We start from the raw sequence: 229,670 nt of genomic DNA on the forward strand, positions 1-229,670 counted from the left end.
TCGACGCCGACGGCGCGCTCGTACGCACCCACCGCGTCGAGCTCGACATCGATGGCGCGGCCACGCCCGTGCCGGACTTCGTGGGCATCGACAGGCCGCAACTGATCCTGGTCAACGACGACGACCTCGCCTACGCGAAGGTCCGCCTCGACGAGGACTCCCTGGCCACGGCCGTGGAGCACCTGCGCGACTTCACCGAGTCGCTGCCGCGCAGCCTGGTCCTCGCGGCCGCGTGGGACATGACCCGCGACGGCGAATGGCCGGCGAGCCGGTTCATCGACCTGGTCACGGCGAATATCGGCGCTGAGACGGACTCCACCGTGGTGCTGGTGCTGCTGCGTCAGCTCGCCACGTGTGTCGAGTTCTACACCGACCCCGCCGCCCGGGAGCAGGTGGCCGCCGAGGTCGCCGAGGCGCTCTGGTCGCTCGCCGGTGCCGCCGCGCCCGGCTCCGACTCACAGTTGCAGTTCGTGAAGGCCTTCGCGGCGCGCGCATCCACGACTGCGCAGGTGGACGCGCTGCGCGGACTGCTCGCCGGTGACGTCACCCTGGACGGACTTGCGGTGGACACCGACCTGCGCTGGAACCTGCTGAACGGCCTCGCCGCCGGCGGCGGCGCGGGTGAGCCGGAAATCGCCGCCGAACTCGACCGGGACTCGACGGCGGCCGGTCAGCGGGCCGCTGCCGCGGCCCGGGCGTCGATCCCGACGGCGCAGGCCAAGGAGGCCGCCTGGGCGGCGGTCGTCGACGGCGCTGAGCTCCCGAACGCCGTGCAGGCTGCGGTCATCCAGGGCTTCGGCCGGGCGCACGACCGGGCCCTGCTCGCCGCGTTCCCGGACCGCTACTTCGACAGCCTGGAGAAGGTCTGGTCCGAGCGCACGAACGAGATCGCGCAGAACATCGTGGTGGGCCTCTACCCGGCGCAGCTCGCGGACATCGACACCTCCACCGGGGTGGACGTGCTCGCCCGCACCGACGAGTTCCTCACCCGGCTCGGCGAGCGCACGCCGTCGTTGCGCCGGCTCGTGGTGGAGTCCCGGGACTCGGTGCGCCGCGCGCTGGCGGCCCAGGCGGTCGACCGCGCCGCTCGCTGAGGCCGACCGCCTTGGAGCCACGGCCCGGTGTGGTACGCCCGGATCGGTCGTGGTGAAACTCCGGTGCGCCGGTGAACCGGGAGTCCTAGGGTGCCCGGGATGGATCTCTCGGAACTCGGCGCGCCGCTCGGGCCGATGACCCGCATCCATGGCGGGTTCGCCAACCGGATGTTTCGGCTCGACACCGATCAAGGATCGTTCGCCCTCAAGCAGCTCAACGTGGTCGACCGTCGCTGGAGCTACCGGGTCGCCGACGTGTTCAGGTTCGAGCAGGCTGCCTTCGCCGCCGGCGTCCCCATGCCGGAGCCGATCTCGGCCGAGCACGACATGCTCGTCCACCGGTGGGTCGATGGCGAGAAGCTGCCCGAGGCGCCGGTCTCGGTGGCGCAGGCGTCGGAGGTCGGTGCGATCCTCGCGCGCATCCACGCGCTCGACGTCGAGTGGACCGACACCTCGATCGAGGAACCGACGCCTCGGGACTGGCCCGAGCTCGCCGAGCGGGCGACGGCGACCGGAGTGCCGTGGGCCGATGATCTCACTGCCCACGTCGAGACGTTCCTCGCCATTGCCGACTTCGTCGACACCTGCGAGCGGCCAGGACCAGTGGTGCTGACCCACAAGGACATCCAACCGTGGAACCTGCTCTCCCGAGCCGGGCGTCCGGTTCTCCTCGACTGGGAGCTCTCGGGAATGCTCGACCTGGCTGGTGAGCTCGGCTCGACCGCCCTGGGGCTCGCGAAGGGCCCGGGCTTCGAGAGCATCGAGCCCACCATCGTCCGCTCGCTCCTCGACGGCTACGCCGCCGCGGGCGGCCAGGTGCCGCCGTCAGGCCCGGGGTGGTTCGCGTTCATGATCGGCGGCTGGCTCGGACACACGAGGTGGAACATCCTCCGCTGCCTCGCCGACGTCGAGGCGGACAGGGGACCCGACCTGGGGCTGTCGCACGAGATCGTCCGCAACGGTGTGCGCGGCCTCCCGGACATGTTCGGGCGCCTTGACGAGCTCGAGGCGCTGCTCCCATGACGGTGCCCGGTCGACGGCGCAGACCAACTCCTCCGGGATCGCGGCATCTGTCGCATAGTGGGGGCACGCCATCCGTCCGCGAGCAGAAGGAACTGTCATGACTCGCCACCGCCCGTTCGCACAGGTCAACGTCTTCTCGCCCGAGCCGTACCTGGGCAACCCCCTGGCCGTGATCCAGGACGCGGACGACCTCGAGACCGAGCAGATGCAGCGCATCGCCCGGTGGACCAACCTGTCCGAGACGGTGTTCCTGCTCACTCCCACAGCCGCGGAGGCCGACTACCGGGTGCGGATCTTCACCCCCGGCGGAGAACTGCCCTTCGCCGGCCACCCGACGCTCGGCTCGGCGCACGCCTGGCTCGAACACCGCGGCGCCCGCCGTGATCGGCACGTCGTGGTCCAGGAGTGCGGCGCCGGCCTCATCGAGGTGCGCCGCGACGGTGACCTGCTCTCCTTCGCGGCCCCGCCGACCCTGCGCAGCGGCAGCCTCGACGAGCCATATCTGACCCGGATCGTGGCCGCGTTCGGCATCGAGCGCGCTCGGGTCATCGCTCACCAGTGGATCGACAACGGTCCCGGCTGGGCCGTGCTCCGTCTCGCCACCGCCCAGGAGGTCCTCGACCTCGACCCCGACCTGTCCCTGATCCCGGAGGCGATGATCGGCGCGCTCGGTGCGTACCCGCCCGGTTCGGAGCACGCCTACGAGCTGCGTAGCTTCGCACCCGGCGTGGGCGTGGCCGAGGACCCGGTCTGCGGGTCGATGATCGCGTCTGTGGGCCAGTGGCTCGCCCGCACCGGCGAGGTGGTCGACGGTTACCGCGTCTCCCAGGGTGGCAGGCTCGACCGGGCCGGAGACATCACCGTCACCATCGACACGCACGGGTCCGTGTGGGTCGGCGGGCGGACACAGACGCTGTTCAGCGGGACCGCGCTCGCCTGATGGTCACCGGGGCCCGCAGCTCCTCGTTCCCGAGGTTGCGCCGGAAGAAGTCGACCATGACCGGGGCGTACCGGGCGAACGGCGGGCAGGCCAGTCCGTTACGGCCAAGGTGCCGGGTGGCCTCCGTGGTGTCGTAACGCACCGGGTGCCGAAGGAACACCAGCGATTCGTAGGGCGTGCCGCCGAGGTAGCGGCGCACCGGTCCCAGGCCGAGGGCGGCCCGCATCAGGGCGTCGGGGATGGCGGGGCCGCGAGGATCCTTGCCGGTGAGCTCGCGGGAGAGCACGCGCACGAACTCCGCCGTGGTCAACGGGTCCGGGTCGGCCAGGTGCAGCGTGGCACCGACGGTGAGCGGGTCGTACGAACACGCGACGATCGCGTCCACGACGAAGTCGACCGGCACGGCGTTGAAGGTGGCCGCCCCGCTGCCCATGGATCCGACGGTCAGGCCGAACCGGTTCATCCGGTGGATGAACCAGAGGATGAAGTACGGGCCGTCGAAGCGCTGGGTCTGTCCGGTGCGGGAGTCTCCGACCACGATGCCGGGCCGGTGGATCGTGGCCGGGACCTCCCCCATCGAGTCCCGGACGAGCACCTCCGCGGCGAACTTCGTGGCCTCGTAGTGGTTCTTGAAGCCCTGGCCCTCGTCGAGCTCGGACTCGAGGACCACCCCGGTCCGTTCGCCACCGACGTAGCAGGTGGAGACGTAGTGGAGGCGCTCCAGGTGGGCGCTGCCGCGGCAGAGGTCGAGGACGTTCCGGGTGCCCGCGATGTTGACCCGGGCGGCGATCGACTCCGGGACCGCCAGGTCGTAGACGGCGGCCAGGTGGTAGACCCGGACCACCGTGGTGGCGAGGTCGCGGTAGGTGTCCTCGTCGAGCCCGAGCCGCGGTTCGGTGATGTCGCCCTCGAGCAGACGGACCCGGTCGCCGAGATCGGCCGCCGCCGCCCGGGCGCGCTGCACCATCCGCGGCTCGACGAGGACGTCGAGCACGACGTCGGCGTCGGCGAGCAGGGCACGGACGAGCCGGGTTCCGATGAACCCCGGGAACCCCGTGAGCAGGCACCGCACGGCGCGTCAGGACCAGTCGAAGAGCGGGTCCCCGGCGTCGAGCACCTCACCGATGTCCGGGCGGATGCTGAGGGCCGCGGCCGTGGTGTCCAGGGCGATGACCGGACAGATCGGGCTGCGCCCGCCGTCGACCACGGCTTGCGGGGACCAGGTGGTGACCAGCTGTCCCGCGGTGACCTGCGCACCCTCGTGGACGTGCACCGTGAAGCCGTCGCCGGCGAGCTGGACCGTGTCGATGCCCAGGTGCACGAGCACACCGTGACCGGCTCCGTCGGCAACCACGAACGCGTGCGGATGCACCTTGACGAGGGTCCCGCTGATCGGGGCGATGACCTCGACCTCCCCCTCACGGTGCGGGTCGATCGCGATCCCGGGGCCGACGATCGCGTCGGCGAAGACCGGGTCGGGCACCTCAGCCAGGGGAAGTGCTCGACCCGGTAGCGGGGCGAGGACTCCTACGGTCCCTCCGTTCGGACCCGCGGCAGCCATGGCCTCAGGCCCGCTCGCGGAGTTCCTGCGTCAGCGCCGCGACGAGCGAGGCGAACCGGGCGTTGCCGGGCAGGTCGTCGACGAGCACGACCTTCTCGCCGCCGTCGGCCAACGGCACTTTCCAGTTCGGGTACTCGGTGTCCGTGCCGGGCTGGTTCTGGGCGCGTCGCTCCCCGACCGCGTCCGCGAGGCCGACCCCGATCAGCACCGACGGCGTCTGCGCGACGTAGCGGTGCAGCGCCTCCACGATCTGTCGTTCGGTGGGGTCCTCGGGGAGCAGGTACCGGTGCCGCAGCGCCTCGAGCATCCGCTCCCTCTCGACCTGGGCGGCCAGACGCACGGTGGCGACCGGCTCGGTCAGCAGTCCGAGGCGGTTCCGCAGGTCCACATGCTCCTCGGCGAGGTATCCGGCGGTCGGCGGAAGGTCGTGGGTGGTCACCGTCGAGAGCACCAGGGAGCGGTACTTCTCCGGCGGGAGCGGTCGGTCGTTCTCGCGTTCGAACCAGAGCACGGAGGTGCCGAGGATGCCCCGGTCGCGCAGGTAGTCACGGACCCACGGCTCCACGGTGCCGAGGTCCTCGCCGATGACGATCGCGCCGGCCCGGTGTGCCTCGAGGGCGAGCACACCGATGGTCGCCTCGTGGTCGTAGCGCACATAGGTGCCCTGGTCCGCACCTGCGCCGCGCGGGATCCACCAGAGCCGGAAGAGGCCGATGATGTGATCGACGCGGAGCGCGCCCGCGTGCCGCAGGACGGTCCGCACCATGTCCCGGATCGGGGCGTAGGCCTGTTCGGCCAGGGCGTCCGGGCGCAGCGGTGGCTGGGACCAGTCCTGGCCCTGCTGGTTGTACATGTCCGGCGGGGCCCCGACGCTGATCCCCTGCGCCAGCACCTCGCGCATCGACCAGGCGTCGGCGCCCTCCGGGTGCACCCCGACCGCGAGGTCGTGCATCACGCCGATCCGCATGCCGGAGGCGCGCGCCACTTCCTGGGCGTGCCGCAGCTGGGAGTCGGCGACCCATTGCAGCCAGCAGTGGAAGTCGACCCGTTCGGACAGCTCGCGCCGCAGGGCCAGGATCTGCCCCGCGTTGCCTCGCTCGACCGGGAGCGGCCAGTCGGTGGCGTCGTACTTCTCGGCGACCGCGCACCAGAGCGCGAAGTCCTCGAGGCCCTGGCCCTGGTCCCGCCGGAACCGTTCGAACTCCCGCTGCCGCGAGCGGGCTCGTCCGGACGCGTAGATCGTCTCCAGGGCGGGCTTCTTCACGTCCCAGACGGCGTTCCGGTCCAGCGGCCCCGGATCGGTGTTCGTCTCCCGGATCTCCTCGATGCCCCACTCCAGCAGGGTCCGCTGGGAGTTGGGCAGGTACGCGACCTCGGGGATGTCCTCCGGCCGGATGTAGATCGGGTTGACGAAGCGGCGGGTGGCCGGCAGATACGGCGAGGGCGTCATCGGCGTGCCCGGCTCGGCCGCGTGGAGTGGGTTGATGAGCAGGAAGTCCGCACCCAGCTCGCCACTCAGGGACGTCAGCTCGGTGAGGTCGGCGAGGTCGCCGATCCCCCACGACCGCTCCGACCGGACCGAGTAGAGCTGAGCCATCAGCCCCCAGGCACGGTGACCGAGTTCGGCGCGCAGCTCCGGCACCTCGAGTACCGCCGGGGTGACCGCGAGTGCGGTCCGGACCTCGTCGCCCGACCCCACAGCCGCGACGAGCGTGTGCCAGCCGAGCGGGAGGTCCGTGGGCAGCAGGAACGTGGCCCGGCCGAGCGTTCGCCCGTCGACGAGTCGCGGCTCCACCCACTCGTCGACCTGCTCCAGCTGGCGCGTTCCGCCGCCCTCCAGGTCCACCCGCAGGTGCACCGTCTCACCGTCGGGAACGTGGACCGGGACCCGGGACTCGATGCCCGCTGTCACCACCACGCTCGGCGGCAGCACCCGCCGCCACGGTCCGACCTCAGAGGCGGCGAGGGAGCGCTCGACCTCGAACGGGTTGCCGGCCGGTACGTCCATCGCGGCGAGTACCGCGACGATGGTCCCGGCGCTGACCGCGCGGTGGTTCCCGTGGAAGTCCCAGAACTCGGTGGCGACGCCGTGGGCGGCCGCGAGCGCCCGCAGGCCGTCGCTGAGGACGTCACTCTTGCCCTGATCGTTCACGTGAGGTCCAGGCTCCTGCGTCGGCGCGGATGGTGTGCGAATGATGTCTGTACGACTCCTGCACCGATCTTGCCAGAGCGTGCGGCATTCGTCCGCGTGGCAACGCCCGGACGGACCGCTCCCACGGTGAGCGCGTGACCGGTGGTTAGGCTGGCGGCCGTGGACATCGCTGCACCCGACGTGGTCTCGACCCTGACCGGCGCGCCCCTGACGATCCTGATCATCATCGTGGTGGCGAGCCTGGCGACCGTGATCGTGCGTTTCCTGGTCTCCCGGACGATCCGCGGTCTTGTGAACACCAAGTCGAAGGGGCTGCCCCTGGCTCCGGCGGCGCTCACGACACCGAACCCGCGACGCAAGCAGCGCCTCGAGACGCTGCGCACGGTGCTCAACTCGACGCTCACGGCGCTCATCGGGGCGGTCGCCGTCCTGATGATCCTGAGCACCCTCGGCGTCGATGTCGCCCCGCTGATCGCCTCGGCCGGTGTGGTCGGCATCGCGGTCGCCTTCGGGGCCCAGTCCCTGGTCAAGGACGTGATCACCGGCGGCTTCATGCTCATCGAGGACCAGTACGGCGTCGGCGACCGGGTGGAACTGGGCACCGGGGGCGGGATCCTCGCCGGCGGCGTGGTCGAGGAGGTGGGGCTGCGGGTGACCCTCATCCGCGACGACGACGGCCGCCGCTGGTACGTCCGCAACGGTGAGGTGCTGCGGGTCGCGAACGCCACCCAGGGCTGGTCCTACGCGGTGGTCGACCTGAAGGTCGCGCACACCTCGGACCTCGCCGCGGTGCGGACCACGCTCAGCGAACTCACCACCCGCATGCGGGGCGAGGACCTGTACGCCGCGATCATCAGCCAACTCGAGCCCGAGTGCCTCGTCCAGGAGGTCACGGCCGACGCACTCTCACTCACCTGGCGCGTCCGGGTCGGCGCCGACCACGACCGGACGGTGGCCAGCGAACTGCGCCGCCGGATCGTCGGGGAGTTCGCCGAACGTGGGATCGACCTCGCGGCGTGATGGTCACCGGTTCTGTGCTGCCGGTGCTGCCTGCGCTGCCGGTGCTGGGATCTCAGCTGCCGGGGCGCAGCCCTTCGATGTCGGCGGCGAGGTCATCGGCCTCGGGTCCCACGACCACCTGCACGACGCGGCCGGAGCGGACCACACCGAACGCCCCGTGGGAACGCAGGTCCTCCTCGTTGACGAGCGCAGGGTCGTTCACCTCGACCCGCAGCCTCGTGATACACGGCTCCAGGTCGACCACATTCGCGTCGCCTCCCAGTGCGGCGAGGATCTCCTCAGCCTTGCTCACTTCTACTCCCAACAAGCGTCGTCCTGTGATAAATGACACTCTACAACCGGCGTCTGCCCGGCAGCGCGCTGGCCAGAATGGGACGATCCCCGTGCGACGGAAGGCGGACCACCGTGAGTAGCGCCGAGTCGGCTGATGTCACGAGCACCGGCACGATCCTCCAGGGCGTCGGGGTCTCGCCAGGCCGGGCGGCCGGCCCCACGGTGCACCTCGCCGCCGGGGTCGACGAGCCACCGCTGCGGCGCTCCCCCGCCGCTCCGGAGGAGTCGGTGGCCGCGCTGACCGCCGCTGCGGAGGCCGTCGCCGCCGAGTTGCGGACCCGTGCCGAGGGCGTGACCGGCACCGCCCGGGAGGTGTTGGAGACGACCGCCCAGATCGCCACCGACCCCACCCTGCTCAAGGACGCGCGCAAGCGCATCGAGTCCGAACGAGTCAGCCCCGAACGCGCATTGTGGGAGGCAGCGGCCGCCGTCGCCGTGCAGTTCGAGGAACTCGGCGGGTACTTCGCCGAGCGGGTCCGGGACGTCCACGACGTCCGGGACCGGATCGTCGCCAACCTCACCGGGGTACCCACGCCCGGCGTGCCGTCCCGGACCGAGCCGTTCGTGCTCGTGGCCCAGGACCTCGCACCCGCCGACACCGCCCAGCTCGACCCGGAGGTCGTCCTCGGCCTGATCACCGCGGAGGGCGGGCCGACCTCGCACACCGCGATCCTGGCCCGGTCGCTCGGGATCCCCGCCGTGGTCGGCCTGGGTGACGCCACCCGCCGGCTCGTCGCCGAGGGCGTCGTGGTGGTCGACGGCGGTTCGGGCGTCGTGCTCCTGGCGCCGACTCCCGAGGAGGTCGCCCGGGCGAGCGAGCGTCACGAGGCCCGCACCTTCTCCGGGCGGGGCGCCACCACCGACGGGCACCGCGTCGAGCTGCTCGCGAACGTCGGCGAGGTGGCGCAGGCCGAACCAGCCGCGGCGGCCGGGGCCGAGGGGGTCGGACTGTTCCGCACCGAGTTCTGCTTCCTGGACCGCGACACCGAGCCGAGCATCGAGGAGCAGGTCGAGGCCTACGGCACCGTGCTGGCCGCGTTCGGCGGCCGCAAGGTCGTGATCCGCACCCTCGACGCCGGGGCCGACAAGCCGATGCCGTTCCTGAACCCCACCGACGAGGCGAACCCGGCGCTGGGGGTCCGGGGTTTCCGCACGTCCTGGCGGAGCCCGCAGGTGCTGGAGAACCAACTCACGGCGATCGCGACCGCGGCCGCCGCCCACGACGCCCGGGTCTGGGTGATGGCCCCGATGGTCGCCCGGGTCAGCGAGGCCGAGCAGTTCGTCGCCGCCTGTGCCCGGCACGGTCTGGAGACCGCCGGCGTGATGGTCGAGGTGCCCAGCGCCGCCCTGCTGGCCGGCCCGATCCTGGCGCGGGCCGCTTTCGCGTCCATCGGGACCAACGACCTCACCCAGTACACCCTGGCCGCGGACCGTCTCCTCGGCGCGCTGGCACCCCTCTCGACGCCGTGGGACCCCGCGGTGCTGTCCCTGATCAGGACCACCTGCGAGGGTGGGCAGGCCCAGTCGCGGCCGGTCGGGGTCTGCGGCGAGGCCGCGGCCGATCCCGCAATGGCCGCCGTGCTGGTCGGGCTGGGGGTCACCAGCCTGTCGATGACGCCGCGTGCCCTCGGAGATGTCGCCGCGCTGCTGGCCGCGACCTCCCTCGAACAGTGTCGCCGCGCGGCCACCCTCGCCCTGGGCACCGAGGACGCCGACGCCGCCCGGCTGACCGCCCGGGACGCCCTGCCGGCCCTGGCCGAACTCGGCCTGTGAGGCCTGCCGGCCACCGCCGTCGGGCACCGGCTTGAACCTGGCCCCGAGCAGGCGGGCACCGGGGTGAGCATTAGGCTGAGCGGGTGAGTTCCGTGCCCTCTGTGCCCTCCATGCCCGAACCTGCCTCTCCCCCGCCCGCCGAACGCCGCAGCCTCGGGCTGCGCAGCGCCGACGCGCCCCCGGCCCGGCGGCCCGACTCGTTCTACGAGGCGGTCGGCGGTGAGCCCACGTTCCGACGTATCGTGCACCGGTTCTACGAGCAGGTCGCGGGAGACGACATCATGTTCCCGATGTACCCCGAGCCCGAGGACCTCGGACCGGCGGAGGACCGGCTGCGGATGTTCCTCGAGCAGTACTGGGGTGGCCCGACCACCTATTCGGACACTCGCGGGCACCCCCGGCTTCGGATGCGGCACGCGCCCTATCCGGTGACCCCGGCCGCCCGCGACCGGTGGCTCAAGCTCATGACCGTCGCGGTCAAGGAGGCCGGCCTCGCCCCGCTGCACGAGGCGACGCTGCTCGACTATCTCGAACGTGCGGCGTTCTCACTCGTGAACACCGCCGAGCCCGGGAGCCCACAGTGACCGAGGATCCTGCCCAGGAGCCAGCCCGCCCGCTCGAGGCGGTGCTGTCCGCGCTGGAGCTGGACCCGGTCGACGAGGACACCTTCACGGGCCGATCGCTGCCCCAGATCCACGGCCGGGTCTACGGCGGCCAAGTACTCGCCCAGGCACTGCTCGCCGCCGGGCGGACCGTGCCGCCGGACCGGCTCCCGCACTCTGTGCACGGCTACTTCCTGCGCCCGGGCGACCTCGACGAGGCGATCACGTTCTCGATCGAGCGGATGCGGGACGGGCGCTCCTTCAGCGCCCGGCGCACCCACGCCATCCAGTTCGGCAAGCCGATCCTGTCCATGATCACCTCCTTCCAGGAACCTCAGCAGGGCCTCGACCACGCCGAGTCGATGCCGCAGGTCCCGGACCCCGAGAACCTGGCCAGTTCCGTCGAGTTCTTCAACGCGCTCGACCACCCGATCGCGGCGTTCTTCTACCGCAACGGTGCGTTCGACATGCGACATGTCGACGGTGCGCTGTTCACGAAGCCGGCCGCCGAGCAGACCGACACCCAATACCTGTGGATGCGTGCGCGGGCCGAGGTGCCGGGCAGCCAGCTGCAGCAGCGCGCGATGCTCGCCTACGCATGCGACCAGGTGATGCTGGAGCCGATCATGCGCCGGCACGGTCTCAGCTGGCGGACCAAGGGTGCGAGCGTGGCCAGCCTCGATCACGCCATGTGGTGGCATCGCGACGTCGACCTGGACGACTGGCTGCTCTACGCGCAGTCCTCGCCGTCCGCGAGCGGCGGTCGCGGCCTCGGTGTCGCGAAGGTCTTCGACCGCTCCGGCCTGCTGGTCGCCACCATCGCCCAGGAAGGCATGCTGCGGATCCCGCAGATCCCGAGCGACTGACGGCGCCCGATCGTCTCGGGCTGCGAGGCCACGATCACCCGGCACGACCTGCTCGACCGAGGCGCCGCCGCGCTCAGGTGCTGTCGCGAACCTCGATCGTGTGAGGCACGAGCACCTGTCTCACCGGTGCCTCAGGATCGGCGATTCTCCGTATCAGCAGGTCGAGCGCCGAGGTGGTGATCGCCGCCTTGTCCGGGGTCACGGTGGTCAGCGGTGGAGCGGCGTAGCGACCCTCGTCGATGTCGTCAGTGCCGATGACGGCCACGTCGTCCGGGATCCGCAGACCTCGGGACCGCAGCGTGTGCATCGCGCCGATGGCGAGCAGGTCGGTGTAGCAGTAGACGGCATCGAGCTCGACACCGCGGTCGAGCAGCTCGGCCATCGCCTCGGCACCATCGCTGTGGTGATAGGTGGCCGTGCGGACCGTGAGCCGCGCGTCGTAGGGGATGCCTGCTCTCCGTAGCGCTCGACGGTAGCCACGGGTGCGCTGCGGGCCGGTGCCACCGGTGCCGCGCTGGTCTCCGATCGCGGCGATGCGGCGGCGTCCGCGCGCGATCAGGTGTGCCGTTGCATCCGCGGCCGCAGCGACGTTGTCTGTCCCGACGTAGTCGACGTCGGCGCCCAGGATCCGCTCTCCGAGCAGCACGATCGGTGTGCTGCCCCGGCGCCGTTCGAAGGTCTCGCGTGTGATCCCGAGCGGGCTGAAGATGATGCCATCCACCATGCCGCGGTCCAGTCCGTGCATGACAGCGTGCTCGGACTCGGTGCGTCCCTCCGTCTGCTCGACCAGCACCCGGTAGCCGCGGTCACGCGCTGCCCGTACAAGATCGTGCACGAGCTCGGCGAAGTAGGGCACACGCACCTCCGGAAGCGCCAGGGCGATGATTCCCGACCGCTGCAGGCGCAGGTTGCGGGCCGAGTGGTTGGGGCGGTAGTCGAGCTCCTCGATTGCCCACCGGACCCGCTCCCTCGTCGTCGCGCTCACGGGCCGGTTCCCTGAGAGCACGTTCGAAACTGTGGTCGGCGACACGCGGGCCAGGTTCGCGACTTCTCGCACGCCGATCTGCGACGGCCTCGACGATCTCACCGAGTCATCCTTCCACCGATGGTGGGACATCGGATGCGTAACGTTGTACGAAGTCTGACCGAGAGGGCCCATTTTTGCTGGTACGGCAACGATTTGGCCCGGTCTGATGCCATGTGCAACGACAAAATCAAGGGCTTGTGATTTATCTCGCGCGTTGCTAGCGTCGACGCCCATGCACACGCATTCCGCCAACAGACGCCGGAACTCGAAACTCATCGCTGCATTGACCGCAGTCACGGTCACTCTGAGCCTCGCTCTGACCATCACCCCCAGTGCGGCCATCCCGCCGCCGGATCCGATGCCCGATCCGGAAGGTGGCACAACGAGCACCGTGACCGGCATCGTCCTCGACGCCGAGGATGGCAGTGGGCTGGCCGGGGCGACCGTGCATGCCTCTCGCACCGGCATCTCGACGTTGACCGCTGCGGACGGCTCGTTCGAGCTGTCGGAAGTGCCCGAGAGCAGCGCTCTGATCGTCGCGGGCATGGAGGGATACGCCTTCAGCTCGACCGCGGTCGAGGACGAGATCGTGCTAGAGCTGAGTGCCGACACCGACCCCGCCCGCGGTGAGTACCCGCGACCGGATGCGGACCGCCGTCCCTTTACCGACGACCGCTGGCTCACCCTCGACGGCACCTGGTCCTTCGACTTCGACCCGGAGGACGTGGGTGTGCAGGAAGGTTGGTTCGACCCCGAGCACCGGCTCCGTCACGCGATCCGGGTGCCGTTCGGCTACCAGTCCCTCGCCGCCTGGGGCGAGGAGAGCCTGGCCACCAACGAGATCTTCCGCAGCCATCACAACAACTATCGCGGCACGGTCTGGTACCAGCGCTCCTTCACGGTCCCGGAGGACTTCGGCGCCGACCGCACACGACTACGCATCGGAGCGGCCGACTGGGGTGCCGGGGTCTGGCTGGACGGCGAGGAGGTCCTGCCCTACACGGGCGACGGCAACACCGAGGTCTCCGTCGACCTCGGACGGCTCGAGGCCGGATCCACGCACACGGTGGCGATCCGCGTCGTCGCTCCGCCGACCACGCCCGACAGCCCGTTCCCCCAAGGCAAGCAAACCGGTCAACCTCGGGATGACGGGGAGACGGGGTGGTTCACCGACATCGGCGGGATCTGGCAGAGCGTCTGGATCGAGCCCTACGGGGATGCCCGCCTGACCCAGACGCACGTCACACCCGAGCTCACCTTCGAGGGTGACTCGCGTACGCCGTCGGAAGCCTTCGTGACGATCGACGTGGCCGCGGAAGACGTCCGCGGACGCCCACACGTGCTGGTGACGATCACCGACCCGGACGGCGAGGTGGTGCACACCCGGGTCAGGGTCCAGCTCGAGGACGGGCATGGGAGCGTCCGGGTGCCGATCGAGAATCCGCACCTGTGGGAGCCCGACGATCCTGCGCTCTACACCGCGGACTTCCGGTTGCTGGACCAGGACGGGGTTCGCACCTTCTTCGGGATGCGCAGCATCGAACGGGACTGGGCGCCCGGTCAGGAGGGCGAGTATCAATACATCCACTTGAACAATCGCCCGATCTACGTTCGCGGCGTCCTGGACCAGGGGTACAACCCGTGGGGCGTCTACACCTACACCGGCGTGACGGCCGGTCCGGACCTGCAGACCGGCACCGAGGCGGAGCCCGGACGCGGGTCGATCCGCTACGACCTGCTGGCAGCCAAGGAGCAGGGCTACAACGTCATCCGGACGCACCTGAAGGTCAACGAGCCGACCTACTACCACCTGGCGGACCAACTCGGCCTGATGGTCTGGCAGGACCTGCCGAACGCGGGTTGGCTGTCGGCCGGCGACCCCGAGGCCGAGGTGTTGTTCGAGGAGATGCTCACCAACACCATCGAGCGCGACTACAACCACCCCTCGATCGTGATCTGGACGATGTTCAACGAGGCGTGGGGAATCAGCGACGACCCGTGGAACCAGGCGATCCCGGAGGACTCGTGGGACTACGTGGCCTCGATGGTGGAGCGCACACGTGAACTCGACCCATCACGCCTGGTGGTCGACAACTCCGCCTGCTGCCAGAACGGGCACGTCGCGGACACCGACCTCAACGACTTCCACTTCTACCTCAACACCTACGAGCAGTGGAAGAACCTGCTCGATCGGTTCGGCGCCCAGGTGTACCCGGGCTCGACGTGGAACTTCAACAACGGTGCTCAGAGCGGGCAGCCGTGGCTGAACTCCGAGTTCACGCTCGGGCTTGGCAGGTTCCAGCACATCATGAGCACGTTCCGCAGTTACGAACGTCTCAACGGCTACGTCGCTGTCCAGCTGACGGATCAGGAGCACGAGGAGAACACTCCGCTGACGTTCGACCGGCAGCCCAACGTGCCGCCGTATCTCGACCACGACGGCAACTCGCGCGGCGTCGGGATGCTGCAGGCGGACGACGCGATCGCGATCGTAGGAGAGTCCACGCGAACCGTTGAGGCAGGCGGGACGATCTCCGCTCCGATCATGATCTCGCACTTCAGTGACTACGACCTGCAGGGCGCCACGCTGAACTGGCGCATCGGAGGTCACGACTCCGGCGGCCATTGGGTCGGCAACGCGGCACAGGGAGCCCAGCAGATCTCGCCCGGGCGGTACACGGTCACCGACGTCGGCACCATCGAGGTGCCGGCCCCGGACGAACTGCGCAGTGGCTACCTGTGGTTCTGGATCGAGATCGACGGTGAGACGATCGCTGAGAATTACCTGACCTACGACGTCCCGAACGGGGAGCCAGGCGTGTTCCCGGTGCTGGCTCCCACTGACTATGCCTGGTCGGGCGGGACCGAGGTGTCGGACGCGGACGGCTCCGACTCGGTCACCGGCTACGGTCGCGGTCACTTCGAGTACGAGATGTCGCTGCCTGAGGGCATCGATGAGCACGAGCGGGCCACCCTCGTCCTCGAGGTGGCAGCGGCGCAGCCGGACGGCTGGTACGACACCGTTCACGCCAGCGCCGCGCGTCGCTACCCCACCCACCTGAGCGTCGAGGTGAACGGCACGGAGCGTGCCGTGGAGGTGCTTCCGGACGATCCGTACTCGCCGCTCGCCCTCGCCGGCAGGAGCCGGGACTCCGTGGGTGACCACGGCGCCAACTACGGCTACCGGATCGCTGTGCCGATCGACGTCGGAGAGCTGGACGCTGACACCGCGACGGTGCGCCTGACCTCCAGCGGTGGCGGGTTGTCGTTGTTCGGCGCGCGGTCCGGCTTCTACGGCGACCCGCCGCGGCTCGAGCCCGGCGACGTCGAGATCCCGGACACGCGGCCCGAGTCCAGCGCGGTCGACGACCGGCTGTCGGTCTATCAGGTCGGCGCCGAGATCTCGGGCGCGGACGGCACCGGCCGGGTCATCGTCGCTGTCGTCAACGACACGGCGGACACCGTCGCCGACGCTCAGGTCCGGCTGTCGCCGCCGCGGGGTTGGACCACGGCGGCCGTGGACGCCACGACGCTCACGCTCGAGCCCGGCGAGGGAGGACATGTCGCCTTCGACGTGGCAACCGATCAACCGGTGGATCTGCACACCGAGGCCGACTTCACCGCGACCGTGACCTGGGGGGACCGCGCGATCCAGGCGATCGCCACCTCCCGGGTGCCGTTCGAGCCGGAGGCCTATCCCGCCGTCGGCGTCGATGATGCCTTCGCGACCGACACCAGTGCGGAGTACGAGCTGGTGCAGCCCAACGCTCAGGAGGCGTTGCCCGAGATCACCATCGGTGACGGTGCGCTCATCGGCGGCGGCAGCGACCGGTACTTCGGGTTCGTGACGCACGAGAGCGGTCCTGCCTCTGCCCAGGCCGTCGTGATCGTGGATCACGGGCGCTGGGCGGGGAACACCACCGGCCAGAACGCGATGTTTGCCGGCTACGTCAAGGATGCGGACAACTACATCGTCGCGTGGACCTCGACGAGGGGTCAGGTCGGCCTCGACTTCCGGCTGGACGGCCAGTTCTCGAACTCGTGCTGCACCAACAACCTGACCCCGCTGGGGCAGGGCGATCGGTGGGCCGTGGTGCTCGCGGGCGACGAGGTGCAGGTCTGGTTCGACTACGGGCTCGGGTGGACCAGGGTGCGCACGGCCGCGCTGCCCGAGGCCGCCGGTCTCACCGCACCGGGCGCGCTGGACGGCTGGCGCTACGCGGCCGGCATGCGCGGCGTGGGTGACCGGCACGTGATCGCCGGCATCGAGGGCCGCAGCGTCGACCCCGATGGCGCGACGGACATCACCAGGCCGGAGGTGGAACTGATCTCACCGGGCTCCGCCCTGCCGGTACCGCAGATCGACCTCCAGGTCGACGCGACCGACGACGTCGGGTTGGATCGCATCGTCGCCAACGTCTACCAGGGCGACGAGCTCGTCGAGAGCACGCAGTCGCGGATGGACGGCGATCCCAGCGGCAGCCACGCCGCGACGGTCACCGTTGCGGACGGTCGCTACACGATCCGGTACAACGCTCACGATCTCGCCGGCAATGTGTCCTCGACCGGCAACAGCGACATCGTGGTCGACGCCACGGCGCCGACCACCACGGTCAAGGCTGGGCCAGAGTTCACCACCGGTGCCGAAGGCGTCTACACGCAGGTGAGCTTCACGTTGTTCGACGCCGGCCAGATCGATCGTGTCGTCGTCAACGACCACGTGGTCGATCTGGTCAACGACACCTGGTCCGATGTCAACGGGATCCGGCCCGGTGAGGTGGGCGGCGTGCTCGGCGAGAACACGCTCGTGGTCTACGACGTCGCCGGCAACGCCGAGACGGTGACGTTCACGCTGGAGTAGCTCGACGGCTGACCACGCTCGCGGCGCCGGAGGCCGACGGCGCCCGCACCCGGCCCGGCTCCCAGGAGCCGGGCCGGCGAGCAGGATCACACGCGGCCCGCGGCCACCTGCGCCGACGTGATCGTGCCGGGGGCTACCGTCACGACGCTCGCACCAGCCCCGGTGGCGCCGTCCTCGACCACCCGGATCCGGTACTGGCCCGGCGCGAGGTCGACGGCGGCGAACCATCCGGACCCGTCGGTGGTGACGGTGAACGTCTCCCCCGGGGTGCGGCCCAGGGGCCGGATCTCGACATCCACCTGGTCGGCGACCACTCCGCTGCGCAACGTCACGGTGCCCTCGAGGAGGCCGGCTGTGGGCTGGGTCTTCCAGTCCATCTCCGGAACGACCACGTCCCCGGCGAGCGGGCCGGCCCGCAGGGCGGCGGTCACGGCCTCCCGTTCGGCCTCCTTGACGGCCGGGTCCGTGGACGCCGTCGCCGTCGCGCTGAAGTTGGCATAGGAGTATCCGCTCCAACCGTCGAACCCGGCATCGACCGTCTCCTGCGCCTGGGCCACGATGTCCGGCAGCTCGTTCAGGTACAGGGCCGGACCGTTCACCACGTGCCGGTCGGCGCGGAACTCGATCAGTGCGTCATTCCACTCGGTGAACATCTGGGCCTGGGCGGGCATCCAGTTGCGCTTGTAGTTCATCGCGGTGACGGTGTCGATGATGCCCTCGTCGAGCCAGCCGACCCAGTCCTGGAGCACGTTCGTGTACGGGCGGGCGTTCTCCCAGCCGCCGTAACTGACCGGACCGAAGGCGTAGGTGATGCCGTTGATGCTGAGCCGGTCGCTCGGGTCGGAGGCGTACATCGCCACATAGATCTTGCGCACCAGTGCCGAGACCTGGTCGCGGCGCCACTGGCTGAACTCGGCGTCGGTGACAGCCGGCCGGTCGGTGCGCCCGGTCTCGGCGGCGAACCGGGCCAGGGAGGTCTCGGAGTAGCCCCAGTCGTTCTGGAACTCGCCGGCGTTGTAGTCCGGGTAGCGGATGTAGTCCAGGTTCACGCCGTCCACGTCGTAGGTGTCCGTGATCGAGGTGATCGCATCGACCACGTAGTCCACGGCGGCGGGGTTGGCCGGGTCGATGTAGGAGTTGTTGCCGACCAGCTCGGTGCCGTCCTCGCGCTGGTTCAGCCACCGGTCGGCGCCGGTGGCCGAGGGCCCGTGCGCGTTGAACGCGTGCTCCGGGGAGGTGGGCGGGGTGGCCGAGTTCCACAGGGTGGTGGCGTTCACCCAGGCGTGCACCTCGATCCCGGCGGCATGGGCGACCTCGATGATCTCCGCCAGCGGGTCGTACGGCGCAGGGTCGATCGCGGCGTCGGTCCGCGGGTAGAGCGCGTCGTTGCAGAAGCAGTCGAACCTGCGCCCGACCTGCACGATCAGGGCGTTCGCACCGAGGTCGCCGGCGTCCTCGACCAGCGCGGTCACCTGCTCGGGTGTGTAGATGCCGACGTTGAAGGCGTCGACCCAGAGTGCGCGGAACTGCTCGGACTGTTCTTCCGGTTCGTCGGCGGTGGCCGGACCGGCCAACGCCAGGGCCGGCACCATCGCCAGACCCAGGACTGCTGCGAGTGATCGTCGCATGTTCCCCTCCAAGTATGAGATTGCTGTGATCGTCGATGATCAGATCCCGGTGGCACCGGATCGGGTGCGGCTGTACCTCCTCTCCGTGACCGCGTCCCGGGTGGCCTCCAAGGCCGCCTGGCTCGCGTCGTAGGTGCGTTGGGCGATCGCCACGAACACGCAGTCCACGACGGTGAGCTGAGCGAGGCGGCTGGCGGTCGCCCCGGACCGGAACGTGGTCTCCCGGGCGGCGGTGAGCAGCACATGGTCGGCTAGCCGCGCGATCGGGGACTCGGGGGCGTTCGTCAGGGCGACCGTGGTGGCGCCCCGGGCACCGGCCAGACGCAGCGCCTCGACCGTGTCGATGGTGGTCCCGGTGTGGGAGATCCCGATCGCCACATCCCGCTCGCCGAGCAGTGCGGCCGACGTGAGGGCGAGGTGGGTGTCGGAGTGGGCGAACGCGACCCGCCCGATCCGGTGCAGTTTCTGCTGCAGGTCCGTCGCCACGGTGCCGGAGGCGCCGACGCCGTAGAGATCCACCTGCCGGGCCGCCACGATGGCCTCCACCACCGCCTCGAGTTCCGGGACGGACAGGGAGCGTGCGGTGTCCTCGACGGCGCGGGCGTCGGCGTAGGCGATCTTCGCGATCACGCTCGCCAGGTCGTCACCCGCGGCGATGTCACCGGTGCGCAGCTCCCGTTCGGCGGCGGCGTCCGTGCGCCCGGTCTCGGCGGCGAGGGCGAGCCGGAACTCCCGGTACCCGCCCAGACCCAGCACGTGGCACAGCCGCATCACCGTGGTCTGGCTGACCCCGCTCGCCGCGGAGAGATCGGTGATGGTGGACCGGGCGGCCCGGCGCGGATCGTCGAGCACGTACTCGGCCACCCGGCGCATCGAGGGCTGGAACTGGTCCAGGCCCCCGCGCAGGCGCAGCACCATCGGGGCCTGGATCATCCGTGACGTTCTCCACGGGCCGCGGCGACGGCCGAGCGCACCCCACCGGGATCGGCCGACCGGGTCGCGTCGGGCGGGAACTGGGCGATCAGCTCCCGCGCCTGGCTCACGTCGATCCCGGCGATCAGCGCCACCAGCGCGGTGCGCGGGTCCCCCGCCGCGGCCAGCACGGCCGCGCACCGCTCCGGGTCCTGGTCGGTGGCCTGGACCAGCATCCGCACGGTTCGGGCCCGGAGCTTCTGGTTCGTGGGGGCCACCTCGGTCATCAGGTTCGAGTACGTCTTGCCGAGCCGGACCATGACGGCGGTGGAGAACATGTTCAAGACCATCTTCTGCGCGGTGCCCGCCTTCATCCGCGTGGAGCCGGTGATCACCTCCGGCCCGGTGTCGACCAGGACGGCCACGTCCACGCCGTCGGCCAGGGTGGCGCGGGGGTTCGTGGCGATCAGGGCGGTCCGGGCACCGCGCGCCCGGGCATGCTCGAGCGCCCCACCCACGTACGGGGTCCGCCCGCTGGCGGCGAGGCCGATGACGAGGTCCGCCGGCCCGATCTCGCCGAGGTCGGCCGCCCCCGCGGCCGGGTCGTCCTCGACGCCTTCCACGGCGTGCATCATGGCTCGGTCGCCACCGGCGAGGTGGGCGGCAACGGTCTCGGCGCCGACCCGGTAGGTGGGCAGCAGTTCGACGGCGTCGAGCACGCCGAGCCGGCCGGAGGTTCCGGCGCCGCTGTAGTGCACCCGCCCACCCGCGCCGAGGGCGGCAACGGCGAGATCGACCAGGGCCGCGACCCGGTCGGCGACGGCTGCCACCGCGGTCAGCACGGCGGCGTCCTCCGTCACCATCAGCCGCACCAGCTCATCGGTGGGCAACCGATCGAGGTCCTCGGTGCGGGGGTTGCGCTCCTCGGTGGGTGAGCGCAGGCCCAGCACCTCGCGCCAGTCGTGGGACGTCTCAGCCATGGTCAGCCTTCCTCGAGGACGAGTCGGTGCACCGGTACCCGTCCGGGCGGGCACGGTGCGGGAGCGGGCGGGGTCAACGAACCGAGCACGACGGCGGAACTCGCCCCGGTCGCTCGTCGTCGGCCCCCGGCGGGGGCCGTGCCGGGCAGACCGCGTGCCGACAGGTAGCCGAGCAGCGCGAACAGGTAGGCCTCCTTCGCCTCGGCCGCCAGCCCGAGCGTGTCGGAGGTGACCAGGCCCGGTAACCGTGAGCGTAGTCCGGCCATCAGGGTGGCGTTGCGCACACCGCCGCCGGACACGACGACCCGCTCGGTGCGGGGGCCGTCGCGGCCGATCGCCTCGGCGATGGTCCGGACCGTGAGTTCGGTGAGCGTGGCGAACAGGTCGTTGCCGGAGGGCACGGCCACCCCGGCGGCGCTCAGCACGACGCTGACGTATCCGCCGTCGAACGTCTCCCGACCCGTGCTCTTCGGCAGCGGACGGGCGTAGTAGGGGTCCGCGAGCAACGCGGCCAGGGCGCCCTGGTCGACACGACCGGCCCCGGCGAGCGCGCCGTCGGGGTCGAACGCGCGGCCGGTGTGCGTCGAGACGGCGGCGTCCAGGAGGCAGTTGCCGGGCCCGGTGTCCCCGGTGCGCACCACGCCGTCGCCGACCAGGGTGATGTTCGCGATGCCGCCGATGTTCAGGGCCGCGGTCGGACGATCGGCGAGCCAGAGCGCGTCCAGGAGGCTGACCAGCGGCGCACCCTGGCCGCCGGCGGCGATGTCGGCGGTGCGCAGATCATGGATGACCGGCCGGGCGGTCCGCGCCGCGATCCACGCCGCCGCGCCGAGCTGCAACGTCCCCCGCGCCCGCCCGCCGCCCGCACCGTCGACCCCGGCACCGCCGTCGGGCACGGGCTCCACCCAGTGGTGCACGGTCTGACCGTGGCTGACCACCAGGTCCACCGCCCCCCACGCCCCGATCGCCCAGGCGCCCACGTCCCCGAACGCCTGACCGATCTCGGTGTCCAACCGGCACACCTCGCCCAGGTCGGTGGCCGCGGGCGGGAGTGCGGCCAGGATCCGGGCCCGCAGCGGCGGGGGCCAGCCCCGCTCCGTGTGCGCCAGCGTCCGCATCCGGACCACGCCGCCGGCATCGTCGAGGTCGGCGAGTGCCACGTCGATGGCGTCGACCGAGGTACCCGAGCTCAGCGCGAGGACCCTCATCCCTTCACCGCCCCCGCGGTCAGGCCGGACGCGAGGCGGCGCTGGACCACCACGAAGAAGATCACGACCGGCACCGTGATCAGCGAGGAGGCCGCCATCACCGCACCCCAGTCCGCGGTGTTCTGGCCGAAGAACCGCTGCAGGCCGACGGCCACCGTGTACTTGTCCGCGTCCTGGAGGAACGTGAGCGCGAAGATGAACTCGTTCCAGGCGGTGATGAACGAGAACACGCTCGTGGCGACCACCCCGGGAGCCACCAGCGGCAGCAGCACGGACCAGAACATCCGGCCCCAGGAGGCGCCGTCCATGTACGCGGCCTCCTCGATCTCGTTCGGTACGGCGGCCACGAAGCCGCGGAGCATCCAGACCGCGAACGGCAGGGAGAAGGCGAGGTAGACGATCACCAGCCCGAGGAGGCTGTTCAGCATCTGCAGGTTCCTCGCCTGCAGGAAAAGCGGGATCACCAGGGCCTCGAGCGGGACCATCTGCACGATCAGGATCAGCACCAGCACCGACGTGCGGAACCTGAACGTGAACCGCGCCACCGCCACCGCGGCGAGCAGCGCGACGCCCGCCGAGACGAACACGGTGCCGAGGGCGACGATCGCGGAGTTGCGCATGAACTGGCCGAACCCGCCGGTGTCGAGGACCCGGACGAAATGGTCCCAGGTCAGGTTCGTGGGGACCAACGTGGCGCCGCGGTGCGCGGCATCGGCGTCGACGGCGCTCGAGAACATCCAGTACGCGGGGAACAGCGCGAACGCCAGGATCGCGGCCACACCGAGGACCCTCCCGGCGGCGGACCAGGTGAGGGCGCCACCGGGGCGCCTCACAGGTCCTCCTCCTTGAACAGGGTGCGCATGTAGACCACCGTGATGACGAGCAGGAGCCCGGTGAGCAGCACCGCGATGGCCGAGCCGAGCCCGTACTTGCCCTGGGCGAAGGACTGGATGTAGGACCAGACCCCGAGGTTGAAGACCTCCGCGTTGCCGCCGTTCCCACCGGGCATCAGGTAGATCTGCGCGAACACCTTGAAGTCCCAGATCGTGGACAGGATCGTGACCACGGCGAACACCGGCTTGAGCATCGGTGCGGTGATCCGCCAGAACCGGCGCCACGCGCCCGCCCCGTCCATGGTCGCCGCCTCGTAGAGCTCCTTGGGCACGGTGAGCAGGCCGGCGAGCACCGTCACGGCCACGAACGGGAAGCCGTGGTGCACCACGTTGAGAGTGGCGATGGCGTAGAAGCCGAGGCGATCCGTGTACCAGTTCACGGTGCCGGGCTCGATGACGCCGATCGCTGCCAGCGCGCTCGCCACGAGCCCGTTCAGCGGGTCGAAGAGCCAGATCCAGACGTAGGTTCCGGTGACTGCCGGCACCGCCCAGGCGACCATGATCGCCGTCGAGCAGACCGTCTTCCAGAACGTGCCGAGGATGTTCAGGAACAGAGCCACGAGGGTGCCCAGAACCACGGTCAGCACCACGCAGCAGACGGCGAATCCCACGGTGTTCGGTAGCACCACCGTCCACAGGTAGGAGTCGCCGAGGATCTCCGCGTAGTTCGCCCAGCCGACGTAGTTCGACTCCCCGGAGACCAGTTCGCGCAGCCCGTAGTCCTGGAAGGACAGGTTCACGACGCGCGCCAACGGCCACAGCAGCAGCACGGCGAGCACGACGAGGGTCGGTGCGAGCAGCAGCCAGGGGCGCGCCGCCCGCCGCCGGGTGGCCCGGCGCCGGTGCGCGTCCGGGGCCGGCCCGCGCGGCACGATCGGTGCCACGCGGGCCGTGGACGTGGAACTCACCTCAGGACCCGGCGCTGAACGTCTCGTTCATGGCGGCGACCGCCTCCGCGGCCGCGTCCTCGACGCTCATCCTCCCGGTGAGGACGTTCTGGACCATGGCCTCGACCGTCTTCGCACCCTGGATCTGCCCGAAGGCCGGGGTGAGCGGCACGGAGCGGCCCGCCTCCAGCATCTGCTGGGCGAACGGGGCGACCAGCGGGTCCTCGTCGGCTGCGATCTCGGCCAGGGCACTGGCCTGACCCGGGAAGTAACCGGTCTGCTCGGACCAGTCGGCGGCGGCCTGGCCGGTGCTCATCAGCTCGACGAACTCCCAGGCGAGGTCCTGTTGGTCGGAGTCGGACCAGACCCCCAGGTGGGAGCCACCGAGGAACGAGCCGGCCGGACCGCCGTCGCGCGACGGGATCGGGAAGGCACCGATGCTCTCCATCAGGTCCGGGGCATCCTGCGCGATCCGGCCGACCGTCCAGTTGCCGGCGATGATCATCCCGACATTGCCCTGCTCGAACGCGGCGAGCGCGTCCGCCTCGTTCCAGGTGTCCGCGGCGGCGGTGGACGATCCGTGCTCCAGCGCCAGGCCGGTGTAGTACTCGAGCCCTTCGATCGCTTCCGGGGAGTCGAGGGCGGCGGTCCAGGTGCCGTCGGACTCGGTCGCGATCTCACCTCCGGCGCCCCAGACGAACGGGTACAGGCTGTACTGGGAGTCACCCGGGATCGGGAACGGGATCACCTCCGGGTCGGAGGCCTTGAGCGCCTCCACGGCGGCGGTCAGCTCCTCCCAGTTCGTCGGTGGCCCGGCGATGCCCGCGGCCTCGAACAGATCCTTGTTGTAGATGATCGAGCGCACCCCGGCGTACCACGGCATGCCGTAGAGCGCGCCGTCGTAGGTCCCCGCCTCGGCGAGTCCCTCGACGAGATCACCGTCCAGACCGGCCCCCTCGATGCTGGCGGTCAGATCCGCGAGCACCCCGAGTTCGGCGAACTCCGCCGTCCAGGTGGTGCCCACCTCGGCCACGTCCGGGCCGGTGCCGCCCGCGATCGAGGTGACGAACTTGTCATGGGCGCCGTCCCAGGGCTGGAACTGGACGTCCAGTTCGGCTCCGGTACGCGCGGTGAACTCCTGCGCCACGCCGTCGAAGTAGCCCGTTGCGTCCGGGTTGGTGCCCTCCATGATCCAGACGGTGAGCGTCTGGCCCTCGTAGCCGCCGTCGTCGGCGCCACCGCCGGCATCGGTCGGGTCGTCGTCGCCGCCTCCGCCGCTGCAGGCCGCGAGCGCCAGGACGAGCGCGCCGGCCGTGAGTGCGGGAATCGATCTCTTCATGCCGATTACTCCCTCGTGCCCGGCTGTCTTCCCCCGCCGGTCCAGGGTCGTGGTGCGCCGGCCACGTCGCCGACGCCCGTCATGGTGACTACTTCCTGGATCCCCTGCTAATTGGGAAACTATCATCATCCCGGGCACGGCAACAGTGCCGAGCCGAGGAGATCGGCCTTCGTCGGGTTACGGGCGGGCAAGGCGGCCTCGGTCACCGGGCCCGGATGCTCCGGCTCGACGCCGAGCACGGGGGCGCCACCGGCGTTGCCGCACCTCCCGCGGATGCTTGTTACGGTGGTCGCAATGATCTCGGACCGGAAGCGTCGGCGTGCGGCCCGGCGGATCAAGCCCGGTGACGGGCGCCCCCTGAAACGGTTCCGATGGTGGCAGCCACTCTCGCGGACGCTGTTCCACCTCGAGCTGACCGGTGCTGCCGGCGAGCGGGAGACCTGGTCGGTCGACGTGCGCCTGTGGGGCGACTCGGACGGCGAGGTCCGAGCCCAGCTCTACCGCAACGGTGAGCACCACGCCGGATCCAAGCTTCCGGCGGTGTTCCCGGTGCCGGGCGGCTCGATCGAGGTCGTGGCCAGCAACTACGGGCTGCGGCGCTGCCACTTCGTGGGCGACGACGGGTCGGTCCGGCAACTGACGCCGGATCCCACGTCCGCGGAGGGCCGTCGCGCGCGCCTGGAGCGCACTCGTCCCGGTCTCAGCCGCACCATCGGGGTCGTCAGCGTGGCCATCCTGGTCGTGGCGCTGGTCCTTGGCGTCCCGCAGATCGTGGAGGAGATCTCCCGGATCCCGCCGGTCGCGGAGAACCTCGGCACCTTCACCTCACCGATCCAGCTCCCCGGATGGCTCAACATCACGCTCGTGGTCGCCGCCCTGGTTGCCAGCACCGAGCGCGCCATGCGGCTGCGTTACCACTGGCTGCTCGATGGGGGGCTGTTCGACGGGGAGGGCTAGCGCCCGGCCGGGGGCCGACGTCGCGGACTCCCGCCCACCCGTCGAGCGAACCTCAGCCGCGCCGCCGGAACTCGATCGGCTGCTCGAGCAGCGGCTCGAGGGCGCCGCGCTCGTCGTCGGTGAGCCGGCGGGGGCGCCCGGTGGCGGCGTCGACCATGACGATCGACGTCGCCGCCCGGGCGCACACCTGACCATCGGGGCCGTGCACCTCGTAGCAGACCTCGAGGCTGGCCCCGCCGATCCTGCCGATCCACAGCTCGACGTGCACCGGTTCCTGGCGGTACTCCAGCGGTGCCAGGTACTCGATCTCCTGCCGGGCCACCAGCGTGTAGCTGGACGCGCCCGCTCCCCCGGCCAGCACCTTCGTGGCGGCCGACTCGTGGTCGTCGCCCGTGGCCCAGAACGTGGCGATGCGGGCCTCCTCGAGGAGGGTCAGCATCGCCGCGTTGTTGACGTGGCCGTAGGCGTCCAGATCCGCCCAGCGCATCGGCACCGGCACGGTGATCCGCGGCACCCGATCAGTCCCGGGTGAGCTTGCGGTAGGTGACCCGGTGCGGGCGTGCGGCCTCCGGACCGAGCCGCTCGACCTTGTTCTCCTCGTAGTCGGCGAAGTTCCCCTCGAACCAGTACCAGTTCGCGGGGTCCTCGGTGGTGCCCTCATACGCGAGGATGTGCGTGGCGACGCGGTCCAGGAACCAGCGGTCGTGGGAGATCACCACGGCCGAGCCGGGGAAGTTCAGCAGCGCGTTCTCCAAGCTGCCGAGGGTCTCCACGTCCAGGTCGTTGGTGGGCTCGTCGAGCAGCAGCAGATTGCCGCCCTGCTTGAGGGTCAGGGCCAGGTTCAGTCGGTTGCGCTCGCCACCGGAGAGCACTCCGGCCGGCTTCTGCTGGTCCGGGCCCTTGAACCCGAACTGCGAGACGTAGGCCCGCGAGGGAATCTCCACGTTGCCCACCTGGATGAAGTCCAGCCCGTCTGAGACGACCTCCCAGAGGGTCTTGTTCGGGTCGATGCCGCCACGGCTCTGGTCCACGTAGGAGATCTTGACCGTCTCACCGATCTTGAGGTCGCCCGCGTCGAGCGGCTCGAGGCCGACGATCGTCTTGAACAGCGTCGTCTTACCGACCCCGTTCGGGCCGATGATGCCGACGATGCCGGCTCGCGGCAGCGAGAAACTCAGGTTGTCGATGAGGATGCGGTCGCCGAACCCCTTGCGCAGATCCTTGGCCTCGAGCACGGTCGAGCCCAGGCGCGGACCCGGCGGGATCTGGATCTCCTCGAAGTCGAGCTTGCGGGTGCGGTCGGCCTCGGCGGCCATCTCCTCGTAGCGTGCCAGGCGGGCCTTGGACTTGGTCTGGCGACCCTTCGCGCTGGAGCGGACCCACTCGAGTTCGTCCTTGAGTCGCTTGGCGAGCTTGGCGTCCTTCTTGCCCTGGATCTGCATCCGCTCGGACTTCTTCTCCAGGTACGTGGAGTAGTTGCCCTCGTACGGGTAGAGCCGGCCGCGGTCCACCTCGGCGATCCAGCCGGCCACGTGGTCCAGGAAGTACCGGTCGTGGGTGACCGCGATGACCGCGCCGGGGTACTTGGCCAGGTGCTGCTCGAGCCACTGCACGCTCTCGGCGTCCAGGTGGTTCGTGGGCTCGTCGAGCAGGAGCAGGTCCGGCTTCTCGAGCAGGAGCTTCGCCAGCGCCACGCGGCGACGCTCGCCGCCGGAGAGGGTGGTCACGTCGGCGTCGCCGGGTGGCAGTTGCAGGGCATCCATCGCCTGCTCGAGCTGGGAGTCGAGGTCCCAGGCGTCGGCCGCGTCGATCTCGCCCTGGAGAACGCCCATCTCCTCCATCAGGGCATCGAAGTCGGCGTCCGGCTCGGCCATCAGGTTGCCGATCTCGTTGAACCGGTCGATCTTGCCCTTGATCTCCCCGACGCCCTCCTCCACGTTCCCGAGGACGGTCTTCTCCTCGTTCAACGGGGGCTCCTGGAGCAGGATGCCCACGGAGTATCCGGGCGTGAGCCGGGCCTCGCCGTTGGACTCCTTCTCGAGGCCGGCCATGATCTTCAGGATCGTCGACTTCCCGGCCCCGTTCGGGCCGACCATACCGATCTTGGCTCCGGGCAGGAACGCCATCGTCACGTCATCGAGGATGACCTTGTCTCCGTGCGCCTTGCGCGCCTTCACCATCGAGTAGATGTACTCGGCCACAACTCTCCCAGGACTGGATACGGGGTGATCAACCCCTAACCCTACGCACCGCGGCGCGGGATGTCGTATCGCGCCTTCGCCGGGGTCGGCCGACCACGCCGGAGCGGGCCCGCACCTGTGCACCGACGGTGCTCCGCGCCGTCGGCGGCGGTGCGGCCCCCACTTCCGCGCGGGCCGCACCCGCCCGCTCAGAACGGGGCCCCGACCTTCTCGACCAGGGACCGGCCGTCCTCGAACTCAGAGGTGTCGTCGCCGGCGTCCGCCTCCTCGAGGCCGTCGTCCTGGGGGTCCGGCGGCGCCTCCTCCTCGGACACCTCGTCCATGCCGGAGACGTCCACGGTGACCTCACCCACCGAGCCGTCCCGCCGCACCTTCCGGACCGATGCCACCACGCGACTGAGTTCCAGTGCGAACGCGGTCGGGCGGATGACCGGCTCCCAGGCGGTGCCACCGTCCTTGGTGGTGTACTCGTGGAAGGAGAGCCGGCCCTGGACGAGCACGGCGTCACCCTTGTGCACGCTCTCGGAGATGTTGGTGGCGAGGTCCCCGTTCGCCTTGACGGAGTACCACTGGGTGGCGCCGTCCCTCCACTCCTGCGTCTTGCGGTCGAAGAAGCGGGGCGTCGTGGCGACGCCCACGTTGACGAACGGCGGGCGACCGTCGTTGAGGTAGAGCGTGGGCGTTTGACCCACGTGTCCCTGGATCGTGACTTCGACGTCCTTCGGCATGATCGATTCCTTCGCTCGGACCGGCGTGTTCCGGTGGGTTCAAGCGTGGAACCCGGCACCCCGAACCGGGCCTGCCCGGGAACCGGCTGGGGAAGGACCGGCATCGCGGGCCCGGCTGTGGATCGTCAGGAACCGAGCACGCCGCGACGCACGGCGGCGTGCTCGGCGAGCGGACCTGCCGTCGGCTCGCTCAGGTCCTTCGCGACGACGGAGCCGATCGCACCCGTGGTGCGGGCGAGGTAGTCCTCGGAGCGGGCCACCGCCGTCGCCTGTCGTTGCCGCTTCGCGGCGTTCAGCAGCAGCAGCCCTCCGATCAGCACGACCACGCCACCGGCGGCGAGGGCCGTCGCGGGCAACGCCGTGTGAAGCGCCAGGACGACGATCGCCCCCAGGATGAGGGCCACGCCCAGGATCGTGGCGAGCAGTCCGAGGAGCCGGCGGCGTGCCGCCGCGCCGTCGTGCGAGGACGGCAGGTCCTCGTCCGAGAGGGCCTTCCAGACGTGGGCGTCGAAGTCCGCACCGTCGGGGACGGTCGCGGTCACCGCCTCGAGCCACCTCGGCGGGAGTCCGTTCGTGGCCTCGGCGAGCCAGCGGTCCCGGATCGCCTCGATCCGACTGCGGGCCGGCTGCTGGACGGGACTCAGCGCCACACGGCGCGAGCTCGATACCGCGGACCGGATCGACTCGGTCACCGACGGCACTCCGGCGGCGACCGCGATGCGTTCGGCGGTGACCTCCGCGTAGGGAGGCTGCGGTTCGACGTCGCCGAGGTGTGGTCGCAACCGCTCGGCGATGGCGACGATCTCCGAACGCGCCGTGCGGGCACCGATGGACTCCCCGGCGATGACCTCGCCGAGTTCGCGGTGAAGCGCCTCCACCCCCTCGTTGGTGCGAGCGGAGACCAGGCGGATCCGCACGTCAGCCAGTCCGTCCTCGTCGATCAGGCGCCGCACGTCCTGGAGCACCCGGTCGCGGGAGTGCTCGGGGATGGTGTCGATCTGGTTGATCACCACGAGCATGGCCTCATGTCGTGCCGCGAGTGCGCGCAGGTACTTCTCGTGCAGGGCGTTGTCGGCGTACTTCTGGGGATCGACGACCCAGACGAGCAGGTCGATGAGCGGAAGCAGTCGGTTGACCTGGAGGGCGTGGTCCTCCTCGACCGAGTCGTGGTCCGGGAGGTCGAGCAGGACCAGTCCGTTGAGCGCCTCCTCACCGGTGCCGGCGTCCAGTTCGGACACCCGCTGGATCCGCCGCCTCGGGTCCACCTGCAGGAAGTCCAGCAGCGCGGTCGCCTCGCTCCCCCAGACGCAGGCGGCGGCCTGCGCGGTCGTGGGCCGGAGCACGCCGACGTCCGCGAACTCGAGGCGGGTGAGCGCGTTGAACAGACTGGACTTGCCCGAGCCGGTGCCGCCGACGAGCGCGACCACCGTGTAGTCCACCCCGAGTTCGACGCGACGCGTCACCGCGGCGAGGTCGAGCCGGGCCTGGGTGACGACATCGGAGTCGATCCGGTCCGCGGCCAGGTCCAGCGCCGCATCGATGTCGGCGATGCGCCGGCCCAGTTCGGCGCCGGCGTCCTCCGCGTTGCTCACAAGTACCCCTTCAGCTCGCTCGCGCGTACCCGCAACCGGTGCGCCGCTCCGTCGTCGAGACCGACTCCGTCGAGCGCAGCGACGAACACGTCGGCCTCCGCGTTCACCGCGACCTCCGCCCAGTCGGCCAGGTCACCGCGCAGGCGTGACACGGCGGCGACCCCGCGGTCGCCGAAGATGCGACGCACGGCACGCTCGGCGCCGTCCAGTCCCGCGGCGGCCACCTCGACCAGGGCGGACAGGGCGTCCGGCTCCAGCCCGGCATCGTCACCGGCCGGCTTGAGCGCGCCGCAGACCTCCGCGACCACGTCGTCCCATTCCTTCACGAGTTGTTCGAGCCGTGTGGTCCGCGCGGTCGTCGAGGCCTCCGCGGACACCAGCTCCGCGACCTGCCGGCCGGCCGGCGTACGTTCGGCCGCCGTCCGGACCAGCCGCTCGCCGCGTTCGGCGGCCTCCTTGACGAGGGTGCGGGTGGCCCCGATCGCCACCTCCCGCAGATTCCGCACCGACTCGTTCCGGGCCTTCGCGGCCCGCCGGAAGCGCCAGGTCTCGAAGACGTTCGAGGACGGCGCCACGAGCGGTGCGAGGATGCCACCGCTGCTCGCCCCGGCGAGCCAGGTGGTGGTCGGTGCTCCGGTGGCGGCGGCGCCGGAGGCCACGTCGGCCTTCGCCTGCTCGGCAGCCGTCGACGGCGCCGCGGCCAACTGGTTGCGCAGGGCGAGCGCGGTCCGGCGCTGGGTATCCAGGGCCGCGGCCACGTCCTGCACGTCCTGGCGCAGTGCCGGCCAGGCGCCGCGGACGGTGCGGGCGATGATGCTGCGGGACTGGCTCTGGGCACCGAGCACGGTGAGCCATTTGGAGAACTCCTGGACCCGCTCGGGGGGCAGCACACCCTCGTGCGGGCCGACGTCCGGGATCACGAAGAACGGGACGGCGCCGAAGCCCTGGGCGTCGAGCCGGTCGAAGAGGTCGCGACGAACCTTCCCGAGCCCGGCCCGTTCGACCCGGTTCAGGACGACCGCCAGGGAGACCCCACGCTCGGAGGCGGTGTGCAGTCGCGCCCACGGCACGGCGTCCCCGTACCGGGATCCGGTGGTGACGAACACCCACAGGTCCGCGAGTTCCACCAGTTCGTCGGCCAGCCCGCGGTTGCCGGAGTGCACGGAGTCGAGGTCCGGCGCGTCGAGCAGGGCGAGCCCGCGGGGAACCTCGTCATGGACGCTGACCCGGGCCACCTCGATGACCGGGTGCGACTCGAGCAGCTCGGCGTCCTTGGGATGCACCACGAGGACCGGTTCACGCGTGGTCGGGCGCAGCACCCCAGCCTCGCTGACGTCCGAGCCGACCACCGAGTTGACCAGGGTGGACTTGCCGGCGCCGGTGGAACCGCCGACCACCACGATGACGGGTGCGGCGACCTGCTTGAGGCGGGGCAGCAGATGGTTGCGGACCTGCGTCGAGAGCCGGTCGCGGCGGCTGCGGGCATCCTCGGCGTCGGCGGTGTCCAGGGGCAGGGACGCGGCGTCCAGGTTGCGGAGCAGGTCCTCGATGACCTCGACCATCGGCAGCCGCTCCGGACGCGGGCTCACGTCCGGTTCATCGGTGGTGGTGGGGGTGTCGGTCACGGAGCCTAGCCTGCCCGTTCCGGGTGCGTCGGACCAAACGGGCACCTGGGCACCGCGCGTGATCGCGTCGGGGCCGTGCCCGGCCCGGCTGCGGCGGTTCGGGAGGGTCGGGGCACGTTGAACATCCTATGCGGGACGCGCCGCCACGCGGAGGCGCGGCCCCGGCCCGGATATCCTGAGCGGGCGCCCTCGTAGCTCAATGGATAGAGCAACGGCCTTCTAATCCGTAGGTTGCAGGTTCGAGTCCTGCCGGGGGCACCGCTGCGACGTCCCCGGACGGCTCGCCCGGCACGGGAGCGGTTCAGGGTCGCGGCGTCCGGCGCGCCGCCTCCGCGAGCAGCTCCCGGACGCCGGGCCGGGCGACGTCGGCGGCGGTGACGAACCGGATGTGGCGGGCCCTCGTCCCGGTGCCCGCGAGGAGCCCGGCCGGGTCCAGGTCGACGAGCTCGGCACCGTTCGCGAGCATCAGGTTCACGTGCCCGCGGTGCGGGACGATCCCGGCGATCAGGTGCTTGTAGGTGCCGGGCTTGTACGTGTAGCCGATCAGTCCCGAGGTGACGTCCTGCTCCTCGACCGCGTCGGGGAGTGTCTCGGCCACCAGTTCCCGGAGCCGTTCGACGACCTCGACCAGGGACGCGTCGAGTCCGTCGGCGATGCTCACGGGGCCGGGCGCAGCGGGACTCTCACGTCGGAGCCGCCCTCCTCGGTGATCCGCTCCCCCATCTGGACGAGGGTGGGCTCGGAGATGAACCCCCCGGCGAACAGGGCCTGGCCCTGCGCGAAGGAGGCCGCGCGGCCGAGGAGCTCCTCGGGCACGAACCCGAAGACGTCGGCGAGTTCGGCCAGGTCGCGGGGGGCGTTCATCCGCATCAGGCCGAGGTTGTCGCACTGCGAGAGCACGTTCGGGTGGATCTTCGTCGGCCGCTGCGTGGACAGCAGCAGCCAGAGTCCGAACTTCCGGCCCTCCGCGGCGACCTGGATGATGCGGTCGGTCAGCGCCCTCTCGACGGCGGTCGCCGGGTCCGGCGGGCAGAGATTGTGGGCCTCGTCGATCACGATCAGGACCGGTCGGCGGGACTCCCGGGTGTTCCAGAGGTGCTCGAACACGCTCAGCGCCGCGACCTTCGGCTCCGCCGGGTGTGCGAAACCACCCAGGTCGAGCACGGTGACGGCGGGGCGCTGGTCGACGATCTCGGTCACCGAGGTCGCACCCCTGGACCACAGTTCCCAATCGAGCACCTCGAGGTTCTCGATCCGGCGGGCGAGCCGGGCCTGACCGGGATCGCCGGAGTCCCGCAGCGACGCGAGGAAACTCTCGTTCGTGAACCTCCGGTGGTCGCCGTCGACGTGAAGGAGGACGTTGTACTCGTCGGCGTCGGCGATCGGGTCGAGCTGCAGGACGGCGGCCTTCGACGCCGCGGACAGGTCGATGAAGGCCGTGTGCAGCCGTTCGCCGCCGATGCGGGTGGAGTGCAGGACCCGGATGTCGGCGCCGGCGATCGCGGCGACGGCGTCCGGGTTACCGCTCGACCGTGTCTCGTGCATCCGGGTGAAGTCGGCATTCGGATCGAGGACGAGCAGCGGCAGTTCGGTCGCGAGCAGGAGCTGCTCCAGCACGACGCCGAGTGCGTACGTCTTGCCCGAGCCGCTCTGGCCGCACCAGAACGTGTGTCGGTTGAAGCGTCCGGCGGCGAGGCGTGCTACCTGCTCGGGCCGCTCCAGTTGGGTACCGATCGTCAGCTCCACGCCGCAAGCCTTCCACAGCCCACTCGGACCGCACAGGGCCTTCGGGCCGTTCCGACCGGATTTCACCCAGGAAGGATGAGCAAGTATGAGCACCGTGCCCGACCGCCGGCCGGGGTGGAACGGCGCGACGTCAGCCGGTGGTGCTGGGTGCGTGCCTGCCGATCGGGATCACCATGGGTGCCCCGGTGCGCGGATCCGGGATCACGTCGCAACGCAGGTCGAAGACGTCCCGGACGGTCGCGGCGGTGACCACCTGCGCGGGCGGTCCCGCGTCGACGATCCGACCGGAGCGCATCGCGACCAGGAGGTCGGCATAGCGCGCGGCGAGGTTCAGCTCGTGGAGCACGAGGACGATCGTCGTGCCACGCTGCCGGTTGAGGTCGACGAGCAGGTCGAGCAGTTCGATCTGGTGATTGAGGTCGAGGAAGGTGGTCGGCTCGTCGAGCAGCAGGATGCCGGTCTGCTGGGCCAGCGCCATCGCGATCCAGACCCGCTGCCGCTGGCCGCCGGAGAGTTCGGCGACGGGCCGGTCGACCAGGTCGGCCGTGGCGGTCGCGTGCAGCGCGGCGTCGACGGCCGCATCGTCGGCGGCACTCCAGCGGCGGAACCAGCCCTGGTGCGGGTGCCGGCCCCGACCGACGAGATCGGCCACGGTGATCCCGTCGGGCGCCACCGGGGCCTGCGGCAGCATCCCGAGCACCCGCGCCACGTCGCCGGGTCGCATCCGGTGCAACGGCTCGCCGTCGAGCAGGACCACCCCGGCCCGCGGCTCGAGGAGCCGCGCGAAGCCACGCAGGAGGGTGGACTTGCCGGATGCATTGGCTCCGATGATCGCCGTGATCCGGCCCGCCGGCAGCACCAGGTCGACCTCGTGCACGACCGGCGTGGTGTCGTAGCCGAGGGTCAGGCCCCTGGCCTCGAGGAGATGATCCGGCCTCACCCGGCGCTCGTTTCCCGCGCGGCGCTGATCAGCACCCACGCGATGTAGGGGGCACCGAAGGCGCCCGTGACGACCCCCGTGGAGATCGGCCACGCCAGCGCGTGCTGCGCCAGCAGATCGGCCACCTGGAGGATGACGGCGCCCATCAGGCCGGACGCGAGGATGCTGCGGCTCGTGGGGCCGAGCGCGATCGCAGCGAGCGGACCGGCGAGCATCGCGACGAAGGCGACGGGGCCGACCGCCGCCGTCGCGACCGAGACCAGCACGGCCGCGACACCGAGCAGAACGAACCGGTCACGCTCCGCGCGGGCGCCGAGCATCCGGGCCGGCTCGTCGCCGAGCTCGAGTGCCCGCAGCATCCGGGCGAGACCGGGCCCGGACACCGCGAGAACGACGAGCAGTACGGCGACGACCCGGAGCAGGCCCGGGGTCGCCATCCCGACCGAGCCGACGAGCCAGCTGAGCGCCGCGCGCGCATCACTGAACTCGGCGCGAGCCACGAGATAGGACGTCACCGACGACGCGAGGGCCCCGACTCCGATGCCGACGAGGATGAACCGGTACTCCGACACGCCGCGGTGCCACGCGAGGAAGTACACGAGGGCCGCCGTCGCGAGGCCGCCCAGGAGCGCGTAGCCGGAGAGCGTGAACCCGGCGACCCCGCCGAGAACGAGGGCGGCTGCGGCGGCCGTGCCCGCGCCGGCGGCAACACCGAGGAAGTCCGGGGACGCGAGCGGATTGCCGAGCACCCGCTGGAACAACGTGCCGGAGACCCCGAGCGCGATCCCGACCAGCGCGGCCGCACCGGCCCGGGTCAGCCGCAGTTCCTGGATGACGAACACCGTGGCGTCCTCGCCGACGCCGAAGGTCGCCAGGACGGCGTCGACGGGTGGCACCACGACGCTACCGACCACCAGCGAGACGACGAAGAGCAGGACCACCACCGCGGACAGCACGACCACAGTCGCGCCGAGGCGACGACGCGAGAGCGCCCGAAACCGACGGGCCGTGGTCCCGACCGGCGCCATGACGGCCGTCATATCGTCACGATCCTGCGGAACCGCACCAGCAGGACGAAGACCGGCGCCCCGAGCACGCCCACCACCACACCCACCGGGACCTCCGCCGTCGGGAGCAGCACCCGGCCCAGGATGTCGGAGCCGAGCAGCAGGACGGGGCCCAGCACCGTCGAGTAGGCGAGGATCCAGCGGTAGTCCGGCCCGGTGATGAGCCGGGCGAGGTGCGGGATCATCAGGCCCACGAACACGATCGGTCCGCAGGCAGCGGTAGCGGCCCCGCACAGCAGCGCCACGATCGCGAAGAGCACACCGCGGGTGCGGTCGATACGCAACCCGAGGGTGCTGGCGAGTTCGTCACCGAGGGAGAGCAGGTTGAGCGCCCGCCCGGTGAACAGGGCCGCAACGATCCCGACCGCGAAGTACGGCGCCAGCTGGACCAGGACCGGGTAGTACCGACCCGCAAGCGCGCCGACCTGCCACATCCGCAACTCGTTCAGGGCGTCCGGGTCCGCGAGCAGGATCGCCGAGGAGAACGATCCGCACAGTGCGGTCGCGGCGGCTCCGGCGAGGGCCAGCTTGACCGGGGTGGCGCCCTCGCGCCCGACGGCCGCGATCGTGTACACGGCCACGGTGGCCAGGGCGGCGCCCGCGAACGCGAACCACACCGCGGCACTGGCCGGCATCGCACCGAAGACGAGCGCTCCCGCCACCACCGCCAGCGCCGCGCCCGCGTTGATGCCCAGCACGCCCGGGTCGGCGAGCGGGTTGCGTGCCAGTCCCTGCAGGATCGTTCCGCCGAGTGCGAGCGCCGCCCCGACCACGAGGGCGATCAGGGTTCGGGGCATCCGCATCTCCCGGATCACCGTCGCGTCCGCTCGGTCGGTCGAGCCGATCAGGGCCTGCCACACGTCCGCCGGCGCGACGTCACGCGAGCCCAGGCCGACGCTGATCAGCACGAGCACGAGCAGGACGAGGGCGGCGGGAAGCAGGCCGAGAGCGCGACCGGAGCGACGGGCGACCGAGGACGGCGGTGCGACCCGGGTCGTGCTCACTCGCCGACGGAGGCGTCCGTGGCCCGGATGACCTCGGCAAGGCGGGTGAGTTCGGCGGCGTAGTCGCCGTAGGTGTGCACCCAGTAGGCGGGCCAGGTGGTGGTCTGTCCTGCGGCGAAGGCGGCGATCTCGGCCGAGATCGGCGCCTCGGCGAGGATCTCCTCGTTACCGGGGTGGTTGCGGTCGTCGAAGAGGATCAGGTCCGGCTGGTACCGGTCGGCGGTCTCCATGCTGAGCGTCTCCCAGTACGGGAAGTCGGGGTCGGGCGTGTCCGGGACGATGACGTCGAGGCCCCAGCGCTGGAAGTCGAGCAGTTCGGGTGCGTAGGCGGGTACCGCGATCGCATAGTTGGTGTCCCAGGGGCTGATCGCGAGTGCGCTGACGCCCGGGTTCTCCTCGTTGGCGGCCTCGAAGTCGGTGACGGCCGCCTCGAACGTGGTGCGCGACTGCGCGATGGCCTCGGGATCCGCGCCTAGTGAGGCAGCGAGGTCGGCGTAGCCCTCGATCAGAGAGACGATCGAGTCACCCTGGCTCGCGCCGACGACTGGGGCGAGGTCGGCGAGCCTGCGACTGGTGTCCTCGACGCCGGCCTCGAAACCGCTGTAGGCCTCCTCGACCGGCCACCAGTCGCCGACGATCAGGTCCGGGGCGAGTTCGGCGGCCGCCGCGACGTCGATCTTGCCCCACTCCTGCCCGATTACCTCGATGCCGGTGAAGTCCGCACCCTGCAGGCCCACGTCCTCGGCGATCGGGGAGCTCGCCCAGATCGCGACCGGCGTGATCCCGAACTCCATGAGCACCTTCGCGGCATACGCTTCGGCGATGATGCGCTCCGGCACCTCGTCCGCAGTGTAGGTCTGGCCGTCACCGGAGACATAGGACCATTCGGGTTCGGCGGACGGGCCGTCGGGCTCGGCCTCGGACGGCCCGGCACAACCGGCGACAGTCACGGCGAGAACGGCGGAGATGAGCGTTGCGGCGACGCGGGCACGACCAGGCACGGAGGACTCCAGAGTTAGGTAAGGTTTATCTAACTCGACGTAGAGTAGCGGCTGCGCGCGGTCCCGAGGATCACCGGGCCGAGACGTCCGCGGACGCTCGCCTGCGCCGGAAGAGTCCGGGTCGCGTGGTCGCCAGCGCCGCGACGAGTGTGATGCCGACGGCGAAGGGCACGATCCCGAGCGCGAGCACGGTCATGGCCGGGCTGCCACCGAACTCGACGACGTCGTGGGTGAGCAGCAGTTGCGAGACGGTCTGGAATGCGGCGTGGAAGCCGACCGAGGTCCACACCGACCCGGTCACCAGCCGCAGGTAGCCCAGACCGATCCCCATCCCGACGAACAAGGAGAGGTCGGCGACACCGGTGAATCCGCGCAGCACGACCGCGAACGCGGCGAACAGCGTGGCCTGGACCAGGATGATCCACCAGCCCCGGAGTCGCTCCTCGAGCACGCTCGTCACGTAGCCGCGGAAGACCAGTTCCTCCGGTATCGCCTCGCTGAAGAGCACGGCGGCGGCGGTGAGCCCGATGACCGTGGCGACCTCGCCGGGCGATCCGCGCAGCGCCAGCGTCGTTCCGGTCAGCGCCAGGATGGCGAGCACCACCGCGGCCGGCAGGAGCCAGGCGAGCACACCGGTGGTGAACGCTCGCCAGCCGTCGCGCGGCCCGGTGATCCCGAGATCGGAGAGGGGGCGTCGGTCCACCCGGCGTGCGAGGATGGCGACGAGCGCGAACATCGCGGCGGACAGGGCGATCCCGCCGAGGGTACGCACGGCGAGCGTGCGCACCTCGGTCGGCTCGCCGTCGGCCGCGGTCGCCACGAGCAGCAGGAGGCCGCCGGCCAGCAGTCCGACGGCGATCGCGAGCCGGGCGAGGAAGCTCACCGGGCCGGCGACCCCGGCCGGGGAGGCCTTCGTGTTCGTGTTGGTGTTCGTCCGGTCGGTGCTCATGCTGGACTCACTTCGTCGGTGCGCGTGTTCGCGTGATGGCCGCTGCCCCCGTACCGGCGGGCGATGGTGGCGAACGCCGCCTTCGGTTGCCAGGAGTCCCCGATCGGTGCGACCACGCCGTAACTCGCGGCGTCGAGGTCTCGGCCGGGCTCGTCGGAGCGGGGCAGCGCGGGCTCGCTGAAACCCCACACGAAGGTTCCGTCCACGCCGGCGGCAGAGAAGATCTCGAACAGTTCGTCGAGGTAGTCGGCCTGGACCCGCTCGTCCCGCACGAGCGAGGTGGGCACCCGCATCCCACCCTCACCCGGGAGCAGCACGTTCGCCGCATCCGATGCCCGCTCGGCTGCGCCGACGTAGGCGCAGGTCCCGAACTCGAACACGTACACGGGCCGCCCGGCCCGGCGGTGGGTCCGGACGGCGTGGCGCATGTCTCCGGGGAACCGCCAGGCGTTCGAGGAGTCCCGGTACGCGTCGAGCCCGACCACGTCGAACCTCGACCAGTCCGGGCGCTCCCAGTCACCGGCACCGTAACTGATCGGCCCGGCGAACCGGTCCCGGGCGACGGTCACGAGCCGGGCGAGGAATCGGCGAAGTCGCCAGTTGATCAGGGGTAGGGCGAGGGAGAGGAACGGGAGCATCAGTCCGCGTCGGACGAAGGTCGAGCCTGGCACGAAACCGGTGGCGGACAGGCTCAGTTCGCAGCCGAGGTTCAGGCTCACGTCGCCGTGCGCGGTCCGCAGCACCTCGGCGCGCTCGGCCACTGCCGCCAGGTTCTGCGCGACCACGTCCGGGGCGACATCGAAGACCCGCGGCTGGATCCAGACGCTGAGACCCTCCTCGCGCGCAATCGTGGCAGTTCCGAGGAGCCGGTCGATGTCGGTGGCCATCACGAGCACGGTGTCGCAGCCGAGCCCGTCCCGGATGGCCCGCATGTCCCGGCGAACCCGCTCGGTTCGCCAATGCGGGTTGGACTCGAAGTCGCGCTCGTACAGCACACCGGCGTCGTAGCCGATGCCCTGCACTCCGAACGCCCGCTCACCCATCCGGCCGGTATCCCAGCCCCGCGAGCAACATCGGGACCAGGTGGTCGCCGTAGGTGTCGAGGTCGGTGCGCGCATCCATCTGGGAGCGGGTGAGCCCGCCGTCGAGCGCGTGGATCAGGGTGGTCCTGGCGACGGTCAGGTCGACGTCGCAGAACTGCCCGGAGGCGATGCCGTCGGAGATGATCCCCTCGAGCAGCGCCGTCTCGGGCTCGCTCTCGGCGAGGTAGAGGGGGGTGCCGTCGGCGTCGCGGTGGGAGATCGCGATCTCGACGGCGGCGATCGTCTCCTCACGGTGGTCCCGGACGAACGCCAGGTACGCGCGCAGGTACGCGGCGAGGCGGGCTGCGGGGTCGGCGCCGGTGCGTGCGGCCGCGCCGGTCGCCGCGTCCATCCGCGCGAAGACGTCGTTCACCACGAAGAGGAGCAGGTTCTCCTTGCTCGCGAAGTGATAGCTGATGATGCTCTTCGCGATGCCGGCGCGGGACGCGATCTGCGCGAGCGAGGCGCGGTGGTACCCGACCTCGTTCACGGTCTCGATCGCGGCGGTCATGATCTGTGCGCGCCGCGCCGCCTCGATGAAGCTCGCAGATTGACCGATCGTGCGATTTTCTGCCCGCATGGTCTAAATCTAGAACGATCGGTCAGGTTTCGACAACCCTCGACCGCGCGTCCAGTGGACGCGTGACCCGCTCGCCGCACGGTGGCCCGGCGGCGGCCGGGGTCACCAGTTCGCGGCGCTGGTGAGGCAGAACGGGTGGCCGGCCGGGTCCAGCAGTACCCGCCAGGTCTCCCCCGGCTGCTCGGCCGGCACGGTGGCGCCGAGTTCCACGCATCGCGCCTCGGTCTCGCCGATGTCCTCGCAGGCGAGGTCGAAGTGGAACTGCTTGCTGCCGTTCGGGTTCGGCCAGGCCGGCGGCACGTAGCCCTCCACGCGCCCGAGCCCGATCATGGCGCCGGGTCCGGCGATCATGGCGTACTCGTCCTCGACGACCAGGGCCTCGGACTCGAGGAGGTCGGACCAGAAGGTCGCGAGCTGGCGCACGTCGGCGCAGTCGAGGGTGATCATCTTCAGCGTGGGTGCGGGCATGCACACCATCGTGTCGCACCCGGGGGCGGGCCGATAGAAGAAATCCGACACGGCCGGACGGCGGGCCGGTCAGATCAACTTGCGCAGCGTCCGGAGGTTGCGTGTGGTCAGGATCGAGCGGTACCGCGCCCGGGACGTCAGCTTCGCGAACGCCGTGTCCGTGCTGGAGCCCTTGGGCGCCTCCCAGTACACGACCCCGTCCCCCGGCCGCACCTGCTCCACGGCGGGATCGACGCCGTCGGCCAGGCCGCCCACCTCGGCGAGCGCGGGCGCGTCGGCGCAGAACATCACGTAGGGATGGTGGGTCTCCTCGTCGGTGTCGAACGGGTAGTCCGCGACGATCGCGGCGATCCGCTCGACGGTGAGGACCTGGACCCAGGCCTCGTACCCGAACGCGGTCCGCAGTGCCGCCTCGATGACCGGTCGCAGCTGCGCCGCGGAGCGGTCGGACGTGACCAGGGCGTTGCCGCTCGCGAGCACGGTGCGCACCTCGGTGAGACCGGCCTCCTCGAGGACCTTCCGGAGGTCGGCCATCGTGATGTTGATGCCGCCGACGTTCACCCCACGGAGCAGTACGACGTATCGGGCGGGGTGCGACTCGGTCGGCTTCGCTGGCATACGAGGACCCTACGGCCGCTCGGCTCGGGCCCGGAAGCCCGCGCGGGCACCGCGGCCGGATCGTTCAGGAATAAAGCAGTGACCGCCCCCCGGTCCGGGTGGTTACCTATCGGGGTCGCTCCATCGGGCGACATCCACCACCACCACCCACAGTGAGGTTTCACCATGCACCCGTTGACCGTCTACGACGCCCACCACCTCGAGCAGGCACAGCTGCGCAACGAGGTCGAACATCGCCGGAAACTCAGGCAGCACCTGTTCGATCGCATCACGCGAAGCAACCAGATCACCGCTCGGGGCGGCCGGAGGACCGGCCGTCCTTCTTCTTTGTCCGGCTCGAACGAGCCCGCCTCCCGCGACTTCATCAAGGCCAGCTGACCGCCGGCCGAGACGGGCGCGTGGTGGTGGTCGCCTCGCCCGATCGAAGGGGACGGACCGGTCCCCGACCGACCAGAGGACCCGGTGGCACTCGGTGCCACTGGGTCCTCTTCGATTCCCCTGGCGCCTCAGCCCGCGCGGCGCTCCGGTGCACGCCAGGCCGGATCCCGACCGATGAATCCGAGCATCCGGTCCTGCACGCTGGCGTCGTCCGGCACCGGGACGCGCGGACCGAACTGTCCGCTCGCGCGCATGACCTCCTCCATCGGCTCGCCGGCGGCCAGCCCGGCGGCGCACCGCTGCGGGTCCAGCCGGTCATCCTGACCCGTCGCCCGCGCCAGGTCCCAGGTATGCATGAACACATCGCCGGTGTAGAGCCGGTCGATGACGTCCGCCGCCTCCATCTCACCGAAGTTCGGGTTGCGCACCACCGCTCGGCTCCGCACCGGGTCATCGAGCAGGGACTGGACGCCGTCGGAGTGGGCCCGCCAGGCCGCGACCGGGTCGTCCGCCACCGGGGGCACCTGGGCGACCTCGAAGCCCAGCACCTGCGGAAGCCACTCGATCAGGTGGGCGACCACGTCCCGGGCCGTCCACTCCGGAACCGGCGACTGATCGGCCCATCGATCCGGATCGGCACCCTCCACCCGCGCCGTGAACCCTGCGGCGACCTCCCGGTACTCCGTTGCCGGATCCGCACTCATCTCGTTGCCCCACTTCCCTCGTCGTTCTCGGCACTTTAATCAACCGTTCGGTTGACTACATTGAAGCGCCGGCCGACTTCGTTGTCAACCCTTTGATTGACTACGTTCGCGCGGGTGTCGGCTGCCCTGTCGGGCGCTCGGACTACGCTGGCCCGGTGAGCACCACCGCAAAGACCGCCGGCTCCGACGCGATCGTCTGGATCGACTGCGAGATGACCGGCCTTGACCTGTCCAAGGACGCGCTCGTCGAGATCGCCGTCATCGTGACCGACTCCGAGCTGCACGCGCTCGACCCCGGCCTCGACCTCGTGATCAAGCCGCCGACCGAGTCCCTGGTGGACATGAACGAGGTGGTGGTCGAGATGCACACCTCGTCCGGCCTGCTCGACGAGCTCGACACCGGCATCACGCTCGCCGAGGCCGAGGAGCGGGTGCTCGCCTACATCCGACGGTTCGTTCCGGACACGGCCAGAGCGCCGCTCGCCGGCAACTCGGTGGGCACCGACCGCGGCTTCCTCGAACGGGACATGCCGGCGCTCACCGAGTTCCTGCACTACCGGATCATCGATGTCTCCTCGATCAAGGAGCTGGCCCGCCGCTGGTACCCGCGCGCCTACTTCAACGCGCCGAAGAAGGCCGGCGGCCACCGGGCCCTCGCGGACATCGCCGAGAGCATCGACGAGCTGCGCTACTACCGGGCCGTCCTGTTCCCGGACGGCTCCGGGCCGGACTCGGCGACCAGCAGGAAGGTGGCCGCGATGATCGCGTCGGCACCGACGGTCGCGGCGGCGCCGACCTCCGCGACCTGACCTCCGCCGTCGGGCATCCGGCGGTGGCGCAACCACCCCCGGAACTTCGCTATGATTGGCAATCGCGACCGCGCGTGCGCGGTGCGACATGGTGGGTATAGCTCAGTCGGTAGAGCGCCTGGTTGTGGTCCAGGAGGCCGCGGGTTCAAGCCCCGTTACTCACCCCAGACGAACGAATGAGTCGGCCCACCCGGTCCAGGGTGGGCCGACTTCGTCGTCGGGACTCAGGCGTCGAACGCCTGGCGGAGCTCCGCGGCCTCGGCGGCGACCAGGTTCGTCGCGATCAGCGTGGCCTCGTGACCGCGGAAGCGTTCCGCCATCCGGTCGAGGTCGCGGTCGCTGGTGACCACGAACAGCGCCGAGTTGCCCGGTCCGACCTCCTTGCCGATCCGCTCGAGCTGTTCGCGGGTGATGCCCACGTTGTTCATGCGCTTGTTCAACAGCGAGATGGCCGCGCCGGCGGCGGCTCCGATGAGCGGGAGGAAGAACAGCGCCCCGAACAGGACACCCCAGAACGCACCCCACCCCGCGGCGCGCGCGTCGTCACGGTGTTCGTACTTGACGTCGGGACGATCGGCATCGGCGGGCCAGGTGAGGACGGCGTGGTCCTCCACCTTGACGAGGCCCTCGCTGCGGACCTGCTTGAGGGTGTCCGCGGCCCGATCGGCGCCGTCGATCGAATCGAACTTCCATGCGGTGAAGGTGGTCACGCGTCTGTGTCCTCTCGGGGTCGCACTGAAGTGACCAGTATCACGGTCGCACCCCGACGCCGCTAGGGCATCGGCGGCGGACCACCCGAATCGGATGAGCCCGCCGTCCGGGGGTCGGCCGGCGCCGCACCGGCGGCGAGTGGGTCCTCAGGCCAGGTCGATGTTGTTGCTGTCCGGCCCCATCCGCAGCTCGGCGACGAGGGAGTCGGCGAACCGGTCCAGCGCGCCACGACCGAGGGAGACGAAGAGCGACGGCTCGATCAACTCGAGCTCCATCAGGACGGGCTTGCCGTGGGTGGGCACCAGGTCCACCCGCGCGTAGGCGAGGGGGCGGCTGGAGATCGACCGGCCGGGGATCCGGGCCCGGGCGAACGCGAGGGTCTGCTGCCCGGCCGCGATCTCCTCCGGGGTCGCGTGGTAGGGCTCCATGACCTCCGCGCGGGGACGCTCGGCCTCGACGTCCTCGGTGGTGAGCATGGCGGCCTTGCGGGTGGCGTGCGAGTAGGTCCCGTGGAAGAACACGAGGGCGATCTCGCCGTGCGAGTCCACCTCGGGCAGGTACCGCTGGACCATGACCGAGCGGCCCTCGTCGAGCAGGCGCTTGGCGTGCTCGATGGCGTACCTGCGGGAGTCGGCGTCCGTGGCGGTGTACCGGCCGGCGTCGAGGGTGCCGGAACTGATCGCCGGCTTGATGACGAAGTCCTCCCGGGCCGGGAACCTGTTGTGCAGGGCACGCTTGTCGAACTGCCGCTCCGGCTCGAGCCAGGTGGTCTGCACCACGGGCAGGCCGTGGTCCTCGAGGGCCTGCAGGTAGTGCTTGTCGGAGTTCCAGCGCACCACGTTCGGCGGATTCACCAGGCGAGGCACGGACCCGGCCCAGGCCACGAACTCCTGACGACGGGTGGAGAAGTCCCAGGCGGACCGGATCACGGTCAGGTCGTACCGCGACCAGTCCACCGCCGGGTCGTCCCAGACCACGGCTTCGGCCGTGACGCCACGCTCGGCGAGCGCGGGGATGAGCGGGGCGTCCTCGTCGTCGAGGTCGGGCAGATCGGCGCAGGTGACGAGTGCGAGTCGTGGAGTGGACACACCCGAACCGTACTAAGAAGATCCCGGGGGCGTTGCTCCGAGCACCGTCGGCGCGCACGTACGGTGGGGCGATGACGACCTCCGACGACTCGCCGCTCTACCCGGCCATCGACCCGTACGAGAGCGGCATGCTCGCCGTCGGCGACGGTCACGAGCTCTACTGGGAGGTCTCCGGCAACCCGGACGGGGCGCCGGTGGTGTTCCTGCACGGCGGGCCGGGCGGCGCCACGAACGCCGATCAGCGGCGGTTCTTCGACCCGGCGGTCTACCGGATCGTGCTGTTCGACCAGCGTGGCTGCGGGCGGTCCACACCGCACGCCTCCGCGCCGGGCGCGGACCTGAGTGCGAACACCACCTGGCACCTGGTCGCGGACATCGAGGCACTGCGCGACCACCTGGGTGTGGCGTCCTGGCACGTGTTCGGCGGGTCCTGGGGCTCGGCCCTGGCGCTCGCCTACGCACAGCAGTACGCCGAACGCGTGCGCTCGCTCGTGCTGCGCGGGATCTTCACGCTCCGCAAGGCGGAACTGGACTGGTTCTACGAGGGCGGCGCGAGTGCCATCTTCCCGGACTGGTTCGAGCGGTACATCGCGCCGGTGCCGCCGGCCGAGCGCGGCGACTGCATCGGCGCGTTCCACCGGCTCCTGCATCACCCGGACCCGGCCGTGCACGGCCCGGCCGCGGTCGCGTGGTCGACCTGGGAGGCGGCCACGACGTCCCTGCTGATCGACGCCGAGTCGATCGAGAAGTTCTCCCAGCCCGAGTTCGCGCTGGCGTTCGCACGGATCGAGAACCACTACTTCGTGCACAAGGGCTGGTTCACCGAGGGCCAGCTCATCGAGGGGGCCACCGCGTTGGCGGACATCCCGGGCGTGATCGTGCAGGGTCGCTACGACGCGTGCACCCCGGCCACGACCGCCTGGGATCTGCACCGGGCCTGGCCGGAGGCCGAGTTCGTGATGGTCCCGGACGCCGGCCACGCCTCCCTCGAGCCCGGGATCGCGCGGGCGCTGGTCGCCGCGACGGACGCGATGGCGCGCCTGCCGCAGCCCTGACCCCCTGCCGCGCTCAGATCCAGTCGGGCTCGTAGGGCAGGAACTGCAGCCTCATGTCGCAGTCGCGCAGCGACAGGTCCGCCTTGGCCTGGTTGCACGGGCGGCACGCGGCCACCAGGTTCAGCCACGAGGACTGCCCGCCGCGGGCGCGTGGCACCACGTGATCCACCGTGGTGGCCGAGCGTCCGCAGTAGGCGCAGGTGTACCGGTCGCGACGCAGCACGCCCGCCTTGGAGAACACCGGCCGGCGACCGTCCAGCTGGTTCACGAGCGAGATGGCGCGGGTGAGCCGGAGCACGCGAGGCACCACATAGGGCCCGAACGTCGAGCCGTCCTCGACCTCGACGATCTCCACGACGTTGCGGCGCAGCAGCGCGATCGCCTTGCGCAGGGGGACGATGTGCAGGACCTGGTCATCGGGCGGGTTCAGCACGGCGATCGCCATATGCACCACTCTCCTCGTCCGGTCCCGATGACGTTCCTACGCCACGCCGGGTGGGCGATCAAGGGGTTTTGCGTGAACGGCGGCCGCCGGTACGGTGCCGACACCGCCGCGACCGGAACGCCCCAGCCGCGCCCCGACGGCACGAGAAAGGGCCCCTGACCGCATTTGCGCTGGTCAGAGGCCCTTCGGTGTACACCCCCTGGGACTCGAACCCAGAACCCAGTGATTAAGAGTCACTTGCTCTGCCAATTGAGCTAGAGGTGCTAGCGGGAGACGATATTACCAGCCCGTGAGCGTCCGACGCGAACCGGTCGGCGGGCGCCTAACCTGTCCGTGACGGCATCCGACACGGAGGTTCAGACATGGCTCGACTCACCGCCGGCGACCCGGCACCCGACTTCACCCTGCCCACCTCCGACGGTGGCTCGCTCACGCTGAGCGCCGTGCTGCCGACCGCCGAAAACGGCGTGATCGTCTACTTCTACCCCGCTGCGGGCACGCCCGGCTGCACGAAGGAGGCGTGCGACTTCCGGGACTCGTTGGCCTCCCTCCAGGGCGCCGGATACGCCGTCGTGGGTGTCTCGCCGGACCCCGTGGGCAAGCTCAAGGCCTTCGTCGAGGCCGAGTCGCTGACGTTCCCGCTCGTCAGTGACGTTGAACACACGACTCTCGAGGCGTACGGCGCCTGGGGCGAGAAGAAGAACTACGGACGTACCTACACCGGGGTCATCCGCTCCACCGTGGTGGTTGCCCCTGACGGGACCGTGGCACTGGCCCAGTACAACGTGAAGGCCACCGGTCACGTCGCCAAGCTGCGTCGCGACCTCACGATCGACTGATCACCCGGCCGGGCGCCGCGCGGAACCGGCCCCACCGGTGCCGGTTCCGCGCGTTGGAGCGCCTAGGCTTGGGGACGCGGGCGCGAGTGGCGTAATTGGCAGCCGCGCAGGATTTAGGTTCCTGTGCCTTCGGGCGTGTGGGTTCGAGTCCCATCTCGCGCACACCGGTGGTTCCCCGTCCTCAGGAGGGCGGGGCTGCCACCGCCTTCCTTGGCTTCGTGCGCGCCTTGAGTTCGGCGGCCTGCTGGGCCTTCGTGGCCGCGAACGAGCAGATCGGGCAGGTCGCGAAGACGTGCCGCTGCGCGGGGCAGTACTCACGACCGAAGTAGATGATCTGGAGGTGCCGCCGGTTCCAGGTGTCCTTCGGGAACGCCTTCTTCAGGTCCACCTCCACCTTCTCGACCGTGGTGCCGCGGGACAGTCCCCAGCGCCGGGCGAGCCGGAAGATGTGGGTGTCGATCGGGAACGCGGGCACGCCGAACGCCTGCGCCATCACGACGCTCGCGGTCTTGTGGCCGACCCCGGCGAGGCCCTCGAGGAAGTCCCAGTCGGGCACAAGTTCGCCACCGGCATCCACGATCTGCCCGGCCGCGGTCCACACGTTGCGCGCCTTCGTCGGCGCGAGCCCGACCTCCCGGATCAGTTCGAGGATCCGCTCGGGTCCCAGGGCGTACATCTCGGCGGGCGTGGAGGCTTCGCCGAACAGCCCCGGGGTGATCTCGTTGACCTTCTTGTCCGTGGTCTGGGCCGACAGCGCCACGGCCACCAGGAGTGTGTACGGATTGACGTGGTCCAGCGGGATCGGCGGCTCCGGGTAGAGCCCATCGAGGATCTCGCCGATCCGTGCCACTTTCTCGTCGCGTCGCATGCGCTCACGCTAGCCGCAGACACCGACAGCCACCGATATCGCGTGCCCGGCCCTTCGGACCGGGCCGGCCGCGTCACCGCTCGAGCGGAGCCGGCGAGGCGATGACCGGCTCGGCCGGCATCCGGACGGCCGACGGCCTGGGCACGAGTTCGCTCTGCAGCACCAGCGCGGCCGCCCCGATCGCGGCCGCCTCGTGCGCGGTCGAGGAGATTCGCACGCGCAGCCCGTGGCTGCCACGCGCGAAGAATGCCCGCTCGAGATGCTCCTCGATCACCGGGAGGTAGAGGGAACCCGCGACGGCGAAGGCCGGCCCGGTGAGCACGATGTGGTCGAGGTCCATCACCGTGGCCAGGGTCTGGGCCGCCACCGCCAGGTACCGGGCCGAGAACGTCAGGAGCGAGGACGCCACCGCATCGCCGCGCAACGCCGCCCGCGCGAGGGTGCCGAAGTCCTCGGTCGCCGGCCGGCCGGCCGGACCCAGGTCGACGCCGCGGGCCCGTGCGGCCGCGACGACCGCGGCGGGTCCGGCGACCGCCTCGACGCACCCGCGGGAACCGCACCAGCAGTCCGGCCCGGTGAGGTCGACGCACACGTGGCCGATCTCGCCGGCGTTGGAACTGGACCCGCGGTAGACGGAGCCGTCGACGAGCACGCCGGCGCCGACGCCGGCGGCCATGTAGAGGGCACCGAACGAGGAGGTCGACTCGATCCCGCCCGACCAGTACTCGCCCACGGCGGCGGCGGTGGCGTCGTTGTCCAACAGGACCGGCATCCCGAGCGCCGACTCGAGTGCATCCGCGAGCGCGAACCCGGCCAGCCGTGCCGGCTCGGGGGTCCTGGTCCAGGTGGAGGCGGCGTAGGACAGCGGTCCGGGGCCGACCACACCCACGCCGAGGACCCGGTCCCGCTCCACGTCGACCCGGTGCATCAGGTCCTCGACCTCACGCGCGACCCGTCCGACGATCTCCTCGGCCGTGTCACTGCCGGTGCCGGCGGTGCGCCACCTCGTCACCACACCGCCGCCGAGGTTGGCGATCACGTACGTGATGCCGGCCGTGTCCAGGTGCACCCCGACCGCGAACCGGGCCAGTGGCTGCAGCCGCAGCAGGGTGCGCGGCTTCCCGCCGGTCGACTCGGCGCGTCCGACCTCCACGATCAGGCCCTCGTCGATCAGTCGGCGCACCACGGTCGACACGGTCGCGCCGGTCAGTCCGGTGGCCCGGGTCAGTTCCACCCGGCTGATCGTGCCCGCGGCCCGCACGACGTCCAGGATCGCCGATCGGCTGCGCGTCTGCTGCGCACCGCCACCGTCCGTGCCCATCGTGGGGCTCCTCTCTCTCCTTCCCCCCAGTCTCCCGCGTCCAGCGCCGTGGCGATGACGCCCTCGGTCACGGGCCGGCCAGTTCCCGCAGCCGCCGCTCCGGGTCGGGTGCCGCCGCGCGGAGCAGCTTCGTGTACTCGTGCTGCGGGTCGAGGATCACGTCGTCCGCCGGGCCGCGCTCGACCACGCTGCCTCGGTACATCACCAGGATCTCGTCGGAGAAGTGCCGCGCGGTCGCGAGATCGTGCGTGATGTAGAGGACGCCGAGGTGCTCCTGGCGCTGCAGTTCGGCGAGGAGGTTGAGGACCCCGAGCCGGATCGAGACGTCGAGCATCGAGACCGGCTCGTCCGCGATCAGGATCCCGGGACCGGGGGCGAGAGCCCGCGCGATCGCGACTCGCTGCCGCTGACCGCCGGAGAGTTCGTGCGGGCGCCGGGCGGCGAACTCCTCGACCGGATCGAGACGGACCCTGGCCAACAGTTCGTGGATGCGGTCGAGGACCGCGGTGCGGCCGAGTTCCGGATGGTGCAGCGTGACCGGTCGGGCCAGGTGGTGCGCAACCGTGTGATAGGGATTCAGGGACGCGAACGGGTCCTGGAACACCATCTGCACGATGCCGCGGTAGGCGTGGCCGGCGGCGCCGCGGCGGGGCAGGTCCCTGCCGTCCAGGAGGATCCGTCCTGACGTCGGCCGTTCGAGCCGCAGCAACAGTTTCGCGACCGTCGACTTCCCCGATCCGGACTGGCCGACGAGTGCGGTCGTGCGCCCGGGTTCGAGGGTGAAGCTCACGTCGTCGACGGCGCGCAGCACCGAGTGCCGGAACCCGCTCCGGAGCCGGTACTCCTTGACGACGTCGCGCAGTTCCAGCGTGGTCACCGGGCCACCTCCTCGGTCAGGCGGGGGCCGGCTCCGGCCCCCGTGCGGATGAAGTCGCCGCGCGCACCGGTCAGGCTCGGGAACGAGTCGAGCAGCGCCCGCGTGTACTCGTGCTGTGGATCGGTGTACAAGGCGCGTGAGTCCGCGATCTCGACGATGCGGCCCTCGCGCATGACGGCGATCCGGTCGCTGATCTCGAGCAGTAGGGGCAGGTCGTGCGTGATGAAGATGACGGCGAAGCCGAGCTCCTCGCGCAGCCGCGTCAGCTCCTGCAGGATCTCCCGCTGCACCACGACGTCGAGCGCCGTGGTCGGCTCGTCCATCAACAGCACCTGCGGGTCGAGCGCGAGCGCCATGGCGATCATGACGCGCTGGCGCATCCCGCCGGAGAGTTCGTGCGGGTAGGACGAGAGCCGGTCCGGGTCGACGCCCACCCGCTCGAGCAGCTCCGCGCTGCGCCGTCTGCGAGTACGGCCGTCGAGGTCGGGGCGGTGGGTGGTGAACACGTCCTCGAGCTGGTCGCGGATCCGGATCACCGGATTGAGCGAGTTCATCGCACCCTGGAACACCATCGCGATCTTGTCCCAGCGGAACGCCCGCAGGTCCTCGCCGTGCAGGTTCCCGAGGTCGAGGGCGTGCCCCTCACGGGAGTGGAACAGCACTCGGCCGCCGACGATCTTGGCCGGGGGCTTGAGGAGTCGGGTCACGGCGTAGGCGAGGGTGCTCTTGCCGCAGCCGCTCTCCCCCGCCAGCCCGAGCACCTCGCCCCGGTGCAGGGTGAGCGAGACGTCGCGGACGGCGTGCACCGGCTCGGCCACGAGGTAGTCGACACTGACCGAGTCGATCTCCAGCACGATCGGGCGGTAGCCGCGATCCGACGGCGCAGGCACGGTCGCGTCGGTCTGCGTGGCCGCCGCGCCCTGCACCGTCGACGACGGTCCCGATGTCCGGCTCATACGACCTCCTCCTCGCTCTCGCGCAACTGTTCCTTGGTCATCCGCCAACGCTTGCGCTGTTCCCGGGTGCCGTCCCGGAGCTTCGGGTTGATGATGCTGTCGATGGCGAAGTTGATCAGCGCGAGGGCGGCGCCGAACACGGCGAGCATCAGCCCGGGTGGGACGAACCACCACCAGGCGCCGAGCCGCAGCGCGAGGCCGTTCTGGGCGTAGTAGAGCATCGTGCCCCAGGTGAACGACCCGGTCGCCCCGAGCCCCAGGAACGACAGTCCGGCCTCGCCGAGGATCGCGAAGATCACGGCGAAGACCACCTGGGAGGCGAGCAGCGGCACGAGGTTGGGCAGGATCTCGACCGTGAGGATGCGCCACGACGACTCGCCGCTGACCCGGGAGGCGAGCACGTAGTCGCGGTTGCGCACACTCAGGGTGAAGCCGCGCAGCACCCGGGCCGAGCCCGCCCAGCTCGTGATGGCCAGGACCACGGCGACCATCCACACGCTCTTCTCGGTGACGTAGCTGGAGATCACGATGACCAGCGGAAGTCCCGGGATGACGAGCATGACGTTCGTGAACAGGGAGAAGGCCTCGTCGGTCCAGCCCCCGGCGAACGCCCCGACCACCCCGAAGAAGGAGGAGAGCAGCAGGGTCAGGATGCCGACCACGAGGCCGATCAGCAGCGAGCCGCGGGTGGCGTGCGCGAGCTGGGCGAACACGTCCTGGCCGGTCTGGGTGGTGCCCAGCCAGAACTCCGCGGACGGGGGCGTCATCCCGATGTTCCGCACCTCCGACGGACTGCCGACGAGCAGCGGTCCGACGGCGCCGAAGCCGGCGATCACGATCGTGATGGCGAGCCCGACGGCGAGCTTGGGGGTCATCGGCGGCAGGGTCCGACGGCGGCGGCGCGGCTGGCTGCGGGCCGCGGCGGCGGCGAGGGCCGGATCCTGGGTGGCGGTCGACATGGCGGCTCCTAGGCGCGGGCCCGCGTGCGCGGGTCGATGACGGTGTACAGGAGGTCGACGAGCAGGTTCGCGCCGAGCACGGAGAGTGTGATGACGAGGAAGATCCCCTGCATCAGCGCGTAGTCGGCGTTGTTGACCGAGGACAGCAGGGCCGAGCCGATGCCCGGGTAGGAGAACACCGATTCGGTGACCACGGACCCGGCGACCACGAATCCGAGCGAGATCGCGAACCCCGCCACGGAGGGCAGCACGGCGTTGCGTGCCGCGTACACGGCGCGGATCCGGGACGGCCGCAGACCCTTCGCCTCCGCCGTCAGGATGTAGTCCTCCGCGAGCGTGGACACCATCATGTTCCGCATCCCGAGCATCCAGCCGCCCACGGACGAGATGACGATCGTCAGGGCCGGCAGCGTGCCGTAGTAGATGACCGAGCCCACGAAGTCCCAGGTCCACCCGGGCGAGGTCGTGTAGATGTCGTAGCCCCCGTTGAGCGGGAAGACCTGCCACACGCTCCCGAACAGGAACAGCAGCACGAGCGCCAACCAGAAGTACGGGACGGACTGCAGCAGGGTGAGCGAGGGCACCATGTTGTCGATCCAGGACCCACGCTTCCAGCCGGCGAAGGTGCCCAGGCCGACGCCGATGACGAAGGAGATGAGCGTGGACAGCCCGACGAGCCCGACCGTCCACGGCAACGTCTGCCCGATGACGTCGACCACCGGCGTCGGGAAGTAGGCGACCGAGACCCCGAGATCGCCTCGGAAGATCTGCTGGAGGTAGTCGATGTACTGGTGCCACAACGGCACCGAGGAGTCCATCCCCAGCAGCAACTCGATGGCGTGCCGCGTGGCCGGTGTCACCTCGCCGCGTTGGGCGAGTTTGGAGACCAAGATGTCCACCGGGTTCCCCGGCATCCACCGGGGCAGGAAGAAGTTGAGGGTCAGGGCCGCCCACAGGGCGACCAGGTAGAAGCCGAGCTTCTGCCACAGGAATCTCACGTGTGGGCCCTTCGCGGTCTGGACGACGGTGTGGGTGGGACCGGTGGCCCGGCGGCGTGCGGGCGAGCTGTTTCGGGGCTCGGCCGGACGCCGCCGGACGCCGCGTCACTCCGCCGGGACGATCCGCTGCAGGACGATGCCCGCGTCCCACGCCTTCCAGGTGGCGGGCATGGCGTAGGGGTCCTCGTTCGTGGGCCAGCCGGTGACCCGCGAGGTGTTGAACTCGGTGAGCATCGAGTTGACGTAGATCGGGATGTACGGCAGGTCCGCCACGATCTGCTCCTGGACGATCGCGAACTGCTCGGCCTGAACCTCCTCGTCCGCCGTCGCGGCCGCGGTCTCCAGCGCCGCGTCGACGGCCGGGTTGCTGTACCGGGCGAAGTTGCCCGAGGTTGCCGCCTCACCGACCGGCACCGTGTTCACCGAGTGGTACTTGCCGATGTAGGTGAAGTACGGGTTGCTCGAGGCACCCAGGCCGATCGAGTCCAGCGAGAGCTGGAAGGTGCCCTGGGTCTGCGAGTCGTTCCACTCGTTCCAGGCCACCTGCGTGGGAACGAGTTCGATGCCGACGGCGGCGAGCTGTTGCGTCATCGCGTCGTTGAGCGAGATGAAGTCGCTCCAGCCCGACACCGTCTGGATCGTCATCGACAACCGCTCCCCGTCCCGGGTCCGGATGCCGTCGGAACCCGGCTCCCAGCCCGCAGCGTCGAGGATCGCGTTGGCCTGCTCGACATCGGCACCCTCCGGGGTGCTGACGCTCTCGGGATCGTCGATCCAGGCGTCGTCGCGGCCCGGGATGAGCAGGGTCGGGGACGCTGTACCCGCGAACCCGCCACCGGCGAGGGTGTTGAGCTGGGTGCGGTCGATCGCCCAATAGATCGCCTGGCGCACCGCCGGGTCGGTCTGCGGACCCTCGCAACCGAGGTCGGCGTTGGAACAGGTGAAGATCGAGGCGGTCAGCGCGGGGGTGTTGACGTAGCCGATCTCCTCGTTGTCGGCGATCAACTGCTCGAGACCGGGCAGGAACGAACTCATCCAGTCGATCTGGCCGGCGATGAGCGCGGCGCTGTTGGCGTCCGCGGAGTCGAGCGGCACGTACCGGACCTCGTCGACGGCCGGCTCACCGTTCCAGTAGTTCTCGTTGCTGGTCAGTACGAACGTCTCGGTCGAGAAGTCGGAGACCACGAACGGTCCGGTGCCGACCGGGTCGGAGTTGATGTTGGTGGTCGGATCATCGATCGCGGACCAGATGTGCTCGGGGACGATGCCCTGGTTGCCCAGCACGCTGGGCTCCTGCATGAAGGACGTCTCCGGGAAGCTGAGCACGACGGTCGTGTCGTCGACCGCCTCCGCCGTGGCCGAGTTCCCGCTCGTGTTGAGTTCCGGGGTCTGGCTGATCAGGTTGAAGGTGAAGGCGACGTCCGCGGCGGTGAACGGCTCACCGTCGGACCACTGCACGCCCTCCCTGGTCGTGATGGTCAACTGGGTGCCGTCGGAGTTCCACTCGTACCCGGTGGCGAGCATCGGCGTCGGATCGGCCTCGGCCGCGAGGTTGTACCAGTAGAGCGTCTCGAAGATGACGCCGCGGGTCGGCTGGAGGGCGGTCGGCGAGAACGGGTTCCAGTTCTCGACGATCTCGCCGAACGAGACGCTGATCGAGGTGGTGCCGTCGCCCGGGTCGCCGTCGCCGGCGGTCCCGTCGTCGGGTTCGTCGGCCGAGCACGCGGCCAAGGACAGGGTGAGTGCCGCGATGGCCGTGGTGGCCACCAGTGCGTGGCGCCGCGCAGGACGCCGGGTCCGAAACTTCATCGTTGAGTCCCTCGGTTCGGATCGCCGGCTCGCGGCCGGCGATCGGGTGGTGCGAGCACCCGTGGGATACCGGATCGTCGGTGATCGCAGAACTTTTGTAGCCGATCTAAGTTATCCAGGTCAAGGGTCCGAGCGAACCGGTTCGACGGCAGAGACGCCGAGCCGAAGTCGGTCCGGCGGGAGCTGCGACGGGCCTGACCGGTCGCCCCGCCACCCCCGATTTCCCCTGAAACTCGAGCAACTCTCTGGAGCCCCGTGCCACCACCGCGCCAGTGGCGCGCCCTCTGAAGGTCCCGTGACGGGTTGACGGACTTAGTTCATGGGTCGAAGAATCACTTCTCGACGCGTGCCGTGCCACGATGACCTTCGGCCGTGACCACCTGAGCCCCCGGAGGACCCGTATGCGTACCCATGACCTGCACGACGGCTGGCGTCTTCGCGCCGACGGTGCGTCCGTCCCCGACCGGTTGCGCGGCCTCGAGGTCCCGGTGGCGATCCCCGGGACCTCGCACACCGCCCTGCTGGACGCCGGCCTCATTCCCGACCCCTACGTCGGGACCAACGAGCAGGACCTGGTGTGGATGCACCGGGCCGACTGGCGGTTCACGCTCGATCTGGACGAGCCACCGGCCGGCCCGTCGGAGCGGGTCGACCTGGTCTTCGAGGGGATCGACACTGTCGCGACGGTGCGCCTCGGCGCGCAGGTGCTCGGTCACACCCGGAACATGCACCGCAGCCACCGGTTCGACGTCGGCGCACTGATCGGTCACGAGCGTGACCTCGTCGTGGATGTCTCCTCGGCTCTGACCTACGCCGAGGCGGAGCGGGCGCGGCTCGGGGCCCGCCCATCCGCCTACGCGCACCCGCTGAACATGGTCCGGAAGATGGCGTGCAGCTTCGGCTGGGACTGGGGTCCGGACCTGCAGACCGCGGGCCTGTGGCGGGGGGTCCGGATGGAACGCTGGCGCGGCGCGCGCCTGGCGGGCGTCCGCCCGCTCGTCGGTGTCCGGCCCGACGGCGTCCCGTACGTCCGCGTCCACGTGGACGTGGAGCGCAGCGGCCTCGAGGCGCCGGTCGCGCTCACGGTCCGGGCGCGCGTGGCCGGCGTCGAGCGAGAGGTGACGATCTCGCCCGAGGCGAGTTCCGCCGTCGTCGAGGTCGCCGCACCGGACGCCGCGCTGTGGTGGCCCGTGGGTCACGGCGAGCAGCCGCTCCACCCGCTCGAGGTCGACCTGACCGACGGCGGGTCCGCCCTGGACTCGTGGCGCCGTCGGATCGGCTTCCGCACCGTGGAGATCGACGCGACCCCGGACGCCGATGGCACCCCGTGGACGCTGCGCGTCAACGGCCGCCCGGTGTTCGTCAAGGGGGCGAACTGGATCCCGGACGACCACCTGCTGACCCGGATCACCCGGGACCGGCTCACCCGGCGCCTCGACCAGGCCCTGGGTGCCAACCTGAACCTGCTGCGGGTGTGGGGTGGCGGCATCTACGAGTCTCACGACTTCTACGAACTGTGTGACGAACGTGGCCTGCTCGTCTGGCAGGACTTCGCGTTGGCGTGTTCGGCCTACCCCGAGGAGGAGCCGCTCGCCGCCGAGTTCGAGGCGGAGGCCCGCGAGAACGTGGCGCGCCTGACCCCGCATCCGAGCCTGGTCGTGTGGAACGGGGGGAACGAGAACATCTGGGGCTACCTGGACTGGGGCTGGCGGGAGGCCCTCGGCGACGCGACCTGGGGTTACGGCTACGCCACCGAGCTGTTCCCCCGGGTCCTCGCGGAGGTCGACCCGACCCGGCCGTACTCGTGGAACAGCCCGTCCTCGCCGGGGGCCGCGCTCACGGACCGGCATCCCAACGACCCCGATCACGGAACCCACCACCAGTGGCAGGTGTGGAACCGGATCGACTACCGCGCGTACGCCTCGGAGATCCCGAGGTTCTGCTCGGAGTTCGGGTTCCAGGGACCGCCGACCTGGGCGACCCTGGAGCGTGCCGTCACGCCGGCCGACGGGATCCGCTCGAAGACCGACCCGGTGTTCCTGGCCCACCAGAAGGCGGACGGGGGCAACGAGAAGCTGGACCGTGGGCTCCTGCCCCACCTCGGCATCCCGGCGGAGTTCGCCGACTGGCACTGGGCCACGCAGCTCAACCAGGCCCGCGCCGTCTCGTTCGCGATCGAGCACTACCGGTCCTGGTGGCCGCGCACCGCCGGCGCGATCGTCTGGCAGCTCAACGACTGCTGGCCGGTGACCTCGTGGGCGACCGTCGACGGCGACGAGCGCCGCAAGCCGCTCTGGTACGCGCTGCGGCACGCGTTCGCCGACCGGATGATCACCGTCGTCGACCGGGACGGTCACCGGGCCCTGGCGCTGGTCAACGACACCGACGCACCCTGGTCCGGTGCCCTGCGGGTGACCCGGGAGACGTTCGCCGGCCAGGTGCGCGCGGAGTCCGGCGAGGACGTGGCCGTGGCGGCCCGCTCGGTACAGCTGGTCACGCTGCCGCCCGAGGTTCGCACCGCCGGTGACGAGCGGGCCGAGGCGATCGTGGCCCGGCTCGGCTCCGAGCGGGCCGTGGCGTTGTTCGTCGAGGACGTCGAGGCGGCCCTGCACGGTGATCCGGTCGACGTCAGCGTGGCGCCGAGCACCGAAGGGTACGAGGTCACGGTGCGGGCCCGTTCGCTGGCCCGGGACGTGACGCTCCTCGTCGACCGGCTGGACCCCGAGGCGGTGGTGGACGACGCCCTGGTGACCCTGCCCGCCGGGGACTCGGTGACCTTCCGGGTGCGCACCCGCGTCGTCCTGGAGGGTGCCGCGCTGGCCGCGGCCCCCGTGCTCCGGACCGCGAACGATCTTCTCGAGCACGACCCGGTCATGGCGGGGTCGGCCTAGTGTGGGCCTAGTGTGACCCTTGTGACTCAAGGCGTCGGAGCGGTCGGCTTCATGCTCGCGCGGCCGGCACGGCTGCTCGGCATCGAGCCGTTCCACATGGAGTTGATCGCCGGCATCGAGGAGCGCCTCGGCGGCGAGGGCCATTCGCTGCTGCTTCACGTGGTCCCGGACATCGAGGCCGAGATCGCGGTCTACCGCCGGTGGGCGGAGGGCGCCCTGGTGGATGCGGTGATCGTCACCAACCTGCTCCGGGACGATCGGCGGCTCGAGGTGCTCACCGAGATCGGCCTGCCCACGGTGGTCGTCGGTGGACCACGCCGCGACCTGCCGTTCACGAACGTCTGGATCGACAACGCCCAGGCGATGCGGGACGCCGTGGCCCACCTGGCCGGTCTCGGGCACACCGCGCTCGCCCGGGTGAGCGGCCCGAGCGGGCTCGCGCACACCCGGGCCCGCACCGAGGCGTTCGAGCAGGAGTGCACCGCGCGTGGGCTCACCGGGGTCGTCGTGGAGGCCGACTACTCCGAGGAGAGCGGTGCCCGCGCCACCCGCTCCCTCCTCGGACGCGCGGGTGCGCCGTCGGCCATCGTCTACGACAACGACGTCATGGCCGTCGCCGGGCTCGGGGTCGCGGCCGAGCTGGACGTCGCCGTGCCGGGCTCCCTGTCGATCCTCGCCTGGGACGACTCGACCCTGTGCCGGCTGGCGTCCCCGCCGCTGAGCGTGATGAGCCTCGACGTCCACGGCATGGGCGCCCTCGCCGCGGACTGCGTGCTCAACGTGCTGGCCGGCGGACCGGTGCTCTCGCACGTGGCGCCGCAACCGCACCTCGTGCCGCGGGGTTCGACGGCGGCGCCGCAGGGTTCCCCCGGGCTCCCGGGGCGCGCCGGTTAGCACTCACGGCTGCCAACGGGTAGAACACAAGGGTGAGTGATATCTCGACGGAAGACTTCGGCGGTTGGTTCTCCCCCGAGGACCTCGCCACCGTGCGCCGGCGGATGCCGATCCTGTACGTCGACGCGATCCCGGTCCGCGTCGACGCCGATGGCGTCATCCAGCAGGTCGCGCTGCTGCTGCGGACGCCACGCGAGGGCGGCATCTCCCGCGCACTGGTGTCCGGCCGGGTGATGTACCACGAACTGGTCCGCGACGCACTGGCCCGACACCTCGACAAGGACCTCGGGCCGATGGCCCTGCCGCGGCTGCCGGTGTCCCTGGTGCCGTTCACGGTCGCGGAGTACTTCCCGACCCCGGGCATCACCAGCTACCACGACCCGCGCCAGCACGCCGTCTCGCTCGCCTACATCGTCCCGATCGACGGCGACTGCCAGCCCCAGCAGGACGCCCTCGACATCGGGTGGTTCTCGCCGGAGGAGGTCGTCTCGCCGATGGTGCAGGCCGAGATGGTCTCCGGGCACGGCGCGCTGGTGCGCACCGCGCTGGCGACGACCGGTCGCCTGATCTGACGTGCCGGGAACCCGGACGACGGCGTCGTCTCGCACGATCGTGGTGGCGGCGGTCGTCGATGTGGTCGCCGTGGGCGCGTTCGCGCTCGCGGGGCGCGGCACCCATCACGAGGACGGCGTGCTCGCCGGCCTGGCCGGCACGGCGTGGCCGTTCGGCGTCGCCCTGGCGATCGGGTGGCTGCTCGCACGGGCCTGGCGTGCACCGCTGCGGTTGTGGCCGACCGGCGCCGCAGTTTGGGCGATGACCGTGGCCGGTGGGCTCGGGCTGCGTGGGCTCACCGGAGGCGGGCTGTCCGGCGCGTTCCCGATCGTGACCGCGGTCGTCCTGGGCGTGTTCCTGCTCGGCTGGCGCGCCGTCGCGACGCTGCTGACCCGGCGGTCCGGACCGACCGGTCCGACCGGACCCACCGAGGAGGTGGCCGCATGATCTCCTTCGCGCCCGGCACCCGCTGGATCTGGGACGACGGCGAACCGGCGCCCCGGAACGCGTGGCGCTGCTTCCGGCGCCGGTTCGCCGCGGACAAGGGCGGCACCGCGCTGCTGCGGATCACGGCGGACACCCGCTACGTCGTGTTCGTCAACGGCACGCGCATCGGGCACGGGCCCGTGCGGGCGTTCGCACAGGAGTGGCCGGTCGACACCTGGGACATCTGGTGGCACCTGCGCGAGTACAGGTGGAACACGGTCGCGGTGCTGGTCGCCCACAACGGGGTCGCCACGTTCCAGTCGCTGCCCGGACGCGGCGGACTGCTCGCCGAACTCGACCTCGGCCGCCAGGTGATCGGCACGGACTCCGGGTGGGAGGTGGCCACCCATGGCGGTCACGATCCGCGCGCGCCCCGGCTCGGCCCGCAGCTGGCTTTCACCGAGGACGTCGACGGCGCCTGGCAGCCGGACTGGGCCGACGGCGGCGACGCCTACGAGGGCACCTACCCGACGGGGATCGCGGCCGGGTGGGCGCCCGCCACGGAGATCGCGGCACCCGGTGACGGGCCGTGGACCACGCTCGTGCCCCGGCCCATCCCGCCACTGCAGGAGGAGATCGTCGCCCCCGCAGCGGTGCACGGCGTCGAAGGCGCCCGCCCGTGGGCGGGGAGCTGGACGGTGGACGTGCGGGCCGTCTTCGACCCCACCTCCCCCGGCCACGCGAACCCCAGCGCCTACGGCGGCTACCTGCTCACGGCGCTCACGGTCCCCGAGCCGGGTGCCACGCGCCCGGTCGCCCTCGGGCTGCCCCTGAGCACCGCGCACGCCCGGGTCCGCGGCGTGGCCGTCGACGGCCGCCACCTCGAGATCCGGGACCTCACGCGCGGGCCCGTGGACCTGCGCACCCTCGAGCTCGACCTGCCCCCCGGCCGACACTGGCTCGCGCTCGACGTGAGCACCTACGACCACGGGTATCCGCTGCCGCTGCTCCTGGACGGCGCGGACCTGACCCACCCGTGGCAACCGGACGCGCCGTCGCCGTTCGTCGCGCTCGGCCCGGTCCCGGACCCCGGTCCGGCCTTCTTCCGACCGCTGGCCCACCCGACCAGGCCTCCGGTGACGCCGACGCCGCAGGTGGGCGCCGCCGTCGCCGCTCTCACCGCGACCCGCGACCCGCGCGCCGTGCCCCTGCCGGCGAGCACCGTGCCGGCGGCGCTCGTGGCGACCACGAGCGGGTACGGGCAGGTGGTGCACCCGCGGGCGCAGCGCCCGCTCGCGATCGACGTGACCGGGCTGACCCGGGGCGAACCGGTGACCCTACCGGACGGCGACGACGTCTCGATCGTGCTCGACCTCGGCATCGAGGCGTCCGGGTTCGTGATCGTGGACCTGGACGCGCCGGCCGGCACGGTGGTGGACGTCTACGGCTTCGAGTACGTCGACGGCCCGCGCCGCCAGGAGACCACGGGCATGGACAACACGCTGCGCTACCGCACCCGGGCCGGGCGGCAGCGCTATGAGTCCCCGGTCCGGCGCGGGCTGCGCTACCTGCAGGTGGTGGTGCGCCGCGACGGCGCGACGCCGGGTCCGGTGACCCTGCACGAGGTCGCGGTCCGCAACTCCCACTACCCCGTGGACCGCGCCGGTGAGTTCGTCGCCAGCGACGTCCGGCTCACCGAGATCTGGGAGATGTCCCGGCGCACCGTGATCGCCTGCATGGAGGACACGTTCGTCGACTGCCCCGTCTACGAGCAGGCGTTCTGGGTCGGCGACACCTACTCCAGCGCCCGGTTCGCCTCCTCCCTGTTCGACGCGTCGGCGCTGATCGAACGGTCGCTGCGGCTGGTCCCGGGCTCGAAGGCGCAGACGCCGCTGCTGGGTTCGCAGGTGCCGTCCGGGTGGACGAACGTGATCCCGGCGTGGACGTTCTTCTGGGTGCTCGCCTGCGCCGAGCACGCCGCACGCACCGGTGACGAGGCGTTCGCGCGGGACCTGCTGCCGGAGGCCGTCGCCACCCTGGACGCGTTCGCCGAGCACCTCGACCCGGACGGCCTGCTCTCGATCGAGGCCTGGAACCTGCTGGACTGGGCTCCCATGGACCAGCCGGACGCCGGCGTCGTGACGCACCAGAACGCCCTGTTCGTGATGGCCCTGGACGCGGCCGCGGAACTGGCGGACCGGACCGGCGCCCCCGACGTCGCGGGTGGGCTACGGGCGCGGGCCGCGGCACTGCGCACCGCGATCGCCACGCACCTGTGGTCGCCCGAGCGGGAGGCGTTCATCGACGCCATCCACGCCGACGGCACCCGCTCGGAGGTGATCAGCGTGCAGACCCAGATGTTCGCGCACCTGGCCGGGGTCGGCACCGAACCACAGCGCGAGCGCACCCGCGCGCTCGTGGTCGATCCGCCGTCGGACCTCGTGCAGATCGGCAGCCCTTGGATGTCGATCTTCCGCTACGACGTGCTCGAGGCCGCCGGCCGCGCCGACGTGGCGCTGGCGGACCTGCGCCGCGACTACGGCGCCATGATCGAGGCCGGCGCGGTCACCTGCTGGGAGATGTTCCCCGCGCCCGACCGGGAGTGGCCCACCCGCAGCCACTGCCACGCGTGGTCGGCCGCGCCGGCATCGTTCCTGCCGGCGGTGGTCCTCGGCATCACGGTGCACGACGGCGGAGGGAGGGTCGAGATCGCGCCGCACCCGGGCGAACTCGAGTGGGCCCGGGGTGCGGTGCCGCTGCCGGGTGGCACCCGGGTGCAGGTCGCGTGGACCCGCGACGGTGACGCGCTGGACCTGCGGGTGGGCGTGCCGGCCGAGGTCGAGGTGACGGTGACCGAGCCGGCCGGGCTGCGCACCCGGGTGCGGGTCGAGGGACCGTGGTGAGCGAGGTACGGATCCGGGCCGCGCGGGCGGGCGAGGCCGGGCTGCTCTCCGACCTGGCGTTGCGGTCCAAGGCGCACTGGGGCTACGACGAGGCCTTCCTGGAGGCGTGCCGGCCCGAACTCACGTACACGCAGGCCCAGATCCGCACCGGTGGCCTCCTGGTCGCGGTCGGACCGGACGACCGCCCGGTGGGCTTCTACCGCATCCACGGCGAACCACCCGACGGCGAGCTCGCGGCGCTCTTCGTCGACCCCGCGCGGATCGGCACCGGGGTCGGCGGAGCCCTGCTCCGACATGCCCTGGCCGCGGCCGACGAGGCCGGCTACGACTCCCTCGGGCTCGACGCCGACCCGGGCGCGGAAGGCTTCTACGCGCACGCCGGCGCGACGACCGTCGGCAGCACCCCGAGCGCCTCCATCCCCGGTCGCCGGCTCCCCCGGATGACGTTCGAGCTGGGGTCACACCGGTCGGCCTGACGTCGGCCCGCCCGGACCTGGAACCTGCCCGGACTCGGCTGTTCTGCTGTTGCGGGCGGCACACATCCGCGTTTCCGTTGCTCCATGACACGCATCGGGTTTCACGCGAGCCACGAGCAGGCCTCGCCGCGCCAGCTGCTGCGCGACGTCCAGCATGCCGAGAAGGTCGGGTTCGACATGGCCATGTGCTCGGACCACATCGCCCCCTGGAGCCGCCGGCAGGGTCACGCGGGCAACGCATGGGCCTGGTTGGGGGCCGCGTTGGCGCTGACCCGGTTCCCGGTGGGCAGCCTGGCCATCCCCGGCGCGCGCTACCACCCGGCCGTGCTGGCCCACCAGTTGTCGACCCTGGCCCAGATGTTCCCCGGCCGGGTCTGGGTCGCCCTGGGCAGCGGCGAGGCGATGAACGAGCACATCACCGCGGTCCCCTGGCCGCGCAAGGAGACCCGGGTGCAGCGGCTGGAGGCGAGCGTGGCGATCATCCGTGACCTGTTGGCCGGCGAGGAGGTCAGCCGGGACGGGCCGGTCGCGGTGGATCGAGCCCGCCTGTGGGACCTGCCCGAGGACCCGCCCCTGTTGCTGGCACCGGCGATCTCGGCCGACTCCGCATCCCGCGTCGCCGCCTGGGCCGACGGCCTGGTGACGGTGGTTCAGCCGGTCGAGACGCTGCGGGAGGTGGTCGCGGCCTACCGCGGCGCCGGAGGACGCGGCCGGCTGGCGCTGCAGCTGCACCTGTCCTGGGCGTCGACCGAGGAGGAGGCCCTGGCGCTGGCCCACGACCAGTGGCGGAGCAACGTGTTCGCGCCGCCGGCGCCGGCCGACACGATGACGACCGAGGCCTTCGACGCGTTCTCCGCCCGGGTCCCTCTCGAGGCGGTGACGCAGACGGTGCGGGTGTCGGCAGACCTGGGCCGGCACCGTGCCTGGATCGGCGAGTATGCCGGACTCGGCTTCGACGACATCTATCTGCACCACGTGGGGCAGGCCCAGGATGCGTTCCTGGACGTGTTCGGGGACCAGGTGCTGCCGGCGGCACGCGAGGGAGGACGGTCATGAGGACCACCAGCACGAGTGACCTGTGGTGGAAGAGCGCGGTGATCTACTGCCTCGATGTGGAGACCTTCCTGGACACCGATGGTGATGGCATCGGGGACCTGAACGGGCTGGCCGAACGGATCGACTACCTGGCCCAGCTCGGGATCAACTGCCTGTGGCTCATGCCCTTCTACCCGAGCCCGGACCGCGACGACGGCTACGACATCATGGACTTCTACGGTGTGGACGAGCGCCTCGGGGACCACGGCCAGCTGGTCGAGGTGATCCGGACGGCGCATGACCGCGGCATGCGGGTGATCGCCGACCTCATCATCAACCACACCTCGGACCGGCATCCCTGGTTCCGGTCGGCCAGACGGAGCCGGAACAGCCGGTACCGGGACTTCTACGTCTGGCGGGACACCGAGCCTCCGGACACCAGCGACCAGGTCGTGTTCCCGGACCGGGAGCAGTCCATCTGGGAGCACGAGGAGCGCACCGACTCGTGGTACCTCCACCACTTCTACCGGCACCAGCCGGATCTGAACGTGGCCAACCCGCTGGTGCGAGAGGAGATCCTGAGGGTCATCGGGTTCTGGCTGGAACTGGGCATCGACGGCTTCCGGGTCGACGCGGTCCCGTTCTTCATCAAGGACGCCGAGACGCTGAGCGAACACGCCACCGAACCGACGGTCCCGGATGATCCGCACCGGATCCTGCGCGACATCCGGGCCTTCCTGGCCCGGCGCAAGGGCTCGGCCATGATGCTCGGAGAGGTCAACGTCCCCCGCGAGGAGCAGCTGGACTACTTCGGCGGCGAGGACGGCGACGAACTGACCATGATGTTCGACTTCATCGCCATGCAGGCCCTGTACCTGTCCCTCGCCCGCGGTGACGCGACGCCGCTGGCCACGGCGCTCGAGGAGCGGCCCACGATCCACCCGACCTGCCAGTGGGCCAACTTCCTGCGCAACCACGACGAGCTCACCCTGGACAAACTGACCGTCGAGGAACGGCAGGAGGTCTTCACGGCATTCGGGCCCGAGCCGCAGATGCAACTCTACGGACGCGGACTCAAGCGCCGGCTGCCGCCGATGTTGGCCGGGGACCCCCGTCGGATCAGGATGGCCTACAGCCTGATGTTCTCCTTGCCCGGCACACCCACGATCTACTACGGCGAGGAGATCGGGATGGGCGAGGACCTCGCCGCTGAGGGGCGGATGGCGGTGCGTACCCCGATGCAGTGGTCCGACGGCCGCAGCGGTGGCTTCTCCACCGCGTCCGAGGGCCGCTTGATCCAGGGCCTCGTCGGCGACGGGTACAGTCCCCGGCACGTCAACGTCCGGGATCAGCGACACGACCCCGACTCCCTGTGGACGTTCATGCGCGAACTGATCGCGGTGCGACGTGCCTGCTTCGAACTGGGCTGGGGTGCGCTCTCGGTGCTCCGGACCGACGCCCCACAGGTGCTGGCGCACCGCTGCGACCTCGAGGGCTCCGCCGTGGTGGCCGTCCACAACGTCGGACCGGATCCTGTCACGGTGGACCTGCCCCTGGCCGGCGTGGACGAGCCCGACCAGATCGTCGACCTGCTCGCGCGCGACGGCATCTCACCGGCCCGCGGCAGGCTCGAGCTGGCGCTGGACGGCTACGACTTCCGGTGGTTCCGGATCGGCGGCGAGGGGCTGCTCGGGCCATGACGGCAGAGGGCGGACGGCAGCGGGTCGCCGCCCGCCCGGTGGGTCACTTGATGGCACCCATGGACAACCCACGGACCAGTTGCTTCTGCGCCACCCAGCCGGCGATGATCACCGGCAGCGAGGCCAGCAGCGACGCCGCCGAGAGCCGGGCCAGGAACAGACCCTCGCTGGTCATCGTCGAGGTGATGAAGATCGGCACGGTGGCCGCCCGGGACGCGGTCAGGTTCAGCGCGAAGAAGAACTCGTTCCAGGCGAAGATGACGCAGATCAGGGCCGTCGCGGCCAGGCCCGGGGCCACCATCGGCATCAGCACCGAACGTAGGGTCCGCATCAGCCCGGCACCGTCCATCGACGCCGCCTCGAGGACCTCACCGGGGATCTCCTGGAAGAACGAACGCATCATCCAGACCGCGATCGGCAGGTTCATCGCCGTGTACAGGACCACGAGCGTCCAGATGTTGTCCAGGACGTGCAGCCGACCGGCGATCACGTAGATCGGCATGATCACGGCCACGACCGGCAGCATCTTCGTGGACATGAAGAAGAACAGCACGTCCGAGGTCTTCCGCACCGGCCGGATCGCGAGCGCGTAGGAGGCCGGGACCGCGAGCAGGATCACGAGCAGCGTCGAGACGCCGGTGGCGATCACCGAGTTGCCCAGGAAGGTGCCCGAGTCCGCGACGACCGCCCGGATCTGGTCGAGGGTCGGTGCGAAGAACCAGGTGGGCGGGTCGGACGCGGCCTGGTTCTCGTTCTTGAACGCCGTCATGGCCATCCAGGCCACCGGGAAGAAGAACCCGATGGCGACGACCCAGGTCAGGGCGGTGAGCAGTCCGCCGCCGACACCGGTGCCCTTGTCCTTGCGGGGCGTGGCGGGCCTTCCGACGGCGGTGGCGGGGTTCGCGCTGTGCGCTGCGGTAGTCATCGTCAGTCCTTCTGCTCGAAGCTGCGGAAGATCAGGCGGAGGGCGAACGTGGCGACGATGATCGTCGCGATCACGACGACGACCCCCATCGCGGCGGCCTGCCCGATGTCGAAGCCCAGGAACGCCCGCTGGTAGATGTAGAACGGCAGGTTCGCGCTGGCGGTCCCAGGCCCACCGGCGGTCATCAGGTAGATCTGGTCGAACGTGTTGACCACGTAGATCGCCCCGAGCAGCACACCCAGCTCGATGTAGCGGCGCAGTTGCGGGAGCGTGATCGAGACGAACGTGCGGCCCCAGCCCGCGCCGTCGACCTGCGCGGCCTCCAGCACGTCCTTCGGCTGGGCCTGCAACCCGGCCAGCACCAGCAGCATCATGAACGGCGTCCACTGCCACACCAGCGCGATCACGATCGAGAGCACCGGGTAGGTGGACGTCCAGTCCACCGGGTCGATGCCGACCAGCCCGATCGCCCAGTTCACCAAGCCGTAGGTGGGATTGAGCATCGACACCGCCCAGATCATCGACCCGGCCACGGGCATGATCAGGAACGGGGTGATCAACAACGTCCGGGCCACGCCACGGCCGCGGAACGGGCGGTCCAGGAGCAGCGCGAGACCGATCCCGATCAGCATCGCGACGAGCACACAGGACAGCGTGATCAGCACGCTGTTCAGGGCAGCGCCGCGGAAGACCGAGTCGGCGAAGATGTCGACGTAGTTCTGGAGGCCGACGAACCGGTCACCATCCGGCCGGAGCAGGTTCCACGACCGCATCGAGTACCAGATCGTGACCAGGAACGGCACCTGGGTGACGATGACCATGAAGATCAAGGCGGGCAGCAGCGGCGCCCGGCGACGCCAGGCCTCCGCGCGCACTGCGGCCACGTCGGGTTCGGATCGCCGTCCCTGCGCGGCGTTGTGTCGCTCGACGAGCGTGGTCACGAGTCTCTCCCGTTCTCTACACCGGTGGCCGCCGCACCGTCCTGATAGGACTCGGAGACCGTCCGGGCGTAGCGCTGCGACTGCTCGAGCGCCTCCGCCACCGTGATCTGGCCCGCGATCGCGGCGGAGATCTGCTGTCCGACCCGGGTGCCGAGGTCCTGGAACTCGGGGATGCCGACGAACTGGATGCCGGGGTAGGGCACCGGCGCCACCATGGTCAGGTCCTGGGTGGCCTCGTCCATGGCCGTGAGCGTCGGCTCCGCATACGCCTGGGCGACCTCGGCGTACTCGGGGATGTCGTAGGTGGACAGCCTGCTGCCCGGAGGCACCCGTTCCCACCCGAGCTCGGTGCCCACCAGTTCCAGGTAGTCCGGGCTGGTCATCCAGGACACGAAGTCCCAGGCGGCGTCCTTGTGCTCGCTCGTCGACGGGATCGCCAGTGACCAGGAGTACAGCCAGCCGGCCGCCTCGGTCTCCTCGACCGGGGCCGGAACGTAGCCGACGTCGCCGGCCACCGTCGAGGATGCCGGGTCCTCGATGCTGGAGACCATCGACGTCGCGTCGTACCACATCGCGGCGTTCCCCTGCGCGAACCGGGTCAGACAGTCCCCGAACCCGGAGGTCGCGGCACCGGGCTGACCGTGGGTCTGGACCAGCTCCACATAGTCGGTCACGGCGGCCTCCACCTCGGGCGAGTCCAGGCGGGCGTTCCAGTCCTCGTCGAACCACTGGCCGCCGTAGGTGTTCATGACCGTGCTGAGCGGAGCCATCACCTCACCCCACCCGGCCAGACCTCGTAGGCAGATCCCGGAGAAGTCCTGGCCGGGGTCGTCGAGCTCGGCGGCGATCTCCTGCACGTCGGCCCAAGTGGGCCGCTCTGGCATCTCGACGTCATTCTCGGCGAACACGTCCTCGCGGTACGCCAGGAAGGAGGACTCACCGTAGAACGGCACCGAGTACAGGTCGCCCTCGTAGGAGAGCGCTTCGGCCACGCTCGGGACGAAGTCATCGGGGTCGTACCCCTCGGTCTCGTCGGCATACGGCTGGAGGTTCTCGATCCACCCGTTCGCTGCCCACATCGGCGTCTCATAGTTCGAGATCATCACCACGTCGAACTCACCGCCGCCGGTCGCCACGGAGGCGGTGATCTTCGCGCGGGCCTCGTTCTCCGGCAGGCTCACGAACCGCACATCCACGTCCGGGTACTGCTCGCGGAACTCCTCCTGCAGGGAGATCGCATCCTGCATCTGCGGGTTGGAGACGATGGCCACCACGATCTGCTCGGTGTCCCCACCACCGCCGACCGCGCCGGCACCGGCGCACCCGGCGGCGAGACTGAGCGAGGCGGCCGCCCCGAGCGCGACGCCCAGCGCCGGCCCGGGTCGGGATCGGGATCTACGCCCCGGCGGCTGGGCCCCGGTGCGCAACCGTGGCCGGAGTGGCGTTCTGAACATCGTCGTCCTCACGTCGGCGTGACCCGGTGGTCACGCGTTGGGCGGAACTTCCAAGGGGCGATGACCGCTGCAGCGCCCTCACCTGCCGCTCACGTGTCGCTCACATGAGAGGCGGCGCTGCGCTCATCTGCGACCACCGTAGTCCGATACACTCAGATGAGCAACCGTCGCATGCTCATCTGACGGCAATCGAGGAGGATCCGTGCCCGACGTCGACGACCCGGAACTGCTGCGTGAGGTCAGCGTGGACTTCTACCTGGACGGGCTGTCCAAGGTGGAGATCGCGAAGGAACGGGGCCTGTCCCGGTTCCAGGTGGCGCGGATGCTGAACTCCGCCCGTGAGCTCGGCATCGTCCGGATCGAGATCTCGACGCCGGCACATCTGGACGCCTCCTCCGGTCGCACCCTGGCGCAGGCCCTCGGGGTGCGCGAGGTCGTCATCAGCTCGGGCACTTCGAGCAACCCCAGCCGGGCGACGCTCGCCCGCCACGTGGCCCGCGCGCTCGTGGACCGCGCCAGGCCGCAGATGACGATCGGCGTCTCCTGGTCCCGGACCATCGAACTGGCGGCGAAGCACATCGAGAACCTGCCGCCCTGTGAGGTCGTGCAGCTCGTGGGGGCCCAGCCGGTCGAGGGGAGCGGGAACTCCCTCGAGATGATCCAGCAGTTCAAGGCCCTCCCTGGGGTGCGCACGTTCCCGATCTGGGCGCCGCTGGTGGTCCAGGACGCGGCCACGGCGGCGGGGCTGCGCGCACAGCCGCAGATCGCGCGCGCCCTGGAGCGCGCCGAGCACCTGGACATCGCCGTGGTCGCGGTCGGGGGGTGGTCGACGGAGTCTTCGACGGTCTACTCGAACGTGAGCCCCGACGACATCGCCGAAGCCGTCGCCGCGGGCGCCGTGGGCGAGTGCGCGGGACACCTGATCGACGCCGAGGGCCGCCTGGTGCCGACCGCTCTGGAGACGCGGATCGTCGGCGTCGGCCTCGACCAGCTGCGGCGGACCCCCGAGGTCATCGTGTGCGCCCACGGTGCGTCCGCGGCGCCGGCCGTGCGCGCAGCCGTACGCGGGGGGATCGGATCGACGGTGGTGCTCGACCCGGCGGCGGCGGGCGCCCTGACCGACCTCCTTCGGGCCGAGTCGGCGGGCACGCCGGTCGACTAGCGGGCCGGCCGAGCGACTCCACGACGCTCACTCCATCGACGCGTCATCCAGGTTCTCCAGGGTCACCCGGGCCCCGTCTCGGTGCAGCGACGCCAGTGCCGAGCGGTAGGGACCGACGAACCGGTCGTCGTCGACGATATCGCCGAACAGGTCCCGGTCCCGGACGAACGCGAGGTCGTCCTGACCCTGCGTCCGCGCGACCGCGGTGAGCTGCTCGGCGAGCCGGTCCACAACCTCGATCGGCTCCCCCGCCTCGTCGACTCCTTCGGCGTACCGCGCCCAGCTGGCCACGATCGCCGCCGAGAGCCTGACCTGACCTCCGGCGGCGAGGTTCTCCCGGATCACCGGCACGAGCCATTTCGGGATGCGGTCGGAGGACTCGGCACACAGCCGCGCCAGGGTGTCGCGCACGTGCGGGTTGGAGAACCGCTCGATCAGGGTGTGCTTGTAGGCGGTCAGGTCCACGCCCGGAACCGGTCGCAACGTCGGCGTGCCCTCCTGGTCCATATAGGCGAGCAGGAAACGCGCGAACAGCGGGTCCTGGCAGGCGTCGTGGACGAGCCGGTACCCGGCCAGGTACCCGAAGTAGGCGACCGCCTGGTGGCTGGCATTGAGCAGCCGGAGCTTCATCAGCTCGTACGGCATCACGTCCTCGACAACCTGGACGCCGACGTCCTCGTACGGTGGGCGGCCGTCGGCGAACCGGTCCTCGAGTACCCACTGGGCGAACGGCTCGCACACCACCGGCCAGGCGTCGGAGATGCCGAACCTCTCGGCGACCATGGCACGGTCGTCGTCGGTGGTCACCGGGGTGATCCGGTCGACCATGGAGTTCGGGAACGGGACCGATCCCTCGATCCAGGCGGCCAGCTCGGGGTCCTTGGCGCGCGCGAACGCGGCGAACATCTTGTGCGCGACCTCGCCGTTGCCCTGGATGTTGTCGCAGCTCATCACGGTGAACGGGGTCACGCCGCGGTCCCGGCGCCGGCGCAGCGCCTCGGTCACATACGCGAAGGACGTGGTGGGCACGGCACCGTCGGTCAGGTCCGCCCGCACCTGGGGGTTGCCGAGGTCGAACTCGCCCGTCACCGGGTTGACGTTGTAACCGCCCTCGGTGACCGTGAGCGAGACGATCCGCACCTGTGGGTCCGCCATCTTCTCGATGGCCGCCTCCGGATCGTCGGGCCCGTAGAGATACTCCACGATCGAGCCGACCACCGTCGGCTCGTAGGTGCCGTCCGGATGCTTGAGCACCAACGTGTAGAGCCCGTCCTGGGCGTTCAGCGCGTCCCGCATCCGGACGTCACCCGGCAGCAGACCGAGCCCGCAGATCGCCCAGTCCAGCGCCTTCCCCTCGCGCATCAGCCGGTCGAGGTACATGGCCTGGTGGGCCCGGTGGAAGCCACCGACGCCGATGTGTACGATCCCGGCCCGCAGCGCGGACCGGTCGTAGGGGGGAGTCGCCACGTCCGAGCCGAGGCCCCGGACGGTCTCATCGCTGAGAAGTGTCATCGCTGCATCCTTCGTCGACGTCGTTGGGAGCGACGATATCAGGTGAGCACCGTCCGAGATATCAGATGAGCGACGGCGCTCAGGATCGAGCGAGCGCGTCCGCGATGTGCGCGGCGAGCGCCCGGAAGGCCCGGCCCCGGTGCGAGATCGCGTTCTTCTCGTCCGCGGTGAGTTCGGCGCACGAGCGGGTCTCGCCGTCGGGGCGCAGGATCGGGTCGTAGCCGAACCCACCCTCGCCGCGGGGGGTGGTGAGCAGGGTGCCGCGCAGTTCCCCGAGTTCGACGTGCTCGTGCCCGTCCGGCGTGACCAGGGCCGCGGCGCAGACGAACCCGGCGGCCCGGTGCGGCTCCGGGACGTCCGCGAGCTGGGCCAGGAGCAGGTCCAGATTCGCTTGGTCGTCGCCGTGGCGTCCGGCCCAGCGTGCCGAGAAGATCCCAGGTGCCCCGCCCAGCACGTCGACGGCGAGCCCGGAGTCGTCGGCGACGGCCACCAGGTGAGTGTGCGCGGCCAGGGCGCGCGCCTTGATCAGCGCGTTCTCGGCGAACGTCACGCCGTTCTCGACGGGCTCGGCGGCACCGGCCTGCGCGGCACCGATGATCTGTTCGGGCTCGAGTGGCGTGAGCCCGGCGAGGATCGCGCGGAGCTCGCCCAGCTTGTGGGCGTTGTGGGTGGCCAGCACCAGCCGGGGCGCACCCGTCTGCGGGCCGGACGCGCCGCCGTCGGGCATGGTGTTCATCGGGCGGACGCGTCCAGCGGACCCGGCGCCGGGCGGCGCCCGAGCGGCGCCGCGAGCGCCTCGGCCTGCAGTTCGGTCAGCCGGGCCGTGCCGGCCACGGCGAGGTCCAGCAGCGCGTCGAGCTCGGCCCGGTGGAACGGGACGCCCTCGGCGGTGCCCTGCACCTCGACGAACGAACCGGAGCCGGTGACCACGACGTTCATGTCGGTCTCGGCGCGGACGTCCTCGGTGTAGGGCAGGTCGAGCATCGGGGTCGCGTCGATGATGCCGACGCTGACGGCGGCCACGGAGTCGGTCAGCACGGTCGCCTTCTTCGCGACCGCGCCGCTCTCGCGGCCCCAGGTGATCGCGTCGGCGAGGGCCACGTAGGCGCCGGTGATCGCGGCGGTGCGGGTGCCGCCGTCGGCCTGGAGCACGTCGCAGTCGAGCACGATCGTGTTCTCACCGAGCGCGGACACGTCGATGATCGCACGCAGCGAGCGGCCGATCAGCCGGGAGATCTCGTGGGTCCGGCCGCCGATGCGGCCCTTGACCGACTCCCGGTCGGAGCGGGAGTTGGTGGACCGCGGCAGCATTGCGTACTCGGCGGTGACCCAGCCCTGGCCGGACCCCTTGCGCCAGCGCGGCACCCCCTCGGTGAACGAGGCAGTGCACAGCACCCGAGTGCCGCCGAACTCCACCAGCACCGAGCCCTCGGCCTGGTCGGACCAGCCCCGGTGGAAGCGCACGGGGCGCAGTTCGTCGGGTCGGCGGCCGTCGGCGCGGGTCACATCAGTCATGGGCACGAGCCTAAGGCCGGCTGCCCTTGATCCGTTCCACGTGGCCCCAGGACCGCAGGTTCGCGGCGACGATGTGTCGACCCGTCGAAAGGAAGGCAGGCTCAGCCCGCCGGACTGAGGCTCCGGTTCGGGTTCGCGTCCGGATCCGCGGTGTCGTCGGGAGTGAGAGGGGCGAGGACGCGAGCCGATGCAGCGTCGTCCGCGAGCCTTGGCCTGACCTCGCGGAGGTCCACCGCGACGGACTCCCACAGGACGTTCTCGTCGATGTCCAGGTCGTTGTGGGCGAGACGGTTGCGCATACCTCGGAGAGCACGAGAACCATCACCGCCGAAGTAGCGCTCCCGGAGCTCGGCGGGAAGTCCCTGCGCGGCCTGGAACACGCGCTCGACGATCCGCTCGGCCGCGTGCCTCAGCGGCCAGTCGGCGCGGAGCCCGCCTGGTCCTTGGCGAGCCCAGCAGCGACGTCAACCTCGGCGTCCAGTGCGAGGACGGCCTCGGCCTCCTCGGGTGTCACAGCGGAACGGTGTCACGCAGGATCGTGTACCCGACGCCGGTACGCCGCGCACGATCGATCACGCGCTCCTGGTCGACGACGTCGACGGTCAGGCCGGTGAGCTCCTGAACTCGTCGGTGATCCGGACCAGGTCGCGGCGGGCATCCGGTCGGAACGCGACGATGAGGTCAAGGTCGGAGCGTCCACCATCCTGGCCCGCGGGCGACGGATCCGAACAGGCCGGCGTCACTGACTCCGTGGGCGGCAGGCACGGCGCGAATCTGTTCGCGATAGCGAGCGAGAACGTCACCCGGCGTGAGCACGTCGCTCATGGACGGTCCGTTCTAGTTCCTCGTTCAGGATACCGGGAGGCGTACGCGCTGGAATGGCGCGGCGCCGGGGCGGGTTGCCTTGGGTGATGACCGCCGAACGATTCCCGATCTCCCTGCTCGACCGCTCCCGCACCCGGGCGGGTGAGGATCCCGCGCACGCGCTGGCGGCCAGTGTCACTCGGGCACAGCAGGCGGATTCGCTCGGCTTCCACCGGTTCTGGGTCGCCGAGCACCACAGCGTGCCGGGGATCGCCAGTGGGCACGCACCGGTGCTGATGGCCGCGATCGCAGCCGCGACCCGGTCGATCCGCGTCGGATCGGGGGGCGTGATGCTGCCGAACCACCGGCCCCTGCAGGTCGCCGAGCAGGCACTCATGCTGGAGGCCCTGTTCCCGGGAAGGATCGACCTCGGGCTCGGTCGCTCGCTCGGGTTCACGAGACCGGTACGCACCGCACTCGGTGTCGAGAAGTACTCCCCCGACGACTTCACCCGGGACCTGACCGCGGTGCACGCATTCCTGGAGGGCACCGGCCCCGTCACCGCGATGCCACCGCTGGCGGCGCCACCACCCGTCCACGTCCTCGCGACCGGATCGGGCCTGGCCGTCGCCGCGCGCCTCGGCCTGCCGGTCGTGGTGGGCGGGCCGGTCCTGTTCGGCGAACTGGGCGCGCTCGAGGAGTACCGGCGCAGCTACCGGCCGAGCCCGGCGTGGCCCGAGCCCCGGGTGACGATCAGCCTCGAGGTGATGATCGCCAACAGTCCCGAACGCGCCCGCGAACTCCTGCTGCCCGAGGCGGTCGCGCTCGCCGAGTCCCGGACCACCGGTTCGTTCGGGCCGTTGCGCGAGGTGACCACCGCCGAGGCGGACGCCCTGCCGGAGCGGGTGCGCACCGCCGTCGGGCGTCAGCTCGATCTCGCCGTGCACGGCACCCCGGCGCGGGTGCGCACCGAACTCGGCGACCTGGTCCGGCGCACCGGCGCCGCCGAGGTGCTCGCGTCCACGTCCACCTTCGACCACGACGCGCTGGCCGCCGCGGACGCCGCGCTCGCGGATCTGCAGACCTGATCGGCTGATCAGCCGGTGTTCTGCAGGCCGGCGGCGACCCCGTTGACGGACAGCATCATGACCCGCCGGATCTGGGCGTCGGTGGCCTGGTCGGAGCCGTCGGTGGCGCGCAGCGCCCGCAGCGCCCGCAGCTGGATCAGCGACAGCGCGTCCACGTAAGGGCTGCGCAACTGCACCGCCCGGCCGAGCACCCGGTGGCCGGCGAGCAGCCGGTCCTGGCCGGTGATGTCCACGATCCACCGACGGGTCAGGGCCATCTCCTCGAGCACGAGGTCGGCGAGGTCGTCCCGGTCCCCCAGGGCGAGGTACCGGCGGGCGATGCGCTCGTCCGTCTTGGCGAGGGACATCTCGACGTTGTCGATCATCGTGGCGAACAGCGGCCAGCGGGCGTAGGCGTCGGTGAGCACGTCCAGGTCGCCGACGGCGGCGAGCGCGGTGCCGAGGCCGAACCAGCCGGTCAGGTTGATCCGGGCCTGCGTCCACGCGAACACCCACGGGATCGCCCGCAGGTCCTCGAGGGACTCCACGCTGAGGCCGCGCCGAGCCGGACGCGAACCCAGTGGCAGCCAGCCGACCTCCTCCTGCGGGGTCACCTGGGCGAACCAGGCGGGGAACCCGTCCGCCTTGACCAACTCGAAGAAACGCTCACGGGAGGCGGTGTCCAGACGGGCGGCGACGTCGGCGAAGTCCCGGGCCGCACTCGCGTTGCGCTCCGAGACGACCGGCGTGCCCTGGAGCAGGGTCGCGGCGACGACCTGCTCGATGTGCCGGGCCGCGATCACCGGGTTGCCGTAGCGGGCGAAGATGACCTCGCCCTGCTCGGTGAGCTTGAACCGTCCGTCCACCGAGCCCGGCGGCTGGGCCAGCACGGCCCGGTTCGCCGGGCCGCCGCCACGGCCGAGAGCCCCGCCGCGGCCGTGGAAGAGAGTGAGCCGGATGTCGTTCGCCTCGGCCCAGGCAGTGATCCGGCTCTGCGCCTCGTAGAGGGCGAGCGTGGCCGCGACCGGGCCGACGTCCTTGGAGGAGTCCGAGTAGCCGAGCATCACCTCGACGCGACGCCCCGTGGCGGCCAGGCGTGCCCGTACCTGCGGCAGGGTGAGCATCTCGTCGAGGACGTCCGGGGCGGCCTGCAGGTCCGCGAACGTCTCGAACAGCGGAATCACGTCCAGGACCGGCGCCTCCTCCGCCGAGCCGAGCGCCTCCTCGGCGAGCCGGTACACGTTCGCCAGGTCCTGGGCGCTGGTGGTGAACGAGACGATGTAACGCTTGGCCGCGAGCTGGCCGTAGCGACGCTGGACGGAGGCGATCGAGCGGAGGGTCTCCAGTACCTCCTCGCTCATCTCACTCAGAGGAGTCCCGGCGTCGATCTGCGCGAGGGTGGTCGCATGCACCTTCGAGTGCTGCCGGACCTCGAGCTCGGCCAGGTGGAACCCGAACGTCTCGACCTGCCAGATGAGGTGCTGCACCTCGCCGTAGGCCTTGCGCTGGTCCCCGGCGGCGACGAGGGAGGCCTGCACCACGCGCAGGTCCTCGAGGAGTTCCTCGGGGCCGCCGTAGGCAAGGTCCGCGTCCCGACGACGGGTGGCGTCGATGCGCTCGGCGATCACCAGCATGACCTGGCGGTGCGGCTCGTTCGGGGACCGGAGCGCCACGTCCGCGGTCAGCTCGCCGGCGAGCCGTCGCTGTCGGCTCCAGAGTGCCTCCAGGTCCTTCGAGGCCGGGGTGGTCTCGGCATCCAGGGTAAGGCTGCGCCCGACGCGCTGGGCCACTCGCTCGAGGCCCACCAGGACGTGTTCGGCGGCGATGGCCGCGGCGGCCCGGGTCACCGAGGAGGTGACGTTCGGGTTTCCGTCGCGGTCCGCCCCGATCCAACTGCCGAGCCGTACGAACGCGGGCGCCACCGGAGCCTTACGGCCGGCAGCGTCGTCGTCGTCACCGTCCAGCAGCACGTCCAGCTCCCGGTACACCTGCGGGAGCGTGGTGAACAGGGTCTCGTCGAACACGCCCATCGCGGTGCGGACCTCGTCCAGCGGGGTCGGCTTCTCGGTGCGCAGCGGGGACGTGCGCCAGAGGGTGTCGATCTCGGACAGGAGGGTGCGCCGGTTCTCCTCGAGGGAGTGTGGCCCGAGGCGCGGGTCGTCCCGCTCGGCGACGAGGTCGGTGATCCGGCGGATCGATGCGGCCACGGCGCGGCGACGAGCCTCGGTGGGGTGCGCCGTCAGAACCGGCCGGAACTCCAGCTCGCCGACCCGGCGGCGGGCCTCGTCCGCACCGACCTGGTCCACCAGGAACGCCAGGGCCGATTCGAGGGTCTCCTCCGGCACCCGCGCCGGCGACTTCACGGCCGTGTCCCGGGCACGCAGCGTGCGGACCCGGTGGTACTCCTCGGAGAGGTTCACGAGGTGGAAGTAGCAGGCGAACGCCCGGGCGACCTCCTCCGCGCGCTCCAGGGAGAACGTCTCCACCAGCGCCTCCGCGGCCTCGAACGCGGTGGGGTCCGATCCGGAGTAGGCGGCGATGGTGAGCTCGCGCAGCCGCTCGACGTCGGCGAGCAGCTCCGGTCCACCGCTCTCGGTGAGAACGATGCCGAGCAGCTCACCCAGGAGGCGCACGTCGTGGCGTAGGGCGTCCGGCATGTCCGTCCGGGCGCCGGTGCGCGATCCGGACGCGATGCCGGTCGCGGGGGTCTGCGAGGTCGAGGACGACTCACTCGAGGGATTCATGCCCCGAGGGTACCTACGCGAGGCACCCTCGCCGTCGGGCGTCTCACCGAACGACCACGCCGGGCTCAGAGTGCCCAGGTGGCCCCGGGCTCGGCCAGGTCGACCGGCCCCGAGTAGGCGGTGAGCGCTTCCGCGAGCACGGTGGCCGCGGACGTCCACGGGGGTATATGCGTCAGCACGAGACGACGCACGCCGGCCCCGCTGGCGAGCTCCCCGGCGCGCCGGCCGGTCAGGTGGATGCCCCGGACCGTGTCCCGGCCCTCCTCGAAGGCGGCCTCGCTCAGCAGGAGGTGGGCGCCGTCGGCGGCCTCGGCCACGCCGGCGCAGGCGTCGGTGTCTCCGGTGTAGGTGATCACCCGGGCGCCGTCGCCACTCTCGCTCGGCCCGGTGACCCGGATCGCGAAGGCCGGCGTGGGATGACGCACCGCGACCGGCTCGATCGTGAACGGGCCGATCCGCACGGGCGCCGCCGGATCCCAGGCGAGGACCCGGAACTGGTCGTCCGCGGTGTCGGAGTCCCCGCAGATCTGGGCCAGCCGTGCCTGCGTGTGCTCCGGCCCGTAGACGTCCACGCGGGGGTGCGGGGCGCCGGGACCGTACTTGAGGTAGACGTGCAGGGCGGCCATGTCGACCACGTGGTCGGCGTGCAGGTGGGAGATCAGCACGCCGTCGATCGCCGCGGGGTCGCCGTAGCGCAGCAGCTGCCCGAACGCCCCGGAGCCGAGGTCGAGCACGAGCCGCCAGGTGCGACCGTCGGCATCGGCCTCGACCAGGTAGCACGAGGACGCCGACTCGGGCCCGGAGACGGATCCGGACGAGCCGATGATGGTGAGCCTCACGCGGGATCCTCCACGACGATCCGCGGGATCTCACCGGTGACCTCGGCCGCGCTCTCGGCGCCCACCTCGGGTCCGAGGAAGCGGCGGGCCAGGTTGGTGAAGCCGCGCGGGTCCCCGGTCGCCAGGAACCGGTGCTCGGGTGGGGTGGTCGCGGTGCGCTCGAGATCGTGCGCGACCAACTCGCGGTAGACGTCCTTCGCGGTCTCCTCGGCACTGGAGACGAGGCTCACGTCGTCACCGGCCACGTACTGGATGACGCCGGTGAGCAACGGGTAGTGGGTGCAGCCGAGCACGAGCGTGTCCACGTCGGCGGCACTGACCGGCGCGAGGTAGTCGCGGGCCGCCTCGAGCAGCTCCGGGCCGGAGGTGATGCCGCGCTCGACGAACTCCACGAACCGGGGAGCCGCGGCCGTGGTCAGACTCAGGTGCGGCGCGGCCGCGAACGCGTCCTCATAGGCGCGTGAGGCGATGGTGGCGCGGGTCCCGATCACGCCGACACGGCCGGTGCGGCTGGTGGCCACGGCCCGGCGCACCGCCGGTGCGATCACCTCGACGACCGGCACTCCCATGCCGATCGTGTACCGCTCCCGGGCATCGCGCAGGACCGCAGCGGAGGCGGAGTTGCACGCGATGACGAGCATCTTGACGCCCGAGCGGACCAGGTCGTCCATGACCGAGAGGGCATGCGCACGCACCTCGGCGATCGGCAGTGGTCCGTAGGGGCCGTTCGCCGTGTCACCGATGTACAGGGTCGCCTCGTTGGGCAGCTGGTCGATGACGGCCCGAGCCACCGTGAGGCCACCGACGCCGGAGTCGAAGATCCCGATGGGCGCGTCATTCACGCCTTTGAGGGTAGCCCGCAGCGGTGACGACGAAACGGTTCAATCCTCCAGTGTGGGCAGCATCACCTGCAGCAACGACTCCTGCAGCCAGGTCAGTGCGGAGTACAACAGGGCGAGCGCCGCGCGGATCTCGTCCTCGGCAGTGTCGACACCGTCGCCGCCCAGGGTGCTCAACTCGTAGACGTCCTCGGCGTCGGAGTCGGTGCGGATCCCGAGCCGTTCGGCGAGGACGAGGCGCACGTCGGTGAGGGCCGCGGCCCAGTCCATGGCGCGCTCGCGCGGCACGTGGATCTTGGTGCCCGGGCGGCGGAGCTCGTCGAAGACCATCCGCAACCGGGCGGTCTTCGCCGACCGCAGGTCCGCCTCGGTGAGCCGTCGGAACTCGTCGGCGACGCCGTCGTCCTCCGTGCTCGCCGACGGAAGCAGGCGCGCGAGCGCCGGGTCGGCGGGCTCGCTCACCTCGTCCGTGGACCAGGTCATCGAGTGCCCGACGGCGGGACCGGCCTCGTCGTTCCGGCTCGCCTCGAGGCGTCCGAGCGGGACGCCGAGCAGGTCGGAGGTGTCCGCGATGACGCGGGAGATGATCGTGCGCTCGTGCGCGTCGAGCTCGGCCACGAACTCACCGCGGCGCATCGAGAAGGCCCGCATCGGCTCAGTCACCGTCCTGGGCGAGCGTGGCCCACAGTCCGTAGGAGTGCATCGCCTGCACGTCGACCTCCATCTGCTCCCGGGTGCCCGTCGAGACGGCGCTGCGGCCCTCGGTGTGCACCTGCAGCATCAGCCGGTTCGCCTTCTCTGCGGAGAATCCGAAGTAGGAGCGGAACACGTACGCGACGTAGCTCATCAGGTTCACCGGGTCGTTCCAGACGATGGTCCGCCAGGGCCGGTCGGACGCGGGCCGGAGGGCCTCCTCGACGTCCGTCTCCGGAGCGGCGAGCGGGATCTCGGTGGCGGCGACCATGCCTCCAAGCGTAGGCCCGTCCCGCCGTCGGCCGACCCCTCGCGCACGGCCCCATGCGCACCGTTACGGTATGACGCATGTCTGGAGCCACCGCGGCGAGCACTGCGCTGCTGACCGACCGGTACGAGCTGACCATGGTGCAGGCCGCGCTGGCCGACGGCACCGCGTCCCGCGGATGTGTGTTCGAGCTCTTCACCCGGCGGTTGCCCGCGGGTCGGCGCTACGGCGTGGTCGCCGGTACCGGGCGGGTGCTCGAGGCGATCACGGCGTTCCGGTTCGGTGACGACGAGCTCGAGTACCTGCGCACGAACGACGTGGTCGACGCTCCGACCCTGGACTTCCTCGCCAACTACCGGTTCACCGGGGACATCTACGGGTATGCGGAGGGCGAGGTGTTCTTCCCGGGCTCCCCGCTGCTCGTGGTCGAGTCCTCCTTCGCGGAGGGGGTCATCCTCGAGACCGTCGCGCTGTCCATCCTGAACTACGACTCGGCGGTCGCCTCCGCCGCGTCCCGGATGACCAGCGCCGCCGGGAACCGCCCCTGCCTGGAGATGGGTGGCCGGCGGGCCCACGAATGGGCGGCCGTGGCCGCCGCCCGGGCCGCGATCGTGGCCGGGTTCACCGGCACCTCCAACCTCGAGGCGGGGCGTCGGTACGACCTGCCGACCATCGGGACCGCCGCGCACTCGTTCACCCTGTTGCACGACGACGAGACCTCGGCGTTCGCGGCGCAGGTGGCCGCCTACGGTCCGGACACGACCCTGCTCGTGGACACCTACGACATCGCCGAGGGCGTGCGCCGGGCCGTCGAGGCGGCCGGCACCGGCCTGGACTCGGTGCGCCTGGACTCCGGTGACCTGGGTGTGGTGGCCCGGGAGGTACGCGAGCAACTGGACTCCCTCGGTGCCGCGGGTACCAAGATCGTGGTGTCCTCCGACCTGGACGAGTACGCCATCGCCTCCCTCGCGGTGGCGCCGGTGGACTCCTACGGCGTCGGCACCTCGGTGGTCACCGGCTCCGGCGCCCCCACGTGCGGCATGGTCTACAAGCTCGTGCTCCGCGAGGGCGCCACCGGAGCGATGGAGCCCGTGGAGAAGGCGTCCAGTTCCAAGACCAGCGTCGGCGGCCGCAAGAGCGCGGCCCGCCGCCTGGATGCGGCCGGCCGGGCCAGCGAGGAGCTCGTCGTGGCCGGCGCCCAGCGCGACTGGGTCCCCGAGGAGGACGACCTGCGGCCACTGCACGTCCCACTGGTGCGCGACGGCGTCGTCGAGGTCGGGTACACCGGCGCCGAGGGTGTCCGGCGCGCCGCGGCCCGGCACGCCGCCTCCCGGGCGGAGCTGTCGCCGTCGGCCCGGCGGCTGTCCAACGGCGACCCGGCCGTGCCGACCACCCACGTCACGCGCTGAGACGCCCTACCCGCTCGCCCCCCGCCGTCGGGCAGGATTCCGCCGAAGCAGAACCCCTCGCCCCGGAGCAGAACCCCTCGCCCGAACAAGGACCTCCTACCCTCCTGCCTCGGGCGGCGAGGACTGCCCACCCGTGGCCGGTGCCCGCTACTTCTGGCCGACGAACCAGCGCCGCACCTGCGAGATCCGCGAGCGCAGGTGGTCCGCGGAGGCGGTGGCGACCTCTCCCCCGCCGCTGTGCTCGCGCAGCCGGGTGTGCACCACACCGTGCGGGGTGCCGCTACGCCGCGCCCAGGCCTTGACCAGCTGGTTCAACTCCTTGCGCAGCTCGGCCACGGCCCGGTGGTCGTCGACCGGTGGTGCCTGCGCGGCGGGGCTGCGCTTCTTGCGGGCGGCGACGTGCTCGGCCTGCCGGCTGCGCAGCAGGGTGGCGACCTGGTCGGCGTCGAGGAGGCCGGGGATGCCGAGGAAGTCCTGCTCCTCGTCCGAGCCGAGCTCCCCACCGGTGCCGAACTCGCCGCCGTCGAAGAGCACCTTGTCGAAGGAGGCCTGGGCCTCGAGGGCCTCGAAGCCGGGCAGCATCAGCTCGTCCGAGGCGGACTCGGACCGGTTCGCGGCCGCCACGAGGGCGTCCTCGGGGTTGTAGAAGTCGCCCTCCTCCTCGGCCGTCTTGGGCCGGTCCAAGGCGTGGTCGCGCTCGGCCTCGAGCTCGTTCGCCAGCCCGAGCAGGTTCGGCACCGACGGCAGGAAGATCGACGCGGTCTCCCCGCGCTTGCGGGCCCGCACGAACCGGCCGACGGCCTGGGCGAAGAACAGCGGGGTGGCCGTCGAGGTCGCGTACACCCCGACCGCCAGCCGCGGCACGTCCACGCCCTCGGAGACCATCCGGACCGCGACCATCCAGCGCTGCTCACCGGCGCCGAAGTCCTCGATCCGCTTGGAGGCGCCCTCGTCGTCGGACAGCACCACCACGGGTGCCTCGCCGGTGATCCGGCGCAGGTGCGCGGCATAGGCGCGTGCCCGGGTCTGGTCGGTGGCGATCACGAGGCCACCGGCGTCCGGGACGCCGCGCCGCACCTCGGACAGGCGCTTGTCCGCGGCTGTGAGCACCGACGGGATCCACTCGCCCTTCTCATCCAGCGCGGTCCGCCAGGCCTGGTTGACCATGTCCTTCGTGAGCGGTTCACCGAGCCGGGCGCTGACCTCGTCGCCGGCCTTCGTGCGCCAGCGCATCTGCCCGGAGTAGGACAGGAAGATGACCGGCCGCACCACGCCGTCGCGCAGGGCGTCGCCGTAGCCGTAGGAGTGGTCCGCCTGGGAGCGCCGGATGCCATGGGCGTCCGGGGTGTAGGTGATGAACGGGATCTTCGCGGTGTCGGACCGGAACGGGGTCCCGGTCAGGGACAGTCGGCGGGTGGCCGGATCGAAGGCCTCCCGGATCGCGTCTCCCCAGGAGAGGGCGTCGCCGCCGTGGTGCACCTCGTCCAGGATCACCAGGGTGGGGGCCGCCTCGGTCCGGGCCCGGTGCAGGTTGGGGTTCGCCGCGACCTGCGCGTAGGTGAGCGCGACACCGTCGTAGGCCGCCCCGTGCCGGCCCTGCGCGTTCTTGAAGTTCGGGTCGATCCTGATGCCGACCCGACCGGCGGCGTCGGCCCACTGGCTCTTCAGGTGCTCCGTCGGCGCCACGACCGTGACCCGGCGCACCACGCGCTGCTCGAGCAGCTCGGTGGCCACCCGCAGCGCGAACGTGGTCTTGCCGGCGCCCGGCGTCGCGACCGCGAGGAAGTCCCGGGGCTGGCGCTCCAGGTAGGACTCCAGGGCGGCAGCCTGCCAGGCCCGTAGCCGGGAGGCGGTACCCCACGGCGCCCGCGCCGGGTAGGCCGGGGGCAGGTGTGACGCGGCCGCCGTCGACCCGGCAGCGTGGGCAGCGTGGTCCGGGCGCGCCGGGGCGCGTGAACCGGATGCTTCGGGGTGGGACGGGGAGCCGGTGGAGGTTCCTGAGGTCACTTCTTGGAGCCGAAGCCGAAGAACCCGCGACCGCGGCCGCCGGACTCCGAGCCCGCGCCGTCCTTGCCGCCACCACCACCGCCGGTGAGGCCCTCGAAGATCTCCTTGCAGGCGGGGCAGATCGGAAATTTGCTGGGGTCGCGGTTCGGCGTCCAGACCTTGCCGCAGAGTGCGATCACCGGGGCGCCGGACACGGCGGAGGCGGTGATCTTCTCCTTCTTGACGTAGTGCGCGTAGCGCTCGGCGTCACCGGGCGAGGCCTCCTCCCGCACCTCCGCCCGCTCCAGGACGTCGGTGCCGCTGCCCGATGAAAGGCGCTCGGTCTCCTGGGGCTGCGTGGGAGGAAGGGGCTCACTCATGGGACCAGTGTACGAAGTCCACGCCCGGGTTGCGTCCCGGGCGTGGACTTCGGTGCGGGTGGGATGCCACACACCGCCGAGCAGGTCTCAGCGGCGGCCCGCCTTGCGCCGGAACACCACCGCCGACCAGGTCACGGCGACGGCCAGGATCCCGACGCACCAGAGCACGGCGAGGAGCGTGGCGTTCCCGGAGTCCACCCCGGTCAGCAACCCGCGGATCGACTCGATGACCGGCGTGATCGGCTGATGCTCGGAGACGCCCTGCAACCAGGCCGGCAACGTGTCCGTCGGCACGAAGGCGCTGGACAGGTACGGCAGGAACAACAGGATGAAGCCGTACCCGTTGGCCGCCTCGGGATTGCCGCTGGCCAGACCGATCGCAGCGAACAGGTAGGTGATCGTCAGGATGTACAGCGCCACCAGGGCGATCGCGCCGACCCACTCCCCGAACGTGGCCGTGGGCCGGAACCCGATCGCGAGCGCCACCCCGATCACGATGGCGGTGGCCGCGAGGTTGCGGGCCAGGCTCGCCACGACGTGCCCGGTGATCACCGCCGAACTGCGGATCGGCATGGTTCGCAGCCGGTCCATGATCCCCGTCGCGGAGTCGTTCGCCACGTCCACGCCGGTGGAGGAGGCCCCGAAACCGGCACAGAGCAGGATGATCCCGGGCACCACGTAGGTCACGTACTGCCCGTCCGGGGAGATGGCATTGCCGAACACGTAGACGAACAGCAGCATCAGCATCACCGGCAGCATCACCGCCATCAGGAGCGACTCGACGTTGCGCACGGTGTGCCGCATGCTGCGGGCGATGAAGGTCCGCTCCTCGGTGCCCAGGGGCAGCCGGGCCGGGGCCGACGGCGGCGCTGCGGTCAGGGTGGTCATCGTCGGCTCCTCGAGGTGGTCACCAGGGCGTCGCCCTCGGCGTGGGTGTCGGTCGCCGGCTGGGAGCCGGCCTGCGGGCCGGTCGGCGGTGCGGTGCCCGCCACGGCGTCGGGGTCGGTGAGCGCGAGGAACACATCGTCCAGGCTCGGCCGGCGCAGGCCGACTGTGCCGGCCGGGCCGGCCAGGCCGCGCGCGTCGATGAGGTCGAGTGCTTCGCGCAGCGCGTGCACGGAGCCGTCGGTGGGCATCTCGTGCAGCAGTTCGCCGTCCGGTCCGCGCACCTCGACGACCTCGCCGCCCACGCTCTGCTTCAGTTCGGTCGGGGTGCCCTCGGCCACGATCCGTCCGGTCCGGAGCACCGCGATCCGGTCGGCCAGCTGGTCGGCCTCCTCGAGGTACTGCGTGGTGAGCAGGATCGTGGTGCCCTCCGCGCGCAGGGACCGGATCACGTCCCAGAGCTCGAGCCTGCTGCGCAGGTCCAGGCCGGTGGTCGGCTCGTCCAGGAACAGCACCTGCGGGACGGTGACCAGGCTGAGGGCGATGTCGAGCCGACGGCGCATCCCTCCCGAGTAGGCCTTGACCGCCTTGTCTGCGGCGTCGGCGAGGCCGAACTGCCGGAGCAGCTCGGTGGTGCGGCGCCGGTTGGCGCCGGTCCGCAGACCGGCCAGGGCACCCATCATGCGGAGGTTCTCCGCGCCGGTCAGGAGTTCGTCCACCGCCGCGGACTGGCCGGTCAGCCGGATCCGGCGTCGTACGCCACCCGGGTCGCGGCGCAGGTCCGCACCTTCGATCCGGGCGCTGCCGCCGTCCGCCTGGACCAGCGTGGACAGGATGTTCACGAGGGTCGTCTTGCCGGCCCCGTTGGGCCCCAGCAGCGCGAACACCGTCCCTCGTTCGACCCGGAGGTCGATGCCGGCGAGCACCGACTGCGAGCCGAAGGATTTGGTCACCCCCTGGACGTCTATCGCTGTGGTCATGCGCTCCACTCCCATCGAAACTGTCTATCCCGCACACTGTGTGCGGCACACACTGTATATGCCACACGCAGTCTTGTATAGGGCATACACAGAAGTGGACGGGACCGGCCGACTCGGCCAGGATGTCCGGATGGAGAACGCGGACGAACCGATCGAGGTGGAACTCCCCCGGGGCATCGCCCTTGCCTGGGGCGTCGCGGCGAACCCGCAGCGCGGACCCAAGCGCGAGATGAGCATCGAGCGGATCGTCGAGGCCGCAGTGGAGATCGCCGACGCGGACGGCCTCGGCGCCGTCTCGATGTCTGCCGTCGCCACCCGGCTCGGTTTCACGACGATGTCGCTGTACCGGTACGTCTCAGCGAAGGACGACCTGATCCTGCTTATGCAGGAACACGGCATCGGCCTACCTCCGCTGAGCGTGCAGGAGGCCGAGACCTGGCAGGACGGCCTGATGGCGTTCTACCGGGCGAACGTCGAGATCTATCGGGCCCATCCGTGGATCCTCGACATCCCGATCGAGGGGACGCCGAACACACCGAACAACCTCGCCTGGCTCGAGGCCGGGCTCGTCGTGATGCAGGGCATGCCGTTGACCGCCGCAGAGCAGATCGCCGTCATCCTGCTGTTCACCGGGCATGCCCGGTGGTCCGCCGGCGTGTCACGGGGCTACAGCCAGTCCGCATCCGACCATGGTCAGAGCCCGGATGAGCTGGAGCAGGCCGAGGAACGGCTGATCGCGAGCCTGGTCACCGAGGATATGTTCCCGGCGCTGTCGGCAGCGGTCGAGGCCGGCGCGCTCAGCGACCCGACCAACCCGTTCGAGTTCGGAGTACAGCGCATCCTCGAGGGAGTCGAGCACCACGTCGCCGCGCTGACGGCCGGCGCCACGCCCGCGCCCGCACCCGAGTGGGCGGACACGGCACATACGGACGCACACCCGAAGGACCCCGGGGTCCGGCAGGCACGGGCCGCCCGGCGGGAAGCGGAGGGAAAGCTGCGCGAAGCCCTCCGCAAGGAGCGCGAGGCCGTCACCAAGGCCGAGGAGCGGGCTGCGAAGGCCGCGGACAAGGCACAGGCGCAGGCCGCCAAAGAACGCGACCGTCAGGAGAAAGCGGCCGCGCGCAAGGTCTGAGCATGCGAAAGGGCGCGGGGATCGTCCCCGCGCCCTTTCGTCTGCGACGCCGACCGGGGTCAGACGCCGCGGTGGGTCACTTGGCGACGGCCTTCTTCAGGGCCGAGCCGGCGGACACCTTGACGCCGAAGCCGGCCGGGATCTGGATCTCCTCGCCGGTACGGGGGTTGCGGCCGGTGCGCGCGGCGCGCTCGACACGCTCGACGCTGAGCAGGCCGGTCACCTTGACGGCCTCGCCCTTGCCCAGCGACTCGATCAGAACTTCCTGAAGTGCGCTCAGCGCGGCGTCGGACTGCGTCTTGGTCAGCGAGGCCTTCTCGGCGATCGCGGCAACGAGGTCAGTGCGGTTGACGGACACGTAGGTTCCCTCTCATCGTGCGGAATCGCGTCCCGAATGGGATGCGCCGGGTCCGACACTACGACTCCGAGGCCCGGATCCGCGCATTTCAAGGCCTGTTTTCGGCGTGTTTCCGCCATCCTGGCCCCAATTCACCCCATCCGACGTGAACTTTCGTCAGATTAGTCCCACTCGCCACATCTGCCCCGCGCCAGCGTGGCAGGGTTACCGGCATGAGCCTGCTCACCGATGACCTGCTGGACCGCATCCGTTCCCGCGCCGCGGACTACGATCGCGAGAACGCGTTCTTCACCGAGGACCTCGAGGACCTGGTGGCCGCCGGGTACCTCACCGCGCTGGTTCCCACGGAGTTCGGCGGCGCCGGGCTGACCCTCGCCGAACTCACCCGCGAGCAGATGCGCCTGGCCGGTGCGGCGCCGTCGACCGCCCTGGCCGTCAACATGCACCACGTCTGGGTGGGCGTCGCCAAGACCGTCCACGACCGCGGCGACAGTTCCCTCGACTTCGTCCTCACCGAGGCCGCCGCCGGGGAGATCTTCGCCTTCGGGATCTCCGAGCGCGGCAACGATCTGGTCCTGTTCGGTTCCACGACCGAGGCCCGGCCCGACGGCGCGGGTGCTTACACCTTTCACGGCACCAAGATCTTCACCTCGCTCTCGCCGGGCTGGACCCGGTTGGGCACGTTCGGCACCGACTCGGTCTCGGCGGACGCGCCCCGGTCGGTGTACGGGTTCATCACCCGCGACGGCGGCGGCGTCCAGATCAAGGACGACTGGGACACACTCGGGATGCGCGCCTCACAGTCCTGCACCACGGTGCTCGACGGGGCACCGGCAACGGCGGACCGGATCGCCCGGCGCCTGGCCCCCGGTCCGAACGCGGATCCGTTCATCTTCGGCATCTTCGCCAACTTCGAGATCCTGCTCGCCTCCGTCTACACCGGAATCGCCCAGCGCGCCCTGGATGTCGCCATCGAGACGGTGCACAAGCGCCGGTCCCTGAAGAACGACAACGCCCCGTACGCCCACGACCCGGACATCCGGTGGCGGATCGCCGACGCCGCGATCGCCCTGGACGGCATCGGACCACAGATCGCCACCCTCGCCTCCGATGTCGACAACCTCGTCGACCACGGTGCGATGTGGTTCCCGCGCCTGTCCGCGGTCAAGGTCCGCGCCACCGAGACCGCGAAGGACGTCGTCGAGAAGGCGATCCGGGTCTCCGGCGGCGGCTCGTACTTCAACCGCAGCGAGTTGTCCCGGCTGTACCGGGACGTGCTGGCCGGGCTGTTCCACCCGAGCGACGACGAGTCGGCCCACAGCACGATGGCCAGTGCCCTGCTCGGACCAGTGCCGCCGGCGGCGCACTGACGCGGACGGGCGGGCCCGCGACGGTCAGACCCGCCCGGACCCGCCCTCCTCGCCCTGCCCGGCCCTCGCCGTCGGGCCCTCGACCCGGCGACGGTCACCAGCGGTGCGCGACGTCCACGACCAGCCGGCTCAGGTCGCCGGGCCCGTCGAGGATGAACACGCGGAACGGCAGCCGGGCGCGCACACCGAGGCCGATCGTGGTCTGACCCTCGAAGCTCCCCGCGTAGGCGACCTGCCGGAACGTCGGGTAGCCGCCCACGTTGACGAGGTCCGACTCCGAACGGGCGAGCGGGAACCGCTCGTGGCCGAAGTCGTCGTAGGCGGGCACGCGCAGGACGATCTGGAGGTCGGCGCCGCCCCGCAGCGGCACCACCCGTCCCTCGCCGTCGGTGTACACCGTGCCGTAACGGACGTCGTAGCCCTCGATGTCGCCGTGCACGTCGAAGACGATCCGGTCGAAGCAGGCGTGCCGGCCGGTCCTGACGTTCGTGAGCCAGGAGTGGCTGGACATCGTCGCGTCGGACTCGGGTAACGAGCCCCATCGGATCCCGCAGTACGGGGCGGCGGTCGCGGCAGTCCCGGCCGGGACCAGGAGGACCGCCCCGAGGACCAGGCTGAGCAGAACTGTGATCAGGCGCTTCATGACTCTCCCCTTCGCTGTGTTCCCCCGATCGAGTTGGACCTGCGATCCGCACGCTACGCGCGGCCGGCAGCGGCCGGGAGGGGCTCGGCCATCACGGATGCATCACGGCCGGAACGTTGGGGTGCACGGCCGCATCCCGCTCGCGTGAGAGCGCGATCTCGACACGGTGCCAGAAACCGGTCACCCGTCCGCATGGCGAGACGCCGGGCGGACAGGGCGGGGTGGCGCCAGCGGGCCGGCACTACCCGGCCGGACCGCCTTTTCCCTGAAATTACACGGAATGCGCAGCCATGCAATGGCTCGGGAACGGCCCGGGCCACCTGGCGCAGGCCGTGACCTACCCGTGACCTTTCCTACGAAGGTTGACCCCCTTCGTCGGAACGTGCTAGAAACCGCTTTCAGGAGATGACTCTCCGGAGCGCAACCTGTCACCGTCGATGGAGGTCACGCATCACCAAGACCGGCCGGCCCTCCGCCGACCGGAGCCCGACCAGCACCATCGGTCCCGCCAAGCGATCCAGATCACGTCTGCAAAGGAGCATGCGATGTCCGCACGCCTGTCCCCCAAGTCCACGCCCCTGACCCGGCGCGGCTTCAACCACCTGGTCGTCGGTGCCGGCGCCGCCGGGGCCGTCGGGCTGACGGCCGCGTGCGCCGTCGAGCCGGAGGAGGTGGTGCAGGAACCGGCCGACTCGGACGAGCCCATCGAGCTGAACTTCGTGTGGTGGGGTGACGCCGGCCGCGCCGAGGTCACCGAGGCCGCGCTCGACCTGTACCGGGCCGACCACCCGAACGTCACGATCACCACCGAGTACCAGGACTCCGGGCCGTACAAGGACAAGCTCGCCACCCGGATCGCGGCCGGGGACGCACCGGACCTGATGGCCATCCGCCGCGACCAGCTCCGTGAGTACGGCGACCGCGGCGCGCTGGCGGACCTGCGGACGCTGGACGCGATGGACCTGGCCGGTCTGTCCGACCCGGTGTTGGCTCCGTGGGACGTGAACAGCCAGCTGATCGGGGTGCCCGCCGGCCTGAACACGATCGGCTTCATCATCCAGACCACCGTGCTCGAGGAGCACGGCATCGACCTGCCCGACGGCGACACCTGGACCTGGGACGACCTGGCGACCATGGCGAACGCGATTACCGCGGCCTCCGGGGGCTCGATCTACGGCACGTGCTACGAGATGGCCACGGTCGCGAACCTGTACGTGTGGGTTCGCCAGCAGGGCGAGGACCTCTACACCGAGGACGGCCGGTTCGGCGCGAGCGAGGCCACCATCCAGAGCTGGTTCGACTTCGCCGACGAGATGCGCACGACCGGCGGCTTCCCGCCCGCGGGGTTCTTCGACGCGACCACCAGCGCCGCCGAGGCGTCCTACATCGCGCAGGGCCGGGTCGCCTCCCAGATCATCCCGACGAACAACTTCAAGAGTTACAACGAGGCCTGCGGCGGCACCCTCGCCCTGCTCCGGATCCCCGGCGAGTCCACGGCCACCCGACGCGGGCAGTCGATCGACTGCCCGCACTTGTGGTCGATCTCGTCACAGTCGGCCCACCAGGCCCAGGCCGCGGAGCTGCTCAGCTTCCTCACGAACGAGTTGTCGGCCTGGGAGGCCATGGGCACCACCCGGGGCGTCCCGCCGAACTCCGAGGTGGCCGAGGGTCTGGTGCCGAACCTGGAGGAGGACGACGTGACCGCGACCGAGTACATCCTCGGCCTCCAGGCCGAGGACCTGCCACCGGCGTTCGCCGACCCGGTCGGGGCCACCGAGATCCAGTCCAAGCTGGCCGACGTCGCCGTCGAGGTGGAGTTCGCCCGGATCACCAGCGCGGACGCCGCCGCCCAACTCGTGGCCACGGCCAACGACGTGCTGGCGGACTGAGTCCCCCGAGCCATGAGCACCTCCGTCGCACCTTCGGCCACCGCCGCCCCGACCCCCGCCGCCGCGCGGGGGTCCGGGGCGCCCGGCCGAGGCACACCCCGCCGTCGCAACGAGAAGGCCGCGTACCTCTTCCTGCTGCCCTGGTTCGTGGGGCTGCTGTTCACGCTCATCCCGTTCGGGGCGTCGCTGTACCTGGCCTTCACCGACTACAACCTGATCAACAACCCGAACTGGATCGGGTTCGAGAACTTCCAGGAGATGCTCACCGACGAGGACCTGCTCCAGGCCCTGAAGGTGACCGGGATCTACACGTTCGTCGGGGTGCCGCTCTCGCTGCTCGCCGCGCTCGGGGTGGCCCTCGCGCTGAACAAGGGCATCAAGGGACTGCGGTACTACCGGGCCGTGTACTACCTGCCCTCGCTGCTCGGCGGCTCCGTCGCGATCGTGATGCTCTGGCGCTACATCTTCGGCAACGAGGGCATCGTCAACGCGGTCCTCGGGGTGTTCGGGATCGACGGCCCGAGCTGGGTCTCCGACCCGCAATACGCGCTGAGCGTGCTGATCTCGCTGCATGTGTGGACGTTCGGCTCACCGATGGTGATCTTCCTGGCCGGCCTGCGGCAGATCCCAATCATGTACTACGAGGCGGCCTCCATCGACGGGGCGAGCCGGTGGCGCCAGTTCGTGTCGATCACGATGCCGCTGCTCAGCCCGATCCTGTTCTTCAACCTGGTGCTCGCCCTGATCGGGTCGCTGCAGACGTTCACGCAGGGCTACATCCTCTCCGGCGGCACAGGCGGCCCGTCCGGCTCGACGCTGTTCTACAACCTGTACCTGTACATCGAGGGCTTCCAACGGTTCGACATGGGCTACGCCTCCGCGCTCGCCTGGCTGCTGCTGGTGATCGTGGCCATGTTCACCGCCGCGAACTTCCTGATGTCCAGGTTCTGGGTCTTCTACGACAACTAAGGGCACTCATTCGATGGCACTCATGACCCAGATCCGCCAGCGCTCACGGGCGATCGCCGAGGACTCCGAGGACAGCTACTTCGAGAAACTCGGCAGCAACAGCCGCACCCGGTTCCTGCGGCACGTGATCCTGTGCGCCGTCGGCGCGATCATGCTCTACCCGCTGCTGTGGATGCTGGCCAGCTCGTTCAAGCCCAGTTCCGAGGTGTTCGCCGACCTGTCCCTGTGGCCCTCGGAGTGGGACCTCACCAACTACACCGAGGGCTGGAACGCCCTGAACCACCCGTTCCACCTGTACCTGTGGAACTCCTTCGTGGTGGTCGCCCTCACCATCGTCGGAAACCTGGCGTCCTGCTCGCTGGCCGCCTACGCGTTCGCCCGGATGCAGTTCTTCGGCAAGAAGCCGCTGTTCGCGCTCATGCTCGGCACCCTCATGCTGCCCGGACACGTGCTGCTGATCCCCCAGTACGTGATCTTCAACCTGCTCGGCTGGATGAACACCTACCTGCCCCTGGTGGTGCCGAACTTCCTGGCCACGAACGCGTTCTTCATCTTCCTGATGGTGCAGTTCATGCGAGCGCTGCCGAGCGAACTGGACGACGCGGCCCGCATCGACGGGTGCGGCCCGTTCCGCACGTTCTTCCGGGTGATCCTGCCGCTGTGCGTCCCGGCACTGGCCACGACCGCGATCTTCACGTTCATCTCGACCTGGAACGAGTTCTTCGGGCCGCTGCTCTACCTGACCGACAGCGCGCTGTACACCGTGCCGCTGGCGCTGCGCCAGTTCATGGACTCCGAGGGGCAGAGCGCCTGGGGTCCGATGTTCGCGATGTCGGTGGTGTCGCTGGCGCCGATCATCGGGTTCTTCATCGCCGGCCAGAAATACCTGATCAAGGGCATCGCCACCACCGGGCTCAAGTGAGGTCAGGTCCGGGCGTTAGCATGCGCTAGGTAGAAGGACCCGGCGGCACAAGGAGCAGAATCCAGATGACGGCACGCTCGACCCTGTTGGCACGCGACCTCTGGGGCGGCTACCCCGAGAACGAGGTGCTCCGGGGCGTCAACCTGACCGTCACCGCCGGCGATGCACCGGTGGGCATCGTGGGCCCGTCCGGGATGGGCAAGACCACGCTGGTCCGGTTCCTGCGCGGGACGCTGCGACCCAGCCGCGGGACCGTCACCTACAACGGCTGGAACACCGCCAAGATGCCCCGCCGGGATGCCAAGGCGTTCAAGGCCGAGGTGCGGTTCATGTCCCAGGACTCCCTGACCATCACCGACCCGCAGCTGACCGTGACCCGCTACCTCAAGAGCGCACTCGCCGAGGCGCGCAAGGGTGGGCGCACCCACGCGACCTCGATCGAGGAACTGCTGGACGCCGTCGCCCTCGAGGAGCGTTACGCCAAGCGGAACATGCTCACCCTCTCCGGCGGCGAGCGGCAGCGGGTGGCCCTCTCGGTGGCGCTGGCGACGCGGCCCGAGATCCTCGTTCTCGACGAGCCGTTCACCGCCGTCGACCCGCAGGCCCGTGGCGCCATGGCGCGACGCCTGACCGCGCTCACCGGCCGGCTCGGCACCGCCGTGGTGCTGGTCTCCCACGACCTCGAACTGGTCGAGCGGATGTGCCGCACCGTCCACTTCCTCGCCGACGGAACGTTCGTCTCCTCCGGCCCGCTCGGGGAGATGCTCGCCAAGGCCGAGCACGAGGCGATCCGGGAGATCGCCGAGGCGGCACCGCTCGCGGTCCAGCGCTTCCGCTGAAGCGCCAGACGGCGCAACCCGCGCGGCGTCACCTTCCGAAGCCGCTTCCGCGGAAGCGCCCACCCCGGCGAGAGTGCGCAAGTGGCGACCACCTCAGCACTCTCACGGAGCGTGATCCGGTCGCGGTCGACGAGCGCCTGATCTAATTTGAGTGTTGCCTTATATAAGTAGCCTCTTCTAAAGTAGCCCCATGCACGCGTTCGACATCCTCGGTGACCCCGTCCGCCGTCGGATCCTCGAGCTGCTCGCCGCCGGCGAGCGGGCCTCGGGTGCGATCTCAGTCGTGATCACCGAGGAGTTCGGCATCAGCCAGCCGGCGGTCTCCCAACACCTGCGGGTGCTGCGGGACGCCGGCTTCGCGACGGTGCGCCCCGAGGGCACCCGCCGCATCTACGCCGTGGCCGAGGAGCCGTTGCGCGAGGTCGATGCCTGGCTGGAGACGTTCCGAGCCACCTGGCAGCCCCGGCTCGACGCCCTCGGCACCGAGATCGCCCGCGGCAACCGCGCGCGCCGTATCCGCGCCACCAGCAACACCTCCACCACCAGGACGGGCACTTCCGCGGAAGCGCCCGTCTCTCCCACCGAGGAGTCATCATGACCGAGTCGACCGACACCACCACCCGCCTGCTCGGAACCGTCGAGCGCGACGGCCGAGAGGCACGCGTGGCGACCGTGTCCAAGACCTACCCGACCACGTCGGAGGACCTGTGGCATGCCGTCACGACCCCCGAGCGTCTCGCCCGCTGGCTCGCGCCCGTCAGTGGCGACCTGATCATCGGCGGTCGCTTCCAGGTCGAGAACAACGCCGGTGGCACCGTGCTGACGTGTGACGCCCCTCGGGAGTTCACGGCCACCTGGGAGTACGGCGAGGAGGTCTCCTGGCTCACCGTCCGGATCTCCGACGACGGCGAGGACACTGCCCGCCTCGAGCTCGAGCACACCGCGTTCGTCGCCGACGAGTGGTGGTCGCAGTTCGGTCCCGGCGCCACCGGCGTGGGCTGGGACCTCGGGCTGTACGGGCTCGAGCTGCACCTGGCGAACCCGGACGTCGAACGCCCCGAGGACCAGAACGCCTGGGTCGCCTCAGACGAGGGCAAGGACTTCGTGACGGCCAGCAGTGAGGCATGGGCGCGGGTGAGCGTCGCCGCGGGCACCCCGGCCGACGAGGCCACCGCGGCTGCGCTGCGCACCACCGCGTTCTACACGGAGCTGCCCACGGAGGGTTGACCGAGGCGGCAGCGACCTGCACCAACCGAGCCGCGGACGAGAACTGTCCGGATTCGGTGTTAGGTTCGGCCGGCAACGATGGCAACGGATGTCAGGAGCGGTCATGGCAGAGGAATTCCATCGGACGGCGAAGTTCCACGGAGCCAGCTTCCGGGCGTCGGACCTGTACGGGCTGACGGTCCGGGACAGCGACCTACGAGACGCCAGGATCGCCAGCAGTTGGGTCGACGGGATGCGGGTCACCGGGTTCGACGGCGCGGCCGGCGCCCTCTACGTCGACGACGTCGAGGTGAGCGACTACGTCGCAGCGGAGTTGGACCGCCGTCACCCCGAACGAGTGCAACTGCGCGCCGTCAGGACTCTCGGCGACCATCGCGCCATGTGGGAGACATCGAAGGGGCTGTGGGCCCGGAGCAAGGAGCGGGCGGAGGCCCTCCCGGAATCGGCCCGCAACGAACGGGTCGACGGCGAGTGGTCGTTCGTGGAGACGCTGCGCCACCTGATCTTCGGCATCGACAGCTGGGTCGGCGTGATGCTCACGGACCCGCCGGCGCCCTATCACCGACTCGGCCTCCCCCCGACCGACTTCTCCGACGAGGACACCGTCACGCTCGGTCTCGACCGCGGGGCCCGACCCGACTACGCCGAGGTCGTCCGAGCGCTCGACTCGCAGTGGGCGCGCGTCGATGCCGTGTTGGCCGAGCTGACCGATGCCGACCTCGAGCAGTTGCGCACGGGCAGCCTCGGGGTCGGCGAGGAGCCCGAGACGGTTCCCGTGTCCCACTGCCTGGGCGTCGTCCTGCGAGAGCACACCGAGCATCGGCGCTTCGCCGAGCGGGACCTGACCACCCTCACCACCGCCGCCGAGGAGGGCACCACCCGCTGAGTCCGGAGACGGCTACCCGACCGCGCGGGAGCACGCGGTCAGTCGAACAACTCGCTCAGCCAACTCTCCCGGCGCCTCCGGGGCCGCCGCCCGTCTCGGTCGTGGCCGTGGCGCCACGCGTCCTCCGGCGAGGGCGCGGACGGCGCCGAGTAGCCCCGGTACCCGCGATCCTGCACGGGCGCGTTGCCATAGGCCGGCCGCGGTGGGAGCGTGTGTGCGGGCGCGGGCGGGCGCGCAGGACCCGGCTCGGTCATGGAGCGCTCGATGATCTTGTCGAGCTCACCACGGTCGAGCCACACACCCCGGCACTGCGGGCAGTAGTCGATCTCGATACCGCTCCTGTCGCTCATCACCAGGATCGAACCGTCGGTCGGGCATTTCATGGGCATTCCTCCTCGTCTCTACCGGTACTCAACGCCCGGCAGGGCCGTGGGGTTCCGGACGCGAAAGGACCAGCGGGTGGCGGCAAGCGTGCGCATCACCGCGATGCCACCGTCGGACGACGTCGGCTCGCGCCATCACCCGCTCAGCCATGAACGACAGCTCTGGCTGGGTCAGGGTCGCGATCGATCAGGCTCGCGATCGGTCAGGGTCGCGATCTCGGTCGGTGCTCGCCGAGTTGCGCGCCGAGTGGATCTCCATCGGATCGGAGGCCGCACCCCCCTCATGCCTACTTCTGGCCGTCGCCGGAGAAGTGGAACGAGGCCTGCACGCGCTTGCTCGGCCAGCGCTCGGTCGTCACCTTGGCGCGGGTGCAGAAGCGAATGCCCTCGGGGCCGTAGATCGGGCTGTCGCCGAAGAGCGAGTCCTTCCAGCCGCCGAAACTGTGCCACGCGACCGGTACCGGGATCGGCACGTTGACGCCGACCATCCCGACCTGCACGCGGCGGCGGAACTCGCGAGCGGCCGCGCCCGAGGAGGTGAAGATCGCGGTTCCGTTGCCATAGGGGTTGGCGTTGACGACGGCGAGCGCCTCCTCGAGGTCCGCGACGCGCACGATGTCCAGCACTGGCCCGAAGACCTCCTCGCGGTAGACCTCGTAGCCGGTCTCGACCCTGTCGATCAGTGTGGGGCCGACGAAGAATCCCTCCTCGTGGCCGGGCACCACGTGCCCACGGCCGTCGACCACCAGATCAGCCCCCTCCCGCTCGGCGGAGCCGATCAGGCTCTCGATGCGCTCTTTGGAGGCGGCGGTGATGACGGGACCCATGTCGGCGTCGGGCACGTCGCCGGGTGCGACCTTGACCGCGCGCGCCCGCTCGGCCAGCAGGGCCACCAGTTCGTCGGCCACCTCCTCGGCGACGACCGCGACGGACAGCGCCATGCAGCGCTCGCCCGCGGAGCCGAAGGCTGCCGCGGTGAGGTGGTCGGCGGCGTCCTCGAGGTCGGCGTCGGCGAGCACCACGCCGTGGTTCTTGGCACCGCCGAGGGCCTGCACGCGCTTGCCCGCGGCGCTCCCGGTGGCGTGCACGTACTTGGCGATCGGGGTCGAGCCGACGAAGGAGACTGCGTCCACATCGGGGTGCTCGAGCAGCGCCGTCACGGCGTTCCTGTCGCCGTGCAGGACAGTGAAGACGCCGTCAGGCAGCCCGGCCTGTTGCCACAGTTCGGCGAGCACGTTCGCGGTGGACGGATCCCGCTCAGAGGGCTTCAGCACGAACGCGTTACCGGTGGCGATCGCGACCGGCGACATCCACAGCGGCACCATGACCGGGAAGTTGAAGGGTGTGATGCCGGCGACCACTCCGATCGGCTCACGCACCGAGTACACATCAATGCCGGTGGCGGCCTCGTCGCTGACCTCACCCTTCATCAGTTGCGGCAGTCCGCACGCGTGCTCGACGACCTCCAGGCCGCGCGCCACCTCACCGCGGGCGTCGGAGAGCACCTTGCCGTGCTCGCGGCTGATGATGACGGCAAGTTCGTCCGCGTGGGATGCGAGCAGTTCGCGGAACCGGAACAGCACCGCGGCTCGCTTCCCGAGCGAGAGCGCACCCCATGAGCGTTGGGCGGCGACGGCGGAGGCGACCGCCCGGTCGACCTCTTCGCCGGTAGCCAGGGCCACCCGGGCGATCTCGGCGCCGGTGGCGGGGTTGTGGACCGGTGCGGTCCGCTGCGTCACGACGGGCACCGGGGCGCCGTCGACCCAGTGCCCCACGAGGGTCTTGGTCTCGGTGATCGTCATAGGTCGTACCTCTGGTTGGTGTGGTCGCGCTCGCATCCGGCACGGGCGCGGTGGGTGGACTTGGAGGCCTCGCTGACCGGCACGCCCCACCAGGGGCCCGGTGGACTCGGGCCCACGCGCTGCTCAGTACCGCAGCGCCTTTCCGCCGTCGACGATTACTTCCTGCCCGGTGACGAAGGTCAGGTCGAGGGCGACGGTCACGATCGCGCGTCCGATCTCCTCGGAGTCCGCGAGGCGACCGAGCGGGACGAACTCGGCCTCGGCCTCGAAGTTCCTGGTTGCGGCGGCCTCACCGATCAGGCGCTCGTGCCATCCCGAGATCACGGTGCCGGGGGCAACCGCGTTGACACGAACGGCGGGGGCGAGTGCGACCGCCAGTGCACGCGTCATCTGAGCGAGGGCTGCCTTGCTGACGCCGTACGGCAATGAACTACCGACCACACGCGTCGCGGAGATCGAGGTGACATTGACAACTGAGCCGCCGCGCTCCTTGAGCGACTCGGCGAACGCCTGGCACACCCAGAACGCCCCGAGCAGGTTGACACCGAGGATGTCGTCCCAGAGCTCCGGGGTGATGGCGTCCAGGTCGGCGAAGTCGATGCGCTGGGTGGTACCGGCACAGTTCACCAGGACGTCCACGCCGCCGCTCGCTGCCAGCACCTCTTCGGCACCGCGCTGGACCGCCTCGCGGTCGGAGACATCGAACTGAAGGGGGTGACCGGTCGCACCGAGGTCGGCGAGCTCGGCGCTGAGTTGCACGGCAGCCTCAGCAGAGCGCGAGTAGCCGATGTGGATCTCACCGACCCCCCGGCGGGCAAGCTCCAGACAGGTGGCGCGGCCGATCCCCGTGGCGCCCCCCGTGATGATCGCGACCCTTCCCGACCGGCTCACTCCGCCCCCTCCGTCAGATGATCGGCGGCGCGGCGATCGTCGTCCGACATCGGCAACGTGATCGGCGCCTGGCGAGCCTGCGAAAGATAGACGCCCTTGATGACCTCCAGCGCGGCCATGCCGTCACGGCCGGTGATCGCAGGCGGGCGCCCCGCCCGGACCGCGTCGAGAAACTCCGCGATCTGGAGGCCGTGGAACTCGGGCACGCTCGACCGCCCCTCTTCCCGCTCGCGCCAACGCGCAAGGTCCTCCGCCGCACCGTCGAAGGTCCACGGGTCGTTGACGGCCTGCGTGAGTTCGGGGTTCTCCACCAGGCCCACGCTGTGACCGACGCTTCCGTGCACGGCCAGGCGGAACCCCGGTGCCCGGTAGGCGACCGTGGGGCTAGGCGCCGAGGCGAAGCCGTTCTCGAACGTCGTCACCGCGCCTATCGTGGCGATGGCGCCGTTCTGGTAGGTGACGACGCCGCCCGCGACGTCCTCGACGTCGACGTAGTCCGCGTGCTTAAGGGTGGCCCAGCGCCCGTACACGGAGGTGGGGGTGCCGAGCATCCAGTTCAGCATGTCGACGTAGTGGATCGCCATCGTGAGGAGCACGCCGCCGCCCTCCCCGGCCCAGGAGCCACGCCAGTCGTCCTGCTCGTAGTAGCTACGGTCGCGCCCGAGGTGCGCGAGGCACTCGGCCGCGACCACTCGGCCGAGACGTCCCTGCACGATCGCCTCATGCATACGTTGGGCGGCGGGAATGAACCGCCGTTGGAAGATCGTGCCCAGTGCGACCCCCGCCTCGTCGGCCGCGGCGACGAGCTCGTGAGCCTGCGTCAGCGACGTCGTGAGCGGTTTCTCGACCAGCGCGGCGACTCCGGCACGGATCGCCTGGATGGCCGGGTCGAAGTGCTGCTTGTGCGGGGTGGCGACGAGTACGGCATCGAGGTCGGCCTCCGCGAGCATCCGCTCCACGGAGTCGTACGCCCTGGCGCCTGGGAAGCGTTCGGCCAGCCCCTGCGCTCGCGAGAGGGTGCGCGAACACAGCCCGACCAGCGCAACCCCCGGCAACGCGGCTGCCGCTTCGGCATGGACGGCGCCGAACCTGCCCAGACCGATGACGGCAACGCGTAGGTCGCGAGTCATGCCGGAGTTCCCCGGCGCTGCGGGCGAACGATTCCTGCTGTTGCGAACGCCTTGTCGAGAACCTGATAGGACTGCTCAGCCGCACCGACCTCGTCGAAACCGGGGAGTGCCTGGCGGCGAACGCTGATCTCGACCGAGACGGTTCCCTCGTACCCTTCCCCGGCGAGGAGACCGACGAAGGTCCGGTAGTCGAACTCGCCTTCTCCGGGGATGAGGAAGTCGAATCCATCGACCGTGCGCACATGGTCCTTGACCTCGACCACGAGCGTGTACGGCATCAGCTGTGCGACCACCTCGGGCAGTTCGAAGTCACGCACAGCGAAGTGGGAGATGTCGAGGTTGATGCCGAGGGCAGGCGATCCGACCTCCGTGAGGAGCTGGAGGGCGTGATCCACGGTCGACAGGACCGCCCCCGCGTGCGGCTCCACGGCCACGGTCGCGCCTGCCCGGAGCGCGAGTTCGCAGAGGTCGCCGAAACGGTCAACGATCAGCTGCCGGTCGGAGTCCCAGCTCGTCTGGGTCGTGATGGGCGGCGGTGAGCCGCCCAGCAGCGGAGCCTTCGGCTTGTGGGCGCCCAGGCTGACGGGCATCGGCACGCCCCCACCCAGAATCGAAGCGATCTCGAAGGACCGCAGCAGCCTGCCGCGGCTGACGGCCCAGGTGTCCTCGTCGCAGACGAGAGGTGCGTTGGCGGTGACGCTGGAGATCTCCAGCCCGGCCTCGACCGCGAGCGCGCGCCAGCGGACCGCGTCCCGGTCCGATGCCAGCGCCGCGTCCGTTGGCCATCCTTCGCAGACGGTCACCTCGACGCTGTCGAAGCCGATCCTCGACAGGTGTGTGACGACGTCGTCGAAGGCCATCGTCGGGGTCGACCACGTGTTGTAACCGATCCTCATCGGCGCACCTCGCCCGCGTCGGGGCAGAGCAGTTGCTTGACACCGGTGCCGCTGCGGACCGCGTCGAATGCGTCCTGCCACTCGTCCAGGGCGTAGCGATGGCTGACGAGCGTCTCCAACTCGATCGCCCCGTCGTGCAGAAGCTGCATCGCACGGTCCCAGGACGCCGGCGTGCTGGCGAAACCACCGGTGATGACCAGTTCATGGAACGAGACGAGCGCCAGCGGGATCGGAACGGCGTCGCCGCGCTGCCCGATCTGGACGTAGCGGCCGCCTCGCCGGAGACGCTCGATGCCGAGCGCCATTCCGGGTCCGGAGCCTGAGCACTCGAGGACGACATCGACGGCGACCGGTGTCTGCGCGCTCTCGGTGGTCCCCGGCAGACCGAGGGCCGCCGCCACGGCGAGTCGTTCACGGTCGGCAGAGGTGCCGAGGATGGTCACGGTCCCGCCGGCGATCCTGGCGACCTGGGCGGCGAGCAACCCGATGGCACCAGGTCCGATGACCAGCACGCGGTCACCGGGCGTGACCGCCGCGAACGGGTGGTACAGCGAGCGGCACACGCACGCGAGTGGCTCGCTGAGTGCTCCGGCCTCGAGGGAGATCGAGTCCGGCAACACGCGAGCGTTGCGACCCGGCACGACGACCTGATCGGCGAAGCCACCATCCGCACCAGAGCCGATCGATACCCGTTGCCCGCACCGGTTCGGTGAGCCACTGCGGCAGTCCGAACACTCGCCACAGGTCGAGAGGAAGGTCTCCAGCGCCACCCGCTCGCCGACACGGCCAGGATCCACACCGGTGCCCACCGCTGCGATCGTGCCGCTGACCTCGTGCCCCAGGGTCACCGGCGGCCGTGAGCGGTAGCTGCCGTCGAGGATGTGCAGGTCGGTACCGCACAGACCCGATGCCGCGACATCAACGACCACCTGGCCGGGCCCGGCCGCGGGCCGCGGGACGTCCTGCACTTCGAGGTCGCCTGGTTGTGGCCCGGTCTTGCGCAGTGCCCTCATCCGCCGATCATCGCTCCCAGATAGCGCCTTGCGCAGGATGTGTAGGTCGACGCGATGCTCTCGATCGCGTCATCACGCCCAAGCCTGCCATCGAGCCACCCTGCCACGGGCGCACCCCAGATGCTGCGCCCGATCGCGAAGCCGTTGAACCCTGGAGTCGCCGCCGCGACGTCGAGCCACCGATCGAGCACATCACCGGCTGCGCCGTTCCCCAGGACGACGCATGTCCCCGGGTGTCGGCCCGCTGCGGCCTGCTGGGCCACCCGGGCCGCGGCGTCCGGGGAGGCTATGCCCTCGATCTTCCAGAGGTCGACCTGAATTCCGGCCGACTGCATCTCCGCCATAGAACCGCACAACTGCTCCAGGTCCACGGTAGGAATGCTGTCGGCGGTCTCGTTCACCTGTCCCACGATCAGTTCCAGCATGAAACCGATCGAGCGCTCAGCGAGGAAGTCGGACAGCGCCCGCAGCCTGGCGAGCTGGGTCTGCTTGTCCTCCACGGGGTCCGTCGTACGGTGCTTCACGAGCGCCTTCGCGTACGTCGGCCGGAACGCCAGAACATGCTGCTGGTAGTCCGCGCCGTACTCGAAGACGAAGACCTGCTCGAACGCGCGCTCGACCGGCATCGTGATGGCGTGACCGGCACCGGCCGCGCGGCGTGCGATCGGAGCCCCGAACTCCTCGTCGACCAGGATCCCCGGTCGAAGACCCTCGAGCCCACGCTCGACAGCGACCGTGAAGGCATCGAAGATGAGCCCCTTGGCGTCTCCGATCTGTTCTCGGGTCATCCCAAGCGGTCGCACCGAGGCGAACGCTCGCTCTCGATGGTCGAATGCAAGCAAAGCCCAGGGCTGCTCGTCAGCGGCGCCACGATGTCTTCCCTCCGACCTCAGCATGAGTTCATGTTAACACATTTTGATATCCTGTCACGATGCCAAGACAGACTGCCAACACGTTCGATCTGGTCACCGCCGGTCGCGCCGTCGTCGACCTCTACCCCGGCCAGGATGGCCTCGCGCCGAAGGACGTCCTCTCCTACACGCAATTCCTGGGCGGTTCACCGACCAACGTCGCCGTCGCGGCCGCGCGTGCCGGCCTGCGGACTGCCGCGGTCACGCGCACGGGCGACGATCTGTTCCACCAGTTCGTCGTCGCCCGGCTGGAGGCCTACGGGGTGGACACCCGCTGGGTGCGCGCGGTGGCGGACACCCGGACCACGCTCGCCGTGGCCGACCTGCAGGAACCGCACGCGCCCGCACTGCAGTTCTTCCGCGACCCTCGGCCACCGGAGAACGACATCTACCCCGATGAGCTGGCGGCGGCCGCCGCCTCCGCGGACACCCTTTGGCTGACCGCCTCCGGGTTCGCGGCGGACCCCTCGGCCGCCGCCCACGCTGCGGCGCTGCGCGAGCGGCGCCGATGCCTCCTGGACCTGGACTACCGGCCCGCGTTCTGGGCCGACGCGCGAGACTTCCACCTGCGGCTGCGCTCCGTGCTCCCCCACGTTGACACCGTGATCGGCAACGAGCAGGAGTGCGCGCTGGCGCTCGGGTCCAGCGGCACCCCCACCGAGCTGGCACGGCGACTGTTGGCCCAGGGTCCCGCTCTCGCCATCGTCAAGCTGGGGGCCGACGGGGCGCTCGCGGCCACGTCGGCAGGGGTCATCAGGCAGCCGGCCTTTCGGGCAGAGGTCGTGAACGGGCTCGGTGCCGGCGATGCGTTCGGAGGCTTCATCGCCAAGGGCCTGATCGAGGGCTGGCCGCTCGAACGGTCGCTGCGCTTCGCATGCGCGGCCGGTTCGATCGTCGCCTCACGGCGCGGCTGCTCTGATGCGATGCCAACGGAGACAGAGGTCGCTGGGCTGGCCGGCTAGTCCCGAGGCACGAACGCCGGCACGCTCGGGCTCCCGGCGGCGACGGAACCCCCTCCGAGCGGCTATTGTCACATTGAGTTGACATATTTCTGTAGCAGTAGGGAGGGTCAGGATGTCCTCAACTGAAGCCGTCGTGCCGGTAGCGCTCGATCGCGCCTCGCCGATCCCGCTCTACTTCCAGCTCGCCGAGCAGTTGACAGCCGCGATCTCGGACGGTCAGGCACAGCCGGGCGACCCCTTCGAGAACGAGGTCGCGATGAGCGAGCGGCTGGGACTTTCGCGCCCCACCGTGCGTCGCGCCATCCACCACCTCGTCGACCAAGGGCTGCTGGTTCGCAGACGTGGCCTGGGCACCTTCGTCGCGAGCCGGCGGGTGCATCGACGCGCGAGCAAGGGCAGCCTCTACGAAGACCTTGCCATCCAAGGTCGCGACCCGAGCACCTCTGTACTGCGCCACGAGGTCGAGATCAACCCGCGCGCGGCGGCGTCACTCGACCTCGACAAGGACACCGAGTTGCTCGCGGTCGTACGGCTCCGGCTGGCAGACGGCGAGCCGCTGGCGATCATGCGAAACTGGCTCCCGCCTCGCCACTCTGGAATCACTCGTGAGCAGCTCGAGCAACGCGGCCTGTACGCCCTGCTCCGCGATCAGGGCGTCGGATCCGTGGTCGCCCACCAGTCCATAGCGGCACGGCTACCGACCGTCGAGGAGCGAGAGCTGCTCGACATCTCCAGCCGGCTCCCCGTTATTGCTGTGACACGCACCGCCTTCGACCCCAGCGGAGCACCGGTGGAGCACGCCGAGCACGTCTACCGCTCGGACGGCTACACCTTCGACCTCGTGCTCGAGGAGTCCTGAGCCGGCGGGGAGGTCTCCCGATCCTGGCACAGGCGGAGAATATGTATTGACATTCTCACCTCTGTCCACCTAGCCTGAGTGCTGTCGACGCGCCGACCGTTGCTTGCCGGTGACGCCCGCTCGTTGCGCACGGGATAGAAGTCGACGCGGACCCGGATGACACCGATTGAAGGGTGCAGCATGGAGCGGATACCTCTCGCCATCGTCGGCTGCGGAGGAATGGGGACACGGCACCTGTACGGCCTGGCCGAACTCGAACGAGCGTCGCTGAACCCGTTCGAGCTCGTCGCAGTCGTCGATGTCGACCCCGGTCGCGCCGAGCGACTGGCTGATGAGGCGGAGTCCTGGCTCGGACGTCGTCGCCCGAGCCGGTGCGTCGATGTCCGCCAACTGGTGAAGGCCGGCGCCACGGCCGTCGACATCACGACCGTGCCGCGCTTCCATCACAGCCTGGCAGCCGAGGCGATCGCTCTCGGCCTCGACGTCATGGTCGAGAAGCCCGTCGGCCTCACGATCGCCGCGGCTCAGCAGCTCGCTCGGGAGATCCGGGGCAGCGACCGTATCCTCAGCGTCGCGGAGAACTTCCGACGCGACCCGACGAACCGGCTAGTGAAGGAACTCATCGACACCGGTGTCCTGGGGCAGCCACGCTACTTCCACCAGAGCTCGGGCGGCGGCGGCAACCTGATGGCGATCTCGATGTGGCGACACCTCAAGGACGAGAGCGGCATCCTGTTCGACGCCGGCACCCACTACACCGACATGATGGAGTACTACCTCGGCCCGGTGACGAGCGCCTACGCCCAGATGCGGCTGTTCGAACCCATCCGCTACAACCCGGCAGCGACGGGTGGCACACCGGCGTCGAACCCGGGCGGCGTCTACGGCCAGTCCCAGGCGGCGATGCCCGCCGAGTTCGAGGCGACCGCCGAGGACGCTCTCTACGCGATGGTCAACTTCGCCTCCGGCGCCGTCGGTCAGTACGCCGAGAACCGGGCCGAGCACGGGCGGGACACCTGGGCACGCAGCGTGCACGGCTCGGCAGGCGCCGTCGAGATCCCCAAGGACCGCAGCGGTCAGCCGCTCGTGCTCACGCTCGACCGCACCCACACCTATACGGGCGCCGAGATCCTCCCGCTCGTCCCCGACTTCCAGCTCGACGACGCGACGGCGGCCCTGTTCGGCGGCGGGCAGGCGACGGCGTACGGGCTCGACTTCGAGACCGTCGACCGCCTCCTGCTCGCCGTCGAGTACGCCGAGTTCGGTTCCTGCATCGGCTCCCGTACTCGACCCGAGGTTGGCCTCGAGGAGGGACTTCGGGCGATCGCCGTCTGCTACGCGATGATGGAGTCGGGTGCCGCGGGCGGCGCGATCGTCACCGTCGACGACGTCCTCGACGGTTCCGTCAGCGGCTACCAGGCCAGTATCGACGCCGCCATCGAGATCGGCGCCAACGCCTGAGCCATGGAACCCTTCACAGAGATCGTGCGGGACGTCTTCCTGCTGAGGGTCCCGTTCACGGGCGTCTGGACAGGTGTGACGCTGGTCCTCGGCGACGGTCCACCGATCCTCGTCGACAGCGGCGGCCTGGGCGAGACAGTGGACTCGACGATCGTCCCGGCTCTCGCGCAACTCGGAATGGACCTCTCCGACATCGGGTGGGTGATCGCCACCCACATCCACGGCGACCATGTCGGCGGCCTCGCCCGGATGCGCGAGCTCGCGCCGTCGATCAAGGTCGCGGTGCTCCGTGAGTCGGATGCCCGCATACGCGAACCTCTCGCGTACAGCCGCGAGATCCGCGCGAGGTTCCCGGAGCACAGTGCCGCTCCGCCACCAGTGCTCGACGGCGTCACACCGGACCGCCTGCTCGACGACGGCGACATGATCGGTCCACTGCGCACGATCCACACGCCCGGTCATGACACGGATGCCTGCTGCTTGTTCGACGTCCGCACGGGCACGCTGATCACGGGGGACTCGCTCCAGTTGAACGGGACGACGTCGCAAGGGTGCGCACTGTTGTTCGACCCGGCACGCTACCTGTCGTCGTTGCGGCGGCTGCTCACGCTCCCGGTGCAGAACATCGTCTGCGGGCATCCCTACCTGCCGTTGGGTGAGGTCGCCGTCGGCGAAGACGCGGCCCGCCAGTTCCTCGCGACCTGCATCGGTTGCTACGAGCACGACCGCGGGTTCGTGGCCGGGATGGCGGCAGCCGGCGTCACCGACCCACAGACGGTCGCGCGGGCACTGGTCAGCGCGGTCGGCGGCGTCGAGCCGGCGAAGCTGTTCCTCCCGATGCACACAGTTGTCGCCTATCAGGAAGCGGACAGGAGAACGCACACATGAAGGCTGCCCTCATCACCGGAGCCTCACGCGGAATCGGTGCCGGTTGCGCGCTGGCGTTCGCCCGCGAGGGCTACGCCGTCGGCATCAACCACCGGTCGTCCGGTGCGGACGCCGAGCACGTAGCCGCGCAGTGCCGGGAGCTGGGCGTCGAGGCGGAGGTCGTCCCGGCGGACGTCGCCGACGTCGCCGAGTCCCAGGCGATGGTGGAGCGCTTCGTCGACCGCTTCGGACGCATCGACGTCCTCGTCAACAACGCCGGTGGAGCGCTGCGGATGCCACCGGGCGGCTTCCTCGACATGCCGACGGCGTACTGGGACGGTCAGATCGCACTGAACCTGAGCGCGGCCGCCTACTGCGCGCAGACCGCGGCGCGGGCGATGGTGGCGCAGGAGATCGCCGGTGCCATCATCAACATCTCCTCGATCCATGGTGACGTCACTTGGGTGCGCCGCAAGGCACTCCCGTACTCCGCCGCCAAAGCGGGACTGAACATGCTGACCAAGTCGCTCGGCGTCGAGCTCATCTCGCACGGCATCAACGTCAACTGCATCGCGCCGGGGCTGATCCACACGAAGGCGCTCGACCGCTACTCAGAACGCGATCTCAACGCCTTCAACCGCAAGATCCCCTTCGGCGGCGGCGGCGAGCCTGCTGACATCGCCGAGCTCGCCCTGTTCCTCGCTGACAAGCGCAAGAGCCGCTTCATCGTGGGCCAGACGATCACGGTCGACGGCGGCCAGTCGATCGACGGCGCGATCGACGCCATGCTCGACGACGCGTTCTGAACTACCGCGGCCGGTCAAGCCTCGCCCGCGAGCTCGGAGTACAGGCCGGCGTCGTAGTCGATCAGGTCGTTGATGCCGCGCAGGTGGCTGACCGTGACCCACGGCAGCCACTCGCGGTGCCGCCCGAACCCCCGTGCGAGCGTGAAGCAGTAGTGCTCCTGCTGCCACCCGGGCCCGCGTGTGCCGCGATGATCCTCTGGGGTGCCGACCATCGCCTTGGTGTTGTGCAGGAGGATGCGCGCGACGTCCAGGTAGTGAAGGTCGTCGGTCTCCCTCGCGAGCCGCGCGTAGCTCTCGACGTCCCACGCCATGTAGGCGTCGTTCAGCGAGTGACCCGTGGCGATGAGCTGGATGCCGACCGTCGGCGTCCCGCGCTTCCAGTGCAGCTCGTCGTCGCACGCGTCCTGCGGCATCGGGACGTCCCAGATGTACATCCAGGTCTCGGCGACGTCCGCGGCGATGCGGGCACGCTCGAGCCACGCCCCCTCGTTCGTGAGGTGATGCAGAGCGAGGTAGCCCTCCAACGCGATGGTGGCGGCCTCCTTGTCGACCACATCGGGGTTGTCGATCGTGCCGCCGGTGAAGCGACCCCGAGCGTGACCCCCGGAGCTCCACGCGAACTCACCCGCACGCAGCGCCGCCTCACGGTAGGGCTGGTGCGCCGTGATCCGATAGAGCTGCGCGTAGAAGGGGACCACGTTGTACGTTCCCGTGGTCGACGCCGAGAGCAACTCCCCGGACAACGCACGCCAGGAGCGAGGGAACCCGCCGTCGGGTTGTTCCTGGGTCAACAGCCAGTCCGCGAAGGTGCGAACCCACACGAGCCAGTCCGAGCGATCCCGGCCCGCCCGCTCCTCGCGCTCGCACGCCCGCAGCAGCGACTTCATGTCGTCGGTGAAGCTGCGCAGGTAGATCGCCTGCTCGGTCGTGACCTCGCGCCCTGTGGGCCACGTCGAGACAGCGGGGACGCCCGATCGCAGCATGAACCCCTCGTCGAGCGGAGGGGCGACCGGCCGGCGCAGGAATGCGTCGATGCATTTCTCGGCGTCCCGCACGAGGCCCTTGCTGCGCTCCGATCCCGGGTCGCGGGCGGCCTCGACCAGCATCATCTCGGCGGAGCCCAGGGCATAGCCGGTGAACCCGAGGATGACCTTCGAGTCGGGATGCTCCTTGCCCCCGGGGATGGCCGGCATCACGAATTTCACGCCGGCACGGTTGCCGCCGACCGCATCCTCGACCTCGACGAAGTTCTCCGCGAGGACGTCCACCATGGTCGACCGCATGGTCTCGATGTCCTGTGGGTTCGGCCGCGGGTCCAGCACACCCCATGCCCATCGCCACGAGCTGGTGATCAGTTCGGTGGTGTCGGCTGCCCGGTCGAACCGGAACGTCACCTCGTAGCGCTGGGTGAACCCGTTCGTGAGCGGGCTGAACCGGTGCCGCCACCGTTGCTCGGCAGTCGCGCCATGTTCTCCGCCCCCCTTCGGGCCGTAGCTCAACGTCCCCTCCGAGCCCGGCATCGCGTAGCCCAGCGTCGTGCCGTCCGGCCGCTCCTCCGCGAGGATCGCGCCGAAGGCGAACTCCTCACCGACCATGGGCTCGCGCGAGAAGCTCTGTCCCTCCTCCGCGTTCGTCCGGCCGTCCGGTGCTGAGTTGAGGACGGCGAACGTCGCGCCGTCGGGCAGCCGGGTCGCGAGCAGCGGCGCGGGCATCCGGTCCTCACGGATCCACACCGTGTAGTTGCCGGGCTCGTAGTAGTTGCCTGCACCGAAGGAGTTGTCGCGCATGTGGTCGAAGTTGCCGTAGATCATGCCGGGCGCGAACCACTCCATCTGCGGCCACGGCTCGGCTCCGACCACCCGCATCGCGGCGACGCTCGTGAACCCGCCCGGGGCATCGCCGTGCACACGCACCTCACGGCGCAGCCGCAGCGTGTCCTCCGCCTCCGTCCAGCGGTCCGTGAACCGCAGGGTCGCGCCGCTCGGTGTGTCGAGGCGACCGGTGCCCAGCCACTCTCCGCCGGTGCCGCGCAGGGCGTCATAGCCTCCGCACAGGGCGATGGGCTCGGAGTCGGTCCGGCCATCCCAGACGGCGACACGCAGCGGCGCGGCCTGCTCTGCCGAGACTGCTCCCGGCCCCCCTACGCGCAGGCCGAATGAGTTGTCGGCGTTCTTCAGCACATGCACAGCGCTGCCACCTCTCAGTGCTCGTCTTGGCGCGACGACGTGACCAGCATCGTCACTGCCTTGGTCACGGTCTCGCCAGGCCGGATCGTGAGCTCGGTCCCGGTCAGCTCACGGGCGCGGCGCACACCGCTGGGGTATCCGGACGCCGGCTCCAGGGCGAGCGAGTGAGCCGCTCCGAACCACGGGTAGTCCTGCCGACCGCCCGACTCGTACCAGTACCAGGCGAACGGGAAGTCCTCCCGCCTCCAGGCCAGCTCGACCGTGAGCCCGATCTCCGGGTTGTGGATGCGGGCGCGCACGTGGTCGTCGTCGAATGAACCGAGGAACGCGAGCCGTGCACCGCCGCTGCCTGCGGCGTCCAGCCTGGCGAGGTCGACGGCGGACCCATCGACCTCTGTGTGCGCCGGCCACCGTGGTGGTGCCGCGCTCGGCAGGACGTCGTCCGGCATGTCCGGATGCACGACGCACCCCGTCATCTCAACAGTCGTGGCCGGGCCGATCAACGGCTCGCCGAAGGCCGGGTGCTGGCACCAGAGCACGTCGATCGGACGTGCGCCGACATGCTCGACCGACTCGGCGACAGTCACCTCGTTGCCCACAGCGACCACCGTCTTGGTGACGATGAACGGGCTGCGCGCCAGCGCCGTCGTCATCTGGACGCCGCCCGCAACGAGTTCCCAGGTGAACGGCGCGAGCCACGTCTCGCCGTGGAAGCCCCAGTCGACGCCGTACTCGACCGACGCCCTCCCGGCGTTCGGGAACATCGTGTTCCAGCCCCCGCCCGAGCGGTCGAGCGCGAGCGCGTCCGGGGCGCCGGGCAGCGGGAGGGCTGTCGGCGGGCGCAGACCCCAGCGCGGTGTCCACAACAGCTCGACGTCGGTGGCCCGCTGGCGGATCGAGCAGACGTCGCCACCCTTGCCCGGGATCACGACGACCTCGAGGCTCTCGGTGGTCAGGTGCACCGCCTCCCATCCGGAGCGCGTGCCGACTCCTTGCCGTGCGGAAGCATCGATTGTCATCGTGGGTCCGTTCTCGGTGCGGTTCAGCGGAGGCCGACGCGGGCCATGGACCGCAGGAAGTGGCGCTGGAAGATCAGGAAGACGACGAGCACAGGAATCAGCGACGAGACCGATCCGGCCATGGCGGGACCCATCGACACCGTGCCGTCCTCGGACATGAACCGCGTCAGCCCCAGGGGCACCGTGTACTTCGCCTCGTCCGTGATCATGATGAGCGCACTCTCGTAGTCGTTCCACGTCGAGTCGAAGATCAGGATCGCCAGGGCCGCCAGAGCCGGCCGCGCCATCGGGAGATAGATCGACCAGAAGATCCGCCCTTCCCCGGCACCATCGATCCGGGCGGCCTCGCCCAGTTCGCGCGGCGCCGAGGCGAAGTGCTGGCGGAGCAGGAACGTCGCGAACACCGAAGCCAGCCCAGGCAGGATCAGCGCCCACAGCGTGTCGTAGAGGCCGAGCTCGCGGAAGAACATGAAACGCGGAACCAGCATCAGTTGGGCGGGAACCATCGACGTGGCCAGGAATGCGATGAACAGGACGTTCTGGCCCTTGAACCGCAACTGCCCGAACGCGTAGCCCGCGAGCGTGACGACGGCGAGCTCGCCGACGATGGTCGCGACCACGACGATCGTGGAGTTGCTGAAGTAGCGCACCATGGACCGCTCGCCGGTCCAGACGTCGAGGTAGTTGCCCCAGTCGACGGGGTCGGGGATCCAGCGGATCGGGATCTCGAAGATGTCGAGGTTCTGCTTCAGGGACGACGACACCATCCACAGGAACGGGACCAGGAAGACGATCGCGAGCAGCGCCATCACGAGGCCGCGGACGAGCCAGGCGATCCGCTCCCGCCGCTGGCGCCTCACGAGGCTCGGGCGCGGTGCGTACCGCGCGGCATCGGCGCTCATCGGGTGCTCCTGCTCATGTGTACAGACCTCGTCCGCGTTGGAGCTTGAAGAGGGCGATGGACAACGCCAGCACGGCCATCATGCTCATGATCCCGATGGCGGCGGCATACCCGAAGCGGTACAGGTGGAACCCCGCCTCGTACATGTAGTACGAGAGCACGGTCGTCGAGTCGCCGGGACCGCCGCCGGTCATGAACTGGATGAGCCCGAAGCCCTGCGACCTGCCGATGAACGAGGTGATCAGCAGGAAGGTCAGGATCGGCACCAGGCCCGGGAGCGTGATGGTCGTGAACTGCCGGATCGTGCCGGCACCGTCCAGTTTCGCCGATTCGTAGAGCTCGGTGGGCAGATCCTGCAGCGCAGCGATGATGAGGATCGCCACGTATCCCGCACTGATCCAGACGGACATCAGGATGATGGCCGGGAGCGCCCACTGCTGTGATGTGAACCAGCCGGGCGGGTCGCTGATGCCGATCCAACGGAGGAACTGGTTGACCATGCCCGACGTGGGGTTGAGCAGCGTCAGCCACACGGTGCCCGCCGCGATGACGTTGACCAGCGACGGCAGGAAGAAGATCGCCCGGATCAACCCGCGAGCCGGCATCGGGCGGTTGAGTGCCAGCCCGAGGAAGAGCCCGACGGTGATGGTGAGCGGTGTCCCGACGCCTGCGTAGATCAGCGTGCGCAGCGTCGAGGACCAGAACATGTCGTCCTGGAGCAGTTCCTGGAAGTTCTCCAGCCCGATCCATCTGATGCCCCCCAGCCCGGAGACGACGTCCCAGTCGGTGAAGGCGATGAACAGCCCGGAGAACAGCGGGACGACGAGGAAGATGAGCACGCACACCACCGTCGGCATGACGAACAGCCACGGGATCCACCACTTGTAGCCGTCGATCAACTTCGTCCGCGGACCCGACCTCGATGACGGCGCCCGGCCGCGCGGGACCTGGCCCGCGCGGCCTGACGTCGACGCGTTCTCCACTACAGTCACGAATCGTTCCCGCTCAGGACGACCAGCTCGCGATGGCCTCGTCGGACAGGGTCTTCATCTCCTCGAGACCGTCGTCGATCGACTTGCTCCGCAGGCGGATCTCCTCCTCGATCTGCGACTTGATCTCCGAGATCTCCGTGTACGCGGTGGTGATGGTCTTCACGGACAGCGGCGGGACGTCCGTGAAGAAGGTCTGCTCGAAGGACTCGACGTCGAACAGTTCGTCGGCGTTCTCACCGAAGAGGGCGGCGTTGAGTTCGGGGCTCGGCCCGTCCTGGAACTGGAACGGAGAGACCTTGCCGGACGGGGTCACGAGTGGGGCGCCCTCGTCCATCCAGAACTTCACGAACGTCCAAGCGGCGGATGGGTAGTTCGACTTGGCGGAGATCTGCACGTCGTCGCCGCGCACCCCAGGGTTGAAGTACGGCTCGCCGGCGCCCAGGCTCGGGTAGGGCCGGAAGGTGACACGGAAGTCGTGCGGGTACTCCTCGAGGTTCTTGACGTAGCGCGCGATGATCGTGCCGTCGAGCATCATCGCGAACGTACCGTCGAGGAAGTAGTTCTGCGCGTAGCCACCGATGTCCTCGGCCGTGATCCTCTCCTGGGTGAAGATGGAGCCGTCGTCCTCCATCGCCAGGGTGTCCTCGAGCCGCTTCCGGAAGAGCGGGTGGTCGAAGTTCGACTCGGACCCGTCCTCCGTGTAGAGATAGTCACCGCCGAGCCCCACGGCTGCGTGCCGCGGCACGTTGTAGGCGCCGACGTCGAAGCCGGAGTTCTTGAACTCCTGCGCGATCTGGTGGTAGTCCTCGATCGTCCAGTCGAACGGGATCTCGATCCCGGCCGCGTCCATCGCATCCTGGTTGATGACGACGAAGTTCGGGAAGTGCGTCGTCGGGATCGAGAAGAGCTTGCCGTTCACCAGGGTGCTGATCGGCTCGTCCTGGACGAAGATGCTTGCCAGGTCGTCGTCTCCTGCGAGGTCGGTGAGGTCCAGGGCGAGGCCCGCCTGCGCGCGACGGACGACGTCGACCGTGCCATAGGAGAAGAAGACGTCGATCGGGACGCCGCCCTGCAGCGCGGTGTCAAGTTTGAGGATTCCCTCGGCGTTGTTGACGAATCGGGTGTACTCGACCTCGATGTCCGGGTACTTCGCCATGAACGCGTCGACGAGCTCCTGCGGGCCCGCCTCGGGAGCCACACCGCCCCAGACGACGAGCCGGCCCTCCTCCGGAGACCCCATGTCCTCCGGCGGCCCGCCACCGGTGCCACCACTGCCGTCGCTCGGGCCGCACGCCGTGAGCGCGCCGGCGCCCGCGGCAAGCCCGAGCGCGCCTCCCAGCAGACCGCGTCGGCTGAACTGCCCATTGCCAATGACCACCGTCAAACCTCCTCGTTCGGACAGCTTCCATGTGCGCCGTGACGCACGTTCTGTGGTGCTCACGGCAGTCTATTCTAGGTCTATAGATTGTGTCAATGTCTGGAGGTGCTTACATTTGAGTCCAACGCGAATGGGTGCGCTCTTGGCAAGCGCCTCGGCCTGCGACCGACGCGTGCGGTCGCAGGCCGGAGGCGGGGCCGCTCAGCCGAGTCTGAAGGTGATCGTCTCGGCGTTGCCGGCGACGTCGTAGACCAGGAGCGTGTTCTCTCCCTCCACCGCGCCCGCGACGCCGGGCTCGAGAAAGTTCACGTCCGACCAGGTGTTGTCGACCAGATCGATCACGGTGCCGTTGAGCACGGCTCGCGCGATCCTGCCGGCGTCGTAGAGTTTGTAGCTGACCCGCTCGTAGCCGTCCTCACCCTCGACCGTGAACTGTGGGCCCTCCTTGACCGTCACCGTCGGTGCGGTCGTGTCGACCGTGATGTCGAACGTGGACGTCCGGGACAGATTGCCCGCCAGGTCATGGGCGTTGTAGCGGATCGTGTACTCGCCGTCGGGCAACGACACCGACGCGGTGTGCGTGGCGGAGGTCGTACCATCGACCGCGCTCTGCGTGCTCTGCACCAGCTCACCGCCGGTGTACACGTTCGCCACGATCCGGTCCAGCCCGACGTTGTCGGTCGCCTCCACCTCGATCTCGATGGTCGACATCGGACCTGCCGAACTCGGCGACGTCAAAGACACCTCGGGACGCACGTCGTCGGCTGGTGTGAAGCCGCTGATCTTCTCGCTCAACGGGATCGGGTTGACGCTCATCGTGTACTCGGTGGACAGCGGCGCCGGGTGCCCCGAGCCGTCGCCGATCGACAGGCCATCGGCATCCGCCACGTACGGCTCGATGAACGCGTGCCTGGCCGTCTGGGTGTCCGGACCCGGGCGGGCCTGGAACGTGAACCAGCTGGTGCCCTCGTGGTCGACGAAGTTCGGGCCGGTACCAGTGCCCGTGACCTCACTGTTCAGGCTCATGATCGGGGTCGGGTTCTTGACCCAGCTCGACGCATCCATCGGGTCCCCACCGACGTACGTCAGGTACCCGATCGCGTAGTAGATGGTCCAGTAGCCGCTGGCCGAGTACGCCAGGAACACCTCGCCGTCATCCCCATAGACGGCGGTGCCACCCTCGACGACCTTCGGCCACCACATGTTCGGGTCGCTGGTGGACTGGGCGTACCCGTGCATCTCCCAGTCGTACTCGGACCTGGTGATGATGCTCGGGTCGCCGGTGAAGGTCCATGGGTTGGCGATCCTCGTCATGTTGATCGTCTGGTGGAAGTCAGCCGTACCACGCCCGTCCTCGACGACGTAGGTGATGAACGTTTCGCCGGCCACCCTCATGTACGAGATACCCGCGACGAACTCGTCGGTGTTGAAGTCGGGATCGTTCTCGCTGGTGATCCGCTGCGGGACGTTGACCTCCCCGGTGACCGGGTTACCCCAGCGGCCCAGCAGGTCATCACCGTCGAGCGCCTTGAGAACGTACTGACGCTGGCCCTCGGCGGCCGGATCGCCCGGGTCGGTCGCCGACAGGTATAGGTACCACCCGGCGTTCTCCTCGCCGACGTCCTCGGCGGTCAGATGATGGATCTCCGGCGACCAGAGATTGATCATGTTCTCGGGAGCGAAGATCACCGACCCCACGGACTCGGACAGGTCCGAGGGGTTGGCTACCTTGTGCAGCGCCATCGTGGTGCCGGAGGTCGCCAGGAAGTAGTACTGCCCGTCGTGGGTGAACATGTACGGGTCGGCCGCACGGACCAGTGGGTTGGTGAAGGTCAGCTCCCCCTCCGGCGCTGCGTCCGCGATCGCGCTCTCGACGTGCAGTGCGCTCGTCATGTTTCCGGCGAAGGCGTCCGGGCCGAGCAGGTCGGTCAGGTGACCGAAGTCGCCGCCGGTGACCGTGAGGTCGTAGGTGCCGGACAGCTCGGTGGAGCGCGACCTCGCCGGCGCGATCGTCGACCAGAACTCGCCGCCGTTCAGGGTGAGGTCCACGTCGTAGTCGGCTGCGTAGTCACTGCCGTCGCCCTCAAGGACGGCGTAGAGACCCTGGATGAAGGTTCCACCGTTGATCGTGGCCTCGATCGCACCCGTCGCGTCGCCCCGGTGGCCGAGCACGACCGGCCCGGAGAACGTGCCCCCGTCGATCTGGACCGTCACGTCGGCGTCGGTCGTGGTGGCCTCGGTGTTGTCGGAACCCCCGCGCAGGCCGGCCCACCGTCCACCCTCGACGGTCACCGAGGTGACCGGTGCGGGCACCGCGTCATTGCTCCCGCCGACGATGGTGAGGTAGGTCTCGCCCCGGCGCGTGAACTCGGTCTCGACGGCGGCGCCGATGATCAGGGGGTGACCCATCCCGTAGATGGTGCCGTCGAGGGCTGGGGACTGCAGCAGCAGGTTCTCGAACGTGGTCGGCCCGCCCAGCCGCAGGGCGCCCTCGATCTGGAGCGCTCCGCCGTCGGCAGCGAAGTCGATGTCGCCGTCGTGGGTGGTGAGGACGACGTGCGCACTGTGGTCGTCGACGTCGTAGCCCTCCTCGGCCGTGTACTGGTCGGTGACCACGACGCGCCCGTCCCCGGACAGCGCGGCGATCGCGGTGCTCAGGTCGCCGACGGCGTGGGTCGGGCTGCTCCCGTCGCCATCGCCGCCAGCGGACAGGTACACGACCTCGTCGTCCGTGACGCCGTCGAACGCCCCCGCGATCTGGTCGAGCACTCCTTGATCGGCATCCGGCAGGCGCACCAGGACGCGCGCCGCGCCATCGCTGGCCGACCAGCCCGCGATCGAGATCGCGCCGATCTCGGTGGCGCCGAGGCGCATCCTGACCTCGCCGTCAGCGCGCTCGAGCAGCGCGTCCTGCACGCTGCCTTCGAGGAGACGAGCCATCACGGTCTCGGTGACCCGGCCCTCGGAGGAGGTGAGCGTCCCGACCTCGCCTCCGGCGATCGTGACCCGGGCACCGGCCACCGCGTACGGCTGGTCCGTACCCGCCCACACGTGCTCGACCGCACCGCCGGCGATCGTCACGTCGGTCGTGCCCCCGAAGTCACCGGTCAGTCCGGTGATGCCGACCACCCGGGCGAACTCACCGGATCCGATCGAGACCGAGGCGCCGTCGCTGATGCCCGCCACGCTCACCTGGCTGCCGTCGGCCACGCTGACACCAGCGCCGATCGTCAGGTCAACGCCGTCGGCCAGCAGCGCCAACGAGCCGGCGTTCGCCAGCTCGAGGGAGGAGAAGGTGACGTCACGAGCGATCGTGAGCTCGACGTCGGCCGGGAAGGTGATCGACCCCGAACCGTCACCGACGAAGGAGACCCGCCCTGCGCCGTCGGCGAGCGTGGCCGGGTCCACGTCCCAGGCGACATCGCCGCTGATGGTGATCGCGCCGCCGTCCGCCGCGAGCAGGCCGAGCGCGGTCTCCAGGCTGCCGCACGGGTTCTGCGCACTGCACTCGGTGCCGTCGCCGCCAGCGCTGACGCGGACGTCCGCGGTGTTGACCAGGACGTCGAAGATCTCCTTCAGCGCCGCCACCTGCTCCGCCGTGTAGTACTGCCCGGCGAAGTGCACGGTCCGGACCGGCGCGAACGCGAGGATCTGCTGGTGCCGACCTTCCCCGCCCCAGGCGTTCGCGGCCTGGATTGCGCCCCAGGTGACGCCGTCGAGCGTGAGGTCGACGTCCTCGACGACGTTGTTGATGTCGATCGTGTTGATGTTGCCGCCGGTCAGGTCCACCGTGGCTGAGCCCACGATGTAGCGGGTCACGTCTCCGGCCGTGTGCAGGGCGCCCACGCGGCCACCGGTCATCGTGATCTCGGTGCTGCCCGAGTAGTGGTTCTCGAGCGATGCCCCGAAGACCTCCTGGATGACGCCGCCGTTGATCGTGATGTGCGAGGTGCCGGTGTACGTCTGCGTCCCGACGCCCCTGCCCCTGCTGAAACCGGCCACCTTGTAGAAGGTCCCCGAGTCGATCGTGATGTGCGAGTCGGCGTCGAGCACGGTGTCCTCGGCGGACGGCCCGTGATAGCCGCCCACCACGAATACCTGCCGGACGTTGGGCCTCGGGGTGCTCACCATCGTGACCCCCTCGCCGAAGGTGATCGGGTTCCAGTTCGCGGCGAAGACCGACCACTGCGAGGTGACCACTATCAGGTCTGCGAAGGTCGTGGGGCCCGTGAGGTTGTATTCGATGAACGGGGTGTCCCCGAAGACCAGCCGCCCGGGGAACGTCTGCTCGCCGTCCGTGCTGGTGACGAGGATCGGCTCGGTGTGGGCGGGTTCGACGATCGTGGCGTCGAGGGGGTAGTCGCCCATGAGGACCACGCGACCGCCGTTCGAGGCAGCGGTGGCGAGTGCCTGATCGAGCGACTGCACCGGTGCCGAGGGGTCGGTGCCGGGCGCCGAGTCGTCACCACTGGCGGCGTCGACGTACACGACCACGCCCGGGTCAGCAGTTGCTGGGACGGTCAGTCCGCACAGCACGAGGGCGAGAGCGGCAAGAACCGCCGCCAATGACCGGGGGACGCGCAGCATGGGGGCTCCACATTGGGTGAGGTCCGACTCGGGGCCACGCATCCGAACTTCTCTGGTGGGATGCCGGTCGCGGTTCGAAGATGTAATGACAACTAACTGTTATGATTGTTCTCATATCACCGTAGCGATGCCGCTGGCGCAGGTCAACGGGTCAGCCGAGATCCGCCAGAGAACGACGGCTCGGCACCGCTGAGGGTCGCGAGTGCGCACCCACGGCCCCCTCATGTCGGTCAGTCGACCGTTGAGTTCGTTCCGCTCGGGCCAAGCGGAGGCGCACGACCGGTCGGGCCCCGGGTGTCGAAGCTCGCTCGGCCTGCGAGCCCTCCGGACGCAGGCGACCTGGGTGCAATCACAGTGCACTCCGCGCGACAAGGGGTGGCGATCGACCACCGCGGAGGCAGCTGGTCGGCGTCGGGGCCGGGAGGGTGCACGATATGCGGATGAAGTTCCTCTCCATCCAGTCCTCGGTCGCCTATGGGCACGTCGGAAACTCCGCGGCGATGTTCCCCCTCCAACGACTCGGTCACGAGGTGTGGCCGGTGTTCACCGTCGTGTTCTCCAACCACACCGGCTACGGCGCGTGGCGCGGGCCACTGCTGCCCCCGGACGACGTCCGCGACATCGTGACCGGTATCGAGGAGCGCGGCGCCCTCGGTGAGGTCGGTGCCGTGCTGTCGGGATACCTCGGCGGCGAGGGCATCGTGGACGTCGTCGTCGACGCCGTGCAACGCGTCAAGGCAGCCAACCCGGAGGCGACGTACACCTGCGACCCGGTGATGGGGAACGCGAAGTCTGGCTGCTTCGTGGCCGACGCGATCCCCCCACTGATCCGCGAGCGCGTGCTCCCACACGCCGACATCATCACGCCGAACCAGTTCGAGCTGGGCTTCCTCACCCGGACCGAGCCGGACGATCTGTCCTCCACGCTCGCCTCGGCCGACCTGGCCCGCGGGCTGGGCCCACGCACCGTACTCGTGACGAGCGTCGAGCGACCCGATCGCCCGGAGGGCACGATCGAGATGCTCGCCGTGGACGACGACGGCGCCTGGATCGTCCAGACGCCCTACCTGCCGTTCAAGGCGAACGGTTCCGGCGACGTCACCAGCGCCCTGTTCACGGCGCACTACCGCACCACCGGGTCAGCGGCCCACGCGCTGGCCGCGACGGCGTCGAGCGTGTTCGACCTGCTCTCGAACACCCTGGCCTCGGGGGAGCGCGAACTACGGATCGTCGAGTCCCAGGAGGCGTACGCGCACCCGCGGATGCAGTTCGAGGTGCACCAGGTCCGCTGACGTGCGCGCCCCTTACTGTCGCAAAAGGAGTGGACGCGACAGCGGCGGAATGGGCAACTTCGACGAAGTCTGGCGGCGGATACGGCGGCACGCGGGAGGGACGTTCCACACGATCACCGGCTTGGCGTTCACGTACGGGGTGCCCGGCAATTACCTGAGGGTGACCCGCGACGGGAACGAGGTCAACCGCTCCCTCTCCAAGACCAACTTCCGCAGAGCGGCCGAGATGATGCCATCGGACGGGCCCGGCAGCTTCAACGGTCGACAGGGGCCCTCCTGCACGTGGGCGATTCTCACAGACGCGCGAATTCGGGACTGACGATTTCCCAGTGGCCCGCCGCGCCGATGGCGCACTTCTTGCCGTGACGCGCGGGTGGCACCGGGGAGACGCCGGTTGCACACAACGAAGCCCCCGAGACCTTTCGGTCCCGAGGGCTTCTCGGTGGAGGTGGCGGGAATCGAACCCGCGTCCGACAGTGCGGAACCAGGACTTCTCCGAGTGCAGTCTGCTAGTAGATTTTCTCAGCCCCAGCGATCACGCAGACAAGTCGCTGACGGGCTCAGTCACTTAGAAGTCCCCGCAGCCCCAGTGACGAAGGCTACGAGCAGTGGCTCTCTAGATGACGCCAGGAACCGGGTCGAGAGCAACCCCGGGCTGACGGACTTCTACGCTCGCTCAGGCGGCGAGGGCGAAGTCGGTGCGCTTGGAATCGGCACCTATTGGTTTGCAAGGAGCGTTTACGAGATAACCCTGCATCCTCGACTCGCTTCTCCTGGAACGACAACCGTCGTCGAAACCGATCACCCCCCTGTTGAGTTGTCAAGCACCGGACTCGATCACGCGTGAACCCGACCGAACCAGTCTACCCGTCCAACGCCGTCGGGCTCGCATCTATTTCCACTGGTCGGCCCGCCAGCGCGGCGTCCACCAGCGGCTTCACCCGCGTGCCGAGGAGTTCGATGGCCCGCAGGGCCTCCCGCTGCGGCACCCCGGTGAGGTCCATCTGGAACACCTGCCGGTCGTGCCCGAGCACCGCGTGCAGGGCGACGATCCGCTCGGCGACCGACTCCGGCGCACCGACGAAGTACGCCCCGCCGGGGCTCGCGGTGGCCTCGTAGGTGATCCGGTTCGGTACCGGGAAGCCGCGCTCGGCGGCGATCATCCGCATCGTCTGCAGGTAGTACGGGTAGAAGAAGTCACGGGCTCCGGGGTCGGTATCGGCCACGAACCCCATCACCGCGACCTCGACCCGCGCATCGGCGCCGTGCCCGGTGTCGTTGAAGGAGTCCCGGTACAGGTCGGCGAGCGGGGCGAAGTCCGCGGGGCGCCCGCCGATGATCGCGTACGTGACCGGCAGGCCCAGTTCGCCGGCGCGTGCCGAGGATTCCGGGTTGCCGCCGGTGGCGATGCCGATCCGCAGGTGCTCGCCGAGGCCGGGCTTGTCGAGCGGCCGGGGCAGCACCACCGCGTCGGACAGCGGCGGGCGGAACCGCCCGGACCAGCTGATCGGGTGCTCGGCATCGAGCGCGAGCAGGAGCCGGATCTTCTCCTCGAACAATTCGTCGTAGTCGTCCAGGGCGGCGCCGTAGAGCGGGTAGGACTCGATATAGGACCCGCGTCCGGCGAGCAGTTCGACCCGACCACCGGAGAACTGGTCCATGGTGGCGAACTGCTGGAACACCCGCACCGGGTCCTCGGTGCTGAGTACGGTCACGGCGCTGCCCACCCGGATCGTGGACGTCTGCGCGAGCGCGGCGGCGATCACCGTGCCCGGGGCGGATACCGCGTACTCGGGCCGGTGGTGCTCACCGATGCCGGCGTAGGCCAGGCCCACCTGGTCGGCGAGCCGGACCCGCTCGAGCAGGTCCCGCAGGCGTTGCCCGGGTGGCGTGCGCTCACCGGTGTGCGGGTCCGGCATCGTGTCGCCGAAGCTGTAGAAGCCCAGTTCGAGCCCGCCGGTGCCCGACGGCGCCGGTGCCGCCGGGCGCATCGTCACGCCTTCCGCTTGTTCCCGCCGTCGAGCAGCAGGGCGAGGCCGATGGCGAGCAGGAACACGTCCTTGGCGAGGGCGACGCCCTGCTGGGTCGGGCGGATCCCGTCCGCCTCGGTCATACCGGGGGTGCGCAGGTACATCGTGAACAGCCCGCCCGCGAACGCGGTCAGGCCCAGGCCGACGAGCCGGCTCGGCAGGAACGGCGCGAGCAGCGCGGCGCCGAGGGCGATCTCGCCGGCGGCGAGATACTTGCCGAACTGCGCGGCGTCGAGGTCACCGAGCTGCGGGATCGCGTTGACGGCCATGGCCTGCAGGCCCTTGGCCGACTCGGCGTCCAGGTCGAGCTTGCCCACGCCGGAGTTGAGCAGGTATGCGCCGGAGGCGAGACGGAGGGGAAGGCGACGGAGGGCGAATGCCACGGGAGGACTCCTGAACATGATCGACCGAGGCCGAGGCGAGGTCCGCCGTCGGCCGCTTCCAGGCTAACCGCCGCGGCTCACCAACCGCCACCGCCACCGCCACCGATGCCGCCGCCGGAGAAGCCGCCGCCGGAGGAGAACCCCGAGCCTCCGCTGGAGGCCGGTGTCGCCGCGATCGCGGTGGTCGCGATGTCGTTGAAGGAGTTGATGCTGCTGGCGAACCCGGAGGCCCAGAACGCGGTCCCGACGGCGTAGTGCGGGCCGATGTACCAGGTCGGCTGGGGCACCGGAGCGCCCTGCGCGGCCAGCTCACTGAACAGGGCGGCCCACCGCTCGGCGACCCCGAACGCGATCGCGAACGGCAGGTACGCAGAGAAGATGTCCTCGCCCTCCTCGAACCGGATCTGGTTCGCCTCGGCCTTCTCCAGGTACTGCTTGAACCCGAGCGCCTGCGCCAGCACCGCGGTGCCGGCTGCGGTCCGGGCCGGCGCCGACCGGCTCAGCGCGAGCGTGAGGATGCCCACGACGATCAGCGGCAGCCCGAGCACGGCCAGCCCGAGCAGCAGCCCGAGCAACAGCGTCGCGAAGATGCCGAGCACCATGGCCGCGATGCCCCGGCCGATCCAACGGTTGCGGACTCGCTGCGGGGACTCGGCGAACCAGCCCCGCGAGACCACCTCGGCGTAGAGGTCCTGCTGGGCGCCGGCCATCACCTCGTGGAAGGTGCTGCTCAGGGCCGTCAGGGTGGTCTCCTGGGCGGAGCTGTGCGGGAAGAAGCCGCGCAGCAGGGTCACCTCGAAGTCGGCCAGTCCGGTCCAGTCCCGGTCGGGGGTGCGGATCAGCCGCCAGTCGGGTTCGTCCTTGCCCTCGGCCGGGATCTCCTCGATGGTCAGGTAGCCGCGCACGGCGAGGTCGATGATCGTGGCCGTCACATCGTGCGGGTCGGCGACCTCGTCCGTGAGCGTGCCGACCTCGCCGGGCCGCACGCCCTGCGGCGGCGTGAACTGCACGGCGACCGGGCGCTTGCGGCGCGGACCGGTTCCGCCGTCGTCGACGGAGGTCGGGGCCAGGCCCGGCGTCAGGCCGAGATACTCCCGGTCCCGGCCGCGCCGGCGGGCCCGCACCGCGACGAGAGCCAGACCGGCCACGGCGGCGACCCCGGCGACGATCCCCGCCGGACCGTCGACGCCGAGGGAGTTCGAGAGCGTGCGTCGCGGCGCCAGGATCGGCTGCACTCCCCCGAAGCTGTCCGGGGGGTAGGCCAGGATGACGCTCATGCCCTCGCCCGGCTCGAGCCGGCCCTGCGTGAACGTGGCGGATCCGCCGTCGACCGTGAACGACTCGCACCGGTTCCGCGAGCCGACGTCCCCGACCCGGCAGTCCGCCTCGACGACCGGCGCCGCCGCGACGACCGACACCGAGATGTCCTCCAGCGGGATCTCCCAGGCGGAGCCGATCACGTTCCAGTAGATCTCGTCCTCCCCGCCGGCGCCGACGCCGGAGTTCGGGATGCCCGCCACGGTGTAGCTGACCACGTAGTCCTGGACACCCGAGACGTCGTCGATCGACTCGTCGCCGATCCGGATCACGAGGCCGTTGTCGTCGTCCTCGGTGTGCACCTCGGCGGGCGCCCCGCTGGGGCTCATCGCCTGCACGTCGGTGATCTCCAGGACGCGGTAGTGGTCGGGGTCGTCGGCGATCTCCTGCCGGGTGACGAGCGTGAGGTACGGCCCGTGCCCGGGGGTGTCGGCGAAGTCGAACGCGAAGTCCAGCATCACGTCGATCGTGCCGTCCGGGTTCGCCGTGGCGGTCACGTCGTACCGGGTGATGGCCCGGTCGCCCTGATCGTCGGCGTGGGCGGGCGCTGCTCCGGCGGCCAGCGCGGTGATCGCGAGCACCAGGGCGAGGGCCAGGCCGAGCAGGGGGCCGACGGCGGAACGTGCATGCTGAGCGATCGTGGAGTTGGCCGGCATGATCGCCATCGTAACGAGGCGCCGGCGGCGCCGATCCGCCCGCGACGGGCAGGTCTGCCCGGGGCCCGGGTCGCCTCAGAGCGTGCCGCTGGCGAGCGGATCCTCCTGCCCGGCGACTCCGATCTCGACCGCGACGATGGCCTCGGTGGGCAGGTCCGTCGCGGCGCTCAGTCCACTGGCGCCCTCCCCGGAGGTGGACCAGGTCGCCGCGACGGTCCGGCCGCCGTCGGTGTCCACGAGGGTGAGGGTGTACACGACGTCCGCGCCGGGCGGGTACGGTCCGCTCGGGTAGCTGCAGTCCCAACCGAGACTGGTACCCCACGGTTTGGGCACCAGCTGCACGTCCGCGGTGACGCCGCTGGCGGCCACCGACGTCAGTTCGAGGTCGATGGCCTCCGCGGGCGGGGACTGGTCGCGCTGGGCGAGGGCGAGGCCACCCAGCCCACCGAGGAGAACCAGCGCGACCCCGGCTGCCACCGCGAGGACCCGATGGCGTAGCGGCGGCCGGATCCTTGGGCGCAGCGGGATCGCCCGACCGGGTCCGTCGGGGTGCTGCGACGCACCGGCCGGGCCGGGCCGAGCCTCCGGCCGGGGCGCGGCGTCGTCGGCGAGCAGGGTCCGGGCGTCCTCGGCGCTGACCTGGGCGAGCAGGCCGGGCATCCCGGCAAGGTCGGTCACCGCGGTGCGGCAGGTGGGGCAACCCTCGAGGTGCGCCTCGTACTCCCGGCGCTCGGTCGGGCTCAGCGCGCCCAGCACGTAGGCACCGTCCCAGTCGGCGTAGCGGTCGGTACCCTCGGGATTCATTGGGTCACCCCTTTCTCCTGCAACGCCAGCCTCAGCGCGCGCATCGCGTAGTGCATGCGGGACTTCACGGTGCCCGGCGGTACCTCGAGCTCGGCGGCCAGATCGGCCACGGACCGGCCGCCGAAGTACGCGCCGACGACGACGGCCCGGTGGTCGGGACTCAACCCCAGTAGTGCCTCGGTGATCAGCCAGGAGTCGAGGACGGCCATCGTCTCGTCGCCGGTGGACCGCTCCGGCAGGTGGTCGGTCGAGCGTTCCCGGTTGTTGCGGGCGCTGCGCCGGTCGTCGATGACGAGATTGCGGGCCACCGTGAACAGCCACGCCCGGCGCGGTCCCTCGTCGCGGTCCATGATCTCCGGGTGGCGCCAGGCGCGTACCAGGGTTTCCTGGACCACGTCCTGGGCGAACGCCTCGTCACCGGTCAGTGACACGACGTAGCGGAGCAGCGCCGGGGCGTGTGCCTCGTGCAGGGCCCGCAGGGCCGAGTCGGATCGGTCGGTCTCGCGGTTCATGGGGTGGCCGGCTCCCAGACCAGGGAGAACTCGATCTCGCCGTCCGGGTCGACCACGACGAAGCCGAGGTCAGGAGCGCCCACGCCGTAGTCGGAGAACGTGATCGGAATGGCACCGACCACCTGGATCGCGTCGTCGGTGCTCTGCGCGACGGCGGCGTCCACCTGGACCGGCCGCGTGACGCCGTGCACGGTCAGGTCACCGGAGAGCGTCACGTCCGTTCCGCCGTCGGGAAGTTGCGCGGCACCGGTGAGCGTGAAGGTGGCCGTCGGGAACGTGCCGACCTCCATGGCGGTCCCTCGGAAGTAGGCGTCCCGCGGTGGTTGGTCGGTCGCGATGCTCTCGACGTCGACGATCACCTCGGCGGCCGTGACGGCGCCCTCGGCGATCGTGAGCGTGCCCTCGACGGTCTCGGTGCGCCCGACCACGTTCGCGTCGTTGCCCTGGAGCACCTCGTGGACCCGGTACCCGGCGTAGGAGCCGGCCCCGAGGGTCCAGTCGCCGGCCAGCGCCGCCGGGTCGAGGGCCGACCCACTGCCGCTGGTCAGCTCGGGAGGCGCCGCCGCGGAGCGGTTGGCCAGGTCGGCGTACAGGCGCGGCCCGAAGGCCACACCGCCGACGACCAGCACCCCAGCAACCACGATGACTCCGATCGTCCGTGCACGCATGGCCCGTGTCCTTCCATGATCGACCCGGTCGCCCGGCGGTGGCGAGCGATCCTCACCCCGTAGACGAGACCGGGCCGGGATCGGTTCAGTTCGGTTCGTCTCCGACGGATTCGGTCGACGAGTGAACCTGCGGCCGCCCGGTCCCGTTGTCGAGGTGAACGCCGGTGCGTGCCGCGGCAACCTGCTGTCGTGCGGCCGGCCCGACGAAGGAGTCCGAATCATGCGCGGAATCCCCCGCATCCTCATCAGCGCCCTGGCCGCCGGTGCCCTGAGCACCGCCCTGGTGGCCTGTTCCTCGGCCGACCCGGAGGACGACACCGCGACCACCTCCGGCGAGGAGGAGACCACCGAGGAACCCACCGAGGCCGACGACGGCGCGGCGATGGGCGATGTCGAGCTCAGCACGGCCGACTCCTCGCTCGGCGAGGTCATCGTCGACGGCGCCGGCCTGACCGCCTACTACTTCAGCAACGACGTACCGGACTCCGGGGTCAGTGCGTGTGAGGGCGAGTGCCTGGTGAACTGGCCGCCGATCACGTCCGAGACCGAGACCCCGGTCGTCGAGGGGGTCAGCGCCGAGGTGGGCACCATCCCCGCTGCGGACGGGTCGTTCCAGGTCACCGTCGACGGCCGCCCGATCTACCTGTTCGTCGGCGACGCCGCGCCCGGCGACGTCAACGGGCAGGCCGTCCAGGACGTGTGGTGGGTGATCGCGCCGGACGGCACCGAGATCCGGGACTGACCGGCCACCGGCGGGCTCAGCGGGCGCGGCGCAGGCTCATCGCCCGCTGGGCCTCCCGGGTGTCCTGCTGCTCGCGCAGGGTCTGACGCTTGTCCCACTCCTGCTTGCCGCGGGCGAGCGCGATCTCCACCTTCGCCCGGCCGCCGAGAAAGTACAGCTCCAACGGGACGATGGTGTGACCCTTCTCCCGGGTCCTGGCGGACAGCTTCTCGATCTCCGCGCGGTGCAGGAGGAGCTTGCGCTTGCGACGGGGCGTGTGGTTCGTCCAGGTGCCCTCGACGTACTCGGGGATGTGCACGCCCTCGAGCCACGCCTCGCCGCCGTCGATGTGGACCCAGCCGTCCACCAGGGAGGCACGGCCGGACCGCAGGGACTTCACCTCGGTGCCGGTCAGGGACATGCCGGCCTCGTAGGTGGCGTCGATGTGGTAGTCGTGCCGGGCCTTCTTGTTCCGGGCGACCACGACCTTCGAGGTCTTGGGGTCGTTCGCGGCCGAGGCCTTCTTCTTCGCGCCCTTGGCTGCGTTACTCATGGTGTTGCGATCTCCTTCGGGTGCCACCGGTCGGCGGTGGCACCGTCAGGGTAGAACACCGGGCGGCGGGAGTTCGAGGCGATTAGAAGTAGGTCATCGGATCGACGGTGGATCCGTTGCGCCAGATCTCGAAGTGCACGTGGCACCCGGTGACGTTCCCGGTGGCGCCGGTGTAGCCGATCACCTGGCCCTGGCTGACGCGTGCTCCGACGCTCGTGTTGAACCGGGACAGGTGGTTGTACACGGTGACGTAGGACCTCGCGCCGATCACACCGTGGTCGATCATCACCTGATTGCCGTGGGTGCCGTTGCCGGCCGCCCCGCGCACGGCGATGACGCGCCCGCCGGCGGACGCCATCTGGGCCTCCCCGCAACTCGAGCGCAGGTCGACACCGTTGTGCATGAACCAGCCGCCCGTGATCGGGTAGACGCGGTATCCGTACGCGGACGTGACGTGCAGCGAACGGGAGATCGGCGGGATGAACGTCCCCCCGGACGGGGGCGCCACGGCCCCACCCCCGCCGCCTCCGCCGCCGCCGCTGTTCTGCTGCTGGGCCGCGAGGGCCGCCTCCTGACGTCGGCGTTCGGCCGCCTGCTCGGCGGCGAGGGCGTTGATCTCGGCCGAGATCTGTTGGTTCTCGGCCTCGAGCTCGGCCTGCCGGTTCGCCTGCTCGGCCTTGAGGGTCTCGAGCGTGGCCGCCTGCGCCTCCTGGTCCGCCTTCAGCTGGGCGATCTCGGCGACCAGGTCGGCCGCGGTCTGGCGGGCCGCCTCCGCGGTCGCCACAGCAGCGTCCGCCTCGACCTTCAACTCGCCGATCCGGACCTCGACGGCGTCCAGGCGCACCTGCCGGTTCCGGTTGATCGCGGTCAGGTTCTCCAGGTCGGTGAGCGTCTGGTTCTGGGTCCGCAGTGCGGAGTTCATGACCGAGTACTGGCTGGCGAACTCCTCGGTGCTGGTGGCGTCCAGGACCACGGCGAGGGCGCTCACCGAGCCGTTGCCACGGTAGGCGGACCGGGCGACCTCGCCCATCGCACCCTCGGTCTCGACGATCTCGGCCTCACCGTCGGCGATCTCCGCGAGCAGGTCCGCCTGCTGGCCCTGGGCGATCTCCAGGCGGGACTGCACCGAGTCCCGGTGCCGTTCGGCGGCGGCGAGCTCGGCGTTCGCGGCGACCAGTTCCGCCTCCGCGATCGGAAGGCGGTAGTTGGTGTCCGCGAGCGCCAGGTAGGTGGCGGCGAGTTCGGCGTCCGTTCCCTCGAGTGCCGAGGCGAGCTGCTCGCGCTCGGCCGCGTTCTGGTCCTGCTGATCCTGCAGGTCGTCCATCTCGTCGGCCGCCGCGGGTCCCGCGACCACCACGACCCCGACCACGAGGGCCAGGGCCGCGGAGACGGCAGCGCGCCATACGGTGCGGGCGGGTCGACGCACACGGTGGTGGGGCGGAGGAGTGCTCAGCATTGGGCCTCAGACCTTCGTGTATCGACTCAGGGTAACGAGTGAACTGATGGCGGCAAGGGCGATTCCGATCCCGATCAGGATCGGCGCCACCAGCCAGACGTCGGACGTGGACACGAAATTGACCCATTGGACCGTGCCGGCGAGCCAGTCCTCGACGATGTAGCGGACCCCGAGCCACAGACCACCGATGGCGAGCAGGGCGCCGAGCAGCGCCGCGATCGCCCCCTCCAGCATGAACGGGAGCTGGATGAACAGGTTGGACGCGCCCACCAGACGCATGATCGAGGTCTCCCGGCTGCGGCTCATCGCGGACAGCCGGATCGTGGTGGTGATCAACAGGATCGCGGTGATGATCATCAGCGCCGCCAGTCCGGCCGCCATCACCGTGGTGCGGTTCAGGATCAGGAACAACGGCTCGAGGATGGTCCGCTGGTCGACGACCTCCTCGACGCCGTCCCGGCCGGCGACCTCGTCGGCGACCACCTGGTACAACTCGGGGTCGACGAGCTTCACGCGCAGGGACATCTGCATCTGGTCGACGGTGATGCGCTGGGCCCAGTCCTGTTCGCCGAACTGCTCCTGGAACGCGGCGAAGGCGTCCTCCTGGGTCTCGATGTAGATCTCGTCCACGTAGTCGCTGAGCGCCTCGGAGCCCAGCACCGCCTGGATCTCCTGGACCTGGTCCTCGGTGACCTCACCTCCTGCGCAGGTCGGCGCGAACGAGTCCACGGGGCACAGGAAGATCGAGACCTCGACCTTGTCGTACCAGTCGTCCTTCATGTTCGCGACCTGCATCTGCAGCAGGATCGCCGCACCCACGAAGGTGAGCGAGATGAAGGTCACGAGCACCACGGAAGTGGCCATGGCCATGTTGCGCCGCAGACCGTTCCCGATCTGCGAGAGCACGAACCGGACTCGCATACCCCGCCCCTACCGTTCCGCGCCGTAGACGCCGCGGGCCTGGTCGCGGACCATCTGCCCGTCCACGAGCTCCACCACCCGCTTGCGCATCTGGTCGACGATCTCGTCGTCGTGGGTGGCCATCACGATCGTGGTGCCGGTCCGGTTGATGCGGTCGAGCAGGCGCATGATCCCCACGGAGGTGGTCGGGTCGAGGTTTCCGGTGGGCTCGTCGGCGAGCAGGATCGCCGGCCGGTTCACGAACGCGCGGGCGATCGCGACGCGCTGCTGCTCACCGCCGGACAGTTCGTGCGGGAGCCGCTTCTCCTTGCCGGCCAGGCCGACCATCTCGAGCGTCTCGGGCACGGTGGTCATCACGTGGTGACGGGGCTTGCCGATCACCTGCAGCGCGATCGCGACGTTGTCGAAGACCGTCTTGTTGTTCAGCAGGCGGAAGTCCTGGAACACGGTGCCGATCTGGCGGCGCAGGTACGGCACCTTCCACTGGGAGATCCGGGACAGGTCGCGGCCCGCCACGAACACCGACCCCGAGGTGGGACGCTCCTCGCGGAGCACGAGGCGCAGGAACGTCGACTTGCCGGAGCCGGAGGCCCCCACCAGGAACACGAACTCGCCTCGCTCGACCTCCATGGAGATCCGGTCCAGGGCAGGGCGGGCCCCACGCGCGTAGACCTTGGAGACTTTCTCTAACCGAATCACGTGGTAACCATCGGCCAGTCTCGGGGAAGGGTAAGGAAAAACCTGGCCAATGGCACCATAGGCAGCGGACCTTGGGGTCCGGCCGTGACACGCCGACGCCGCCGCAAGGCATCCGGGTGGCGTCCGTCACCGGTGAGTCAGGACCCGCGAAGGTCCACCGGGGTGGTCAGGCCTCGAGCTCAGCCTGCTTGCGCCAGCGGATCCCGGCGTTGATGAACCCGTCGATGTCGCCGTCGAACACCGCACCGGGGTTCCCGGACTCGAACTCGGTGCGCAGGTCCTTGACCATCTGGTAAGGCTGCAGCACGTAGGAGCGCATCTGGTCGCCCCAGGAGGCCTTCACGTCGCCCGCGAGGGCCTTCTTGGCCGCGTTCTCCTCGGCCTGGCGTTGCAGCAGCAGCCGGGACTGGAGCACTCGCAGCGCAGCGGCGCGGTTCTGGATCTGCGACTTCTCGTTCTGCATCGACACCACGATGCCGGTGGGGATGTGGGTCATCCGCACGGCCGAGTCGGTCGTGTTCACGCTCTGGCCGCCGGGGCCGGAGGAGCGGAACACGTCCACCTTGATCTCGCTCTCGGGGATCTCGATGTGGTCGGTCTGTTCGATCAGCGGGATCACCTCGACGGCGGCGAACGACGTCTGCCGGCGGCCCTGGTTGTCGAACGGGGAGATCCGCACAAGCCGGTGCGTGCCCGCTTCGACGGACAGGGTGCCGAACGCGTACGGGGCCTTGATCTCGAACGTGGCGGACTTCAGGCCCGCCTCCTCGGCGTAGGAGGTGTCCAGCACCGAGGCCGGGTACCCCTTCTGCTCCGCCCAACGCAGATACATCCGCATCAGCATCTCGGCGAAGTCGGCGGCGTCGACGCCACCGGCACCGGCACGGATCGTGATCACGGCCTCACGCTGGTCGTACTCGCCGGACAGCAGCGTGCGGATCTCCAGGTCGCTGAGCGCGGCGTGGATCTTGCTCAGTTCCGCCTCTGCCTCGGCGAGGGTGTCGGCGTCGTCCTCCTCCTCGGCGAGCTCGACCAGGGCACCGAGGTCATCGATGCGCTCCCCCAGCTTGTCGAGGCGCTCGAGCTCGGACTGGGCGTGCGAGAGCTGGCTGGTCACCTGCTGCGCGGCGTCCGGGTCGTCCCACAGGTCCGGTGCGGCGGCCTCCTCGGAGAGCTGGGCGATCCGCGCCCGCAGCCCTTCGGGATCGGACACGGCCTTGATCGAGTCAAGGATCTTGGTCAGACCCTGGATCTCCGTCGAGAAGTCGGTAGCCACAGTCCGCAAGGTTACGCGATGTCCACCTACCCGGATCCCGAGGGCGCTCGGCCGAAGAGTTGCTGATGCGGGTCCCTGGCGTGACGCTGCCAGGGCCAACGGCCGTCGTGGTCGGCCCAGACGAACTGGAATGCCGGGATCACCCGACGGTTCGGGCCACCGTAGATCTCCTGCGCCCAGACCAGCCGACGCGGGCTCCACACCTCGATCACCCGGTACGGGTGCGGTCGCCCCGCCCCGATCACGTCACCGACCACGAAGGCGTGCCCGTCCCGCACCTCGGCAGCGAGGTCGTTCAGGACCGGAGCCGCATCGCTGGGATCCAGGCCACTGATCAGCAGCTCGGGATGCCCGTGGAACCGGGTCATCCCGATGGTGTAGGCCATCGGAGGGCTGACCGGGCCGGGCCCGACGTTGCAGATGGCCCATCCGTGTTCCTCGATCAGATCCAGGTAGTGCGCCCGGACCTCCGCGTCCGTCAGACCCTGACACTTCAGGCACATGTCGTCTCCCCACTCGCTCTTCGCGCACCGTAGGCGGCGGCCGGGTCCCGCGCCGATGCCCGGACCGAACCCTGTGGACGGCTCGGAAACCCGACCGGAGGTGTGGAGACCGCGCCGGCGGCGGGTGCGCCTGTCGTCGACCCGCACCGCCGTCGGTGGCATGCTGGGCGGCGATCGCACGGTCCGGACACAGGAGGCCCAGCATGATCTTCGGATTCGGCAGGAAGAAGGCAGCAGCGGTGCCCGCCCTGGACCTGCGACGCGACGGCGCCGGGTTCGCCGACGTCCGCACCGAGGCGGAGGTGGACGCCGCCGTCGGCGCCGGCCGGCTGGAGTGGTTCTGGATGACCTCCCCCCGGTTCGGCGGCCCGGAACTCCCCATGAACCGTCTTGCCGGGCCGCCCGGGGTGGGCGCCGCCCGGGACTGGATCGACGACCAGATCGGCCTCGCCCTGCAGCGCGGCGAGCAGGTCAGCGGCGGCGCCGACATGACCTACGACGACGGCGGCAGCCGGGTCCCGCGGGTGGTCACCTACGACTTCGGTGCGGCCGGGAGGTACGTCCTGAATTTCTGGTGAGGCGAGACTCCGCGTCCCGACCCACGACTACGCTTCGCGGGTGGAGACCCTCACCGCCGCTGACGGCACCCGGCTCGCCTACCACCGCGCCGGTGCCGGCGACCCGCTGGTCTGCCTGCCCGGTGGCCCGATGCAGGACTCGGCCTACCTTGGAGACCTGAGCGGGCTCTCCGATCATCGCGCTCTGGTGCTGCTGGACCTGCGCGGGACCGGTGGCTCCGAGGTGCCGCGTGACGCGGCCACCTACCGGTGCGATCGGCAGGTGGCGGACGTGGAGGCACTGCGCGCGGACCTGGCGTTGGATCGGATCGACCTGCTCGCGCACTCGGCCGGTGCGAGCCTTGCCCTGCTGTACGCCGCCCGGTATCCGGAGCGGATCGGGCAACTCGTGCTGCTCAACCCGAGCCCTCGTGCGGTCGCCCTCGACGTCACTGACCTCGACCGGCGTGAACGAGCCGAGCTGCGCCGAACCGAGCCCTGGTTCGCCGAGGCCTGGGCCGCCTTCGAGCGGATCTGGTCCGGCGAGGCCACGGCCGCCGACTGGGCCGCGATCACACCCTTCACCTACGGCCGCTGGGACGCCGTCGACCAGGAGCATGCGGCGCTCGCCGACCGGCAGCGGAACGACGACGCGGCGGCGGCCTACTACGGCACCGGCGCGTTCGACCCCATCGCGCTCCGGGCCGACCTCGCCGAGGTGGCGTTCCCGACCCTGATCGTGGCCGGCGAGTACGACGTCGCGCTGCCGCCGCGCTGCGCCGCCGAGTTCGCCTCGTTCTTCCCCGATGCCGAACTTCTCGTACAACCGGGTGCCGGACACTTCCCGTGGCTCGATGACCCCGACCTGTTCGCCCGCGGGCTCATGGCCCATCTCAGTTGAACGTTCCGGCGCATCGGCGCACCCCTGCGATAGCCGCGCGATCGTCGGCGCGAACGCGCACCGCACCGCATCCGGTCGCGGCGTAGGGTGACAGATCGTGCCCCGCCTGCTCGCCGACACCGCCCCGTTGCGGGTCCCGGCGTTCCGGCGGCTGTGGTGGGGCCTGGGCATCTCCAACCTCGGCACCCAGCTGACCGCGGTCGCCGTCGGCCTCGAGGTCTACTCCCTGACCGGATCCACCCTCGCGGTCGGCATCCTCGGCATCTGTGCGCTGGTGCCGCTGGTGGTCCTCGGCCTGTACGGCGGGGCACTGGTGGACCACTTCGACCGGCGGAAGGTGGCACTGCTCGCCTCCACCGCGCTGCTCGTGGTCACCGCGCTGCTGGCCGCGCAGGCCTGGGCGGGCGTGGACAGCGTCGGCGTCCTGTACGCGCTGGTCGCGCTGCAGTCCGCGGCGAGCGCCGTGAACAACCCGGCCCGGTCCGCGATCATCCCGCGGCTGGTGCCGCCCACCCAGCTCGCGGCGGCGAATGCCCTGCAGACCCTGGCCTGGAACGTCGCCCTGACCGGCGGGCCGCTGCTGGGCGCCGCGCTCGTGGCCTGGCGCGGGTACCAGGTCGCCTACACGCTCGACATGGTCCTGTTCCTGGCGTCGTTGTACGCGCTCTGGCGCCTGCCCGACGTGCCGCCGGAGACACCCGACGGCGCAGCGCCCGTCGGGCGCAGGGGCGTCGGTCTGTCCGCGGTCCTGGACGGCCTGCGGTACCTGGGCACCCGACCGAACCTGCGCATGACGTTCCTGCTCGACCTGAGCGCCATGGTGCTGGCCATGCCCCGGGTGCTGTTCCCCGCCGTCGGGGTGTTGTGGATCGGCGGCGGAGAAGCGACCACGGGCGCGCTCACCGCGGCCATCGCGGTGGGGGCGGTCCTGGCGAGCGCGCTCTCCGGCGGCCTGTCCGGCGTGCGCGCGCAGGGCAAGGTGATCGTCGGTGCGATCTCGGCGTTCGCCGTGGCCGTCATCGGCTTCGGCGTGGTGTTGCTGCTGGCCGGTGAGACCGAGCCGGACACCGTGGTGGTGTGGGCGCTGGTCGCGGCCCTGGTGGTGCTCGCCGTGGCCGGGGCGGCGGACTCGGTGTCGTCGATCTTCCGGCAGACGATCCTGCAGGCGGCGACCCCGGACGCGATGCGCGGCCGCCTGCAGGGCGTGTTCGTGGTGGTCGTGGCCGGCGGGCCGCGACTGGGCGACGTGGTGGTCGGGGCGCAGGCATCCTGGTTCGGCGAGGGGGCCGCCGCGGTGATCGGCGGCTGCCTGTGCCTGCTCGCGGTCACCGTGCTGGCGGCCACCCAGCGCCGGTTCGTCGCCTATGACGGGGCCAATCCGACCGCGTAGCCTCGCCACCATGGAACGCGACGCCGCCACCACCGACTGGACCACGTACTACACCCGGGGTCAGGGTCGGCCCGCACGGGACCTGGTGATCCACGGCGCGGCCGCGGCGCCCGCCCCCGGGCACGCGGTCGACCTCGGTTGCGGCGACGGCGCCGAGACCGCGTGGCTGCTCGCGAACGGCTGGCGGGTCACCGCCGTGGACCGGACCCCCGAGGCGATGCCGCTGGTCCACGCCAACGCCGCGACCGCGCTCGGGGAGGACCCGGGCGCCCGGTTGACCACGGTGGTGGCGGACCTGGCGCAGGCGCGGGTCCCGGAGGCGGATCTGGTCCTGGCCAGTGCGAGCCTCCCCTTCGTCCCCGAGCACGAGTTCGAGTCAATGTGGTTGCGGATCCGGGCCGCGGTGGCCGACGGCGGAGTCCTCGCGGTCAACCTGTTCGGGGTCAACGATTCCTGGGCCCACCCGGAGACCGGGATCGCGAACATGACGTTCCACGACCGCGCGGCCGTGGAGGCGCTGTTCGAGGGCCTGGAGATCGTCGAGCTCACCGAGGTCGAGCATGACGGACCCTCCGGCGCGGGCCCCAAGCACTGGCACCGCTTCGACGTGATCGCCCGCGGCTGAGCCCCGGCGTCAGGGACGAGCCGGCCGGTACGCCTCGTACCGCCGCCGCCATGCCGCACGTACCTGGGGTGGGTGGGCATCCTGCACGCAGAACTCGTTCCCCTCCGGGTCGGCCATCACGACCCAGCCCCGGTCCGCGCCCTGACCGACGTCCACCCGTCGCGCCCCCAGCCCCTCCAGCCGCGCCACCTCGGCGTCCCGGTCCTCGGGCCGCAGGTCCAGGTGCAGCCGGTTCTTGCGCGCCTTCGGTTCGGGCACCCTGATGAACAGCAGGTCGGCCACCACGCAGTCCTCCCGGCTCCCCTCCGGCGGCTCGACCACCCATTCGGGGTCGGTGTCCCGGCTGATCACCCAGTCCAGGGCCTCGGCCCAGAACCGGGCCACGGGGCCCGGGTCATGACAGTCGACGACAAGTGCACCGATGCGCAGCCCCATGGGGAAGCAGGGTAGGCGGGGCGTGCGGTGCCGGTCGAGGAGTTATCGTCCGACGGTCGGTCGGCGCCGGTGACTCAGCGCAGCGCCGCACTCAGGGCTTCGCGCTGCTCGCGAAGCCAGGCCCGTCCGGCGAGGATCGACCCACCGGCACCCTCGTCCCACATCCGGGCCCAGCCGCCGCCCCTGGTCCGCGCCGCATGCTCCATGGCGAGGTAGGACCGGGTGAAGCGGCGGTCGAGGACCTCGGGCAGGTGCAGCCGTTGGGCACGATCGAGCCCGTAGGCCTCCGCGAAGATCCGGATCCGGCGCCCGGCATCGACGTCGGCGAGCGCCGGGTGCCGCAACTCGGGCGGGGCCACCGGGGCCCAGTACCGCAGCGAGGTGGCGACGTCGAGCAGCCGGGTGCTGGGCCCGGCGAGGTCGAAGTCGATCACCGCGACCGGCCGGCCACGCTCGAAGATGACGTTCTCGATCGTGATGTCGTTGTGCCCGATCACGTCCGGGGCCTCGAAGACCGGAGGGACGCCGTCGAACTCGATCCGCTCGGGCCAGGCGACACCGTCGGGCAGCGCCACGTCCACCGAGACGTCGTGGAGGCGACGTTGCAGCACGGCCAGGTCGACCAGGACGTCCTCGGCCACCGCCCACCGGTGCGGGGGCCGTCCGCCCATCCGGCCCTCGACGAACGTGAGGACCTCACGCCCGGCGGCGTCCACGCCGAGGAACCGCGGTGCGCCGTCGAAGCCGGCCGCCTCCAGGTGCCGCAGATAGGCCTCGACGGCCGGGCTGTGGGCGCCGCGTGGTCGGCGCACCGTGGCACCCTTGCGGACCAGCCCGTCGCTGACGTCGCCGCCGAGCAGCGGCACCTCCGGCTGCCCGGCGGCGCCGAAGTCGTCGGAGTTCACCGGCGCCGGCGGCGCTCGAGCACCCTCGCGTACCCCGCGACGCCCTGACGCACGGCCCGGAGCAGGCGGGTGTCCGACGTCGGAGTCACCAACGCCGCGATCGAGACCGGCAACTCGGAGCCGACGACCGCCCGCTGGTGGGAGAACGTGTCGAACCCGGTCCTGCCATGGTAGGCGCCCATCCCGGACCGCCCCACTCCCCCGAACGGGATCCCGGGCAGGGACTGGGACACCGCGAAGTCGTTGCGGGACACGCTGCCCGAGCGGGTCCGGGCCACGAACGCGTTGAACTCCGCGTCGTGCGGGCCGTACCACGTCGCCACCAGCGGGGCCGGCTTCTCGGCGAGCAGGTCGATGACGTCGTCGATGTCGTCGTAGGTGTGCACGGCCAGCACCGGGCCGAACACCTCCTCGGTCGCGATCTCCATCTCGTCGGTGACCCCGAGGATCACCACCGGCGCGAGGATCCGTGCGGCGCGCAGGGCGTCCTCGCCGTCGTCGTCGGAGCGCATCGAGCCGATCACCTGGGCGCCCTTCGCGGCCGCATCCTCGATCAGGTTGACGACCCGGTCGTAGCCGGCCTCGTCGATGAGGGTGGTGACCTCGTTCTCGTCGAACATGTCCGGCACCACCCGGCCCCAGGCGTTGAACACCTCCTGGACGAAGGCCCGGGTGGCGGTCTCCGGCACATACACGTCGTCCGGGGACACGCAGGTCTGTCCGGCGTTCGCGAGGCGGGCCAGAGCCACCCGTTCCGCGGCGCGGCGCAGGTCCCGCCGGTCGGCGGCGGTCTTCTCGCTGATCACCACCGGGTTCTTGCCACCCAGTTCGAGCGTGACCGGCGTCAGGTTCTTCGCGGCGGCGGCCATGACCGCCGAGCCGGTGCGCGCGGACCCGGTGAAGAAGAGATGGTCGAGGTCGAGCGAGGCGAACTCGGTCGAGACGGTCACGTCGCCGGTCAGGACCGCCAGTTCTTCGACGTCGAACGCGTCATGCATCGCGTTCGCGAACACCTCCGCGGTGTTCGGGATGAGCTCGGACATCTTCATCATCACCCGGTTGCCGGCCGCGAGCGCGGAGAGCGCCGGGATCGCGGTGAGGTTGATCGGGTAGTTCCAGATGCCCATCACACCGACCACGCCGAGCGGCGACGGCTGCACCTGTGTGCGGAGCCCGGCCAGGCGACCGGCCGCACCCCCGAGCAGCCCCCACGGACTGCGGGGCCGCATCCACGTCCCGACCCGGGCTCGGGTGAGTTCGGCCTCGATCGCGAGCGTGGTCACGTCCGAGACCAGCGTGGTGATCTCCGGTCTGTGCCCGAAGTCGGCCGAGATCGAGGCGACGAGGTCGTCGGCGTGCGAGACCACGGCATGGGCGAATCGGTCGATCCGGTCCCGACGCAGCGCCGCGGTGGGGGGCCCGTCGCGGTGGAAGGCGGAGCGCTGCAGCTGCAGCACCTCCGACATCGGGGTAGAGGTGGTGGTCGCGCTCATTACTCCACTGTGCCCCTTTCGCGCGCGAATCGCTAGCGAGCTCCCCCGGAGCCGCACCCTCACCCGTCCCGACTGGAACGTTCACGCCTTCTGCTAACGTTGATGACGCTCTGTTGATGATTCAACGAGGCATTGCTGGTTCGGACCCGACCGGAGCTGACCGCCCGCTCGCCACGGCAATGGATCCCCTGCGTCGCCCCCAGTCGGCGCGCAACCGACCCGCGGGCGCACCCGCCGGCACGGCCCGATCGACCCGAACGGATGTGATTGCCCCGCACCTGTGACCCGCGTGCGCCGCGAGCGCCCCGGCCGGTGGCCGGTGGCCGCGCACCGGGATCCGCGCGAGGTCACCACCGATACTGCCGCGCCCTCGCCCGCCCGATGAATCCCCTACTGACGAAGGAGGTGACGCGTGAACGTCCCCGCAGAGGTGCAGTTCGGCGTCCTGACAGTTGTCGTGATCCTGGTGCTGTTCTATGGCATCACCTTTCTCATCTCGACCCGCATCGGCAAGAAGCAGGAGAACGCCGACGGCTACATGACCGCGGGCAACAACATCGGCTTCGGCATCTCGGCCGCGAGCATGACCGCGACCTGGATCTGGGCGTCCTCGATGTACGCCTCCGCGACGTCGGGCTACACCTACGGGATCTCCGGACCGATCCACTACGGCCTGTGGGGTGCCCTGATGATCCTGTTCATCTACCCCTTCGGGCGGCGGATCCGCGCCGTGGCCCCGAAGGCGCACACGCTCGCCGAGGTCATGTACGCCCGGCACGGCCGATCCAGCCAGCTGATGCTGGCCGGCTCGAACGTGGTCGGCTCGGTGATCAGCCTGATGTCGAACTTCATCGCCGGTGGCGCGCTGATCAGCCTGCTGTCCCCGTTCTCGTTCTTCCAGGGCGTCCTCGCCGTGGCCGGCGGCGTGCTGCTGTACACCCTCTGGTCCGGGTTCCGGGCGTCGGTGCTCACCGACTTCGTGCAGGTGGTCGCGATGCTCGGCGCCGTCGTCGTCATCGTGCCGGCCATCTTCTTCGCGGCCGACTTCCCCGCGGCGTTCGAGAGCGGTGCGGCCACCCTGACCCCGCAGCAGGGCACCTTCTTCTCCAGCGACGCCTTCCTGAACCAGGGCGCTCCCTACATCGCGGCCGTGCTCGCGTACGCGATCGGCAACCAGACGATCGCCCAGCGGCTGTTCGCGGTCCGTGAGGACCTCATCAAGAAGACGTTCGCCACCGCCACCTTCGGCTACGGCGCCATGGTGATCGGCGTCGGGATGCTCGGCGTGCTGGCCCTGTACCTGGGCATCGACCCCGCCGGCGGCGACGTGAACAACCTGGTCCCGCAGATGGCCGCGACCTACCTGCCGCCCGCACTGCTGGTGCTGTTCTTCGTGATGATCATCGGGGCACTGTCCTCCACCGCCGACTCCGATCTGTCGGCCCTGTCCTCGATCGTGATGACGGACGGCTACGGCCAGGCGGTCGGCAAGGAGAACGCGAGCCCCCGGACGATGCTGCTGATCGGCCGGATCACCATGATCGTGGCCACCGCCGCGGCTGTCGCGTTCGCGAGCCTGCAGCTGAGCATCCTGGACCTGCTCGTGTTCGTCGGCGCGCTCTGGGGTGCGCTCGTGTTCCCCGTGATCGCGAGCTTCTACTGGAACCGGGTCACGAACAAGGCGTTCACGATCTCGGTGGTGGCAGCCCTGGCCGTGTTCCTCCCGGTGCGTTTCTCCCTGGTACCGCTCGAGGGCGCCGTGGGCATCGTCGTCGACGTCCTGTCCGTCATCGGCATCGGTGTGGTGCTCGGACTCATGGTGTTCGGATTCTTCGGTGCCCGCGCCGGCACGCTGGTGGGCGCCGTGGCCGCTCTGGCCGCGGCCCCGTTCGCGATCGGGACGCTGCACGAGTACACGACCCTCAGCGCCTCCCTCGTCGCCTACTCGGTCTCGACCATCGTCTGCACGCTCATCTCGATGCGCAACACCGACCTGTTCGACTTCTCCGTGATCAAGCGGCGGGTCGGCGACTTCGACCCGGCCGAGGCCGACGACCTCGCCCCGGCCCACTCCTGACCGAAAGGAACGACATGTCCACCATCGCCCTGACCGTCTACGTCCTGATCTGGCCTGCGGTCGTCGCCGTGGTCCTGTACGTGATCGGCCGCGCCTTCTTCACGGAGTGGCTCGAGGCCCGCCGGGAGGGCCGCGACATCATCTGAACCTCCCCGACACCCCGACCATGCCCGACGGCGGCGCTCATCTCCCAGGGTGAGCGCCGCCGTCGGGCGTGGTACGGCGTTCTTGCCACCGGCGGCTCAGGCGGTCCAGCCGCCGCGGCGGTACGCCGGGGTGCCGAACGCGAGCACCGCGAGCGAGAGGAGCATCGCGGCCACGATCACGATGCTCATCGCGGCGGCCGTGCCGCCGAGCAGGCCGACCAGGGGGGCGACCAGCCCGGCCACCCCGGACTGGGCGCAGCCGATCATGGCCGCGGCGGCGCCGGCGCGCTCACCGTGGCGGGTCAGCGCCAGCGCGGAGGCGTTCGGCGGGATCAGCGAGTTCACCGCGAGCATCAGCCAGAGCGGGATCAGCAGGCCGACCAGGCCACCGAAGCCGGTCACGCCCACCACGAGCAGCACCACGGCGAAGAACGTGGCGACCGGCAGCGCCAGCCGCATGATCCGGATCGGTGCGAACCTGCGCACGAGCGCCGCATTCACCTGCGCGCCGGCCACGAGGCCGATGCCGTTGATGGCGAACAGGAGCGAGAACTGGTGCTCGGACAGCCCATACCCCTCGCGGATCACGAACGGCGAACCGGAGACGTAGGCGAACAGGGCGGCCATGCCCAGGCCCGGCAGCAGCGCGAGGGCCACGAACTGACGGTCCCTGAGCAGCACCCCGTAGGAGCCGATCACGGCGCGGGTGCTGGTGCTGCGCTTCTCCTTCGGCAGCGACTCGGGCAGGTAGCGCGCCACGATGAAGAACAGGATGACCCCGTACAGGGCGAGCGCGGCGAACACCATCCGCCAGTCCCAGATCGAGGCGATGACCCCGCCGATCGTCGGCGCCAGCAGCGGCGCGACACCGATCACCAGCATCAGCCGGGACAGCACGGCCGAGGCCTCGGCTCCGGAGAGCCGGTCCCGGATCACGGCCACGGCCACCACCCCGGCGGCGGCGTTGCCCATGCCCTGGATCATCCGCAGCACGATCAGCGGCGCCACGTCCGCGACCAGCAGGCACAGCAACGAGGCGACCACGTGCACCACGAGGCCGACCAGGACCGGGAGCCGGCGCCCGTACCGGTCCGAGAGCGGGCCGATGAGCAGCTGCCCGAGCGCGCCGCCGATCAGCGTCGCGGTGATCGTGAACTGCACCGAGGCGGTGCCCGCCGCGAGGTCGGTGACCACCTCCGGCAGCGACGGCAGGTACATGTCCGTGGTCAGCGCCCCGAGTGCGGACATCGACCCGAGCAGCAGGATCAGCTTCACGGGCGCGCGTCGCCTCGCGGCCGGGGCCGGCTCGGTGCGGTGGCCCGGGTCCGCCGGAACCGGTGGGACCGGCGGGATCGTGGCCATGGCAGGGGCGAACTGATCCGCGGGGTCGGCCCGCAACTCCTCGTCGAACGCCTCCGGTGAGGTGCGGACGGGGTCGCCGGGCGCGCGCAAGGGTGAGGTGTCGGCAGTCAATCGAGGATTCCCGTGGGGCGAAGGGGGCGAAGATCGGGCGGCCGGGAACAGACCCTCGGCAGCACCCATTCTCCGCCCTCGGAGGCCCGAAGTCGAATCGTTTCGTGCCCGGAATCATGTGATGCTGGCGACATCGCCGGGCGCGCTGGCCGGGCGCGCTCGCGTCAAGGGACGGGCAGTGAACGGGCAGGAAATCATCGGGTGTCAGGCGGCGTCGGCCACGCCCTGCCGTGCGGGTCGTGACGTGCCGCGGGCCGGTCCGCCAGGCCTGCGCGCGCTCCCCCGGACTCAGGCCTTGGCAGCCTTGGCCGCGGCCTTGGCGGCGCGCTTGGTCTCGCGCACCTTGAGCAGCGAGTCGGGGTCCACCACGTCGGCGATCGACCGGTACGAGCCCGGCTCGCCGTAATTGCCGGCCGCCTCCCGCCAGCCCGGCGCCGCGAGGCCGGCCTGCTTGCCGAGCAGCGCGAGGAAGATCTTCGCCTTCTGCTCGCCGTAGCCGGGCAGCGCCTTGAGCCGGCGGAGCACCTCGCCGCCGTCGGGGTCGCCGGCTGTCCAGATCCGGGAGGCATCGCCGTCGTACTCGGTGACGATCGCCGCGGCCAACGCCTGGATCCGCTCGGCCATCGAGCCCGGGAACCGGTGCACCGCGGGCGGGGTGGCACACAGTGCCTTGAACTCCTCGGGATCCATGCCCGCGATCGTGACGGCGTCGATGCCGCCGACTCGCTCGGCGATCTTGTGCGGGCCGACGAAGGCGGTCTCCATCGCAACCTGCTGGTCCAGGAGCATCCCGATCAGCAGGGCGAACGGGTCGGAGGAGAGCAGCGTGTCGGCGTCCGCGTCGCCGGTCAGGTGGAGGTCCATGGGCCGATCCTGCCACTCGGCCAGTGCCCTGACCACCGGCGTTCAGGTAAAGAATGAGCAATGCATACGTCATGGGTAACGCGTACAAATGTGGAGGTTATCTCAACAGAGTAACAATGGCGGCACCCGGATCCAGCCCTGATCGGGGCCGGATCGGTGAGGGCCCCGTGTGCCGTCAGGCGCACGACCATGCGGCTGAGGGCCGATCGTCCGATAGCCGCCCGAGAGCCGGAAAATGGCCGAATTCTGCGTTTGTGGGGCCCAAGGGAGGCGCCTACGGTGGATCGACACCATGACCGTCGGGGTGACCCGTCCGGTGCCGCGCGCCTCAGTGGTCGCGCCGCCGGGAGGCTATGCCTCGTCCAACCGAAGGGACCATGATGACAAACAGTTCGCGCCGCAAGGCCGCGATGTTCGCGACGGCGGGAGTCGTCGCACTCGGGCTGGCCGCCTGCGGGGGTGGCGGCGACGACGGCGGAGAGACCGGCGGCGGCACCGGCGGTGGGGACACCGGCGAAGCCCTGACCCTCGAGCAGTTGCAGGAGGACGGCACCATCACCGTCGGCTTCGCCGGCGAGGCCCCCTACAGCTTCGAGGAGGACGGCGAGTTGACCGGCGCCACGGTGGCCCTGCAGGAGCGGATCTGGGGCGAACTCGGCATCGACAACGTCGAGGGCGTCCAGGCCGAGTTCGGCCAGTTGATCCAGGGCCTGAACGCGGGCCGCTTCGATGTGATCGCGGCCGGGATGTCGATCCTGCCCGAGCGCTGTGAGCAGGCCATCTTCTCCGACCCCGAGTTCCAGTACACGACCGCGTTGATGGTCCCCGAGGGCAACCCGGAGGGGCTCACGGACATCCAGTCGATCGCCGACTCCGGCGTGCAGATGGCCGCCATGACCGGCGCCATCGAGGCCACCTATGCGACCGACCTCGGCATCTCCGCCATGGAGGTCGGCAACCCGCAGGACGGCATGGACGCGGTGGTCAACGGCCGCGCCGACGTGTTCGCGCTCACCGGGATCTCGCTCAACTGGATGGCCGACAACAACCCGGACGCCCCGATCGAGGTCACCGAGTCGTTCGTCGCGAACATCGACGGTGTCGAGCAGTTCGGCGCCGGTGGCACCGTGTTCCGCCCGGCCGACACCGAGCTGCGGGACGCCTACAACGAGCAGCTCGCGCCCATCGTCGAGGACGAGGCCACCTACCTCGAGGTCGTCGGTGACTTCGGCTTCACCGCCGAGGAGCGCCCGACCGGGGACTTCACGACGGAGCAGCTCTGCGCGGGCGAACTCGGCTGAGTCGACCGGCGCATGTCTGACAACTTCGATGCGCTGATCGCGGCGCTCCCCGACCTGCGCAGTGGCGTCTTCATCACGCTGCAGCTCACGGTCGGGGGCGTCGTGCTCGCGTTCGTCATTGCGATCGTCCTCGGCCTGGGTGCCCGCAGCCCGCGCTGGCCGGCGCGAGTGCCGTCCCGGATCCTCATCGAGTTCTTCCGGGGCACCTCACTGTTGGTTCAGCTGTTCTGGTTCTTCTACGTCATGCCGCTCTTCGGCATCAAGCTCGACGCGCTGCTGTGCGGCGTGCTCGCGCTCGGTCTGAACTACGGCGCCTACGCCGCCGAAGTGGTCCGCGGTGCAATCAACTCCGTGCCGAAGGGGCAGTGGGAGGCCGCCACCGCTCTCTCGCTGAGCCCGGTGCGCAAGCTCCGCAAGATCATCTGGCCGCAGGCCTGGGCGATCATGATCCCCTCGCTGGCGAACCTGGCCGTGATGCTCCTCAAGGGCACCGCCGTCGCCTACATCATCCTCATGCATGACCTCACCTGGGAGACCGACCAACTGCGCCAGACCACTGGCAACACGTTCTTCGCCTACGGCGTCGGCATGATCGGCTACTTCCTGATCGCCTACCTGATGGTGCTCGGCGCGAACGCGCTCGAGCGGCACGCCAAGCGCCGGCTCGGGCAGGGTCCCCCGAAGGGCGGCCTGTTCAGCGTCCGGATCACGGACAAGGCAACCGCCGCGCCGATGCCGGCCGCGAACGCAGGCGGAGGCGGCGCCGGCGCCGGAGGGGGTGTCGTCTGATGGATTGGTGGAGTTGGGACCGCGCCCTCGAGGTGCTCCCCGAACTGCTGGTCGCCTTCGTCCAGGTCACCCTCGTCGCGACCGTGATCGGCTCGGTGATCGCGGCCGTGCTCGGCCTGATCATCGCGATCACGCGCCGCACGGCCCCGGCGTTCATCGCCAGGCCCGTGCACGCCGTCATGGAGTTCATCCGGATGACACCCATCGTCATCCAGCTGCTGTTCGTGTTCTACACGTTCAACACCGTCGACGGCATGACGCTCGGTGTGATCGTCCTGGGCGTGCACTACGCCAGCTATATGGCCGAGGTGTACCGGTCCGGGATCGACGCCGTGCCGAAGGGTCAGTGGGAAGCCGCCACGGCCCTGTCGATGTCGCCCGCGCGCACCTGGCGCAAGGTGGTCATCCCTCAGGCGCTCCGCACCACCCTGCCCGCCCTGGGCACCTGGGTGATCTCGATGCTCAAGGACACCCCGTACCTCACGGTCATCTTCGTGGTGGACATGGTGCGGCAGGCCGAGAACTACGGATCGCGAACCTTCGTCTACACGGAGTCGATCACCATGGCCGGCCTGATCTTCCTGGCCGCCAGTTACCCGACCTCGGTCCTGCTGCGCAGATTGGAGAAGCGCCTTGCCACCTACTGATTCCACCGCGGTCACCGGACAGCCGGCGATCCGGTTCGAGAACGTGGTCAAGAAGTTCGGCGACAACACCGTCCTGGACGACCTGAACTTCGACGTCCGACGCGGCGAGCGGGTCACCCTGATCGGGCCGTCCGGATCGGGCAAGACCACGATCCTGCGCCTGGTGATGACCCTCGAACACCTGACCGGCGGCTACATCTACGTCGACGGGGAGCCGCTCACCCATCTCGAGGTGAACGGACGCCGGGTCGAACGCCGGCCGAAGGACATCGCCAGGTCCACCCAGAAGATCGGGATGGTGTTCCAGCAGTTCAACCTGTTCCCGAACATGTCCGTGCTGGAGAACATCACCGAGGCCCCGGTGCACGTGCTCGGCAGGTCCTCCGAGGAGGCCCGCACCCGCGGGCTGGAACTCCTGGACATGGTCGGCCTTGCGGACAAGGCCGAGGAGCACCCCACCCGGTTGTCCGGTGGCCAGCAGCAGCGGGTCGCGATCGCCCGGGCCCTGGCCATGGATCCGGAGATCCTGCTCCTGGACGAGGTCACCTCGGCCCTCGACCCGGAACTGGTCGGCGAGGTCCTCGGGGTGCTCCGGGACATCGCCAAGAGCACGGACATCACGATGCTGATCGTCACCCATGAGATGCAGTTCGCCCAGGACGTCTCGCATCGGGTCTTGATGTTCGACGGCGGCAAGATCGTCGAGGAGGCCTCACCGGACGTGATGTTCACGTCTCCGACCCACGAGCGCACCCGGTCGTTCCTGCAGGCCGTGCTGTAGCAGCTCACCACGGGACCCCATGGGCTCCGTATCGACGAAGCCCCGCCGCACCTTCCGGTGCGACGGGGCTTCGAACGCCTCCCGCACACCCGCCACCGGAGCGGTTCCGTTCCACGACATCGTCAGGAACGCGCCCGGGTGGCGTCGGATCACTCCTAGCATGCAGGGATGGTCCTGCCACAGAGACGGGAAGCACGCACCCTGCGGCGAGGCACCGTCGTTCGCTACGCGGTCGGCTCGGTCGGGACCGGTGGGTTCGGGACCCTGCCCGGTCTGGTGCTGCTCGTCTACCTGACGAACACGCTCGGTGTGAGCCCCGCGTTCGCCGGTGCCGCGTTCACGGTGTCGAAGGTCTGGGACGTGATCATCGACCCCTGGATCGGCGCCCGCAGCGATCGCAGCCTCGCCCGCACGGGGGCCCGGCGCCGGTTCATGGTGCTCGGTGCGATCGGCTTGCCGGTGTTCTTCGTCCTCACGTTCGCGGTGCCGCCCGGGCTACCGGAGGCGGCCTCGGCGGCGTGGGTCCTCGTCGCCTTCCTGCTCGCGGCCACCGCGTTCAGCCTGTTCCAGGTGCCCTACATCGCCCTCCCGGCGGAACTGGTGGACAGCTATGACGAACGGACCCGGCTGCTCTCGGCCCGCGTCGTCGTCCTCGCCCTGTCGATCCTCGCGTTCGGCGGTGGTGCGACGGAGCTCGTCCGGCTCGTCGTGGCCGGCGGCGGCACGGAGTACCTCGGCTACCTCGTGATGGCTGCCGTGGCCGGGCTGGTCTTCCTGGTCGCGTTCCTGATCACCGCCACCGTCGAACGCAGCGTGCGTGGTGGGTCGCCGGTGCCCGCTTCGGGAACGGGAACCGAGTCCGGCCCGACGGCGGGGCTGCTCGAGCACTACCGGCGCGGCTGGTCGGCGCTCCGGGGCAGTCAGCCCTATCGGGCCCTGCTGGTCACCTTCGTGATCCAGGCGCTCGCGATCGGGCTCATGCTCGCGGGGGCCGCGTATATCGCCGCCGAGGTCCTCGGCACCGGGGTGCTGCTGCTGTTCCTGTCCCTGATCGCGCCGGCGCTGGTGGTCACGCCGCTGTGGGCGGTGATCGCCCGCCGGGCCGGCAAGGAGCGGGCGTATCGCCTCGCGTCCGTGTTGTTCGCGGTCGCAGCCCTGTCCCTGATCCTGCTCGTCTGGTTCCCGGGGTCGTGGCTGTATGCCCCGGTGGCGATCGCGGGTGCCGCCTACGCCGGACTGCAGTCGCTGCCGCTGGCGATGCTGCCGGACACGGTCGCCGACGACGCGCGGAGGAACGGACCCGGCCGGGCCGGCACCTTCAGCGGTGTCTGGACCGCGGGCGAGACCGCCGGGATCGCATTCGGCGGCACCATCCTGTCGGTCGTGCTCGCGGTGACCGGGTTCGTCCCGACCGTCGCCGGGCAGACCGCCACCCAGCCGGAGAGCGCGATCGTCGGCATCATCGCGGGCTTCAGCGTCATCCCGGCCGCGCTGATGCTGCTCAGCCTGGTCCCGCTGTCCCGGTACCCGCTGCGCAGGGCGGACATCGACCGAACCGCGCGCCCGGCCCACGCCCTACCGAACGGAAGCAACCCTGCATGAGCGATTTCGCCGTCGACCCGTCCGCCATCCTTGACGAGCTGCGAGCGCTGCGCGAGCACGACGCCCCCACCCACGGCGGCCGCGTGCTCTCCTACGTGTACGACCCGGGTCTGGCCGAGCTCGACGAGCTCGCCGCCGACGCCTCCCGGCTCATGCAGCCGGTGAACGGGCTCGATCCGACCACGTTCGGCTCGGTCGCAGCCCTGGAGCGCGACCTGGTCGGTTTCGTGCGCGACCTGCTGCACGGCGACACCGACGTGGTCGGGACGGTCACGACGGGCGGCACCGAGTCCTGCCTGCTGGCGGTCAAGACCGCCCGGGACGCCTGGGCCGCCGCCGGCGGGACCGGCACCGCGCGGCTGGTCCTGCCTGCGACGGGGCACGCGGCGTTCCGGAAGGCGGCGCATTACTTCGGGCTGACGCTCGACGTCGTCCCGGTCTCCGCCGAGGGGGTGGTCGCCGTCGCCGACGTCGAGGCCCGGCTCGGGCCGGACGTCGCGCTCGTCGTGGTCTCGGCCCCCTCCTACCCGGTCGCGGTCCTCGACCCGGTGTCTGCGGTCGCCGAGGTCGCGGCCGCCCGCGGCATCGACGTCCACGTCGATGCCTGCCTCGGCGGGCTCGTGCTGCCGTTCTGGCCGGACCTGCCCGCGTGGGACCTCGCCGTCCCGGGGGTCACGAGCATCAGCGCCGACCTGCACAAGTACGGGTACGCGCCGAAGGGGGTCTCGGTGCTGCTGCAACGCGGCCGCGACCGGCAGCGGCTGCAGTACTTCGCCACCACCTCCTGGCCCGGCTATCCGGTCGTGAACCCGACGATCCTCGGCTCCAGGTCCGCCGGACCGCTGGCCGCGGCGTGGGCGATCAGGCGTGCGCTCGGGATCTCCGGCTTCCAGACGCTCGTCGACTCGACCCGGCGGTCCACCGGCGCCATCGTCGAGACGGTGGCCGGGATCGAGGGCCTGCGGGTGCTCGGCAACCCGGTCGGACCGCTGCTCGCGGTCGCCACCGACCCCACGGTTCCCCCGCCCGCCCGGGTCGATCCGCACCATTGGGCGGACGCCGTGCGCAACCTCGGCTTCGTGCTCCAACTGCAGCCGGCCAACGGCGCCATCGGGTCCACGACGCACCTGACCGTCACCCCGGTCACCGAACGGGTGCTGCCCGACCTGCTGGCCGCGCTCACCACCGGCGCGGACGCGGTGCGCGGTACCCCGCACGCCGACGCGACCCCACTGCTCGGGCAGCTCCCGCCGTCCGCCGGCCCCCTCGACTCCGAGACGGCCGCCGCGATCCTCGCCGGCTTCGGCATCGGTGCCGGTGGCCCGCTGCCGGACGCGCTCGCCCCGCTGCTGGCGATCATCGAGGCCACACCGCCCGTCCTCGCCGAGCGACTGCTCACGGAACTGCTGGCCCGGCTCGTCGAGCCGGGCGCCGGCTACCACTAGCCACGCCCCACCCGCCGATGGTTGCCTGAACGCATGAACGCCGATCTCAGGGGAATCCACAACGACGCCCTCGCCGACGCCACCGCGCTCGTGGATCGGCTCGCACCCGAGGACCTGCGCCGCCCGAGCGCCTGCGCCGGGTGGTCCGTGGCCCAACTCCTCGCCCACATGGTCGGGCAGCACCACGGGTTCACCGCCGCCTTACGGGACGGCGAGGCGCCCGCGTCCGCGTATGTGCCGATCCCGTTCACCCGCAGGGCCTGGGACGAGTCCGTCGCCGCAATGAGCGAGGCCTTCGCCTCCCGGGCGCTCGACGACACCGTCCTGGAGGTCGAGCTGCACCCCACCAGGGCGCTGCCGGTCGCCACCTTGCTCGGCGCCCAGTTCCTCGACACGGTGATCCACACCTGGGACCTGGCCTGGGGCCTCGGCGAGACCTTCGAGCCGCCCGCGCAGCAGGCCGAGATCGTCCTGGGCATCGCGCAGGGCATCCCGGACACGGCCTACGGCACCGACGGAGGCACCGCGTTCGCCCCGCGGCTGCCGGTGTCCGGGAGCGCCTGGCAGCAGGCCCTGGCGCTCGTCGGCCGGGACCCGATGAGTGTCGGTGGCCGCGGCTGACGCCGAGAGCGGCTGCGTCGGCAGGCGGCGAGGTCCGTCTCAGCCGGCCTCGGCGCGCGCCGTCACCTCGACGGTGATGCCGTCCGTCCAGGGCAGCAGCACCCACGGCACCAGCGGCGGCCGGCTCACGGCACCGAGGCTGACCTCGGCGACGTCACCGTCCGGGCTCCCGGTGGGCTCGACGATCGCGAACTGCTCGAACTCCTCGGTCATGCTCGCCGGTGCCGCCCGCAGGTACTCCTCGACCGCGGCCCGGACCGACGCGTCGGTGAGCGGCAGGTCCACCGTGCTCGGCCGGTCGGTGGTGTAGAACTGCGCCTCGTCGACGGCGTCCGCGGCGTCGGCCGCGAGCGCGTCGGCGAGGGAGAGCAGCCTCTTGCGCTCGAGGTAGACGGAGGCGACCGAGGCGACGACCATCACCAGCGCGAGCGTGACCAGACCGTAGATCAGCGACAGCAGGAGGATCTGCCCGTCCTCGCTCCCGCCCCGCGGGCGGGCACGGCTATTCCTCACGGCCGCTCCCGGTAGGTGTCGACGGCGGTCATGGCCTCGGCCTCGATCGCGACCTCCATCGGCAGGGCATCGGCCATGAACGCCGGCGCCCCGGGCAGCGACACCGTGGTGTCGATGCGCAGGTGGATGAAGGAGCCAGGGGTCAGGCACGGATCCTCGGCGCAGGTCACCGTGAGGATCCGGTCACCGTCGACCGTGATCCCCTGGTCCGCGAACGCCAGTTCGACGGCCAGGGTCGCCAGGGCGAGACCCTCCTCCATGGTCTCGGCGTCGGAGATCAGCCGGCCCGCGTCGCGGGCCGCGCCCTCGGCGGCGAACCCGGCCGCCTCGATCCGGCCCAGGGTGATGATCAGGTAGACGATCGGCACCAGCAGCACCAGGGAGACGCCGAGGAACTCGACGACCGCGCTGCCCCGCTCGGCCTCGCCGGACCGTTCGAGCCGGGACCGCACCCACGCCCTGAGTCTCACTCCTGTACCGCCCTGCCGGTCACGTTCACAACGCCTGAGGGACCCAGCAGGCCGAGGACCGGAATCGGCGCGCTCACACGGATCTCCACCAGCGTGGCACCCGGATGGTTCAGGTAGCCGGCCTCGAGGTTCTCCGCGTAGAAGTCGGGGAGGGTGGAGGTGATCAGGTCCGCGGTCCGTTGCTGCCCGGCCGCGAGCGAACTGCCCTCCAGTGCCGCGTATCTGGCCCCCTCGGACGCACTGTCGATCAGGATGTTGCGCACGTGCAGCGTGAGCGCCAGTTGCACCACACCGAGCACCAGGACCGTCACCAGCAGCGAGACCAGTAGGAAGTCGACGACCGCCGAGCCCCGCTCGGATCTCATGCGCCGAGCACGCGCTCCATGGCCGTGTTGAAGACCTGGGTCAGTGCCTCGCCGGCCAGGGCCCAGATCAACACCACCAGGCCGGCCGTCATCAGCGTGACCAGCACCCACCCGGGCACGTCGCCACGCTCGCCGTCGGCCCGCAGCCGTCGCTTGAGTTCGCTCGCCCAACTTCTCATCATTCACCCTTCTCCTACAGGCCGACCCGAAGGACCGAGATCCCCGGGAAGACCGCGAACAGAACACTCGTGGGCAGAAGCACGAAGACCACCGGGATCATCATCAGGATCTCCCGCTTGCCGCCCTCCTCCATCAGCGCGCGCTGGCCCACCTCGCGTGCGTCCTGAGCCTGGGCGCGCAGCACGTCCGCGAGCGGGGTGCCTCGCTCGACGGCGGTTGCGACCCCCTCCGTGAACCGGGAGATGCTCGGGAGCAAGATCCGCCCGGACATCCGGTCCAGCGCATCCGTCAGCGGGATGCCCGACCTCACCTCGGCCAACGTTCGGCCGATCTCCCCGGACAGTTCGCCCGTGGTGGTCCGTGAGACCCGGTCGAGGGCGGCCACCGGCGCCTCCCCCGCGCCCACCGCGAGCGCGAGCAGTTCCGCCACGGTCGGGAACTCGGCGATCATCCGGCGCTCGCGGGTACCCACCTGATGACTCAACCACTGGTCCCGGGCCAGGGCGCCGCCGACGCCGCAGAGCAGCACCAGGACCGTCAGCGGCACGACCCCCGCACCCCGCGTCGCCCCGAGCGTGAGCGCCGCGACCAGCCCGACGGCGAGGCCGATCGCGGACCACACGACCTGCTCGGTGCGGAACTGCTCGACCGAGGCCGACGACCCCGCACGGACGAGTCGACCTCGGATCCCGACCGTGGAACTGCCGAGCCGCTCGAAGAGCCGCGTGGCATCGCCGACGACGGGTCGCAGGATTCGTTCCAACGTCGGGAACGGCGTGATCGGCTGCGGTGTCACGAGCAGGCGTGACGTCGTCGGGCGGTCACGCAGATAGGGCGACACCCGATCGATCAACCGGACCCGGCGTGCCGACAGGCGCCACAGGACCAGGCACAGCCCGACACCGAGCATCAGGCCCAGCGCGGCCCCGGTGAGTGCCGGACTCTCCAGGTTCATCGCAGGACCCGCAGGTCCTCGGGCAGCCGCCCGATCCCGAACCATCAACAGATACGCCGACGCGGAGGCCAGTGCTCCGAACAACAGGACCGCGGCGCCGACGGCGGTGTTGAACGCCGCCGCCGTCTCCGGCCGCGTGCTGAGCAGCGCCAGCACCAGCCAGGGAGCCGCCGCCGCGAGCCGGGCGCCGTTGACGGTCCAGGACTGACGTGCCTCAAGTTCTCCCCGCGCCCTCAGGTCCTCCCGCAGGAAGGCGGACAGCGTCCGCAGGAGTCGACCGAGGTCGGTGCCACCGACGTCCCGGGTCAGCCGCAGGGCCTCGATCAGGCGGTCCGCGACCGGGTCTGCGAGGCGTGCCTTGAGCCGGTCGAGCGCGTCGGAGAACCTCCCCGTGGCGCGATAGTCGTCGGCGAACGCGCGGAACTCGGCGCGCATCGGCTCCGGTCCTCGCTCCGACAGGCTGATCAGGGCTTCGGGCAGCGACATGCCGGCGCGGATCCCCGAACTCAGGTCGTCCACCACCTCGGGCCAGAGCTCCCGAAGTTCGGTGCGACGCCGCCGGGCTCGGGAGCGCACGTAGGCCCCCGGTGCGAGTGTGGCCAGCACCGCGAAGCTCGCCGCGATCGTCGGTGACCCGGTCACCGCCGCCGCGACCACGAAGACGACCAGACCTATCGCCACGCTGGTTCCGTAGAAGGCGGCCGGCCGCACGCCGGCCATGCCTGCCTGGACCAGGAGGTCCTGGGTGCGGTCCCCGCGGGCGTTCGGTCGCGCCGGTCTCGGCTGCTGCGGCCCGAACGACCACCAGATGCACAGCAGTCCCACGCCCAGGAGCAGACCCGCGACCGTGCCCATCGTCTCAACTCGCCGCCAGGAGTTCCCGGATCCGGTACCCGGCCCGAGCGAATCGCTCCTCGTGCGGCGGGTAGCCGCCGGCGCGGGCGAGCCGGCCATCGCGCCGTTCGAAGAGCGGGGCGATCTCGATGACCCCGTCCTCCGACCGGCCGGACAGCGCGACGATCTCCCGGACCCGCCGGTGCCCCTGGGAGTCGAGGTCGAGGTGGACGACGAGGTCGATCGCCGCGGCCACCGTGGGTACGACGAACCGGTCGGAGACGTTCTCACCGGCCAGCAGCGGGAGCGTGGTCATCTTGACGACGGCCTCACGGGCCGAGTTCGCATGGATCGTACACATGCCCGGGATCCCGGCGTTCAGGGCGATGAGCAGGTCGAGGGCCTCCGCTTCGCGGACCTCGCCGATGATCAGCCGGTCGGGGCGCATCCGAAGCGACTCCTTCACGAGGCGCCGCAAGGGGATCTCACCCGTGCCCTCGAGGTTCGCCTGCCGGCACTGCATGGCCACCACATCCCGGGCCACGAGCTGGAGTTCGAACACCTCCTCACACGTGATCACGTGCTCGCTCGACGGGATGGCGCCGGCGAGCGCATTCACCATCGTCGTCTTGCCCGCCTGCGTCGCCCCGGACACGAGGAGGTTCAGGCCGGACACCACCGCCGCCTCCAGGAAGGCCCCCGCCTCCGCGGTCAACGAGCCGAGCGCCACCAGGTCCCCGATGCGTCTAGCGCGCACCACGTACTTGCGGATGTTGATCGCCCAGTGCTTACGGGTGACGTCGGGGATCACGGCGTGCAGGCGCTCTCCGCCGGGCAGCGAGGCATCGACGAACGGGTTGCTCAGATCCAGCCTGCGCCCGGAGAACCGCAACATCCGCTCGACGAGATCCCGGATCGCGACCTCCGTGAGGATCGTCGTCGTCAGTTCCGGCCTGCCGCTCTTGGCGACGAACACCTTGCCGGGCTCGTTGATCCAGACTTCCTCGATCTCCGGGTCGTCGAGGTACTGCTGCAGCGGTCCGAGTCCGCTGATGACATCGTGCAGGCTCTTGGCGGTGATCTCGAGATCGTCCAGCCGCGGCACGTGGCCGAGCAGCGAACGGTCCTCGTAGTCGGCCACCGCCGCTCGGATCAGTCCGCGCACGTCCGCATCGTCGCGCTCGGGGTCGAGGCCCCGGCGGCGGATGAGCTCGCGCACCTCCTGCTCGAGGAGTACCACCCCCTCGCCCATGAGTCCCCCTGAGCCCGGCACCGTGCCTCGCCGCAACGGTGAAGTGCGTCACACGGTAGCCGACGCGCGCACCCCTGAGAAGGCCCTGTGGATGACCACCTGGCGTCGTTCGAAGGCGCGCGCCCGCACCGGCCGGGAGGCGCGGCCACCGCCGCAACCATACGATCGAAGAGTGACCAGATCGACCGACCGAGTCCTCGACGACCCGGCCGTCCGCCCGAGACGGGTCCGGTGACCACTCCCATGACGGCGCGGACGCTGCTCGCCGGGCGCTACGAGTTGCTCAGCCGGATCGGCCATGGAGGCATGGGTCAGGTCTGGCGGGCCCATGACCGGGAACTGCGGCGCGACGTCGCGGTCAAGACCGTCGACATCTCGAGCGACGGGGCCAGCGGTGTGGCCGAGCGGTTCCGCCGCGAGGCGGTCGCGTCCGCCGCGCTGTCGCACCCGAACATCGTCACGGTCTTCGACGGTGGTACCGACGGGGCCATCGCCTACCTCGTGATGGCACTGCTGCACGGTCGGACGGCCGCCGAACTGCTCGCCGAGGGCGGTCCGCTGCCCCTCGAGCGTGCCCTCGACCTCACCGAGCAGGCCGCCGCCGGCGTCGGCGCCGCCCACCGGGTCGGCATCGTGCACCGCGACCTCAAGCCGGCGAATCTGTTCGTCGAGGGCGACGTCGTCCGGGTCCTCGACTTCGGGATCGCCCAGTTGATCGGACACCAGGGCGAGACCCTGACCGCCGCCGACGCCGTCATGGGCACGGCCTCCTACCTGGCGCCCGAGCAGGCCCGCGGAGACCGGGCCACCGAGCGCAGCGACGTCTACGCGTTGGGCTGCGTGCTGTATGCCCTGTTGACCGGTCGTGCGCCATACACGTCCGAGCACCCGATCGGGCTGCTGCACCAGCACCTCGAGGCTCCGGTGCCCCTCGTCGGCGACCTTCGCCCCGACGTACCGCCCGCCGTGCAGGACTTGGTCGCCCGGATGATGGCGAAGGAACCCGGCGAGCGGCCCAGCGACGGTGACCACGTCCGCGCCGAACTCGCCGGCCTGCGATCCGATGACGGCGTCGCCCGGCCCGTGCTCGCGGCGGCCCCGGCCGCGGTGGTCCCCGCCGACACCGAGGCGATCTCGGTCGGTCGGGACGACGAGGACTGGGTGTTCCCGGACCCCGCCGAGGGGGGATCCCGCGCCGACGCCGACCACCGGCGCCGGCGCCCGGTGGCATGGTTCGCGGCGGCCGCGGCGATCACGCTGCTCGGCGTGCTGGCCGTGCTCCAGCTCGGACCGCGCGACGCGTTGCCGCTGACCGGGATTGCGGCTCCTCCCGAGTCACCGGTCGCCAGTGCACCTGCCGACCCGCCGAGGACGACGACGGACGACACCGCGCAGGCCGAGCCCACCGATCCGGCCGTCGATGTGGCCGCCCCGCCGCCGGAGGCCGCGGACGCCGCACCTGCGGAGCAGAGCGGCGGCCGGGCCGACGGCGGTGACGGCGAGGGCGCAGACGGCGCCGTCGGGGCCGTGACCGCGACCGAGGACGGCGGGGGTGGCACCGTCACCCCACCCGAGCCCGCACCGGAGCCGACGCCGGCCCCGACCACGCAGGCCCCGTCGGACAACTCGGCCGAGGTCGCCGCGGCCGTCGACGGTGTCCGGTCGGCGATCGACGGCGCCCAGTACGGCGACCGCGCCGCGCAGACCCGCGGCGAACTGAACCGCGCCGTGGACGCCGTCGTGCGCCGGATCGAGCAGGACCGGCCGGCGGACGCACGCGCGGACCTGGACGCCGCCCAGGCGCTCGTCTCCACCATGGTCACCGACGGGCGCATCACCGGTGGCAGCGCCGCGATCGACTCCGCGCTCGCGAACCTCGGCTCCGCTGCGGATCTGCCGTGACCGACGGGTCGGTGGCGACCACCCGTCACGGCCGCACCCGCTGTGCGGCCGGTCCACGTTCCTACACTGAATGGTGCCCTTGCTGCTGACCTTCGGCCACGGACGCCTGGATGCCGAGGGCCTCGCCGGGCTGCTACGCGGCGCCGGCATCGAACGGGTCGTCGACGTGCGCCGGTTCCCGGGTAGCCGCGCCAACCCGGCCGCGGCCCGGGGCGCGGTCGAGGAACTGGCCACCGGCCTCGGCATCGGCTACCGATGGGACGAACGCCTCGGCGGACGGCGCAGCCTGACCGCCCCGGAGGACGTCGCGTCCATGGACCCGTGGTGGCAGGTCGCCGCGTTCCGGGCCTACGCCGGATGGACCCGCTCGCCCGAGTTCCGCGCGGCGGTCGCGGACCTGCTGCGCGACTGCGACGCCCAGGTGACCGCCGTCATGTGCTCGGAAGCGGTGTGGTGGCGCTGCCACCGACGGATCATCGCCGATGTGCTCACCCTCGCCCACGCCACCGACGTCCGCCACGTGTTGCACTCGGGCGAGCAGAGCGCCCATCCGGTCAGCGCCGGAGCTCGCCGCTGCGGCGACAACCTGTACTGGGACCGCACCGACTGAGAGGCCCCTCCTTTCGGTCCCCTTGACAGGGACCTCATCTCGGGTGCACGCTACCTGTCACGTGTTAGGTGACACGTGACAGGTAGAGGAAGTAGCAACGATGCACATGGAACCTGAGATCACCCGGCGCCTCGCCCTCGGAGCCCTCGGGGTCGCCGGCGCCGCCGCCGTCGGGCTGTCCTGGCCCCGGCTGACCGCGAGCGACATCCCCGGTCGCGGCGAGGACGTCCTGACCGTCGCGATCCTCGGCACGTCCCAGGACGCCGCCTCCCGACAGGGCCTCGTGGACGCGTTCACCGAGCAGCACCCGGACATCCGGGTTCGGATCCAGGCGATTCAGGGCAACGACTGGGGGGATTTCTTCTCGAAGATCCTCACCATGATCGCCGCCGGCACTCCCCCGGACGTGGTCAACGTGGCCACCGAGGGCACCCAGTTGTTCGCCTCCCGGATGGCCGAGCCGCTCGACTCCTACGTGTTGCGCGACGCCGCGGACCTGCAGGAGTACTTCGACGACGTTCACCCGACCCTGCTCGAGGCGTTCATGTACGAGGGCAGCCTGTTCCAGCTACCCACCGACTTCAACGCCGCGAACATGTACCTCAACACCGACGCCCTGAACACCGCCGGCCTCGACCGGCCGGCAGATGACTGGACCAAGGACGACTTCACCGATCTGCTGCGTGCGATGCGCACCACGAACACCGACGACTTCGTGCCGTACTTCTGGACGAACCGGCTGTTCGGCGGCCTTGTCCCGTGGCTCTACGTCAACGACACCAGCTTCCTGACCGAGACCAAGGCACCCGGCGGGGACTGGTTCTGGGACCGGTTCTACCCCGGCGAGCAGCGCAGCGGCGGCTACCGGTGGCTGGAGTCGAACGCCGAGGACCCGCTGGTCGCGGAGTCGGTGGACTACCTGCGCGAGCTCGTCGCCGAAGGGCTCGGCACCCGCCCCGAGGAGGGCGGCGGCGGCGCCCTGGTCGGCCTGTTCGCCTCCGGGCGGATCGGCACCACACCGGCCGGTGGCTACTGGGCCCAGGGCCTGCACGAGGCCGGCATGGACGCCGACGGCTTCGACGTCCAGTTCTTCCCGCGCTGGCGCACCCAGCGGCACCAGTTCGGTGCCGCCGGCTACGCGATCATGGCCACCTCCGAGCGCAAGGACGCGGCCTGGGAGTGGGTCAAGTTCTCCGCGACGAAGCCGGCCATGGAGCTCGCCTACCCGCGCCCGACCACCACCCCGACCCGCCGCTCGATGGTCAACGAGGCGTTCTACGCCGACACCGGCCCCCACAACTGGCAGGTCTTCTACGACACCCTCGACACGTTCCCCAGCACCGGACCGATCCCGGCCCCGCCGCAACAGGCCGCCGTCGAGACCGCCCTCATCAAGAACGTGTCCGCCGCCGTCAGCGGCAGGGCCGCGGGCGTGCCGGGCGCCCTGGCAGCCCTTGACCGCGACCTCACCCAGGCCCTGAGGAGGACCGCATGAGCGCCGCCGCCCTGCCCACGGCACGTGCCGGCGTCGACCGTGGTGCCGGCCCCCGCACCCAGGGCCCGCCCTGGCGCCGCCGGCTCGTGGTGCTGACGTTCCTGGCACCGACCATCATCGGCATCGGGATCTTCACGCTCGGCCCGATCATCGCCTCGATCCTGCTCGCCTTCTTCCGGTGGGACATCATCACGGCGCCGGAGTTCGTCGGCCTGTCCAACTTCGCCGACATCGTCACCGACCCGACCGTGCGGGTCTCGTTCACGAACACGCTGGTGTTCGTGGTGGTCGCGGTGACGCTGCAGATCGCGGTGTCCCTGGCCCTGGCCGTCCTGATCGCCCAGCGGATGCCCACCTGGGCGCGCACGTTCTTCCGCTCGGTGTTCTTCTTCCCGCTGATCCTGTCCGCGGCGAGCGTCTCGATCATCATGCGCTACCTGTTCAACGAGGAGTTCGGCGTCGTCAACTGGCTGCTGTCGCTGGTCGGCATCGGCGGCGTGCCGTGGCTCACCTCCCCGACGGCGTCCGCGGTCGTGATCGTGCTCGTCTACGTCTGGCAGCAGTTCGGGTTCACGTTCCTGTTGTTCGTCGGCGGACTCGCGTCGATCCCCACCGAGGTCTACGAGGCCAGCGCGATCGACGGGGCCACCGGGTGGCGGCAGCTGCGTTCGATCACGCTGCCGCTGCTGTCCCCGACCATGCTCGTCGCCTGCGTGATGGCGGTGATCTCCGCGCTGCAGATCTTCGACCAGCCCTACGTGCTCACCCGCGGCGGCCCCGGGGACGCCACCCGAACCGCGGTGATGGTGATCTACGAGTCCGCGTTCCGTCAGCTCGAGTTCGGCCGGGCCAGCGCCATCGGCGTGGTCCTGATGCTCCTGATCATGGGCGTCACCGCCCTCCAGTTCCGCCTGTCCCGACGCTTCGTCTTCTACCAGTGAGGTCGACGATGACCACCGCAACCGCACCCCGCACCCGCCCTGCCCCGACCCCCGCCCGGCCGCAACGCCGAAGCAGAGCCGTGCCGACGCCGTCGGCCGTGGCCCGCACCGCGTTCCTCGTGGTGGCAGCCGCGCTGACCCTCGGGCCGGTCATCTGGACCGTCTCGACGTCGCTGCGCAGCCCGGCCGAGTCCTTCACGCTGCCGCCGCAGCTGATCCCGACCGATCCGGACCTGACCCCGTACATCCAGGTGTTCTCCCAGATCAACATGGGTCTGCTGACCCTGAACTCCGCGCTGGTCACCGGCTTGATCGCGGTCGGGCAGATGATCACCGCGGCCCTGGCCGGGTACGCGTTCGCGCGCCTGGAGTTCCGGGGTCGCAGCGTGTGGTTCTCGCTGGTGCTGGCCACGATGATGGTCCCGGTCCAGGTCACGATCGTGCCGGTGTTCATGATCATCCGCGGCCTGGGTCTGTCCGACACGCTCCTGGCGCTGATCCTGCCGGCCATCCCGACGGCGTTCGGCACGTTCCTGATGCGCCAGTACTTCCTGGGCCTGCCGGTCGAGCTCGGCGAGGCGGCCTCGATCGACGGTGCCGGGCCGTGGCGCACGTTCGCCTCGATCTACGCGCCGCTCGCCCTGCCGGGCCTGGCCATCATCGGCATCCTCGCGTTCAACTTCCACTGGAACGAGTTCTTCCGCCCCCTCATCCTCACCATCAGCGAGCAGAACTTCACGTTGCCCCTGGGCCTGGTGTCCCTGCAGGGCAACATGGGCACCGGGTCGATCTCGGTGGTGCTCGCCGGTGTGGTGCTGTCCATGATCCCCGCCCTCGTCGTCTTCCTGTTCGGGCAGCGCCCGCTGCGCGAGGGCCTGACCGCCGGAGTCTCCAAGTGACCGACCTCTCGACCGTGCTCGATCCGTTCCCGCACCTGCACATCCGCCCGCCGCAGGGGTGGGTGAACGACCCGAACGGGATCGGCCACTGGGAAGGACGCTGGCACGTCTTCTACCAGTACAACCCCGACGCCCCGGTGCACGAGAACATCCACTGGGGGCACGCCTCCTCGACCGACCTGCTCACCTGGCGCGACGAGCCGGTGGCGCTCGCGCCACGGCCGGGCACGATCGACGCGGCCGGCGCGTGGAGCGGGGTCGCCACGATGGACGACGGCGAACCGGTCCTGGTCTACACCGCGGTGCCGGACGTCGCGGCGAACGCCGGGGTGGCGCTCGCACACCGGGGCGCCGACGGCGCCTGGGTCCCGGACGACGCGCTGGCCGCGCCCGCGCCGGGCGGCGACCTCCGGGAGATCCGCGACCCGTTCTTGTTCACCGCCGGCGGGGCTCGCTACGCGCTCATGGGCGGTGGCCGCACGGACGGCACCCCCGTGGTGCTCGTGTACGCCGCGGACGACCTGGGCCACTGGGAACTGCTCGGCGACCTGCTCGACGGTTCCGACCCGGTCGCGACCGGCGTGGCGCCCGGCAAGATCTGGGAGTGCCCCCAGCTGGTGGCCCTGCCCGACGGCGCAGGTCGCCTGAGGTGGGTGCTGATCCTCTCGCTGTGGGACGACTCGGGCGACCACCACCTGCAGGGCGTGGCCGCCCTGGTCGGCGACCTCGACCTGAGCGGGCCGCACCCGGCGTTCCGGCCGGCCGCCGGACAACGGCTGGACACCGGTCCGGACTTCTACGCGCCGCAGGCCGTGGCAGGCCCGGACCGGACGCTGCTGTGGGGCTGGACCTGGGAGGCGCGCTTCCGGTCGGCTGCGGAGGTCGCCGGCGCCGGGTGGGCTGGGGCGCTCACCCTGCCCCGTGAGCTCTCCCTCGACGGCGACCGGGTCGACTCGGTACCCGCCCGGGAGTTGACCGGTCTGCGCCGGGCCCGACTCCCGGTGGCCGGCTCCGGCGCCGAGGTGACGGTGCCCGCGTGGGAGGCCGTGGCCGACGGCGGCCTTGTGGTCGGTCTGCGCGGCCGCGACGGCGAGCGTGAGGTCTGGCGCACGCCCGCCGGCGCGCACGTGGGCTCACGGGTGCTCGTGGACGGCTCGGTCGTGGAGGCGTTCGCCGGCCCGGACGCGCACACGGTGCGCGCCTACCCGGGGCCGGGCGAGGTGTGGACGGTCCGCGCCGGCGGCGGGCTCAGCGTGTGGGAGCTGGGCCGACCGAGTCCCTGACCACCAGGTTGCACGGCACCAGGACGTCCTGTTCCGGCAGCGGCCGGCCGTCGAGGACATTGTCCAGGAGCAGTTCCATCGCGAGTTCCCCGATCCGCCGGTGCGGCAGGTCGATCGTGGTCAGCGGCGGCGACATCTGCGCGGCCACGTCGGTCTCGTCGTCGTAGCCGATCACGGACACGTCCTGCGGCACCCGCAGGCCGAGCCGAGCCGCGGCGAGCACCACCCCGACCGCCACCCGGTCGCGGGCGCACACGAACGCCGTCGGGCGCTGTGCCGCGGGGACGTCCAGCAGCGCCGCCGCGTGCCGGGCGCCGGTCTCGATGCTCCAGCCGGCATCGATCACCCGGGCCTGCGTGGCACCGACCTCCCGGGCCGCGCGCTCGAACCCGCGGCGCCGGCGCTCGGTCGCGGGGATGTACTCGCGCTCGTCCTGGTCCCGCCCGGCAAGCATCACCACCCGCCGGTGGCCCTGGTCGAACACGGCCCGCGCCGCCCGGTAGCCACCCTCGAGCTCGTCGGCGATCACCCCGGCCGGACCGCCGGGCGCGAAGCAGTTGGCCAGCACCGTGGGCAGCTCGACCATCGACGGGTCGGGCGTGACCTCCCGCATGGACATGGCCGCATGCACGAACGCGTCGACCTGGCGCCCGCGCAGGGCCGCCACCATCTGGTGCTCGCGGGCGTCGTCGAGGCCGTAGTCGGCCACGATGGTCAGGTAGCCGCGGGCGAACGCCGCCTCGCGGGCCCCCTGCAGGAGCGGGCCGGCGAACGGGCTGGTGGTGATCTCGTCGGTGACGATGCCGATCGTGGAGGTCGACCGGCGCCGCAGGTTCACCGCGGAGGCGTTCGGCCGGTACCCGAGTTCGGCCGCGGCCGCATGGATCCTGGCTTGGTTCGCCGCGGAGATGCTGCCCTCGCCACGCCCGTTCAGCACCAGGGAGACGGCGGTCCTGGAGACCCCCGCTCGCCGTGCCACGTCCGCACTGGTCACCGTCAACGCTGCGCTCCTAACTCGTGTCAGGTCACCATCGTAGCCAGCGCGCTGCGGTGCGGTGCGATCCGACATCCGCCGATCGTGACCGGACCGGGCGCGCGGGTCGGATCGGGTGGCCTCAGGACGTGCTGGCGTGCACGTGGTCGTAGTGGTTGGCCGTGGCGCTGCCGCGATCTGCCAGGTGGGCCCACGCACCGGTGGCGTCGCCGGCCATCCAGATCTGCTGCTCGAAGATCAGGTAGGTGATGCCGAGCTCACCGGCATGTGCCTGGAGGAACCCGGCGATCTCCCACCCGGCGGCGCCGGTGACCATGATGTCGAGGGCGTGGCCGGACCCGTGGTCGCCGCCGTCGCCGGCGCGGTAGCCCCCGTAGGCGGAGGCGACGCCGGGGAACGCGGCACACACGGCGCGGTAGGCCGCCGCGGCGTTCGCCGCCAATGACGACTCGATCTCCTGGCTGGTGGTGCACGCCGCGCCGGAGACGCCCGGGTCCTCGGGCTCCTGCGCGACCGGCTCCTCGTCGGCGAGGTAGTTCGAACTCACCCACGCCACCCGCTCGCCCCAGATCACCTGGGTCCAGCCGTCGGCGCTCGCGCCGGTCACGTCGACCGCGTCGGCCCACGCGAACGTGGTCAGCCGCTCGTCATCGACGGACGGACCCGAGCGGACGTTGACGGCGGAGGTCACCCACAACTGGCCGGTCACCTCGGGCAGGGGTTCGGGCGTGCTCGTCGCGGGGTCCGGCGTCGGCGTGGGCGTGGGTGCGTCGACCGATTCGCGCGCCTCAGATCGTTGCGCGACCTCGTCGGAGCGTTCGTCGAGAACGGTGCCGGCTGTGCCGTCGGTGCCGTCGGTGCCGTCGGTACCGATGAACGGGACCGGGGCCTGCGCCGTGGACCTGGTCGCGGGGCTCTGGTCGACCGGGACCGCGGCGGCCAGGCTCGCGAGCGCGAAGGCGCCCGCAGCGGCGGCGCCGAGCATCCGGGACAACGGCGTGCGCCGGGTCCCGACGGCACGGTGACGGCCTGCTGGCACGAAGTTCCTCACGGTCGATCGGTCATGGAGCCGAGCCATCGTAACCAAATCGTTATCAAAAGTCAGATGACGTGAGGTGGGTCACGAGCCCTCGCACTCGGTTCGACGGTGAACCGATCCGGCGCGGCAGACAGTTCCTGGGACCGCACTCAGGTTGTCCACAGATCACGGATGCCACTGGCCCGACGACCCGACGGCGCCTATCGTCGGTACATGCCGAAGACTCCCACCGAGCTCGAGCGCAAGGTCGATCAACTGGACAACGATGTCCACGAGATCTATTCGATGCTCACCACGATCACCGACCAGCAGTTGGCTCACGACGCTCGCTTCGACTCGATCGACCAGCGGCTCGATGGCCACAACAGCCGACTCGACTCGATCGACCAGCGGCTCGATGGCCACAACACCCGACTCGACTCGATCGACCAGCGGCTCGATGGCCACAACACCCGACTCGACACGATCGACCAGAAGTTGGATACGGTCATCACGATCCTGGGTGGAGCACCGCAGGGCTGAGCCACCGTCGTCGGGTGCCCGGCCGGGCGTCCTGCGCGTCTCGCAGGAGCCCCTCGGGCCGGCGACGTGCGCGCGTCGGTGGCGGATGCCTCGACCCCCTGGATCGCATCCCCTCCGGGTGCCGTCAGCGGCTGGTGGCATCCAGGCGTTGCAGCAGGTCGTGCGCGGCGAGCTCGATCTCCTTGTGCCGCCACTCCGAGGCGCGGTAGACGCACGCGATCAGCGCAGTCCGGTGCACGCGCCGGAAATCGCCGTACACGAACGCGTACCGAGCCTTGGTCCCATCCGCAGCGCCGTCGGTGAGGCCGAGGTGCCACGCCCCGTAGTCCTGCCACGAGTGCCGCTCGAGATAGCCGTTCTGAGCGTCGGCCCGCGGCTGCGCGTCGCCCCAGTCGCTGTCCAGCACGTACTGCCTGGCGTCGATCAGCCGACCCGCCTGCTCGATTCCGGCGGGGTTCACCCGGTACGTCGCCATCTGCGACTCAGCCCTTCACGGACCCGGACATCAGCCCGCCCACGAAGTACTTCCCGAGCAGAATGTAGACCAGCAGCGTCGGCAGCGACGCGAACAGCGCACCGGCCATCGACACGCCGTAGTTCTGCAGTTGGGCCCCGTTGGCGAGGTTGTTCAGCGCCACGGTCACCGGGCCGGTGTTCGGGGTGGAGAAGAACACGGCGAACAGGAAGTCGTTCCACGCGGAGGTGAACTGCCAGATCAGGACGACGACGAAGCTGGGGATCGAGATCGGAAGGACCACCCAGGCGTAGGTGCGCAGCATGCCCGCGCCGTCCATGCGGGCGGCCTCGATGAGTTCGTGCGGCACCGACTCGTAGTAGTTGCGGAAGATCAGGGTGGTGATCGGGATGCCATAGATCACGTGCAGCAGGATCAGGGTCGGCACGCCATTCGGCAGCCCCAGGTCCAGGACGATCTGGTTCAGCGGGATCATCACGGCCTGGTACGGGATGAACATCCCGAACAGGATCAGCGTGAACACCACGTTCGCTCCGCGGAAGGACCAGCGGGAGAGCACGAACCCGTTCATCGACCCGAGGAACGCGGAGATGATCGAGGCGGGGATCACCATCTGCAGGGTGCGCCCGATCGCCGGCGCGAGGGTGTCCCAGGCCATGATCCAGTTGTCCGCGATCCACAGTTGCGGCAGTGCCCAGGCCCGGCTCGGCGTCGCGTCCCCCGGGCCCTTGAAGCTGGTCACGAGCAGCACGTAGACGGGGATCAGCACGATCACCAGCGAGAACAGCGCGATCGCGTACCGGGCGGTGCGGGCCGCCGTGAACCGGCCCTTGGGGCGCCGGATGGCCGGCGTCAGCTGGTCGGTGCCGGGGGCGGCGGTGGTGGTGGTGGTGGTCATCGCCCGCTCGCCTCCTTCCGGGACGTGTGGATCAGGTACGGGACGACCAGCACCGCCACGATGATGAGCAGGATGGCGCCGACCGCCGCGGAGTTCGCGTAGTCGAAGCTGGACTTGAACACGTACATGTCCACCGCCGGCACCTTGGTCTGGTAGTTCGACGGCTTCGAGATCGACATGATCAGGTCGAACGCCTTCAGCGACATGTGCCCGATGATGATCAGCGCGGACAGTGCCACCGGGGACAGTTGCGGGAAGATCACGTGCCGGTAGACCTGCCACTCGCTCGCGCCGTCCATCCGGCCGGCCTCACGCAACTCCTCCGGGACGCCGCGGAAGCCGGCCAGGAACAGCGCCATCACATATCCGGACAACTGCCAGATCGCCGGCAGCGCGATCGCCGCGATGCCCCAGGTGATGTTGTTCCACCACGGGTTCTGCAGGAAGTCCAGGCCGACCATCTGGAAGAGCCGGTTCAGACCGAGGGCCGCCTCCCCTTCGTTGGAGTTCAGCAGCCACCGCCACACCACCCCGGAGGCGATGAAGGACACCGCCATCGGGAACAGGTAGACCGAGCGGAACAGGCCCTCACCGCGCATCGGCCGCTCCAGCAGCCACGCCCACATGAACCCGATCAGCATCGTGCCGACCAGGAACACCACGGTGTACAGCAGCAGGTTCTTCAGCGAGTGCTGGAACGCCTCGGAGGCGAGCAGGTCGAGATAGTTCTGGATACCGACGAACACCGTCGGCTGGGCGCCGGTGGCCTGCGCGGCGGTGTGGCTGTCCGTGGCGGACGTCGCGAAGTTGGCGGCGATCAGGCCGTAGACGAACACGGCCAGGAGGATCATGGACGGGGTCAGCAGCAGGACCGGGGGTCCCCACCGCTTGATGGTCTTCACGGATCTATCCTCCGACGGCGGTCAATGGGTTCTGGCGGACCGGCGCACGTCCGCCGGTGGTACCTGGGCACGGGTGCGTGCCCGGTCGCCGCGGCGCCCGGGCACGCACTCGAACATCAGCCGGCGGCGGCCGCCAACTCCTCCTGGTAGGTCGCCAGGTCGGAACCACCGGTCGTGTACTTGCTGGTGGCGTCGGAGATGGCGGTCGACCACGCGATCGGCGCCGCGGCCCCGTGGGCGAGCGACGGCACGATTGCGTCGTTCGCGTAGGACTCGATCGCCGTCTGCTGGTACTCGGAGAAGTCCGCCGGGTCGGCGTCGGTGCGGGCCGGGATCGAGCCCTTCGCCTGGTTGAACGCGACCTGGCCCTCGAGCGAGCCGACCGTCTCCAACCAGGCCGTGGCGCCGTCGGGGTTGGGCGCCCCGACCGGGAGGGTGAACGAGTCGGCCAGGAAGCCGAACTGCCCGTCGCTGCCGGGGACCGGGAAGTCCACGAAGCCGGGGCCCCGCTCGACTCCCTGTTCCTCGAACGCGGCCACGGCCCAGTCGCCCATCACGTTGTAGGCGGCCGTCCCGTCGATCACCATCTGGGTGGCCTCGGGCCAGTCGAGCCCGTCCCGGTCGGTGTTCGTGAAGCTCATCAGGGTCTCGAAGTGCTCAAGCGCACCGGTGACCTCGGCCCCGGCCCAATCGGTCTCACCGTTCCACAGCCCGATGTACGCCTCCGGTCCGAGGTCGGCCATCAGCACGGTTTCGAGCAGGTTCACCTGGGTCCATGTGGTCGCCACCGACAGCGCCGTCACGCCGGTGGCCTGCACGGCCTCGAGGTCGGCGATCCAGGCGTCGATGTCCGCGGGCACCGCGGACGGGTCGATGCCGGCCGCCTCGAGCACGGTCGGGTTCGCCCAGACCACGTTGGAGCGGTGGATGTTGGAGGGCACCGAATAGATGGCGCCGTCCACGGTGAGCAGGTCCAGCAGGTCCTGCGGGAACGCGTCGGTGAGGCCGAACTCCGTGTAGAGGTCGGAGATGTCCTCGATCTGACCGGCCGAGATGTAGTCGGTCAGCTCCGCACCGGCGTGCGCCTGGAACGTGTCCGGCGGGTCACCCGCCTGCATGCGGGTCTGGAGCAGGTCCTTGGCGGCGGAACCGGCCCCGCCGGCCACCGCGCCGTTGACGAACGTGAAGTCGGGGTGCTGCTCGGCGAAGACCGCCTCGAGCGCCTCCAACCCGGTCAGTTCCGAGCCGGCGGCCCACCAGGTGAAGACCTCCACGTCGGTGCCGCCGTCACCGCCGCCACCGCCGTCACCACTGCCGTCGCCGCCACCGCTGCAGGCGGTCAGGGCGAGCCCAATCGCGGCGGCCGTCGCCACCACACCGATGCGTCGCATACATCACTCCTTCATGATCAGTCCGACTCGGCGGACATGTCGCGCCAGCCGGCGCAACGACTCTCATTCTGTTCCCCGGTATCGGCAGGGGCCTGCGTGGGCACCAAACCGTCGCCAAGTTGTGACCTTCTCGTTCGGCGGAAATCCGCCGGTCGGAGCGCTCTCATGGGCGCCGCTGGATCAGCGGCATTCACTATGGACCCCGGCGAGGGCGGAACGCAAACCCCGCTGACCGGAGGCCATCACGGCGGCGTGCGCACGAGCGAACCACCGCCCGGCGAGCGGCGCCACCAGGCGCATCCACCGCCGTCGGGGGTGCACCTGCCACACGGTCTCCATCACCACCCCGGCGCCGTCGTCGCGCAACGACCACACGCCCGAGCCGACCAGATCCCCCACCACCCGCGCCCGTGCGAGGACGCCCGGGGTGACCTCGGTCAGTTCCACACCGAACCGGAGCCGGTACCCGGTCGGCGCGCGCACGGTCAGCAGCGTGCGTTCGCCCACATGATCGCCGTCGCCGGCCCGCACCACGGTCGCGCCGACCACACCCGGCCACCAGCGCGGCCAGGTCGCGGCGTCCGAGAGCACCCGCCAGACCTGCGCAGCGGTGGCGTCCGCGCGCCATCTGGACGTGAACCTGAAGCCATCGATCACCGCGCGCCCCTCCCCACGCCGTCGGGCGATGCCGGGCCATGCCCGGATCCGAGACCAGATTGCCCGGCGCCGACGGCCGCCGCCACCTATCGTGTGGAGATGGCCGACGTCGTCCAGGTGCGCCGCGCGCACCCCCTTGAGACCGTCGTCGCGTCGTTCGGGATCCTGCTCACGGTGGCGCAGCTCCCGTTCTACGTCGCGGCCGGCGTGGTGGCACCCCCGTGGGGTGCACTCGTCCTCAGTGTCGCGTGGGTGGCCCTGTTCACCCTGGGTCTGCGCTGGTTCCGCGATCACCCGACCTGGGTCCTGCTGGTGCCCGCGCTCGCCGCCGCCGTCTGGATCATGTCGGTGACCGTGGTCGAGCCCTACCTCGGCTGGGGTCCCTGAGCGACCGCGCGCGTGCGACGTCGGCGGGCGGTGCGAGAGTAGGGGCATGTGCGGACGCTACGCCTCGTTCCGGGAGGCCCAGGACCTCGCCGATGCCTTCGACGTGGAGGAGGTCACCGATGCGGCCGCCCAGGTCGCTGCCAACTACAACGTCGCTCCCACGGACCCGGTCCGGATCGTCCTGGACCGGGCGCCGAAGCCGGCGACGGCGGACGTCGAGCAGGGCAGCGACGGCGGCGCTGGGTCCGCGGTACGGCGGGAGATGCACGCCGCGCGGTGGGGGCTGGTACCGGCCTGGGCGAAGGACCTGTCCGTCGGGGCACGGATGTTCAACGCCCGCAGCGAGTCGCTCGCCGAGAAGAACGCGTTCCGCAAGCCGCTCGAGGCCAAGCGGTGCATCGTGGTGGCGGACGGCTACTACGAGTGGCTGAAGAAGCCGATCCCGGGCAGCAGGAAGCTCAGCCGCACCCCGTTCTACATCCATCCGACGGACGGGTCCCCGGTCGCCTTCGCCGGCCTCTACGCCTGGTGGCCGGATCCGTCGAAGGATGCCGACGACCCCGAGCGGTGGGTCCTGAGCGCCACGATCATCACCGCCGACGCCCGCGACGGGCTCGAGCAGATCCACGACCGGGAGCCCGCGATGCTGACGCCCGAGGGCGTGGCCACGTGGCTCGACCCGAGGGTGACCGACGCCGGCGAGGCGCTCGCCGTGCTGGCCGCCCCGGCCCCTGCGGTGTCCTGGCACGAGGTGGGCGCCCAGGTGGGTTCGGTGCGCAACAACTCCCCCGAGTTGATCCGGGCGATCTGAAACGCGGCGCGTCGTGCGGGCGTGACGGGTACCGTTCGGCACGTGAATATCGCCGTGACCGGTTCCATCGCCATGGACCACCTGATGACCTTCCCCGGGCGCTTCGCCGACTCGCTCCTCGCCGAGCAGCTCGACCGGGTGTCGCTGTCGTTCCTGGTCGAGGAGCTCGAGATCAAGCGCGGTGGGGTCGCCCCGAACATCTGCTTCGGGCTGGCCGCGCTCGGCCTGACGCCGCTGCTGGTGGGTTCCGTCGGTGCGGACTTCGACGACTACCGGGCCTGGCTCGACCGGCATGGCGTGGCCACCTGGCCGGTGCAGGTCTCCGAGACGGCGCACACCGCCCGGTTCGTGTGCACCACCGACTCCGACAACGCCCAGATCGGATCGTTCTACACCGGTGCGATGGCCGAGGCCCGGGAGATCGAGCTGCGGCCGATCGAGGCGCGCGCAGGCCGGATCGACCTGGTGATGGTCGGTCCGAACGACCCGGAGGCGATGGTCCGGCACACCGAGGAATGCCGCACCCGGGGCTACGCGTTCCTCGCGGACCCGTCCCAGCAGGTCGCCTGGATGGACGGCGACACGATCCGCAGCCTCATCGACGGGGCCACCTACCTGTTCTCCAACGACTACGAGGACTCGGTGATCCAGCAGAAGACCGGCTGGAACCACGAGGACATCCTCGCCCGGGTGCAACACCGGGTGATCACCCGCGGCAAGGAGGGCTCGAGCATCTACACCGGGTCCGAACGGATCGACGTGCCGATCGCCCGTGAGGAGGTCACCCTCGACCCGACCGGCATGGGCGACGCGTTCCGGGCCGGCTTCGTGGCCGGACTGTCGTGGGGGGTGAGTCTGGAACGGTGCGCACAGATCGGCTCGCTCCTGGCCAGTTACGTGATCGCCGTGACCGGCACGCAGGAGTACCGGTTCGGCAACACCTTCCTCAAGAGGTTCACCGCCGCCTACGGCGACGCCGCCGCCGACGAGGTCGCCCCCCGGATGCGCGACCTGCGCCTCTGACCGACGGCACCCAGCAACGGATCCGGTCGCGGTGCGCGACACCGGGCCGACCCTGGCGCCGGGGCGACCGATCGTGCTATTTTGAAGTGGTGTCCAAGGGTGCCGTCACGAAGCAGGCGATCCTGCGCGAGGGCGTCGAGACCGCCTACCGCGTGGGCCTCGGCGGCCTGACCATCGGCGTCCTGGCCACCGCCTGCGGCCTGAGCAAGAGCGGGCTGTACGCCCACTTCTCCTCCAAGACGGCGCTGCAGCTGGCGGTCCTGGACCGCGCCCGCGCCGACTACGCCGAGACCGTGCTGATCCCGGCTCTGGCGACCCCGCGCGGCGAGCCGCGGGTCCGCGCCGTGTTCGAGCGGTGGATCCGGCTCGGTCTGGAACGCCAGGCCGGCGGATGCCTCTTCGTCAAGGCCTCCGTGGAGCTCGACGAGCAGCCCGGCCCCGTGCGCGATCAACTGGTGCGTGACCACCGCGACCTCGACGAGGCGATCGCCCAGATCTTCCGCACCGGCATCAGCGAGGGGCAGTTCCGCTCCGACGCCGACCCGGACCAGTTCGCCGTGGATCTGATGGGCACGATGCTCGCCTTCTACCACTATCACCGCCTGCTCGACGACGGCGCTGCCGAGGCCAGAGCACGTCGTTCGTTCGAGCATCTGCTGGACGCCGTCCGCGCCTGACCGACCGGGGAGAGCCATGTCAACGCCTACGAACACGAAAAGCACGAACGTTCGTCCTACCGATCGATTGCGACTCAGGGCCCTGCGGCTGGGCTTCGGCACCCTGGACCGGTTCGCGCCCGAGCTCGGCGCACGGTGGGCGGTGCGGGTGTGGGCCACCCTGCCGAGCACCCGCGGCCGGCGCCGTGACGCCCGGCCGGTGGATCTCCCGGGCACCCGGGCGGACACCCGGCTGCCGGGCGGGGCCCTGCTGGCGGTCGAGACCTGGGGCGAGGGCCCGCCGGTCTACCTGATGCACGGCTGGGGCGGATGGCGCGGACAGTTGGGCGCGTTCGTCGCGCCCCTCGTGGCCGCCGGCCACCGCGTCGTGGCCTTCGACGCGCCGAGTCACGGAGACTCCGGGCCCAGCGCCCTCGGAAGGGGCCGGGCGACGGCCCTCGAGTTCGCCGACGCCCTGCGCGCCACGGTCGCGGCGCACGGGGCGCCCCACGCCGTCGTCGCCCACTCCCTGGGCGGTTCCGCTGCCACCATGGCCGTGCGGGACGGCCTCGACCCGGGCCGGCTGGTCCTGATCGCGGCGAGCCCGAACCCCATCGCCCTCACGGCCGCACTTCCCCGCACCCTCGGCTACTCCGAACGCACCGCGGTCCGCTTTGACCGCCGGCTCACCGCCCTCGCCGGGCGCCCGCTGGGCGACTTCGACGCACGAACGATGACCCCGTCGGACCTGCCGACGATGATCATCCACGACCGGAACGACAAGGAGGTCCCCTACACCGAGGGCGCCGACCTGGCCGCGGCATGGCCGGCCGCCCGGTTCGTGAGCACCGAGTCGTTCGGTCACCAGCGCATCCTGGCCGCCGAGCCGGTGCTGGCCGTCGTCCGTGACTTCGTCACCGACCGGGCAGCGGCCACCTACCCCGGCTGAGCAGGTCCGCGCAGGCACGCGGCGGCGTCGGTGACCGCGCACTCGCGCACCGGATGCCCGGCCCCGTCCCGGAGGGTGACCGTCGATGGCCCATGCCGATTCCCGCGCACGAACGGTTGCGCCCGGCCGCGCACCTGCGAGGCTCGTCGCATGCGTTATGTGATGATCGGGGCCGGCGCCGTGGGCGGGACGATCGGCGGAAGGCTCGCCGGGGCGGGGCGGGAGGTGGCGCTCGTCGCCCGCGGTGCGCACGCCCGCGCGCTCGTGGCCGACGGCCTGCGCCTCGAGACACCCGACGGCACCCACACCCACCGGCTGCCGGTGGTGACCACCCCCGCCGAACTGGGCGAGCTGCGTGCGGACGACGTGCTCGTCCTCGCCGTCAAGACGCAGGACTCGGCGGCCGCCCTCGTGGACTGGGCGCAGCGGCCGGTGCGCGGTGGCGGGACGGCCGCTGCACGGCTGCCGGTGCTCTGCGCCCAGAACGGCGTGGAGAACGAACGTCTCGCTCTGCGCGCGTTCCGCCGCGTGTACGGCGTGTGCGTCTGGCTGCCCGCCAGCCACCTGCAGCCGGGGCTGGTATCCGCCCCGGCGGCGCCGCTGAGCGGTGTGCTCCACCTCGGCGCCTATCCGGGTGGTGTGGACCCCCTGGCGCACGCCGTCTCCGCGGACCTGGAGGACGCCTGGTTCGAATCACCCGTGGTCGCGGACGTGATGCGGTGGAAGTACGCGAAACTCCTCGCCAACCTCGGGAACGCGATCGAGGCCCTGACCGGGCCGGTGCAGTCCGAGGCGGCGCACGAGGTCCTTGCCCTGGCCCGCGCCGAGGGCAGCGCCGTGCTGGCCGCCGCCGGGATCCCGGTCGTGCCCGAGGCCGAGCAGACCGCGGTGCGTGGCGACAAGATGCGTCTTCAGGCGATGGCCTCGGGTGCGCGCGGTGGCGGCTCGTCGTGGCAGTCGCTGCGTCGCGGGACCGGCACGATCGAGGCGGACTACCTCAACGGGGAGATCGTGCTGCTCGGGCGACTCCACGGCGTGCCGACCCCGGCGAACGCCGCCCTGCAACGCCTCGCGGGCGCCGCGGCGCGGGATCGCCGGCCGCCGGCGGCGATGACCGTGGCGGAACTCGTCGCGGCACTCGGGGCATGAGCTGGATGCCCGACCCCCTGTCGCCGGTGCCATGGGCACCGGCGACCGCTGTAGTCCCTCGGGCTGACCTCGCCTTCCACCCGCGGCGGGACGCCCCCGCGGGTACCGGCTCCTAGGCTGGGTCTATGAGTGCCCCTGCCCAGCCGCCGGAGGCGTGGACGAGCCGGGTCACGCCGAATGCGGTCGACGCCGTGCTCGCCGCCGTCGCGGTGCTCGTGGTCGGACTGCCGTCCCTCGCGCTGTCGGCAGCCTTCGGGTACCCGACGGCCGGCGCGATCGTCGGCGGCCTGGCCTCCCTCGTGATGCCGGCCGCGGTCGGCTGGCGACGCAGCCACCCGGTGCCGTCGGCCGTCGCCGTGTACGCGGCGGCTCTGGTCCACGTCGTCGCCGGGGCACCCTTGATCTTCGCGGACTCGATGATCTTCGTGGCCCTGTACTCGGTCACCGTCTACGGGCCGATCTGGGCACGGCGCACGGCGCTCGGGTCGGCACTGTTCGGGTGTCTGATCCTGAGCCTGCTGTTCTCGACCACGTCCGGGCAGGCGCCGCTCGACTCGCTGGTGACCGCCGGGGCGGCGATGGCGTTCCTGTCCGCGCTCGTGATGATCACCTGGGCGATCGCGATGGTGCGCAAGTCGCGCGTGGACCGCGTGGAGTCGCTCGCCGAGCGGGCGGCCCGTCTCGAGATCGAACGCGACCAGCAGGCGCAGATCGCCACGGCCGCCGAGCGGGCCCGGATCGCCCGCGAGATGCATGACATCGTGGCGCACTCGCTGTCCGTGGTCATCGCCCAGGCCGACGGCGGCCGGTACGCCGCGCCCGCGGACCCGGAGGCGGCCACCCGTGCCCTCACCACCATCTCCGAGACCGGGCGGGCCGCCCTGGCGGACATGCGCCGGATCCTCGGCGTGCTGCGCAATGACGAGGCACGCGAGGGCGACCTCATCCCCCAGCCGGACGACTCGAACCTGGACACGCTCGCCGAGCATGTCCGCGACACCGGCCTGCAGGTCTCCGTGGTCCGGGTGGGCGTGGCTCGGGCGATGCCGCCCGGCGCGGGCCTGACCGTCTACCGGATCGCCCAGGAGGCGCTCACGAACATCCTCAAGCACGCCGGTCCGGGCGCGCATGCGACCCTCCTGGTCCAGTGGACCCCGGTCGGTCTGGTGCTCCAGATCGATGACGACGGTCGGGGTGCCGCCGCGTCCAGCGACGGCGCCGGTCACGGGCTGCTCGGCATGCGCGAGCGCACCGCGATGCTCGGCGGCACCCTCGCCGCCGGCCCGCGGGCCGGCGGCGGGTACCGGGTCCGCGCCGAGATCCCCCTTCCCGGCGGTCACGGGCCGCAGCCGACCCCGGCGACGGCGCCACTGGCCCCCGCCTCGCGGCCCCCCCTCCCGCCGGCGGCCGGGTCGAGCCCCGCGACGGCGCCACCCAACCCGGTTGCGCCGCCGACACCGACGACGTGGGTCGGGCCGGCGCCGACTCCCCCACCAGGGCCCCCGGGCCCACCCGATCCGAACCCAGTGAAGGGCCCCACCGCATGACGCTCGACGGCGACTCCTCCGACGTCCCCACCGCACCGATCCGTGTCGCGCTCGTCGACGACCAGCAGCTCGTCAGGGCCGGGTTCGCCCTGGTGATCAACTCCCAGCCGGACCTCGAGGTCGTTCTCGAGGCCAGCGACGGCGCCCAGGCGCTACGGCTGCTCACCTCCCACGAGGTGGACGTGGTACTCATGGACGTCCGGATGCCGCAGATGGACGGCCTGGCCGCCACCGCCGCACTGACCGACCCGGACACCCACCGGCAGGGCAGCGTCCCGAAGGTGGTCATCCTCACCACGTTCGACCTCGACGAGTACGTCCTGCGCGCCATCAAGGCCGGCGCGAGCGGGTTCCTGCTCAAGGACACCCCACCGGAGGAGATGCTCGCCGCGATCCGCACCGTGCACCACGGGGACGCGGTGATCGCCCCCTCCAGCACCCGGCGACTGATCGAGCACCTCGCGACAGTGCTCCCGGACGAGCAGAAGGCGCCCGCCGCCGTCCTCGACGCCCTCACCGACCGCGAGCGGGAGGTCCTGGTCCTGATGGCCCGCGGGCGTACGAACACCGAGATCGCCCGCGACCTGTTCGTGGCCGAGGCCACGGTGAAGACGCACGTCGGTCGCGTGCTCGCGAAGCTCGGCGTCCGCGACCGCGTCCAGGCCGTGGTGACCGCCTACGAGACCGGACTGGTCAGCCCAGGCGCCTGACGCCGTCGGGCCGGGTCCACCCACGGGATGATCCGCGAACCCACCCGGGGCGCGACGCGGGCGGCACCCGCCCGCTCGTAGGTTCGTGAACATGACCTCACCAGTGCCTGCCAGCGAATCCACGAGTGCCGTGCGCGCCGTCGACCTGACCAAGATCTACGGCGAGGGCGAGGTGGCCGTGACCGCCCTCGACCACGTCGACGTCACCTTCGACCGCGGCGTCTTCACGGCGATCATGGGCCCGAGCGGGTCCGGCAAGTCCACGCTGATGCATCTGCTCGCGGGCCTGGACAGCGCCACCTCCGGCCAGGTGATCCTCGGTGACGTCGACATCACCACACTCACCGACAAGCAGCTGACGATCCTGCGCCGCGAGCGCGTCGGGTTCGTGTTCCAGTCCTTCAACCTGCTGCCGATGTTCACGGCCGAGCAGAACATCGCGCTCCCCTCCGAGCTGGCCAACAGCGCCGCGGATCCCGCGTGGCTGGACCTGCTCGTGGACACCTTCGGGCTGCGGGACCGGCTCACCCACAAGCCCCACCAGCTCTCCGGAGGGCAGCAGCAGCGCGTCGCCATCGCCCGCGCGCTGAGCACCCGACCGCACGTGATCTTCGCCGACGAGCCGACCGGCAATCTCGACTCCCGCTCCGGCGCGGAGGTGCTCTCGTTCCTGCGCCGCTCGGTGCGCGAACTCGGCCAGACCATCGTCATGGTCACGCACGACCCCACCGCGGCCGCGTACGCGGACCGGGTCGTGATGCTCGCCGACGGCCGCATCGCCGGCACGATCGAGGACCCCACCCCGGAGTCGGTCCTGGCCGGCCTCGACGCGCTCCGCGGGCTCGAGACCCAGGTGGCCCGCTGATGCTACGACTGACGCTGGCGCAGATGCGCACGTCCGCCGGCAGGCTGGCCGCCGCGGGCATCGCGATCGTGCTCGGCACCGCGTTCGTGGCGGTGACCCTGCTCGCCTCGGCCACCCTGGAGCAGACGACCCACAACGCGGTCACCGCGCAGCTCGCGGACGCCGACCTCGTGGTCAACGACTCCACCTGGAGCCTGGACGCCGACGAGCTCGACCGGATCCGGCGAGCCGACGGCGTGGCCGCAGCCGACCCGACGTCCTCCTTCTCGGTCGAGGTCGACGCCGGTGGACGCACCGAGTGGCTGAACGTGGGCGCCGTAGCCGGCGACCCGCGGCTGTCCCCGGCCGTCTACACCCAGGGGTCCGCACCGGCGGCGCCCGGGGAGATGTCGCTCGGCGTCGGCATCGCCGAGCGGCTCGCCGTGCAGCCCGGTGACGCGGTCGAGGTGACCTGGGAGTCGTGGGTCCCCGACGCCGAGGACCCCGAGGACGGTGTCTGGGCACCGCATGCGCAGACCGTCCGGATCACCGGCCTGATCGAGGAGAACAGCGGCCTCGCCTACGGCTCCCCGAACGCGTACGTGCCCGCGGACGAGTTCGCCAGATGGGAGGGCACGACGTACCCCGACGACGCCGCCGCGACCTGGTCCTCGATCCTGATCGCTCTCGAGGACGGCGCGGACGTCGAGGCGACCCGCGCGGTCATCGCCGCAGAACTGGCCCCTGACAGTTCGGCCGAGGTCCTCACCGTGGCCGAACAGGCCGAACGCAAGACGGCGGAGATCACCGGCAACGAGGTCACGTTCGTGGTGCTGCCGCTGGGTTTCGCGGCCGTTGCGCTCGCCGTCGCCGCGCTCGTCATCGCGAACACGTTCCAGGTGCTGGTGGCCCAGCGCACCCGGAGCCTGGCCCTGCTGCGGTGCGTCGGCGCCACGAAGGAGCAGGTCCGCTCGACCGTCCTCATCGAGGCGATCGTGGTCGGCCTGGCGTCCTCGATCGCCGGTCTCGTCCTCGGCACGGTCCTGATGGCCGTCGGGCTCGCCGTGTTGGCCGGGCTGAACCTGGACGTCCCGCTCGACCGCACGCTGCACCTGAACGCGCTCAGCGTGCTGGCGCCCATCGCCGTCGGCACCGTCGTGACCGTGCTGGCCGCGCTGGTCCCGGCCCGGATGGCCACCAGGGTGGCGCCGCTGGCGGCCCTGCGCCCGGTCGAGGGCGAGCACACCCGTGGGGCCGGCCGGATCCGGATGGCGTTCGCACTGGTGCTGGTGGCCGGTGGGGTCGGGTTGCTCGTCCTCGCCGTGGCGATCGCCGGCGGCCTCGGTGGCCTCGCCACGGACGGGGCGCTGCTCCTCGCCCTCGGCGTCGGGGTGCTCGGTGGGCTGAGCGCCGTGCTCGGCCTGCTCATCGGCACGGTGTTCGTGGTGCCCGCGCTGATCCGGCTCGCGGGGCGGGTCCTGTCCCGCTGGGTGCCCGGTCGGATCGCCACTGCGAACGCCGTCCGCAACCCGCGCCGCACCGGCGCGACGGCCAGCGCCCTGTTCATCGGGGTCGCCCTGGTCACCATGATGTCCACGGGTGCGGCCGCAGCCAAGGACAGCCTTGGGGACGCCCTGGCCACCCAGTACCCGGTGGACGTGAGCATCTCGGTCGGTGGCCCCGAGGTGGCCCTGGACGCGGCCCAGGTCAACGTGGTCACCGAGACCGACGGGGTGAGCGCCTCGATCCTGGGGAGCGTGGCGCCGGTGACCCTCGGGATCGACGGGTCCCAGGAGTGGGTGCAGGCCCAGGCCGTGGACCCCGATGACCTGACCGCCGTGCTCCGAGACCCGGGCGTGGCCGCCGGTCTGGCCGACGACACGATCGTGATGCCGCGCCTCTACGCCGAGTGGTACGACCTCGCCGACGGCGATCGCGTGAGCGTGACCGCCGAGAACGGGTCGGAGGTGGAGCTGACGGCCAGGGTGACCGAACTCGGCGGCGTCGATCCGATGGTCACGCCGGCGGCCTTCGCCGCCCTCGGCCTGCCGTTCGTCGAGAACACGATGGCCGTACGGCTCGCCGACGACGTCGATGCCGTCGAGGTGATCGGCGAGATCCAGTCCGCGCTCACCGACCTCTCCGCGACGACCGACGCACCGACCGCCTCCGTGGCCGGGGCCGCCGTCGAGCGCGCCGCCTACACCTCCGTGGTGGACACGCTGCTCGCCGTGGTCCTCGGGATGCTCGCCGTCTCGGTCGTGATCGCCCTGGTCGGGGTCGCGAACACGCTGTCCCTGTCGGTGTTGGAACGACGGCGGGAGTCGGCCCTGCTGCGCGCGATGGGCCTGACCAGGGGTCAACTGCGGGGCATGCTCGCCGTGGAGGGCGTTCTGATCGCCGGTGCCGGCGCCGCGCTCGGGATCGTCGCCGGGCTGGGCTTCGGCTGGGCCGGCACCGCCGTGATCCTGTCCACGGTGGGCGAGGTCACCCTGGCCGTGCCGTGGCGCGACATCGCGATGGTGGCCCTGGTCGCGGTGCTGGCCGGGCTGGGAGCCTCGGTGCTGCCCGCCCGCACCGCCGTGCGCACGCCGCCGGTCGCCGCACTCGCGATGGACTGAGCCGGGTCCTGCCGAACGCCTGCCCGGCACCGGGTCCGGAGGGGATCCGGTGCCGGGCAGGAGCCGCTCACCGGGGGTCGGCGGCGGCCCGAAGGGCCAGCATCACCAGCGGCACCTGCAGGGGCAGCCGCGCCCACGCGATCGCTCGCGCTCGAGCGCTGCGGCCCCGCAGGATCCGCACGGTGCGCACATTCGCCGGAAAGACGGCCACCAGGAACGCCGCCGACGCCAGCCCGGCAACCCGGCGCGTGCGCCGGTTCCACACGGCGCCGGCCAGGACGAGTTCGGTGAGGCCGGAGCCGATCGTCCACGCACGGGCCGGCCCGGGCAGCGTCCGGGGCACGATGGCATCGAAGGTCCGGGGCCGGATCAGGTGGGTCAGGCCGGTCACGACGAACGTCGCCGACAGCAGGGCGGCCGGGCCGGGGGTGATGCGCGCGCGGGATGCGTCGGATGCCATGGGCGCCCAGCCTACGTCGGCCTCAACCGCCGGCGACCACCCCGAGGACGGCCGGCCCGTAGCGAGCCAGTTTCGCCTCCCCCACGCCGGAGATCCCGCTCAGGACCGCCTCATCGGCCGGGCGGGCTTGCGCGATCCCGGCCAGCGTGGCGTCGTTGAACACCACGTAGGCGGGCACACCCTGCTCCTTGGCGACCTCCGCCCGCCAGGTGCGCAACCGCTGGAACAGCTCCTGCGCCGTGTCATCGAGGTCCAGTGCGGCGCCGCCCTTGGCCTTCGCGGCCCGCGGTGCCCGGCTGCGCTCCGGCTCGATGCGCAGCATCACCTCCCGGCGGCCGCCGAGCACGTCGGCGGCGGCCTCGGTCAGGGCGAGCACGCCGTACTCCCCCTGCACCTGCAGCAGGCCCTGCGCGAGCAGCTGGCGCACCACCCCACGCCACTCGGCGTCACCGAGCTCGGTACCGATCCCGAACGTGCTGAGCTCGGTGTGCCGGAACTTGACCATCCGTTCGGTCTCCCGGCCGAGCAGGATGTCGACGAGGTGCCCGGCTCCGAACTGTTGGCCGCGTTCGCGCTGCAGCCGCAGGATCGTGGACATCACCTTCTGCGCCGGCACCGTGCCGTCGAAGGACTTCGGCGGGGACAGGCAGGTGTCGCAGTTCCCGCACGGGCCCGCGCCGGACTCGCCGAAGTAGGCGAGCAACTGCTGCCGACGGCACCGCACGGTCTCGCAGAGGGCGAGCATCGCGTCCAGATGCAGCGACTGGGCCCGCTTGCGCTGGGCGTCTCCCTCGCCGTCGGCGATCATCCGGCGCTGCTGGACGACGTCCTGAAGACCGTAGGCGAGCCATGCCGTGGACGGCAGGCCGTCCCGCCCGGCCCGGCCGGTCTCCTGGTAGTACCCCTCGACGCTCTTGGGCAGGTCGAGGTGCGCCACGAACCGCACGTCCGGTTTGTCGATGCCCATCCCGAACGCGATCGTGGCGACCATGATGACGCCCTCCTCGCGGAGGAACCGGGACTGGTTCGCGGCCCGCTGCTGCGCCGGGAGTCCCGCGTGGTACGGGAGCGCGGCGTGCCCCTGACCCGCGAGCCACTCGGCGGTGCGCTCCACGGAGGCCCGGCTGAGGCAGTAGACGATGCCGGCCTCCCCCGGGTAGGACTCGATGAGCCGCAACAGCTGGGGCCGCGCCTGGGCCTTCGGGGTGATCCGGTACTGGATGTTCGGCCGGTCGAAGCTGGACACGAACACCCGGGCATCGCCGAGGTCGAGGTTCGTGACGATCTCGGCGCGGGTGGCCTCGGTGGCGGTCGCGGTGAGCGCGATCCGCGGCACGTCCGGCCACCGCTCGTGCAGCATCGAGAGCCCGAGGTAGTCCGGTCGGAAGTCGTGCCCCCATTGCGCCACGCAGTGTGCCTCGTCGATCGCGAACAGCGCGATCCGGGCCGCGTCGAGCAGGCCGGCGGCCGCGGTCAGGCGCTCCGGGGCGAGGTAGAGCAGGTCGATCTCCCCGGTGAGCAGCCGCTCCTCGGTGTCGCGCCGCTCGGCGGCCGACTGCGTCGAGTTCAGGAACGCCGCCCGCACGCCCAGCAGCGCCAGGGCCTCCACCTGGTCATGCATCAGGGCGATCAGCGGGCTGATCACCACGCCGGTGCCCTCCCGGACCAGGGCCGGGATCTGGTAGCACAGGCTCTTGCCGCCGCCTGTCGGCATCAGCACGAGGGCGTCACCGCCGGCCACCACGGTGTCGATGATCTCCGCCTGGTCGCCGCGGAAGGCGTCATATCCCCAGACGGCGGAGAGCGCCTCGAGGGGCGAGCTCGCCGTGGGCGGGGCAGCCCGGGGCGCACCCGCCGGCGGCCGGGGCGCGACGGCCGGCCGGCCGGGCGCGACGCCGGCCCGCCCGGTGGCCGCGACCAGCCGGCCGGGCTCCGGCGCGTCCCAGTCGCTCAGGTACTCCGGTGGCGGCGGGTCGTCCCAGTCCGGCGGCGGCTCGCCCCACGGGTCCTCGGTCGGCGACTCGTCGCTCCTGCGCTCCTCAACCACCCGGCCAGCCTATGCGCCGGGCCCGACGGTCGGCGCCGGCCTACCTCCTGCTCGCCAGCGAGGTCCCGTCCACGGCGGAAGGGTCCGGCGCACTCACCGCGGCGCCACCGGCGACCGGTCGCGCGGAGGCCGACCGATGCGGCCCCGGCGCCGAGGTCTGCGTCCCCTCCGCGAGCTCGGCCGGCACCGGGGCCTCGGCGGGCACCGTGGACTCGACCTGGACCTCCCGCTCGATCCGGGTCGCCAGCGGCTTCTCCTCGATGAAGCACAGCAGGATCGCCGCGAGCACCGCGAGCGGTGCGATGACCAGGTAGATCGGTGTCAGGGCGTCGTTGTAGGCCTCCACGATCGGGATCCGCAACCCGTCGTCGAGGTGCTTGACCACGTCCGGGGTGAGCGCGTTCACGCCGCCGTCCACGGCCGCGTCGGCTCCCGGCAGTCGCTCGGTCAGCAGGCCGAGCAGCCGGGCCGAGAAGACGCTCCCCACGACGGCCGACCCGAGCGTGCCTCCGATCTGCCGGAAGAAGTTGTTCGAGGCGGTGGCCGTGCCGACCTGGGTCACCGGGAACGAGTTCTGCACCACCAGGACCAGGATCTGCATGCTGGCGCCCAGGCCCACGCCGAGCACGGCCAAGTAGGCACAGGCCACCCAGATCGCGGTCTGCGCGGTCAGCGTGGACAGGCCCACCAGCGCGGCCGCGAGCAACACGGCCCCGGCGATCGGCAGCCACTTGTACCGTCCGGTGCGGCTCACGTACCAGCCGGACGCCGTGGAGACCAGCAGCATCGATCCCATCATCGGCACCATGAGCAGCCCCGACGCGGTTGCGTCCTGCCCCGCGACCATCTGGAGGTAGGTGGGCATGTAGCCGAGCACGCCGAACATCCCGATGCCGATGAACAGCCCGGCCACCGTGGTCAGGTTGAAGTTGCGGTCGGCGAACAGGCGCAGCGGGATGATCGGCTCCCGGGTGCGGCCCTCGACGAACACGAACAGAGCGGCGCTGACCAGGGTGCCGGCGATCAGGCCGAGGATGAGCGGTGAGTTCCACGCGTAGTGCGACCCACCCCAGGTGCCGAGCAGCACCAGGCACGTCGTGCCGACGGCGATCAGGGCCATCCCGCCGAAGTCGAGGTGCGGGCGACCGCGGCGCCGCTGCGGCAGCGGCATCAGGAAGAGCGCGGCAGCCAGGGCGGCCAGGCCGAGCGGGATGTTCATCCAGAACGCCCACCGCCAGCCGGGGCCCTCCGTGAGCCAACCGCCCAGCAGCGGGCCGGCCACCGAGGAGAACGCGAAGACGCCGCCCATGATCCCCATGTACTTGCCGCGCTCGCGAGGTGGGACCACGTCGGCGATGATCGCCTGGGACAGGATGATCAGCCCGCCACCGCCGAGACCCTGGATGGTCCGGCCGACGATCAGGCCGGTCATGTCGATGGTGAGCGCACTGACCACCGACCCGATCATGAACAGCACGATGGCGCCGACCAGCAGCGGCTTGCGACCGATCAGGTCACCGAGTTTCCCGTAGACCGGCATCATCACGGTCGAGGCCAGGATGTAGACGGTGATCACCCACACCATCAGGTGGGCACCCTGCAGTTCGCCGACGAGGGTCGGCAGGGCGGTCGCCAGGATCGTCTGGTTCAGGGACGCGAGCAGCATCGACAGGATCAACCCGGCGAACAACAGCGCCAGAGCACGGCGGTCGAGCAGGGTTCCGGAGGACCCACCGGGGGTGGTGGGGGCGGTTGTCATGACTTCGTTACTACCTCTCGGAGCAGGTCCACGGCTTCGTCGAGGACGTCGTCGACGTCGTCTCGAAGGATGAAGGTCGGGTCGTTCGTGGCGGCGAAGGTCAGCGCGGCGGAGGCCATCGAGATCAGCATCCGCACGTGTGGTTCGTCGAGCTCGCGCCCGATCACCTGGGCGATCCGCTCCGTGACGACCTCCGTGACGATCGCCTCGGTCTCCCGGAACGACTCGGTGCGGTGCCGGATCAGTTCCGGGTGCCGGTCGAAGATCTCCCGGCGGCGGGTGCGGCTCAAGGCACTGCCGGAGGCCGTCCGCGCGACCGCGAGGAGCAGCCGGGTGGTGCGCTTGAGCAGTTGTCCGTCCTGGGGCGCGTCCAGGAACTCCTGGCGGGTGGCCGGGTCGAGGTGGGGTCGCCGCAGCCCGACGACGGCGTGTTCCTTCGTCGGGAAGTAGTTGAAGAACGTCCGTGTCGAGACGTTGGCGCGGGCAGCGATCGCGTCCACGGTCACCGCGGCGAGCCCTCCGGAGAGGACCATCGCCGCCGCCGTCTCGTGCAACGTCCCCCAGGTCTCGGCGCGCTTACGCTCCCGGAGCGAGGTTTCCTGCACCTCTGCATTTTTGCATGACTGCAATATTCTGACAAGAGCGTCGTCCACAGGGTCTCCGCACGCCCGACGGCGGAGCGCGAGCATCGTCGGTATGCCGACGTCGAGCACGGGGCCTGGGGTCGCTCCGGCCACCACCCGGTTCCATCTGGCGGTGGTCCGGGGTCCTGACGCGGGCTGGGTGGCGCCGCTCGGCGCGACGCCGGTCCTCCTCGGCCGGGGGCCGACAGCCACCCTCGCGCTCGAGGACCCGCAACTCTCCCGCGAGCACCTCCTGGTCGGGGCGCGTGGCGGGCGCCTACGCGCCCGGGACCTGGGGTCCGCGAACGGCACCGTCCTGATCCGGGCTCGCCGGACTGCGCGCGGCCACATCAGCGACACCGCGGGCTCCGCCGGCCCCGGCCGCCGCGCCCGCCGCCTGCGCGGCCGGTGGCGAGTGCTGCGCGAGGGTGACCGGATCCGGGCGGGTGCGAGCGTGGTCGAGGTCCGCCGGCACCCGTCGCTGCGGCAAACGGCAGGCTCGACAGGTTCGACAGGTTCGGCAGGTACCGCCACCGTCGGCGACGGACTGCTCGGACGGCTGCTGTTCCCGCTGATCATGTGCGTGACCTCGGTGCCCCTGCTGCTCTCTGGCTCGGGCCCGTGGCGGCTGGTCCTGGCGGTCGCACTGCCCGTGGTTCTGCTCGGCTCCGTGCTCTGGCCGCTTGTGGCCCAACGCCGCCGCCGTCGCCAGGTGCGGACCGGCCCACCTCGCGCGGACGCCCCCACCGAACCGGAGCCGGACGCCGGCCCGGACGATCCGGCCGGGCTCCTCATGGCCGCGAGTGCGCCTCCACGCACCGGCCGGCAGGAGGAGTGGCGCGCTCTGCCGACTCTGCCGACTCTGCCGGCTCTGCCCACTCTGCCGGTCTGGGAGATCGGCGATGCGAGCCCGCCCTCGGGACGGCGACCTGCGCCGTCGACCGCTCGGGTTCGCCGCGACCACGAGCGGGCCCGCTATCTGTCCGGCGGCACCAGGGCACTGGCGCTCGTCGGCCGGCCGGAGGACGTGACCGCGCTCGCCCGGTGGATGGTCTGCCGGCTCGCGGCGCGGCTCCCGCCGAGCCGGCTGCACCTCGACCTCCCCACCGGCTGGGACTGGGCGACCGCGCTGCCACACCGGGTGCCCGGGACGGAGCCGGGCCGGCTCGAGGTCCACGTGGTCGAGGGGCCCGCCGGCGGTGCACCTTCCGGCGGCCCGAGCATCGTGCTCGCCCGCGACCTGGCCGAGGTGCCGTCCTGGTGCGAGCGCGCGATCGAGGTCCGCTCCGGCCACGACCGCCAGGTGGGCGAGCGCTGGGCCGCCACCGTGTGTGCCGCCGTCGTCGCGGCGACCCATCGCCCCGATCTCCTCCCGGACGCGGTGTCGATCGAGGCGACCGTAGGCCCGGGCGAGGTCGCCGGGATCGTCCGCGGCTGGGCCGCCGCGACCGGACTGGCCGCCGTCCTCGGCGTCGGCCCCGCCGGCCCGCTCCGCCTCGATCTCGCCACCGAGGGCCCGCACGCCCTCGTCGCCGGCACCACCGGTTCGGGCAAGTCCGAACTCCTGCTGTCCTGGCTGCTCGGCCTCGCCCACGCCCGCTCGCCCGCGGACCTGACCCTCGTGCTGATCGACTACAAGGGTGGCGCGACGTTCCGGCCGGTCGCCGGCGTGCCGCACGTGGCCGGGGTGCTCAGCGACCTCGACGCGGCGGGCACCACCCGGGCGCTGGCGAGCCTGCGCGCGGAGCTGCGCCGCCGCGAGCGGCTGCTGGCCGCGTCCGGGTCGGCGACCCTCGCCGAGCACCGGGCCCGGGTCGCGGCCGAGGTGCGACCGCCGGCGCTGGTCGTCATGGTCGACGAGTTCCGGGCGATGGCCGACGAGCACCCCGACTTCCTCGACGCCCTGGTACGCCTGGCCGCACAGGGCCGCTCGCTCGGCATCCACCTGGTGCTGGCCACCCAACGCCCGGCCGGCGCGGTGACCCCGGACATGCGCGCGAACCTCACGGTCAGGATCTGCCTGCGGGTGCTCGAGGACGCCGACTCGATCGACCTGATCGGCGACGCCTCGGCGGCCCGGCTGCCCGCGGTGCCGGGCCGGGCCGTGGTGCTGGCCGGGGAGCGCACGCTGGTGCAGGTCCCCTGGACGGGCCCGCCCGACGAAGGCGCGGTGCCCAGGTTGGTGGGCCGGCTGCGGGCAGCCGCGGCGCAGGTCGAGGCGCAGGAGCCGTGGCGGACGCGGCCCCCGCGGCCCTGGGCCGAGCCCCTGCCGGACCGGATCGACGTGGACGACCTCAGCGTCGACTCTGTCGACACCGTCGACACTGTCGACACCCGCCCCGACGGCGCACGAGACCCCGGGTTCGGGTCGCGAGTGGCGCCGGCGCTGCCGCTGCTGCTGACCGACCTGCCCGACGAGCAACGGCTCGGCGCCTGGTCGTGGCCGGTCACCTCGACGCTCCTGGTCAGCGGTCCACCGGGCTCCGGCCGGACCACCGTGCTGGGCACCCTGGCGGAGCTGGCGCGCCGATCCGGGATACCCACGCACGTGATCGCCGAGGACATGGCCGCGGTCGTGCCCGTCGCCTCCGGCGGACTGCACCCGCACGGCACGGCGTGCCCGCCCGAGGACTCCCGCCGGGCACGTCGCCTCGTCGAACTGCTGACCGCGGGCACCGGCGCCGCGCAGATCCTGCTCGTCGATGACGTCGACGTGCTCTGCCGGGCGCTCGACGAGACCGGAAGCATCGGCGCGGGCGTCGACCTGGTCACGGAGCTGCTGCGCCGGGCCCGCCGGGCGGGGGTCGGGGTGGTGCTGACCTGCACCGGGGCGTCGACCCGCTGGGCGCCGTTGGTCGCGGACCGGCTGGTCCTCGCGCCGCAGGACCTCGGCGACGCCCTCGTGGCCGGTGTGCCCCGCGAGCTGGTGGGCTCCGGCGGACCGGCGGGGCGGGGCGTCCTGATCACCCCGGACGCATCCCGGGTGGCGCAGGTGGCGGTCGCCCAGGTGGCGCCGGACCGGCACCTGCGTCCGGCGCGGGCACCGGTGCGGCTGGCCGCCCTTCCCACCCGGGTCCTGCTGGCCGAGGTGCCCGTCACAGGTCACGACCGGCAGGGCCGCGCCGGTGGCCCGCTCGTGCTCGGCGTCGGCGGCGACGAGGCCACCGCGGTCATCCGGGACCTGCCCGACGGCGGCACCTGGCTGATCGCCGGACCGGCCGGCTCGGGCCGCACCCGTGCGCTCCGGATGCTCGCCGACCAGCTCCGCGCCGGCGGGCGGACCGTTCTCGACGGACCCGGAGACCTCGCCGGATCGGTGACGGCCGCCGGCCGCAGTGGCGCCGACACCCTCCCGGCACGCGGCCCGGTGCTGCTCCTCGACGACGTGGACCGGCTTCCCGCCGCGACCCTGACCGAGGTCGCGCAGGCCTGCACCACCGGAACCGCCGTGATCGCGACGGCCCGTCCGGAGCCGTTGCTCGGTCTGTACCACGAGGTCGGAGCGAGGCTGCGGGAGGCACCGCTGATGATCGTCCTCGGCCCGGCCGGGCCGGCCGCGCACCTGACCGGGATCGACCTGCGCCGTCACGCCGACGCCGACCCCGGCCCCGGTCGGGGGGTGCTGGTCGACGGCGGGCGGCCCACGCCGATCCAGCTCGCGGGCTAGGCGACCGCGTCCGGGCCGCCCGCACCCGACGTCGCGGCGAGCGAGGCGGGCACGAGCAGCGTCACGACGACGACCACGGCGAGCACCATCGGCACGGTCGCCGCCCACCAGGGCACCGAGGCGTAGGATGCCGCGCCCACGGCGAACTGGAGCAGCTGCCAGGTGATCACCGGGCCCCGGCCCCACCGCTTGCCTTGCCAGAGCGCCCGCACAGCCAGGAAGAGCAGGCCGCCGATCAGGAGCAGGACCACGAGCACTCCGGCAGCGAAGCCGGCGAACGCCGCGTCCCCGGCGAGGGCGAGCACCACTGAGGCGACCCCGATCACGACCAGTCCGACGGCCTCGAGGAGCGCCACCGCGAGCCCGATCCGCAAGGACAGCGGGCGGTCGTCCGGCCGAGCCGGGCCCGGATCCGATGGGCTGGAGGTCGTGGACACGGGCCCCACTCTAAGCGAGCGCGACAGCCCCACTCGAGCGCCCGGGGCGACCTCCGCCGTCGGGCCCGGAGCACACGAGCGGCACACCGATCAAGGCGCCGATCCTGTGAAGAATGTCTCAGGGTCACGAAGTTGAAACTTTGTCGTAACCCCTTGTGCACGTTCAAATACCATGTGAAAGTTGTTCCCAGAGATTCACGCGAGTCGCGGAACTCCCCCCACCAACTCGGTCTGAGAAGGCCACGCACTCGCACGCGCCCACACAAGGAGAACGCAATGGATTGGCGTAACAACGCGTCCTGTCTGACCGAGGACCCCGAGCTCTTCTTCCCCATCGGGAACACCGGTCCCGCGCTCGTGCAGATCGAGGAGGCGAAGGCCGTGTGCCGCCGTTGCCCGGTCGTGGACACGTGCCTGAAGTGGGCGATCGAGTCCGGCCAGGACGCGGGCGTCTGGGGCGGCATGTCCGAGGACGAGCGCCGCGCGCTGAAGCGCCGCACCGCCCGGGCCCGCCGCGCCGGCTGAGCCACACTGCTCCGTTTCGAACGGCCGGATCGCCTGGGGCGGTCCGGCCGTTCGCATGTCAGTAGTCGCGCAGTTCGCCGACCCGGGCCTCGAGGACGACCTCGGTACCGCCGCCCGGCACCGGCTGCCAGGAAATGGTGCCGTCCAGTTCGGTGGCCACCAGGGTGCGCACGATCTGGGTGCCCAGCCCCTTCATCTGGGGGTCCTCCCCCATCCCGACGCCATCGTCGATGACGCTGACCCGAAGCATCGGGCCCTCGCGCCGGGAGTTGATCGTCACGGTGCCGCCGTCCGTCGCCAGACCGTGCTCGACGGCGTTGGTCACCAGTTCGGTGAGCACCACCGCCAGCGCGGTCGCGTCGGTCGCGGGCACCCTGCCGAAGGCACCCTCGCGCACCGTCTTCACATGCGCCTCGCCGGCGGCGACGTCGGCCACGAGGCGCAGCGTGCGCCCGAAGACCTCGTCGAAGTCGACCACCTCGTCGATGGTCTGCGAGAGCGCCTCGTGCACCGTCGCGATGGTCGCGACCCGGCGCATCGCCTCGTTCAGTGCCGACTTGGCGTCCTCGGAGTCCGTGCGGCGGGCCTGCAGCCGGAGCAGGGCCGCCACCGTCTGCAGGTTGTTCTTCACCCGGTGGTGGATCTCGCGGATGGTGGCGTCCTTGGTGAGCAGTTCCCGCTCCCGGCGGCGTAGCTCGGAGACGTCCCGCACGAGCAGGACGGCCCCGACCCGCTGGCCGTACTCGGTGACCGGGACCGCCCGCAGGGACAGGCTCACGCCATGGGACTCGACGTCCGTGCGCCAGGCGGCCCGGCCCATCACCACGAGCGGCAGCGACTCGTCGACCGGTGACTGGTCCTTGAGCAGGGGCGTGATCACCTCCGCAAGGGACTGCCCGACGACCTCGTCGCTGACGCCGAGCCGGTGGAACGCACTGAGGGCGTTCGGGCTCGCGTACAGGACCTCGCCCTCGCTGTTCAGCCGGACCAGTCCGTCACCGACCCGGGGCGCGCCGCGCCGTGGACCGGTGGCCGCGTTCGCGAGCGGAAACTCCCCTCGCGAGATCATCCCGCAGAGCTCGTCGGCCGACTCCACGTAGTTCAGTTCGAGGCGGCTCGGGGTGCGGCTCGCGCCGAGATGCGTCTCGCGGGCGACCACCGCGAGGGTCCGCCCGGCTCGGACCACCGGGATCGACTCCTCCCGGATCGCGAACGAACCGTTCCAGCGGGCCTCTCGGGCCCGGTTGATCTCCTGGGTCTCGAGCGCCTGCAGCAGCGCCGTCCGAAGCCCGGCGGGGGCCCGCCTGCCGACCACGTCGTCATGGTGCACGGTGGCACCGGTCGACGGGCGGGCGTGTGCGACCGCGACCAGGTCGCCGTCCTTCGTGGGCAGCCAGAGCACCAGGTCCGCGAAGGAGAGGTCGGAGATCACCTGCCAGTCCCCCACGAGCAGATGCAGCCACTCGGCGTCCTGACTGGTCAGGTCGCTGTGATTCTCGATCAGGTCACCCATCGTGGACACGGTCGTAGCCTACGCACCCACACACCGGCCGCGAGCCACGGCGGCCGCCCGCCGAGACCGGGTCGTGGCCGTGGTGTGCGACCGAAGGACCCCATCGCTACGCTCGCAGATGGGCCGGTCGGCCCGCCTGCCAGAGCGAGGGAGAACCATGCGCTTCGACGCCGCCATCGACTACCCCGCCGACACCGGCCGCGTCGCGCAGATGCTTGCCGACCCGGACTTCGTACGGCGCAAGATCGAGGCGAGCGGCGCCGCCTCGACAGCCGTCGAGGTGACGTCCGCGGACGACGGCGGCTTCACCGTACTGACCCGGCGGGCGATGCCCACCGACAAGATCCCGAACGCGCTGCGCAGTTTCGTCGGCGCCTCGATCGATGTCCGGTTCGTCGAGGTCTGGCAGCCCGCCGACCCGGACGGGCGCCGCACCGGGACGTTCACGATGGATGTGGCGGGCGCTCCGGCCGGGGCCACCGGCACCACCGCGCTGGAGCCCGACGGCGAGGCCGGAGCCCGGATCGGCTATGACGGCGACGCGAAGGTCAACGTGCCCTTCCTGGGTGCGTCCGTCGAGCGTGCCGTGGTCGAGGCCGTGCAGAACGTGCTCGACGCCGAGCGCCGGGCCGGGGTGCAGTGGCTCACCGAACGCTGAGGTAGCGCCCCGCCCGAACCCACCGGCCGCCGTCGAGCCGAATTGTTTCGGTTGGGTCACAGGTCTTGACGCGACGCCCGGACGTGATCCACTATCGCTCCTATTCCCTGAGAGCGCTCTCAGGACATCGTCGCCCGACTGTGAGAGCGCTCTTAGACAATCTCGGGTCAGGTCGCCCGGGAGTCATTCGCAGCAACCCCACCACCGCCGGAACCGCCGGCACCCATGAGCGTGCGGCCTCGCCCGCACCACCGACGAAGGAGTCATCGTGCGACGTAGGACACGAGCACTGGTAGCGACGGCCGGCCTCTTCGGCCTGGCCCTGACCGCCGCCTGCGGCGGCAGCCCCGGGGACGCCGACCCCGATCCGACCACGGACGCCGGGTCCGACGAGCAGATCACGCTCACGGTCGCCACGTTCAACGACTTCGGCTACACCGAGGAACTCCTCGCCCAGTACACCGCCGAGCACCCGAACGTCGTCGTCGAGCACGTGCTGGCCGCCCGTGCTGAGGACGCCCGGGCCAACCTGACCACCAACCTCGCCTCCGGCGGCGAGGGTCTGAGCGACATCGAGGCCATCGAGGTCGACTGGCTCGCCGAACTGCTGCAGTACCCCGACTACTTCGCCGACCTGTCCGACCCCGCGGTCGAGGGCCGCTGGCTGGAGAGCAAGGTCGCCGCCGCCACCACCGAGGACGGCCGCCTGCTCGGCTACGGCACCGACGTCGGACCGCAGGCGATCTGCTACCGCGCGGACCTGTTCGCCGCTGCCGGGCTACCCACGGAGCGCGCGGAGGTCGCCGAACTGCTGGGCGGCGCCGACGCCACCTGGGACGACTACTTCGAGGTGGGCCGCCAGTTCGTGGCCGCCTCCGACTCCGCCTGGTACGACTCGGCCGTCTCCATGTACCAGGGCATGATCAACCAGGTCGAGTTCGCCTACGAGGAGGGTGACGGCACGCCCATCGGCCTGACCAACCCGGCGGTGCGCGAGGCCTACGACGCGGTGCTGTCCGCGTCCACCGACGACGGCCTGTCCGCGGGCTTCGAGCAGTGGCAGGAGGACTGGGTCGCCGGCTTCCAGAACGACGCTTTCGCCACGATGCTGTGCCCGGCCTGGATGCAGGCGGGGATCGAGGGCAATGCGGCCGGCATCGAGGGCTGGGACATCGCCGACGTCTTCCCCGGCGGCGGCGGCAACTGGGGCGGCTCGTACCTGACCGTGCCCGCCGGTGGCGAGCACGTCGAAGAGGCCCAGGCACTCGCCGAGTGGCTCACGTCCCCCGAGACCCAGGTGCAGGCGTTCGCGAACGCCGGCACGTTCCCGAGCCAGGTCGACGCCTATGAGAACCCGGACCTGACCGGAGCCGTCAACCCGTTCTTCAACGACGCGCCGGTCGGTGAGATCTTCGCCAACCGCTCCCTCGCCGTCGACGAGCTCGGCTTCCTGCCCTACAAGGGCCCGAACTACTTCGCGATCCACCAGAGCGTGCAGGATGCGATCCTGCGCGTGGACGTGACGGGTGAGCAGAACGCCGAGGACTCCTGGTCCGCCGCCGAGCAGGCGGTCGCCGACCTCGGCCTCTAGCCGATCGTCCATCGGTCGGCGGGGCGGGTCACCGCCCCGCCGACCCCACACGAGGAGCAGCATGAGCGTCATCACCCCGCGCCCACCGACGGCGCAGCGGCCCCGGGAGGCCACCGCCCGCCGGGTCGGGTTCCGGCAGCGGTTGGGCCGCTGGGACGTCAAGGTCTCGCCCTACCTGTACATCTCACCGTTCTTCATCCTGTTCGCGGTGGTGGGCGCCTTCCCGCTGCTGTATACCGCGTACGTCTCGGTGCACGAGTGGAACCTGCTCGGCGGACAGGGTGACTTCGTGGGTCTGACCAACTACGGCGACGTGTTCGCGCAGCCGACCTTCATCAAGGCGATCGGCAACACCTTCTCGATCTTCGCGCTCTCCTCGGTGCCGCAGGTGATCACAGCGATCGCCCTGGCCGCGGTCCTGAACGCGAACCTGCGCGCGAAGACGTTCTGGCGGATGGGCGTGCTGCTGCCGTTCATCGTGGCACCGGTCGCGGTCGGGCTCATCTTCGGTCGGCTGTTCGCCGACGACTCCGGCCTCGTGAACGCCCTCCTGACCCAGGTCGGCATGGACCCGCTGGGCTGGCACTCGGACCGACTGACCAGTCACGTCGCCATCGCCACGATGGTGAACTTCCGCTGGACCGGCTACAACACCCTCATCTTCCTTGCCGCCATGCAGGCCGTCCCCCAGGAGCTGTACGAGGCGGCGATCATCGACGGCGCCGGCCGGCTGCGCCAGTTCTTCTCGGTCACCGTGCCGCAGTTGCGGCCGACGATCATCTTCATCATCATCACCGCCACGATCGGGGGGCTGCAGATCTTCGACGAGCCGCGCATGTTCGACGACCAGGGCCTGGGTGGGCCGTCCCGGAACTGGATGACCGTGGCCATGTACATGTACGACGTCGGCTGGGGCAACCAGAAGAACTTCGGCCGCGCCGCCGCGATCGCCTGGCTGCTCTTCCTCATCATCATCGTGGTCGCACTGGTCAACTTCCTGATCTCCCGTCGGATCGCGACCAGCGACTCGCCGCGAGGCGCGGCCCGGCTGCTCGCACGCGGCTCCGGCGAAGCCGGCCACACCCCCGCCGCGGACGCCGGTCGACCCACCTCTGCCTCGAAGGAGACCTGATGTCCTCGATCCCCGTCATCGCGCAGAGCGCGGGCCCCGGCGCCGCACGCTGGGCGGCCCGACGACGCCGGCGCGGGACCGGCGGCGCGAACAGGCGCCCAGGCTGGGTCACCTACGCGATCCTCGCCGCGGTCCTGCTGGTCGCCGCGTACCCGCTCTACTACACGCTCCAGCTGGCCTCCTCGGACGCCGTCTCGATCGCGCGCAACCCGATCCCGGCCATCCTGCCCGAGGGCAACCTGTTCTCGAACATCGCCGAGGTGCTCGGCGGCCGCGTCCCGTTCGGCAAGGCCTTCGTGAACTCATTGATCATCTCGACCAGCGCCGCGGTCGCGGTCGTCGCGTTCTCGACCCTTGCCGGGTTCTCCTTCGCGAAACTGCGCTATCGGGGCCGCGCACCACTCCTCGTGTTCGTGATCGCCACCATGGCGGTGCCCACTCAGCTCGGCATCGTGCCGATGTTCATCCTGTTCACCGAACTCGGCTGGGCGAACAACCTGATCGGCGTCATCGTCCCGGCCATGGTCTCGGCGTTCGGAGTGTTCTGGATGACCCAATACCTGGACCAGGCCCTCCCCTACGAACTCATCGAGGCCGCCCGGGTGGACGGCGCGTCGATGATCCGGACCTTCTGGCACGTCGCGATGCCGGCAGCCAGGCCCGCCGCCGCGATGCTCGGTCTGTTCACGTTCGTGCAGCACTGGGTCGCCTTCTTCTGGCCGTTCATCATCCTCACCTCGAACAACCCGACGCTGCCGATGGCGGTCCAGCTGTTGCAGGCGAACTACTTCACCGACTACTCCCTCGTCATGGCCGGGGTGCTGGTGACCACGTTCCCGTTGCTGATCCTGTTCGTGGTCGCGGGACGGCAACTGGTCAGCGGCATCATGGCCGGCGCGGTCAAGGGCTGACCCGTGCGGACGCAGCCAGGGATCGACGGATAGTTTGAGCACCAGCAATCACGGCGAAGGGCGGACCAGCACGATGTCACGACGATCCGGCGTTCCGACGCTCGAGGACGTCGCTCGCGCGGCAGGTGTCTCGCGGGCCACGGCCTCGCGGGTCGTCAACGCGGACGAGCGGGTCCAGGACGCCACCCGGGAGGCCGTCCTGGCCGCGATCCGCGACCTCGGCTACAGCCCGAACCTGGCCGCACGCTCGCTCGTCACCCGGCGCACGGACACGATCGCGGTCGTGGTGCCGGAGTCCGACGAGCGGGTCTTCAACGACCCCTTCTTCGCGGGAACCCTGCGTGGTGTGACGAAGGCGCTGGCGGTGACCGAGCTGCAGATGGTGCTGCTGATCGGCAGCCCGGGAGACGGCGACGGCCGCCTGGACCGGTACATCCGCGGCCGGCACACCGACGGCGCGATCATCGTCTCGCACCACGCGAACGACAACCTGTGGCGCTCCGTGGCCGAGGTCAGCCTCCCCACGGTGTTCCTCGGCCGTCCGTTCACCGCGCACCCCGGCCTGACGTTCGTCGACGTCGACAACGTGGCGGCCGCGGAACTCGCGACCCGCTATCTGGTGGACTCGGGCCGGAGGAGGATCGGCACCGTGGCGGGTCCGGCGGACATGAGCGCTGGTGCGGACCGGCTCGAGGGCTGGCGCCGGGTGCTGGCCGAGCACGGCCTGCCGTTCGATGCCGTGGAACTCGGCGACTTCACCGTGGCCGGTGGGGGCGACGCGATGACGCGTCTGCTCGACCGGCACCCGACCCTCGACGCCGTGTTCGTGGCCTCGGACCTGATGGCCAGCGGGGCCATGGACGCGATCCGCGCGAGCGGGCGCGCGATCCCCACCGATATCGCCGTGGTCGGCATGGACAATCTCGAGTTGGCGACCCGCACCCGGCCGCCGCTGACCACGGTGGTGAACCCCGTCGACGAGATGGCCACCCAGGCGGTCGCCATGCTGCTCGCGCAGCTCGAGGGCGGGCCCGTCCTCGATCCCGTGACGATGCCGACCGACCTGGTGGTCCGCGAGTCCGCCTGAGTCGGGCGTCGGTGCCCGGTCTAGCCTGGGCGGATGGATGCGCAGAGACCAAGGGCTACCGTCTCGCGCGCCGGCGCACTGCGGTTCCGCTGGCGCCGTCAAGGGCTTGCCAACACCGAGCCGGTCGCCGTCGCGCAGGCGCCCGCACTGGACCTGGGCGTGCAGGACACCGGCCCGATGGGATCCGGCTGGGCGTTGTGGTTGCGCGGCGTGGCCCCGGCGACGGCGGAGCCCGAGCTGGCCCTGGCGTGGACGCTGCGAGGGGCGCCGCACGCCTACCGACGGGCCGACCTGCCCGGGGTGATGCAGGCGGTCTCGCCGTTCTCCGAGGCGGACGCCGCGAAGCGGGTGTTCGACGCGTCCACGCCGCTGCGCCGGGCCGGGATCGACGTCCTCGACGCGCTCGACGTCGTCGCCGGGCACATGCGTGAGATCGTCAGTGAGCCGACCGTCAAGGGTGAGATGTCCAAGCAGTTGACGGCCCGCGTGGACGAGCCGTATCTGCGCTACTGCCGGGTCTGCCAGGCCACGCACCTGTACGAGCAGCCGTTCCGGCTCAGTGCCCTGTACGCCGGGTTGGAACTGGAACCGGGCACCTCGCCCCCGGTGCTGCGCCGGATCCCGGGCTGGCGTCGCCGCAGTCACGGCCCGGCCCGGGCACCCCGCGGTCCGCGCGAAGCACCCGAGCACCTGCACGTCATCCGTGCCTACCTGCGCCTGCTGGGCCCGGCCACCCAGAAGGAGGTGGCCGCCTACCTGGACGCGCCGGTCCGGGACGTGGTCGCGGCCTGGCCCGCGGACGCCGTCGTGGTGGAGGTCCAGGGTCGTGCGACGTACCTGCTGGAGTCGGACCTGGACGCCCTCGTCGAGGCCGAGGGCTCGGGAGCCGATGAGGACAGGGTGCGCCTGCTCGCTGCCTTCGACCCGTTGCTGCAGGCGAAGGACCGGGACCTGTTGGTGCCGGACGAGGCGGGCCGCAAGGACCTGTTCCGCACCATCGGCAGACCGGGCGCCGTCGCCGCCGGCGAGGAGGTCCTCGGCACCTGGCGCCCGCTCACGAAGGGCGCCACCATGAGCATCCGATTCACGCCGTGGCTGTCGGTCGGCCCAGTCCTGCGCCGTGCAATCGAGGATCAGGGCCAGGAACTCGCTCGGTGGCGAGGTCGTGAGTTCGGCGGCGTCGTGGACGAATAGACCCTCCGGACGAACCGGCCCCACATCGATACGGGACGGCGCACGGTGCTATCGGACGTCCTCGTTCGGCGCCGGGTCCTCCCCGGGGACACCCGGCTCGGCCGGTTCGGGGGTGGCCTCACCCTCCCGCTCGACCCCGAGCGTGACCTTCGTGAGCAGCGCGGCGACCGCTCCGACCGCCACGAGCACGGGCGCGAACACCGCGGTCACGGCCGTGATCGCGACGCCCGCGGTCAGCGGGATCTCGAGCAGGGTCCGGCCGTCGCTGTTCTTGATGTAGAGGCGTCGCACGTTGCCCTCGTGGACGAGGTCCTTGACCTTGTCGAGCAATTCCGAGCCCGACACGCTGAACTCCTCGTACCAGGTCTTCTCGCCGTCGTTCCGCTTCTCATCCATGCCGCCCATCCTCGCCGAGGCCCCGTCCGGACGCCACCCCCGCCCCGGATCCCGCAGTGCGTCAGCCGGCGACCGCCAGCGCGAGGCAGATGGCCCCGACGGTGAGGTCGAGGCCGACGCAGAAGATCGCGAGCGAGCGCATCACGACCGCCTCGCTGCGGTAGTGCTTGATGTCCCAAAGGGCGTGCGCGGCCAACGTCAGGGCCGCGAGCGCGAGTCCGAGCCGTGGGCTCAGCTGGAGCGCGACGATCGCGATCCCGAAGTAGCCGAGCAGGGCCGCCGCCTGGACGGCGGTGACCTGGCCGGTGCGCAGAACCGCCCCGACCCCGAGCAGGACGACGGCTGCCAGGACGAACAGCGTCCACCAGGGCAGGACCGCGACCAGGCCGGCGAAGGCCAGTCCGCCGAACACCGGGACGCCGAGCCAGGCGACCCACCTGGTCCTCGTCGCGGCCGCCGCCAGGTAGCACAGGGCCGCGACCCCGACGGCGGCGGCAGGGGTGAGCGTCGTGGTTCCGGTGACGATGGACTCGCGGTGCATCGCCGCAAGACCGTAGGTGAGACCGAGTCCGCTGACCGACCCGACGAGGATCCACGCGATCCCGGCGGCACCGACATGACGCCGGGGTACCGTCCCTATCGCTTGTGTACTGGACATGACTACTCCCGAGGAACCGGTGGACCGCCCTGCCGGGCGGCATGACCTGACCGACGATGCCAAGGAGAACGGCAGCTCGGGAGCCGATGTCCGGAATTCTTGGATACCCGGCACACGAGACAGAGGTCGGAGCCCTGCCGGCCCGTCTACGCTGGCAGACATGGCCGCACTGAGCGTCGTCGTCGTGGGCTTCGAGGGTGCCGAACTCGTCGACATCTCAAGCGTGACCTCGACGCTGGCGGTCGCGAACCGGCTGGGTGCCCGCCCGGCGTACCGCGCCGAGCTTGCCACGATCGACGGTCGTGACATCGTGTGCGACTCGGGCCTACGGCTCGGTGCGCAGCGAGCCCTGGCGGATGTGTCCACCGTCGACACGCTGATCGTCTCCGGCGGGCTCGGCCACGAGGCTGCGAGCCGGAGCCCCAACCTGATCCAACACGTCCGACGCCTCGCCGTGCGGGCCCGCCGGGTCGCGTCGGTCTGCACCGGCACCTCGGTGCTCGCCGCGGCCGGGCTCCTCGACGGGCGTCGCGCGACCACGCACTGGTTCTACGCGGCGGAGATCGCCGAGCGCTTCCCGCGGGTGCGACTCGACCCGGCGCCGATCTACGTCAGGGACGGCAAGGTCGCCACCTCCGGCGGGGTCACCGCCTCCCTCGATCTGACCCTGGCGTTCGTCGAGGAGGATCACGGCGCCGAGTTCGCCCGCTGGGTCGCGATGGGCATGGTCACCTACCTCCAGCGTCCCGGGAACCAGGCCCAGATGAGCATCTTCACCGCGGCACCGCGCGCCGACGACGCGGTCGTCAAACGGGTGCTCGACCACGCGACCGCCCATCCGGACGGCGACCTGCGCGCGGCAACCCTTGCCGGACTGGTCGGCGTCAGCACGCGGCAGTTGACCCGGCTCTTCCAGGAACGGCTCGGCCTCCCGCCGGCCAGCGCGGTCCGCCGGATCCGACTCGAGCTGGCCGCCCGGCTGGTCTCCACGACGGAGCTCTCGATGTCCCAGATCGCGGGGCGGTGCGGCTTCGGCTCGGCCGAGAGCCTGCGGCAGGCGTTCGTCAACCGCTACGGCGCCAGCCCGCGAAGCATGCGCGGCACGCACGCCCGGTCCCTGACCGGATCGTAGGTCGTCGCCGCCGTCAGGATTGGCGTGCGGACCGGCGACCGCGCTTGCCGAAACCGTGACGGTACCTAGACTCGGAGCGTGCCCACGCTGCCGAGCAGCCCGGGTCACCCGACATCCATATCCTGCTCGGCTTGCAGCCCGCGAGCCTCGGCCGCGTGTCACGCGGTAGTGCCCCGCCGGATCGGCGGGGTTCACGATGAGGTGAAGGGAATCAGACATGGGTGGCAACAAGGCCGTGGCCTACAAGGGACCGGGTGTCGTCGAGGTCATCGACATCGACTACCCCACGTTCGAGCTGAAGGATGGACCGGGCGTCAATCCGGCGAACGTGGGCCGGAAGGTGCCGCACGGCGCCATCCTCAGGACGGTCGCGACGAACATCTGCGGTTCGGACCAACACATGGTGCGCGGCCGGACCACGGCACCGGCCGATCTGGTCCTCGGCCATGAGATCACCGGCGAAGTGGTGGAGGTGGGTCCCGGTGTGGAGTTCATCGCCGTGGGTGACCTGGTCTCCGTGCCGTTCAACATCGCCTGCGGACGCTGCCGCAACTGCAAGGAGCGCAAGACCGGCATCTGTCTGAACGTGAATCCGGATCGGCCGGGCAGCGCCTACGGGTACGTGGACATGGGTGGCTGGGTGGGCGGCCAGGCGGAGTACGTGCTGGTGCCCTATGCGGACTGGAACCTGTTGAAGTTCCCGGACAAGGACCGGGCGATGGAGAAGATCCTGGATCTGGCCATGCTCTCCGACATCTTTCCCACCGGGTTCCATGGCGCCGTGACGGCCGGGGTCGGGGTCGGTTCGACGGTCTACGTGGCCGGCGCGGGCCCGGTCGGCCTGGCTGCGGCCACTTCGGCGCTGCTGCTCGGGGCGTCGGCGGTGATCGTCGCCGACATGAACGCCGACCGGCTGGCGCAGGCGGCATCGTTCGGCTGCGAGACGGTGGACCTGACCAAGGGTGGCCCGGTGGAGCAGATCGAGCAGATCCTCGGGGTGCCGGAGGTGGACTGCGGGATCGACGCGGTCGGGTTCGAGGCGAAGGGGCACGGCGAGGGTGCCGGCGAGGCACCGGCGACCGTCCTGAACGACCTGATGGACCTCACGGCGGCCGGTGGGGCGCTGGGCATCCCCGGCCTGTACGTGACCGGCGACCCGGGCGGGATCGACGAGGCCGCGAAGAAGGGGGCCCTCTCCCTCAGCCTCGGCACCGGGTGGGCCAAATCGCTGTCCTTCACCACCGGTCAGTGCCCGGTCATGAAGTACAACCGGGAACTGATGATGGCCATCCTGGGCGACCGCGTGCAGATCGCCGCCAACGTGAACGCGTCCGCGATCTCGCTGGCAGACGCGCCGCGGGGGTACGCCGAGTTCGACAAGGGCGCAGCACAGAAGTACGTGCTGAACCCGAACGGCTACCTCGACGCCGCCTAGGAGTCGGGCGAGGTCCGACCCGGTCCGACCGTCGGGGTCGGCGCCGGTGTCGGATCTCCCCGGGGCGGTTCAGATGGCGCGGGCCAGGCTGCGCCGCAGCAGCACGGACCCCAGTGCCAGCAGCACGACGGCGAACGCCAGGAGCACCCCGAGTTCTACGGCGATGTCCGCCAGGGTGCCGCCGCGGCGGGTCACCTCGGCGAACGCCTCGTAGGCCCAGGCGTGCGGAGTGAAGTGGGCCACCGTCGCCAGCGTGTCCGGGAACAGCTCGAGCGGGAGCATGCAGCCGCCGAGCGCGGCGAGGACCAGGCCGAGCCCCACCCCGAGGCCCGATGCGGCACTGTCGTTGTCGAGCGCGGAGCCCAGAACCATGGCAGCACCGGCGGCCACGGCCGCGAACATCGCGAGGATCAGCGTGGACAGGGCGAGGTTGCCCCACTCGACGCCGAACAGCAGGGCGGTGCCGACCATGATGTACAAGCCCTGCACCATGGCGATCACCCACCGGCCGAGCGCCTCGCCACCGATCACCTGCACCGGAGCGACCGGGGCGGCGAGGGTCCGGGCCACCACCCGGTACTTGCGGGCCTGGATCAGGGTCGCCGATCCGGCCAGGCTGTTGAGGAACACGAACAGCAGGACCTGCGCGGAGGCACCCACCGTGAACCCGGAGGCGCCCGCGAACGCCTCGGAGACGCTGGACTCACTCGTCACCGTCACGGAGGGCGCCACCACCTGCGACCCAGCGGTCTCGAGTGCCTCGTCGACGGCCGCCGGGTCCGCACCCGCACCGACGAGCGCCGCCTCCTGGCGCAGCCGCAGCTGGAGCGAGTTCAGGGCCCGGTCGACCTGTTGCCGGGTGGTGATCGCGCCGCCGCTCGAGCTCGACGTCACCACGACGGTCAGGTCCTCGTCGGCGTCGAACGCGGCCGCAGCCGCGTCGGTGAGCTCCAGGCCCAGGTCCACCCGGCCGCGGGCGATCTGCTCGCTCGCCGCATCCGGAGCCGCGTAGCTGACGGTGACGTCGGCCTCCTCGAGCTCGGCAACGAGGGCGGAGCGCAGCGAGGAGTCCGCCCCGCTGATCACCACCCGGCCCGACGACGACCCGGCCCCGAACTGGGAACCGATCAGCACCACCAGGATCAGGGGGAACACGAACACGAAGAACAGGTTGGAGCGGTCCCGCAGGAACCGCCGCAGCTCCACCCCCGCGATGGCTGCGACGGTCCTCATCGGGACACCCCCCGGTCGGGGATCAGCCGGGCCACCACGAGCATCACCACGGCGAAGCCGAGCATGATCGCGATCGGCGCCGCGAGGTCGGCGAGCCCACCGCCGCCCGAGGTGATCCCGAGTCCCCGGGTGAAGGCCGCGATCGGGTTCAGGTCGAGGACCCGCGCGAGCGCCCCGGACGCGCTCACCGGGAAGAACGCGCCTCCGGAGATGCCGAGCACCATGGCCAGGATCGACTGGATGATGCCGGCCTGCTCGGCGGTGCGGGCGAGGCGCACCACGATGAACGTCAGTGACGTGATCGCCGTGACCACCGACAGGATCAGGAGCCCGACCAGGGCGAGTGGTCCGAACGAGACGTCGAAGAACAGCCCGCCGAGAGTCAGCAGGACCGAGGTCGCGACGACGCCGAGGATGAACCCGGTCAGCGCCTTCGCGAGCACGATCAGGCCTGGGCGCATCGGCATCGACTGGAGCCGGGCCAGCGTGCCCTCCTGCCGCTCGGCGATCAGGCCGAGCACGCCGAACCCGACCGTGAACGTCAGGAACAGACCGGCCTGGCCGGCCACGAGCGAGGCCCCGGGCCCGAGCTGCTCGTCGGACGTCTGGCCCGCAACGGTGTCGATGGTCGGCCCAGCGGTGGCCGCCTCCTGCGCGACCCGCCCCAGCTCCTCGGGGTTCAGTCCCAGCCCGCCGCCCGCCGTGGCTGCGACGGTCCCCGCCGCGTAGGCGTCGAGCACGGACTGGCTGACGACGATCACGACGCCGGTCTCGAGCCCGGAGGTGTCCCCCTCGACGAACTCGAGTGCGCCGCCGGTGCCGGAGAGCACGTCCTGGCCGAAGCCGTCCGGAACGATCATGGCCAGGTTGACCTCGCCGTCGGCCACGGCCGTTCGCGCCGTCCCGGCCGACATCTGCTCGACGGTGACGTCGATGACGCCGGTCCCGGTGATCGCCTCGACGAGCGTCCCCGCAACCTCGTCGTCGGCCGGTGCCGATACCGCGACCGTCACGGGCTCGAGCTCGATCTCGTCGGTCCCACCGAAGACGAGGTTGAACACGAACATCAGGGCAAGCGGCACGATCAGCGAGAAGATGATCACCGACTTGTCGCGGATGCGTTGGCGCAGGTCGGAGGTGGTCATCACCCAGAGTTGACGCATCGGATCAGTCCCGCAGCGCTTTGCCGGTCAGGTGCAGGAAGACCTGCTCGAGGTTCGGGCGGGTGATCTCGACGTCGGCCAGCGTCACGCCCGCCGCGGTGGCTCGGGTGACGAGTTCGGCGACGGCGGTGGGCGCGTCGCGGACGGCGAGGGAGAGTCCGGTCCGGTCGGCGTCGACCTGCTCGACGGCGGCCAGGCCACCCAGGGCGTCGGCGGCCGCGGCGAGGTCACCGGAACCGTCCAGCCGGACCCGGTCCAGCCCTCCGATGAGCCGGATCAGTTCGTCCCGGGTGCCCTCGGCCTGCAGTTGACCCGAGTCGACGATGCCGATGCGGTCGCAGAGCCGCTCGGCCTCCTCCATGTAATGGGTCGTGTACAGCACCGCCATTCCCTCGCCCGACAACGCTTCCACCGACTCCAGGATCGCGTTGCGCGACTGTGGGTCGACGCCGACGGTCGGCTCGTCGAGGATGAGCAGGGTCGGTCGGTGCAGCAGTCCGATCCCGATGTTCAGGCGGCGCTTCATACCGCCGGAGTACTCCTTGGCCGGGTCACCGGCTCGGTCGGTCAGCCCCACCAGATCGAGGACCTCGTCGACGCGGGTGGCGAGTTCCTTGCCGCCCAGGCCCTGCAGCCGGCCGAAGAAGTTCATGTTCTCCCGGCCCTTGAGCTCGGGGTAGATGGCCAGGTCCTGGGGCACGAGCCCGATGTGCCGTTTCCCGGCGACCCGAGACGGCCCCATCTGCTCACCGAGGACTCGGACCGCTCCGGAGTCGGCGGCGAGCAGCCCGGCGATCATCGAGATCGTCGTGGTCTTGCCGGCACCGTTGGGCCCGAGCAGACCGTAGGTCTCGCCCGGTGCGATCTCGAAGGAGATGCCGTCGACGGCGGTGAGGTCACCGAACCTGCGCACCACCGCCTCGACCTCGAGCACCCGTTGACTCGTCGTGCTACCGCGCTCGTGCGCCACTCGGCCCCCAGCAATCGATTCGTCCCCGGTCCGGTGCCATCGTGGCATACCCCGGCGCCCACGTGGAGGGCCCGTAGGCTGCGGATGTGCACCCCTCTCGCGCCGGACTCACCGATCTCGCGGCCAGGGCCGCCGCGGGGCGCTTCGAGCCGCTCGGCGGGGCACACGCCTACTCGCGGGAGGCCGCCAAGGGTTTCCGGCGGTCCGGGGTGCTGTTGCTATTCACCCCGACGGCGTCCCCCGGCTCGGGCGCGGACTCGAACTCGGGTCAGGGTCTGGACCTGTTCCTGGTCCAGCGGTCCCCGTTGCTGCGGCACCATCCGGGGCAGATCGCGCTCCCGGGTGGACGGCTCGAGCCCGGTGAGGACGCGGTCGCCGCCGCCGTGCGCGAGGCGCACGAGGAGACCGGGATCAGTCCCGACCAGGTGGAGGTCCTCGGGCCGATCCCGCCGGTCCTGGTGCCGCTGAGCGAGTTCGTGGTCACGCCCGTCCTGGCCTGGTCGGAGACCGCCCACGCGGGCGACGAGGTGGAACCCGGAGAGGTGCTGCACACGCTTCGGGTCCCGGTGGCCGAACTACTCGACCCGGCGGCCCGGGCGACCGTGCGGATGGGCGGCTTCGACAGTCACGGGTTCCGCCGCCCGACCGGGTGGGTGTGGGGCTTCACCGGGAACCTGCTCGACCACGTCTTCGACCAGTTGGGGTGGGCGCTGCCGTGGGACCGCGGGACCGTCTACCGGATGGGCTGGGACGAGGCCCGCGGCGCGGGCCTGCTCCCGGACGCCGGCGAGGCGTAGTCGCGGGCCGATTACTCCGGGCCGACTACTCAGGGGCCCGGCGTGGCCGGAGCCGGGCGAGCAGGATCCTCGGGTTCGCGCCGAGCCGGGGGCAGGTGCCCGAACCGGTGCCGGGTGCTGCTGATCGCCTGTTCGCGCAGCACGGCGAGCATCTCCCGCCGCCCGGACGCGAGCACCTCCCCGGTGAGCAGGGTGACGTCGGCTTCCGGCGCGGCGGTGGCGGACCAGAGGTCGTCGGGCCGGCCGATCACCCTGACCCGGCCGCGTACGTCCCCGGCCGCGATCCGGTCGGCGAACTCCTGCGCCGACTCGGTGCGCCAGCCCATGTATCCGATCGCCCGGGCCTGGTCCGTGCCGGTCCCGGCGGCGGTGTTCGCGGCGGCCGCGACGTCCGGCGCCAGACTGACGCTGACCGGAACCCCGGCGCACTCGGCGGCGAGCGCGACCCGCGCCACCTCGATCGGGAGCGTGCGTGCCTGGGCGCGGATGGTCAGGTACGGGATCGGACGGTACCGGAACACGTTGGACTCGCTGCGCAGCGCGGACGGGTCGGCCTCGGCCCGGAACACGTCGTCGCGGGCGGCCGCGTCGGATCCCATCGACACCTCGAGCCACTCGCTCTCACCGGGATCGGTGGTGAGCGCGGAGAGGGTCCGGGCCATCGTCCGTACCCGGGTGCCCGGTGTCCCGGACCCCTCGGGTCGGTGTTCCTGGATCCAGCTGCCCAGCTGGGCCACGTAGTTCGGGCCGCCGGCCTTGGCCCCGGGCCCGACGGTGGACCGCTTCCAGCCCCCGAAGGACTGACGGCGCACGATGGCGCCGGTCGTGTGCCGGTTGACGTAGCCGTTGCCGACCTCGATCCGGCTCTCCCACCGGGCGATCTCGTCCTCGTCGAGGCTGTGCAGTCCGCCGGTGAGGCCGTACGGCACCGCGTTCGCGAGCTCGATCGCCTCGTCGAGGGTCCTGGCGGTCATGACGCCGAGGACCGGTCCGAAGTACTCGGTGAGGTGGAACGGGGAGCCCGGCCAGACACCCTCCTTGACCCCGGGCGACCAGAGCCGGCCGGAGGGGTCCAACTGGCGCGGCTGGACCATCCAGGTCTCGCCCGGTTCGAGACGGGTGAGCGCGTCCAGCAGTTTGCCCTGTGCCGGCTCGATGATCGGACCCATGGTGGTGCCGAGCTCCTCAGGCCAGCCGACCCGCATCGAGGCCACGGCGTCGATGAGGTGCCGTCGGAACCGTTCCGAACCGGCCACCGAGCCGACCAGGATGACGAGCGAGGCGGCCGAGCACTTCTGGCCGGCGTGCCCGAACGCGCTCCGGACCACGTCCGCGACGGCCAGGTCGTAGTCCGCGCTCGGGGTGACGATCAGCGCGTTCTTGCCGCTGGTCTCCGCGAACACCCCGGGTCCGCCGTCGTGGTCCGCTCGCCACTGCGTGAACATCCGGGCGGTCTCCCAGGCCCCGGTCAGGATGACGGTCTCGACCTGCGGGTGTGCGACCAGGTGCCGACCGACCTCGTCCTCGGCGACCCGCACCACGCCGAGCACGTCGCGGTCGTACCCGTGGTCGACCAGGGCTGCGTGGATCGCCTCCACGATCACCTCGGTGCAGCCTGGCACCGCGGGGGCCGGCTTGATGATGGCCGGCGACCCGGCGGCGAGCGCGGCCAGCACGCCACCGGCGGGGATCGCGACCGGGAAGTTCCAGGGCGGGGTCACCAGCACCAGACCGGTCGGGGTGAAGGCCAGGCCCTCGGCCCCGGAAAGCGCCTCGAGTTCGAGGGCGGAGTCCGCGTAGTAGCGGGCGAAGTCGACCGCCTCGGAGACCTCCGGGTCGGCCTCGGCCACGGTCTTGCCGCCCTCGTGGGCCATCTGCGTCAGGAGGTCCCCCCGGCGCGCCTCGATGGCGTCGGCGGCGGTGCGCAGCACGGCCGCCCGTTCGGCAGCCGGTAGTCCCGCCCAGGTGGCGCCCGCCCGCCGGGCCCGGGTGACGACGTCGTCCACCTGGGCGATGCTCGTCAGCTCCGGTGAGGTGAGCTCGCGGGGTGCGGCCTCGAGGGCGGTCATGGCCCAGTCCCGGCTGCTCGCCACGGCCGGGTCGGAGTCGGTGGTGTTCGCGAAGCCGGCACCCGCGGGCCGACGCTCCCGGGTGCGCCGCGGCTGGTCGGAGACCGTGCCACGGTCCGCGACGCTCGCCCGGAACCGTGCCTCCTGCTCGGCCATCACGGCCTGTTGGTCCGGGCCGTCGTGGTGGCCACCCGCGAAGAGTGCGTGCAGGAAGTTCTCCGGGGCGGCGTTCTCCTCGAGGCGGCGTACCAGGTAGGACACGGCCACGTCGAAGTCGGCCGGGGCGACCACCGGGGTGTACAGGATGAGCGGGCCGCCCTCGCGCAGGTCGGCGGCCACCGCCCGGGCCTGGGCGGGTGCCATGCCCTGGAGCATCTCGACGTCGAGCATCCCGGGCGCGCCGCGGTGGGCGGCGAGCAGGTGTGCCAGGGCGACGTCGAACAGGTTGTGCGAGGCCACCCCGAGGCGCAGTGCGCCGAGGTGTTCCGGGCGCAGCACCTCGTCGAGGGCCCGCACGTAGTTCGCGTCCACGTCGGCCTTCGTCGGGTACGGCGCCTGGGTCCAGCCGTGCAACTCGGCCTCGACCCGCTCCATCGCCAGGTTCGCACCCTTGACGAGTCGGACCTTCACGGGTGCGCCGCCGAGGTCACGCCGACGCCGTGCGAACGCGATCAGCCGGCGTAGGGCCCGCGCGGAGTCGGGCAGGTAGGCCTGGAGCGCGATGCCGGCCTCGAGCCCGAGGAACTCCGGCTCGAGGCAGATCTCCTCGAACACCTCGAGGGTGAGGTCGAGATCGCGGTACTCCTCCATGTCCAGGTTCACGAACGCGGCCGGGGTCTTCGCGGCGGCGACCCGGTACAGCGGCCGGAGCCGCTCGAGCACTCGCTTGGTGGTGCCGACCGTGTCCCATGTGCTGATCTGGGAGACGAGCGCGGAGACCTTGATCGAGATGTAGTCGACGTCCGGGCGTTCGAGCAGTTCCCGGGTTCGCTCGGCGCGGCGAAGGGCCTCCATCTCGCCGTGGACGTGCTCCCCGAGCAGGTTCACGTTCAGCCGGTAGCCCTCCGCCCGCGCCTTCGCCAGGTGGGCTCCGAGGGCGGGGTCGTTGGCATCGACCACCAGGTGCCCGACGAGGTGCCGCAGCCGTTGCCGGGCGAGCGGGACCACCACCCCGGGGGCCAGTCCGGCCACCGCGGAACCGAGCCCGAGGAGCCCCCGGTCCGCCGCGGACAGGAAGCCACCGGCGGCGTCGGCACGGATCCGGCCCAGTTCGTCGGCCGCGACCTTCAGGTCCTCCGGGCGGGCCACCTTATCCACGAACCGGACCGCCAGGTCGAGGCCGGCCGGGTCCGCCACGAGCGCCGCGAGGCGTGCGGTGGCGCGACGCTCGGCGCCGCTCTCTCCCGCATGGGTCGCACTCGCCCAGCGGTGAGCGAGCCCCACCGCCTCCTCGACGAGGTCCTCGACCGTGGGCAGCCGACCGGCCGCGGCGGCCGGCACGGGGGGCGCCGGAGGCGTTCGTGGGGCCGGTTCCGGGATGGGGTCGGTCGGGACGGTCATGCTCCCATCTTGCGCGGTCCGGCCCCAGGACGTCATGTCGCGGGCGGGGTGTCGCATCAGTGCCGGGCGACGATCTCGTCGAACATCGCCTCGAGTCTCGGGTCGCCGGTCGGTCCGCTGCCCTGCTCGAGGTGCCAGGCCACGGACTCGGCGAAGCCCTGTTCCACCGTGGTGGTCGGCGCGAAGTCCGGCACGAAGGAGCGGATCTTGCTGTTGTCCAAGACGAAGGAGTTCGCCTTGTCGCCGAGCATGCCGGCCCCGAAGTCGGCATCGACGGCGGCGATCTCGAGCGCCGGCACGTGCAGCAGGTTCGCCTCCACGTCGAGGGCCTCGGCCAGGATCGTGAAGATCTCGTTCCAGGTGGGCGCGAAGTCCGAGGTGATGTGGAATGCCTCACCGACCGCGTCCGACCGTCCGAGCAGGCCGACGAACCCGACGGCGAAGTCCCGGGCATGGGTGAGCGTCCACTGCGTGGTGCCGTCGCCGACCACGACCACGGGAGCGCCACGCAACATCCGGGCGGCGTCGGTCCAGCCCCCCGACGTGGGGATCCGGGTTCGGTCGTAGGTGGCCGAGGGCCGCACCACGGTCACCGGGAAGCCCCGGTCGGCGTGCGCGGCCAGGAGGATCTCCTCGCTCGCCGCCTTGTCCCGGGAGTACTGCCAGTACGGGTTCTCCAGCGGTGTCTCCTCGGTGACCGGAAGCACCGCCGGCGGCGTCTGGTAGGCCGAGGCGGAACTGATGTAGACGAACTGGCCGGTGCGCCCGGCGAAGAACTCGACGTCCGCGCGTGCGTGCTCCGGGGTGAACGAGCGGAACTGGGCCACCGCGTCGAACTCCCGCCCGGCGAGCGCCGCGCCGAGCGCGGCGGTGTCGTGGGCGTCCGCGTGCAGCACCTCGACGTCCTCGGGAAGCGCCCGGGTGTGCGTGGTCCCACGGTTCAGCACGGTCACGGCCATCCCGCGCGAGCGGGCGAGTTCCACACTGGCCGCGCTGATCTGTCCGTTCCCACCGATGAACAACACACTCGTCACGACGTATCTCCTCGAGAGCAGGCCCCGGGATGGCCGGGGCGGGCCGGGGTCGGCTCGGCCATGGCGCCGCGCCGACAGGTACGAACCTACCTGCGTGCGGCCAACCAGGCGTCCTCGGCCGCGTAGTCGAACAGGTCCGCCCCACTGGCCGCGAAGTCCCCGAACACCTCGCGCCAGTCCCGCCCGGCGCTCGCGCGCTCGACCCAGTCCAGGTACGGCCCCAGCGAGGACACGTAGTCGACGACCGGGCGGTAGCCGAGTTCCGTGGCGGCGCCGGACATGTCCACCACGAACGGCCCGGGCACCCCCCAGGGGTTGAGGCCGAGGTTGCCCACGGGCTCACCGGGCAGCGGGTGCACGGTGACCTCGCGGGCGCGGGCCGCGTACACCGCCGTGACGATCTCCGCGCTGGTGGGCACCACCGGGTCCCCCGCGTTCAGGACCCGCCGGCCAGGCCGAGCGCCCGCGAGACGGATCAACTCGGCGATGTTCTCCACCGCGCTCGGGTGGAACCGGGACCGACCCTCGTGCGCGAGCACCACGTCGGTCCGGCCGTCGAGGACCCGCTTGAGCGCGAACCACTCTCGCGGGTTCTGCGCGAAGGCGCCGTGGATCGCGCCCGGGCGCAGCACCGTGGCCGGGACGTCCGCGGCGAGCCACGCCTGCTCGAGCTCCACCTTCCCCTCCGCGTACCCACCCCGGCCGGGTTGCGCCGTCGGGCCGTCCTCGCGCACCCCGACCGGAAGGTGCGGGAACTCCGGCCCGCCCAGCAACCGCCCGTCAGCGTCGGCGTAGACGGCCATGGAGGAGATCACGACGGCGGAGCCCAGGCCGGCGCGGTGGCGCAGCACCTGCTCGGCGTGCGTCGAGTCGAAGGCCACGCAGTCCACGAGCAGGTCGACGCCGTCGCCGACGGCGGCGGCCAGCACCGCCTCGTCGGCCCGGTCGCCGCGGACCTCGTGCACGCCGGCCTCGGCGAGGTCCGGCTCGAGCGGGCGGCTGCCCCGGTGCAGGACCCGCACCTGCCAGCCGTCCGCGGCGAGCGCGAGGGCCGTCGGGACACCGATCTGTCCGTTGCCTCCGATGATCAGCGCGGTGCCCATCGACCCACGGTAGGCCGCAAGTACCCTGCCTGCATGACATCGGGGCAGACATCCGAGCGGTCGCCGGCGCGGACCCGGGCGGCCACGGCGGACATCGCGGCGTGCGAGCGCACGTTCCGCCGGTACGGCCTGCCGCTGCTCGTGCACGGACACTCGTCCCGCCGTGACGTGTACGGCCGGGCGGCACCGTTCCTCGTGGTGGTGATGCTGCTCGAGGTGTTCGCCGCGGTGCGGCTCGACTGGGCCTGGTGGGTGAACCTGGCCGTCCTGGTCGGGGCGATCGCGCTGCTGTTCGCGGGGTACGCCGGCCTGAACGTGCTGCGGGGCCGGCCGTGGTCGACCCTGCCCCAGGACGTCGGTACCCCCGAGTTGGTGTTCTTCGTGCTCGCACCGGCGCTGCTGCCCGCGGTCTTCGGGGCGCAATGGATCACCGGGATCTCGGTGGCGGTCGGCAACGTGGTGCTCCTGGTCATCGTGCGCGGGGTGGTCGGCTACGGACTGGCCGCGACGCTGTGGTGGGGCCTGTCCCGGGTCGGCAAGGAGCTTGGCGACTCCCTGCTGCGGCTGATCCGGTTCCTGCCGTTGCTGCTGATCTTCTCGATCGCGCTCTTCTACACCACCGAGGTGTGGCAGGTGTTCGACCACACCCCGGGCGCCTCGGACCTGATCCTCGGCGCGTTCTTCGTGGCATTGATCGTGCTCATCCTGCGGGTCCGGCTGTCCCGGGAAACGGCGGAGATCCTCGAGCGGGCCGAGCAGGAGGTCCCGGAGGCTGCGGACCTGCCATCGTTGACGCGTCCGCAGCGGGTGAACTTCGCGGCCATGGTCGGCGCGAACCAGCTGCTCCAGGTGATCGTGGTGAGTCTCGGCGTCGGGGTGTTCTTCCTGGCCCTCGGCGTCCTCACGATCACCCCGGGCCTGATGGCCGAGTGGGCGATCGACGGCGGCAGCTGGCGCGAGGAGGTGAACCTGTTCGGTGACACGCTGGTGCTCAGCCAGACCCTGATCAGGGTGTCGGTGGCCATGGCCACGTTCACGGGGTTGTACTACGCGATCTCGGTGCTCACCGACGCGGTGTACCGGGTCGACTTCATCGACGACATGGCGGTCAAGATGGCCGACGTCGCCGCCCACCGGGTCCGCTACCAGCGGCTGCTCGCCGACCGGGACGTCGGGGCCACCTGATGCCCGCGGGCGCCGGGTCGATAGGCTCCCGTCATGGCCATCCTGCACCGGGCAACCCTCACGCCGACCAAGCTGGAACTGCTCGAGACCTGGCTGGACACGCCGGCGTCCGGGGGGCTCGACGGGGCCGGGAGGCTGCGCCAGGTGGGCAACTACCGCTTCGACGACCCCGACGGTGAGGTCGGCGTCGAGGCGTTGCTGATCACCCGGGGCGGCCCCGTCCGCCAAGCCGTGCTGACCTATCGGGCCGCACCGCTGGCGGGGGCGGAGCAGCATCTGATCGCCACCATGGAGCACTCGGTCCTCGGCCGCCGCTGGGTCTACGACGGCCAGGGCGACCCGGTGGCGCTGGCGGTGTACCGGCGTGCCCTCGCCGGACGCCAGCATCAGGCGGCCCTCGAGGTCTGGGTGGGCGACACCCTCGTCGAGACGCGCCCGCCGACGGTGCGCCTGACCGTGTGGGATCCCGCCGCGTCACCGGAGGGACTGACCGTGCGTCTGCTCCGCGAGCCCGGTGTCGTCGAGACCGGATCCCCCGCTCTGGTGGCCGCCTGGGAGGGCGGGGAGGGCGTGGTCGCCACCGCCTGAGGATCCACCCCACGCGGGTCACGGCTCCGACGTGGCACGATCGGGGCATGGAAGCCACCTCCCCGGGCGCCCTCTGGGCCGACCGCACCGGCAAGCGGACCTACACCGGCCACAACGCCCGCGGCGCACAGGTCCTGATCGGACCCGATGACGCCGAAGGGGTGTTCTCCCCCGGTGAGCTGCTGAAGATCTCGCTCGCGGCGTGCAACCTGATGAGCGCCGACTGGCCGCTGTCCCGGCGGCTCGGACGCGACTTCCGCGCCTCGGTCGGGGTGGAGACCGAGAAGGTCGAGGACGAGAACCGGTACGGCTCGGGCCGGGTCGAGATCGTCCTCGACCTGTCCGAGCTCGACGAGCAGGGCCGGGCGGACCTGGAGGAGGTGGTGCGCCGCGCCGTGGAGCGCGGTTGCACGGTGGGGCGCACACTGGAGGCCGGAATGCCCCACACGCTGAGCGTCACCGACGCCCGTTAGCGCGGGCGCGCCGCCGGGCGACGGTGATACTCGGCGGCCGCGGCACCCGCCATACGTCAGGAACCAACGAGGAGGACCGATGGCACGCAGGGCCAAGGACGAGCGAACCGGCGAGCAGGGCTCGAGCATCCCGGAGCGACTGATCGACACGGCCGTCACCGTGCCGGCCGGGCGGGTGCACGCGTACGTCGACGGCCTGCGGCGCAAGGACCCGAGCGCCTCCCCGGCCGAACTCATCACCCTCCTCGAGAAGCGCTACCTGCTCGCGGTCAGCGGCTCCGGGGCCGCCGTCGGTGCGGCCGCCGCGTTCCCGGTGGTCGGCACCACCGCCGCGGTCGCCCTCACCGCGGGTCAGGTCGGGATGTTCCTGGCCGCCTCGAGCGCGCTCACCCTCGCGGTGGCCGACGTGCACGGGATCGGTGTCGACGACATACACCGGCGGCGGGCGCTGCTGATGAGCTCGCTCCTCGGGGAGGAGGGGCCCAAGCTGTTCGAGCAGCAACTCGGGCTGAGCTCGATCACCTGGGCGAAGGTGCTGCTCACGCGGCTGCCGGTGGCGACCGTCAAGAGCGTCAACAAGGCCCTGCGCGGGCGCGTCGTGAAGGTGGCCGCCGCCAAGGGCGGGTCGATCATGCTCGGGCGGCTGCTGCCGTTCGGGGTCGGCGCCGTGGTCGGCTTCGCCGGTGGTCGACTGATGGGCCGGACGATGATCGAGGGCACCCGCGAGTCGTTCGGCCCGGCCCCGGACCACTTCACCCGTGAGGTGGAGGGCACCGCGGTCACGCTCGGGGAGGACGATCTGTTCAAGGAGCCGTTGCCGAAGGGCAGCGGCACCGAGTCCTGACGCGTCCACTCCGGGGCCGACCCTGATCCGCGCCGGCGGGTGTCGCGGCACCGCCGTCGCGGCCGCGCCGACCTAGACTTACCCCATGCCGGACACCCAGTATGAGGAACTGCTCGCCCACGTCCTGGCCACCGGGGCCGCCAAGGACGACCGCACCGGCACCGGCACCCGCTCCGTGTTCGGTCACCAACTGCGCTACGACCTGTCCCGGGGGTTCCCGCTGGTCACCACCAAGCGGGTGCACCTGAAGTCGATCGTGCACGAGCTCGTCTGGTTCCTGCGCGGCGACTCCAACGTGGCCTACCTGCGTGAGAACGGCGTCCGGATCTGGGACGAGTGGGCTGATGGCGACGGCGAGCTCGGGCCCGTCTACGGCGTCCAGTGGCGCTCGTGGCCGACCCCCGACGGCGGCCACATCGACCAGATCGCCCACGTGCTCACCCAACTGCGCCAGACCCCGGACAGCCGCCGCATCATCGTGTCCGCGTGGAACGTCGCCGAGCTCGACAAGATGGCGCTCGCGCCGTGTCACGCGTTCTTCCAGTTCTACGTGGCCGACGGGCGCCTGTCCTGTCAGCTGTACCAGCGCAGCGCCGACCTCTTCCTCGGGGTGCCGTTCAACATCGCCTCCTACGCGCTGCTCACGCACATGGTCGCCCAGCAGGTCGGCCTCGAGGTCGGCGACTTCATCTGGACCGGCGGCGACTGCCACATCTACGACAACCACGTCGACCAGGTCCGCGAGCAGTTGACCCGGGAGCCGTACGAGTTCCCGACGCTGAAGCTGCGGGCGGCCCCGAGCCTGTTCGAGTACGGCTACGACGACGTGGAGGTGGTCGGCTACGCCCACCACCCCACGATCAAAGCGCCGATCGCCGTCTGAGCCGGCCGCCGTCATGCTCGGGATGATCTGGGCCCAGGCCCACGGCCGCGTGATCGGCCGCGACAACGACCTGCCCTGGCGGCTGCCGGAGGACCTGGCCCACTTCCGGAGCACGACGGCGGGGGACGCCGTGGTCATGGGCCGCCGCCAGTGGGAGTCGCTGCCCGAGCGGTTCCGGCCGTTGCCCGGCCGGCGGAACGTGGTGCTCAGCCGGGACCCCGACTATGTGGCCGACGGCGCCGAGCTGGCCACCACGCTGGGGGATGCCCTGGCCCTCGTCGCCGACGAGGACGCCTGGATCTGCGGGGGCGGCGAGGTCTACTCGCTGGCTCTCCCGCACGCGGACGTTCTGGTCGTCACCGAGATCGACCTGGCCGTCGACGGGGACACCTTCGCACCGCCGATCGGGGCCGAGTGGGAGGTCACGGACGACGGGCCGTGGCGCACCGGCGCCGGCGGGCTCCGGTACCGGATCCTGACCTACTCCCGCCGGTGAACGTGATGGCGGACACACCTGGGTAGGCTGCTCGGACGATGACTGCAGCACGCGGCCGCGGGGCCGGCGACGACGCGGGCCCGGGGCACGCCCGGCCCGCAGACCCACGGCGGCCGATCGTCGCCGCCGGGCGCACCGCCGTGGTCGCGGCCATCTGCCTGTTCGCGGTGCTCGCGGCCACCGCCGTCGGTCCGTGGGAGATCACCGAACGGTGGCAGGTCGGCGACCTCGGCACCGGCGAGGCGCCCACCGTCCCCGCCTCGGAGCAGCCGACACCCGACGAGACGCCCACCCTGCCCGAGTTCCTCGAGGACCTGCCGGTCCCGGACCTGAGCTGGCTCGGTCTGGTCGCGGGGCTCGTGGTCGCCGTCATCATCATCGCGCTCCTCATGCGTTACCTCGCCTACCTGCGCCGACCCCTCGAGGACGAACCGGACGCCCAGGGAAGACTCGTCGGCGGTGACGTCGCCGACGTCGATCCGGACCTGCCCGTGCTCGAGCAGGGCGTCAGCGCGGCGCTGGCGCACCTCGACCAGATCCGGGAGCCGCGGGACGCCATCGTGGCCGCCTGGCTCGCTCTCGAGGACGCCGCGGCCGGCTCCGGTGTGGTCCGGCAACCCGCGCAGACGCCCACCGAGTTCACCGCCGGGGTCCTGGACCGGACCGAGGCGGACCCGCGGGCGACCGCCACCCTGCTCGGGCTCTACCACCGGGCCAGGTTCTCGAGCGCAACGGTCACCGCCGAGGACGTCGCGACCGCTGCGACCTGCCTCGCGGACCTGGCCCGTAGTTGGACGGCGCTGCGGGCTGCGGTCGCCACCGAGGTGCGGCCCGGGCCGGGCCCCGACCGCGAGGAGGGCAGCCGGTGAGCACCCACCCCGACGAACGCCGGCGCCGCTGGTGGGTCTGGCCCGTCGTGGTCGGGACCGGGGCCCCGATCCTCGCGTTCACGATCGGGCTCGACGTCGCTCACTCGCTCATGATCGGCCTCGGCGTGGCCGTCGTGGTTGCGGGTAGCCGGGTGATCGGCCTGGGAGATCAGGCCGTGTGGCCACGGCTGCCGTTCGGGCGCCGCGACGGTGCCCGACGGGACGTCTCCAGCCTGTCCTGGTCGCTGTACGGGCAGCAGCACGAACTGACCGGCTCCGGACGGCGGCGGCTGCGCCGGGTCTGCCTGGACACCCTCGAACTCGGCGACATCCGGCTCGACACGCCCGAGGGCGTCCGCGCCGCCGAGGACCTGCTCGGCCGGCCCGTCACCGAATTCCTGCTCGATGAGGACCGGCCCGCCCCCGACCTGCGCGGCGTCCACCGCACCCTGACCGCCCTGACCAAAGTCCCGCTACGAAAGGCCCATCGATGACCGCTCCGAGCGCCACTCCCGCCGACGCCACCCCCCTGCCGATCGACCAGGTCGCCCGTTCCGGTGCGGCGGTCCTGGCGGAGGTCGGCACCGTGGTCGTCGGCATGGAGGCGCCGCTGCGGATCGCCCTCGCGTCGATCCTGGCCGGCGGGCACGTGCTGTTCGAGGATGTGCCGGGCCTGGGCAAGACGCTCGCCGCGCGCTGCCTCGCGTCGGCCCTTGGACTCGACTTCCGCCGTCTGCAGTGCACCCCGGACCTGCTGCCCGCGGACATCACCGGCTCGTTCGTGTACGACCCGACCACCTCGGAGTTCGTGTTCCGCCCCGGCCCGGTCTTCACCGGGCTGTTCCTCGCCGACGAGATCAACCGGACCGCACCGAAGACGCAGTCGGCGCTGCTCGAGGCGATGGCCGAACGGCAGGTGACCGTGGAGGGCACGAGCTACCGGCTACAGCGCCCGTTCCACGTGATGGCCACGTCGAACCCAGTCGAGTACGAGGGCACCTACCCGCTGCCCGAGGCCCAGCTCGACCGGTTCATGGTCCGGCTGTCCGTCGGCTACCCGCACCCGGACGCCGAGGTGGACGTGCTGGCCCGCCGGGTCGCCCGCCGCCGGGAGGAGGCGCAGGTGCGCTCCGTGGTCGACGCCGCGACCGTCCGTGGCATGCAGGCGGGCGTGGAGGCCGTCGAGGTGGACCCGGACATCCTGCGCTACTGCGTCGATCTCGCGGTCGCCACCCGCGCGCACCCGGCCGTGGAGGTCGGGGCCTCCCCTCGCGGCTCGCAGGCGTTGCTGCTGGTCGCCCGCGCCATGGCGGTCCTGGACGGTCGCGCGTTCGTCACTCCGGAGGACGTGAAGGCCATCGCCGTGCCCGCCCTCGCGCACCGGCTCGTGCTGACGCCGTCCGCCTGGGCGTCCGGTGCCGCGCCGGAAGCCGTCGTGGCGGCCCTCCTCGACGAGGTGCCCGGGCCCGCGAGTGCGGGGGTGGCCGCCGGGCAGGGTCCCCGTTGAGCCCTGTGAGCCCTGTGAGCCCAGCGGGCTCATCGACCCCGGCGAGCCCGACCGGCTACCCGTGGCGGTCGGGGGTGCAGTCGATCGCAGCGGCCGTCATCGGGGCGGGTGCCCTCGCCCTGGGCGTCATCGGGTCAAGGCCCGACGTTGCCGTGCTGGGCCTGCCGTTCGTGCTCGGTTTCGCCTGGGCCTGGTTCACCAGACCCGAGGCGGGCCCGCACCAGGACCTGCGCCAGGGCGCCCACCGCCCGACGGCGGGCACCGACACCGACGACGCGGCATCCGGGCCCTCGATCGGGAACGTCGCCGCCGACCTCACGCTCGACCCGGAGCCGGGCGCCGAGGTGGTCCGGGTCCGCGTGACGAGCCAGGGACATCGGCAGGGGCAGGCCCTCATCGACGTCGGCGGCGGGTCCCGAACGGTCCGGATGCACCTGGAGACCGCACGGACCGGGGTCCAGCCGATGTTCCGCACCGACCTGGTGTGGTCCTCCTACGACGAGACCCTGATCGCCGGCCCGGTCCGACTCGGACCGCTGCGGGTGACCGTGTACCCCACCGCGGTCCCGCTGCGCCGGCTCCCGTTGCCCCGCAGGCTGCAGGGTCTGACCGGACCCCACACGTCGCGGCGGGTGGGCGACGGCACCGACCTGCACGACGTGAACCTGTTCACCCCGGGTGACCGGCTGCGGCGCATCGACTGGCGGGTCAGCGCCCGCCGGTCGCTGGACGTGACCACGGGGCGGCTCGGCGAGCTGTACGTGCGGCGCACGTTCGCCACCGCCGACGCGACCGTGATGCTCGTCGTGGACTCACGTGACAACGTCGGCCCGGACGTCGACACCTGGGGCGGCGGCAAGGAGGCCCGGGTGGACGAGCCCACCTCCCTGGACCTGGCCCGCGAGGCCGCGACGTCACTGGCGAAGCGCTATCTCGACGGCGGCGACCGGGTCGGGCTGGACGACCTCGGGCTGCGACGACGGCCCGTGGCACCCGCGGGCGGGCGCAAGCAATGGGACCGGATCACCCAGCGGCTCGCGACGATCGCCCCCGAGGGTTCACCGACGCCGCGCGAACGTGCCCCGCAGGTGTCCGCCGCGGCGCTGGTGGTGGTGTTCTCCACGTTCCTCGACGACGAGGCGGCCCGGATGGCCCAGCAGTGGCACGCCCAGGCGCACCGGGTGATCGCCGTCGACGTGTTGCCCGAGGTCCGGGTGCAGCACCTCGACACCTATCAGCAGACCGCCTACTCCCTGGTCCGCCTCGAACGTGGGATCCGGCTCGAGCGACTGCGCCGCGCCGGCGTCGAGGTGGTGCACTGGGTCGGTGACCCGGACGGCCACGGTTCGCCGACCCCCGCGGACGTGGACCTGCTGGTGCTGTCCCGTCCCGGGCACCGGATGCGGACCCGATGAGCACCGCCCGTCCCGCCGGTCGTGCTCGGGACTGGATGTTCGGGTGGGACGTGAACACGCCTCGCGAGCGTCCGTTGCCGCCGGTGGAGATCGACGTGGACCGCTGGGTGCCCGCATGGGCCGTCCGGGTGGTCGCGGGGGTGCTCGTCCTCGCCGCAGGGGCGATGCTCCTCACGGACCCGATCGCGATCGCGGTGGCCGCGGCCCTCGGCGTCGGCGTCGCCGTCGGCCCGCAGGGGACGATCCCGCTGATCGCGCTGGCGGCAGCAATCGCGGCGTTCGCCGGTGGCGCACCCTCCCCCGGCGTCGGTGCCGGCCTGCTCGTCTGCCTGCACGCCATGCACTACCTCAGCCGCCGGGTCGCCGGGCTGTCCCCGCAGGCCCGGGTGGAGCTGGCCGCTCTGCGCCGGGGGCTCCTGCCCGCCGTGGCGGTCCAGGCCTTCGCGCAGGCCGTCGGCGTGGTCGTCTGGCTGGTGCCCGGTCCGTCGTCACCGTTCACCTGGCTGGCCGTGCTCGCCCTTTTGGCGATCACAGCGCTCGTCGTGGTGGGGATCCGGTCGGTGCGCGCCGCCGAAACCGGCCCAGGCCCGGACAGGGCCCGACAGGCACGACAGGCACGACAGGCACGACAGGCCCGGCGGGCCGGACCGGCTCGACACACCGACTCCGCACCCCCGGGCCCGCCCGGGGGCGGCACCCCCGCCGACCCTCCGGGGGGCGACACCCCGCCCGATCCCCCACCACCGACCTGGCGCTCCGTGAACCCGGACGCCTGAACCCACGGCGCGGCGCGCACCCACGCCGCCAGCACTCCCCGTCACCACCTCCACCCCGATCAGGAGCATCCCGATGGTCACCCGACGCGCCGCCGAACCCGGCACCACCTGGGCCGGTACCCACACCTATGCGGCAGCGAACCTGTACACCCCGGACACCCTCGACGAGGCCCGGCGCATCGTCGCGGGCTCGACCCACATCCGGGCGCTCGGCAGCCGGCACTCCTTCCACGACCTGGCCGACTCCCCGGGCGACCTGATCAGCATGGACCGGCTCGACCCGGACCTCCGCATCGACGCCGAGGCCCGGACCGTCACCTTCGGGGCGGCCGTGCGCTACGGCGACCTCGCGACCGCCCTCGACGAAGCCGGCTGGGCGCTCGGCGCGATGGCCTCGCTCCCGCACATCTCCGTGGCGGGAGCCACCGCCACGGCGACCCATGGCTCCGGTGACCGGACCGGGAACCTGGCCTCCGCCGTCGTCGCTCTGGAACTGATCACCGCCGACGGTGAGCTGCTCACGCTGCGCCGCGGCGATCCGGACTTCCCAGGCGCCGTGGTGCATCTCGGCGCCCTGGGCGTCGTCACCCGGATCACGTTGGCCCTCGAGCCGCGCTACCAGGTGCGGCAGTGGGTGCGGCGTGAGGTGCCGTGGGAGGACCTGCTCGGCGACTTCGATGCGATCACCTCTGCCGCGCAGAGCGTGAGCGTGTTCACGCGGTTCGCCGAGATCGCCGGCCGGGTCTGGATGAAGAGCCGCGAGGAGACCGAGCCGGACGTCCCGTGGGGGGTGCGAGCCGCCGTCGAGCAGCACCCGATCGACGGGCTCGACCCGGTCAACTGCACCGACCAGCTCGGCCGGCCCGGCCCGTGGTACGACCGGCTGCCGCACTTCCGGATGGGCTTCACGCCGAGCGTGGGCGCCGAGATCCAGAGCGAGTACCTCGTGCCCCGGGCCCACGCCGTCGCCGCGATCACTGCCATGCGTGGCCTCGATGAGCAGCTGGCGCCGGTGCTGCAGGTCTCCGAGATCCGCACCATCGCCGGCGACGACCTGTGGCTCAGCAGCACCGAGGGCGGGGACCGGGTGGCGTTCCACCTCACGTTCGCGCGGGAGCCGGACGCGGTGAGGGCGCTGCTCCCCCGGATCGAGGACGCCCTCGACCCGTTCGACGCCCGCCCGCACTGGGGGAAGTGGTTCACGACGTCCCCCGAGCGGCTGGCCGCCCTCTACCCGCGGCTGGGTGACTTCGTCGACCTCGCCGGCAGGCTCGACCCGCACGGGTGCTTCCGCAACGACTACCTCGACCGGACGGTGCTGCCCCGCTGATCCGGACGCCCAAAACCGCCCTACCCCGAGCGACACGGGATTACCCTGAGGATCACGAACGCAGGGGCAGTCAGCAACGAGGTTGAGATGTCACCCAGGATCGAGCCGAAGCAGCAACACACGAACGACGACGACCCCGCGGGTCAGCCGCCGCTCGGCGAGGTCACGAACCCGTACACGGTTCCGCACGAGGACGAGCCCGAGAGCTCCTGACCGGGCGCCGGCCCGCGCGAGCCGCCTGACGGGGGCGCGCTCACGCGGGCCACGCTCCGGGCCGCGGGTCAGCCGGCCGGAGCGACCCAGATGCTGGCCGGGGCGCCGCTGAGGGTCTCGTTGCCCGACGGGTCACCGACCCGCTGCAGATGCGGGGTCGCACCCTCGCTCGTGGCGACGCCGCGCGCCCGCGCCGCCTCGACGATCCGCTCCCGGAACTTCGCCCAGTCCCCACCACCCTGCGGGAACTGCTGGAACTCGATCGTCTTCACCACGGCGAGGCGCACCCCGCCCGGGATGTCGGTCAGGCGCAGGTGGACGTCGTCCCGGTCCGCGAACGTCACGTGCCAGCGACCCGGCCCGACGGCGGTCGCCTTCTTCGGCTTGACGGTCACCGCCGCGTTGATCACCTCGGTCGCCGTGTCGGCGTCCGTCTGCAGATCGAGCGTGGTGGACAGCGCGTCGAGCGCCGCCGGTAGCCGCTTCGCGGCGAAGGCCTTCCCGGCGTCCTCGCCGGCCTTCTGCGCCCGGCTCGTGAGCAGCCCCTTCCACAGGGGCGAGGCGAGCAGCACGATCACGAGCAGTGCGATGCCGATGAGTTGCCAGGTTTCCACGCGATTCCTCTCCTGAGCAGCGGGCAGACAGCACTCAGGCCCGGAACCCTGCTGGGTTCCGGGCCTGAGTTCTTTGTGGCGGGGGCAGGATTTGAACCTGCGACCTCCGGGTTATGAGCCCGGCGAGCTACCGAACTGCTCCACCCCGCGTCGGTGAACATAACCTTACGGGTCCGTTTCCGCTGGGGCAAATCCGCTCGGCGTGGCGCCGGTCACACCGACGCCACGCCCGCGCGTTCAGCCCGTGGTCTCGGCGTCGGTCGGTTCCTCGGTGGCGCCGTCGGCCGGCGGCGTGGTCCCGGCCAGCTCCTGCTCGGCGGCCACCGCGTCGGCGATCGCCTCCTCGAGCCGGGTCTGGGCCTCCCCGTACGCGGCCCAGTCACCGCTCGCGAGCGCCTCGTCGGAGTCCGCCAGGGCCGTGCCCGCCGCCGCCAGCGCATCGTTCAGCCGCTGCTGGGCGTCGGCGTCCGGCGTCTCGGTGCCGTCGCCGGTGCCGTCGCCACCGCCGGAGCCAGCGCCCTCGTCGGGTGCCGGGTCGACGTCGGCATCCCCCGCGTTCGCGCCGGAGTCGCCCTCGAACACCTGGTCGAGCGCCTGGTCGAGCGTCTGGGCGAACCCGATCTCGTCACCGAACGCCACCAGCACGCGGCGCAACAACGGGAACGACGTCCCGGTCGAGGACTGCACATACACGGGCTGCACGTACAGCATGCCGCCACCGACCGGGAGGGTCAGCAGGTTGCCTCGGAAGACCTGGGAGCCTCCCCGCTCGAGGATGTTCAACTCATTGGCCGCGGCGGTGTCGGAGTTGAAGTTGTTCTGCACCTGACCGGGTCCGGGCACGGTCTGGTCCCGGGGCAACTCGAGCAAGGTGAGCGTGCCGTAGTCCTCGGCCACCTCCCCCGGGGTGTTGCCGGACTCGGCATTCACCGCCAGGAACCCGGTGAGCACGTTCCTGGTGTCGTCGTTGAGTATGAACGAGGAGGTCAGCGAGAACGACGCCTGCTCCTGTCCGGGCAACGCCATGGTCAGGTAGTACGGCGGCTGGGCCACCTCGCCCTCGCTGGCTGGGTCGTTCGGAACGCGCCAGAAGTCACCACCGGAGAAGAACGTCGCCGCGTCGGTCACGTGGTAGCGCGCGAGCAGCTCACGCTGGACCTTGAACATGTCCTCCGGGTAGCGCATGTGACTCATCAGGTCGCCGCTGATCTCGGAGATCGGCTGGATCTTGCCGGGGAAGATCGCGTCCCAGGTGGCCAGGATCGGGTCCTCGGGGTCCCAGGCGTAGAGCGTGACGGATCCGTCGTAGGCGTTCACCACGGCCTTGACGGAGTTGCGGATGTAGTTGATGTACTCCGGCAGCGCCGCGACCGGCACCTCCCCGGACTCGCTGAGCGAGTCCGTGATCGCGGACTCGAGCTCCTGGCGGGCCGAGTACGGGTACTCGTTGGACGTGGTGTAGGCGTCGACGACCCAGACGACCTCCTTCGTGTCGTCGCCGTCGGTGTCCACGACGGCCGGGTAGGTGGAGCCCTCCAGGGTGAGGAACGGCGCCACCCGGGCGACCCGCTCCAGCGGGTCCCGGTTGTAGAGGATCTGGGACTCGGGGGTGACCCGGTCCGAGAACAGGATCTGCTCGCTGCCGAACCTGGCCGCGTACAGGGCCTGGTTCCAGATGTTGCCGATCGACGGACCGCCCTCGCCGGTGAAGGTGTAGTTGACCTGACCGTTCGGGGCGCTGTCGTCCGGGTAGTCGAGTTCCCACGGAGTGGTGCCCTCGGGTGCCCCGACGATCGAGTACTCCGGGGAGTTCGGGCTGAAGTAGATCCGCGGCTCGTACTCGCCGAGGTCACCGGTGCTCGGGATGCCCCCTTCGAAGAACGCCGGCCGGCCGTCCGAGGTGGTCGTGTTCCCATAGGCGGCGACGACGCCGAACCCGTGCGTGAACACCGTGTGGTCGTTGACCCAGTTGTTCTGACCCGAACCCTCCAGGTCCAGGTCCCGGACGGCGATCACGGTGTCCCGGCTCTCGCCGTCGATCGTGTACCGGTCGACCGAGAGGGTCTCGGGGAAGTTGTAGTACTGCCGGTTCTGCTGCAGCTGCCGGAACGTGGGTGAGACCACCTGCGGATCCAGCAGTCGGATACTTGCCGTGGACTCGGCGTCCTCCCGCAAGGCACCGGCGGTCGCGACCGTCTCGGCGCTGTACGGCTCGACCTGCACGTCGGTGAGTCCGAACGCCGCCCTGGTCGCCTCGATGTTGCGCTGGATGTACTCCGCTTCGAGGTTCTGCTCGTTCGGGCCGACCCGCACGCCCTGGATGATGGCCGGGTAGATGCCGCCCACGAGGATGGCCGAGACCACCATCAGGGACACCCCGACGGCGGGCAGGCGCCAGTTGCCGCGGACGCCGGTGTAGATGAACAGGACCGCGACGAAGACGGCGACTCCGGCGAGGATCGCCTTCGCGGGCAGCACGGCGTTGATGTCGGTGTAGGACGCACCGCTGAACCGCTCGCCGTCGTTGGACAGCAGCGAGTACCGGTCCAGCCAGTAGTTGATCGCGATCAGCAGCGTGAACACCGCGGCCAGGACCGCCACGTGGATCCGCGCCGGCCGGGAGATCTTCTCACCGCGCCCCATCGGCTGCAGCGCCCCGTAGAGGTAGTGCGTGAACACCGCGGCCACCGCGCAGAAGAACGTCGTCGTCATCAGGAAGGAAACGACGAACCGCAGGAACGGCAGGCTGAACATGTAGAAGGAGAGGTCGATGCCGAACTGCGGGTCGGCCGAGCCCCAGTCCTGACCGTTGACCGCCAGCAGCGCGGTCTGCCACTGGGTGCTCGCCGCCGAGCCCGCGAAGAAGCCGGCCAGGATCGGGCCGCCGATGAACGCGATCCGGCGCAGCGGCTCGAACGCCTCCCGGTACCGGTCCAGGTCCTGCTGCTGCTGGGTGGTCGGCACGTACATCGGCCGGTGCCGGTACGCCAGGAACAGGTTCAGCCAGATCGCGCCGCCCATCACCAGGCCGCCGGCGAGGAACAGCAGCGCCCGGGTGACCCACTCGGTCCGGATCACCTCGCTATAGCCGACCTGGTCGAACCAGAGCCACTCGGTCCAGAACCGGGCCAGGATCAGGAACGCGACCACGACCCCGACCAGGACCAGCAGGGTGGGCAGCAGCACGCCACGTCGGCGGCGACCCCCGCTCGGGCGGGCGGATCGACTGGCAGCGAATGACACGGGTGGCACCTCAGGGGGCTTGGGTCAGGACGGCGAGTGCGGGCACAGCGCTGGACGGCGTGCTCTCACACCTCACAACGCACGAGCCCTCCTGGAAGTTTCGCATACTCTCCCGACGCTGCGACGATGGGGGCGTGACCACCGAGATGACCCCCCGCGAACGCTCCCTGACCATGGCCGTCATCGAGATCGAGCAACACTCGGCCGCGGCCGGGTGGGACGCCCCCGTGAGTGTGTTCGCGCTGATCCGCACGGCCGAGGCCCTCGCGGACAACCCTGCGCTCGCCGAGGAGTTCCCGCCGGAGGTGATCGACGCCGCCCGGCTCGACCCGGAGCACCTGACCTCCATCGAGCAGGACGGTCTGCCCGAGTCGGAGAACCTGGAGGAGTTGCTCGCCCAGCTGGCCTGGCCGGAGACGGTGGCCGGTGCCGCGATCGTGGTCGAGCGGATCGTGGTGCCCCCAGAGGCCGAGGCGAACATGCCGCAGGACCCGGCGGCCGGCGTGGACTACCTGATGAACCACCCGGAACGGCAGGACGTGCGGATCGCCGCCGGCCGGCTGCGGACCGGGGAGAGCTGGTGCGCGCTGCGTTCCCGTGCGAACGACAGCGACGACGCCGTCGCCGGCGGGCCGGACGCCGTGCCGGGCCTGGTCGAGGCCCTGGCGGCGACCTTCCACTGAGTCCGGGCGGGCTCGGCCGACCGGGCCCAACCCGGTCATGCCGAGTTGGGTCAGTCCGCGGTGCAGACCGGCAGGTCGGCGGTGTCCCCCGCCGCGATCGCCTCGACGGCGGTCTCCGCCTCCGTGAGGGTGGCGACCCGGAACACCTCGAGGCCGTCCGGGACGTTGCCGACCACCTCGGCGCAGTTCGCGGCGGGCGCGAGGAAGAAGTCGGCACCGTCACGCTCGGCCGCGTACATCTTGAGCGTGATGCCGCCGATCGGGCCGACCTCCCCGGCCAGCGACATGGTTCCGGTGCCGGCGACGATCTCACCACCGGTCAGGGCGCCGGGAGTCATCTGGTCGATGATGCCGAGCGCGAACATCGTGCCGGCGCTCGGGCCGCCGACGTTCTCGATCCGGATGTCCACGTCGACCGGGAAGTCGAAGTCGGCACTCAGGTAGATGCCGAGCAGGCTGCCGCCGGCACCGTCGTCAGAGGTGACGATCTCGACGTCGGTCGCCACCCCGACGCGGTCGACCCCGAGGGTCACGGTGGTGTTCGGCGGGGTCGCCGTGAGCGCGGCGTCGAGGTCGGCGTAGGTCGTGATCGTCGTCGTCGGCAGGTCCGGCGTCCGGATCGAGGTGATCACGTCGCCCTCCTCTACCTGACCGGCGGCGCCCCGGTCCGGGTCGGCACCGGAGATGGTCAGGGTGGCCGGCACCTCGTAGCCGAGCGCGGTCAGCGCCGAGACGGTCGCGTTCTCCTGCGACGTGGACATCTGCTGGGCGCCGATGAGGTCCTGCTCCTCCTGGGTCAGCGTGGGGTCCACCGCCGTCTCCACCGGCACCACCTTCCGCCCGGCGGACAGCCAGCCACGGATCACGCTCCCGACGTCCACCGGGAACCCCGGACCACCGGCCGTCGTCACCGTGGTCAGCCGCAGTTCGCCCTCGGTGGGGTAGGTCTCGGCGCCCTCGACCGTGATCAAGGGCACGTCGTCGACCGAACCGAGCGTGTTGAACGTGGGCCCGGCGCCCTGGACCGCGAACGGCACGGGCTGCAGGATCATCGTCAGCAGGAGCCCGAAGGCGACCACCCCCGAGACGGTCATGGTGACCGAGCGGGTCGTCAGCCCGAGGCGCCGGCGCAGGCCACGCCACCGGCCGCCGAGGCTCGGCGGTGCCGGGTCCTGGAGCGGTTCGGGGTGCATCACGGACTCGGGCGCCTGCATCGACATTCCACCATCATCCCCTGAGCCTGCGCCCTGAGCGAAAGCCACCCGCTCGGGCATCGCATCCCTACGCCGGTGTGGTTACCGTGAGGCATGACCGAGCAGACCCCGTCAGGCCGCGAGGAGTGGCGCCGCATGCTCGAGCAGATGCTCGGGCCGGAGGCGGCCGAGGAGGCCATGCACGCCCTCGAGGCCAGCGGCGTGGATCCGGAGCAGTTCGCTTCGGTCGCCGGCATGCCGCAGAACCCGCAGCAGATGGCGGCGGCGATGTCACAGATGCGGCAGATCCTGTCCGCTGACGACGGCGGCGCGTCCGACTGGCGGATCGCCCACGACGTGGCCCGGCAGGCCGCGCACACCGGTGGCGATCCGAGCGTCTCGGCAGCGGACGCGGCGAAGACCCGGTCCGTGCTCAGCGTGGCCGATCTCTGGCTCGACGCGGCCACCGAACTCCCGCCGTCGGGCGGCAAGCAGTACGCCGCCTCGCGCGCCGAGTGGGTGGAGCGGACCCTGCCCACGTGGCGCACCGTGGCCGAACCCATCGCGACGTCGGTGGCTGACGCCCTGGCCACCATGATGAGCGCCGAGGAACTGCCCGAGGAGGCCTCGGCGATGCTCGGTGGGGTCGACATCGGCGCCATGATGCGCCGCCTCGGCGCCCTGAGTTTCGCCATGCAGGTGGGCCAGGCGGCCGGCACCCTGTCCCGCGAGGTGTTCGGCGGGACCGACACCGGACTGCCGCTCCTGCCCGAGCCAAGCCTGCTGCTGGTGCCGGCGAACCTGCGCGAGTTCGCGGCCGACCTGGATGCCCCCGAGGACGAGGTGTGGCACTTCCTCGCGGTCCGGGAGGCCGCCCATGCCCGGCTGTTCGCCCACGTGCCGTGGTTGCGCGGCCACCTGCTGGGCGCCGTCGAGCAGTACGCCCGCGGCATCGAGATCGACCTGGCGCACCTGGAGGAGCAGGTCCGGTCCATCGACCCCACGGACATGGACCAGCTCCGCAGCGCCCTCTCCGGCGGGATCTTCGCCGCTC

Annotated in this window: 214 protein-coding genes, 5 tRNA genes and 1 other RNA gene (2 of these 220 running past the window's edge); 100 read left to right on the plus strand and 120 right to left on the minus strand. The window is 70.9% G+C overall.

Annotation, left to right across the window (positions count from 1 at the left end; all coding sequences use genetic code 11):
- The 3 genes from pepN to EXU48_RS03685 all read left to right on the plus strand — a co-directional run.
- Window positions 1-1,094: the 3' end of an aminopeptidase N gene (pepN, locus tag EXU48_RS03675; protein ID WP_133106241.1), read on the plus strand. Its footprint begins 1,483 nt before the window's first position; 1,094 of the gene's 2,577 nt are visible here — the last part of the coding sequence; its start codon lies beyond the left edge, outside the window; the stop codon is at window positions 1,092-1,094.
- A gap of 99 nt (window positions 1,095-1,193) precedes the next feature.
- Window positions 1,194-2,117: a phosphotransferase family protein gene (locus EXU48_RS03680; RefSeq protein WP_133106242.1), complete on the plus strand. Its 924-nt coding sequence runs from the start codon at window positions 1,194-1,196 to the stop codon at window positions 2,115-2,117.
- A gap of 97 nt (window positions 2,118-2,214) precedes the next feature.
- Entirely contained in the window at window positions 2,215-3,057 is an 843-nt protein-coding gene (locus EXU48_RS03685) for a PhzF family phenazine biosynthesis protein (protein WP_133106243.1), read from the plus strand.
- Here the strand turns inward: EXU48_RS03685 and EXU48_RS03690 are convergent.
- The 3 genes from EXU48_RS03690 to malQ are packed head-to-tail and all read right to left on the minus strand — an operon-like array spanning window position 3,035 to window position 6,770.
- Window positions 3,035-4,129, minus strand: a complete 1,095-nt coding sequence (locus tag EXU48_RS03690) for an SDR family oxidoreductase (RefSeq protein WP_133106244.1) — start codon at window positions 4,127-4,129, stop codon at window positions 3,035-3,037. The two genes, EXU48_RS03685 and EXU48_RS03690, sit on opposite strands and share 23 nt — an antisense overlap.
- A gap of 6 nt (window positions 4,130-4,135) precedes the next feature.
- The gene (locus tag EXU48_RS03695; RefSeq protein WP_133106245.1) at window positions 4,136-4,618 is read right to left on the minus strand and encodes a PTS sugar transporter subunit IIA; all 483 of its coding nucleotides are present in this window, start codon (window positions 4,616-4,618) and stop codon (window positions 4,136-4,138) included.
- A 4-nt stretch (window positions 4,619-4,622) separates the two neighbouring features.
- On the minus strand, window positions 4,623-6,770 hold the full coding sequence (malQ, locus tag EXU48_RS03700) for a 4-alpha-glucanotransferase (protein ID WP_133106246.1): 2,148 nt from the start codon (window positions 6,768-6,770) through the stop codon (window positions 4,623-4,625).
- Window positions 6,771-6,929: 159 nt separating this feature from the next.
- Here malQ and EXU48_RS03705 point away from each other — a divergent pair, with 159 nt between their 5' ends.
- Complete coding sequence (locus EXU48_RS03705; RefSeq protein WP_207947617.1) at window positions 6,930-7,790, plus strand: mechanosensitive ion channel family protein; 861 nt, start codon at window positions 6,930-6,932, stop codon at window positions 7,788-7,790.
- Window positions 7,791-7,842: 52 nt separating this feature from the next.
- Here the strand turns inward: EXU48_RS03705 and EXU48_RS03710 are convergent, their stop codons facing one another.
- Window positions 7,843-8,082, minus strand: coding sequence for a PTS transporter subunit EIIB (locus EXU48_RS03710; RefSeq protein ID WP_133106247.1), 240 nt, complete (start codon window positions 8,080-8,082; stop codon window positions 7,843-7,845).
- 77 nt (window positions 8,083-8,159) lie between these two features.
- On the opposite strand from EXU48_RS03710, the gene ptsP reads away from it, so the two are divergent.
- The 3 genes from ptsP (at window position 8,160) to EXU48_RS03725 (ending at window position 11,364) form a co-directional block, all read left to right on the plus strand.
- Window positions 8,160-9,896 (plus strand): phosphoenolpyruvate--protein phosphotransferase, encoded by a 1,737-nt coding sequence (gene ptsP / locus EXU48_RS03715; RefSeq protein WP_133106629.1) that lies wholly within the window; start codon window positions 8,160-8,162, stop codon window positions 9,894-9,896.
- Window positions 9,897-10,006: 110 nt separating this feature from the next.
- Window positions 10,007-10,480: a globin gene (locus EXU48_RS03720; RefSeq protein WP_133106630.1), complete on the plus strand. Its 474-nt coding sequence runs from the start codon at window positions 10,007-10,009 to the stop codon at window positions 10,478-10,480.
- On the plus strand, window positions 10,477-11,364 hold the full coding sequence (locus EXU48_RS03725; RefSeq protein ID WP_133106248.1) for an acyl-CoA thioesterase: 888 nt from the start codon (window positions 10,477-10,479) through the stop codon (window positions 11,362-11,364). Before EXU48_RS03720 ends, EXU48_RS03725 begins: the two co-directional genes overlap by 4 nt.
- A 73-nt stretch (window positions 11,365-11,437) precedes the next feature.
- Here EXU48_RS03725 and EXU48_RS03730 read toward each other — a convergent pair whose 3' ends face one another.
- On the minus strand, window positions 11,438-12,667 hold the full coding sequence (locus tag EXU48_RS03730; RefSeq protein ID WP_235856815.1) for a LacI family DNA-binding transcriptional regulator: 1,230 nt from the start codon (window positions 12,665-12,667) through the stop codon (window positions 11,438-11,440).
- Window positions 12,668-12,782: 115 nt separating this feature from the next.
- On the opposite strand from EXU48_RS03730, the gene EXU48_RS03735 reads away from it, so the two are divergent.
- A complete protein-coding gene (locus tag EXU48_RS03735) occupies window positions 12,783-17,252 on the plus strand; it encodes a glycoside hydrolase family 2 TIM barrel-domain containing protein (protein ID WP_165962672.1) in 4,470 nt (1,489 codons plus the stop codon).
- Window positions 17,253-17,338: 86 nt separating this feature from the next.
- On the opposite strand, the gene EXU48_RS03740 is transcribed toward EXU48_RS03735, so the two are convergent.
- From EXU48_RS03740 to EXU48_RS03770, 7 genes are read right to left on the minus strand one after another with little or no spacing between them, the layout of a single operon-like run.
- Window positions 17,339-18,880, minus strand: a complete 1,542-nt coding sequence (locus EXU48_RS03740; RefSeq protein ID WP_133106250.1) for a family 10 glycosylhydrolase — start codon at window positions 18,878-18,880, stop codon at window positions 17,339-17,341.
- 39 nt (window positions 18,881-18,919) lie between these two features.
- Window positions 18,920-19,813 (minus strand): MurR/RpiR family transcriptional regulator, encoded by an 894-nt coding sequence (locus EXU48_RS03745; protein ID WP_207947618.1) that lies wholly within the window; start codon window positions 19,811-19,813, stop codon window positions 18,920-18,922.
- Window positions 19,810-20,772, minus strand: coding sequence for an N-acetylmuramic acid 6-phosphate etherase (gene murQ, locus EXU48_RS03750; protein ID WP_133106251.1), 963 nt, complete (start codon window positions 20,770-20,772; stop codon window positions 19,810-19,812). Before murQ ends, EXU48_RS03745 begins: the two co-directional genes overlap by 4 nt.
- A 2-nt stretch (window positions 20,773-20,774) precedes the next feature.
- Complete coding sequence (locus tag EXU48_RS03755) at window positions 20,775-21,980, minus strand: anhydro-N-acetylmuramic acid kinase (protein ID WP_133106252.1); 1,206 nt, start codon at window positions 21,978-21,980, stop codon at window positions 20,775-20,777.
- Window positions 21,977-22,813: a carbohydrate ABC transporter permease gene (locus tag EXU48_RS03760; RefSeq protein ID WP_235856816.1), complete on the minus strand. Its 837-nt coding sequence runs from the start codon at window positions 22,811-22,813 to the stop codon at window positions 21,977-21,979. Before EXU48_RS03760 ends, EXU48_RS03755 begins: the two co-directional genes overlap by 4 nt.
- Window positions 22,810-23,781, minus strand: coding sequence for a carbohydrate ABC transporter permease (locus tag EXU48_RS03765; RefSeq protein WP_133106253.1), 972 nt, complete (start codon window positions 23,779-23,781; stop codon window positions 22,810-22,812). Before EXU48_RS03765 ends, EXU48_RS03760 begins: the two co-directional genes overlap by 4 nt.
- Before the next feature lies 1 nt (window position 23,782).
- On the minus strand, window positions 23,783-25,099 hold the full coding sequence (locus EXU48_RS03770) for a sugar ABC transporter substrate-binding protein (RefSeq protein ID WP_133106254.1): 1,317 nt from the start codon (window positions 25,097-25,099) through the stop codon (window positions 23,783-23,785).
- A gap of 294 nt (window positions 25,100-25,393) precedes the next feature.
- Between EXU48_RS03770 and EXU48_RS03775 the strand changes: the two genes are divergently transcribed.
- Window positions 25,394-26,056 (plus strand): hypothetical protein, encoded by a 663-nt coding sequence (locus EXU48_RS03775; RefSeq protein WP_133106255.1) that lies wholly within the window; start codon window positions 25,394-25,396, stop codon window positions 26,054-26,056.
- A gap of 52 nt (window positions 26,057-26,108) precedes the next feature.
- On the opposite strand, the gene EXU48_RS03780 is transcribed toward EXU48_RS03775, so the two are convergent.
- The 5 genes from EXU48_RS03780 to EXU48_RS03800 form a co-directional block, all read right to left on the minus strand.
- Window positions 26,109-26,570 carry an acyl-CoA thioesterase gene (locus tag EXU48_RS03780; RefSeq protein ID WP_235856817.1) on the minus strand — a complete coding sequence of 154 codons (462 nt, stop codon included), beginning with the start codon at window positions 26,568-26,570 and terminating at the stop codon, window positions 26,109-26,111.
- A 4-nt stretch (window positions 26,571-26,574) separates the two neighbouring features.
- Entirely contained in the window at window positions 26,575-28,257 is a 1,683-nt protein-coding gene (gene ettA, locus EXU48_RS03785) for an energy-dependent translational throttle protein EttA (protein WP_133106256.1), read from the minus strand.
- Between the two features lie 188 nt (window positions 28,258-28,445).
- On the minus strand, window positions 28,446-28,985 hold the full coding sequence (locus EXU48_RS03790) for a single-stranded DNA-binding protein (RefSeq protein WP_133106257.1): 540 nt from the start codon (window positions 28,983-28,985) through the stop codon (window positions 28,446-28,448).
- 125 nt (window positions 28,986-29,110) lie between these two features.
- On the minus strand, window positions 29,111-30,577 hold the full coding sequence (locus EXU48_RS03795; protein ID WP_133106258.1) for a GTPase: 1,467 nt from the start codon (window positions 30,575-30,577) through the stop codon (window positions 29,111-29,113).
- A complete protein-coding gene (locus EXU48_RS03800; protein ID WP_133106259.1) occupies window positions 30,574-32,202 on the minus strand; it encodes a GTPase domain-containing protein in 1,629 nt (542 codons plus the stop codon). The genes EXU48_RS03795 and EXU48_RS03800 overlap by 4 nt, the downstream gene beginning before the upstream one ends.
- A gap of 185 nt (window positions 32,203-32,387) precedes the next feature.
- Between EXU48_RS03800 and EXU48_RS03805 the strand changes: the two genes are divergently transcribed.
- Window positions 32,388-32,460: transfer RNA gene (locus EXU48_RS03805), tRNA-Arg, on the plus strand.
- Window positions 32,461-32,503: 43 nt separating this feature from the next.
- On the opposite strand, the gene EXU48_RS03810 is transcribed toward EXU48_RS03805, so the two are convergent.
- The 11 genes from EXU48_RS03810 to EXU48_RS03860 all read right to left on the minus strand — a co-directional run bounded on the left by EXU48_RS03810 (window position 32,504) and on the right by EXU48_RS03860 (window position 41,657).
- Complete coding sequence (locus tag EXU48_RS03810) at window positions 32,504-32,863, minus strand: DUF1801 domain-containing protein (RefSeq protein ID WP_133106260.1); 360 nt, start codon at window positions 32,861-32,863, stop codon at window positions 32,504-32,506.
- Entirely contained in the window at window positions 32,860-33,948 is a 1,089-nt protein-coding gene (locus EXU48_RS03815; RefSeq protein WP_133106261.1) for an ATP-binding protein, read from the minus strand. Before EXU48_RS03815 ends, EXU48_RS03810 begins: the two co-directional genes overlap by 4 nt.
- A 130-nt stretch (window positions 33,949-34,078) precedes the next feature.
- Window positions 34,079-34,888, minus strand: a complete 810-nt coding sequence (locus EXU48_RS03820; RefSeq protein WP_133106262.1) for an ABC transporter ATP-binding protein — start codon at window positions 34,886-34,888, stop codon at window positions 34,079-34,081.
- On the minus strand, window positions 34,885-35,928 hold the full coding sequence (locus EXU48_RS03825) for a FecCD family ABC transporter permease (protein ID WP_133106263.1): 1,044 nt from the start codon (window positions 35,926-35,928) through the stop codon (window positions 34,885-34,887). The genes EXU48_RS03820 and EXU48_RS03825 overlap by 4 nt, the downstream gene beginning before the upstream one ends.
- Complete coding sequence (locus EXU48_RS03830) at window positions 35,925-36,959, minus strand: FecCD family ABC transporter permease (RefSeq protein WP_133106264.1); 1,035 nt, start codon at window positions 36,957-36,959, stop codon at window positions 35,925-35,927. Before EXU48_RS03830 ends, EXU48_RS03825 begins: the two co-directional genes overlap by 4 nt.
- Window positions 36,956-37,909 carry an ABC transporter substrate-binding protein gene (locus EXU48_RS03835; RefSeq protein WP_133106265.1) on the minus strand — a complete coding sequence of 318 codons (954 nt, stop codon included), beginning with the start codon at window positions 37,907-37,909 and terminating at the stop codon, window positions 36,956-36,958. Before EXU48_RS03835 ends, EXU48_RS03830 begins: the two co-directional genes overlap by 4 nt.
- A 121-nt stretch (window positions 37,910-38,030) precedes the next feature.
- A complete protein-coding gene (locus EXU48_RS03840) occupies window positions 38,031-38,909 on the minus strand; it encodes a CPBP family intramembrane glutamic endopeptidase (protein WP_133106266.1) in 879 nt (292 codons plus the stop codon).
- On the minus strand, window positions 38,906-39,952 hold the full coding sequence (locus tag EXU48_RS03845; RefSeq protein WP_133106267.1) for a hypothetical protein: 1,047 nt from the start codon (window positions 39,950-39,952) through the stop codon (window positions 38,906-38,908). The genes EXU48_RS03840 and EXU48_RS03845 overlap by 4 nt, the downstream gene beginning before the upstream one ends.
- Entirely contained in the window at window positions 39,945-40,571 is a 627-nt protein-coding gene (locus tag EXU48_RS03850) for a TetR/AcrR family transcriptional regulator (RefSeq protein WP_133106268.1), read from the minus strand. Before EXU48_RS03850 ends, EXU48_RS03845 begins: the two co-directional genes overlap by 8 nt.
- 102 nt (window positions 40,572-40,673) lie before the next feature.
- On the minus strand, window positions 40,674-41,039 hold the full coding sequence (locus EXU48_RS03855) for a VOC family protein (RefSeq protein ID WP_207947619.1): 366 nt from the start codon (window positions 41,037-41,039) through the stop codon (window positions 40,674-40,676).
- Window positions 41,040-41,108: 69 nt separating this feature from the next.
- On the minus strand, window positions 41,109-41,657 hold the full coding sequence (locus EXU48_RS03860; RefSeq protein ID WP_133106270.1) for a DUF1697 domain-containing protein: 549 nt from the start codon (window positions 41,655-41,657) through the stop codon (window positions 41,109-41,111).
- A 174-nt stretch (window positions 41,658-41,831) separates the two neighbouring features.
- On the opposite strand from EXU48_RS03860, the gene EXU48_RS03865 reads away from it, so the two are divergent.
- Entirely contained in the window at window positions 41,832-42,035 is a 204-nt protein-coding gene (locus tag EXU48_RS03865; protein ID WP_133106271.1) for a hypothetical protein, read from the plus strand.
- 128 nt (window positions 42,036-42,163) lie between these two features.
- Here EXU48_RS03865 and EXU48_RS03870 read toward each other — a convergent pair whose 3' ends face one another.
- Window positions 42,164-42,739: a TIGR03086 family metal-binding protein gene (locus tag EXU48_RS03870; protein ID WP_133106272.1), complete on the minus strand. Its 576-nt coding sequence runs from the start codon at window positions 42,737-42,739 to the stop codon at window positions 42,164-42,166.
- Window positions 42,740-42,894: 155 nt separating this feature from the next.
- Between EXU48_RS03870 and orn the strand changes: the two genes are divergently transcribed.
- Both orn and EXU48_RS03880 read left to right on the plus strand, forming a co-directional pair.
- On the plus strand, window positions 42,895-43,548 hold the full coding sequence (gene orn, locus EXU48_RS03875; protein ID WP_268958143.1) for an oligoribonuclease: 654 nt from the start codon (window positions 42,895-42,897) through the stop codon (window positions 43,546-43,548).
- 91 nt (window positions 43,549-43,639) lie between these two features.
- Window positions 43,640-43,715 (plus strand) — tRNA-His (locus EXU48_RS03880).
- Window positions 43,716-43,772: 57 nt separating this feature from the next.
- Here EXU48_RS03880 and EXU48_RS03885 read toward each other — a convergent pair.
- Complete coding sequence (locus EXU48_RS03885; protein ID WP_133106273.1) at window positions 43,773-44,258, minus strand: DUF1269 domain-containing protein; 486 nt, start codon at window positions 44,256-44,258, stop codon at window positions 43,773-43,775.
- Between the two features lie 147 nt (window positions 44,259-44,405).
- Window positions 44,406-45,347, minus strand: coding sequence for an ATP-grasp domain-containing protein (locus EXU48_RS03890; RefSeq protein ID WP_133106274.1), 942 nt, complete (start codon window positions 45,345-45,347; stop codon window positions 44,406-44,408).
- 71 nt (window positions 45,348-45,418) lie between these two features.
- On the opposite strand from EXU48_RS03890, the gene pip reads away from it, so the two are divergent.
- On the plus strand, window positions 45,419-46,402 hold the full coding sequence (gene pip / locus EXU48_RS03895; protein WP_133106275.1) for a prolyl aminopeptidase: 984 nt from the start codon (window positions 45,419-45,421) through the stop codon (window positions 46,400-46,402).
- Window positions 46,403-46,415: 13 nt separating this feature from the next.
- On the opposite strand, the gene EXU48_RS03900 is transcribed toward pip, so the two are convergent.
- Both EXU48_RS03900 and EXU48_RS03905 read right to left on the minus strand, forming a co-directional pair.
- A complete protein-coding gene (locus tag EXU48_RS03900) occupies window positions 46,416-46,847 on the minus strand; it encodes an HNH endonuclease (protein WP_133106276.1) in 432 nt (143 codons plus the stop codon).
- A gap of 191 nt (window positions 46,848-47,038) precedes the next feature.
- Window positions 47,039-47,111, minus strand: a tRNA-Lys gene (locus EXU48_RS03905).
- Window positions 47,112-47,209: 98 nt separating this feature from the next.
- On the opposite strand from EXU48_RS03905, the gene EXU48_RS03910 reads away from it, so the two are divergent.
- Window positions 47,210-47,686, plus strand: coding sequence for a peroxiredoxin (locus EXU48_RS03910; RefSeq protein ID WP_133106277.1), 477 nt, complete (start codon window positions 47,210-47,212; stop codon window positions 47,684-47,686).
- Between the two features lie 80 nt (window positions 47,687-47,766).
- Window positions 47,767-47,848: transfer RNA gene (locus EXU48_RS03915), tRNA-Leu, on the plus strand.
- Between the two features lie 19 nt (window positions 47,849-47,867).
- Here EXU48_RS03915 and EXU48_RS03920 read toward each other — a convergent pair.
- From EXU48_RS03920 to EXU48_RS03950, 7 genes are all read right to left on the minus strand, one after another.
- Window positions 47,868-48,554, minus strand: a complete 687-nt coding sequence (locus EXU48_RS03920) for an endonuclease III domain-containing protein (protein WP_133106278.1) — start codon at window positions 48,552-48,554, stop codon at window positions 47,868-47,870.
- A 73-nt stretch (window positions 48,555-48,627) separates the two neighbouring features.
- Window positions 48,628-49,875, minus strand: a complete 1,248-nt coding sequence (locus tag EXU48_RS03925; protein WP_133106279.1) for an ROK family transcriptional regulator — start codon at window positions 49,873-49,875, stop codon at window positions 48,628-48,630.
- A 67-nt stretch (window positions 49,876-49,942) separates the two neighbouring features.
- Window positions 49,943-50,752, minus strand: a complete 810-nt coding sequence (locus tag EXU48_RS03930; RefSeq protein ID WP_133106280.1) for an ABC transporter ATP-binding protein — start codon at window positions 50,750-50,752, stop codon at window positions 49,943-49,945.
- Window positions 50,749-51,708 carry an ABC transporter ATP-binding protein gene (locus EXU48_RS03935; RefSeq protein WP_133106281.1) on the minus strand — a complete coding sequence of 320 codons (960 nt, stop codon included), beginning with the start codon at window positions 51,706-51,708 and terminating at the stop codon, window positions 50,749-50,751. The genes EXU48_RS03930 and EXU48_RS03935 overlap by 4 nt, the downstream gene beginning before the upstream one ends.
- The gene (locus EXU48_RS03940) at window positions 51,705-52,667 is read right to left on the minus strand and encodes an ABC transporter permease (protein ID WP_133106282.1); all 963 of its coding nucleotides are present in this window, start codon (window positions 52,665-52,667) and stop codon (window positions 51,705-51,707) included. The genes EXU48_RS03935 and EXU48_RS03940 overlap by 4 nt, the downstream gene beginning before the upstream one ends.
- Before the next feature lie 8 nt (window positions 52,668-52,675).
- Window positions 52,676-53,665, minus strand: coding sequence for an ABC transporter permease (locus tag EXU48_RS03945; RefSeq protein WP_133106283.1), 990 nt, complete (start codon window positions 53,663-53,665; stop codon window positions 52,676-52,678).
- A gap of 105 nt (window positions 53,666-53,770) precedes the next feature.
- Window positions 53,771-55,474: an ABC transporter substrate-binding protein gene (locus EXU48_RS03950; RefSeq protein ID WP_133106284.1), complete on the minus strand. Its 1,704-nt coding sequence runs from the start codon at window positions 55,472-55,474 to the stop codon at window positions 53,771-53,773.
- A gap of 401 nt (window positions 55,475-55,875) precedes the next feature.
- Between EXU48_RS03950 and EXU48_RS03955 the strand changes: the two genes are divergently transcribed.
- The 8 genes from EXU48_RS03955 (at window position 55,876) to EXU48_RS03990 (ending at window position 66,351) form a co-directional block, all read left to right on the plus strand.
- On the plus strand, window positions 55,876-58,365 hold the full coding sequence (locus EXU48_RS03955; RefSeq protein ID WP_133106285.1) for a glycoside hydrolase family 2 protein: 2,490 nt from the start codon (window positions 55,876-55,878) through the stop codon (window positions 58,363-58,365).
- 21 nt (window positions 58,366-58,386) lie between these two features.
- A complete protein-coding gene (locus EXU48_RS03960) occupies window positions 58,387-59,259 on the plus strand; it encodes a LacI family DNA-binding transcriptional regulator (RefSeq protein WP_235856818.1) in 873 nt (290 codons plus the stop codon).
- Between the two features lie 32 nt (window positions 59,260-59,291).
- Complete coding sequence (locus EXU48_RS03965) at window positions 59,292-59,831, plus strand: NUDIX hydrolase family protein (RefSeq protein ID WP_133106287.1); 540 nt, start codon at window positions 59,292-59,294, stop codon at window positions 59,829-59,831.
- A gap of 1 nt (window position 59,832) precedes the next feature.
- Window positions 59,833-60,258, plus strand: a complete 426-nt coding sequence (locus tag EXU48_RS03970) for a DUF3054 domain-containing protein (RefSeq protein WP_133106288.1) — start codon at window positions 59,833-59,835, stop codon at window positions 60,256-60,258.
- A complete protein-coding gene (locus EXU48_RS03975; protein ID WP_133106289.1) occupies window positions 60,255-63,140 on the plus strand; it encodes a family 78 glycoside hydrolase catalytic domain in 2,886 nt (961 codons plus the stop codon). The genes EXU48_RS03970 and EXU48_RS03975 overlap by 4 nt, the downstream gene beginning before the upstream one ends.
- On the plus strand, window positions 63,137-63,616 hold the full coding sequence (locus EXU48_RS03980; protein WP_133106290.1) for a GNAT family N-acetyltransferase: 480 nt from the start codon (window positions 63,137-63,139) through the stop codon (window positions 63,614-63,616). The genes EXU48_RS03975 and EXU48_RS03980 overlap by 4 nt, the downstream gene beginning before the upstream one ends.
- Window positions 63,617-63,700: 84 nt before the next feature.
- The gene (locus EXU48_RS03985) at window positions 63,701-64,672 is read left to right on the plus strand and encodes a TIGR03885 family FMN-dependent LLM class oxidoreductase (RefSeq protein ID WP_133106291.1); all 972 of its coding nucleotides are present in this window, start codon (window positions 63,701-63,703) and stop codon (window positions 64,670-64,672) included.
- Window positions 64,669-66,351 (plus strand): alpha-amylase family protein, encoded by a 1,683-nt coding sequence (locus EXU48_RS03990; protein ID WP_133106292.1) that lies wholly within the window; start codon window positions 64,669-64,671, stop codon window positions 66,349-66,351. The genes EXU48_RS03985 and EXU48_RS03990 overlap by 4 nt, the downstream gene beginning before the upstream one ends.
- Window positions 66,352-66,394: 43 nt before the next feature.
- Here EXU48_RS03990 and EXU48_RS03995 read toward each other — a convergent pair whose 3' ends face one another.
- From EXU48_RS03995 to EXU48_RS04005, 3 genes are read right to left on the minus strand one after another with little or no spacing between them, the layout of a single operon-like run.
- Window positions 66,395-67,276: a carbohydrate ABC transporter permease gene (locus EXU48_RS03995; RefSeq protein WP_133106293.1), complete on the minus strand. Its 882-nt coding sequence runs from the start codon at window positions 67,274-67,276 to the stop codon at window positions 66,395-66,397.
- Between the two features lie 2 nt (window positions 67,277-67,278).
- Entirely contained in the window at window positions 67,279-68,217 is a 939-nt protein-coding gene (locus EXU48_RS04000) for a carbohydrate ABC transporter permease (protein WP_235856819.1), read from the minus strand.
- On the minus strand, window positions 68,214-69,671 hold the full coding sequence (locus tag EXU48_RS04005) for an ABC transporter substrate-binding protein (RefSeq protein ID WP_133106294.1): 1,458 nt from the start codon (window positions 69,669-69,671) through the stop codon (window positions 68,214-68,216). The genes EXU48_RS04000 and EXU48_RS04005 overlap by 4 nt, the downstream gene beginning before the upstream one ends.
- Window positions 69,672-69,873: 202 nt before the next feature.
- On the opposite strand from EXU48_RS04005, the gene EXU48_RS04010 reads away from it, so the two are divergent.
- Window positions 69,874-70,833, plus strand: coding sequence for a sugar-binding transcriptional regulator (locus EXU48_RS04010; RefSeq protein ID WP_133106295.1), 960 nt, complete (start codon window positions 69,874-69,876; stop codon window positions 70,831-70,833).
- Window positions 70,834-70,860: 27 nt separating this feature from the next.
- Here the strand turns inward: EXU48_RS04010 and EXU48_RS04015 are convergent, their stop codons facing one another.
- From EXU48_RS04015 to EXU48_RS04030, 4 genes are all read right to left on the minus strand, one after another.
- Complete coding sequence (locus tag EXU48_RS04015; RefSeq protein WP_133106296.1) at window positions 70,861-72,345, minus strand: mannitol dehydrogenase family protein; 1,485 nt, start codon at window positions 72,343-72,345, stop codon at window positions 70,861-70,863.
- 79 nt (window positions 72,346-72,424) lie between these two features.
- Complete coding sequence (rdgB, locus tag EXU48_RS04020; RefSeq protein ID WP_235856820.1) at window positions 72,425-73,081, minus strand: RdgB/HAM1 family non-canonical purine NTP pyrophosphatase; 657 nt, start codon at window positions 73,079-73,081, stop codon at window positions 72,425-72,427.
- A complete protein-coding gene (gene rph / locus EXU48_RS04025; RefSeq protein WP_133106297.1) occupies window positions 73,078-73,860 on the minus strand; it encodes a ribonuclease PH in 783 nt (260 codons plus the stop codon). Before rph ends, rdgB begins: the two co-directional genes overlap by 4 nt.
- Window positions 73,861-73,961: 101 nt before the next feature.
- Window positions 73,962-74,240, minus strand: a complete 279-nt coding sequence (locus EXU48_RS04030; RefSeq protein ID WP_235856821.1) for a HepT-like ribonuclease domain-containing protein — start codon at window positions 74,238-74,240, stop codon at window positions 73,962-73,964.
- A 531-nt stretch (window positions 74,241-74,771) separates the two neighbouring features.
- Here EXU48_RS04030 and EXU48_RS04035 point away from each other — a divergent pair.
- A complete protein-coding gene (locus EXU48_RS04035) occupies window positions 74,772-75,752 on the plus strand; it encodes an MsnO8 family LLM class oxidoreductase (protein WP_133106299.1) in 981 nt (326 codons plus the stop codon).
- An 8-nt stretch (window positions 75,753-75,760) separates the two neighbouring features.
- Here the strand turns inward: EXU48_RS04035 and EXU48_RS04040 are convergent, their stop codons facing one another.
- From EXU48_RS04040 to clpS, 5 genes are all read right to left on the minus strand, one after another.
- On the minus strand, window positions 75,761-78,475 hold the full coding sequence (locus tag EXU48_RS04040) for a phosphoenolpyruvate carboxylase (RefSeq protein WP_407938706.1): 2,715 nt from the start codon (window positions 78,473-78,475) through the stop codon (window positions 75,761-75,763).
- 65 nt (window positions 78,476-78,540) lie between these two features.
- Window positions 78,541-79,314, minus strand: a complete 774-nt coding sequence (locus EXU48_RS04045; RefSeq protein WP_133106300.1) for an MBL fold metallo-hydrolase — start codon at window positions 79,312-79,314, stop codon at window positions 78,541-78,543.
- Window positions 79,311-80,156 (minus strand): glutamate racemase, encoded by an 846-nt coding sequence (gene murI / locus EXU48_RS04050; protein ID WP_133106301.1) that lies wholly within the window; start codon window positions 80,154-80,156, stop codon window positions 79,311-79,313. The genes EXU48_RS04045 and murI overlap by 4 nt, the downstream gene beginning before the upstream one ends.
- 39 nt (window positions 80,157-80,195) lie before the next feature.
- Entirely contained in the window at window positions 80,196-80,816 is a 621-nt protein-coding gene (locus tag EXU48_RS04055; protein ID WP_235856822.1) for a DUF2017 domain-containing protein, read from the minus strand.
- Window positions 80,809-81,117: an ATP-dependent Clp protease adapter ClpS gene (gene clpS, locus EXU48_RS04060; RefSeq protein ID WP_133106302.1), complete on the minus strand. Its 309-nt coding sequence runs from the start codon at window positions 81,115-81,117 to the stop codon at window positions 80,809-80,811. The genes EXU48_RS04055 and clpS overlap by 8 nt, the downstream gene beginning before the upstream one ends.
- Before the next feature lie 77 nt (window positions 81,118-81,194).
- Here clpS and EXU48_RS04065 point away from each other — a divergent pair, with 77 nt between their 5' ends.
- Window positions 81,195-82,523 (plus strand): nicotinate phosphoribosyltransferase, encoded by a 1,329-nt coding sequence (locus tag EXU48_RS04065; protein WP_133106303.1) that lies wholly within the window; start codon window positions 81,195-81,197, stop codon window positions 82,521-82,523.
- A 147-nt stretch (window positions 82,524-82,670) separates the two neighbouring features.
- Here EXU48_RS04065 and EXU48_RS04070 read toward each other — a convergent pair whose 3' ends face one another.
- From EXU48_RS04070 to EXU48_RS04085, 4 genes are all read right to left on the minus strand, one after another.
- Window positions 82,671-84,530: a DEAD/DEAH box helicase gene (locus EXU48_RS04070; protein WP_133106304.1), complete on the minus strand. Its 1,860-nt coding sequence runs from the start codon at window positions 84,528-84,530 to the stop codon at window positions 82,671-82,673.
- Window positions 84,527-84,889 carry a DUF3039 domain-containing protein gene (locus tag EXU48_RS04075; RefSeq protein ID WP_133106305.1) on the minus strand — a complete coding sequence of 121 codons (363 nt, stop codon included), beginning with the start codon at window positions 84,887-84,889 and terminating at the stop codon, window positions 84,527-84,529. Before EXU48_RS04075 ends, EXU48_RS04070 begins: the two co-directional genes overlap by 4 nt.
- Window positions 84,890-84,976: 87 nt before the next feature.
- On the minus strand, window positions 84,977-85,777 hold the full coding sequence (locus EXU48_RS04080) for an ABC transporter permease (protein ID WP_133106306.1): 801 nt from the start codon (window positions 85,775-85,777) through the stop codon (window positions 84,977-84,979).
- Window positions 85,774-86,754 (minus strand): ATP-binding cassette domain-containing protein, encoded by a 981-nt coding sequence (locus tag EXU48_RS04085; protein WP_133106307.1) that lies wholly within the window; start codon window positions 86,752-86,754, stop codon window positions 85,774-85,776. The genes EXU48_RS04080 and EXU48_RS04085 overlap by 4 nt, the downstream gene beginning before the upstream one ends.
- 130 nt (window positions 86,755-86,884) lie before the next feature.
- Here EXU48_RS04085 and EXU48_RS04090 point away from each other — a divergent pair, with 130 nt between their 5' ends.
- Window positions 86,885-87,886, plus strand: a complete 1,002-nt coding sequence (locus EXU48_RS04090) for a TetR/AcrR family transcriptional regulator (protein WP_133106308.1) — start codon at window positions 86,885-86,887, stop codon at window positions 87,884-87,886.
- A 76-nt stretch (window positions 87,887-87,962) separates the two neighbouring features.
- Here the strand turns inward: EXU48_RS04090 and EXU48_RS04095 are convergent, their stop codons facing one another.
- On the minus strand, window positions 87,963-88,244 hold the full coding sequence (locus EXU48_RS04095) for an HU family DNA-binding protein (RefSeq protein WP_133106309.1): 282 nt from the start codon (window positions 88,242-88,244) through the stop codon (window positions 87,963-87,965).
- Between the two features lie 212 nt (window positions 88,245-88,456).
- Between EXU48_RS04095 and EXU48_RS04100 the strand changes: the two genes are divergently transcribed.
- Window positions 88,457-89,614, plus strand: a complete 1,158-nt coding sequence (locus tag EXU48_RS04100) for an acyl-CoA dehydrogenase family protein (protein ID WP_133106310.1) — start codon at window positions 88,457-88,459, stop codon at window positions 89,612-89,614.
- Between the two features lie 94 nt (window positions 89,615-89,708).
- Here the strand turns inward: EXU48_RS04100 and EXU48_RS04105 are convergent, their stop codons facing one another.
- Window positions 89,709-90,257 carry an AMIN-like domain-containing (lipo)protein gene (locus EXU48_RS04105; RefSeq protein ID WP_133106311.1) on the minus strand — a complete coding sequence of 183 codons (549 nt, stop codon included), beginning with the start codon at window positions 90,255-90,257 and terminating at the stop codon, window positions 89,709-89,711.
- A 545-nt stretch (window positions 90,258-90,802) separates the two neighbouring features.
- On the opposite strand from EXU48_RS04105, the gene EXU48_RS04110 reads away from it, so the two are divergent.
- From EXU48_RS04110 to EXU48_RS04140, 7 genes are all read left to right on the plus strand, one after another.
- Entirely contained in the window at window positions 90,803-92,146 is a 1,344-nt protein-coding gene (locus tag EXU48_RS04110; protein ID WP_165962673.1) for an ABC transporter substrate-binding protein, read from the plus strand.
- Window positions 92,147-92,158: 12 nt separating this feature from the next.
- Entirely contained in the window at window positions 92,159-93,115 is a 957-nt protein-coding gene (locus EXU48_RS04115) for a carbohydrate ABC transporter permease (protein WP_133106313.1), read from the plus strand.
- 13 nt (window positions 93,116-93,128) lie between these two features.
- Entirely contained in the window at window positions 93,129-94,037 is a 909-nt protein-coding gene (locus EXU48_RS04120) for a carbohydrate ABC transporter permease (RefSeq protein WP_133106314.1), read from the plus strand.
- 65 nt (window positions 94,038-94,102) lie between these two features.
- Window positions 94,103-94,876 (plus strand): ABC transporter ATP-binding protein, encoded by a 774-nt coding sequence (locus tag EXU48_RS04125; RefSeq protein WP_133106315.1) that lies wholly within the window; start codon window positions 94,103-94,105, stop codon window positions 94,874-94,876.
- A gap of 190 nt (window positions 94,877-95,066) precedes the next feature.
- On the plus strand, window positions 95,067-95,474 hold the full coding sequence (locus EXU48_RS04130; protein WP_133106316.1) for an ArsR/SmtB family transcription factor: 408 nt from the start codon (window positions 95,067-95,069) through the stop codon (window positions 95,472-95,474).
- Window positions 95,471-96,103 carry an SRPBCC domain-containing protein gene (locus tag EXU48_RS04135; protein ID WP_133106317.1) on the plus strand — a complete coding sequence of 211 codons (633 nt, stop codon included), beginning with the start codon at window positions 95,471-95,473 and terminating at the stop codon, window positions 96,101-96,103. Before EXU48_RS04130 ends, EXU48_RS04135 begins: the two co-directional genes overlap by 4 nt.
- A 103-nt stretch (window positions 96,104-96,206) precedes the next feature.
- The gene (locus EXU48_RS04140) at window positions 96,207-96,989 is read left to right on the plus strand and encodes a DinB family protein (protein ID WP_165962674.1); all 783 of its coding nucleotides are present in this window, start codon (window positions 96,207-96,209) and stop codon (window positions 96,987-96,989) included.
- A 38-nt stretch (window positions 96,990-97,027) separates the two neighbouring features.
- On the opposite strand, the gene EXU48_RS04145 is transcribed toward EXU48_RS04140, so the two are convergent.
- The 7 genes from EXU48_RS04145 to EXU48_RS04175 all read right to left on the minus strand — a co-directional run bounded on the left by EXU48_RS04145 (window position 97,028) and on the right by EXU48_RS04175 (window position 104,000).
- A complete protein-coding gene (locus EXU48_RS04145) occupies window positions 97,028-97,378 on the minus strand; it encodes a TFIIB-type zinc ribbon-containing protein (RefSeq protein ID WP_407938707.1) in 351 nt (116 codons plus the stop codon).
- A gap of 281 nt (window positions 97,379-97,659) precedes the next feature.
- Entirely contained in the window at window positions 97,660-99,174 is a 1,515-nt protein-coding gene (locus tag EXU48_RS04150) for a CoA-acylating methylmalonate-semialdehyde dehydrogenase (protein ID WP_133106320.1), read from the minus strand.
- A 123-nt stretch (window positions 99,175-99,297) separates the two neighbouring features.
- A complete protein-coding gene (locus EXU48_RS04155) occupies window positions 99,298-100,065 on the minus strand; it encodes an SDR family NAD(P)-dependent oxidoreductase (protein WP_133106321.1) in 768 nt (255 codons plus the stop codon).
- Window positions 100,062-101,195: a Gfo/Idh/MocA family protein gene (locus EXU48_RS04160; RefSeq protein WP_133106322.1), complete on the minus strand. Its 1,134-nt coding sequence runs from the start codon at window positions 101,193-101,195 to the stop codon at window positions 100,062-100,064. The genes EXU48_RS04155 and EXU48_RS04160 overlap by 4 nt, the downstream gene beginning before the upstream one ends.
- Window positions 101,192-102,091 (minus strand): sugar phosphate isomerase/epimerase family protein, encoded by a 900-nt coding sequence (locus tag EXU48_RS04165; protein ID WP_133106323.1) that lies wholly within the window; start codon window positions 102,089-102,091, stop codon window positions 101,192-101,194. Before EXU48_RS04165 ends, EXU48_RS04160 begins: the two co-directional genes overlap by 4 nt.
- A complete protein-coding gene (locus tag EXU48_RS04170; RefSeq protein ID WP_133106324.1) occupies window positions 102,088-103,104 on the minus strand; it encodes a zinc-binding dehydrogenase in 1,017 nt (338 codons plus the stop codon). Before EXU48_RS04170 ends, EXU48_RS04165 begins: the two co-directional genes overlap by 4 nt.
- Window positions 103,101-104,000 carry a 2-deoxy-5-keto-D-gluconate 6-phosphate aldolase domain-containing protein gene (locus EXU48_RS04175; protein WP_133106325.1) on the minus strand — a complete coding sequence of 300 codons (900 nt, stop codon included), beginning with the start codon at window positions 103,998-104,000 and terminating at the stop codon, window positions 103,101-103,103. The genes EXU48_RS04170 and EXU48_RS04175 overlap by 4 nt, the downstream gene beginning before the upstream one ends.
- Window positions 104,001-104,035: 35 nt before the next feature.
- Here EXU48_RS04175 and EXU48_RS04180 point away from each other — a divergent pair, with 35 nt between their 5' ends.
- The 5 genes from EXU48_RS04180 to EXU48_RS04200 all read left to right on the plus strand — a co-directional run bounded on the left by EXU48_RS04180 (window position 104,036) and on the right by EXU48_RS04200 (window position 108,970).
- On the plus strand, window positions 104,036-104,977 hold the full coding sequence (locus tag EXU48_RS04180; RefSeq protein ID WP_133106326.1) for a PfkB family carbohydrate kinase: 942 nt from the start codon (window positions 104,036-104,038) through the stop codon (window positions 104,975-104,977).
- 112 nt (window positions 104,978-105,089) lie between these two features.
- Window positions 105,090-105,836 carry a GntR family transcriptional regulator gene (locus EXU48_RS04185; protein WP_133106327.1) on the plus strand — a complete coding sequence of 249 codons (747 nt, stop codon included), beginning with the start codon at window positions 105,090-105,092 and terminating at the stop codon, window positions 105,834-105,836.
- 180 nt (window positions 105,837-106,016) lie between these two features.
- Entirely contained in the window at window positions 106,017-107,297 is a 1,281-nt protein-coding gene (locus tag EXU48_RS04190; protein WP_207947620.1) for a Gfo/Idh/MocA family oxidoreductase, read from the plus strand.
- A gap of 3 nt (window positions 107,298-107,300) precedes the next feature.
- Window positions 107,301-108,185: an MBL fold metallo-hydrolase gene (locus EXU48_RS04195; protein WP_133106329.1), complete on the plus strand. Its 885-nt coding sequence runs from the start codon at window positions 107,301-107,303 to the stop codon at window positions 108,183-108,185.
- Window positions 108,182-108,970 (plus strand): SDR family NAD(P)-dependent oxidoreductase, encoded by a 789-nt coding sequence (locus EXU48_RS04200; RefSeq protein ID WP_133106330.1) that lies wholly within the window; start codon window positions 108,182-108,184, stop codon window positions 108,968-108,970. Before EXU48_RS04195 ends, EXU48_RS04200 begins: the two co-directional genes overlap by 4 nt.
- 14 nt (window positions 108,971-108,984) lie before the next feature.
- Here EXU48_RS04200 and EXU48_RS04205 read toward each other — a convergent pair whose 3' ends face one another.
- From EXU48_RS04205 to EXU48_RS04230, 6 genes are all read right to left on the minus strand, one after another.
- Window positions 108,985-111,156: a glycoside hydrolase family protein gene (locus EXU48_RS04205; RefSeq protein WP_133106331.1), complete on the minus strand. Its 2,172-nt coding sequence runs from the start codon at window positions 111,154-111,156 to the stop codon at window positions 108,985-108,987.
- A 14-nt stretch (window positions 111,157-111,170) separates the two neighbouring features.
- On the minus strand, window positions 111,171-112,175 hold the full coding sequence (locus tag EXU48_RS04210; protein WP_133106332.1) for an aldose 1-epimerase: 1,005 nt from the start codon (window positions 112,173-112,175) through the stop codon (window positions 111,171-111,173).
- A gap of 23 nt (window positions 112,176-112,198) precedes the next feature.
- On the minus strand, window positions 112,199-113,077 hold the full coding sequence (locus EXU48_RS04215) for a carbohydrate ABC transporter permease (RefSeq protein ID WP_133106333.1): 879 nt from the start codon (window positions 113,075-113,077) through the stop codon (window positions 112,199-112,201).
- A 13-nt stretch (window positions 113,078-113,090) separates the two neighbouring features.
- Entirely contained in the window at window positions 113,091-114,068 is a 978-nt protein-coding gene (locus EXU48_RS04220; protein WP_133106334.1) for a carbohydrate ABC transporter permease, read from the minus strand.
- A gap of 13 nt (window positions 114,069-114,081) precedes the next feature.
- Window positions 114,082-115,446 carry an ABC transporter substrate-binding protein gene (locus EXU48_RS04225; protein ID WP_133106335.1) on the minus strand — a complete coding sequence of 455 codons (1,365 nt, stop codon included), beginning with the start codon at window positions 115,444-115,446 and terminating at the stop codon, window positions 114,082-114,084.
- A 201-nt stretch (window positions 115,447-115,647) separates the two neighbouring features.
- Complete coding sequence (locus EXU48_RS04230; protein ID WP_165962676.1) at window positions 115,648-120,033, minus strand: family 43 glycosylhydrolase; 4,386 nt, start codon at window positions 120,031-120,033, stop codon at window positions 115,648-115,650.
- 440 nt (window positions 120,034-120,473) lie between these two features.
- Between EXU48_RS04230 and pdxY the strand changes: the two genes are divergently transcribed.
- A complete protein-coding gene (pdxY, locus tag EXU48_RS04235) occupies window positions 120,474-121,325 on the plus strand; it encodes a pyridoxal kinase PdxY (RefSeq protein WP_133106337.1) in 852 nt (283 codons plus the stop codon).
- A 49-nt stretch (window positions 121,326-121,374) separates the two neighbouring features.
- Window positions 121,375-121,644, plus strand: coding sequence for a hypothetical protein (locus EXU48_RS04240; RefSeq protein WP_133106338.1), 270 nt, complete (start codon window positions 121,375-121,377; stop codon window positions 121,642-121,644).
- A 121-nt stretch (window positions 121,645-121,765) separates the two neighbouring features.
- Here EXU48_RS04240 and ssrA read toward each other — a convergent pair.
- From ssrA to EXU48_RS04275, 7 genes are all read right to left on the minus strand, one after another.
- Window positions 121,766-122,134: a transfer-messenger RNA gene (gene ssrA, locus EXU48_RS04245) on the minus strand.
- Between the two features lie 54 nt (window positions 122,135-122,188).
- Window positions 122,189-123,316, minus strand: coding sequence for an LLM class flavin-dependent oxidoreductase (locus tag EXU48_RS04250; protein ID WP_133106339.1), 1,128 nt, complete (start codon window positions 123,314-123,316; stop codon window positions 122,189-122,191).
- 2 nt (window positions 123,317-123,318) lie between these two features.
- A complete protein-coding gene (locus tag EXU48_RS04255) occupies window positions 123,319-123,738 on the minus strand; it encodes a DoxX family membrane protein (RefSeq protein WP_235856823.1) in 420 nt (139 codons plus the stop codon).
- Between the two features lie 77 nt (window positions 123,739-123,815).
- Window positions 123,816-125,711, minus strand: a complete 1,896-nt coding sequence (locus EXU48_RS04260) for a DUF2207 domain-containing protein (protein WP_165962677.1) — start codon at window positions 125,709-125,711, stop codon at window positions 123,816-123,818.
- 75 nt (window positions 125,712-125,786) lie between these two features.
- Window positions 125,787-126,515, minus strand: coding sequence for a zf-HC2 domain-containing protein (locus EXU48_RS04265; protein WP_133106342.1), 729 nt, complete (start codon window positions 126,513-126,515; stop codon window positions 125,787-125,789).
- Window positions 126,512-127,027, minus strand: coding sequence for a sigma-70 family RNA polymerase sigma factor (locus EXU48_RS04270; RefSeq protein ID WP_133106343.1), 516 nt, complete (start codon window positions 127,025-127,027; stop codon window positions 126,512-126,514). Before EXU48_RS04270 ends, EXU48_RS04265 begins: the two co-directional genes overlap by 4 nt.
- Window positions 127,024-127,695, minus strand: coding sequence for a YceI family protein (locus tag EXU48_RS04275; protein ID WP_133106344.1), 672 nt, complete (start codon window positions 127,693-127,695; stop codon window positions 127,024-127,026). Before EXU48_RS04275 ends, EXU48_RS04270 begins: the two co-directional genes overlap by 4 nt.
- Window positions 127,696-127,915: 220 nt before the next feature.
- Here EXU48_RS04275 and EXU48_RS04280 point away from each other — a divergent pair, with 220 nt between their 5' ends.
- Window positions 127,916-128,437: a COG4315 family predicted lipoprotein gene (locus EXU48_RS04280; RefSeq protein WP_133106345.1), complete on the plus strand. Its 522-nt coding sequence runs from the start codon at window positions 127,916-127,918 to the stop codon at window positions 128,435-128,437.
- Between the two features lie 16 nt (window positions 128,438-128,453).
- On the opposite strand, the gene smpB is transcribed toward EXU48_RS04280, so the two are convergent.
- The 6 genes from smpB to EXU48_RS04310 form a co-directional block, all read right to left on the minus strand.
- Window positions 128,454-128,969 carry an SsrA-binding protein SmpB gene (gene smpB / locus EXU48_RS04285; RefSeq protein ID WP_133106346.1) on the minus strand — a complete coding sequence of 172 codons (516 nt, stop codon included), beginning with the start codon at window positions 128,967-128,969 and terminating at the stop codon, window positions 128,454-128,456.
- Between the two features lie 82 nt (window positions 128,970-129,051).
- On the minus strand, window positions 129,052-130,425 hold the full coding sequence (locus tag EXU48_RS04290; RefSeq protein ID WP_133106347.1) for a peptidoglycan DD-metalloendopeptidase family protein: 1,374 nt from the start codon (window positions 130,423-130,425) through the stop codon (window positions 129,052-129,054).
- Window positions 130,426-130,431: 6 nt separating this feature from the next.
- Window positions 130,432-131,346: a permease-like cell division protein FtsX gene (gene ftsX / locus EXU48_RS04295; RefSeq protein WP_133106348.1), complete on the minus strand. Its 915-nt coding sequence runs from the start codon at window positions 131,344-131,346 to the stop codon at window positions 130,432-130,434.
- Window positions 131,347-131,355: 9 nt separating this feature from the next.
- Window positions 131,356-132,045, minus strand: a complete 690-nt coding sequence (gene ftsE, locus EXU48_RS04300; RefSeq protein ID WP_133106349.1) for a cell division ATP-binding protein FtsE — start codon at window positions 132,043-132,045, stop codon at window positions 131,356-131,358.
- A 166-nt stretch (window positions 132,046-132,211) separates the two neighbouring features.
- Window positions 132,212-133,321, minus strand: a complete 1,110-nt coding sequence (gene prfB, locus EXU48_RS04305) for a peptide chain release factor 2 (protein ID WP_133106350.1) — start codon at window positions 133,319-133,321, stop codon at window positions 132,212-132,214.
- A gap of 26 nt (window positions 133,322-133,347) precedes the next feature.
- A complete protein-coding gene (locus EXU48_RS04310) occupies window positions 133,348-133,824 on the minus strand; it encodes a DUF4262 domain-containing protein (protein ID WP_165962679.1) in 477 nt (158 codons plus the stop codon).
- 203 nt (window positions 133,825-134,027) lie between these two features.
- Between EXU48_RS04310 and EXU48_RS04315 the strand changes: the two genes are divergently transcribed.
- From EXU48_RS04315 to EXU48_RS04330, 4 genes are all read left to right on the plus strand, one after another.
- On the plus strand, window positions 134,028-134,402 hold the full coding sequence (locus tag EXU48_RS04315; RefSeq protein ID WP_133106352.1) for a hypothetical protein: 375 nt from the start codon (window positions 134,028-134,030) through the stop codon (window positions 134,400-134,402).
- 40 nt (window positions 134,403-134,442) lie between these two features.
- Window positions 134,443-135,282: an alpha/beta fold hydrolase gene (locus EXU48_RS04320; RefSeq protein ID WP_133106353.1), complete on the plus strand. Its 840-nt coding sequence runs from the start codon at window positions 134,443-134,445 to the stop codon at window positions 135,280-135,282.
- Between the two features lie 97 nt (window positions 135,283-135,379).
- Complete coding sequence (locus EXU48_RS04325; protein ID WP_133106354.1) at window positions 135,380-136,672, plus strand: MFS transporter; 1,293 nt, start codon at window positions 135,380-135,382, stop codon at window positions 136,670-136,672.
- Window positions 136,673-136,682: 10 nt separating this feature from the next.
- Window positions 136,683-137,297, plus strand: coding sequence for a class I SAM-dependent methyltransferase (locus tag EXU48_RS04330; RefSeq protein ID WP_133106355.1), 615 nt, complete (start codon window positions 136,683-136,685; stop codon window positions 137,295-137,297).
- A 9-nt stretch (window positions 137,298-137,306) separates the two neighbouring features.
- Here EXU48_RS04330 and EXU48_RS04335 read toward each other — a convergent pair whose 3' ends face one another.
- From EXU48_RS04335 to EXU48_RS04345, 3 genes are all read right to left on the minus strand, one after another.
- Window positions 137,307-137,732 carry a VOC family protein gene (locus EXU48_RS04335; protein ID WP_133106356.1) on the minus strand — a complete coding sequence of 142 codons (426 nt, stop codon included), beginning with the start codon at window positions 137,730-137,732 and terminating at the stop codon, window positions 137,307-137,309.
- Window positions 137,733-137,806: 74 nt separating this feature from the next.
- Window positions 137,807-138,637: a phosphotransferase gene (locus EXU48_RS04340; protein ID WP_207947621.1), complete on the minus strand. Its 831-nt coding sequence runs from the start codon at window positions 138,635-138,637 to the stop codon at window positions 137,807-137,809.
- Entirely contained in the window at window positions 138,634-140,130 is a 1,497-nt protein-coding gene (locus EXU48_RS04345) for an aldehyde dehydrogenase family protein (protein WP_133106357.1), read from the minus strand. Before EXU48_RS04345 ends, EXU48_RS04340 begins: the two co-directional genes overlap by 4 nt.
- 412 nt (window positions 140,131-140,542) lie before the next feature.
- Between EXU48_RS04345 and EXU48_RS04350 the strand changes: the two genes are divergently transcribed.
- Together EXU48_RS04350 and EXU48_RS24875 are read left to right on the plus strand one after the other, a co-directional pair.
- A complete protein-coding gene (locus tag EXU48_RS04350; RefSeq protein WP_133106358.1) occupies window positions 140,543-142,207 on the plus strand; it encodes a sodium:solute symporter family protein in 1,665 nt (554 codons plus the stop codon).
- Between the two features lie 14 nt (window positions 142,208-142,221).
- Window positions 142,222-142,353: a putative transporter small subunit gene (locus EXU48_RS24875; RefSeq protein ID WP_210768444.1), complete on the plus strand. Its 132-nt coding sequence runs from the start codon at window positions 142,222-142,224 to the stop codon at window positions 142,351-142,353.
- 96 nt (window positions 142,354-142,449) lie between these two features.
- On the opposite strand, the gene EXU48_RS04355 is transcribed toward EXU48_RS24875, so the two are convergent.
- Window positions 142,450-143,826, minus strand: a complete 1,377-nt coding sequence (locus EXU48_RS04355; RefSeq protein ID WP_235856824.1) for a multidrug effflux MFS transporter — start codon at window positions 143,824-143,826, stop codon at window positions 142,450-142,452.
- Between the two features lie 288 nt (window positions 143,827-144,114).
- On the minus strand, window positions 144,115-144,690 hold the full coding sequence (locus EXU48_RS04360; RefSeq protein WP_133106359.1) for an HhH-GPD-type base excision DNA repair protein: 576 nt from the start codon (window positions 144,688-144,690) through the stop codon (window positions 144,115-144,117).
- A 380-nt stretch (window positions 144,691-145,070) separates the two neighbouring features.
- Here EXU48_RS04360 and EXU48_RS04365 point away from each other — a divergent pair, with 380 nt between their 5' ends.
- The 7 genes from EXU48_RS04365 to EXU48_RS04395 all read left to right on the plus strand — a co-directional run bounded on the left by EXU48_RS04365 (window position 145,071) and on the right by EXU48_RS04395 (window position 151,876).
- Window positions 145,071-145,991 (plus strand): transporter substrate-binding domain-containing protein, encoded by a 921-nt coding sequence (locus EXU48_RS04365; protein ID WP_207947622.1) that lies wholly within the window; start codon window positions 145,071-145,073, stop codon window positions 145,989-145,991.
- A gap of 12 nt (window positions 145,992-146,003) precedes the next feature.
- Window positions 146,004-146,780: an ectoine/hydroxyectoine ABC transporter permease subunit EhuC gene (ehuC, locus tag EXU48_RS04370; protein ID WP_133106361.1), complete on the plus strand. Its 777-nt coding sequence runs from the start codon at window positions 146,004-146,006 to the stop codon at window positions 146,778-146,780.
- On the plus strand, window positions 146,780-147,427 hold the full coding sequence (ehuD, locus tag EXU48_RS04375; protein WP_133106362.1) for an ectoine/hydroxyectoine ABC transporter permease subunit EhuD: 648 nt from the start codon (window positions 146,780-146,782) through the stop codon (window positions 147,425-147,427). The genes ehuC and ehuD overlap by 1 nt, the downstream gene beginning before the upstream one ends.
- Window positions 147,414-148,208, plus strand: coding sequence for an ectoine/hydroxyectoine ABC transporter ATP-binding protein EhuA (gene ehuA, locus EXU48_RS04380; RefSeq protein WP_235856825.1), 795 nt, complete (start codon window positions 147,414-147,416; stop codon window positions 148,206-148,208). Before ehuD ends, ehuA begins: the two co-directional genes overlap by 14 nt.
- A gap of 168 nt (window positions 148,209-148,376) precedes the next feature.
- Complete coding sequence (locus EXU48_RS04385; protein WP_133106363.1) at window positions 148,377-149,810, plus strand: MFS transporter; 1,434 nt, start codon at window positions 148,377-148,379, stop codon at window positions 149,808-149,810.
- A complete protein-coding gene (locus tag EXU48_RS04390) occupies window positions 149,807-151,255 on the plus strand; it encodes a pyridoxal phosphate-dependent decarboxylase family protein (RefSeq protein WP_133106364.1) in 1,449 nt (482 codons plus the stop codon). Before EXU48_RS04385 ends, EXU48_RS04390 begins: the two co-directional genes overlap by 4 nt.
- Window positions 151,256-151,288: 33 nt before the next feature.
- Window positions 151,289-151,876 (plus strand): TIGR03086 family metal-binding protein, encoded by a 588-nt coding sequence (locus tag EXU48_RS04395; protein ID WP_133106365.1) that lies wholly within the window; start codon window positions 151,289-151,291, stop codon window positions 151,874-151,876.
- A gap of 39 nt (window positions 151,877-151,915) precedes the next feature.
- Here EXU48_RS04395 and EXU48_RS04400 read toward each other — a convergent pair whose 3' ends face one another.
- Genes EXU48_RS04400 through EXU48_RS04430 form a run of 6 tightly spaced genes read right to left on the minus strand, consistent with a single transcriptional unit; the run spans window position 151,916 to window position 156,445 of the window.
- Complete coding sequence (locus EXU48_RS04400; RefSeq protein ID WP_133106366.1) at window positions 151,916-152,389, minus strand: hypothetical protein; 474 nt, start codon at window positions 152,387-152,389, stop codon at window positions 151,916-151,918.
- Window positions 152,386-152,859: a TadE/TadG family type IV pilus assembly protein gene (locus EXU48_RS04405; RefSeq protein ID WP_235856826.1), complete on the minus strand. Its 474-nt coding sequence runs from the start codon at window positions 152,857-152,859 to the stop codon at window positions 152,386-152,388. Before EXU48_RS04405 ends, EXU48_RS04400 begins: the two co-directional genes overlap by 4 nt.
- The gene (locus EXU48_RS04410; protein WP_133106367.1) at window positions 152,856-153,224 is read right to left on the minus strand and encodes a TadE/TadG family type IV pilus assembly protein; all 369 of its coding nucleotides are present in this window, start codon (window positions 153,222-153,224) and stop codon (window positions 152,856-152,858) included. The genes EXU48_RS04405 and EXU48_RS04410 overlap by 4 nt, the downstream gene beginning before the upstream one ends.
- Window positions 153,221-153,406 (minus strand): hypothetical protein, encoded by a 186-nt coding sequence (locus EXU48_RS04415; RefSeq protein WP_133106368.1) that lies wholly within the window; start codon window positions 153,404-153,406, stop codon window positions 153,221-153,223. Before EXU48_RS04415 ends, EXU48_RS04410 begins: the two co-directional genes overlap by 4 nt.
- Window positions 153,407-153,417: 11 nt before the next feature.
- Window positions 153,418-155,214: a type II secretion system F family protein gene (locus tag EXU48_RS25380; protein ID WP_328591617.1), complete on the minus strand. Its 1,797-nt coding sequence runs from the start codon at window positions 155,212-155,214 to the stop codon at window positions 153,418-153,420.
- A 4-nt stretch (window positions 155,215-155,218) separates the two neighbouring features.
- Entirely contained in the window at window positions 155,219-156,445 is a 1,227-nt protein-coding gene (locus tag EXU48_RS04430; protein WP_133106370.1) for a CpaF family protein, read from the minus strand.
- 231 nt (window positions 156,446-156,676) lie between these two features.
- On the opposite strand from EXU48_RS04430, the gene EXU48_RS04435 reads away from it, so the two are divergent.
- The 6 genes from EXU48_RS04435 to EXU48_RS04460 all read left to right on the plus strand — a co-directional run bounded on the left by EXU48_RS04435 (window position 156,677) and on the right by EXU48_RS04460 (window position 163,575).
- Window positions 156,677-158,347, plus strand: coding sequence for a serine/threonine-protein kinase (locus tag EXU48_RS04435; protein WP_133106371.1), 1,671 nt, complete (start codon window positions 156,677-156,679; stop codon window positions 158,345-158,347).
- 70 nt (window positions 158,348-158,417) lie between these two features.
- Window positions 158,418-158,957, plus strand: coding sequence for a DUF488 domain-containing protein (locus EXU48_RS04440; RefSeq protein WP_133106372.1), 540 nt, complete (start codon window positions 158,418-158,420; stop codon window positions 158,955-158,957).
- Window positions 158,958-159,057: 100 nt separating this feature from the next.
- A complete protein-coding gene (locus EXU48_RS04445) occupies window positions 159,058-160,452 on the plus strand; it encodes an extracellular solute-binding protein (protein ID WP_407938708.1) in 1,395 nt (464 codons plus the stop codon).
- Window positions 160,449-161,393 carry a carbohydrate ABC transporter permease gene (locus EXU48_RS04450; RefSeq protein WP_133106374.1) on the plus strand — a complete coding sequence of 315 codons (945 nt, stop codon included), beginning with the start codon at window positions 160,449-160,451 and terminating at the stop codon, window positions 161,391-161,393. Before EXU48_RS04445 ends, EXU48_RS04450 begins: the two co-directional genes overlap by 4 nt.
- An 8-nt stretch (window positions 161,394-161,401) precedes the next feature.
- Window positions 161,402-162,292, plus strand: coding sequence for a carbohydrate ABC transporter permease (locus EXU48_RS04455; protein ID WP_133106375.1), 891 nt, complete (start codon window positions 161,402-161,404; stop codon window positions 162,290-162,292).
- Window positions 162,289-163,575 carry a glycoside hydrolase family 32 protein gene (locus EXU48_RS04460; protein WP_133106376.1) on the plus strand — a complete coding sequence of 429 codons (1,287 nt, stop codon included), beginning with the start codon at window positions 162,289-162,291 and terminating at the stop codon, window positions 163,573-163,575. The genes EXU48_RS04455 and EXU48_RS04460 overlap by 4 nt, the downstream gene beginning before the upstream one ends.
- On the opposite strand, the gene EXU48_RS04465 is transcribed toward EXU48_RS04460, so the two are convergent.
- Window positions 163,541-164,569: a LacI family DNA-binding transcriptional regulator gene (locus EXU48_RS04465; RefSeq protein WP_235856857.1), complete on the minus strand. Its 1,029-nt coding sequence runs from the start codon at window positions 164,567-164,569 to the stop codon at window positions 163,541-163,543. The two genes, EXU48_RS04460 and EXU48_RS04465, sit on opposite strands and share 35 nt — an antisense overlap.
- A 121-nt stretch (window positions 164,570-164,690) precedes the next feature.
- Window positions 164,691-165,608: an SH3 domain-containing protein gene (locus EXU48_RS04470; RefSeq protein ID WP_133106378.1), complete on the minus strand. Its 918-nt coding sequence runs from the start codon at window positions 165,606-165,608 to the stop codon at window positions 164,691-164,693.
- 213 nt (window positions 165,609-165,821) lie between these two features.
- On the opposite strand from EXU48_RS04470, the gene EXU48_RS04475 reads away from it, so the two are divergent.
- Window positions 165,822-166,130 (plus strand): hypothetical protein, encoded by a 309-nt coding sequence (locus EXU48_RS04475; RefSeq protein ID WP_133106379.1) that lies wholly within the window; start codon window positions 165,822-165,824, stop codon window positions 166,128-166,130.
- 124 nt (window positions 166,131-166,254) lie between these two features.
- On the opposite strand, the gene EXU48_RS04480 is transcribed toward EXU48_RS04475, so the two are convergent.
- The 5 genes from EXU48_RS04480 to EXU48_RS04500 form a co-directional block, all read right to left on the minus strand.
- On the minus strand, window positions 166,255-166,605 hold the full coding sequence (locus tag EXU48_RS04480) for a hypothetical protein (protein ID WP_133106380.1): 351 nt from the start codon (window positions 166,603-166,605) through the stop codon (window positions 166,255-166,257).
- Between the two features lie 7 nt (window positions 166,606-166,612).
- Complete coding sequence (locus tag EXU48_RS04485) at window positions 166,613-167,503, minus strand: carbohydrate ABC transporter permease (protein WP_133106381.1); 891 nt, start codon at window positions 167,501-167,503, stop codon at window positions 166,613-166,615.
- Window positions 167,500-168,354, minus strand: a complete 855-nt coding sequence (locus EXU48_RS04490; protein WP_133106644.1) for a carbohydrate ABC transporter permease — start codon at window positions 168,352-168,354, stop codon at window positions 167,500-167,502. Before EXU48_RS04490 ends, EXU48_RS04485 begins: the two co-directional genes overlap by 4 nt.
- Before the next feature lie 167 nt (window positions 168,355-168,521).
- Window positions 168,522-169,796 carry an ABC transporter substrate-binding protein gene (locus tag EXU48_RS04495; RefSeq protein WP_133106382.1) on the minus strand — a complete coding sequence of 425 codons (1,275 nt, stop codon included), beginning with the start codon at window positions 169,794-169,796 and terminating at the stop codon, window positions 168,522-168,524.
- A 180-nt stretch (window positions 169,797-169,976) separates the two neighbouring features.
- The gene (locus EXU48_RS04500) at window positions 169,977-170,453 is read right to left on the minus strand and encodes an SRPBCC family protein (protein ID WP_165962680.1); all 477 of its coding nucleotides are present in this window, start codon (window positions 170,451-170,453) and stop codon (window positions 169,977-169,979) included.
- Window positions 170,454-170,552: 99 nt separating this feature from the next.
- On the opposite strand from EXU48_RS04500, the gene EXU48_RS04505 reads away from it, so the two are divergent.
- The 10 genes from EXU48_RS04505 (at window position 170,553) to EXU48_RS04550 (ending at window position 181,150) form a co-directional block, all read left to right on the plus strand.
- On the plus strand, window positions 170,553-170,840 hold the full coding sequence (locus tag EXU48_RS04505) for a hypothetical protein (protein WP_133106384.1): 288 nt from the start codon (window positions 170,553-170,555) through the stop codon (window positions 170,838-170,840).
- 46 nt (window positions 170,841-170,886) lie between these two features.
- Window positions 170,887-171,651: an SOS response-associated peptidase gene (locus tag EXU48_RS04510; protein ID WP_133106385.1), complete on the plus strand. Its 765-nt coding sequence runs from the start codon at window positions 170,887-170,889 to the stop codon at window positions 171,649-171,651.
- 42 nt (window positions 171,652-171,693) lie between these two features.
- Window positions 171,694-172,674, plus strand: a complete 981-nt coding sequence (locus EXU48_RS04515) for a carbohydrate kinase family protein (protein WP_133106386.1) — start codon at window positions 171,694-171,696, stop codon at window positions 172,672-172,674.
- An 89-nt stretch (window positions 172,675-172,763) separates the two neighbouring features.
- A complete protein-coding gene (locus tag EXU48_RS04520) occupies window positions 172,764-173,351 on the plus strand; it encodes a TetR/AcrR family transcriptional regulator (protein WP_133106387.1) in 588 nt (195 codons plus the stop codon).
- A gap of 67 nt (window positions 173,352-173,418) precedes the next feature.
- The gene (locus tag EXU48_RS04525) at window positions 173,419-174,279 is read left to right on the plus strand and encodes an alpha/beta fold hydrolase (protein WP_165962681.1); all 861 of its coding nucleotides are present in this window, start codon (window positions 173,419-173,421) and stop codon (window positions 174,277-174,279) included.
- A 150-nt stretch (window positions 174,280-174,429) separates the two neighbouring features.
- Window positions 174,430-175,428, plus strand: a complete 999-nt coding sequence (locus EXU48_RS04530; protein ID WP_133106389.1) for a ketopantoate reductase family protein — start codon at window positions 174,430-174,432, stop codon at window positions 175,426-175,428.
- Window positions 175,429-175,553: 125 nt separating this feature from the next.
- On the plus strand, window positions 175,554-176,975 hold the full coding sequence (locus EXU48_RS04535; protein WP_235856827.1) for a sensor histidine kinase: 1,422 nt from the start codon (window positions 175,554-175,556) through the stop codon (window positions 176,973-176,975).
- Complete coding sequence (locus tag EXU48_RS04540) at window positions 176,972-177,685, plus strand: response regulator (RefSeq protein ID WP_133106390.1); 714 nt, start codon at window positions 176,972-176,974, stop codon at window positions 177,683-177,685. Before EXU48_RS04535 ends, EXU48_RS04540 begins: the two co-directional genes overlap by 4 nt.
- A 91-nt stretch (window positions 177,686-177,776) precedes the next feature.
- Window positions 177,777-178,550, plus strand: a complete 774-nt coding sequence (locus EXU48_RS04545; protein ID WP_133106391.1) for an ABC transporter ATP-binding protein — start codon at window positions 177,777-177,779, stop codon at window positions 178,548-178,550.
- Window positions 178,550-181,150: an ABC transporter permease gene (locus tag EXU48_RS04550; protein ID WP_133106392.1), complete on the plus strand. Its 2,601-nt coding sequence runs from the start codon at window positions 178,550-178,552 to the stop codon at window positions 181,148-181,150. Before EXU48_RS04545 ends, EXU48_RS04550 begins: the two co-directional genes overlap by 1 nt.
- A gap of 67 nt (window positions 181,151-181,217) precedes the next feature.
- Here the strand turns inward: EXU48_RS04550 and EXU48_RS04555 are convergent, their stop codons facing one another.
- The 4 genes from EXU48_RS04555 to EXU48_RS04570 are packed head-to-tail and all read right to left on the minus strand — an operon-like array spanning window position 181,218 to window position 186,021.
- Window positions 181,218-181,610, minus strand: coding sequence for a DoxX family protein (locus tag EXU48_RS04555; RefSeq protein ID WP_207947624.1), 393 nt, complete (start codon window positions 181,608-181,610; stop codon window positions 181,218-181,220).
- Window positions 181,611-181,632: 22 nt separating this feature from the next.
- Window positions 181,633-183,657, minus strand: coding sequence for a DNA helicase RecQ (gene recQ / locus EXU48_RS04560; protein WP_235856828.1), 2,025 nt, complete (start codon window positions 183,655-183,657; stop codon window positions 181,633-181,635).
- A gap of 40 nt (window positions 183,658-183,697) precedes the next feature.
- On the minus strand, window positions 183,698-185,416 hold the full coding sequence (locus tag EXU48_RS04565; protein WP_133106393.1) for an MDR family MFS transporter: 1,719 nt from the start codon (window positions 185,414-185,416) through the stop codon (window positions 183,698-183,700).
- Complete coding sequence (locus EXU48_RS04570) at window positions 185,413-186,021, minus strand: TetR/AcrR family transcriptional regulator (protein WP_235856829.1); 609 nt, start codon at window positions 186,019-186,021, stop codon at window positions 185,413-185,415. Before EXU48_RS04570 ends, EXU48_RS04565 begins: the two co-directional genes overlap by 4 nt.
- 91 nt (window positions 186,022-186,112) lie before the next feature.
- Between EXU48_RS04570 and EXU48_RS04575 the strand changes: the two genes are divergently transcribed.
- Window positions 186,113-189,706 (plus strand): FtsK/SpoIIIE domain-containing protein, encoded by a 3,594-nt coding sequence (locus EXU48_RS04575; protein ID WP_133106395.1) that lies wholly within the window; start codon window positions 186,113-186,115, stop codon window positions 189,704-189,706.
- Here the strand turns inward: EXU48_RS04575 and EXU48_RS04580 are convergent.
- On the minus strand, window positions 189,703-190,143 hold the full coding sequence (locus tag EXU48_RS04580; protein ID WP_133106396.1) for a hypothetical protein: 441 nt from the start codon (window positions 190,141-190,143) through the stop codon (window positions 189,703-189,705). The two genes, EXU48_RS04575 and EXU48_RS04580, sit on opposite strands and share 4 nt — an antisense overlap.
- Before the next feature lie 276 nt (window positions 190,144-190,419).
- On the opposite strand from EXU48_RS04580, the gene EXU48_RS04585 reads away from it, so the two are divergent.
- On the plus strand, window positions 190,420-190,668 hold the full coding sequence (locus tag EXU48_RS04585; protein WP_133106397.1) for a WhiB family transcriptional regulator: 249 nt from the start codon (window positions 190,420-190,422) through the stop codon (window positions 190,666-190,668).
- 58 nt (window positions 190,669-190,726) lie between these two features.
- On the opposite strand, the gene EXU48_RS04590 is transcribed toward EXU48_RS04585, so the two are convergent.
- A complete protein-coding gene (locus EXU48_RS04590; RefSeq protein WP_133106647.1) occupies window positions 190,727-192,181 on the minus strand; it encodes a sensor histidine kinase in 1,455 nt (484 codons plus the stop codon).
- A gap of 157 nt (window positions 192,182-192,338) precedes the next feature.
- On the opposite strand from EXU48_RS04590, the gene EXU48_RS04595 reads away from it, so the two are divergent.
- From EXU48_RS04595 to EXU48_RS04620, 6 genes are all read left to right on the plus strand, one after another.
- A complete protein-coding gene (locus tag EXU48_RS04595; protein ID WP_165962682.1) occupies window positions 192,339-192,839 on the plus strand; it encodes a DUF2505 domain-containing protein in 501 nt (166 codons plus the stop codon).
- A 268-nt stretch (window positions 192,840-193,107) separates the two neighbouring features.
- Window positions 193,108-194,430: an ABC transporter substrate-binding protein gene (locus tag EXU48_RS04600; RefSeq protein ID WP_133106399.1), complete on the plus strand. Its 1,323-nt coding sequence runs from the start codon at window positions 193,108-193,110 to the stop codon at window positions 194,428-194,430.
- A gap of 61 nt (window positions 194,431-194,491) precedes the next feature.
- Window positions 194,492-195,562, plus strand: coding sequence for a carbohydrate ABC transporter permease (locus EXU48_RS04605; RefSeq protein WP_133106400.1), 1,071 nt, complete (start codon window positions 194,492-194,494; stop codon window positions 195,560-195,562).
- Window positions 195,562-196,473 carry a carbohydrate ABC transporter permease gene (locus EXU48_RS04610; RefSeq protein ID WP_133106401.1) on the plus strand — a complete coding sequence of 304 codons (912 nt, stop codon included), beginning with the start codon at window positions 195,562-195,564 and terminating at the stop codon, window positions 196,471-196,473. Before EXU48_RS04605 ends, EXU48_RS04610 begins: the two co-directional genes overlap by 1 nt.
- A 73-nt stretch (window positions 196,474-196,546) precedes the next feature.
- Complete coding sequence (locus EXU48_RS04615) at window positions 196,547-197,560, plus strand: LacI family DNA-binding transcriptional regulator (protein ID WP_133106402.1); 1,014 nt, start codon at window positions 196,547-196,549, stop codon at window positions 197,558-197,560.
- Window positions 197,561-197,593: 33 nt separating this feature from the next.
- Entirely contained in the window at window positions 197,594-198,754 is a 1,161-nt protein-coding gene (locus EXU48_RS04620; RefSeq protein ID WP_133106403.1) for a DNA glycosylase AlkZ-like family protein, read from the plus strand.
- A 48-nt stretch (window positions 198,755-198,802) separates the two neighbouring features.
- Here EXU48_RS04620 and EXU48_RS04625 read toward each other — a convergent pair whose 3' ends face one another.
- Window positions 198,803-199,150, minus strand: coding sequence for a DUF4342 domain-containing protein (locus EXU48_RS04625; protein WP_133106404.1), 348 nt, complete (start codon window positions 199,148-199,150; stop codon window positions 198,803-198,805).
- A 61-nt stretch (window positions 199,151-199,211) separates the two neighbouring features.
- Complete coding sequence (locus EXU48_RS04630) at window positions 199,212-199,808, minus strand: hypothetical protein (protein WP_133106405.1); 597 nt, start codon at window positions 199,806-199,808, stop codon at window positions 199,212-199,214.
- Window positions 199,809-199,968: 160 nt separating this feature from the next.
- On the opposite strand from EXU48_RS04630, the gene EXU48_RS04635 reads away from it, so the two are divergent.
- Both EXU48_RS04635 and fdhA read left to right on the plus strand, forming a co-directional pair.
- Window positions 199,969-200,940 (plus strand): GlxA family transcriptional regulator, encoded by a 972-nt coding sequence (locus EXU48_RS04635; protein WP_133106406.1) that lies wholly within the window; start codon window positions 199,969-199,971, stop codon window positions 200,938-200,940.
- A gap of 217 nt (window positions 200,941-201,157) precedes the next feature.
- On the plus strand, window positions 201,158-202,375 hold the full coding sequence (gene fdhA / locus EXU48_RS04640; RefSeq protein ID WP_133106407.1) for a formaldehyde dehydrogenase, glutathione-independent: 1,218 nt from the start codon (window positions 201,158-201,160) through the stop codon (window positions 202,373-202,375).
- 69 nt (window positions 202,376-202,444) lie between these two features.
- On the opposite strand, the gene EXU48_RS04645 is transcribed toward fdhA, so the two are convergent.
- The 3 genes from EXU48_RS04645 to EXU48_RS04655 are packed head-to-tail and all read right to left on the minus strand — an operon-like array spanning window position 202,445 to window position 205,705.
- The gene (locus tag EXU48_RS04645; RefSeq protein ID WP_133106408.1) at window positions 202,445-203,608 is read right to left on the minus strand and encodes an ABC transporter permease; all 1,164 of its coding nucleotides are present in this window, start codon (window positions 203,606-203,608) and stop codon (window positions 202,445-202,447) included.
- Complete coding sequence (locus tag EXU48_RS04650; protein ID WP_133106409.1) at window positions 203,605-204,753, minus strand: ABC transporter permease; 1,149 nt, start codon at window positions 204,751-204,753, stop codon at window positions 203,605-203,607. Before EXU48_RS04650 ends, EXU48_RS04645 begins: the two co-directional genes overlap by 4 nt.
- Before the next feature lie 22 nt (window positions 204,754-204,775).
- Window positions 204,776-205,705, minus strand: a complete 930-nt coding sequence (locus EXU48_RS04655; protein WP_235856830.1) for an ABC transporter ATP-binding protein — start codon at window positions 205,703-205,705, stop codon at window positions 204,776-204,778.
- Window positions 205,706-205,827: 122 nt separating this feature from the next.
- On the opposite strand from EXU48_RS04655, the gene EXU48_RS04660 reads away from it, so the two are divergent.
- A complete protein-coding gene (locus tag EXU48_RS04660; protein WP_133106411.1) occupies window positions 205,828-206,538 on the plus strand; it encodes an NUDIX hydrolase in 711 nt (236 codons plus the stop codon).
- A 29-nt stretch (window positions 206,539-206,567) separates the two neighbouring features.
- Here EXU48_RS04660 and EXU48_RS04665 read toward each other — a convergent pair whose 3' ends face one another.
- From EXU48_RS04665 to EXU48_RS04675, 3 genes are all read right to left on the minus strand, one after another.
- On the minus strand, window positions 206,568-210,167 hold the full coding sequence (locus tag EXU48_RS04665) for a bifunctional proline dehydrogenase/L-glutamate gamma-semialdehyde dehydrogenase (protein WP_133106412.1): 3,600 nt from the start codon (window positions 210,165-210,167) through the stop codon (window positions 206,568-206,570).
- A gap of 56 nt (window positions 210,168-210,223) precedes the next feature.
- Entirely contained in the window at window positions 210,224-211,201 is a 978-nt protein-coding gene (locus tag EXU48_RS04670) for an NAD-dependent epimerase/dehydratase family protein (protein WP_133106413.1), read from the minus strand.
- 86 nt (window positions 211,202-211,287) lie between these two features.
- Complete coding sequence (locus tag EXU48_RS04675; protein ID WP_207947625.1) at window positions 211,288-212,304, minus strand: NAD-dependent epimerase/dehydratase family protein; 1,017 nt, start codon at window positions 212,302-212,304, stop codon at window positions 211,288-211,290.
- A 33-nt stretch (window positions 212,305-212,337) separates the two neighbouring features.
- On the opposite strand from EXU48_RS04675, the gene EXU48_RS04680 reads away from it, so the two are divergent.
- From EXU48_RS04680 to EXU48_RS25280, 13 genes are all read left to right on the plus strand, one after another.
- Window positions 212,338-213,489: a hypothetical protein gene (locus EXU48_RS04680; RefSeq protein ID WP_133106414.1), complete on the plus strand. Its 1,152-nt coding sequence runs from the start codon at window positions 212,338-212,340 to the stop codon at window positions 213,487-213,489.
- A 33-nt stretch (window positions 213,490-213,522) separates the two neighbouring features.
- Window positions 213,523-214,077 (plus strand): maltokinase N-terminal cap-like domain-containing protein, encoded by a 555-nt coding sequence (locus tag EXU48_RS04685; protein ID WP_133106415.1) that lies wholly within the window; start codon window positions 213,523-213,525, stop codon window positions 214,075-214,077.
- A gap of 47 nt (window positions 214,078-214,124) precedes the next feature.
- Window positions 214,125-214,550, plus strand: a complete 426-nt coding sequence (locus EXU48_RS04690; RefSeq protein WP_133106416.1) for an OsmC family protein — start codon at window positions 214,125-214,127, stop codon at window positions 214,548-214,550.
- A gap of 79 nt (window positions 214,551-214,629) precedes the next feature.
- Window positions 214,630-215,394, plus strand: coding sequence for a hypothetical protein (locus EXU48_RS04695; protein ID WP_133106417.1), 765 nt, complete (start codon window positions 214,630-214,632; stop codon window positions 215,392-215,394).
- A gap of 85 nt (window positions 215,395-215,479) precedes the next feature.
- Window positions 215,480-216,277, plus strand: a complete 798-nt coding sequence (locus EXU48_RS04700; RefSeq protein ID WP_133106418.1) for a thymidylate synthase — start codon at window positions 215,480-215,482, stop codon at window positions 216,275-216,277.
- Between the two features lie 22 nt (window positions 216,278-216,299).
- Window positions 216,300-216,773 (plus strand): dihydrofolate reductase, encoded by a 474-nt coding sequence (locus tag EXU48_RS04705; RefSeq protein ID WP_328591618.1) that lies wholly within the window; start codon window positions 216,300-216,302, stop codon window positions 216,771-216,773.
- A 38-nt stretch (window positions 216,774-216,811) separates the two neighbouring features.
- Window positions 216,812-217,642 (plus strand): DUF4129 domain-containing protein, encoded by an 831-nt coding sequence (locus EXU48_RS04710; RefSeq protein ID WP_133106420.1) that lies wholly within the window; start codon window positions 216,812-216,814, stop codon window positions 217,640-217,642.
- On the plus strand, window positions 217,639-218,136 hold the full coding sequence (locus EXU48_RS04715; RefSeq protein ID WP_133106421.1) for a hypothetical protein: 498 nt from the start codon (window positions 217,639-217,641) through the stop codon (window positions 218,134-218,136). The genes EXU48_RS04710 and EXU48_RS04715 overlap by 4 nt, the downstream gene beginning before the upstream one ends.
- Window positions 218,133-219,149, plus strand: a complete 1,017-nt coding sequence (locus tag EXU48_RS04720; protein ID WP_133106422.1) for an AAA family ATPase — start codon at window positions 218,133-218,135, stop codon at window positions 219,147-219,149. Before EXU48_RS04715 ends, EXU48_RS04720 begins: the two co-directional genes overlap by 4 nt.
- A 74-nt stretch (window positions 219,150-219,223) precedes the next feature.
- On the plus strand, window positions 219,224-220,564 hold the full coding sequence (locus EXU48_RS04725) for a DUF58 domain-containing protein (RefSeq protein WP_133106423.1): 1,341 nt from the start codon (window positions 219,224-219,226) through the stop codon (window positions 220,562-220,564).
- Window positions 220,561-221,340 carry a hypothetical protein gene (locus EXU48_RS04730; RefSeq protein ID WP_133106424.1) on the plus strand — a complete coding sequence of 260 codons (780 nt, stop codon included), beginning with the start codon at window positions 220,561-220,563 and terminating at the stop codon, window positions 221,338-221,340. Before EXU48_RS04725 ends, EXU48_RS04730 begins: the two co-directional genes overlap by 4 nt.
- Before the next feature lie 73 nt (window positions 221,341-221,413).
- Window positions 221,414-222,670 carry an FAD-binding protein gene (locus EXU48_RS04735; RefSeq protein ID WP_133106425.1) on the plus strand — a complete coding sequence of 419 codons (1,257 nt, stop codon included), beginning with the start codon at window positions 221,414-221,416 and terminating at the stop codon, window positions 222,668-222,670.
- 87 nt (window positions 222,671-222,757) lie between these two features.
- A complete protein-coding gene (locus EXU48_RS25280) occupies window positions 222,758-222,883 on the plus strand; it encodes a hypothetical protein (RefSeq protein ID WP_268958145.1) in 126 nt (41 codons plus the stop codon).
- A 68-nt stretch (window positions 222,884-222,951) separates the two neighbouring features.
- On the opposite strand, the gene EXU48_RS04740 is transcribed toward EXU48_RS25280, so the two are convergent.
- The 3 genes from EXU48_RS04740 to EXU48_RS04750 form a co-directional block, all read right to left on the minus strand.
- Complete coding sequence (locus EXU48_RS04740) at window positions 222,952-223,497, minus strand: hypothetical protein (RefSeq protein WP_133106426.1); 546 nt, start codon at window positions 223,495-223,497, stop codon at window positions 222,952-222,954.
- Window positions 223,498-223,573: 76 nt separating this feature from the next.
- A tRNA-Met gene (locus EXU48_RS04745) sits at window positions 223,574-223,647 on the minus strand.
- An 87-nt stretch (window positions 223,648-223,734) separates the two neighbouring features.
- On the minus strand, window positions 223,735-226,683 hold the full coding sequence (locus EXU48_RS04750; RefSeq protein WP_235856831.1) for a UPF0182 family membrane protein: 2,949 nt from the start codon (window positions 226,681-226,683) through the stop codon (window positions 223,735-223,737).
- Window positions 226,684-226,874: 191 nt separating this feature from the next.
- On the opposite strand from EXU48_RS04750, the gene EXU48_RS04755 reads away from it, so the two are divergent.
- Window positions 226,875-227,423, plus strand: a complete 549-nt coding sequence (locus tag EXU48_RS04755; protein ID WP_328591619.1) for a PPA1309 family protein — start codon at window positions 226,875-226,877, stop codon at window positions 227,421-227,423.
- Window positions 227,424-227,473: 50 nt separating this feature from the next.
- Here the strand turns inward: EXU48_RS04755 and EXU48_RS04760 are convergent, their stop codons facing one another.
- Complete coding sequence (locus EXU48_RS04760) at window positions 227,474-228,643, minus strand: YlbL family protein (protein ID WP_235856832.1); 1,170 nt, start codon at window positions 228,641-228,643, stop codon at window positions 227,474-227,476.
- A gap of 87 nt (window positions 228,644-228,730) precedes the next feature.
- Here EXU48_RS04760 and EXU48_RS04765 point away from each other — a divergent pair, with 87 nt between their 5' ends.
- Window positions 228,731-229,670, plus strand: partial view of a zinc-dependent metalloprotease gene (locus EXU48_RS04765; protein ID WP_133106427.1) — the 5' portion only. The gene runs 527 nt beyond the window's last position; only the first 940 of its 1,467 coding nucleotides appear in the window; the start codon lies at window positions 228,731-228,733; its stop codon lies beyond the right edge, outside the window.

This window comes from Occultella glacieicola (assembly GCF_004353825.1).
Lineage (GTDB): Bacteria > Actinomycetota > Actinomycetes > Actinomycetales > Beutenbergiaceae > Occultella > Occultella glacieicola.

Coding starts and splice junctions, on each gene's coding strand:
- EXU48_RS04165 (WP_133106323.1), bottom strand. CDS start 102,091: ATGAGGATCGGTTACAACACGTGGTCGACCCCGACGATGGCCTTCGAC.
- EXU48_RS04170 (WP_133106324.1), bottom strand. CDS start 103,104: ATGAGGGCACTGCGCAAGACCGGGCCACAACCAGGCGACCTCGAAGTG.
- EXU48_RS04415 (WP_133106368.1), bottom strand. CDS start 153,406: ATGATGAGAAGTTGGGCGAGCGAACTCAAGCGACGGCTGCGGGCCGAC.
- EXU48_RS04590 (WP_133106647.1), bottom strand. CDS start 192,181: ATGGGTGACCTGATCGAGAATCACAGCGACCTGACCAGTCAGGACGCC.
- EXU48_RS03730 (WP_235856815.1), bottom strand. CDS start 12,667: ATGAGTTTCGAGTTCCGGCGTCTGTTGGCGGAATGCGTGTGCATGGGC.
- clpS (WP_133106302.1), bottom strand. CDS start 81,117: ATGGTCGCCGCCACCGAGATCCCGCTCGCCGCTCCGGAGACGGACGTC.
- EXU48_RS04685 (WP_133106415.1), top strand. CDS start 213,523: ATGGCCATCCTGCACCGGGCAACCCTCACGCCGACCAAGCTGGAACTG.
- EXU48_RS04495 (WP_133106382.1), bottom strand. CDS start 169,796: ATGCGACGCATCGGTGTGGTGGCGACGGCCGCCGCGATTGGGCTCGCC.
- EXU48_RS03925 (WP_133106279.1), bottom strand. CDS start 49,875: ATGGGCACGGACGGTGGCGGTGCGCAGCAGACGCGCAGCCGATCGGCG.
- EXU48_RS04280 (WP_133106345.1), top strand. CDS start 127,916: ATGCGCGGAATCCCCCGCATCCTCATCAGCGCCCTGGCCGCCGGTGCC.
- EXU48_RS03825 (WP_133106263.1), bottom strand. CDS start 35,928: ATGACGGCCGTCATGGCGCCGGTCGGGACCACGGCCCGTCGGTTTCGG.
- EXU48_RS04215 (WP_133106333.1), bottom strand. CDS start 113,077: ATGAGCGCCGATGCCGCGCGGTACGCACCGCGCCCGAGCCTCGTGAGG.
- EXU48_RS03695 (WP_133106245.1), bottom strand. CDS start 4,618: ATGGCTGCCGCGGGTCCGAACGGAGGGACCGTAGGAGTCCTCGCCCCG.
- EXU48_RS04140 (WP_165962674.1), top strand. CDS start 96,207: ATGGCAGAGGAATTCCATCGGACGGCGAAGTTCCACGGAGCCAGCTTC.
- EXU48_RS04015 (WP_133106296.1), bottom strand. CDS start 72,345: ATGACACTTCTCAGCGATGAGACCGTCCGGGGCCTCGGCTCGGACGTG.
- EXU48_RS04475 (WP_133106379.1), top strand. CDS start 165,822: ATGCCGAAGACTCCCACCGAGCTCGAGCGCAAGGTCGATCAACTGGAC.
- ehuC (WP_133106361.1), top strand. CDS start 146,004: ATGTCTGACAACTTCGATGCGCTGATCGCGGCGCTCCCCGACCTGCGC.
- EXU48_RS04530 (WP_133106389.1), top strand. CDS start 174,430: ATGCGTTATGTGATGATCGGGGCCGGCGCCGTGGGCGGGACGATCGGC.
- EXU48_RS03740 (WP_133106250.1), bottom strand. CDS start 18,880: ATGCGACGATCACTCGCAGCAGTCCTGGGTCTGGCGATGGTGCCGGCC.
- EXU48_RS04290 (WP_133106347.1), bottom strand. CDS start 130,425: ATGCTGAGCACTCCTCCGCCCCACCACCGTGTGCGTCGACCCGCCCGC.
- ptsP (WP_133106629.1), top strand. CDS start 8,160: ATGGGACGATCCCCGTGCGACGGAAGGCGGACCACCGTGAGTAGCGCC.
- EXU48_RS04185 (WP_133106327.1), top strand. CDS start 105,090: ATGTCCTCAACTGAAGCCGTCGTGCCGGTAGCGCTCGATCGCGCCTCG.
- EXU48_RS04565 (WP_133106393.1), bottom strand. CDS start 185,416: ATGACAACCGCCCCCACCACCCCCGGTGGGTCCTCCGGAACCCTGCTC.
- fdhA (WP_133106407.1), top strand. CDS start 201,158: ATGGGTGGCAACAAGGCCGTGGCCTACAAGGGACCGGGTGTCGTCGAG.
- EXU48_RS04545 (WP_133106391.1), top strand. CDS start 177,777: ATGACCTCACCAGTGCCTGCCAGCGAATCCACGAGTGCCGTGCGCGCC.
- EXU48_RS04440 (WP_133106372.1), top strand. CDS start 158,418: ATGGTGCCCTTGCTGCTGACCTTCGGCCACGGACGCCTGGATGCCGAG.
- EXU48_RS04410 (WP_133106367.1), bottom strand. CDS start 153,224: ATGAGATCCGAGCGGGGCTCGGCGGTCGTCGACTTCCTACTGGTCTCG.
- EXU48_RS04605 (WP_133106400.1), top strand. CDS start 194,492: ATGAGCGTCATCACCCCGCGCCCACCGACGGCGCAGCGGCCCCGGGAG.
- EXU48_RS04510 (WP_133106385.1), top strand. CDS start 170,887: ATGTGCGGACGCTACGCCTCGTTCCGGGAGGCCCAGGACCTCGCCGAT.
- EXU48_RS04365 (WP_207947622.1), top strand. CDS start 145,071: ATGACAAACAGTTCGCGCCGCAAGGCCGCGATGTTCGCGACGGCGGGA.
- EXU48_RS03955 (WP_133106285.1), top strand. CDS start 55,876: ATGCGTACCCATGACCTGCACGACGGCTGGCGTCTTCGCGCCGACGGT.
- rdgB (WP_235856820.1), bottom strand. CDS start 73,081: ATGAACACCATGCCCGACGGCGGCGCGTCCGGCCCGCAGACGGGTGCG.
- EXU48_RS03790 (WP_133106257.1), bottom strand. CDS start 28,985: ATGCCGAAGGACGTCGAAGTCACGATCCAGGGACACGTGGGTCAAACG.
- EXU48_RS04005 (WP_133106294.1), bottom strand. CDS start 69,671: ATGTTCAGAACGCCACTCCGGCCACGGTTGCGCACCGGGGCCCAGCCG.
- EXU48_RS04690 (WP_133106416.1), top strand. CDS start 214,125: ATGGAAGCCACCTCCCCGGGCGCCCTCTGGGCCGACCGCACCGGCAAG.
- EXU48_RS04585 (WP_133106397.1), top strand. CDS start 190,420: ATGGATTGGCGTAACAACGCGTCCTGTCTGACCGAGGACCCCGAGCTC.
- EXU48_RS03845 (WP_133106267.1), bottom strand. CDS start 39,952: ATGGGTGAGCGGGCGTTCGGAGTGCAGGGCATCGGCTACGACGCCGGT.
- EXU48_RS24875 (WP_210768444.1), top strand. CDS start 142,222: ATGTCCACCATCGCCCTGACCGTCTACGTCCTGATCTGGCCTGCGGTC.
- ehuD (WP_133106362.1), top strand. CDS start 146,780: ATGGATTGGTGGAGTTGGGACCGCGCCCTCGAGGTGCTCCCCGAACTG.
- EXU48_RS04110 (WP_165962673.1), top strand. CDS start 90,803: ATGTCCGCACGCCTGTCCCCCAAGTCCACGCCCCTGACCCGGCGCGGC.
- EXU48_RS04615 (WP_133106402.1), top strand. CDS start 196,547: ATGTCACGACGATCCGGCGTTCCGACGCTCGAGGACGTCGCTCGCGCG.
- EXU48_RS04275 (WP_133106344.1), bottom strand. CDS start 127,695: ATGCGTGCACGGACGATCGGAGTCATCGTGGTTGCTGGGGTGCTGGTC.
- EXU48_RS04665 (WP_133106412.1), bottom strand. CDS start 210,167: ATGACCGTCCCGACCGACCCCATCCCGGAACCGGCCCCACGAACGCCT.
- EXU48_RS04445 (WP_407938708.1), top strand. CDS start 159,058: ATGCACATGGAACCTGAGATCACCCGGCGCCTCGCCCTCGGAGCCCTC.
- EXU48_RS04200 (WP_133106330.1), top strand. CDS start 108,182: ATGAAGGCTGCCCTCATCACCGGAGCCTCACGCGGAATCGGTGCCGGT.
- EXU48_RS03920 (WP_133106278.1), bottom strand. CDS start 48,554: ATGCGACGCGACGAGAAAGTGGCACGGATCGGCGAGATCCTCGATGGG.
- EXU48_RS04625 (WP_133106404.1), bottom strand. CDS start 199,150: ATGGATGAGAAGCGGAACGACGGCGAGAAGACCTGGTACGAGGAGTTC.
- EXU48_RS04455 (WP_133106375.1), top strand. CDS start 161,402: ATGACCACCGCAACCGCACCCCGCACCCGCCCTGCCCCGACCCCCGCC.
- murQ (WP_133106251.1), bottom strand. CDS start 20,772: ATGGCTGAGACGTCCCACGACTGGCGCGAGGTGCTGGGCCTGCGCTCA.
- EXU48_RS04125 (WP_133106315.1), top strand. CDS start 94,103: ATGACGGCACGCTCGACCCTGTTGGCACGCGACCTCTGGGGCGGCTAC.
- EXU48_RS04695 (WP_133106417.1), top strand. CDS start 214,630: ATGGCACGCAGGGCCAAGGACGAGCGAACCGGCGAGCAGGGCTCGAGC.
- EXU48_RS04120 (WP_133106314.1), top strand. CDS start 93,129: ATGGCACTCATGACCCAGATCCGCCAGCGCTCACGGGCGATCGCCGAG.
- EXU48_RS04760 (WP_235856832.1), bottom strand. CDS start 228,643: ATGTCGATGCAGGCGCCCGAGTCCGTGATGCACCCCGAACCGCTCCAG.
- EXU48_RS04040 (WP_407938706.1), bottom strand. CDS start 78,475: ATGAATCCCTCGAGTGAGTCGTCCTCGACCTCGCAGACCCCCGCGACC.
- EXU48_RS04345 (WP_133106357.1), bottom strand. CDS start 140,130: ATGAGCGCGACCACCACCTCTACCCCGATGTCGGAGGTGCTGCAGCTG.
- EXU48_RS04160 (WP_133106322.1), bottom strand. CDS start 101,195: ATGACTCGCGACCTACGCGTTGCCGTCATCGGTCTGGGCAGGTTCGGC.
- EXU48_RS04135 (WP_133106317.1), top strand. CDS start 95,471: ATGACCGAGTCGACCGACACCACCACCCGCCTGCTCGGAACCGTCGAG.
- EXU48_RS04270 (WP_133106343.1), bottom strand. CDS start 127,027: ATGAACCGCGAGACCGACCGATCCGACTCGGCCCTGCGGGCCCTGCAC.
- EXU48_RS04250 (WP_133106339.1), bottom strand. CDS start 123,316: ATGCGCCCGGCGGCACCGGCGCCGTCGGGCACCGGCGGGCTCGAACTG.
- EXU48_RS04195 (WP_133106329.1), top strand. CDS start 107,301: ATGGAACCCTTCACAGAGATCGTGCGGGACGTCTTCCTGCTGAGGGTC.
- EXU48_RS04385 (WP_133106363.1), top strand. CDS start 148,377: ATGGTCCTGCCACAGAGACGGGAAGCACGCACCCTGCGGCGAGGCACC.
- EXU48_RS04330 (WP_133106355.1), top strand. CDS start 136,683: ATGGAACGCGACGCCGCCACCACCGACTGGACCACGTACTACACCCGG.
- EXU48_RS04210 (WP_133106332.1), bottom strand. CDS start 112,175: ATGACAATCGATGCTTCCGCACGGCAAGGAGTCGGCACGCGCTCCGGA.
- EXU48_RS04720 (WP_133106422.1), top strand. CDS start 218,133: ATGACCGCTCCGAGCGCCACTCCCGCCGACGCCACCCCCCTGCCGATC.
- EXU48_RS04735 (WP_133106425.1), top strand. CDS start 221,414: ATGGTCACCCGACGCGCCGCCGAACCCGGCACCACCTGGGCCGGTACC.
- EXU48_RS04635 (WP_133106406.1), top strand. CDS start 199,969: ATGGCCGCACTGAGCGTCGTCGTCGTGGGCTTCGAGGGTGCCGAACTC.
- EXU48_RS04360 (WP_133106359.1), bottom strand. CDS start 144,690: ATGGACCTCCACCTGACCGGCGACGCGGACGCCGACACGCTGCTCTCC.
- EXU48_RS04700 (WP_133106418.1), top strand. CDS start 215,480: ATGCCGGACACCCAGTATGAGGAACTGCTCGCCCACGTCCTGGCCACC.
- EXU48_RS03850 (WP_133106268.1), bottom strand. CDS start 40,571: ATGCGGGCAGAAAATCGCACGATCGGTCAATCTGCGAGCTTCATCGAG.
- EXU48_RS04550 (WP_133106392.1), top strand. CDS start 178,550: ATGCTACGACTGACGCTGGCGCAGATGCGCACGTCCGCCGGCAGGCTG.
- smpB (WP_133106346.1), bottom strand. CDS start 128,969: ATGAGTAACGCAGCCAAGGGCGCGAAGAAGAAGGCCTCGGCCGCGAAC.
- EXU48_RS04540 (WP_133106390.1), top strand. CDS start 176,972: ATGACGCTCGACGGCGACTCCTCCGACGTCCCCACCGCACCGATCCGT.
- EXU48_RS04065 (WP_133106303.1), top strand. CDS start 81,195: ATGTCTGGAGCCACCGCGGCGAGCACTGCGCTGCTGACCGACCGGTAC.
- EXU48_RS04180 (WP_133106326.1), top strand. CDS start 104,036: ATGCCAAGACAGACTGCCAACACGTTCGATCTGGTCACCGCCGGTCGC.
- EXU48_RS04490 (WP_133106644.1), bottom strand. CDS start 168,354: ATGATCCTCCTGGCCGTGTTCGTCTACGGCCTGATCGCCGCCAACTTC.
- EXU48_RS03855 (WP_207947619.1), bottom strand. CDS start 41,039: ATGCCCGCACCCACGCTGAAGATGATCACCCTCGACTGCGCCGACGTG.
- pip (WP_133106275.1), top strand. CDS start 45,419: ATGACGACCTCCGACGACTCGCCGCTCTACCCGGCCATCGACCCGTAC.
- EXU48_RS04430 (WP_133106370.1), bottom strand. CDS start 156,445: ATGGGCGAGGGGGTGGTACTCCTCGAGCAGGAGGTGCGCGAGCTCATC.
- EXU48_RS04535 (WP_235856827.1), top strand. CDS start 175,554: ATGAGTGCCCCTGCCCAGCCGCCGGAGGCGTGGACGAGCCGGGTCACG.
- EXU48_RS04675 (WP_207947625.1), bottom strand. CDS start 212,304: ATGGGCACCGCGCTGATCATCGGAGGCAACGGACAGATCGGTGTCCCG.
- EXU48_RS03990 (WP_133106292.1), top strand. CDS start 64,669: ATGAGGACCACCAGCACGAGTGACCTGTGGTGGAAGAGCGCGGTGATC.
- EXU48_RS03720 (WP_133106630.1), top strand. CDS start 10,007: ATGCCCGAACCTGCCTCTCCCCCGCCCGCCGAACGCCGCAGCCTCGGG.
- EXU48_RS04080 (WP_133106306.1), bottom strand. CDS start 85,777: ATGACCACCCTGACCGCAGCGCCGCCGTCGGCCCCGGCCCGGCTGCCC.
- EXU48_RS04130 (WP_133106316.1), top strand. CDS start 95,067: ATGCACGCGTTCGACATCCTCGGTGACCCCGTCCGCCGTCGGATCCTC.
- EXU48_RS04630 (WP_133106405.1), bottom strand. CDS start 199,808: ATGTCCAGTACACAAGCGATAGGGACGGTACCCCGGCGTCATGTCGGT.
- EXU48_RS04145 (WP_407938707.1), bottom strand. CDS start 97,378: ATGCCCATGAAATGCCCGACCGACGGTTCGATCCTGGTGATGAGCGAC.
- EXU48_RS04680 (WP_133106414.1), top strand. CDS start 212,338: ATGACATCGGGGCAGACATCCGAGCGGTCGCCGGCGCGGACCCGGGCG.
- rph (WP_133106297.1), bottom strand. CDS start 73,860: ATGACTGATGTGACCCGCGCCGACGGCCGCCGACCCGACGAACTGCGC.
- EXU48_RS03840 (WP_133106266.1), bottom strand. CDS start 38,909: ATGAGCACCGACCGGACGAACACCAACACGAACACGAAGGCCTCCCCG.
- EXU48_RS04150 (WP_133106320.1), bottom strand. CDS start 99,174: ATGACGATCACCGAGACCAAGACCCTCGTGGGGCACTGGGTCGACGGC.
- EXU48_RS03755 (WP_133106252.1), bottom strand. CDS start 21,980: ATGAGGGTCCTCGCGCTGAGCTCGGGTACCTCGGTCGACGCCATCGAC.
- EXU48_RS03685 (WP_133106243.1), top strand. CDS start 2,215: ATGACTCGCCACCGCCCGTTCGCACAGGTCAACGTCTTCTCGCCCGAG.
- EXU48_RS04335 (WP_133106356.1), bottom strand. CDS start 137,732: ATGGGGCTGCGCATCGGTGCACTTGTCGTCGACTGTCATGACCCGGGC.
- EXU48_RS04175 (WP_133106325.1), bottom strand. CDS start 104,000: ATGCTGAGGTCGGAGGGAAGACATCGTGGCGCCGCTGACGAGCAGCCC.
- ftsX (WP_133106348.1), bottom strand. CDS start 131,346: ATGCGAGTCCGGTTCGTGCTCTCGCAGATCGGGAACGGTCTGCGGCGC.
- EXU48_RS04450 (WP_133106374.1), top strand. CDS start 160,449: ATGAGCGCCGCCGCCCTGCCCACGGCACGTGCCGGCGTCGACCGTGGT.
- EXU48_RS04730 (WP_133106424.1), top strand. CDS start 220,561: ATGAGCACCGCCCGTCCCGCCGGTCGTGCTCGGGACTGGATGTTCGGG.
- EXU48_RS04310 (WP_165962679.1), bottom strand. CDS start 133,824: ATGTGCCTGAAGTGTCAGGGTCTGACGGACGCGGAGGTCCGGGCGCAC.
- EXU48_RS03950 (WP_133106284.1), bottom strand. CDS start 55,474: ATGAAGTTTCGGACCCGGCGTCCTGCGCGGCGCCACGCACTGGTGGCC.
- EXU48_RS04610 (WP_133106401.1), top strand. CDS start 195,562: ATGTCCTCGATCCCCGTCATCGCGCAGAGCGCGGGCCCCGGCGCCGCA.
- EXU48_RS04035 (WP_133106299.1), top strand. CDS start 74,772: ATGACCGCCGAACGATTCCCGATCTCCCTGCTCGACCGCTCCCGCACC.
- EXU48_RS04260 (WP_165962677.1), bottom strand. CDS start 125,711: ATGCCGGCCAACTCCACGATCGCTCAGCATGCACGTTCCGCCGTCGGC.
- EXU48_RS04710 (WP_133106420.1), top strand. CDS start 216,812: ATGACTGCAGCACGCGGCCGCGGGGCCGGCGACGACGCGGGCCCGGGG.
- EXU48_RS04115 (WP_133106313.1), top strand. CDS start 92,159: ATGAGCACCTCCGTCGCACCTTCGGCCACCGCCGCCCCGACCCCCGCC.
- EXU48_RS03940 (WP_133106282.1), bottom strand. CDS start 52,667: ATGTCGACCGCCACCCAGGATCCGGCCCTCGCCGCCGCCGCGGCCCGC.
- EXU48_RS03910 (WP_133106277.1), top strand. CDS start 47,210: ATGGCTCGACTCACCGCCGGCGACCCGGCACCCGACTTCACCCTGCCC.
- EXU48_RS04075 (WP_133106305.1), bottom strand. CDS start 84,889: ATGAGTGAGCCCCTTCCTCCCACGCAGCCCCAGGAGACCGAGCGCCTT.
- EXU48_RS03680 (WP_133106242.1), top strand. CDS start 1,194: ATGGATCTCTCGGAACTCGGCGCGCCGCTCGGGCCGATGACCCGCATC.
- pdxY (WP_133106337.1), top strand. CDS start 120,474: ATGAAGTTCCTCTCCATCCAGTCCTCGGTCGCCTATGGGCACGTCGGA.
- EXU48_RS04105 (WP_133106311.1), bottom strand. CDS start 90,257: ATGAAGCGCCTGATCACAGTTCTGCTCAGCCTGGTCCTCGGGGCGGTC.
- EXU48_RS04620 (WP_133106403.1), top strand. CDS start 197,594: ATGGATGCGCAGAGACCAAGGGCTACCGTCTCGCGCGCCGGCGCACTG.
- EXU48_RS04595 (WP_165962682.1), top strand. CDS start 192,339: ATGCGCTTCGACGCCGCCATCGACTACCCCGCCGACACCGGCCGCGTC.
- EXU48_RS04650 (WP_133106409.1), bottom strand. CDS start 204,753: ATGACCACCTCCGACCTGCGCCAACGCATCCGCGACAAGTCGGTGATC.
- EXU48_RS03975 (WP_133106289.1), top strand. CDS start 60,255: ATGATCTCCTTCGCGCCCGGCACCCGCTGGATCTGGGACGACGGCGAA.
- EXU48_RS04575 (WP_133106395.1), top strand. CDS start 186,113: ATGCCGACGTCGAGCACGGGGCCTGGGGTCGCTCCGGCCACCACCCGG.
- EXU48_RS03995 (WP_133106293.1), bottom strand. CDS start 67,276: ATGACTACCGCAGCGCACAGCGCGAACCCCGCCACCGCCGTCGGAAGG.
- EXU48_RS04090 (WP_133106308.1), top strand. CDS start 86,885: ATGGAGAACGCGGACGAACCGATCGAGGTGGAACTCCCCCGGGGCATC.
- EXU48_RS03770 (WP_133106254.1), bottom strand. CDS start 25,099: ATGAAGAGATCGATTCCCGCACTCACGGCCGGCGCGCTCGTCCTGGCG.
- EXU48_RS03900 (WP_133106276.1), bottom strand. CDS start 46,847: ATGGCGATCGCCGTGCTGAACCCGCCCGATGACCAGGTCCTGCACATC.
- EXU48_RS03775 (WP_133106255.1), top strand. CDS start 25,394: ATGATCTCGGACCGGAAGCGTCGGCGTGCGGCCCGGCGGATCAAGCCC.
- EXU48_RS04395 (WP_133106365.1), top strand. CDS start 151,289: ATGAACGCCGATCTCAGGGGAATCCACAACGACGCCCTCGCCGACGCC.
- EXU48_RS25380 (WP_328591617.1), bottom strand. CDS start 155,214: ATGGGCACGGTCGCGGGTCTGCTCCTGGGCGTGGGACTGCTGTGCATC.
- EXU48_RS04645 (WP_133106408.1), bottom strand. CDS start 203,608: ATGAGGACCGTCGCAGCCATCGCGGGGGTGGAGCTGCGGCGGTTCCTG.
- EXU48_RS04315 (WP_133106352.1), top strand. CDS start 134,028: ATGATCTTCGGATTCGGCAGGAAGAAGGCAGCAGCGGTGCCCGCCCTG.
- EXU48_RS04390 (WP_133106364.1), top strand. CDS start 149,807: ATGAGCGATTTCGCCGTCGACCCGTCCGCCATCCTTGACGAGCTGCGA.
- EXU48_RS04190 (WP_207947620.1), top strand. CDS start 106,017: ATGGAGCGGATACCTCTCGCCATCGTCGGCTGCGGAGGAATGGGGACA.
- EXU48_RS04240 (WP_133106338.1), top strand. CDS start 121,375: ATGGGCAACTTCGACGAAGTCTGGCGGCGGATACGGCGGCACGCGGGA.
- EXU48_RS03985 (WP_133106291.1), top strand. CDS start 63,701: ATGACACGCATCGGGTTTCACGCGAGCCACGAGCAGGCCTCGCCGCGC.
- EXU48_RS03870 (WP_133106272.1), bottom strand. CDS start 42,739: ATGAGTGCGGATCCGGCAACGGAGTACCGGGAGGTCGCCGCAGGGTTC.
- EXU48_RS04230 (WP_165962676.1), bottom strand. CDS start 120,033: ATGCTGCGCGTCCCCCGGTCATTGGCGGCGGTTCTTGCCGCTCTCGCC.
- EXU48_RS04480 (WP_133106380.1), bottom strand. CDS start 166,605: ATGGCGACGTACCGGGTGAACCCCGCCGGAATCGAGCAGGCGGGTCGG.
- EXU48_RS04705 (WP_328591618.1), top strand. CDS start 216,300: ATGATCTGGGCCCAGGCCCACGGCCGCGTGATCGGCCGCGACAACGAC.
- EXU48_RS04485 (WP_133106381.1), bottom strand. CDS start 167,503: ATGACCACCACCACCACCACCGCCGCCCCCGGCACCGACCAGCTGACG.
- EXU48_RS04505 (WP_133106384.1), top strand. CDS start 170,553: ATGGCCGACGTCGTCCAGGTGCGCCGCGCGCACCCCCTTGAGACCGTC.
- EXU48_RS03935 (WP_133106281.1), bottom strand. CDS start 51,708: ATGAGCCGGACATCGGGACCGTCGTCGACGGTGCAGGGCGCGGCGGCC.
- EXU48_RS04265 (WP_133106342.1), bottom strand. CDS start 126,515: ATGAATCCCGAGGGTACCGACCGCTACGCCGACTGGGACGGTGCCTAC.
- EXU48_RS03745 (WP_207947618.1), bottom strand. CDS start 19,813: ATGATCCAGGCCCCGATGGTGCTGCGCCTGCGCGGGGGCCTGGACCAG.
- EXU48_RS04085 (WP_133106307.1), bottom strand. CDS start 86,754: ATGACCACAGCGATAGACGTCCAGGGGGTGACCAAATCCTTCGGCTCG.
- EXU48_RS04100 (WP_133106310.1), top strand. CDS start 88,457: ATGAGCCTGCTCACCGATGACCTGCTGGACCGCATCCGTTCCCGCGCC.
- EXU48_RS04555 (WP_207947624.1), bottom strand. CDS start 181,610: ATGGCATCCGACGCATCCCGCGCGCGCATCACCCCCGGCCCGGCCGCC.
- EXU48_RS03860 (WP_133106270.1), bottom strand. CDS start 41,657: ATGCCAGCGAAGCCGACCGAGTCGCACCCCGCCCGATACGTCGTACTG.
- EXU48_RS25280 (WP_268958145.1), top strand. CDS start 222,758: ATGTCACCCAGGATCGAGCCGAAGCAGCAACACACGAACGACGACGAC.